Genomic DNA, 226,913 nt, shown 5'->3' on the forward strand with positions numbered 1-226,913 from the left:
CGATCAAGGCGACCCTGCCTTCTTCTCCAACCTGTCGCGGTCGAAATACCTGGCGAACAAGACAGCGGTTGAGGTGGCGCAGCTCGCGGTTCGGGTCGGTGGGGCATCCGGATACCTGCGTACCTCGCCCATTCAGCGCCACCTGCGCGACGCTGAGGCCGGGCAGCTGATGGCGTACTCGACCGAGGTGCTCGCCACCGAGATCGGCAAAGAGGTACTGAACGTCGAGGATGAGGTGGCGTGAACGTGGCCGAACGACAGCGCATGATCTTCAACGCGTTCAACATCTTCGCGGCATCGCATCACGACCAGGGCATGTGGGCGTGGCCGGGCAGCAAACAGCTCGACTACAACAACATCGATTACTGGGTCGACGTGGCACGGCTGCTCGAACGGGGGCGGTTCGACACCCTGTTTTTCGCCGACGTGCTGGCGCCCTACGAAACGTTCGCAGGTTCGCGTGAGCGATCGGTGTACAGCGGCATGCAGTTCCCGATCAACGACCCGGGCGCCCTCATTCCCGCGCTGGCCTATGCGACCTCGAACCTCGGCTTCGTGTTGACGCAGAACATTCTGCAGGAGCCGCCGTACGCGTTCGCGCGCAAGATGTCGACGATGGACCACCTCACGCGCGGCCGCATCGCGTGGAACATCGTCACCACCTTTCTCGCCGGAGCCGGCCGCAACCTCGGCTACGGCGGGCTGCCCGAACACGAAGACCGGTACGCGCGGGCCGACGACTTCATCGACGTCGTCTACAAGCTGTGGGAGGCGAGCTGGGAAGACGACGCCGTCGTGCTCGACAAGGTGCGGCAGCAGTACTCCGACCCGGCCAAGGTGCACGAGATCAATCACGTCGGGCCGTTCTACGACGTGGTCGGGCCGCATCTCAGCGAACCGTCGCCGCAGCGCACGCCCGTGCTGATTCAGGCCGGGGTGTCTCCTCGCGGCCGCGACTACGCCGGCCGCAACGCCGAAGGCCTGTTCATCAACGCGCTGAGCCCCGCCGAGGCCGGCCCGATCGTAGCGGATGTTCGTGCCGCTGCCGAGCGGCACGGGCGCAGCCGCGCCAACGTGAAGCTGTTCGGCATTCTCGGCTTCGTCGTCGGCAGCACCGAAGAAGAGGCACGGCGCCTTCACGAGGAGATCACCGACTTTCAGAGCATCGACGCGAACCTCGCCAAGCAGAGCGTCTTTCTCGGCTACGATTTCAGCGTCTTCGACCCGAAGGAACCGATCAGCGAGATCGCCCGCCGCCCCGAAGGGCGCGAAGGTATCGTCGCGCGGCTGATCGAAATGTCGCCGCGGCAGGACTACACGATCGGCGAGCTCGTGCGCTGGTTCGGCAACCTGCGCGTCGTCGGTACTCCCGAGCAGATCGCCGACCACATCGAGGCTTGGCAGGATGCGGGTGTCGATGGCATGAACGTGCAATACGTGGTCTCACCCGGCTCGTTCGAAGACTTCGTCGACCACGTCACGCCCGAACTGCGGCGGCGCGGCATCATGCAAGAGGAATATGCACCCGGCACGCTGCGCGAAAAGCTCTTCCCTGGCAACGGGCCGTACCTGCCTGAGGAGCACCCCGCACGCGCTATACGCAGAGCGGCTTTCAACCGATGACACCAGCATCGAGTAGCACCAGCCTCCGCCAAGCAAGGCTCGACGGCTAGAGGCGTAACTGCAGAAATTTCTACCTGATCGGGCTCTTACTGCGGAGGGCGTGAGATTCGAACTCACGAGACGTTTCCGCCCACCAGTTTTCAAGACTGGCTCCATCGGCCACTCGGACAGCCCTCCATGCTGCGACCGCCCAGAGGCGACGCGCAACAAGCCACGAGTCTACCCGACGAGCATCGCGTCAGCGCAGCGAGGCGAGCGCCTTGGCCAACCCGTCGTCGTACACCGACGCCGTGACCTCGGTCGCAGCGGCCGCCACATCGTCGGGCGACTGGCCCATGGCGACGGCACGGCCATCCGCCCCCGCCCAGAGCAGCATCTCGATGTCGTTGCGGCCGTCGCCGACCGCGAGCAGGCGCGACGACGGAATGTCGAGCAGTGCGCGCACGCGCTCGAGCGAGGTCGACTTGTTGACGCCGTCGGGCGCGATGTCGAGCCACGCCGTCCAGCCGATCGAGTACGAGACGCGGTGCAGGCCCATGCTCTCCACCACGGCGAGAAAGTCTTCCATGTCGTGGCCGGGCGAGATGACGACGACGCGGGTGGCGTCGATCGCGAGCAGGTCTTCGAAGGGAACCTGCTCACCGCCGACCCCCATCGACGACGACGGAAACTCGCCGGTGTAGCGAAAGTAGCCGTCTTCGTCTTCGACGGCGTAGTGCGCATTCGCCAGGTAGCCGCGAATCTGGGTGAGTACCGCGCCTGGATTGAACGTCTCAACGATCTCGCGGCGATAGCCCAGTGGGGCATCCGTGTCTCGTTTGAGAGTGATGGCCCCGTTGGAGCACACGACGTACTCGGGGGTGATGCCGAGCAGGTCGAGCACGGGCAGGGTGGCCGCCACCGAACGGCCGGTGGCGAGCATGACCTCGTGGCCGCGGCCGGTGAGGCGCGCGACCTGGTCGATGACCGCGTCAGAGATCGAGCCGTCTTCGTGCAGAATCGTGCCGTCGATGTCGAGGGCGATCAGCCAGCGATCGGTCGACGGATGCCCGGCAGCGGCCGCGGCCCCAGCGCGTGACTCGTCGCTCACTCGGGCCGCCCGCCCAGCGGCTCCATGACCTCGAGGCCGCCCAGGTAGGGCCGCAGCGGCTCGGGAACCAGCACCGACCCGTCGGACTGCTGATGGGTCTCGAGGATGGCGACGATCCAGCGCGTGGTGGCGAGCGTGCCGTTGAGGGTGGCGACGGGAGCAGTCTTGCCCGAGTCGGTGCGGTACCGGGCATCCAGCCGGCGGGCCTGGTACGTGGTGCAGTTCGAGGTGGAGGTGAGCTCGCGGTAGGTGCCCTGGGTCGGCACCCAGGCCTCGATGTCGAACTTGCGGGCGGCGCTCGACCCGAGGTCGCCGGCGGCCACGTCGATGACGCGGTAGTTCAGGCCGAGCGCGGTGAGCATCTCCTCCTGGTAGCCGAGCAGCCTCTCGTGTTCGGCCTCGGCGTTCTCGGGCAGTACATACGTGAACATCTCGAGCTTGTTGAACTGGTGAACGCGTAGGATGCCGCGCGTATCCTTGCCGCCCGACCCTGCTTCACGGCGGTAGCAGGTCGACCAGCCCGCGTAGCGCAGCGGCCCGCCGGAGAGGTCGAGGATCTCGTCGGCGTGGAAGCCCGCGAGCGCCACCTCGCTCGTGCCCGTGAGGTACAGGTCGTCGGCCGGGAGGTAGTAGATCTCGTCGGCGTGCTCGTTCAGAAAGCCGGTGCCGCGCATGATCTCGGGGCGCACGAGCGTGGGCGTGATGAGCGGGGTGAAACCGTTCTCGAGCGCCTTGTTCAGCGCCATGTTCATCAGCGCGAGCTCGAGGCGCGCGCCGATGCCGGTGAGAAAGTAGAAGCGGGCGCCGCTGACCTTGGCTCCGCGCTGCAGGTCGAAGGCGCCGAGCAGCTCGCCGAGCTCGACGTGGTCGCGCGGCTCGAAGTCGAACTCGGGCCTGGTGCCGACCTCGCGCAGCGTCACGAAATTCTCTTCGCCGCCCGCGGGCACGCCGGCGATGATGGGGTTGGCGATGCGGCCGGTGATGGCGAGAAAGGCCTGTTCGGCATCCGTCGCCCGCTGGCTGGCGGCCTTCACCTCGGCTGCCAGCGACTGGGCCTCGGCGACCAGGGCCTTCTTCTCTTCTTTGGCGGCCTGCGCCACGCGCTTGCCGAAGACGTTCTGGCTCGCCCTCAGCTCTTCGAACGCGGTGATGGATGCCCGGCGTTCGGCATCGGCAGCGAGTGCCTCATCGACCAGGTCGGTCGACGCGCCCCGCGCCGCCTGCGAGAGCTTGATGGCTTCGGGGTCTTCGCGCAAGAGAACAGGATCGATCACCTGAGCAATTCTAGGGCGTTCGGGCTTCGCGCCGCCGCGCCGAGGCGGGCAGGCGGGCCGTAGTACCGTATGGAGAGTGACCGTCGCAGGGGAACCAGAGTCCGACCGGCACGCTGCCGTCGTGTACAACCCCCTCAAGGTCGACGCCGCCAAGCTGCGCGAGGCGGTCGCCGCCCGGGCCACGGCGAACGGCTGGGGCGAGACCCAGTGGTACGAGACGACCATCGACGACGCCGGGCAGCTGCTGACCGCCTCGGCCGTACTCGACGGCGCGAGCGTGGTGATGGCCGCGGGCGGCGACGGAACCGTGCGGGCCGTCGCCGAAGCCCTGCGCGGAACCGGCGTGCCGCTCGCCCTGCTGCCCTCGGGCACCGGCAACCTGCTCGCCCGCAACCTCTCGGTGCCGTTCGACTTCGACGCCTCGATCGAGCTGATGTTCACGGGATACGACCGGGCCATCGACCTCGGGCTGATCGAGATCGAGCGCACCGACATGACGCGCTCGACCCACGTCTTTCTGGTGATCACAGGGCTCGGCATCGACGCCAAGATGATCGCGAAGACCAACCCGGGCCTGAAGAAGGCGTTCGGCTGGCTGGCCTACATCGACGGAACAGTGCGCGCGCTGCCCGAACTCATGGCCGTGAAGTTCAAGGTCAGCATCGACGGTGAAGGCTGGCGCAGCGTGAGCGCCCACTCGGTGATGGCCGGCAACTGCGGGCTGCTGCCGGGGGGCATCCTGCTCATCCCCGACGCGAAACCCGACGACGGCAAGCTCGACTTCATCGCCATCAGGCCGAAGGGCGCCTTCGGCTGGGTGCGGGTGTGGAACAAGGTGACCATCGAGAACGGCGTGCTGCGGCGCACCAGGGCGGGGCGCAAACTCATCGACATCTCGCCCGACGTCGACGACGTGGTGTACCGGCAGGGGCGCGACCTGCGGCTGAAGCTCGAGAAGTCGCAGCAGATCCAGCTCGACGGGGATGAGTTCGGCGAGGCGAAGTCGATCCACGTGTGGGTCGACCCGGGGGCGTTGCGGGTGCGGGTGTAGGTCGCGCGGCGGCGCGGGTTCGGGGGTGCGACGTCGGCCGGGCACGGGCCGGTCCCCGGGCATCCGTCGGGCAGCCGCCGGGCATCCGTCGCCGGGTCAGGCCTCGGGCTCGCCGCTCACCAGCGACCGCAGCCAGTCGCGCGCCTCGATGAACACACCGTCGTCGTAGCGGTCGATGTACTCGACCTTCGCGCGGTCGGCGCGCGGGTACGACCCGAGAAAGATCACGTTCGGGCTGAACCGCCGAACGCCCATCAGGGCGTCGGCCACGCGTTCATCCAGAACGTGCCCGTCGGCGTCGATGACGAACCGGTACCGACCGAGCGCGTCGCCGATCGGCCGCGACTGCAGCAGGCTCAGGTTCACCCCCCGCGTCGAGAACTGTTCGAGCAGCTCGAGCAGCGCGCCCGACCGGTCTTCGGGAAGCTCGGCGATGATGCTCGTCTTGTCGGCCCCGGTCGGCTCGGGCAGCCGCGAGTTGCGCCCCACCAGCACGAACCGCGTGACCGCGTTCTGGTTGTCGCCGATGTTCTCGGCCAGCACCTCGAGCTCGTGGTGCTCGACGATGCGAGGCGGTGCGATCGCCGCGTCGGCCAGGTCGCTCTCGAACAGGCTGAGCGCGCTCGCCACGTTCGACGTCGCGGGGATGTGCCCGTGCGTCGGCAGGTTCGCCTCGAGCCAGTTGCGGCACTGCGCATACGCCACCGGATGCGCGTTGATCACGTGCACGTCGCTCAGCGCGATGCCGGGGCGGGCCACCAGCACGAACTGCACCTTCACGAGATACTCGCCGATGATGCGCAGGTTCGGGATGCTCGCCAGCGCATCCTGCGTGGCGCTGACGCCGCCCTCCACCGAGTTCTCGATCGCGATCATCGCGGCCACGCTGCGGCCACTCGTCACGTCGTCGAGCGCCTCGCCCACGTTGTTCACGCTGCGCCAGGTCTTGCCCGCGGCATCCGGAACCTGCGCGAGGGCCGCCTCGGTGAACGTGCCGGTCGGGCCGAGGTAGCTGTACGTGTCGCTGGATGAGGCGGTTCTCGTGTCGTCTGCTGCGGCAGACGCTTCGTGCACTTCAGGCATGACCCGAGCCTAGTGCGAGGCGCCTGATCAGCTGCAGAACGCCAGCTTGTTGTAGCCCGGGCGCACAATGCACCTCTTGTAGTGCAGGTTGCTTGCGAGCATGTCGGCGTAGTACTGGTCGACGTTGCTTCCATTGGTGCGTGCGTAGACCAGATCTTTGCCGCCGCCGACCGCGTAGAAGAGGTTGGCCACCCACGGATCCCCGCCTCCGCTCGTGCCGTAGCCGTGACAGACTCCCTCAGCGTTTCGCACACAGGGAATGGCGCCGGCGGCGTTGGCAGCTGAGGAGCCGACCACGGCCAACCCTCCGGCGAGCGAAAGGGTGACGAGCGCTGATGCCGCGAGGCGGCGGAATCGTTTGGGTGACGTGAGCATGTTCATGTCCTTGATCGAAAGGTTTCCGACACGGGTTCGTGCCTTACACAGATAGAGAGCGCGCGGCCGCCGCATTATTACGACAGTTGGCGAACTGCAATCACCCCCAGAACGGGTGTGCTAGTTCGGTTCATTCGCATGCGCAACCACCTGCCCCGTGCATCGACATAAGTGCCAGACTGAGGGCATGAACGAGCGCGCCGGGCTGCAGGCCCTACCCGAAGATCTGGTCGACGTCGAGGCGCTGGTGGGGGCGTACTACGAGCTGAAGCCCGACGTGACGAACCCCGAGCAGAAGGTCATCTTCGGAACGAGCGGGCACCGCGGCAGCTCGCTCGACACGGCGTTCAACGAGACGCACATCCTCGCCATCACGCAGGCGATCGTGGAGTACCGGGCGACGCAGGGCGTGACCGGGCCCCTGTTCATCGGGCGCGACACGCACGGGCTGTCGAAGCCCGCCGAAGACACGGCGCTCGAGGTGCTGAACGCCAACGGCGTGACCGTGTGGACCGACTCGCGCGGCAGCTGGACGCCGACGCCGGCCGTCTCGCACGCGATCCTGCGGTACAACCACCCCGAGACCGGGCACACCGACCAGGCCGACGGCATCGTGATCACGCCGAGCCACAACCCGCCGCGCGACGGCGGCTTCAAGTACAACCCGCCGCACGGGGGGCCGGCCGACTCCGACGCGACGAGCTGGATTGCCGACCGGGCCAACGAGATCATCGCGGCCGGTCTCGTCGACGTGCAGCGCGGGGAAGCGACGCCCAGCGACACGTACGACTTTCGTGAGAACTACGTGAGCGATCTGTCGCGCGTGATCGACATGACGAAGATCGCCGAGTCGGGCATCCACATCGGTGCCGACCCGCTGGGCGGGGCGAGCGTCGAATACTGGGAGCTCATCCGCGACCGGTACGGGCTCAACCTCGACGTCGTCAACACGACCGTCGACCCTCAGTGGGCGTTCATGACGCTCGACTGGGACGGCAAGATTCGCATGGACTGCTCGTCGCCGTACGCGATGGCGTCGCTGGTTGCGCGCCGGCACGACTACGACATCTCGACCGGCAACGATGCGGATGCCGACCGGCACGGTGTAGTGACTCCGGATGCCGGGATCATGAACCCGAACCACTACCTCGCCGTGGCGATCCAGTACCTGTACACGCACCGCACCGACTGGCGAGAGGATGCGGCGATCGGCAAGACGCTCGTGTCGAGCTCGATGATCGACCGGGTTGCCACCTCGCTGGGGCGGCGGCTGTGGGAGGTGCCGGTGGGATTCAAGTGGTTCGTTCCGGGGCTGATCGACGGAAGCGTGGCGTTCGGCGGCGAGGAGTCGGCCGGGGCGTCGTTCCTGCGGTTCGACGGCAGCGTGTGGACGACCGACAAAGACGGCATCATCCTGGCGCTGCTCGCGTCGGAGATTCTCGCGGTGACCGGCAAGACGCCGTCGCAGCACTACGCCGAGCTGGTCGCGGAGTTCGGTGACCCTGCGTACGAGCGCATCGACGCGGCGGCCACCAAGGCGCAGAAGGCGCGGCTGGCGAAGCTCGACGGAGACGACATCACCGCCGACACGCTAGCCGGCGAGCCGATCACGGCGAAGCTCAGCCGCGCGCCCGGCAACGACGCTGCGGTCGGTGGAGTGAAGGTCACCACTGAGCACGCATGGTTCGCGGCCCGGCCGTCGGGCACCGAAGACGTCTACAAGATCTACGCGGAGTCGTTCCTCGGAGCCGAGCACCTCGCGGAGGTGCAGTCCGAGGCCAAGCGCATCGTCGACGGGGCGCTGGGCGCGTAGCGGCGGAGGACGCGTAGCGGCGCTAGGCGCGTAGCGGCGGCGCGCAGTTCGTGGGCGGGCTCAGGGCTAGTTTCGAAGAGCGCTCGTCGCGTGTCGCGGGTGCGTGCGCGTGCGGCTGAGCCGTGCAGGTGCCAGGGTTCCGGGGCACATACAGCCGAAACGGTGGCACGTCGGCGGCGGCGTCAGTAGCTGCTCGAGGTTGCACCGACGATGGCGCTGATGACGACGACGATCAGGTAGATCGCCAGGAAGGCGATGCCGAGGATCGTGCCGGCCAGCGCGAGGCCGCGACCACGCTCGCCGGTGGTCTTGATCTGGCGCAGTGCGATCACTCCCGTGACGATGCCGACGAGCGGGATCAGGAAGGCTCCGATGATGGAGACAATGGAGAGCACGTTGAACTTGGCGGTCGTGGCGGGGGTGTAGGCGGGAGTGGTCATGGTTGTTCCTCTTGTCGGTTTCTCGTGCGGACGTCGCGGCGGTTGTCGCGCGTAGGGGGCGATGGTGGATCGCGTAGGGGGCGATGGTCAGCTCGGATGGTGGTGCGGCTGCGGCGACACCGCGTCGACGTCGGACTGGACCCGGCGGCGACGCTGTGCGGCGTCAGCGGTCTGAACGGTGGTGACGGTGGCGGCGCAGGAAGGCGAGCAGCGAGGCGCCGCCGAGTAGCAGGAGCGCGGCCGTCACGCCACGGGCCGCCGCCAGGTCGGATGACGCCCCCGTTTCGGCCAGCGTGGAGGCGTCGGAACCGGTCACAGCCGTCGAAGACGAGGCCGCGCCGCTGTCGGCCTGATGTCGGGCGTCGTCTGAGTATGACGACGAGGAGTCTGCAGACGCTGCACCGGCCCCGGTACCGCTGCCGGATGCGTCGGACGAACCGTCGGGACCGGTGGGAGCGACCACCGGCGGGTCGGTCGGTGGGACCACGGGCGGCGTCGTGGGCGGGGTAGGCGGATCGGTCGGCGGGTTCGTCGGCGGGACGACGACGGCGGGGTTCACCGTCAGCGTGAGCGTACTGACGGCGGGCTCGCTCGAGTCGTTGTGCGCGGTGAAGGTGATCGGGTAGTCGCCCTTCGCCGTCGGCACACCTGTGAGGGTGTGCGTCGCCGGGTCGTACGTCAGCCCGGGCACGCTGCCCGTGAAGTCGATCGACACCGGTGACGAGCTTCTCACCTCCGGCGTGAAACTGAACGGGGCTCCGACGGTGGCGGGTGGAACGGGCGTGCCGACGAAGACCGGGGGCGTGCCCGGCGACGTGATGACGGGGTCGACGGTGAAGGTGACGACGACGGTGGTCGACGAGCCGTCGGCCGCCGTAGCCTTCAGGATGATCGGAAAGTCACCGACCACGGTGGGCGTGCCGCTGAGGATGCCGGAGACTCGGTCGAACGTGAGGCCGGCGGGAACGCCCGACGTTGTCCACAGCACCGTGCGGTCAGCGGTGAACCTGAAGGAGTAACCGACCCCGATGACGCCATGGGTGGGCGCACCCGACGTGATCGTCGGCCCGGAGGAAATCACCGCATCGATGACGAGCGTGTCGATCTCGGCGGTCGACGTTCCGTCGGCAGCCGTGGCGGTCACCGTCAGCGGAAACTGACCATCACCCTCGGGAGTGCCTGCGATGGTCCCTTCGGCGCGGTTGAAGGTCAGGCCCTGGGGCAGACCCGTCAGCGTCCAGATAACAGGCCGATCGGCAGTGAACCGGAAGGTGTAGGGCGTGCCCGACACCCCGTGCGGAAGGCTGGATGAGGTGATGGTCGGCCCGGCATCACCGAGGACGGCGTTGATCGTCATGAACAGGCCGATCTCGGTGGCGCTGCCAGCGGCGTTGGTCGCGGTGACGAACAACTCGCTGTCGCCGGCTGTGGTGGGCGTTCCGCTCACGGTCGCAGTCTGGGGGTCGAAGGTGAGTCCGGCTGGCAGACCGGAGACGGTGAAGGCGACAGGCTGGTCGGCGGTGAGGGTGTAGCTGTAGACGTGCCCTACGACACCGTCGGGCATGCGGCCTGACGTGATGACGGGTGCCGCGTCGGGCGCCGGTTCGGTGACGATGGCTTCAGGAGAAACGACTGCGGTGGCCACACCCGATGCTTGGCTGGAGTCCGCAGCATTCTCGGCTGCTCCGCCCGAGGTGGCTGATTCGGCAGGCGTCGCGTCAGACGACGTGGGGTCGGACGCGCCGGAGTCGGCACGTGTACCGCCGGACGCGTCAGACGCAGCCGGACCGGGTGACGCGGAGGCGGGGTCTGACCCGCCGTCGGAAGACGAGGACGAGGACGCGGACAAGGGCGAGAGCGACGACGAGGCATCGGAGCCCGGGTCTGACGCACCATCCGACGACGGAGACGCCGACGAGGGCGATGTCGAGTCATCGGAGGCGGGCGACGACACGTCGGAACGGGTGGCCCCACCGCCCTCGTCAGCGAACGACGCGTACGAGACGACGGGCGCCACGACGAGCGCCGCGGCAAGCACCCCGCCCCCGCATGCGACTAGGAACGGACGCCGTTGGTTTTTCTCGGCAGACATGAGTGACTCTCCTCGGTTGGTTTGACCGGTCTGCGACGTAGAGCGTCTTTCGTGAAGTATCCTCACCGGTAGATCAGTTTTAGTTGATTTTCACTCATATTGCAAATGCCGAAGAGCTGCCATCGGCAGGTCGAAATACGAAAAGACGAAAGGATTCGAATGACACCCGCCCCGGGCATCCGTCGACGCAGGTGAAACGACATGCGCCGTGAAGCCGGGCAGACGAGCTGTACACCGCCCCCAGGCGTGATGTATGCAGAGCACGCGGCGCCGAGACCAGCGCCAACACCCTCGGCGTGTCGCCCAGACATGAACCCCGAATGGGGGTGGTGTAGCTATATTGCTGACATGATCTCACTTTCTAAGACTGTGTCCCGCCTGGCATTGCCTGCGGCAGTTGCGCTCGTCGCAGCGATCACCCTCAGCCCGGTCGCGACGACGGGCGCCCGAGCGACGACTCTCTACCAGCCCGACCCCGCCGCCACCGTCGCGACCGGCGGCCGCTCCCCGCCGCGCTCGCTGTCAGCCCCGACGGCGCCCACGTGTACGTGGCGAACAGGGATTCCGGCGACATCTCGATCTTCGACACCGCCACCACGACGTTCGGCGCCACCGTCACGACCGGCGGCACCGGCCCGCAGGGCATCGCGGTCAGCCCCGACGGGGTGCACGTCTACGTGACGAACGCCAATTCGGGCGACCTCTCGGTGCTCGACACCGTCACCGGTCACATGGCCGCTCCGGTCAGCACCGGCGGCTCCGACCCCCTCGGCCTCGCTGTGAGCCCCGACGGCGCGCACGTGTAGATCGCCAACCAGGGCTCGAACGATGTGAGCGTCTACGACACCCGCACGGCAATCGTCACCCCGCCAGTGAAGACCGGCGGAGACTCACCCACCGGCATCGCGGTCAGCCCCGACGGGCGGCACGCCTACGTGACTGACAGCGGGTCGGCCGACATCGCCGTTCTCGACACGGCCACCTCGACCTTCGCCCCGCCGGTGCACGACGGCTGCTCACGCCCGACCGGCATCGCCCTGAGCCCGAACGGCGACCACGCCTACATCGTCAACAGCGCGTCGGGCGACCTCTCGGTGTTCGACACGACCACGGGCACGTTCGAGCCCCCGGTGAAGACGAAGCCCCAGACTCCCACCGGAGTCGTCGTGGCGCCCAGCGGCGCGACCGTGCTCGTCATCGGTGCCACTGGCGGAGCGATGGCCGCCTACGACGTCGGCACAAAGACCTTCGGCCAGCCCTGGCAGAGCGTAGCAACGACGCCGAGTGCGCTGGCGATGGCTCCGGATGGCCGGCGGCTCTATGTCGTCGACCAGACGTCGGGCGATCTCAGCGCCGTGCGCGTCGAAACGTCGCCGACGATCTCCACGACATCGTTGCCGTCGGCCGTTGCCGGCAGCCCCTACACGAACGCCAGGATCACCGCGACCGCCGACCCCGCTCCCACCTTCTCCGTGACGGCCGGCCGGCTGCCCGCCGGCCTGCGCCTCGACGCCGGCACCGGCGTGATCGACGGCATCGCGGCACAGCAGGGCACCTCCACGTTCACGGTGGCGGCGTCGAACGACGCGGGCACCGTGACGCGGCAGCTGTCGATCGACGTGGCGCCGCCCACGCTGATCACGCCGCCGCCGACCACCTCGCCCATACCCCAGCCGCCGACAGCCCCGCCCCTCCCGCCGACCAACCCCGACACAGGCACCGATACCGACGCGAGCACCGCAACTGGCACCGCAACCGGCACCGCAACGGGCACGGGCACCTGCCCGAGCGGCGACCCCAGCCATCTCCCCTGCGTCGACGGCTGACCCGCGACGGCGGGCACCCGGCACCCCGCGACTCCGGCCAGAAGACCCAGCCCCGGAGCACGACCCTCCGGCGCGCCCCTCAGCCCGCGTAGTCGGGCGCCGGGGGCAGACCGAAGAACTCCTCGAGCGTCTCCACCCCCGTGGTGTGCATCTCGGTCGCGAGGTCGACCCCGACGTACCTGAAGTGCCACGGCTCGTATTCGTACCCCGTCACGGCGGTCTTGTCGGCCGGATAGCGCAGAATGAATCCGAACCGGTAGGCGTTCGCCGCCAGCCACTGCCCGGCGCCCGTGTTCGCGAAGCACAGGCCGTCGGTCGAGCAGCCGCTGGTCGTATCGAGAATGTCCATGGCGAGCCCGGTCTGGTGCTCGCTGAAGCCGGGGCGCGCGCTGGTCAGGTCGGCCCCGGCCACTCCGTCGAGATTGACGTAGTAGTTGTACGCCTTGACCTGCACGCCGTAGTCGCGGTACCCGCTCTGCGCCACCAGCTGGGTGCCGATCTCAGCCTTGGCCGCCCCGAACATCGTGTGCATGGCGTCTTCGGCGTCGCCACGCATCTGGTACCCATTGGGGTTCGGCATGTCGCCGGGCAGGTCGACGAGGTTCTGCGGCACGAAGTCTGCCGCGTCGGGAATCGGCCGCAGCTTGTTCACCACGAACCAGATGCTGTTCGGGTCGTCGATCGAGTGCGCCGACTTGTCGAACCCGGCCGGCGTCGCCGCCGCCGCAGCAGACGGCGAGGCACTCGCCCCCGCGCCAGCACCGGCACCGGCACCGGCACCAGCACCAGCACCAGCGGATGCCGCACCCCCGCCCGCGCCCGAATCCCCCGGCGCCCCCGACGGCGACGCAGAGGCAGAAGGGGCCGGCGACGGCCCCGTCACGGCGGCCAGCTCGTGCGGACCGAGAAACTTCACGGCGACCACGGTCACCCCCACCAGCAGCGCGACCACGATGACGATCAGCGACGAGGCCACCACTCGCCGCGCGCGCAGTCGTGCCCGGTCATCCGGAGGCTGCTGGGGAGTCGACACCCGCCAAGTGTAAAGGAGCCCACCCGTCGAGCAAGCTCAGTTGTAAGGCGACGCCTCGCTCAGGCGATGCTGTAGAAGTGCGCCGTGCCCCCGGGGTTGTCAACCGTTATCGCGGTGTCGAGGTCGCGGTACTGAGCGTCGACCGTGTGGCCGGCGAGCTTGATGGCGATGGTTCCGTCGGAGTTCGGTACCACCTTCGACACGATCATGGTGTGGTCGGGGCCGTTGTCGTTCTGCGGATCCCAGTCGAACATCACCACGTCGCCGATCTTCACCGAACCGCGATCGTTCAGCTCGTACCGCGTCGTGTCGGGGCGCGAGGCGAGGTAGTCGTCCATCTCGGTGCCCCGAATCCAGCTGTAGCTGTAGTCGCCCGAGCTCACGTAGTCGCTGTACCAGTCGGCGTTCTGCGCCCAGCCGCGGGCCACCAGCGTCTGATTCACGAAGTTGCCGCAGTCGTTGTCGCTGAAGATGCCCCACTCGGCGAGGTTGTAGTTCTGCCAGTAGGTGAACGCATACTGCAGCTGCCTGTCGACCGGCGTGACCGCCTGGTACGAGAACTGTCTGCCCGTGTCGATGGTGGTTCCGTCTGACTGCGTGAGCGTGATCGGGGCGTTCGCAGGCTGGTAGTCGACGGCCGGGGGCGTGACGAAGCCGATCGTGGTGTCGTCGACGAGGGCGACGGATGTTGCGGGGTTGGCTCCGATCGTCACCGCCACGGTGTCGGCGAGCATCGTTCCGGTGAGGCGAACCTCGGTGCCGCCCATGAGGGAGCCGATGGCGATACTCGCGGCCGTCACCTGCGGCCCCGCAGCGATCGTGGGGGTCGGCGTGGTCTGACTCTCGCCCTGGGCGCTGAGGGCCGCGCAGCCGGCCAGGGCCATCAGGCCCGATCCGGCGGCCAGGGCCAGGAATGCTCGACGGGTGGCTATCACTGATTCAGATCACCACACGAAGCTATGCGTTCGATATGCGCGAGGTGGGAAGGGCGTACATGCGGCGGCGCAACCGGCTTGCACCGAGGTTTCGCCGGGTGTAACTTTGCAGTCTCCGCAAACTTTTTTCTCGGGCATCCCGTGTGCCCGCCTGTGCCACGTCAGGAACCCCCATGTCACGCGCCTCCACCTCGGGCAAAGCCCGCGCCCAGCAGATCAAAGACGCCGGCGGTGTGATGACCCACCGCCAGATTCTGGTGATCGTCGTCGCCCTGATGGCCGGCATGTTCCTGGGCGCGCTCGACCAGACCATCGTCGGCACGTCGATGCGCACCATCTCTGACGACCTGCACGGGCTGAGCCTGCAGGCCTGGGTCACCACCGCCTACCTGATCATGTCGACCATCTCGACGCCGATCTACGGCAAGCTCTCCGACCTGTTCGGGCGGCGGCCGCTGTTCATCATCGCGATCACCATCTTCCTGGTGGGCTCGCTGCTCGCCGGCCTGTCGACATCGATGTACGAGCTCGCCGTGTTCCGCGGCCTTCAGGGGCTGGGCGCCGGCGGCCTGATGGCGCTGCCGCTGGCCATCATGGGCGACATGCTCGCACCGCGCGAGCGGGCCAAGTACCAGGGCTACTTTCTCGCCACCTTCGGCATCGCGAGCGTCATCGGCCCGCTGCTCGGCGGCCTGCTGGCTGGCAGCCCCGAGATTCTCTTCATCACCGGCTGGCGCTGGGTCTTCCTGATCAACCTGCCGATCGGCATCGTCGCGCTGGCGGTCGTGATGAAGTTCCTTCACCTGCCGCACACGAAGCGCGACCGGGTGCGCATCGACTGGTTCGGTGCCGCCGCCGTCATCCTTGCTCTTGTGCCGCTGCTGCTGATCGCCGAGCAGGGCCGCGACTGGGGCTGGGGTTCGGGCGGGGCGTGGCTGTGCTACGTGCTGTCGTTCGTGGGCATCGTCGCGTTCATCCTCATCGAGCGTGCAATGGGCGACGACGCGCTGATTCCGCTGAAGCTGTTCAAGTCATCGACGTTCTCGGTGGCGACGGTGCTGGGCGTTCTGGTGGGCTTCGGCATGTTCGGCGCCCTGCTGACGATTCCGCTCTACCTGCAGATCGTGAAGGGTGCGACGCCCACCGAGTCGGGCTTCCTGATGCTGCCGATGATTCTCGGGCTGATGATCGCCTCGATCGTCTCGGGCCAGCTGATCGCGCGCACCGGCCGGTACAAGAAGTTCCCGGTGATCGGCACCGCCCTGATGGCGTGCGGCTTCTTCATGATGACCTTCCTGACGGTCGACAAGCAGCTGTGGTTCGTGATGATCGGCATGTTCATCATCGGCCTGGGTCTCGGCCAGATGATGCAGACCCTTACCATCGCCTCGCAGAACTCGGTGGGGCCGCGCGACATCGGCGTGGCGACGAGTTCGTCGACGTTCTTCCGCTCGATCGGCGGAACACTGGGCACGGCCGTGGTGTTCTCGTTCATCTTCTCGCGCCTGCCCGACACGGTCGCTGACGCGTTCTCATGGCCCTCGACGCAGGCCGGTCTCGCTGCTGCGGCGACCGACCCGGCCGTCACCGGCAACCCGGCGAACACGCAGGTGCTCGGCTGGATCCAGAACCAGGACATCGCGGCCATCGGCACGGCGCTGAACGGCGACACGGCGTTCCTGAATGTGATCGACCCGCGCCTGGCGTTCCCGTTCCTGGCCGGCTTCTCGTACGCGATCGCCGCCGTCTTCTGGATCACCCTGGCCGTCGTGCTGATCGCCTTCGTGCTCGCCCTCTTCTTGAAGGCACCGCCGTTGCGCGCCAAGTCGGCCATGCAGGAGGCGAGCGATCTGGATGCCCGCGACGACGTTCTGGCGGCCGAAGCCCTCGCGGCGGCCAACCTCGCGGGCGCGATGATCGAGCCCGGCACCTCGTCAGAGCAACCCGACACGGCCTCGGTCTCGGTCGACTCGATCGGCGCCGAGGCTCCGGGCTACTCCGGCGGAGCATCCGCCGGCGCCTCGGCGACACCGGAATCGGGCGCGACTCCACGCGCTTCCGGCCCGCGCCACGGCTGACTCCTGACGCTGCGCTCGCTCTCGGCAGCGGCGAGCGCAGCCTCGAGGGTGCGGGTCAGCGTCGTGTGTCGACCCGTTGCTTGATAGTTGTACCAGGCGTGCACCATGACGTCACGAAGAGGTGTACCCATCAGGAAATCTGCCGGGTCGATGCGGAAACCGATGGAATTCTGGTATTGCACCGAGAACGCCGTCATGGCGCGTGAGTTGCCATCCCGGAATGGATGGATCGACTGGATCTCACCCCCCGATTCCGAGATGCGATCAAGACGCTCTGTTCGAGGCATGCTCTCGCGCCTGGCGAGATCGTGGAGTTGAGCGAATTGGATCGACGCAGCCTCAGCGATGTCGGGGCCCGGGTAGTACGAATATTTCACGAGCGCCGCGGCGGGGTCTCCGGGCCCATAATTGACGGTGTCGGGGGCGTATCTGATCATCGGCGTCTCAGGCCCGACTCTCTCGGTGCCGGCCCAACTGTAGATGTCGTGAAAGATCCGGCCGTGGATGCGCTTGAGGTGGTCGTAGTCGAGTTCGCCCTGAACCGGGTGCATCGCGAGCTCGACCAGTCGCACCCGCGAGATCTCGAGCTCGAGCTGGCGGAATTGCGTAGGGTCTTCGATCCCGAGGGGATGATCGTCATCGATGAGCCTGTTTCGCAACGTCATCGAGCCGGGAATCTCGTAGTCGTCGTAGTGGGCGATGACGAAGTTGGCTGGCGGAGCAATACGAGCACCGAATCGAGCTGCCGTTCGCGTGACAGCCGCGTCTGCTGACACCGTGCCCTCGGCGACTGACTGCAGAATCGTCTGCTGAACGACATCACCGACGTCGACGTTCAGCAACGCGAGATTCGCGTTGGCGAAGTCAAGGGCCCATTTCGCTTCAGCGTCCACCACAACCCCCCATTCGTGCCCCAACGCAAACCTAGCGCGCAAATGATGATGCTCGTATGCCCCAGTAGGGGTGGAGCCACGTCGCGGGCGGTGTCTTGTCAGCCGCGCGTACCGCGGTGTGTGGACTGCCTGCGTGTGAACGCGGCACCCGGCAGGCGGCGGCGCATGACGGCGATCGCCTCAGGGTTCTGGTCGACGAGGAGAAAGCGGCGGCCGAGTGCCGACGCGACGGCGCCCGTGGTGCCGCTGCCGGCGAAGAAGTCGAGCACGAGGTCGCCCTCGCGTGACGAGGCCTGCACGATGCGGCGCAGTACCCCTTCGGGCTTCTGGGTGGGGTACCCCGTCTTCTCGCGGCCGGTCGGCGACACGATCGTGTGCCACCACACGTCGGTCGGCAGCTTTCCGCGCGCGGCACGCTCGGGTGTCACCAGGCCGGGCGCCATGTAGGGCTCGCGGTCGACGGCCTGGGAGTCGAAGTAGTACGCCTCGGGGTTCTTCACGTAGACCAGAATCGTGTCGTGCTTCGTCGGCCAGCGCGACTTCGACTTGGCGCCGTAGTCGTAGGCCCAGATGATCTCGTTCAAGAAGCTCTCACGGCCGAACAGCGCGTCGAGCAGCACCTTCGCGTAGTGCGCCTCGCGGTAGTCGAGGTGCAGGTAGAGCGTTCCGTCGTCGGCGAGCAGGCGCCAGGCCTCGAGCAGCCGGGGTTCGAGAAACTCCCAGTAGTTCTCGAACACGTCGTCGTAGCGCAGCAGGTCGCCCTTGATGCGGTCGTAGCTGTTGCCCTTGAAACCGGTGATGCTACCGGTGCCGGCGGATGCGCGAACCGCCGTCGTACCCTGGCGCCGCTGCACGCGGCCGGTGTTGAACGGCGGGTCGAGGTAGATCAGAGTGACCGAGCCCGAGGCGAGGGTGGGCAGAACGTCGAGGTTGTCGGCCTCGACGATGCGGCCGCCGTGACCGGGCTGCCGGGCATCCGGACCCGACCCCGGAGCCGAGCCCGGAGCCGCCGGAGCCGCCGGAGCCGCTGAATCCGCTGCTGGCGCCGCCCCCACAACCAGCCCCGCGCCCCCGGCCGGGGCGTCGGCGTCGGGCTTCGGCGGCATAGCAGGCATGCTCTCATTGTGACAGCCCCGCGAATGTGGCTGCACCGAGGCGCCGCCGAGCGTACTGTCGTTGCATCATGAGTACCGAGATTGAGAACCGGCACGACCAGAACCGTTATGTGCTGCTGGTCGACGGCGAAGAGGCAGGGCTGATCGACTACCAGCTGCGGGGTGACGCCATCGTGCTGGTGCACACCGAGGTCGACCCGACGCAGCGGCTGCAGGGGCTGGCCGGCGAGCTGGTTAAGGGTGCGCTCGACGACATCCGCACCACGACGTCGCTGAAGGTGGTGGCGCAGTGCCCGTTCGCCGCGCACTGGATCGACGAGCATCCCGAGTACCAGGAGCTGCTCGAGCGCGGCTGATGCAGGGTGCCTGAACACCCGGCTCGTGCTTGAATGGGGCCATCGCACAGAAAGTGAGCAATCATGGCGACCACCAGCCTGTTCGTCACCCTGCCCGTGAACGACATCGACGCATCCACGTCGTTCTACACCGCGCTGGGATACACCCTGAACCCGCTGTACTCCGGTGAGAACAGCGCCTGCGTCGTGCTTTCAGACTCGCTCTACATCATGCTGGGGTCGAAGTCGCACGTCGCCGCGCTCACCGACAGAGAGCTGCTCGACCCCGGGTCGCAGGTACAGGTGCTGCACGCCCTGGAGGTGGAGAGCCGTGAAGAGGTCGATGATCTGGCCGACAAGGCGGCCGCCGCCGGTGGGGTCGCCCTCGAACCGCAGGACTTCGGCTTCATGTACGCACGCGACATCCACGACCCCGACGGCCACGGCTGGCAGCTCACCTGGATGGACCCGGCGGCTGCCGAGACCGGGACGCCCGACGAATAGAAGGGTCAGGGAACGCGCTCGAGCCACTCCCGCGTGCCGAACTTCTCCTCGACGAGGCGCTCGGCCTTCGCGTACTCGTCGTCGGTGACGTCACCCGGCGTCGCGCCGTACAGCGACGTGAAGGTCGCCATCATTCGCTCGATGATCTCCTGCCGCGACAGGCCCGTCTGGCTGCGCAGCGGGTCGACCCGCTTGGCGGCCGACTTGGTGCCCTTGTCGCTCATCTTCTCGCGGCCGATGCGCAGCACCTGCACCATCTTCTCGCCGTCGATGTCGTAGCTCATGGTGACGTGGTGCAGCACGGCACCGTTGCCGAGCCGCTTCTGCGCGGCGCCGCCGATCTTGCCGCTCGGGCTCGAGATGTCGTTCAGCGGAACGTACGACGCGTCGATACCGAGCGACTTCAACGCCACCAGCACCCACTCGTCGAGAAACGCGTACGAGTCGGCGAAACTCAGGCCCTGCACGAGATCGGCCGGTGCGTAGATCGAATACGTGACGACCGAGCCGGCCTCCATGAACATCGCCCCGCCGCCGCTGACTCGGCGCACCACATCGAAGCCGAACTTCGCCGCGTTCTCGGGGTCGACCTCATTCTTCAGCGACTGGAAGCTGCCGATGACGACGGCTGGCTCATCCCACTCCCAGATGCGCAGCGTCGGCTGCCGGCGCCCCTCGCCGACCTCGACCGCCAGCACCTCGTCGAGGGCCATCTGCATCACGGGCGGCACGGCCTTCGAGTGGATGATCTGCCAGTCGTAGTCGCGCCAGCTCGTCGCCTTGGCGAGCGAACGCCGGATGGCCACCGCGACCCCCTCGGCCGAGAAGCCGAGCAGGGTGGCGTCTTTCGGCAGCGCCGCCTTGATCGCAGCCGCGATGGTGGCCGCCTCGCTGTCGGCGGCGAGGCCGTTCACCGCCTGGTTGATGTCGTCGAGCGCGCTGTCGGGCTCGAGAAAGAAGTCGCCGGCCAGCCGGAAGTTCGCCAGCGCCCCGTCGACCACATCGAGATCGACCACGACGAGCTTGCCCCCGGGCACCTTGTATTCACCATGCATGCCTCCAGCCTACGGCCGCCCCACCCCGCGCCGCCCTTCCCCGCCCCTGCCTCCGTGGGATGCCGGGTTTTCGCAGACGCACGCTATGGGCACGCAATTCGTGCTTCTGCGCAGAACGGATGACCGCTCGGTGCCGGGTCAGCGGGAGGTGGGGAGCACCAGGCGGTGGTCGAGCCAGGCGATCAGGTCGCCCACGACCTCGTCACGGTTCGTCTCGAGCAGAACCTCGTGCCGGGCATCCGGGTACACCTTCACCGTGACGTCGTGCAGCTGCGCCCTCCGGTACGCGCCGGCCAGCTTCAGCACGCTCTTCTCGCCGCCCAGAATGTCGTCGGAGCCCGCCAGAATCAGCACGGGTAGGTCGGTGGCGTAGCTCTTCGCCGGCCGACCGAACAACCGCAGCCCGTCGCGCACACCGAACAGCTTCAGCACCTTCGCCTCGAACATCAGCTCGTCGGCGACGGCGGCCTGCTGCACCTCGAGGTCGCGGCTCAGCCACTCGTAGCCGTGGCCGCTGCCTGCGCCGGCGGGGCGGTGCCGGCGGCTGAGGTCGCCGCCATCCATCGACCCGGGCATGCGGTACGCCGTGCCCGACAGCACGACGCCGGCGTACCCGGCCGATGACCGGTCGATGACCTTCTGCGCCATCAGGGAGCCCCAGCTGTGACCGAGCAGAACGACCGGCATGCCAGGGTTCTTCGACGTGATCAGCTCGGTGAACTGCCGGATGCTCGCCACCGTCGCCCGCAGGCCGCCGGGGCCGAGCCGGCCGAGCTTCGTGTGGTCGCCCGCGTACTGGTCGAGCCCGGTCTGGCCGTGCCCGCGGTGGTCGTTCGCGTAGACGCTGTAACCCGCGTCGTTCAGCTCGCGTGCGATCCGCTCGTAGCGGGTGGCGTGCTCGCCCAGCCCGTGCGAGATCTGCACGATGCCGCGCGGCCTCTCGACGCTCCAGACGTAGTACGTGATCGACACGCCGGATTCATCGATGAAGGTTGGCACGCCCCCATTCTGCCCCCGCGCGCCCCTGCCGGCCATCAGGTGGGCCCGAAGTGCGACCGCGGCGTCTCGACGGTCGCAGGTGCGCCTCACACGATGGGCGCCTCCGGGGGGGCGCCTCCGGGGAGGGACGGGGGCGGGGAGGGACGGGCCGGGCGGGCGTTGCACGGGCGGGGTTTCGATACGCCCTGCGGGCTACTCAACCAGCGGGGGGGGCGGAGGCGGGCGGGTGGAGCTCAGGCCTCGCGGGTGATCTCCACCTTGACGAACAGACGCGAGCCGAACGGCCCGGCGTACACCCCGCGCAACGGCGCCACGTCGTTGTAGTCACGGCCGCGGCCGACAGTGACGTGGCGGTCACCGATGTCGATCTGGTTGGTGGGGTCGAATCCGCGCCACTCACCGCAGAACCACTCCACCCACGCGTGAGACTCGCCCGTGACCGTCTCGCCGACGGGAGCCGAGGGCTTCGGGTGCAGGTAGCCCGATACATACCGGGCCGGGATGCCCACCGAGCGAAGGGCGCCGAGGGCGATGTGCGTGATGTCCTGGCAGACGCCCTTCTTCTCCACCCACGCCTCGCGTGCGTTGGTGTGCACGCCCGTCACTCCGGTCATGTATTCGACCTGGCGGCCGATCTCGGTACAGATCTCGAGCGCCGCCTCGCAGGGGTTGTTGAACCCGTTGGCGATGTCGGCCGCGAGCGCGGCGACCTCTGCGGGCGGCTCGGTCAGCCGGGTCTGCTTGATCTGTTCGACCGTGGCGGTGATTCTGCCCGCGGCCTCGCCCAGATCATCCCAGCTCAGATTGTGGGCCGGATGCTCGCGGGGCCGCACCTCGATGAGCGAGTTCGCCGTGAGTGACAGCTCGGCGTGCGGCGTCAGCACCTCGAACGACGACACCCGGGTGCCCCAGTAGTCGAGGTAGGTGTGCTTGGACGAGATGGGGGTGATGTCGAGGTTCGACGAGAGCACGAACTGCCCTTCGCTCGACACGGGCAGCATGCGCGCCTCGTTGTACGACGCGGCGACCTCGCCCTCGTAGCGGTAGCCGGTGACGTGCCGGATTCGCAGTCGGCTCATACGTGCTCACCCACCCAGCTCGGGGCGGCGTTGGTCGGGAAGTAGCGCTGCCGAATCAGCTCCGAGGCCTCGCTGGTGGCGTCTTGCACCAGGTCCATCTGGTGCGGCAGGTCGTGCAGAATGTCCATGATCGGTCGGTACTCCAGTTGGCTGCGAATCTGGCCGAGCAGCCGCTGCGCGTTATCGGTCACCGCGAGCCGGGTGTTTCGAGGTTCGATGTCGCGCAGACTCTGCTCGGCCCGGGTCACCGAGAACAGGATGGAGCGCGGAAAGAGCCGGTCGAGCAGCAGAAACTCGGCCGCGTTGCGGGCGCTCGGCACACCGCGGTAGGTGCGCAGGTACGACTCGTACGCCCCGCACGAACGCAGGATCGTCGTCCACGACGGCCCGCTCGCCTCGGTGAGGCTGCGGGTGGCCAGCAGGCGGGCGGTCATGTCGGCGCGTTCGAGCGAACGGCCGAGGGTGAAGAAGTGCCACGCCTCGTCGCGTGATGCGGCCGACTCCTGGATGCCCACAGCCAGCGCCGAACGTTCGCGCACCCAGGCGAAGAACTCGTGCGTCTTCTCGACCGCGATCTTGCGCGGCATGCGGGCGCGCGTGGTGTTCAGGCACTCCCAGAGCTCGGTCGACACGATCTCGCGGGCGCGGCGGGCGTTCTCGCGGGCGGCCCCGAGCGAGTAGGCGATGGAGGCGGGCTGCGTGCGGTCGACCGCGAGAATCGCCAGCACGTCGGCGCGGGTCAGTTCGTGATCATCCGGTGGTATCTCGCTGCCCATCACCGCGAGCAGCGAGCGGCAGGCCAGGTTCTCCTCGATCCACGGGTCTTCGAGCAGCAGCTGCAGGTGCACGTCGAGAATGCGCGCGGTGCCGTCACTGCGTTCGATGTAGCGGCCGATCCAGAACAGGCTCTCGGCGATGCGGCTCAGCATGCGTCTGATCCCTTCGGGGCCGCGGGCTGGATGTTCGGGGTGAGCGGCTCGCCGAGCGACAGCGACAGCGGCTCGCGCGGCAGCGGCTCGCGCCTCAGCGCCCGGCGGGCATCCGGAGCCGGAGCGCCCTGCTGTTGCTGCTGCTCCTGCTGGTCGTGGTGCGAGCGCGGCTTGTCGTAGGGCGAATGGTCGGGCACGTGTTTGCCGACGATCGGGATGGCCTGAGTGTTGGCGGCCTGGTCGGCCACCAGCCCCTGAATGTTCTGCGCGATCACGGCCGTGCCGTCGACGGGCGAGAACCCGCCGGCGAAGCCCACCACCCAGGTGTCTTTCGAGCCGCCGCCCTGCGACGAGTTCACCACGAGCTCGCCTTCGGGCAGCGCGACGCGGGTCAGTCCGCCGGGCAGCACCCATACGTCGTTGCCGTCGTTCACCGCGAACGGCCGCAGGTCGGCGTGCCGCGGGCGCATGCCGTCTTCGACCAGGGTCGGGATGGTCGACAGCTGTATCACCGGCTGCGCTATCCAGCCCCTGGGGTCTTTGATGAGCCGTTTTCGCAGCGCCTCGAGCTCTTTCGGCGAGGCGGCCGGCCCCACCACGAGCCCCTTGCCGCCCGACCCGTCGACCGGCTTCACCACGAGCTCGTCGAGCCGGTCGAGTACCTCTTCGAGCGCCCCCGGATCTTCGAGGCGCCAGGTGTCGACGTTCGCGATCAGCGGCTCTTCGCCGAGGTAGTACCTGATCAGGTCGGGCAGGTAGGTGTAGACGAGCTTGTCGTCGGCGACCCCGTTGCCCACCGCATTGGCGATGGTGACGTTGCCGAGGCGCGCGGCGAGCAGGATGCCCGGCGATCCCAGCATTGAATCGGCCCTGAACTGCAACGGGTCGAGATACTCGTCGTCGACACGGCGGTAGATCACGTCGACGCGCGTGGGGCCGGCGGTGGTGCGCATCCATACCCGCCCACCCGAGCAGAACAGGTCGCGGCCCTCGACGAGCTCGATGCCCATCAGCCGGGCCAGGAGGGTGTGCTCGAAGTAGGCCGAGTTGTAGACGCCGGGGGTCAGCACGACCACGTTCGGGTCTTCGACTCCCTCGGGGGCGGCCGCACGAAGCGCCTGCAGCAGCTTGTTCGGGTAGTCGCCCACGGGCCGCACGCGCATGCTCACGAAGAGTTCGGGCAGGGTCTGGGCCATGACGCGGCGGTTCGAGATGACGTAGCTGACGCCCGACGGTACCCGCACGTTGTCTTCGAGAACGCGCCAGCCGCCCTTCTCGTCGCGAATGAGGTCGATGCCGGAGACCTGGATGCGCACACCGTTCGCCGACACGATTCCGGCGGCCTCGCGGTGGAAGTGGCTCGACGAGCTGACCAGCCCGGCCGGGATCACGCCGTCGCGGATGGCGTTCTGCGAGCCGTAGATGTCAGAGAGAAAGGCCTCGAGCGCGAGCACCCGCTGCTTGATGCCCTTCTCGACGCCCACCCACTCTTTCTGCTCGATGACGCGGGGCACGGCGTCGAGCGGAAAGGGCCGCTCTTCGCCGGCGAAGTCGAACGTGACGCCCTGGGCGAGGTACGAGCTGGCGAGGGCATCGGTGCGACCGCGCAGTTCCTCCTGCGTCATCCTGGCGAGGGCGTTGTAGATGTCTTTGTACGCGGCGCGCGCTTCGACCGGTGACGACGAGTCGGGTTCGGGAAACATCTCGTCGTAGGCACTGGCGCCCTTGATCGGCTTTCGGGGCAGGAGTGTGGCGCCATAGCCGGCGAACAGGTCAACCATGGTGCGAGCCTAGGCCCACCGTGTTGCCGGGGTGTTTCTTGACTGTTGCGTGGCGTCTGGTCACGCAGCACACGCCGCGATCAGGCTCTACGCGCTGGCCTCGACGTTCGTCGCCGCGTCGACGACCGCCTGGTTGCCGCCGCTCGGATCGACTTCGTATGCCTTCAGCGCCTTCGCCTCGGCACGCACGTCGACATCGGCCGCCGTCGCCACCGCGATGATGTCGGTGTTCGTGATCTGCGAGATGCCGACCTCGAGATCGTTCGCGTAGGTGTTGATGGCCGCGATGATCTTGGCCGGGTTGCCGTCGGCCCGCTTCACGGTGTTCACGAAGTCGGCGCGGGTCGTCTGCTCGTCGAGTACAGCGCAGGCCTGGGCCTTCGTCTGCGGTGCCGACGGATCGCTGCCCACCTCGGCCCCGCACGCGTCGGCGAGCAGGTTGAGGGCGGCCTGGGTCTGGTAGGCGTTCTCTGAGAGGTCGTCGGTGCCGATGCTCGGATCGGCGAGGTAGCGGTTCAGCGCCGTGGTCTCGGCGTCGAGCCCCTCCATCACGCCGGAGACGAGCCCGCTGATCTGAGTGCTGGTGACGCTGGGCAGCGCCCCGTCGAGCGCGGCCGAGGCCCCGGAGACCACGGTCTTCGCCGCCTGCGGGTCGGCGCCCGGATCGTTCAGTGCGGCGGCGAAGTCGGTCTGGTCGACGGTGTCGAGCGCGTTCGCGACCGTCGTGCACGACGTGGTCACCGACTGCTGCGTCGCCGAGCCCGGAGCGGAGCCGCCCGCCGAGCCGCCGGCCGCACCGGAGGGAGCCGATGTCGCCGGCACGATCGCGAGCGACGAAGGCAGGCCGTGCGCCATCAGAGACGGAACGAGCGCGACGACGAGCGCGAGGGCGGCGACCGTCAGGGCGCCGGCGACAGCGACACAGCCCGCGACGGCGATGGAGACGATGGCTAGGGCGTTCGTCGGGCGGGAGGGCGGAGATTCGGTCATGACCAATTATGGCGGGCTGAAAGGGTCGACCTCGCACCACGAGCTCAGGATGCCCGGCGAGTGCCATCAGAGGTCGGGCATCGCATCGGGCGCCAGGGGTCGAGGCGCCGGGCGACGAGCCGGGCCTCTCAGAAGTCGAGGCGCCAGGCGCCCTCGTAGCCGATGGCTGTGAAACCGACCGCCTCGTTCACCGAGAGCATGTGGCGGTTCTCCTCGGCATTCCAGGTCAGAACCGACGGATGCCCGGGCGCCACCCGCGCGAGCAACTCGAGGTTCGCGACCTTCACCAGCATGCCCAGGCGGTGTCCGCGATGATCGCTCAGCACGAGGGTGTCGTCTTGGCTGACGGGGCGGCTGCGGTCGAGGGGCACCGAGAGCTGGCTGAACGCCGCCAGCCGCCCGGTCGGGAGGTGTTCGACGGCGGCGGTGAGGGTCTGGCGCGCGCCCGATCCCGAGCGGGCGTCGTGAGCGGCGACGCGCTCGGGGGTCCACACGTCTTCGGGTTCGTCGAGGCCGGCGGTGGGGGCATCCGTCGACATGCGGGTGAGCAGGGTCGCGAGGTCGGCCAGCCACTCGGGCGGGGTGGCTCCGGCCCACAGGTGCACGCGATAGTCGGGGCCGGCTGCGGCCTCGGCCGCCGAACGCAGGGTCGCGAGGTGGGCGGCGTCACCCGGCAGCGCGAACCGGCTCGCGCGCTCGACCTGCTCGAGACGGTAGCCCCGGGCGAGCAGGAAGCGCACTTCGCGGTTGCTCGTGGGCACCCCGCCGAACCCGGTCGGGGGCACGAGCCACCCGGATGCCGAGCCGGGGCCGGGCGGGGTGGCGGAGCCGGGCGGGGTCGAGCCAGCGGGCAGGGGCGGCAGCAGCGGCGGCGAGACGGCGTAGCAGATGAGCCGCGACTGGCCGAGGGAGCGCGCGTGGCCCTCCACGAGGTCGGCGAGCGCCCGGCCGATGCCGCGCCGCTCGGCGTCGGGGTGCACATCGATGTCGATCCAGCCGATGTCGGCCGCCGAGTCGAGCTGCGACTCGTGCACGGCCCGCGCCGCGATGCGGCCGTCGAGCCTGGCCACCCAGAGCACCTTCGGCTCATGCGGATCGAGCCAGTTCGGCAGCAGCTCGACCGCCGGGTATGCGACCTCGGGGGTGCCGTAGGCGCGCACCTCGCTCGCGTTGCGAACCTCCACCGAATCGACGAAGTCGCGCACCACCGAGTGCTGCGGGGCATCCATATCGAGCGAGAGCGGCACCTCGAGGCGCTCGATGGTGAACTCAGTCACCGCGCTGCGTGTCGCGCCACGAGTGCTGCGGGTCGTACCCGAGCACCGTGCGCGCCTTCGTGATCGAGAGCAGCGTGGTGTGCTCGCCGAGATCGCCGCGCACGGGAGTGTCGGGAAACACCTCGGCGACCAGCTCGGCGTTGCTGCGACTCATCACCGTGTCGGCGGCCGCGATGATGAAACGCTCATAGCCGGCGCCCGGCCACTCGAGGGCCCGCAGCACCGCCTGCGCGCCGTCGCGGGAGTCGATGTAGCCCCAGAGGTTCCATTTGCGAGCGCGGGCGTCAGCGTCGAACGACGGGAACTCGGCGTAGTCCTCTTCGTACATGACGTTCGAGAACCGCAGCGAGATGATCTTCAGCTCCTCATCCCACCGGGTCAGCTCGATCGCCAGCTGCTCTTCGAGATGTTTCGTCAGCGAGTACACGCTCTCGGGCCGGGCCGGGTACTGCTCGTCCACAGGGATGTATGGCGGCGGCGTGTCGAACGGAAGCCCCAGCACGGTCTCGCTCGACGCGACGACGATGTTCGTGATGCCGGCCCGGCGCGCGGCCTGCAGCACATGGAACGTCGAGACCATGTTGTTGTCGAACGTCGCCACATCGCTCAGGATGCCCGGCGCAGGTATCGCGGCCAGGTGCACCAGGGCATCCAACCCGTCGTACCGGTCGTTCACGCCCATCAGTGCATCGACGGTCTCGCCGTAGTTCGTGAAGTCGACCCTGATCGTTCCGGGTTCGCGGGGGCCGGTGACGTCGAGGTTGAAGACCTCGTGGCCGTGCTCGCGGAGGTAGGCGACCACGGTTCGGCCCAGCTTGCCCGACCCGCCGGTGACTGCAATGCGCACGTTCGTCTCACTCTCGTTCGGCGACGCGCACGGGGCGCGGCGTCGCGTTCTGCCTCCCACACTATGTCGTGCGGCGGCCCGGCGGGTGGGCCTTGCGGTGGCGGCCCGACGGCACTGGGGGCGGGCGACGGCACTGGGGGCGGGCGACCGCACTGCGGGCGGCGCGACGGCACTGCGGGCGGCCGGTGCCGGGCGCGGCCGGCACATCAGGCGGGCTGTGCGCCGCTCCAGGTGACCGAGCGGGCGGCCGCCGCGCTGGCCGCGCGCATGGCCTCCTCGTTCGAGTCGCCTGCCGCGAGCCGTGCGGCGAGCGTTCCGCAGTAGGAGTCGCCCGCTCCCGTGGTGTCGACGACCGACTCCACACGCTGCGCCTCGACCGACACGTCGCCCCAGCGCGAGCCCGCAGACCCCAGCGTGACCAGCATCGACGCGGGTTCGATTCCCGCCTCCCGCAGCTGCGCCGCCTCGTGCTCGTTCACCACCACGGGGTCGGCCAGCGCCAGCACCTCGGGCTCCAGTGCGGCGAACGGAGCCAGGTTCAGCACGGCCCGCGCCCCTGCTGCCGCAGCGATGCGCACGGCCTCCGACACGACGTCGAGGTCGAGTTCGAGCGACACGAGCAGCACGTCGGCCGGCCGGATGCCCGCGGGCTCCGACTCGTAGACGGTGTCTGTCGTGTCGAGGCCGCCCTCGCCGCGCAGAACATCGAGGTCGGCCAGGGTGACACGGGCGTTCGCACCAGGTGACACGATGATCGTGTTCTCGCCGTTCTCGTCGACGGCGATCATCGCGTGTCCGGTGGTCACGTCGCGGGTGACGCGCAGCGCCCGCACGTCGATCGAGCGCGATTCGAGACGCCGGCGATAAGTCTCGCCCTCGGCATCGTCGCCGACCCGCCCGACGAACACCACATCGGCCCCGGCCGACACCGCGGCGACGGCCTGGTTGGCGCCCTTTCCGCCCCAGAACGTGGCCAGGTCGGATGCCCGAACCGTCTCTCCGGGCGACGGATGCCGCTGCACCCGCACCACCGAGTCGACGTTCAGCGACCCCACCACAAACACCCGGCCCACGTCGGCCCCTTCCGTCTCCTGCTCACGCGGACTCGGCTGATACACCATCGGCCCGCGGCAGCAAGCCTACCGGCGGGGTCAGCTGGTGACCGAGGTGGAGCCGGCGGTGAGGTCGTACACGGTGGTACCTCCCACGGTCTGGGCGCTGAAGTTCGAGGCGACCCACGAGGCGATCTGCGACGCGTCTGAACTGCCGCCGTTCGAGGCGCCGATGCTGCCGGCCGCGACGAAGTAGTGGATCTGGCCCGAGGCGACGTACTGCTCGAACTGTTCGAGCGTGGGCGACGGGTCGCTGCCGTTGAATCCACCGAGCGGCATCACTGCGGCCTGGCTGGCGAGCTGGTAGCTCGCGGCGTTCTGCGACCCGACGGTCGCCGCCGCCCAGGTGTAGCTCGAGGCGTCGGTCGCGAGCAGGGTGCTGAGCTCAGAGCTCACCGTCGCTCCCCCGAGCAGACCGCCGCCGCCACCGCCCGCGCCGCCGAAGCCCGCTCCGCCGGCCGTGCCGGCACCGGTTCCGCCGGTTGCCGTTCCCCCTGCCGCGCCTGCTCCCGTGCTGCCGATACCGCGCTGCGCGAAGCCACCCGGGGGTGTTCCGCCGCCGGTCGCACCGCGCGCGCCCGTTCCGCCGCCGCGCCCGAACCCGCCGCCCGCACCGAACCCGGTCGACGACGCGACCGCCGGCCCCGCGGTCGGCAACGAGCCGGTGTGCGCCGACGAGATCGTCTGCAGCGTGTACGCGGTCGGCGCCAGCAGCACCGCCACGAGCGCCACCACGATGGTGGTGATGCGCAGCGAGCGACGCTTGAACCGAAGCACCAGCAGCCCGGCGCCGACGACCGCCAGCACCAACACCACGACCTTCAGCCACGGCAGCCAGTCGGTCGCCCTCGTCAGCAGCGCGAACGCCCAGATGCCGGTCGCCAGCACGATCGCCGCCGCGACGAGTCGCGCCCAGAGGTACCGGCGGGTGTTCCACAGCATGACCGCCCCGGCGCCGACGAGACCAGCGATGGCCGGAGCCAGCGCGACGGTGTAGTAGGCGTGAAAGATGCCGGCCATGAAGCTGAAGAGCAACCCGGTGAGCAGCAGCCAGCCGCCGAACATGACGAAGACGGCCCGCCGGGCATCCGTTCGCCTCTGCCGGCGCAGCAGCACGAACGACACGGCCATGAGAGCCAGCGCGGCCGGGATGAGCCACGCGATCTGGCCGCCGAACTCCCCGTCGAACAGGCGGGTGATGCCCGTGGCACCCCATTGGCCGCCACCGAGAGTGGTGCCTCCACCGGTGACACTGCCGGTCTCGGCGCCGGTGAGGCGGCCGAAGCCGTTGTAGCCGAAGGTGAGTTCGAGAAAGTCGTTGTTCTGCGACCCGCCGACGTAGGGCCGCATCGACGCCGGAATCAGCTCGACGAGCGCGACCCACCAGCCTGCCGACACGATCACCGCGGCCAGGGCGCCGAGCAGGTGCAGCAGGCGCCGGCCGAACCTCACCGGCGCGGCCCAGCCGTACGCGACGGCGAGCGGCGGCAGCAGCACGAAGGCCTGCAGTTGTTTCGTGAGGAATCCGAACCCGATCATCGCACCGGCGAGCAGCAGCCAACGCGCGCGGCCGCCTTCGATGGCACGGAGGGTGAAGTAGACCGAGGCCGTCAGAAGCACGACCAGCAGGGCATCCGGGTTGTTGAACCGGAACATCAGGGCGGCGACCGGCGTGCTCGCCAGCACTCCGCCGGCGAGCAGGGCGGCCCCGGCCGAGAAGTGCCGCCGCACGATCAGGTAGACGAGCGCGACGGTCAGGATGCCCATCAGGGCCTCGGGCAACAGGATCGACCACGAGCTGAGGCCGAACGCGCGCACCGAGAGCTCCATCAGCCAGAGGCTCGCGGGCGGCTTGTCGACCGTGATCGAGTTGCCCGCGTCTGACGAGCCGTAGAGGAAGGCCTCCCAGTTCTGCGAGCCGGCCTGCACCGCTGCGGAGTAGAACTCGTTGGCGTAGCCGCTCACCGACAGGTTCCAGAGGTAGACGAACGCAGAGACGATCATCAGCCCGACGAAGGCGGGGCGCTCCCACACGGCTCGGTCGGCTCTGCCGCGGATGAGCGCGTGCCCGAACCCGCGCAGGCCGCCGCTCAGCCGGCCGGGGGCGGTGGCGGTGTGCGCGGAGGGCGCGGAGGCGGCGCCGGGGGCGGTCGGCACGGGCTGGGGAAGAGTGCTGCTGCTCATGTCAGGCGGCGCTCGCTTTCTGGTTCGTCGGTTTCTGGCCCGTGGCTTCTCGGCCCGTCGCCTCCGGGCCGGTGACTACTCGGCCGGTGACTACTCGGCCGGCGCCTTCCCGGCCCGTGGCGTCACTCGAGACGGCCGGTTCCTGCCCCGAGGCAGCGGAGAGGTGGGAGACCACCGGCGCCGCCGGCGTCACCCGTTTCGGCGCTGTGAACACCCACCGCCGCAGCAGCACGAACCGCAGCATCGTCGCCACGAGGTTCGCGACCGTCAGCACCATGAGCTCGACGACGGTGGGTGCTCCAGGCGCCAACGCTGTCAGCGCGACAAGCGAACCCGACGTGATGGCCCAGGCGATGCCGAACACGATCAGGCCCTGGAACTGGTGGATGAGCGCCCGCTCGGGCCCCCTGACCGCGAAGGTGAAGCGGCGGTTCGCCCACGTGTTCGCGATGGTCGTGATGAGCAGCGCCGTGAAGTTCGCCGCCTGCGCCCCCAGAGCCCCCTGGAACGCCAGGTACAGCAGCGCATAGACGATGGTCGAGAGCCCTCCCACGAGCGCGAACCGCACCACCTGGCCGAGGAACGACGGCCGGGCGACCGGCCCGATGGGCGAGCGCCCCAGCTCGGCGTACACCGACTGAACGGGAATCACCCCGCGCGCCAGGTCGCGCCCCACCCTCAGCACCCCGCGCAGGTCTTGCCTGATCGTGGGCACGATGTCGACGCGGGAGTCGAGGTCGTCGATCCAGTCGACCGGAACCTCGTGGATGCGCAGTCCCGACCGTTGCGCGATGACGAGCAGCTCGGTGTCGAAGAACCAGGCGTCGTCGTGCACGAGCGGCAGCAGCACCACCGCGACGTCAGACCTGATCGCCTTGAACCCGCACTGGGCGTCAGAGAAGGTCACCCCGAGCATCCCGTGCAGCAGCACGTTGTAGCTGCGCGAGATGAATTCCCGCTTGCCTCCGCGCACGACTCGTGATGACCGCGAGAGCCGGGTGCCGATCGCCACGTCGGAGTGCCCCGAGAGCAGCGGGGCGACAAGCGGGGGCAGCGCGGCGAGATCGGTCGACAGGTCGACGTCGACATACGCGAGCACCTGGGCAGCCGACGAACCCCAGGCCAGCTTGAGCGCATGCCCCCGCCCCTTGCGCAGGGTGTGCACCACGCGCACCTCGGCGAGCTCGGCGGCCAGGGCGTCGGCGATCTGCGGTGTGGCGTCGACGCTGGCGTTGTTGGCGATCGTCACCTGCCACGGCACCGTCATCGCCTCGGCGAGATAAGTCGTCAGCCGACGGATGCTCGGCTCGAGCGCGACCTGCTCGTTGTAGACAGGCACCACGACATCGAGAGCGAGTGGGCGTTCCTGCGGGTTCATGCGAATACTCTCGCTCGCCGATCTCCGCGGGCTCTGCCGAGAGGCTATGAGTCGACTATGACCTTTCGGTCTTGGCCGGCGCGCGGTTCTGAGGTAGTGTGTGGTCTGACCACAGTGGTCTGACCACACAGGGTTCGCTGGTGGCCTCCGATGATCGCGCCTCGCAACGAAGGGATGCCTGCCGTGACCCTCCTGACACCGGGCACCCGCGCGTGGGAAGACGTGCTCGCCCACATCGAACGCCAGCTGCTCGCCGGCACCCTCGCCCCCGGCGACCACCTGCCGTCAGAGCGCACCCTCGCCACCGACCTCGGAGTCGGCCGCTCGTCGGTACGAGAGGCCCTGCGCGTGCTCGAGGTGCTCGGGCTTCTGCGTACCCAGACCGGATCAGGGCCCGGTTCGGGTGCGATCATCATCGCCCGCCCCTCCGGCGCCATGTCGTCGCTGATCAGGCTGCAGGTCGCCGCCCAGGGCTTTCGCGTCGACGACGTCGTGAGCACGCGACTCATCCTCGAGACCGCCGTCGCCGGGCAGCTCGCCGCGGCCGTGGCCCGCGCCGACGCTCGCCATGCCGGTGACGCGGTTCACGCGGCCGCCCGCGGCGCGGCCCCCCACGCTCTCACCGAGGGGCCCGGGATGCCCGACCTCTCACCCGCGACCGAGATCCTCGACGCGATGGAGCAGGGCGACCCCACCCCGACCGAGTTTCTCGCCCTCGACGCGCAGTTCCACCTCTCCCTCGCCCAGGCGACCACCAACGAGGTGATCGCCGCCACGATGACGGGCCTCCGCGACTCCATCGAGGGCTACTCGATCGCCGGGGTCGCGCACCTCGAGTCGTGGCACCGCACCAGCGACCGTCTGAAGCGGGAGCACCGCGCGATCGTCGACGCCATTCGAGACGGCGACCCCGAGGCCGCCAGCGCCGCGGTGAACAGCCACATCACCGGTTACTACGCCGAGGCGGGGTTCGGGCATCCGTCGCCTGTCGCGCCCGCCTCGGCCCACTCGAAACAAACGGAAGGCACCACCCATGGTTGATCGTCGAATTCCGAAGGTTCGCGACCTCGCGCCGCTCATGCAGTTCAAGGCGCCCGATCTGAACTCGAAGCGCCGGCGCCTCGAGTCGGCGCTCACCATCGCCGACCTGCGCACCATCGCCAAGCGTCGAACGCCGAAGGCCGCGTTCGACTACACCGAAGGGGCCGCCGAGGGCGAGATCAGCCTGGCGCGGGCGCGGCAGGCGTTCGAAGACATCCAGTTCAACCCGGCGATTCTGCGCGACGTGTTGAAGGTGAGCACGGGGTGGGATGTGCTGGGCGCCCCCGTCGCGATGCCGTTCGGCATTGCGCCCACCGGCTTCACACGCATGATGCAGACCGAGGGTGAGATCGCCGGTGCCGGCGCGGCCGCTGCGGCGGGCATCCCGTTCTCGCTGTCGACCATGGGCACGACGGCGATCGAAGACGTGAAGGCCGCGAACCCGCACGGTCGCAACTGGTTTCAGCTGTACATGTGGAAAGACCGCGACCGCTCGATGGCGCTGGTCGACAGGGCGGCGGCCGCCGGCTTCGACACCCTGCTCGTGACGGTCGACGTTCCGGTGGCCGGCGCGCGGCTGCGTGACAAGCGCAACGGATTCTCTATTCCCCCGCAGCTGACGCTCGGCACCGTCGTCAACGCGCTGCCCCGCCCCGAATGGTGGATCAACTTTCTCACCACCGAGCCCCTCGCCTTCGCCTCGCTCGACCGCTGGTCGGGCACCGTCGGTGAGCTGCTCGACTCGATGTTCGACCCCACCGTGACGTTCGACGACCTCGCCTGGATCAAGGCGCAGTGGCCCGGCAAGGTGGTCGTGAAGGGGGTGCAGAACGTCTTGGATGCCCGCCGGCTCGCCGACCTCGGCGTCGACGGCATCGTGCTCTCGAACCATGGCGGCCGCCAGCTCGACCGCGCGCCCATTCCCTTCCACCTGCTGCCCGAGGTGGTTCGCGAGGTCGGAAGCGAGTACGAGGTGCACCTCGACACGGGCATCATGTCGGGCGCCGACATCGTGGCGGCTGTGGCGCTCGGGGCCCGCTTCACCCTCGTCGGCCGCGCCTACCTCTACGGCCTGATGGCCGGGGGGCGCGAGGGCGTCGACCGCATGATCCAGATACTGTCAGACCAGATCATCCGCACGATGCGCCTGCTCGGCGTCACCTCCCTCGAAGAGCTCACCCCCGAGCACGTCACCCAGCTCGAGCGCCTCATCCCCCGCGCCCGCGCCGCGGCCGCGGAGCGCGTCTGACCCGCCGGCCGCGAAGCGCCGGTAACGTGGGAGGATGCCTGCACTGAACGAACGCGCCACAGAGGCACTGAGCGGCGAGGCGGCGGCGGCGGTCGCGCGGCAGCTGCCGGGCATCCGCAGCGCGCTGGCGAAACGCGAGCTGCCCGACGAGGCCGTCGAGGCGGTGGCCGACCTGCTGCAGCGGCTCGCAGAGGGGCATGCGGTGGTGGTGGCGTCGACGGATGCTCTGCTGACCACATCGCAGGCGGCCGAGTTGATCGGCATCTCGGCCACGTACCTGTTGCGGCAGGCGAACAACGGGGTGATTCCGGTGGAGTACCGCGGCACCCACCGGCGCTTCAGGCTGGCTGATGCGATGCGGTACCTCGAGGAGTCGAAGCGGGCGGCTGCGGCCAGGGCTGCTGCCGCTACGCCGGAACCGGGGCCGACGCAGTAGCAGGCGCCGCGGCCGATGATGACGCGGTCGACACCGCGGCCGACGCCGCCGCCGCTGCGGACGCCAGGATCTCGCCCGCGTTCGACCCCACCCAGCGCAGCAGCGGAATGAGCGTGTCGCAGAGGTCGTGCCCGAGCTCGGTCAGCTGGTAGTCGACCCGAGGCGGAATCGTGCCCTGCACGGTGCGCAGCACCAGGCCGTCGTTCTCGAGCACGCGCAAGGTCTGGGCGAGCATCTTCTCGCTGATGCCGTCGATCGTTCGGCGCAGTTCGCCCCAGCGCAACGTTGCGTCTGACAGGGCGACGATGATCAGAACACCCCACTTGCTCGTGATGTGGTCGAGCACGGTGCGGCTCGGGCATGCTGACGAGAACACGTTCATGCCCGACCCGGCAGGCCACTCAGAGCCCTCGGCGGGCGCTCCGTTCAGCACGCCGGCGACAAGGTGCCGGGCCGACTCGGGCGCTGTCATGATCGTCATGGTTAGCAGCTTACCAAATAGTGGGTACCTTCATTCGGGAAGTACATCGGCTAGCCTCACGTTGAGACATTCATTAGTGCGGCAGATGCGGGCCGACGCGAACCCCGAGTGCGAATCGCACCCGCCGCTACCCCGAATGCAGATCGCACCCGCTGCACCCACGACCAGACCGAACACCGAACACCCCGACCCCGAACACCCGAACCCCGAACACAGAATGCGAATCATCATGAGCGACTCCACCCCCACCATCGTCGTCACCGGCGCCACCGGCCCCCTCGGCCGTGCGGCCGTCGACGCCCTGATCGCCCGCGGCGTCGCACCCCAGAACATCGTCGCCGCCGGCCGCAACGCCGAGAAAGTGGATGCCCTGCGGCAGCTCGGCGTACGCACCGCCGTCATCGACTTCGCCGAGCCCGCGACTCTCACCGCAGCCTTCGAGGGCGCTGACACCCTCGTGCTCGTCTCGGCCAGCGAGCCCGGAAACCGCGTTCCGCTGCACTCCAACGCCATCGATGCGGCGAAGGCCGCCGGCGTCACACAGATCGTGTACACGAGTGCCCCGCGGGCCGACTCGAGCCCCCTGATTCTCGCGCCTGAGCACAAGGCCACCGAGGAGTACCTGCGGGCATCCGGAGTCGCCGCGACCATTCTGCGCAACAACTGGTACAACGAGAACTACAGCCGCACGCTCGCACAGGTCGCCGAGTCGGGCGTCTACCTCGCCAGCACCGGCGACGGCCGCGTCGCGAGCGCCTCGCGCCCCGACTACGCCGAGGCCATCGCTGCCGTGCTCACCGGCGGGGGCCTGACCGGAGGCAGCGGGGCGGATGCCCGTGTCTACGAGCTGTCGGGCGACATCGCGTGGAACGGTGACGACTTCGCCTCTGTTCTGACGCAGTTGCTCGGTCGCGAGGTGATCTACCGTTCGGTGACGTCGGCCGAGCACGCCGAGATCCTGCGCGGCGCGGGCCTCGACGACGCGACCATCGGATTCCTGGTCGGCCTCGACGCGAACATCGCCGACGGCCTGCTCGACACGTCGGGCGACGACCTCTCGCGCCTCATCGGCCGGCCCACCACGCCCCTCGCCGACACCCTGCGCCCGCTGGTCTGACCCCACGCCCCACGCCCCACGCCTCACGCCCCTCGCCCCTCGCCTCGCAGCGTCTCCACTGTGCGCGAAGGCACGCCAAACGGCTCCAGAACGTGCCTTCGCGCAAAGTGGGCCGGGGTGGGGAGCAGCCCGTCAGGCCTCGAGGAGGGTGCGCAGGGTGATGAGGTCGGCCGCCACCGTGGCGGCGTCGGCGTCGACGGTCTCGGGGGCCACGCCCGGTTGGGGCTGGATCGTGAAGACGACCTCTGACCCAGAGGGATGCGCGATCACGCGCATCGGGTTCACGAACACCTGGCCGCTCGGCGCGGTCACGTCGTGGTCGAGCACCCCGAACTCGTTGCGCGGAGCGAACGACACCTCGATGCGCCCCATGGGCGAGTCGGCGTACCAGCGCCCGTCGATGAGTTCGGTCGAAGAGCTGAGACCCGACGCCCACCGCGCCAGGTTCGCCGGATCGACCACGAAATCGTAGACGTCGCCGACAGGCCGGGCGATGACGACGCTGATGTGCCTCGAGGTCTCAGGGGGGTTCATGCGCCAATTCTTCACCCGCCGCAGCCCGGCCGCCAGACCACCTTCGTACACTGGAACGAGGGCCCGCGATGCGGCCGCCCGTCGTGACAGAGAAGACGTGACGCAGAAGAGGTGTGCACATGGCACGTGACAGGTCACTGGCGCTGTCGTTCGGTACGAACGTGACCGACTACGAGCGCGGCCGCCCCGGTTACCCCGACGCCGCCGTCGAGTGGATGCTCGCCCAGGCCACGCCCGGCAGCTCCCCCTCCGACACCGAACCCGCGCCCGCGCCCGCAGCGGCGACCACCGGCAGCTTTCCCTCCGAGACCGAACCCGCATCCGCATCTGCAGCGGCAGCGGCACCCAACGGCAGCCCGCGCCCCGACATCGAGCCATCGCGCACCAGTAGTGCGCCCGGTGGCACCGCCCCCTCCCCGCTGCGAGTCGTCGACGTCGGCGCCGGAACCGGCAAGTTCACCGCGTCGCTGGTGGCCAGGGGCCTCGACGTCACGGCGGTCGAACCCGACGACGTGATGCGTGCCGGGCTCGAACGCAACTTCGGCACGGTCACGGCGGTGCGCGGAACGGGCGAGTCGATGCCCCTGCCCGACGGCAGCGCAGATCTGGTGACGTTCGCCCAGTCGTGGCACTGGGTCGACGTCGAGCGCGCGTCGCGGGAGGTCGCCCGCGTGCTGGCTCCGGCCGGGGCGGTGGCGCTGGTGTGGAATATCCGCGACCAGAGCGTCGACTGGGTTCGCCGGCTCGGCGAGATCATGGGGTCGTCGGCGGCGGAGGACTACGACACGCTCACCCCATCCCTGGGCGCGCCACTCGAGACCGTCGAGCACGCCCAGTTCTTCTGGGACAACCCGATGACCCGCGAGCAACTGCTGGCGATGGTCTCGTCGCGCAGCTACATCATCGCGCTCGAGCCCGACGAGCGCACGGCGCTGCTGGGGCGCATCGAGCGACTGCTCGACGAGCATCCGCAGCTCGCCGCACACGACACCTACGTGATGCCGTACGAGACGCGTGTCACACTGGCCCGTCGACCCGCGGCGCTCAGCTGAAGCGCTTCTGCGCCTTCTTGCCGGCCTTCTTCGCAGCCTTCTCGGCTGCCTTGGTGGCGTCGGCGGTGGCCTGCTTGGCGCTCTTGACCGCGCGAACACGGGCCTTCTTCACCTGCGGGTCGTTCCAGAAGCTGTTGACGGCGGTGCTGATCTCCTTGTACCGGCTCTTGCCTGCCTTCGCCCCCAGCACGTAGGCGAGAAAAGCGATGATCAGAATGAATACGAATGTGACTTTGCCGCGCATAGTGGTCTCCAAACGGTCGATATGACTTAATACTGCCGGGCCGGGGCCACTCGCGCGAACCCCTTGACGGGCACCCGGCGCTCACCCGACGCCTGATCGGCGGTCACCGGGCGCGCATCCGGCACCCACGCGGCACCCCCGGGCACCCACCGGCACCGACCCCGCGCCGACCCGGCTCGCCCCGGTGGGAGGGCGAGCCGAGCTGGTGTGCTACTTCTGCACCGCGTCGAGCGTGGCGTAGTCGTCGTCGCTCAGCTCGATGGCTGCCGCAGCGACATTGTCTTCGAGGTGCGCCACCGAGGAGGTGCCTGGAATCGGCAGCATCACCGGCGAGCGACGCAGCAACCAGGCGAGCGCGAGCTGGCTCGGCGCGCTGCCGTGCTCGGCGGCGATGGAGGCCAGCGGCGAGCCTTCGCCGCTGAGCTTGCCCGTGGCCAGCGGGAACCACGGGATGAACGCGATGCCGTTCGCCTCGGCGTAGTCGAGCACGTCTTCAGACGAACGGTTGGTCAGGTTGAACATGTTCTGCACCGAGGCGATCTCGGCGATGGCCCGGGCGGCCTCGATCTGGTCGACCGACACCTCAGAGAGCCCGATGTGGCGCACCTTGCCTTCATCCTGCAGCTTCTTCAGCTCGCCGATCTGGTCTTCGAGGGCGACCTTCGGGTCGATGCGGTGCAGCTGCAGCAGGTCGATGCGGTCGACGCCGAGGTTGCGCAGGTTCAGCTCGGTCTGCTGGCGCAGGTACTCGGGGCGGCCGACCGGAATCCACTGGTTCGGACCCTGGCGGGTGAAGCCCACCTTGGTGGCGATCGCGAGGTCAGACGCGTAGGGGTACAGCGCCTCGCGGATGAACGCGTCGGTCACGTACGGGCCGTAGACGTCGGCCGTGTCGATCAGGTTCACGCCCAGTTCGACGGCACGGCGCAGCACGGCGACGGCCCCGTCGTGGTCGTCGGGCTGCCCCCAGACTCCGAAACCGGTGAGCTGCATCGTGCCGTAACCGAGCCGATTGACGCTGAGGTCACCGCCGATCGCGAAGGTTCCGGCGGCGGCAGCGGGGGCAGAGGTGGTTGAAGTCATGACTCATCTTCTTTCGAATCTCGAACAGGTGCGGCGGCTGCAACGAACTCGGCCGGCCACGGTGATTGGTTCGCCTACGTGAACGTTACGCCGCCCCGGTTTATTCGCCGTTCGACTGAAACCGGTTCTCAGGGTCGAGCCGGCCGAGCACCTTCGTCATGATTCTGCCCAGGTCAGCGACGTCTTGGCGGGTCAGCGGATCGATCACCGCACCCCGCACGGTGGCCACGTGGCCGGGAGCGGTTGTGCGAACTTTCTGCCAACCCTCAGCTGTGAGGGAGGCGTTCGTGGCCCGGCGGTCTTCGGGGCACGGAGTGCGCGCCAGGTAGCCACGCTTCTCGAGCCGGCTCGCGACATGCGACAGCCGGGGCAGCGTCGCGTTGGTGGATGCCGCGAGCGCCGTCATGCGCAGCGTGCGGTTCGGCGCCTCTGACAGGATCGCCAGGGTGAAGTACTCGAAGTGCGTCAGCTCGGCGTCGTGCTGCAGCTGGCTGTCGAGCACCCCGGGCAGCAGCTCGACGACAGCGATGAACTTCTTCCAGGCGGCGAGCTCGTCGGGCGTCAGCCAGCGCTCCCCCGCCGGTTCGCCTCGAACGCTCTGGTCTGCCACCACCCGATTCTACCCCGCTTACTTGACGCAACAACTGTCGGTCGTAGTGCAGGCGTAGAGCCCGGCCCGTGACCACTGTTGGCCAGGTCTCGGCGATCGCCGGCGTCCGGCGCTCAACGGCCACTGACGCCCAGGACTCAGGACTCTGCCGCCTAGGGCTCAGCGACCTCGGGCAGGTTCTCCCGCGCCCACGTGGTGAGCGCCTTCATGGCGGGCAGCAGCGCCACACCCGACGGCGCGAGACGGTAGTCGACCGCGACGGGTGGCCCGGCATCCACCGCCCGGATGATCAGGCCGGCCTTCGTCAATTCGCTCAGCCGCTCAGACAGCACCGAATCGCTGATACCGCGCACACCGCGGCGCAGCTCGCTGAAACCCAGGGGGCCTTCGGCCAGCGTGCCGAGGATCACCCCGTTCCAGCGCTTGCCGAGAAAGCCGAAGGCGCGAACGAGGGCGCCGTCGCAGGCACGCGGTTCGTGGGCGACGCCCGCGTCGGCGTCGCCGACGTCGATGGCACCCGCGGCTCGGCTCATCGCACGATTCTACCGCCGCCGCGCCTGAAACGCCGCGCGGCTATCGCGCCAGAAACGCGGCCGCGCGCCGGCCCCAGGTGCGAACATCCGCGCTCGTCTCAGACACCACCAGCTCGGAGTCGGGGATCAACTCGGCGAGACTTGCAGCGGTCGACACCGGATGCCCGGGGTCGGCCGCCCACGCCAGAATGAGCGTGGGCTGGCCGATGCCCGCGATCGCCTCGGGCGCCGGCAGGTCAGAGCGACCGGCGCCGCGCAGCACCGCGGGCAGCAGGCTCAGGTCGATGTCGGGCCGGCCGCCGTAGCCGGGTACGTCGGCGAAGATCGGCGGCACCGGCGAGGCGGCGAGCGCCGAAGCGATGTCGTCGGCCGAGCCGGTCTCGAACAGGTGGGCCATGGAGTCGTACATGCGCGACTGCAGGGCCCGGGTCTGCCACGCCGTCGGCGGGGCCGTCAGCACGAGCCGGTCGAACCGATTCGGCAGGTGCGTCACCGCGTGCAGCAACGTGCCGGTTCCCATCGAGAGGCCGATGCCCGCGACCGGCCTGGTCGGTGAGAAGACATCGGCCAGGGCGAGGAGGTCGCGGGCGAGGTTCGGCCACTCGTAGTCGGCCGCGGTGGTCGATCCGCTCGACTCGCCGTGGCCGCGGGCATCGAAGCTGACGAGGCGACGGTGGCCGCCGGGCGCCTCCGCTGCGCCGACCGCGCTGAAGTCGCCGACGCCCGATGCGATGGCGGCGGCCCGGCTCGACATCAGCCCGTGGGCGTTGATGGCGACGGGGAGGGTGTCGACGCCGGCGTCTGTCACGGCCAGGGCGGCGCCCCTGATGTCGACGCGGGTGATGCTCGTGGGCACGGTCACGGGGTCTCCTCGTTCGGCGTGCGCGGTTCGGTGGGCGCGGCGGGGTCGCGTGCCGCGGCGGGGGCGCCCATCCCACCCGCCGCGGCGGCGGTTTCGGTCGGCCCACCCGACACTCCATCGGGCGCCCCCGGCGATTCGCCGCGGTGCTTCAGGTGGTGCGGCCCCGACACCCGCGCGAGCGACGACGGCCACCAGATGCGCGCCCCGATGTCGTACGCCAGCGCCGGAACCACGAGCGAACGCACGATGAACGTGTCGAGCAGCACACCGAACGCCACGATGAACGCGATCTGCACCAGGAACAGAATCGGCACCACACCGAGGGCGGCGAATGTCGCGGCCAGCACGATTCCGGCTGAGGTGATCACCCCGCCGGTCGCGGCCAGCCCGCGCAGGATGCCCGGGCGAGTGCCGTGCTGCATCGACTCTTCGCGAACCCGGGTCATCAGAAAGATGTTGTAGTCGACGCCGAGTGCCACCAGAAAGACGAACCCGAACAGTGGCACCGACGGGTCTGCCCCGGCGAAACCGAACACGTGGTTGAACACCACCGCCGAGATGCCGAGCGTCGCCGAGTACGAGAGCACCACGGTTCCGATCAGCAGCAGCGGCGCGACGATCGAGCGCAGCAGCAGCATGAGCACCAGCAGAATGACGAGCAGAACGATCGGGATGATCGTGACGAGGTCGCGCTGGGCCGTCGTATTGGTGTCGAGCGCCAGGGCCGTGACGCCACCGACCTGCGAGCCGGGCGCCGAGCTCGCGAGCTGGCCGCGCAGGTCGACGACCACCTGCTGCGCCGCGTCGGAGTCGGCCGCGTCGGTCAGCGTCGCCTCGATGAGAACCTGGCCGTCGATGACCACCGGGCCAGCCGCCGACCCCGGTGGCGGCACACCCGCCGCCTTGCCGCTCGCACCGGCACCGGCGCCTGCCTGAGCCGAGCCGCCGGCTTGGGCCGAGCCGCCCGTCTGCGACGCCGAGCCGCCTGCCTGAGACGAGCCGGCCTGCGAGCCCGTGTAGACGAACGCATCGGTGAGCCCCGGCGCCGCCGTCACCGTCGCAAGCGCCGCGTCGGCCTGTGACTCCGGCGTCACGACCACCACGGGGCTTCCGCTGCCGGCGTCGTAGTGCTGCGCCAGCGCCTTCTGCCCGGCGACCGACTGCGACTGCGAGAGCAGCAGGTCGGTCTGCGGCACGCCGCTGGCACTCAGCTGCAGCAGGCCGAGGCTGCAGACGCCGAGCAGCAGCACGGTCACGATCCACGTGACGCGCGGGCGGCGGGCGATCATCCGCCCCACCGCTCCCCAGAGACCCGCGATGGGCCGGTCGACCGCGCCCGTTGCCGCCCCGCTCGGCCGCTCGTCGAGCTTCGGCATGAACGGCCAGAAGGCGGCCCGGCCCGCGAGCAGCAGCATGGCGGGCAGCGCGGTCATGGCGGCCAGGAACGAGAACGCTATGGCGATCGCCGCGACCGGACCGAGGCCCTTGTTCGAGTTGAGGTCGCTGAACAGCAGGCAGAGAACGGCGAGGATGACCGTGGCGGCCGACGCGGCCACCGGTTCTGCCGCACGCTTCAGAGCCATCACCATCGCGGCCCACGCGCTGGGCTCGAACCGCAGTGCCTCCCGGTAGCGCGACACGATGAGCAGCGAATAGTCGGTCGCGGCCCCGATGGCCAGAATCGCGAGAATACCGCGGCTCTGCCCCGTCACCGTCACCCAGCCCGCCTTCGCCACCGCATAGACCAGCAAAATGCTGCCGGTCAGCGCGAAGGCCGAGGTGAGCAGCACGATCACGGGCAGCAGCAGCGACCGGTAGACGATCAGCAGAATCACGAACACCGCTGCGAGGGCGACCAGCAGCAGAATACCGTCGATGCCGGCGAACCCGGCCCCGAAGTCGGCCCCCAGCGCGGCCGGTCCGGTGACGTAAGATGTCACCCCGGCGATCGGATCGCCCGACAGCACCGACCGCATGTCGGCGACCACGGTCGAACCGTCGGCACTCGAATCGACGGCGACGAAGGCCTGGAGCGCCAGCCCGTCGCTCGAGGGAACAGCCGGCGAGACGCTCTGCACCCCGTCGATCGCGGCGATCGCCGTGAGGTCGGTCGCGACCGACTGCTCCTCGGCGGGCGTGATGGCCGACTCGCTCGTGTACAGCACGATCGCCGGAACGGTGTCAGACCCGAAGAACTGCGTCTGCAGGGCCTGCACTTTCGTCGACTCGGCGCTGGCGGGCAGATACGAGCTCTGGTCGTTGTTGGTGACCTCGCTGATGGTGCCGAAGGTGGGGCCGCCCTGCGACGAGATGAAGATCCAGACGATCACGACCACCAGGGGCAGCAGAATGCGCAGCCAGCGTGGGGGCAGCGCCCGGGGTGTCTTCAGCGATGGGGGCACGAAGCTCATGCTACCCAGCGGGCGGATGCCCGGGGGGTGGTTGCGCGCGAGACCATTGTGAGTGCGGGGCCGTCGCCCGCGGCCGCACGCACGGGTCACGTCGTACGCTGTCAGTCATGACGAGCACACCCACCGAAACCGACCTGGCCCTGCTGCGCGAAGCGATCGCGGTCTCGAAGAGCGCGGTCGCGGCCGGAAACCATCCGTTCGGCGCCGTTCTCACCGATCCGGCCGGCACCGTCGTGCTCACGGCAGAGAACACCGTCACCACCGAGAACGACTGCACCGGCCACGCCGAGACCAACCTGGTGCGCCTGGCCTGGCGCGAGATCGGCGCCGAGAGGCTCGCCGGCTACTCGCTCTACACGAGCTGCGAGCCGTGCGCCATGTGCTCCGGCGCCATCTACTGGTCGGGCATCGGCCGCGTGGTGTACGCCATGTCGGAGTTCGAGCTGAACGAGCTGACCGGAGCCCACGTCGAGAACCCCACGATGTCGCTCGACTGCCGCGTGGTGCTGAACGGCGGCCAGCGCGAGATCACCGTGGTCGGCCCGGCGATCTCGGCCGAGGCCCTGGTGGCGCACGAGGGCTTCTGGAGCTGAGGATGCCCGGGCTCTGTGCCCGCGCACCGAGTGGTTCGGGCATCGGTCGCCCCGCAGGTGCCGCCTCGGCTGCCGGGCGACGATGATGGAGTCATGGACCCCACCCGGCGGCTGATCTTCTGGCTGAAAGTGCCGTACGCGGCCGACGTCGCGCTGGTACTCATCAGCGTGGCGCTGCTGCTGGCTGACCGCAGTGTGGGGTGGTGGGTGCTCGTCTTCGCCGTGGTGCGTGCCATCGTCGGCACCATCGCCCTCGTCTGGGTGGCGCCCCGGATGCTCGCCCGCCGTTCCGCGGCCTCAGCGGCCGCACCCCCACCGGCCGCACCGGCCGCACCAGACCCGCCGGCTGCACCCCTGCCGGCCGCGCCACCGGCCGGGCAAGACCCATCGTCCGGCGGTGGTCGGCCCTGAGTCGAGGCCGCGCTACTCGAGGAGGTCTGCCTCGCCGGGCGCCGAGAGGTCGTGGTCGAGCGCCGAGCGCAGCAGGTACGAGGGCGGAGTCTCGTCGTCGAGGTCGACGGCTCCCGACGCCGCGAAGGGCGGCCGCGAGCTGAACTCGTTCGTCAGGTGGTGCTCGGGTGAGATGTGCATCGCAACACACTAGCCCGTCGGCTTCGCTGCGTCGTGACACTTCATCGTGACCAGGGCGCTGATGGCGAAGATCTGGTCAGCGGCGCACGCGGCCGCGGCCGAAGACGAGCCAGAGAATCGTGCCGAGGAGGCTCAGGAAGAAGGCGACCAGAATCCAGATGAACTTGCCCAAGACGCCATGGTTCGGGTTGCGCACGATGGAGACGATGGTGGCGACGAAGATGATGAAGAACAGGATGCTGAAGACGGAGGCGGTAATCGGATCCACGGTTCGCACCACTTTCTGCGCTCGGGTAGCGCGTCAGGCCAGTGTATCGGCCGCAGCACGGCGCACGAGAAAGACCACCGTGGCCGCCGCTATTGCCAGGATCACGGCCGTCGCCGCGGCAAGAACGACCCACGAGACGATCTGCCAACCGTCGAATGGCGACGACGCGAACCAGCGCAGAGCGAAGTTGCTGGCCGACGCCACGGGAAAGGTGAAGGCCCAGAACGCCAGGCTGAACGGCAGGCGGCGGTACTCGGGCAGCAGAACGAACTGCACGAGCAGCATGATGACGACGACTCCGCCGAACGCGAACTCGATCGGGCCGCTGCGGCCGCCCGAAGCTGCGAACCAGGCGATGCCTCCGGTGGCGGGTGGGGCGAGCAGCACGGCCAACGTCGGCTTGACGGCATCCGGCAGCTGGCTTCTCGTCATCAGGCGGCCGGTGACGACGGTGCCCACCACGAGCCAGAAGAACACGCCCACGCCGAACGCGGCGACCGCGGCCTCGTGCGCGCCGACGCTCGAGAGGCCGATGCTCGCGATGAAGGCCCCGGCGACCACCGGCAGGAAGTAGCCGGGATGCAGAGAGTCGATATGCAGCTCGCCGACGATCCAGTGGGCGAAGAGCTGAGCCGCGACCACGGCGAGCGCGGTGACGAAGACGGCCATGATCCACGGGGCTGCTGCGGGAACGTACTGGCCGTAGTGCGTGGCCAGCACGATTCCGACGACCGGGATGTACGAGGCGAACGGGCCGATGCCCGGGTGGGTCAGGTCAGCGCGGAATCTTCCGCGGCTGACCGCACCCTGGGCGATGTAGATGAGACTGAACGCGGCCCAGATGAGGGCGGAGACGGCGAAGAAGACTTCGACGGGCCAGCCGGGGGCGCCGATGAGGGTCTCGGCCGCCGACCAGGCGCCGCCGAGGCCGGCGAGGCCGAGCGGTATGGCGAAGAGGTTCAGCCCGAGCGGTCGTGGTGCGCGGGTGCGGGCGCCGGCGCGGGTGCCGGCGCGGGTGCGGCCACGGGTGCGCAGGACGCGGAGGCGGCCGCGGTCGTCAGGCGGCACGTCGCGACTCCTCGAAGACGCACAGCGACGTGTACGCGAGCGTGAGCAGCGGCACGGCGAGACCGGCAGCCCGACCCCGGTCCACGAGATCGCCGACGATCTGGTCGGCCTCCACCGCTCGGCCCTGCACGAGGTCACGGTAGAGCGAGGTGGAGAAACCGGAGCCGGGCTCGGTCAGGGTGGAGACGACGCGATCGCGCGCCTCGGCTCGGGGCGGGAACCCGGCGGCGGCAGCCACGGCGAAGGTCTCGTCGACGATCGCGAGCGCCGTCTCCGTTCCGCCCGGGGCCGCCACGATGGGTCCGACCGTGCCACGCAGCAGGGTGGTGAGGGCGCCGCCGGCGCCGAGCAGCATCCATTTCTCCCACATGTCGTGCTCGATGGTGGCCGAGAGGGTGGTGCGAAAACCGGCGTCGGCGAGGGCGCGGTCGGTCTCGAGCATCCGTTCGCTCGCAGAGCCGTCGAACTCGCCGTACGAGAGCGCCGCGCCGGGGGCGACCTGCCGAATGGTCGCGTCGTCGTCGACCTGGGTGGCCACTACGCACACGCCGCCGATGACGTGCCCGGCGCCGAAGCGTTCGCGCAGCAGGTCGATGTGGCGCATTCCGTTCAGGGTGGGCAGGATGATCGTGTCGGGGCCGATCGCCGCAGCGATGTCGGCCATGGCCTGCTCCAGCCCGTACGCCTTGACGGCCAGCAGCACGAGGTCGTAGGCGCGATCGACCGGCGGCGACGCCTCTGGAAGATCGACGGCCCCGGCTGTCGGAGCTGCCGCGAGCTCGGCGGCCGTGACCGTGTTGACCCGCAGCGTCAGGTCGTCGCCCTTCAGCGTATGGATGCGCAGGCCGTGCTCGGCGAGCGCCGCCGCCCGCGCGGGCCGCACCAGGAACGTGACGTCGCGGCCGGCCTGCACGAGCCTGCCGCCGAAGAAGCCGCCTACGGCGCCGGCACCCACCACCAGAATGCGCACGCGACTGCCTCCCGCCCTGCGGGCCGTTCACCCGCTGCTAGAACGCTACCGCACACCTGCGTTCGTGGAGCAAACCCAGGCGTCGGCGCAGCCTGGTGGCGTCGGCGCAGCCTGGTGGCGTCGGCACAGCCGGATGGCGTCGGCGCAGCCGGATGGCGTCAGAGCCTGCCCCAGCGCGCCCGGGCGCCGAGATAGACCCCGTAGGCGATCAGCCCCGCACCCACGACCACGAGGATGACCACGCCGAAGGGCAACGCGGCGAGGGAGGTGAGCGCGCCATCCATTCCGCTCGCCTTCGACGGGTCGAGCGTGAACGCCGCGACCACGAACAGCACACCGACCACGGCGAGCGCGACGCCCTTCGCGATGTAACCGGCGATGCCGAGACCGACGACGGCACGGCCCGTGGCGCCGGAGGGAACGGTCAGGTCTTTCGTGAACTTCTTCGTGATTCCGCGCACGACGAAGAACACGCCGATGCCGAACACCACCAGGCCGATCACCACCAGCAGAATGACCCCGCCCGGTGTCTGGATGAGCTTCGCGCTGGCGCTCTGGCTGCTGCTCGACGAGCTCGACGAGCCGCCGGTCGCGAACGTCAGGGCGGTCACGCCGATGGCGATGTATGCCACCGCTTTGCCGAACTCTGAGACCCGCTTGCCCCAGCGCTTCTTCGGGTCGCTGTTGCGCACCAGAAAACCCGACACGATCTGCCAGAGCCCCAGAGCGAACAGCCCGACCACGATCACCCAGAGCAGCGCGATGCCAGCCGGGTTGCCCGCGAGCTGCGAGAGCGCGCCCGACTGGTCGGCTTCGGTGCCGCCACCGCTGCCACCACCGCTTCCGCCGGATCCACCGCTCGAGCCGCCCGCACCGCCGCCGCCCGAGACGGCGATCGAGATCGCAATCACCCCGATGAGTACGTGCAGCAGGCCGTTCACGGCGTACCCGAGGCGGGCGAGCAGGCGCAGGGCCGTGCTGTCACGAGCAGTGTCGGCGGCTTTCGTCGCAGGAGTGCCGTTCATGCGTTCAGGCTACTGTGAGCGCCGCGGCCCCGTCGCCGGGGTTGCAGGATGCCCGGGCGTGTGCCACGACGAACCCGCCACGTAATAGGCTGATCGGGTACACGCTTGTGGGGTGCCGGCTCGCGGCATCCGAGCCGCAGGCACCGTGGTCGTCACCGAGGAGACGCGAGACCGATGGTCAACAACATTGTCGAGAGATCACCGGGCAACCCGCTGCCCAAGCCGCTGGCCGGCCTCACCTTCGTGCTCATGACCGCCGTCGCCATCGTGCTGTGGAGCATCGCCCACCTGGTGACCGACCCGCACGCCGGTGCCTTCGTCGTCGACACCGGGCTGGTGCTCGTGTCGGTGGGCTTCTCGATGCTGTTCATCGACTGGGCCCGCACCGCCGTGCGCGCGCTGTTCTTCGGGTTGCTCGCCCTCGGCCTCTTCGCGCTGGCCGACTTCGGGCAGATTCTCGTGCTCACCTACATGCTGCGTATCATCGTGCCGCTCTTCGCGCTGTACATGCCCGTCAACAAGGTGTCGTCGAACTTCCGCATCTTCGCCTGATCGACGGCGGGGGCTGGGGCGCCTACCCCGTGCAATCGCGGCGCGACCGCAGTACCGTGTCGGTGTGAGCACGATCGTCCTGATTCCGGGCGCCGGCGGCGAGGGATGGTACTGGCATCTCGTCAGCCCCCTGCTCGAGCGCGCCGGGCACCGCGTGGTGGCACCCGATCTGCCCTCTGGTGACGACGCCGCGACCTTCGACGACTACGCCGATGCGGTCATCGAGGCAGTGCGAGCGGTCGGCCCCGCCTCCGCCTCCGCGGCCGACGGACACGCGGCCGATCGGGCCGAGGGCACGGGCATCGGCACCCTCTCGGGCGCAGCGAACGACGACGTCGTGGTCGTCGCCCAGTCGCTCGGCGGCTTCACCGCCGCGGCCGTCTGCGAGCGCCTCCCCGTGCGGCTGCTCGTCTACGTCAACGCGATGATTCCGCTGCCCGCCGAGAACTCAGGCGCGTGGTGGCAGGCTACTGGGCAGGGCGAGGCTGCCGCCGCCTACGCACGCGAGCAGGGCCGCGACCCGGCCGCCGTCTTCGACCCGGTCGAGGGCTTCTTTCACGACGTGCCGCCCGAGGTCACGGCCGAGGCCCTCGGTCGCGCAGAGCCGCCGCAGAGCGAGCACATCTTCGACAGCGCAGCGCCGGCGTCGGCCTGGCCCGTCGAGAACGTGCGTGTCGTCGCCGGGCGCTACGACCGCCTTTTTCCCCTGCCGTTCATGCAGCGCATCAGTCGCGAGCGGCTGGGCATCGAGCCGGTGATCGTCGACTCCGGTCACCTCTCGGCGCTGGCGGCCCCGGATGCTCTTGCCACCCTCATCCTCGAATTCATCGACGATCTGCCACAATCCGCGTAAGAAAAGCCCAGCGGTCGTGTCTCCCATTCGGGGGGTACTTTTCAAAGGGGTGAGCATGAGGTCGATCGTGGTGGGGTTCCGGGCCGAGTCGCGGGGGCTGTGGTTCCGCAACCACCGGGGCAGCGTGATCGACGTCTGCGTCGCGCCGGGCCGCCCGGCCGCCGGCGGGGGCGGCGCCATCGGCACTGTTCTCGGGTCGGGCACCCTCATCGGCTACGTATCGAGGGCCGCCCGCGACAGCGGTGTGCGCCTGGTCATTCTGACCGTGCTGAGCGACTCGGGCGAAGCGGTCGCCGGGCCGATGCTGAGCGCCACGCTCGATGACGACGAGGCCCACCTCATCATGCGAGCGGCCGCCGAGAACGACGACCCCGTCAGGGCGCTACGCCACTTCGTCACGTTCCGGCCGGAGCGGTGCCCGCTGAGCAGCGCCGCCGCCGAGCCCTGACCTGAGCTGGGCCGGGCTGGGCTGGGCTGCCCTGAGCCGCCCTGACCCGAGTTGGGCTGAGCTGGCGACAGCAACACCACCGACGACGCCCTGCCACAGCAGCGTGTGCCACGGGAGCGCGAAGCGCCGCGCCGTCAGTGCCCGGCGGGCATCCCTTCGGGCAGGTCGGCCGGCTTGCGCACCATGAACGACACCACGACCGCACCGAGCGAGATGATCGCGCCCACCAGGAACGCGGCGCGAATGCCGTCGGTCTGCGCCAGAATCGGATTGTCGCCCGCCGTCACCAGCGTGGTCGCCCGCGAGGCCATGATCGTGACGAACAACGCCGTTCCAGCGGCGCCGGCGACCTGCTGCACCGTGCCCACGACCGCAGAGCCGTGCGAGTACAGTGCAGGCTTCAGCGAGCCGAGGCTGGCCGTGAAGAGCGGCGTGAACATCAGCGCGAGGCCGACGCTCAGCACGATGTGGGCGATCAGCACCATCCACACCGGCGTGGTCGAGGTCACCATCGTCAGGGTCCAGAGAACGGCACTCACGATGATCGAGCCGGGAACCAGCAGGATGTTCGGCCCTCGCTTGTCGTAGATGCGGCCGACCAGCGGCGCGAGCGCCCCCATCACCAGCCCGCCCGGCAGCAGCAACAGCCCCGTCTGCAGGGTGCTCAACCCGAGCACGTTCTGCATGTAGATCGGCAGCAGAATCAGCGTGCCGAACAGCGCCATCATGCTGATGGCGAACATCACGATCGACAGGGTGAAGTTCTTCGACGCGAACGTGCGCAGATCGAGCAGCGCTCTGTCACCGCGCTGCAACTGCAGCTGCCGCAGGATGAACAGGGCGAGCGCCACGAGCCCGATCACGAGCGGACCCCAGCTGGGCATCCACCCCACCGGAACGCCGCCTCCGCCGATGGTCGTCAGGCCGTAGACGAGGCCGCCGAAACCGAAGGCCGAGAGGATGACCGAGAGCACGTCGAACGGAGCCTTGCGCGGCGTCGTCACGTTCGGGATGCGCAGCGCACCCAGCACCAGGGCGACGACGGCGATCGGCAGCACCAGCCAGAACATCCAGCGCCAGTCGAGCACGCTCAGAATGAGGCCAGAGATGGTGGGGCCGATGGCGGGTGCCACCGAGATCACGATCGAGATGTTGCCCATGGTGCGACCGCGCGACGCCGGCGGCACGAGCGTCATGACCGTCGTCATCAGCAGCGGCATCATGATGGCGGTGCCGCAGGCCTGGATGACGCGGGCGAAGATGAGCATGTCGAAGCCGGGCGCGGTGGCGGCCAGCAGCGTACCCACGCTGAAGAACGACATGGCCGCGATATAGACCGGTTTGGTGTTGAAGCGCTGCAGCAGGAAGCCGGTGATGGGAATCACGACGGCCATCGTGAGCATGAAGGCAGTTGTCACCCACTGGGCCTGCTCGGCCGGAATGTCGAGGCTCACCATGAGCTTCGGCAGCGCCACGCTCATGATGGTCTCGTTGAGAATCACGATGAACGCGCTGACCAGCAGGATGCCGATGACCAGGCGGTTGCGTGTGGCGAGGCGCTCGTCTTCGGCGTTCGGTGCGGTGGTGCCCACGGGGGTGGTGCTCGCGGAGGCGGTGCTCATGGGGGCGGTGCTCACGGGGGCGGTGCTGCCGCCCTCGAAGACCTCGGTCGGGGCGGAGCTGGCGATTCTGATCTCTGTGTCGTCAGACACCGGGTCTCCTGTCGTTGCAAGCAGTAGGGGTGCGGTCGTGCCGGTTCACAGTTCAAGCTGCGCGCCGGGATCATTATTCCGGTGCGTCGTTCGGCTGCGAACGGGTACGACGCTAGCGGCGGCCACCGACACTGCGGATGCCCGGCGGAACCTCTCGGCTCCACTCCCCCGCGCGCGAATGTGTACGTTGTTCACATTAGCCGAAGCGGCCCGGCTGCGCTAGAGGTCGAGCATCCGTTCATAGCAGAGCGACTGCGGCGAGTCGGCGTAGTAGCCGAAGCACGGAATCGGCACGTACTGCTCCCGTTCGTAGAAGCGCACGGCGTCGGGCTGGGCTGGTCCGGTCTCGAGACGCAGCAGCACGAGCCCGCGCGCACGCGCCTCGGCTTCGAGGGCGCGCAAGATCTGCGTCGAGACGCCCGTTCCGCGAGCGCCCGGTGTGACGAACATCCGCTTGATCTCTGCCGCCCCGCCGCCGAGCAGTCGAAGTGCACCACAGCCCACGGGTTCGCCGGCCTCAGACCTGGCGATCAGAAACACTTCGATGTCTTCGGCCGAGGGTTTGGTGCCGGGCTCGGTGTCGGCACCGTAGCGATTGTCGAGCTCGTCTCGCTGCGCCTGGCGCAGGCGGGCGCCGTCGGGGTGGCTCCAGGGAACGGTCTCGATCTCGATGCTCACCCCTCTATTGTGGCAATGAACCACGCCCTAGGCTCGAAGAGTGAGTCTCGAAGGCATCGTCATCCGTTCCACCACCGAGGAGGACTGGCTCGATGTGCGGGCACTGCGCCTCGAGATGCTCGCCGACACCCCCATCGCATTCGGCGACACCCTCGAGTCGGCGCGGCTGGCCGGCGAACTCTACTGGCGTGAGCGCGGTCGGCGTGGCACAACCGGCTCGGGAACGAACCTGGTGGCCATCGACCCCGCCGCCGAAGACCGCTGGGTCGGAACGATGGGCGGCTACCTCGACCGCACAGCCGGCCCGATGCTCGTCGGCGTCTACGTGTCGCCCGCCTATCGCGGGGTGTCGCGCGGGGTCACGGATGCTCTGCTCGCCGGTGTCGAAGACTGGGCCCGCACCGAGTCCGACACCCTCACCCTGCGCGTGCACTCGCAGAACGCCCGCGCGATCGCGGCCTACGAACGGCGGGGCTACGTGGCGACGGGAAAGCTGTTCCCCTACATCCTGAACCCCCACCAGCGCGAGATGGAGATGCGCAAGGCGCTCTAGCCGCACCGGGCTGCGCTGCGCGTACTCCCCAGCCGTGTGCTTCGCCCACTTCTCCACAGTCGGGCCATCCCGGCCGGCCGGCCGGATGCCCGTGGCCGAAGATCGTGGCATGACAACTCTCACAACCGACCACCCGGCCCCCGCCGCACCCGCACACTCATCAGCGCCAGCGCCGACGCCCGAGGAACGCAGCCACCTGCTGCATCCCCCGCTGCGCACCGACGCCGACATCGAGGAGCGGGTGATGAGCGCCATCGGAACGGCCTGCCGCACCCAGCTCTGGCTCCTTCTGCTCGACGCCCACGACCGCCAGCTGCCGATCGCGCTCCCCTGCGACGACCTGGCCCCGAAGCCGCGCCGGGGCGACGCCGACACCCTGGTCGCATTCATGGCGGGGCTCATGGCCGACCGCGGCGCTACCCAGCTCATCGCGGTGTGGGAGCGGCCAGGGGGTGGCGCGCTCGGCGGTGCCGACGCAGCCTGGGCGACCGCCCTGGCCGAGGCCTGCGATCGCCGCGGCGTGCGCCTGCGCGCTCAGCTGCACAGCCACTCCCGCGGCGTGACCCTCCTCCCGTGACGCCCAGGCGGCGCCGTTCAGGCCCCGAGCCGCTTCCAGTACGGCCGGAACTGCACGCTGATGCGGGGGCCGACCGCCTGCTTCGTCTTGAGGATGGCGTGCTCGTGCGTGCGCTGGCAGCTGCCGCCCATCACCACGAGGTCACCGTGCCCGACGACGAAGCGACGCACGTCTCCCCCGCCCTTCGGCCTGATCGACAGCGTTCGTTCCGTGCCGACCGAGACGATGGCGACCATCGTGTCGCGGTCGATGAGCCGGCCCACCCGGTCGCCATGCCACGCCACGCTGTCATCGCCGGTTCGGTAGAAGCAGAGCCCCGCAGTCTCGAAGACCTGGTCTTTGGGGCGGCCGTAGTGGTCGTTCAGCGCCTGCTGCGCGAGGTCGAGAACGGGGTCGGGCAGACCCGACTCCGGGCCGAACCACGACACGAGCCGTGGCACCGCCACCACCCGGTCGTACATCTCGCGCGAGTCGGCCTTCCACGGCACGCGCTGGGCCAGCCGCTCGAACAGCTCGTCGGAGTTGCTCACCCAGCCCGGTCGCACGTCGAGCCAGGCGCCTGCGCCGAGGTCGATGCGCCGCACCGCCGGGCCGAGCGGCTCGAGCTGCGGCTCCGCCCCCGGCTCGTCGAACAGCGAGGTCTGGTACGCGAGCGTCATACCTCCACTCTACAGACCTTCGAACGTATGTTCGAGTGGTTTTTCCGCCGACGGCGCAGTCGACCGCGAACGCGCGCGGCAGATGGGCCCGCGCGAGCCGGCTCACACGCGCTGCGCGTGCGCCAGGGCGCGCATGGCCCCGACCGATCCATCGACCTGGATGCTCTTGCGGGCCGCCAGGTACGCCTCGCGGAATCGCGGGTTCTCGCCGAGGTCGCCGAACACCTCGCGCACGTCGAGAAGAGCCCCGGGAGCATCCTTCTCGGCCGCCACCGCCTCGGTCAGCACCTTCTTGCGTACATCGGTGACGAGAATGGGCTGGCCCTCTTCGGTACTGCCCTCGAGGTAGACGCTCCACGCGGCGATGACAAGCGCGGCGTGGTCGATCGATCCGCCCGAGGCGAGTTGGTCGCGCACGACGGGCAGCAAGAACTTCGGCAGGCGCTCCGACCCGTCGACGACCTGGCGGGCGAGCGTGTCGGCGATGGCCGTGCTCGAGAACCGCGCGATGAGCTCATGGCGATAGTCGTCGAGATCGATGCCCGGCACCGGCTGCAGAGTGGGCGAGGCCTCCTGCGTCATGTACGAGAGCAGAAAGGTGCTGAACAGCGGCGTGCGGCACACCTCGTGCACGTACGTGTACCCGGCCAGAATGCCGAGGTAGCTCATCGCCTGGTGCGAGGCGTTCAGCAGGCGCAGCTTCATGAGTTCGTAGGGCTCGACGTCGTCGACCACCTGCACGCCGACCGACTCGAGCGCGGGGCGGCCGAGCGTGAACGAGTCTTCGAGCACCCACTGCTCGAACGACTCCGACACCACGGGCCAGGTGTCGTCGATGCCATACACCGAGGCGACCTCGGCGCGCGACTGGTCGGTCGTGGCGGGCGTGATGCGGTCGACCATCGAGTTCGGAAACCGCACGTTGCGATCGATCCACTCGCCGAGGTCTTCGTCTTTGAGCAGGGCGAACGAGGTCAGCGCCTTGCGGGCGACCACGCCATTGCCCTGGATGTTGTCGCACGACATCACTGTGAACGGAGCGACCTCGGCCTCGCGGCGCCGGCGCAGCGCCTCGGTGATCAGCCCGAACACCGTTGCCGGCACGGCCCCCGCGGCCAGGTCGCGCTGCACGGCCGGGTTCGAGGCGTCGAACTCGCCGGTGGCGTCGTTGACGTTGTAGCCGCCCTCGGTCACCGTCAGCGAGACGATGCGCGTGTTCGGGTCGGCGAGCGTACGGATGACCGCCTCAGGGTCGTCGGGAGCGAACAGGTACTGGGTGATCGAGCCGATCACCCGCGCCTCCGCCCGGCCGTCGGGGTGCTTCACGACCAGGGTGTACAGATTGTCTTGGGCGGCGAAGACGTCGCGCATGGCGGCGTCCGACGGCAGCACACCGACGCCGCAGATGCCCCACTCCGCGGTCTGGCCGCCGGCGAGCACCCGGTCGATGAACATCGCCTCGTGCGACCGGTGGAAGGCGCCCACCCCGAAGTGCACGATGCCGGTCGTCACATTCCGTCGGTTGTAGTGCGGCACCGGAACCGTCTGGCCGATCGACGACAGGGTGCTGTTGGTCAGCTTGACCATGGGGCGGGCTCCTCGAATTGAAGGTGGTGAAATGAACACGGGTTCCCTCCCGAGACGATTCGGGAGAGAACCCGTGGGCTCTGTACGGTGCGCGGGCGCACCGAGTCTCTACGGGCTGCTAGCAGCTCGACTTGTAGACGTAGTCCTTGCCGGTGGTGTCGATGTTGTCGAGCGTCAACACCTGGAACCCGGTCTGGGTCTTGGCCGTGACGGTCTCGCCCTTGAGGGCGGCGACAGCCGCATCGACGCCGTCGGCGCCGATCAGCGCCGGCTGCTGGGCGACCAGGGCGTCGATCGTGCCGTCGCGCAGGTCTTTCACCTGCGCGGGGCCCGCGTCGAAGCCGGCGATCTTCACCGTGTCCTGCTTGCCGGCCTGGCGCACACCGGTGGCCGTGCCTTCAGCGGCGAACGTGTTGGTCGCGAAGACGCCCACGATGTCGGGGTCTTTGGCCAGCGCGGCCGTGATCAGCTTGGCTGCCTCGGCCGGGTCGTTGTGGCTGTACTGCACGCCGAGGTAGTCGAACGACGAGTCGGCCTTGACGGCATCTTCGAAGCCGGCGATCCGAGCATCCGTCGTCGAGATGCCGGGGTCGGTCGCCATGATCAGCACCTTGCCGCCGTTCGGGTTCAGCTGCTTGATCGCGTCGAAGCCGGCCTTGCCGCCGCCGTTGTTGTCGGAGGAGATCTGGGCGGTGGCGAACGACGGGTCGTCGACCGAGGTGTCGACCAGAACGACCTTGATGCCGGCCTGGGCCGCGGCGTTCAGCGGCGCCTGCATGGCGGTCACGTCGGTCGGGGCGATCAGCAGTGCGTCGGGCTTCGAGGCGACCACCGAGTCGACGATGGGTTTCTGCAGCGTCGGGTCGAACTTGGCGGGGCCCTGGGTGTTCACCGTGACGCCCAGCTTCGCGGCCTCGGCCTCGATGCCGCACTGCATGGTGATGTAGAACTCGTCGCCGGCGACGCCCTGCACGAATGACAGTTTGTAGGCGCCGGGGGTGCTGCTCGTCGAGCCGCCACCCGCACACGCGCTGAGCGAGAGTGCGGCGATGGCGCCGATACCGACTAGGGAGACGAGGCGTCTCTTTGACTTCATTGTTAAAGCTCCTCTTGGTTCAGGGTTGCGACTGTGATTTTCATTTCTTCTTCGACCAGAGACTGCTCAAAGAGACCTTGGATTTCGACCCGGCGCCACGGGCCGCGGAGGCCCGCCGTCGCTGGTCGATGTACACCGCGGCGACCAGCACGGCGCCGACAGCGACCTGCTGCCAGAACGGCTGCACGCCGATGATGACGAAGCCGTTCTGCAGAACGGCGGGGATGAACAGACCGACCATCGTGCCGAAGATCGTTCCGACGCCACCGAAGATGCTGGTGCCACCGATGACGACGGCCGCGATCACGTTCAGGTTGGTCTGCGACTGCCCGGCGATGGCGGTGGTGCCGTACTGCGAGAGCGAGAGCAGTCCGCCGAGGCCGGCGAGCGCACCCGACAGGGCGTAGATGGAGATCAGCTGGCGGTCGACCTTCACGCCGACGCGGCGGGCCGCTTCTTCGTTCGAGCCGACGGCGAAGGTGTAGAGGCCGAACTTCGTCTTGTGCAGAATCACCGCGAAGATGATCACGATGATCAGCGCGAGCAGCGAGATCAGCGGGATGGTCGTTCCCCACACGTTGCCGTAGCCGATGGTGTCGGTCAGAACGGTGGGCACGTCGCGAATGTCGACGCCGTCGGTGAGCACCTGGGCGAGGCCGAGCGCCGCGCCGAGTGTGCCCAGTGTGACGATGAGGGGCGGCACCTTCGCCTTGGCGATCAGAAAGCCGTTCAGCAGGCCCCAGGCGAGGCCGACGACGATCGCGACGATGAGGCCGATCACGGCCGTTCCCCAGCCCTGGCCGCCGAGGGCGACCATCACTTTGGCCGAGACGACCCCCGAGAACACCAGCACCGAGCCGACCGACAGGTCGATGCCCGAGGTGATGATGACGAAGGTCATGCCGATGCCGAGCACCGCGAGAATCGAGACGTTCTGCACGATCTGACGAATGTTGGTCCACTGCGGAAAGATCGTCGGCGCCAGAATCGTGAAGATCAGGAAGATCACGATGAGCACCAGCAGGATCTGGAACGACTGGATGCCGGTCAGCCGCGAGAGGAAGTTCCTGGGCTTGCCGTCGTCGACGTTGGGCGCCACCGGAACCCCGGTGGGGGTGGCTGTCTGGGTCATGCTCCTGCTCCGTCCAGTGCGCCGGTCATCGCGGCGACCAGTTCTTCCATGTTCGTTTTGTTCGCTTCGAACGTCGCGATACGGCGGCCGAGGCGCAGAACCTGCACCCGGTCGGCGACCTCCATGACGTTCGGCATGTTGTGGCTGATGAAGACGACGCCGACACCCTTGTCGCGCACGCGGCGGATGGTCTCGAGAACGTTCTTGGTCTGAACGACACCGAGGGCGGCGGTGGGCTCGTCGAGAAAGATGACGCCCTTCGCCCAGGCCACGGCACGGGCGATCGCGATCGCCTGGCGCTGGCCACCCGACATTCCGCCGACCGGGTCGCTCAGCGAGCGAACTGTCGCGCCGAGGTCGTTGAACGCGGCCTTCGAGCGCAGGCGCATCGTCTTGTTGTCGAGAAAGCCGAACTTGCCCAGGATGCCCGGGGCCGGCAGTTCACGACCGAGAAACATGTTCTGGGCCGGGTTCAGGTGCGGCGCCAGTGCCAGGTCTTGGTAGACCGTCTCGATGCCGAGCTTGCTCGCCGCGGTGGTCGACGTCAGGTCGACCCGGCCGCCGGCGTAGTAGATCTCGCCCGAGTCGAGCGCCAGATTGCCCGAGAGCGCCTTCACGAGGGTCGACTTGCCCGCACCGTTGTCGCCGATCAGGGCGACGACCTCACCGGCGTTGATGTCGAAGTCGACGTGGTCGAGGGCCCGCACGGCACCGAAGCTGCGGGTCAGGCCACGCGCCTCGAGAATGGGGATGGTGCTAGTCATTGTGGTACTCCATAACGTCTGCCGCGGTGCTCCCGCTGCTGTCTGTCGGTGGCTGGTTCGCCACAGATCGTCCTGTGCGCATTCCTTGTCCTTCGTTGGGGTGGTGCCGTGCGGGTGAGAAGAGTGTGTGGGCGGCGGTCAGTCCTCGGTCAGTTCGACGATGAGGTCGGCGCGGCCCTTTGCCGCTTCGATGGCGGCGCCGTTCTTCAGGTCGACGTTCTCGACCCAGTCTTCGGCCGCGGCGACAGAGCGACCGAACGATTCGTGGCGCAGCACCAGCCGGCGCCGGCGCTCGTCGAGGTCGACATCGATGTACCAGATCTGGTCGATGGCCCGCCCGGCCCGCGCCCAGCCCGGTTCGTCAGAGAGCAAGTAGTTGCCCTCGGTGATGATGAGCGGAATCGACGGGTCGACCGCAACCGCGCTGCCGATCGATTCTTCGAGACCGCGGTTGAAGACCGGCGCGTACACCGTCTCAGAGGCGGTGCGCAGGCGTTCGAGCAGCGCGGCGAACCCGAACGAGTCGAACGTGTCTGACGCACCCTTGCGGTCGGCGCGACCGAGCCGCGACAGCTCCTGGTTCGAGAGGTGGAACCCGTCCATGCCGACGATGACCGCGTCGGTGCCGAGCGCGTCGAGCAGTGCTGCGGCCACGGTCGACTTGCCCGCCCCGGGGGCGCCGGTGAGCCCGAGAATGCGGCGCTCCCCCGGCACGACGAGGGCACGGGCACGAGCGGCGAGATCCTGAATGCTCGCGGTCATGACAGCCGGCTGGGCCAGGCTCTCACGGCTCTGCGTGCTGTCAGACATCGCTTCTCCATCGGGTTCTGTGCATCACCGACTGAGAGAAATATCGCTGCGTCTGTGAAGCATTCCTGTAGTTCTGGGCAGATTCGCACCGATCGAAGCAGGTTCGGAGCTATGCGAAAACAACCGCTGCAGAGACGCTAAGCCCCCCATGTCACGGGTGTCAAGCAATTCGCCGAAATTTCATGTCACCGATGACAAGGATGCCCGGATTGTGGTTACACTGGCATGCAGCACCGCCGCGGCCTTCGCAGCCCGCCCCGTGCCGCCCCATTTTCAGAGTCGAAAGAGAAGAGACCACACCCCATGACCGACTTCAACGGCCGCACCATTCTGGTCACCGGCGCCAGCGGCGGCATCGGCGGCGAAACCGTTCGTCACCTCGTCGCGAAGGGCGCAGACGTCATCGCCAGCGGCCTCTCTGACGAGTCGCTGGCTCCCATCGTGGCCGAGACCGGCGCCCGGCCGTTGCCCTTCGACCTCACCAGCGAAGAGAGCATCAAGGGCGCACTCGAGGGCCTCGACCTGTGGGGTGTGGTGAACTGCGGCGGCTGGGGCGGCGAGATCGCCAGCCCCACCGAGACCAACATCGAGGTGTTCGACAAGGTGATGCGCATCAACGCGCGCGGCAGCCTGCTCGTCATCAAGTACGCGGCGGCATCCATGATCCGCCTCGGCAAGGGCGGCTCGATCGTGAACGTGTCGAGCCAGGCCAGCCTGGTGGCGCTGACCGGCCACATCTCGTACGGATCGTCGAAGGCAGCGCTCGACAACATCACGCGGGTGTCGGCTCTCGAGCTCGGCCAGTACGGCATCCGGGTCAACGGCGTGAACCCGACCGTCGTGATGACCCCCATGTCGGCCTGGTACTGGGGCCGCCCCGACATCGAGGGGCCCTTTCTCGAGGCCATGCCGCTCGGCAAGTGGGCGACGGAGGCCGACATCGCGGCTCCGATCGCGTTCTTGCTCAGCGACGACGCCGGCATGATCTCGGGCGTCTCGCTGCCGATCGACGGCGGGTACACCGCGCGCTGACCCCTGGAGAGGGGCAGCCGGTGGCCGGTGCGGTCGGATAGCATGACACCGGTGCCATTCGAGCGTGTGACAGCGATGTGAGAACGAGGTGACGCAATGACGACGATGCACGATGTCGCGGCCCACGCCAAGGTGAGCGCGAAGACCGTCTCGCGGGTGTTCAACGACGATCCGCACGTCGCCCCGGCCACCCGCGAGCGCATCCTCGCCGCGATGAAGCAGCTGAACTACGTGCCGAACACGCTGGCGCAGAACTTCCGCACGGGCCGCGCGCCCGTCATCGGCGTCGCAGTGCCCGACATCGCCGACCCGTTCTTCTCCTCGATCGCCCGAGCCGTCGAAGAGATCGCCGCCGAGCAGAACATGTCGGTGTCGGTCACGAGCCTCGGCAACGACCCGAGCCGCGAAGAGCCGGTGCTCGAGTCGCTGCTGCGGTTTCAGCTCAGCGGCCTCATCGTCGCGCCCATCTCTGAGAACCAGGCCTACCTGTCGCGCTGGACAGACCACACCCCCGTGGTGTTCGTCGACCGCGCTCCCACCAAGCTCGCCGTCGACAGCTTCGTCGAAGACGACCTCGGTGGGGCCCACGCCGCCACCACCCACCTGATTCGGCACGGCCACACGCGCATCGCGTTCATCGGCGACACGCTCAGCATCCCGACCACCGCCAACCGGCTCGAGGGCTACAAGAGTGCCCTCGCCGACGCCGGCCTGCCCTACCGCGACGACCTCGTGGTGTTCGGGGCGCGCACCGTCGAGGGCGCCCGGCAGGCGGTCGCCACCCTCATCGGCCGGCAGCTCGAGCCGACCGCGGTGTTCTCGTCTGACGCCCGCTGCTCGATGTCGCTGATTCCGGCGCTGCAGGAGGCGCACCAGTCGAACCTCGCGCTGGTCGGTTTCGGCGACTTCCCCATGGCGAATGCACTGCGGCCGGCCATCACCGTCGTCGACCAAGACCCCGCAAACCTCGGCCGCCTGGCCATCACGCGCATTCTCGACCGCATCGCGAACCCCACCAAGCGGTACCGCCGGCGAACCATTCTGCCGGTCGGTCTGGTCGAGCGGGCATCCTGTCTCGTGCCGTGGGATTCGCCGGTCACAGAGCCGGCGAACGGCGACCTCGCGAGCGACGACGACACGTTCTCGCCGCTGCAGGCTGCCAGCTGAGCATGAAGGCTCTCGGCTGGCTCGCCGACCCCGCCCACGGGGTGTGGCTGCAGGGTGAGGAGGCACGGCTGATCGGCTTTCCGCGGGCCCGCACCGACGCCCACGGCCATGCCGTTCAGCTCGACGCCAGTGGGGGAGCGGTGCCGGGGCCGTGCGCCCCGACCTTTCTGACGGCCCGCATGGCCTTCGTGCACGCGGTGGCGGCCCTGCGCGGGCACCCCGGCATGCGGTCGGCGGCGGGCCGGATGCTCGACGCCCTCGCCGCGCAACCGGGCCCGGGCTGGCCCGACCACCCGGCAGCGCCCGCCACCGCCTCCGCGCAGCCCAGGCGGGGTCTGACCGACCACCCGCCCGCACTCGCCACCCCCGCCGGTGCCGGTGCAGACGCGCCGGATGCCCTGCAGAGCCTGTACACCCTCGACTTCGTGATTCTGGCCGCCGCTGCCGGCGTCGCGATCGACGAACCGGGCGCATCCACCCTGCTGCGGAACGCCCTGGAGCGCTTCGACACCGCGTTCTGGGAGCCCACCGCCCAGCTCGGTGTCGACCGCATCGACGCGGCCGGGCAGCCGACCCCCTACCGCGGCATGAACGCCAACATGCACCTCGTCGAGGCGCTGCTCGCCGCCTTCGAGGTCACTGGCGAGACCGAGTGGCGAGACCGTGCCCTCGCGATCTGCCGCTTCGTGATCGCCGAGGCGGCCGGGCGAGACTGGCGCATCTGTGAGCACTACACGGCAGACTGGGTGGCCGACCCCGGCGCGAACCGCGACAGACCCGACCACGCCTTCGTGCCTTTCGGCTACACGGTGGGGCACGGCTTCGAGTGGAGCCGTCTCATCGCCCAGTGCTCGGCACTGCCCGGCACCGAGGGCTTCGTGGCCGCCGCGAACTCCCTGTTCGAGCGGCCGGCCGTCGACGGCTGGGCCCGCGACGGCGCCGACGGATTTCTGTACACGACCGACTTCGACGGCGAGCCGGTGAGCACCATGCACCTGCACTGGGTAGCGGCCGAGGCGATCGCCGCGGCATCCGTTCTCGCTCGCCTGCCCGGCGGATCCCCCGGCGCGGCAGCGCAGTACGAGCTCTGGCTCGACCACATCGACGAGGCCTTCATCGACTGCGACCTCGGATCGTGGCGCCAGCGACTCGGCGCCCCCGCCGACGCGGCCAAGCCCGACCTCTACCACTCACTGCAGTCGGTGCTGATACCCCAGCTTCCGGTGGCGCCCAGCGTGCTCGCGGCCCTGCGCGCGCGCTGAACCGCTGCGACCCCGAGCGCGACCGCGACCCCGACCGCTAGCGCGAGGGCGCTCGCGCGAACGAGGCCGAGGCCCGGGACGACCCTCCCGCCGCCCCGGCCCCGCCTTCGTGCGATGGTGCCTAGACGAGCACTGAGCTGCGGTCGAGAACGGCAGCCAGCTCCTGCAGGCGCGGCAGCGCCCGTGTGGTCAGCAGCTCTTCGCGGGTCTCGGGCGAGACGGCGAGGCTGTCCTTCCAGAGCGAGCGGCCCGCCATGGCGCCGCTCGCGCCGTTCTCGACGGCCGTTGCGACCTGCTCGATGAACGTCTCGTGGTCGACGCCGGCCGACAGAACGGCCCACGGCACACCGTCGGCCGCAGCGGTCACGGCGGCGGCAGCCTCGGCCGAGCCCGGGTACTGCAGCTTCAGCACCTTGGCGCCGGCACCGACCGACAGCTTCGCTGCGTCGATGACCAGCTGCGGGAAGATGGCCTTGTACTCTTCTTCGGTCTCGCCCTCGAGGCGGTAGACCAGAATCTCGACGATGAGCAGCAGGCCCTCCTCGGTGCACGCCTTCACGAGGTCGGCGATCTCGGCGACGACACGCGAGTCGGCGTCTTGCTTGTCGGGGCGCATGTACCAGAGCATCTTCGCCGCGTCGCCACCGAGGTCGCGAACCGTGCGCGGGGTGACTCCGGTCGAGAAGCGGGTGTACTGCAGGCCGTCGACCGTGTCGAAGCCCGAAGCGTCCATGCCGACGACGAGGCCGGTGTCGCTGTCGATCACGCCGCTCTCGACGATCAGGGGCAGCGCGACCTCAGGGTCGAGCAGGATGGCCGGGCCGTTGTTGGCCAGGAACTTCACGATGTCGGCCTTCGCCGCGGCGAGCTGCTCGAGGGTGACCGAGCCGGGGCCGGCGGGGGCATCCTTCATGACGGCCTTCATTCCGTTGCGCTGGTCGGCGGCGACGATGAGCATGCGGCCACCGGGGGTGACGATCTTCGACATCGCGCGGCGTTCGAGGGGGGTCAGTTCGTTCATGGGTGTTTCTCCTTGTTGTGTGGGTCTGGGGTGGTGCGATGGTGCGGTGTGGATGCTCGGGGTCTGGGAGCGTGTGCGATCGGGCGGTGGATGCGGCTGCGGTGCGCATCCCGGCAGGGCGCGCGGCAGCCCGGTCAGTTGGGGTCGGGGGCGAGCAGCCGCGCGGCGAACATCGTCGCGCCGTACGAGGTGTCCTGCGAGCGCTCTGACACGGTGATCGGCCCGAGAACGAGGGCACGGGCGCGTTGCACGCTGCCCATGTCTGCCCAGCCGCCGGTCAGCACCGTCGAGCTGGCCGGTGCCACCTCACGGTTCATCGCGTCGATGAGCAGTTGGATCTCGTCGTTGCCGTGCCGCAGCACCGCTCCGAAGAGCTCGGCGGGGCTGACGCCGTCGCCGCGAACGGTCAGCGAGAGCACGCCGTCGTCGTTGCGCGCGCCCCTCACCTCGATGGCTCCGGCGTCGAGCGAGCCCTCCACGGGCAGCGCGAGCACTTCGGCGTCGAGCCGATCACGGCCGGCCCGGTCGGTGATGCCCGACATCTGCAGGGCCCGCCGCATGAGCAGGCCTGTCTTGACGCCCGCCACGAGCACGAACTGCCCGGGCACGACGTGCCGCACGCAGTTGATCAGCCAGTCGGCCAGGCGCGAGCGGGCCTCGGCCGAGAGCGGCTGGTCGAGCACCCGCAGCAGAACCTCGGCCGTGCCCATCGACGCGTGGTACCGGTCGTCGGCGACGGCGCCGCCCGAGACAGCCGACACGAGGTGGTCGTGGCCGGCAACGGTGAGCCGGGCATCCTGGAACGCGGCGGGCAGCCAGTCTGCCGTCGCGGGGCCGAGGTCGGTGCCCGAGTCGACGAGCGTCGGCAGAAAGCCGGAGTCGACGCCGAGGTGGTCGAGCATCTCGGCCCAGGGCTGGCCCGAATCCTGATCGAGCAGCCCGGTGCGCGAGGCGAGCGAATAGTCGCTCACCGGCAGGCCGCCGAGCGCGAAGGCCACGAACTCGGGCAGGTTGAACCAGCGCAGGCCGGGCAGCGCGAGTCCGCCGTCGCGCAACGACAGAATCTTGACGACCGACACCTGCACGCCGACGGGCAGGCCGGTGCGGCCGGCGAATTCGGTGCGGAGGCTCTCGGGAAGGGCATCCACCTGCTGCTGCCCGCGCGGGTCGAACCATGCCATGCCCGGGGCGACGGCGCGGCCGGCGGCGTCGAGCAGAAGACCGGTCTCGCCCATGCCCGACACGGCGATGGCGGCGACATGTGCCTCGTCGGCCGCGACCAGGGCTGTCAGCCGGTCGGCGGCCGTCTCGAGCAGGTCACGGATGACCGAGACCAGCCGGTCGGCGTCGAGATCGGTGGTGCCACCGGGGCCCGCGCGCCAGGGCGTCGGGCGCTGTTCGACGAACAGCTCGACGCCCTCGTCGTCTGCAAGGAGCACTTTGACTCCGGTGCTGCCGAGGTCGAGGCCGGCAACGAAGGTTCTGGGCATCCGGTCAGCGCCTTTCTGAGGTGAGAACGTCGGTGAGCTTGGGGGCCGAGATGAGGTGGCTGGCGCGCGACACGAAGCCGGTCTCGACCGTGCGGTCGACCGCCTCGAGCGACGTGTCGCCGAACCGCTCCACCAGGCGCTCGAACGCCAGGGCGCCGATGAGGTAGGGGTCTTGGTCGATGCACGAGACGGCAGGGTTCACTGCGTCGGCGAGGGCGAAGTCGCCGAACGAGATGACGGCCAGGTCGGTGCGGCCGAGGTGGTGCATCGCCGAGATTACCGAGGTCGCGTGTCGCGCGTTGGCGAGAAAGAGGGCCGTCGGCGGGTCGGCGAGCGACAGCACGTCCTTGAGGGCGGCCGTCGCCGCGGCGCTCTCGAACGAGACCTCGGGCACGAACCGCGGGTCGAGCGCGATGCCGTTCTCGGTGAGCACGTCTTCGTAGGCGGCGCGCCGGCGGTCGGCCGTCTGGATGCGCGGGTCGTAGCCGATCAGCGCGATGCGGCGGTGTCCGCGCGCGACGAGCCGCGCCACCCCGTCGCGTGCGGCGGCGTAGTCGTCGACCGTGACCGAGTCGAGACCCGGCACCGAACGGTCGACGGTGACCACGGGCATGATCGAGCGGTAGGGCTCCAGAAACGTGTGGTCGTTGCCCACGGGGGCCAGAATGACGCCGCGCACGTGCTGGCTGGCGAGGTTCAGCAGCTGGGCGTGCTCGCGGCCGGCGTCGAAGCCGGTGCTGCCGATGATCACCGAGAGGCCGAGGGTGATCGCGCGGTCTTCGATGGCGCTGACCAGCGACGAGAAGAACACGTCGTCGATGGAGTCGACCACGACCCCCACGGTGTTGCCCGCGCCGGTCTTCAGCGAGCGCGCCATGGTGTTCGGAACGTAGTTGAGCGCGACGATGGCCTCTTCGACCCGGCGGCGCATCGCGGGTTCGACGGTGCTGACGCCATTGATCACGCGAGACACCGTCTTGATGCTCACGTTCGCCATGGCGGCGACGTCTTTGATGCCTGCGCGCTCGTTCATCTCTCCTCATCGCGTTCGTCTCACCGGTGTGAGACAACGTTGTCTCTGCTATGTTGACTGTATGAGCGCGCAAAGTCAAGTCACCGGTGACATGGATGCCCGACCACCCCTCATCGTCCTCGTCGCCGGTGCCGCCGGCAGCGGCAAGACCACCCTCGGCCGTGCGCTCGCCCGCGAGCTGGGGCTGCCCATCCTCGACCTCGACCAGCTCACCAACCCGTTGCTCGACACGTTGACGGGTGCCCTGCCGGGCGAGCACTGGCTGTCGGGCCCGCACGCCGCCGAGGTGCGCCGGGGCCGATACGCGGCCCTGGTCGCCGCCGCGGCCGACATCGCCGGCCTGCCGATGGGCGCCGTGCTGGTCGCACCGTTCACCGCCGAGCTGCGGGGAGGAGACGAGTGGCGTGCGCTGTCGTCGTCGCTGCCCGACACGACCATCGAAGTCGTGCACGTCGACGGGTCACCAGAGCTGCTCGCCGAACGCCGGCAGGCCCGGGGCGAAGCGCGTGACGCCCACCGTCTGGCCGGCCCGCCGGCGGTGACCCCGGGCATCCCGCACCTGCGCGTGGAGGCGGCCCTCTCGACCCACCAGCAGCTGCAGCGCGTCCTGCAGCACCTCGGCCGGCGCGAACCCATCGACCCGTCGAGCCCGCTGTTCGGCGCCACGTTCGATGCGGTGCTGTTCGACCTCGACGGAACACTCATCGACTCGACCCCCGCCGTGCTGCGCAGTTGGCGCCGGCTCGCCCAGGAGTACACCTTCGACCCGGCCGAGGTGCAGACCAACCATGGCCAGCCCGCCAGGGCCCTGCTCGAGCGGCTGCTCGCCCCCGAGCTGGTACCCGCCGCCGCACTGCGCATCGAGCAGCTCGAGTCGGCCGACACCGGGGGAGTGGCGGCGACCCCGGGGGCGACCGAGCTGTTCGCGTCGCTTCCCGACCCGGCACGTGCCATCGTCACCTCGGGCACCCGCCTGATCGCCACCTCGCGGCTCGCCGCTGCCGGGTTCCCCCTCCCCGCCGTCTTCGTGACCGCCGACGACATCACCCGTGGCAAGCCCGATCCCGAGCCGTACCTGCTCGCCGCAACCCGGCTCGGCGTCGACCCCGCGCGCTGTCTCGTGGTCGAAGACGCCCCCGCGGGCATCCGTTCTGCCCGGGCCGCCGGATGCTCGGTGCTGGCCGTCAGCGGAACCGCCGACCCCGCAGAACTCGACGCCGACCTCTTCGTCGACGCCCTCGATCGCGTGCGCCTCACCCCGGCCCCCGGCGGCGGCTTCACCCTGGCCCCGGCACTCTGACCCGTTCCTCACCCGACCCCCGTCGGCGCCTCACCCCACTACTCCTTCGCGGCTGGCAGAGTGGAGCCATGATCATCGAGGGGCTGCGGGTCGCCGACGAACGTGCCGACCGCGGCCGCTGGCCGTACACGGTACCCGCCGTGGCGGGGTTGATCGGTGAGGGCCTGCGCCTCGAAGCGCCCGTGACCTTTCTCGTCGGCGAGAACGGCAGTGGCAAGTCGACCATCGTCGAGGCCATCGCCGAGGCGTGGGGGGTGGATGTTCGGGGCGGCCACAGTGGCCGCAAGTACTCATCAGAGCTTGCGCGCTCCCCGCTCGGCGAAATCCTCGTGCTCGACCGCGGAGCCGAGGGCGTCGCCATGGTGCGCACCAAGGCGAAGGGATTCTTCTTGCGGTCGGAGACTGCCTTCGACGTGTTCGAGCGGCTCGGCTACGGCCCCGGTTACACCGAGGTGAGCCACGGCGAGAGTTTTCTGCAGACCTTCGAGGAACGCTTCGGTGGCCGCGGGCTCTACATTCTCGACGAGCCGGAGGCGGCGCTGTCGTTCACGGCCTGCCTGAGCCTCATCGCGAAGCTGGCCGAGGTCGTAGAGGCGGGAGGCCAGGTCATCTGCGCCACCCACTCGCCCATCCTGACTGCGATGCACGGGGCGAGCATCGTCGAGCTCGACGCCGACGGCCTGCGCCCTTCGGCGTGGGCCGAGCTCGAGTTGGTGCAGCACTGGCGGCGGTTTCTCGACGCGCCGGAACGGTACCTGCGGCACCTCTGACGGCGAGTTCACCAGATCGTCACAGCCCAGACCTAGTGGCGCCCCGCCCGTGTGCATAGGCTGGCCACGACAGACCACGCCGAGCTCTACTGTGGGCCCGCGCACACGAAGGGCTTCACCATGACCGATCTGGCCGAAACACCCGCGACAGCTCTGAACGAGGCTGCGCCGCCCGGCGGGGGTGCCGCCGGGCATCCGTGGCCCAGCCTCGAGCCGCAGCGACTCGAGGGCGAAGAGTTGCAGCGCGTGAACGCGTGGTGGCGCGCCGCGAACTACCTGTCGATCGGTCAGATCTACCTGCTCGACAACCCCCTGCTGAAGACCCCGCTGAGCCGCGACGACATCAAGCCGCGCCTGCTCGGTCACTGGGGTACGACGCCCGGGCTCAACTTCATCTACGCGCACCTGAACCGCATCATCCAGCAGCGTGAGCAGGCCACGCTCTACGTCACCGGCCCCGGCCACGGCGGCCCCGGCATGGTCGCGAACGCCTACCTCGACGGCACCTACTCCGAGGTGTACTCGCCCATCACGCAAGACGAGCGGGGCATGAAGCGCCTGTTCCGCCAGTTCTCGTTTCCGGGAGGCATCCCGAGCCACGACTCGCCCGAGACCCCCGGCTCCATCCACGAGGGCGGCGAGCTCGGCTACTCGCTCAGTCACGCCTACGGGGCCGCGTTCGACAACCCGAACCTGCTGGTCGCCTGCGTGATCGGCGACGGCGAGGCAGAGACGGGCCCGCTGGCCACCAGCTGGCACTCCAACAAGTTTCTGGATGCCGCACAAGACGGTGTCGTGCTGCCGATCCTGCACCTCAACGGCTACAAGATCGCGAACCCCACGGTTCTGGCCCGCATTCCCGAGGACGAGCTGCTCGATCTGATGCGCGGCTACGGACACAACCCGCACATCGTCTCGGGCGGCTTCGACGACGAAGACCCGCTGCTCGTGCACCAGCGCATGGCCGAGACGCTCGACGAGGTGCTCAACGAAATCGCCGAGATCAAGCGCCAGGCCGCCGACGGCAGCCTCACCGGTACGGCCCGCTGGCCGATGATCATTCTGCGCACGCCCAAAGGCTGGACATGCCCGAAGGAGATCGACGGCCTGCCCGTCGAGAACACCTGGCGCGCCCACCAGGTGCCGCTCGCGAACGCCCGCGACACTGAGGCGCACACGCGCATTCTCGAAGACTGGCTGAAGAAGTACAAGGCCGACGAGCTGTTCGACGAGAACGGCGCGCCGATCGACTTCATCACGTCGCTCGCACCACGCGGCGACCTGCGGATGAGCGCCACCCCGTTCGCGAACGGCGGCCTGCTGCGTCGCGAACTGAACCTGCCCGACTTTCGCGACTACGGGGTCGACGTGCCGAGCCCCGGCGCCACCGACGACTCTGCCACGAAGGTGCTGGGCGACTGGCTCGCCGACGTCATCGAGCAGAACCCCGACAACTTTCGCATCTTCGGCCCCGACGAGACCGCGTCGAACCGGCTGCAGGGCGTCTACAAGACCACCGAGAAGCAGTGGAACTCCGCCATCTGGCCGATCGACGAACACCTCGCCCGGGCCGGCCGTGTCATGGAGGTGCTGAGCGAGCACCAGTGCGAGGGCTGGCTCGAGGGCTACCTGCTCACGGGCCGTCACGGCATGTTCAACTGCTACGAGGCGTTCATCCACATCATCGACTCCATGGCCAACCAGCACGCCAAGTGGCTGAAGGTCTCGCGCACGATTCCGTGGCGCCGGTCGATCTCGTCGCTGAACTACCTGCTCTCGTCTCACGTCTGGCGGCAGGATCACAACGGCTTCAGCCACCAAGATCCGGGTTTCATCGACCACATGGTGAACAAGAAGGCCGACGTCGTGCGGGTCTACCTGCCGGTGGATGCCAACACCCTGCTCTCGACGTACGACCACTGCCTCCGCTCGGTCGACTACATCAACGTGGTCGTGGCCGGCAAGCAGCCCGCCCCGAACTGGCTGACGATGGCGGAGGCCGTGGCGCACTGCACCCGCGGCCTCGGCATCTGGCCGTGGGCCGGCACCGAGGTCGAGGGCGAAGAACCCGATGTCGTGCTCGCGTGTGCGGGCGACGTTCCGGCGCTCGAGACGCTGGCCGCGGCCGCCATTCTGCGCGAGCACCTGCCGCAGCTGAAGGTGCGGGTCGTGAACGTGGTCGATCTCATGCGGCTGCAGTCAGACACCGAGCATCCGCACGGTCTCGCCGACGAAGAGTTCGACACCATCTTCACCACCACGAAGCCCGTGGTCTTCGCGTACCACGGTTACCCGTCGCTCATCCATCGCCTGACCTATCGGCGCACCGGCCACAACAATCTGCACGTGCGGGGCTACAAGGAGGAGGGCACCACCACGACGCCGTTCGACATGGTGATGCTGAACGACCTCGACCGGTACCACCTGGTGATGGACGTCATCGACCGCGTGCCGCACCTCGCCGTGGTGGCTGCCGGCCTGCGTCAGCAGATGCAAGACGCTCGTATGCGCGCACGGGCATATACCCGCGAGCACGGCGAAGACATCCCGATTGTCGCCGAGTGGAGCTGGTCACGCTCGAACGGAACCGGGGTCTCTCAGCAGAGCTCGATGGCCGACGACACCGGCGGCGACAACACCTGAGTCAGGGGTTCTGCCCAGCGGTCGCGTCCGACCCGGCCGTCACGGCGGCGACCGGCTCCGGATGCCCGTGGCGACGGTTCACGAGTGAACTCAGTACCCCGTACACCCCCACCGCGACCGCCGCCACGGTGGAGATGAGATAGGCGCTGAACGCCGACCCGTCGTCGACCACGATGCCCGCGAGCGCCCCGCCGAACGTCACGCCGAGCGCGAGGCCGATCGACGGCCAGGTCAACGCCTCGGTCAGGCGTGACTCGTCGACGCGCGAGGTGATCAGCGACGTGCCCGAGATGAGCACCGGCGTCGTCACGAGTCCTGCCACGAAGATCAGGCTGGCGAGAACCCCGGGGCTCTGGAACATCAGCAGGCTCGGCACGACAACCGCGTAGGCGACGGCGCTCACCAGCACGCGGGTGGCGGGCGTCCAGCCGGCGCTGATCGGGCCGAACGCGAAGCCGGCGAGCACACTGCCGACCGAGAAGACCGCGAGAATCACGCCTGTCAGCCAGGGCTGGCCGGTCTCGGTGCCGAGGCCGACGGCGGCCAGGTCGATGGCGGCGAACACGGTTCCGACCCCGAGGTAGATCGGCAGCAGGCCCAGCACGCCCGCGGGCGGGCGCCACGAACGGCGCGGCAGCGGCAGACCGCCGGGCTGGGTGTGCACCCGCGGAGTGGTCGAGCGCTGAGACCACAGCCAGAACCCGCCCCCGACGCCCACCAGAACGCCCGTCGCGAAGCCGACCACCGTTCCGGCCGACGCGGCGATGAGCGTGACGAGCGGCGGCCCGACGACGAAGACGAGTTCGTCGCTCACCGACTCGAGCGCGAGCGACGTGTGGCGCTGCTGCGGCGACGAGACCGCCGAGCGCCAGCGCGCACGCACCAGCGATCCGACGTCGATCGACGCAGCCCCGAGCAGGAACGCGGCGATGAACCAGGTGAACACGGGGGCCGCGCAGACGACCACCAGCACCAGGGCGGCCGCCGCGGCGGCGGCGGCCGTGAGAGTCAATGGCAGCACACGGCGCTGGCCCCGGGCATCCACGGCCCTCGACCAGAGCGGCCCGCCGATGGCGAGCCCCACCACCGTGGCCCCCGACACGGCACCAGCGAGGGCGAAGCTGCCGCTCTGCGCCGACACGAGCAGAATGGTGGCGATTCCCGTCGTGGAGCGCAGCATGCGCCCCAGCCAGCCGGCGGCGACGAAACTGCGCGATCCGGGAACGCGGAGAATGTCGGCGTAGGAGCCGACGAGACGAATGCGTGCAGCAGCCACGCGTGAAACCCTCACTGGCCGCCGGCCGAAGGCAGGAATGCCTGCCGGACACTCGGGGGCGACACCATGACTCTACCGGTTCTGCATCGGCCACGCCCGGAGACAACGGTGTCGAGGCTTGGTCTGCCCGCTAGAATCGGTGCACGCAATCCACGAGCAGCCCGCCTCGGCGAGGCGCCCGTACCGCATCCTCCCCATCATCGACGAGAGCATCCATGCAGCCGAAGCCGGTTCTGTTCACCGCGGTGGGCGTCAGTTTCTCCGAACCCCAGTTCGCCTTCGACGTGATCGTACCGCGCGACGACAGCACGCTGTTCACCGGGTACCTGGGCGTGCTGCCGGCGGTCGTCGGCCTCGAGAACCACGGCGAGACCTACGGCGCCGCGGGTGACTCGCGTACCGTCTTCCTCTCTGACGGCGGCAGCTTCCGCGAGCAGATCGTGCGCTACGAGCGGCCCGCCGAGCCGTCGGCGGCCGGCCACTTCGACTACGACGTCACGCAGTTCACCGGGGTGCTCAGCCACATCGTGTCAGACGCCTCCGCCCGCTGGAGTTACGCACCGGGTACTCCCGGTCGCACCCACATCACCTGGAGTTACGCGTACCGGCCGCTGCCCGGCCGCACCCTGCTCGTACGCCGCGTCATCGGCCCGCTGTGGCGGCGCTACATGCGCCGCTCGATGCTCGCCGTTCTGGCGGCCATCGTCGCCGAACGGCCGTGAGTGTGCCCGAGTTCATCGACATACCGTCGCCGAGCTGGCCCCTCACGTTCGGGGTGCCCGGCAACCCGTCGGTGGTGGTCGTGCACGACAGCTTCGGGCGACTGCCCTACCTCGAGTCGTACGCCACAGCCCTGGCCAACCGCGACTTCTACGTGGTCGTTCCCGATCTCTTCAACGGGCTGGCGACGATCGACGCCGACGGCGCAGAGCACCTGCGCGAGACGATCGACATCGGCTTCGCGCTCGCCACGCTCGAAGACGCGGTGGAACTCGGCCGGGGGCACGGTTTCGACGGGGCACCCGACGCGAGCATCCAGTCGCACAGTACCAAGGTCGGCGTGCTCGGCTTCGAGGTCGGCGGCTGGCTCGCACTGCGGCTCGCCCAGGCCGGGTCGGTCGATGCCGTCGTCGCGTACGCGGCAGGGCTCGGCGACGACGAGCCGGGTGTCATCCCGTGCCCGGTGCTGCTGAACTTCAGCGATTCTGGGCCGTGGGGGGCCGGCCTCACCACCGACGCCTTCGTCAGCCGCCTGAAGGAGATGGGCACGCCGGTCGGGCGGCACCTGTACGCGGGAACCGAGCCGTACTTCGCCAACGCCACCCTGCTCGACCGGCTCGACAAGAACGCGGCCGCCCTCGCCTTCGCGCGGTCGACCTACTTTCTGCAGGAGCACCTCGACGAGTAGCCCGCCGCCGGTCGGCGACCGCCGTCGCTCGGGCCGGATCGCCGCCACCCCTGCGGACCGGATGCCCGGCTAGCCGTTCACATCGTGCAGGTGGTGCACGGGGTCATGAATGAAGTACCGCGCCAGGGTGTCGACCGTGAAAGCCGATCCGTCGCTTCGCCGGCCGGTGCGGTGGCGCTGCTCGTCACGTACAGAGTCGAGCGCTGCGGCGAGCGCCTCGGCCGCCGCCAGGAGCTCGGCCGAGACGACGGCCGGGTCTTGGTCGTTGTACCGCTCGTCGATGGCTGTGGCATCCTGATCCCAGTTGGCGAAGGCCGGGTCGTCTTCGTCGAGCATCAGCGCAAGACGCAGGCGGAAGATGCGGAACACGTCTCGCACGTGCGCCCCGTACTCGAGCGCCGACCAGGTCGACGCGTCGGGGCGCTCGGCGACATTAGCGCGGGCCAGCACCGCGGGCCAGGCCGCGGCATTCTCGCGGGTGAGCCGGGGCACGTCGTGGGCGTCGGTCGCCGACGAGTCGAAGCCGCATTCGGGGCATTCTCGTTCGAGAACCCATGTCCAGTTCTTGGTGTCGGGAACAATAGCCATGCCGACAGTGTAGGCAGCGACGCCGGATGCCCCCGCACGGGTTCTGGTCACCGATGCGCGATTTGCTGCCAGCGTTTCGCTACCGTAAGGGCATGACCGCTTTCGCCGCAGACATTGTCGACGCCATCCTGGCGCACATGAACAACGACCACTCCGACGACAACCTCGCCATCGTGCGTGCGTTCGGTGCTCCCGACGCCGAGCGCGCCCAGATGATAGACCTCGACACGGTCGGCGGCACCTGGACAGCGTGGCTGGTTCCCGAAGACGAGACCGTGCAGGTCGTCGTGCCCTGGCCGGCCGGCACGATCCAGACGCGCGGCGAGATCAGGCAGCAGATCGTGGCGCTCTCCGACGCGGCGTCGGCGGCCCTCGGGCTACCGCCGCGCGACCACGTCGAGTAAGGTAAGGGCACACTTACCTAGGAGTCGTCGTGTCGAATGTCATCCCCTTCTCCCAGGCCCTCCGCGAGCGCACCTGGTCGGGTCATGGCGAGAGCGAGGGCGCCGGCTTCATGACCGATCTGATGAACGGCGCTGGCAGCCGAGACGACTACATCGCGCTCGTCGCGCAGCACTACTTCATCTACGAGGCCATCGAGTCGGCCGCCGAGCGCATGAAGAACGACCCGACCGCCGCGCCCTTCATCTCGTCGAAGCTCACCCGCCTGCCCGCCATTCGCGAAGACCTCGCCTTTCTGATCGGCGACGACTGGCTCGAGCAGATCACTCCGCTGCCGACGACCGCCCGCTATGCCGCCCGCATCCGCGAAGTGGGGGCCACCTGGAGCGGCGGGTTCATCGCCCACCACTACACGCGCTATCTCGGTGACCTGTCGGGTGGCCAGGTCATCCGCACCCTGATGCAACGCCGGTTCGGCTTCGAGACGAACGGTGTGGGCTTCTACCTCTTCGCCGACATCGCCAAGCCCCGCGAGTTCAAACAGACCTATCGCGCCCAGCTCGACGCGGTGAACTGGAGCGACGATGAGCGTGAGCGCGTGATCGACGAGGTCGTGGCCGCGTACCGCTTCAACACCGAGCTCTTCATCGACCTCGCCGACGCCAAGGCGGCCGCAGCCGCGTAGGGCGGCCGCATCCGCCTAAGCTGGGGGCACGATGATCGGGGGTCGACGATGAACGTCATTCTGGTGCCGGGCTTCTGGCTGGGGGCCTGGTCATGGTCGCCGGTCACGGCAGCGCTGTTCGATGCGGGCCACGCCGTGCATCCGCTCACCCTGCCGGGCATGACGTCGGTCGACGACGACCGCCGGGGCATCGGCCTCGCCGACCACATCGCGGCCGTCGTCGCCGCCATCGACGAGCTGCCCCAGGGCGACGACGCCGATATCGTGCTGATCGGCCACAGCGGCGGCGGCCCCATCAGCTACGCAGCCTCTGACCAGCGGCCCGACCGAGTGCGGCAGGTCGTCTACGTCGACAGCGGGCCGCTCGCGAACGGGCTCGCGATCAATCCTGACATTCCCGAGATCGACGGTGAGCTGCTACTGCCCCCGTGGGAATTCTTCGACACCGACGACCTGGCCGGGCTCACACCGCAACTGCTCGACGAGTTTCGGGCCAACGCCGTGCCCGAACCGAGTGGCGTGGCGAGGGATGGCATCGTCATCAGTGACGATCCGCGCCGGCTCGGCATCCGCTCGACGGTGATCAGCACCACGATGTCGCCCGACCAGCTGAACCACTATGCGGCCGAAGGCGTGCCCTTCCTGGTCGAGCTGCCCCGGTTGACCGACTGCACCGTTCTGGCGCTGCCGACCGGGCACTGGCCCCAGTTCTCGCGGCCCGACGAGCTCGCCGAGCTCATTGTGGCGTCGGTCGGCGCATGAACCGCTGCACGTCGGTGTCGACGATGATGTCTGCGGGGCGCAGCGGCCTCGACAGGTAGAGCCCGTCGAGCGAGGTCAGGCGGCTCAGGGCCACGTAGGTCTGGCCCGAGCTGAAGACCCGCGAACCGAGGTCGACGATCGCGCGGTCGTACGTCTTGCCCTGCGATTTGTGGATGGTGACGGCCCAGGCCAGGCGCAACGGAAACTGGGTGAACTCGCCGATGACGTCTTTCGTGAGCTGCTTGCTGGTCGTCGAGTACGAGTACTTGTACCTCTCCCAGCTCACCGGCTCGACCTCGTGCACCTCGCCGTCGACCTCCACCCACACAGAGCCGGCGATCTTGGTGACCGTGCCGATGGTGCCGTTCACCCAGCGCTGGTCTGAGTCGTTGCGCAGGAACATCACCTGGGCGCCGGCCTTCAGCTCGAGACTCTCTTCGGCCGGGTAGGCGCGGCCGCCGAAGTCGCCCGACACCTCGGCCTTCGCCGTCTTGAGCGCCCCCTTCAACCGCTTCAGCGCCTCAGCGTTGATGCGGTTCACCGAATCGTTGCGGGTGGCGAGGGTGATGGTGCCGTCGGTCGGCGGCGTTCTGGCCCCGGCGCCGTTCAGGGCATCCGCGATCTCTTTCGTCACCATGCCGTGGCGCACCGCGTTGAGCATGAACTTGAAGTCGTCGTCGCTCTGCCGGTGGATCTCACTGAGCTCGACGATGTTGAGCACCGCCTCGCGCCACACCTTCGCGTCGAAGAACCACATCGACGCGTAGTGGTCGCTGAAGTACGCCCGCTCGTCGGAGTCGCCCGGCACCGGTGCCAGCTGGTAGGGGTCGCCGAACAGCACGATCTGCACGCCGCCGAATGCCTCGAGTGGCCGCTGCCGCGCCTGACGCAGGCTGCGGTCGATCGCATCCATCAGGTCGGCATTGACCATCGAGACCTCGTCGATGACCAGCGTGTCGATGGTGTTCAGGATCTTGCGCACATCGCCGCCCTGTTCGATGTCGTGGTCGGCGATCACGCCGATCGGCAGCCGGAACAGAGAGTGGATGGTCTGGCCGCCCACATTCAACGCCGCGACGCCGGTCGGGGCCGAGATCACCACCTGCTTCTCGGTGTTCCAGGCCAGATGGTTCAGCAGAGTGGACTTGCCGGTGCCGGCCCGCCCCGTCACGAACACGTGGTTCTTCGTACCCTCGATGAGTTCGAACACGCGCTGCTGCTCGGCCGAGAGCTGGGGGCCTGCCGCGGTCACCATGTCGTCGCTACCACGAGGTCACTGTAGTGCATGCCGGCCTCACCGCGTCTTGTCGAGGCGCTGCAGCATCGCGTTGTACTCGTTGAGCTCGGCATCGTTCGTGCGGTCTGCGTTGCGGTCGAGGCGTTTGGTCTCTTTGGTGTCGCTGCGACCCCACTGGATGGCCACCACGATAGCCAGGATGACGGTGGGTATCTCGCCGATGCTCCAGGCGATGCCGCCACCGTACTGCTGGTCGGCGATGGCGCTGATGCCCCACGTGCGGCCCATCGACCCGTACCAGTCGGCCAGCAGCAGCCCCGAGCCGGTCATCAGCGTCAGGCCGAAGAAGGCGTGGAAGGCCATGGTGCCGAGCAGCAGCAGCAGCTTGAACGGATAGGGCAGCTTGAACGGCACGGGGTCGATGCCGATGAGGGCCTGCGCGAAGAGGTAGCCCACGATCAAGAAGTGGATGATCATCCACTCGTGCCCGATGTGATCGGTGGTCGCCCAGCGGAACAGGGGTGTGTAGTAGAAGACGAGCAGGCTGCCCGCGAAGAGCACCGCGGCCACGATCGGATTCGCGAGGAAGCTGCCGACCTTCGAGTGCACGGCGAGCAGTATCCACTCCCGCCCGCCGCGCGTGCCGTCGGTGCGCTTGGCGATGGCACGAAGCGCGAGGGTAATGGGCCCCGCTGACACCAGCAGAATCGGGATCATCATGGCGAGAATCATGTGCCCCATCATGTGAACGCTGAACAGGTACTTCTCGTACACGTTCATGAACCCGTTCGTCACGAAGGCGAGCAGCAGCATACCCGCCACCCACAACACCGTGCGGTACATCGGCCAGCGGTCGCCGCGGCGCCGCAGCCGCACCACGCCGGCGATGTAGAAGAAGATGCCGAAACCGCAGATCAAGAGCCAGAGCAGATCGAAGTTCCACTGCGTGATGAAGGTGCCGAAGGTCAGCTCGGCGGGAACCGGCGAGCCGGTCAGGATCTCGGCCGGCGTCGGGCTGGTGGGCAGCACCTCGGGAATCGGCGTCGCCGTTCTCGCGAGGGCGACGGCCACACCGGATGCCACGCCCATGAACACCAGTTCGGCCACGACGATGCGCCAGAACACTGCGCGCCCGCCCGAGTCGCTCAGGCGCCTGATGAGCAGCCGGCGGTACATCGCCCCGATGAGGCCGAGAACGATGAGGGCCGCCACCTTCACCAGTACGAGGATGCCGTAGGGCGTCAGCAGCCGGTCGAGCGACCCGATGCGAAGCTCGGCGCTCACGTAGCCCGACGCCGCCACCACGATGAAGCAGACCAACGCGATCGTCGAGTACCGCGAGACAGCGACGACGAGCCGCTTGTTGTCGAGCTGCCTGACCAGCAGCACGAGGGTGAGCAGGCCGCCGAGCCACGCGGCGGCGAAGACGAGGTGCAGGAAGAGGGCGGTGATGGCGGCGTCATGCCCGTCGGTGCCCGCGGCGTGGCCCTGCTGGGCCATCGGAACCAGGGCGGCGACCGCCAGCAGGCCGACGAATACGAGCCCGGTGAGATTTCTCACGGCGAAGCAGAGCACGGTGACGGCGGCGGCGATGAGCGTGGTCTCGAGCCAAGCCTGGCCGAGCGGAACCGAGCTCAGGAACTGGCCGAGAATCTCGCCGAACTTCGAATCGAGGCTGGCCGACGACGACGTGACGTTCAGAAAGCTGAGAAACCCGGTGATGCCCGCCGAGACGGTGAGCAGGGCGGCCCCGGCGGCTGCGACGTCGAGCGACCGGGCGAACTCGGGTTTGTCGTTGCGCAGCACGAAGACGGCCAGCAGCAGCGCGCCGATCGTGAGCGAGGCGCTGAGGTTCACGAACAGCGTCGCGATGGGCAGACCGAACCGAACCAGGGGGCCTGGATCTTCGAGCAGCAGCGCCGTGGCGCCCCCGCCGTACTCGAGGCCGAGGATGAGCGCAACGAAGGCGACCGCGACGAGGGCAGCCGGGCCTGCTATGCGAATCACTTTTGGCACTCATCAACCCTACGTCAGCGCACCTGTGAAGCCCGCCGTAGCGCGCATCTGTGCACCGCCGGGCGTTCGCCGACCCTGTGCAGAAACCCGGCGCTCCGGCACGCTCGGTGCGCAGAGACGACGAGAAGGGCCTCGGCCGGGGTGCAGAGACGACGAAAGGGGCCCTGACCGAAGTCAGAACCCCTCTCGGGTGAAGAACTGTCTACTTGGCGGCAGCCTTGAGCTTGCTGCCGGCGCTGATCTTGACCGAGTTGCCGGCGGCGATCTGGATGGCCTCGCCGGTCTGCGGGTTGCGGCCGGTGCGGGCGGCACGCGAGGTGCGCTCGACTGCGATCCAGCCCGGGATGGTGACCTTCACGCCGTTCGACACCGAGTCGGCGAGAGTTGCGAACAAGGAGTCGAGCACCTCGTTGACGGCGGTCTGGGTCTGGCCAGACGCGGCAGCAACAGCGGCAACGAGCTCGGTCTTGTTGAGTGACTTATCAGCCATTTAGTGTCCTCCTCGGACCATCCTGCTGCCGGGGCAGCAATTCTTGTAGTTCTCAGTGATGCAGTAAAGCACGCATGCAGTAAAGCATGCCGGCAGCCGAACAGGCCACATTTCGCCTGACTTCTGGCCGATTGCCCGAAGGGCTGGCGAAGTCAGGCGACGATGCGTAACCTACCAGCTCGACTTCGTGATGCCGGGCAACTCGCCCCGGTGTGCCATTTCGCGAAAACGAACACGCGAGATGCCGAAGTTCGAGAGGTGACCACGGGGGCGGCCGTCGACGGCGTCGCGGTTGCGCACGCGCACCGGCGAAGCGTCGCGCGGGAGCTTCTGCAGGCCGACACGAGCCGCTTCACGCGACTCGTCGGTGCCGTTCAGGTCGACGAGGGCCTTCTTGAGCTCGAGGCGCTGTGCGGCGTAGCGGGCCACGATGACCTTGCGCTGCTCGTTCTTTGCGATTTTGCTTGTCTTGGCCATGTGTTACCGCTCCTCTCTAAAGTCGACGTGCTTGCGGATGACCGGGTCGTACTTCTTGAGCACGAGACGGTCGGGGTCGTTACGGCGGTTCTTGCGGGTGACGTAGGTGTACCCGGTACCGGCGGTCGAACGGAGCTTGATGATCGGTCGCACGTCTTGCTGCTTGGCCATTAGATCTTCACCCCGCGACCCTGGATCTCGGCGACCACGGCTTCGATGCCACGGGCATCGATGACCTTGATGCCCTTGGCCGACAACGTCAGCGTGACGTTACGGCGAAGCGACGGTACGTAGTAGGTCTTCTTCTGTACATTCGGGTCGAAACGACGCTTGGTGCGTCGGTGCGAGTGCGAGATGTTGTGACCGAAGCCGGGAACGGCTCCTGTCACCTGGCACACTGCGGCCATGGCTTTCCTCCAATTACCGTAAGGCGAGCGCCTTACCCAAGTTCTCTTGTCGGCACGCACAACTCACCCGAGACGATGAACGAAGGGGATTGTTTGCGCACATGCGAGTGTAGATACCACTCAACCAAAGGGAGAGCCTACGCGAAAAGGGCCCCGATGCGCAAGTTGACGCGGATCAGCCGACCGTCGGAACACACGCGGAGCAGTAGCCGAAGATGTCGACCACGTGCTCGGCCTGCGAGAACCCGTGCAGGGCGGCGACGCTGCGCGCCCACTCCTCGACGTCGTCGGCCTCGATCTCGACGGCGAGCCCGCAGCTGCGGCAGATCAGGTGGTGGTGGTGCGCACTGGAGCACGCCCGGTACAGGCTCTCACCCTCCGGCGACTGCAGGGAGTCGGCCTCACCCTCGCTGGCCAGGTCGCCGAGCGCTCGGTAGACGGTCGCCAGGCCGATGTTCGAGCCGCTGCCACGCAGGTTCGAGTGCAGTGTCTGCGCGCTGACGAAGCCCATCTGGGTGTCGAGGGCGGCACGCACTGCGTCGCGCTGCCAGGTGTTTCGCTTCACTCTTCCCTCCCTTCGCCCACAACTGCCGGGCGACCGGAACTGTGCACAATTTTAGCCACGCGAGCCCGCCAGGGCAGCGGTTCGCCCAGTATTGCCGTGTCGCATACGGCGACGGCCGACCACGCGGCACACCACATAGATCGCAAAGGAGATCGTCGTGACATACGGACTGATCGGAATCGCCCCGCCGAGCGCGAGCATGATGCCGCCCACCAGCGAGACCACCGCGAACACCGTGCTGAGCAACGGCACGACGACGGGCGACGACGAGACGCGCAGGGCCGCGGCGGCCGGCGTGACCAGAATCGAGAGCACCAGCAGCGACCCGACGATCTGCACCGACACGGCCACGGCGAGCCCCAGCAGCAGCATGAAGTACAGCGAGAGGAAACGCGTGGGTACGCCGCGTGCGGCAGCCACGTCGGCGTCGACGCTCGAGAACATCAGCGGCCGCCAGGCGATCGACAGGCCGAGCACGACCACGATCGAGATGGCGATGAGCGAGTTCAGGCGCGGGTCGTCGACGGCCACGATCTGGCCGGTGAGCAGCCCGAACTTGTTGGCCGTGCGGCCGGGGTACAACGACAGGCAGAGAATGCCGAGGCCCAGACCGAAGGGCATCAGCACGGCGATGATCGAGTTTCGGTCGCGGGCGCGCGCGCCCAGTAGGCCGATCAGGGCCGCCGCGACGAGCGAACCGAGAATCGAGCCCTCGACGACGCCAACACCGAACAGCACGCCGGCGGATGCCCCGGCGAACGACAGCTCACTGATGCCGTGCACGGCGAACGCCATGTCTCTCGACATCACGAAGACGCCGATCAGACCGCCCACGACACCCAGCACGGCGCCGGCGATGATCGAATTCTGCAGCAGGGCGAGCAGTTCGCCGTAGTTGTCGAAGTTGAAGATCTGCGGCCAGAGATCGCCGCTCATGCGAGGGAGGGCCCGGCGTCGGGGTGCGCGTGTGCGTCGTGCGGGTCGTGCGCCTCGGGCGTGCCCACCACGACGACGCGCCCCTGTGAGCGGAACACGTCGACAGGCGAGCCGTAGAGCTCTGACAGCACCGGCGACTGCAGCACCTCGTCGGGCGTGCCGATGCGAAACCGGCCGCCGGCGAGGTAGAGCACCCGGTCGACCATGCCGAGCACCGGGTTGATGTCGTGGGTCACGAAGAGCACGCCGAGGTCGCGCTCCCGCCGCTGGCGGTCGATCAGCTCGCTCACGGCCCGCTGGTAGTTGAGGTCGAGTGAGAGCAGCGGCTCATCGCAGAGCAGTAGCGCCGGGTCGCCGGCGAGCGCCTGGCCGACCCTCAGCCGCTGCTGCTCGCCGCCCGACAGGTTCGAGATGGAGACGTCACCGAAGCCGCTCGCGCCCACGTCGCTGAGCAACTCGTCGACCTGCCTGCGGCGCCTCGCCGAGGGCCACGGAATGCCGAACCGGTGACCGGTGAGGCCGAGGCCCACCAGGTCGCGCGCACGCAAGGGCGTTCCGTCGTCGGCGAGCTTCTGCTGGGGAATGTACCCGATACGCCGGTTGCCGCGACTGACCGGCCCGCCGAGAAACTCGACCGACCCGTGGGTCAGCTGCTGCTGGCCGAGAATCACCTTCAGGAGGCTCGTCTTGCCCGATCCGTTGGCGCCGATCACGGCGATGAACTCGCCCGACGCGACTTTCAGGTCGAGATGGCTCCAGAGCGTGCGCGAGCCGTAGGCGAGCGTGGCGTCGGTGAGACGAAGCACGGGCTGCCCGGCGAGCACGTCGTCAGAGCGGTCGACAGAGGTCACGCTGCGCTCACTCCGCCAGGGCGGCGGCGACCGCAGCCAGGTTGCCGGTCATCCACTGCAGATAACTCTCGCCCTGGGGCAGGGTCTCGGTCACACCCACTACAGGCACAGAAGCGGCTCGGGCCGCTGCCACCACCTGGTCGGTCTGCGCCCCAGCGGTCTGCGCGTTGTAGGCGAGCAGCACCACGTCGTGGCCGGCGAACAACGCCGTCGTCTGCGCCAGCACGTCGGGCGCGACGTCGGTGCCGTTCTCGACGGCATCGCTGAACTTCGACGGCGTTTCATCGACGAGGCCGATCGACTGCAGCAGGTAGAGCGGAACCGGCTCGGTGATCGCCACACCACGACCGGCGTAGGTCGTGCGCAGCTGGGCCTCCGTCGCCGACAGCGACGTCAGCTCGGCGGTGAACGCCGCAGCATTCGCGCGATAGGTCGCACTGCCCGCGGGGTCGAGGTCGCCCAGGCTATCGGCCACCTCGTCTGCCACCTTCGTCATCGTTGCGAAGTCGTACCAGAGGTGCTCGTTGAGGTCGCCCGCCGCGGGCCCGAGGTCGTAGCCCGAGATCGTCGCCGCATTCAGCACCACGGCGTGCGTGTTCTTCGAGCTCGACAGCATCGTGTCGATGAAGTCGTCGTAGCCGGCCCCGTTCTCGATCACGATGTCGGCCTTCGATATCGAGAGCTGGTTCTGCCCGTCGGCCTGGTACTCGTGGGGGTCTCTGTCGGGGTCGTCGATGATCGAGGTCACCGACACCAGGTCGCCGCCGATCTGGTGGGCGATGTCGCCGTAGACGCTGGTCGAGGCCACCACCGAGAGGGTCGCCTTCTGCTCGGCGCTGGTCGGGGCTCCGGCCGCCGCCGAGGCCACGGCCGAACCCGTGGCGCCGCCGCTCAGAACGAAGGCGATGGCCGAGATGCCGACCACGACCGGCACGCCGATCGACGCCACCTGGCGCCAGGAAGGCGCGCGCACGGGGGAGGGCGACTGTCGGAACACCCGTCGATGTTATGCGTTATTGATAATGATTGTCAAAAGCAACAACACAGGCGGTGTCAGTCGAGCAGCAGCGCCGGTTCTTCGACGATCGCGGCCACATCGGCCAGGAAGCGGCTGGCGACGTCGCCGTCGACCACGCGGTGGTCGAAGCTCGCCCCCAGGGTGGTCACGAATCGCGGCCGCACCTCACCGTCGACGACCCACGGTCGCTGCTTGATGGTGCCGAGGGCGACAATGCCGACCTCACCGGGGTTCAGGATGGGCGTGCCGGTGTCCATGCCGAACACACCGATGTTCGTGATGGTGATCGTACCGTCGGCCATGTCGGCCGGGCTCGTGCGGCCCTCGCGCGCGGTGAGGGTGAGCGACTCGAGCGCCGACGCGAGTTCGAGCAGGGTCATCGCCTGCGCCTCCTTCACGTTCGGCACCAGCAGCCCTCGGGGTGTGGCAGCAGCCACGCCGAGGTTCACGTAGTTGCGCACGATGATCTCTTTGTCTGTCCACGCCGAGTTGACCATCGGGTTGCGGCGTACCGCCCAGATGATGGCCTTCGCGACGATGAGCAGGGGCGACACCCTGACCCCGGCGAAGTCGGCCGAACTCTTCAGCCGCTTCACGAACTCCATCGTGCGGGTGGCGTCGACGTCGACGAAGAGGCTCACGTGCGGCGCGGTGAACGCGCTCGCCACCATCGAACGGGCGATCTGCTTGCGCACGCCCTTCACGGGAATGCGTTCCTCACGCTCATCTGCCCACTGCGGGGTCTCGATGTTGTGGAAGACCTTGGCCTGCGACGCATGCCGAATGACGTCGTCTCGGGTGATGTCACCGATCGGCCCGGTGGGCGTGACCTCGGCGAGACTCACGTCGAGATCTTTGGCGAGCTTGCGAATCGGCGGTTTGGCGATGATCGGCAGACCGGTGATGGCCGGGGAGGAGGCCCCGATCGGCCGGGTCGCCACCGGAGCGCCGGCTGCCGTCGGTCGCCCGGCAGCGCCGGAGGCGGCACCCTTGCCACCCGTGCCAGCCGCGCCAGCCGCGCCACCCGCCGCGGCAGCACCGCCGGGGGCCCGCGCGGCCGGGATCGTGCCGCTGCCACCGGCCGCAGCGCCGTCTGTCGCCAGACCGCCGGGCGGCAGCAGGCGGGTGCGGCGACGGCTCGTGACGTGACCCTTGCTGCCGTAGCCGACCAGCACGGCGCCCGATGCAGCGTCGGGTTCGCGTGAGACGGTGGCCGCCACGTCGGCGACGGCACGGGCAACCTCTGCCAGAGCGGCAGGCGCCGGTGCCGCGGCCGGTGCGGCTCCGGGTTGGGCGACGGGCGCGACCGCCCCGACAAGGGCGCGGGCATCCGTACCGCCGTCATCGCCGAGGTCTTCACCGTCGTCGCCGAAGACGCGGATGATCGGCGTACCCACCTCGACGGTGGTGCCCTCACCGACCAGGATCTCGCGAACGACGCCCTCGTACGGCGACGGCAGCTCGACGAGCGACTTCGCCGTCTCGATCTCGACGATCACCTGGTTGATGGCGATGGTGTCACCGGCCGAGACGTGCCACGAGACGATCTCGGCCTCGGTCAGGCCCTCACCGACGTCGGGCAACAAGAAGAGCGATTCTTTCATGTCAGCTCACAGCTCCATTCGCGGGCAGAACGCGTCATGTCAGTACCTCAACGATCGGTCGATGGCTTCGAGCACCCGGTCGGCGTCGGGCAGGTAGAACGACTCGACCTTCGACGACGGGTAGGGGGTGTCGAAACCCGATACGCGCAGCACCGGCGCCTGCAGTGAGTAGAACGCCCGCTCGGCGATGGTCGCGGCGATCTCAGAGCCGACGCTGACGAAACCGGGCGCCTCCTGGCAGACGACCAGCCGACCGGTCTTCTCGACCGATGAGATGATCGGCCCGAAGTCGATGGGGCTGAGGGAGCGCAGGTCGAGCACCTCGACGCTGACGCCCTCGTCGGCCGCGACCTGCGCGGCCTGCAGCAGGGTGGCCACCATGGCGCCGTGCGCGATGAGTGTGACGTCGGTGCCCGTGCGCACCACTCGGGTGGTGTGCAGCGGAACAGCGCTCGACGCGAAGTCGACCGGGCCCTTCGGCCAGTAGCGGCTCTTCGGTTCAAAGAACATCACCGGGTCGTCTGAGGCGATCGCCTCCTGGATCATCCAGTACGCGTCGTTCGGCGTACTCGGGCTGACGACCCGCAGACCGGCCGTGTGGGCGAAGTACGCCTCGGGGCTCTCCTGGTGGTGCTCGACGGCACCGATGTGACCGCCGTAGGGCACCCGGATGACCACCGGCATGTGCAGGCTGCCCGAGGTGCGGTTGGTCAGCTTCGCCAGCTGGCTGGTGATCTGGTCGAACGCCGGGTAGATGAACCCGTCGAACTGGATCTCGCAGACCGGGCGGTAGCCGCGCATCGCGAGCCCGATCGCCGTGCCCACGATTCCCGACTCGGCCAGGGGGGTGTCGAACACCCGCTTGGTGCCGAACTCGGCCTGCAGCCCTTCGGTGATGCGGAACACCCCGCCCAGGGTGCCGATGTCTTCGCCCATGAGCACGACACGGTCATCCGCCGCCATCGCGGCACGGAGCCCCGCGGTCAGCGCCTTGGCGAGCGGCAGTTCTTCGACGGTCGCGGGCATCAGGCACCTTCTCGCAGTGACAGTTCGTACGCGTCGAGCCACGCGCGCTGCTCGGCCGTCACGGGGTGCGGCTCGGCGTACACGTTCTCGAAGATCGACGACAGGGGCGGCACCTGCAGCGCGAGCGTGCCGTGCCGCAGGTCGGCGGCGAAGTCGTTCGCCTCGACGGCGGCCTCGGCGAAGAACGCGTCGTCGGCGCCGCGCGATCGCAGAAAGGCCTCGAACCGCTTGATGGGGTCGCGAGCGACCCAGTAGGCCAGCTGCTCGGGCGTCTGGTAGCGGCTGGGATCGTCTGACGTGGTGTGCGCACCGATGCGGTAGGTGAGCGCCTCGATCATGGCAGGGCCCTGCCCTGAGCGGGCTTCGTCGAGATGCCTGCGCGTGGCGGCATAGCTCGCCAGCACGTCGTTGCCGTCGATCTGAACGCTCGGGATGCCGAACCCCTGTGCACGCAGATAGAGAGGTATACGCGACTGGGTGCTCACCGGCACCGAGATCGCCCAGTGGTTGTTCTGCAGAAAGAACACCTGCGGGGTCTGGTTCGACGCGGCGAAGACGAAGGCCTCGCTGACGTCGCCCTGGCTAGTCGAGCCGTCGCCGAAGAACGTCAGCACGGCCGTATCGGCTTCGACGTCTCCGGTGCCGACCAGGCCGTCGAGCCCGACACCCATGGCGTACCCGGTGGCGTGCAGGGTCTGCGACCCGATGACCAGGGTGTAGTTGCGGAAGTTGTTGTTCTTCGGGTCTGTCGCATCCCACCCGCCGAGGCTGGTGCCGCGCATCACCCGCACGATGTCGAGAATGTCGACGCCGCGCACGAGGGCGACGCCGTGCTCGCGGTAGGTGGGGAAGAGCACGTCTTGCGGGCGGGCCGCCCGGCCCGAGCCGATCTGCGCCGCCTCCTGGCCGTGGCTCGGCGGCCACAGCCCCATGTGGCCCTGGCGCTGCAGGTTGGTGCATTCTTCGTCGAAACGGCGGGTGATCGCCATGTCGCGGTAGAACTGGCGGTGGTCGTCGTCACCCAGCTCGTCGAGGTACGGCAGGTACTCCTCGGCTGCTTCGTTCGGCGCGAACTCCCCGTCAATGGAGAGAAACTGTACCGTCGGCGATTTCTCTGCCACTGGCTACCTCATACTTCTATCTTTGGGCCAGCTTCTAACGTATCGGCTCGGCAAGATTCATCTTTGAGAGGTTCTGAACAATCTCTTCGGTAGAAGTCAGGAGTTTATCGACTGATTCCGACTCGCCGATCGAGATTCTGATGCCGTCGGGGTGAAACGGCCGGGCCATGATGCCGTTTCTGATGAGAATGGCGGCGGCCTCATCGGTGTACTCACCGGTGGCCAGCCACACGAAGTTGCCCTGCGGCTCGGGCACCGCCCAGCCCTGCACCGTGAGGCCCTGCCAGATGGTCGAACGCAGGGCGGCGATGTGGGCGACCCGCTCGAGCAGCTCGTCTTCGACATCGAGCGAAGCGAGGGCCGCGAGCTGGGCGTGGTGAGTGACGGCAAGCGGGATGCTCGCGCTGCGGGCCGCGTCGATGACCCGAACCGGGCCCACGCCGTAGCCGATGCGCAGGCCCGCCAGGCCGTACGCCTTCGAGAACGTGCGCAGCACCACCAGGTTGGGGTGGCGCGCCAGCTCTTCGGTGCCTTTGACGGCGTCGGGATCGGTCGTGAACTCGGTGTACGCCTCGTCGAGGATGACGAGCAGGTCGCTCGGCACCTGCGCCATGAACTCGGCGAACTCGGCCTTCGTCACGATGGTGCTGGTGGGGTTGTTCGGGGTGCACACGATGATGAGGCGGGTGCGTTCGGTGATGGCCGCGGCCATTGCCGGCAGGTCGTGCCGGTGGTCGGGACGGTTCGGCACCTGCACGCTCGTCGCACCGCTCATCGGTGGCAGCAGAGGGTAGGCCTCGAAGGAGCGCCAGGAGTACAGCACCTCGTCGCCCGCGCCGGCGGAGGCGATGACGAGCTGGGCCAGCAGCGACACAGACCCGGCTCCGACGATGACCTGCTCGAGGTCGACGCCGTAGCGCTCGGCGATGCGCGCCGACAGTTCGGGGGCATGACCGTTCGGGTACCGGTGCAGCACCGTGGCGGCATCCTGAGCGGCGGCGAGCACGCCGGGCAGCGGCGGAAACGGGTTCTCGTTCGACGACAGCTTGAAACCGCCCTCGACCACCTTTCCCTGGCGGTAGGCCGGCAGGGCGAGAATCTCGGGTCGCAGCTTGATGGGGGGGTTGTCGCCGGCGGTCATCGGAACATCTTATTTCGTCAGACTGGCCGCACCTACAGGCTCGTGCAGACTCGCCAGGTGTCATCGGCAGGCCGGCGATGCAGCGTGCGCAGCACTGCGATAGGCATGGTGGCTGTGATGTCAAGGCATTGCCGCGGCACGACCCCAGGCAATTCACTGATCACGGGTCATCCCTGCCCCATCGCTTGCGCGCACCGCTCCGAACATCTCTGGCGGTCTCTTCACGCAGCCGGAGCGGCCGCACGACTCTGCTGACCGCCGCGGCGGCGGCAACCATCGACATAAGGCAGAACCATGAACGTTCACCCTCCCCAGTTGCTCGAGACCGTCGCAGAACTGCGCCGGCTGCCGTTTCTGCTCGATCTGGTTCGGGCCTCGGGCGACGTGGGCGAGGCCGTCGATCTCTTCGGCGACCAGTCGGTGGCGACGCTGCTGCAGCTGATCGACGACAGCGACGACACGGTCATCGCCATCGCGGCGATCCACGCGCTGGCGCGCATCTACGACGACGCCGCCGAGGATGCGCTCTCCGACCTGCTCTCTGACGCGCGGGCCTGGGTTCGCGAGCACGCTGCGTGGGCCTTCGCTGGGCGGCTGCCCCGGCTCGACGCGATCTCGCGCATCGTGGCCTCGGCGGCGGGCGGCGGATTCACCGGAGCCCTCGCACAGCAGACCCTGCAGAACTGGGCACAGTCGGCACCCGACCACGTTGCGCTCGCGCTCGAGGGCGCGCTGCTGGGCGGTGGGTCGGCGGCGGCGCGCGCACGGCTTGCTGAGACGCTCGGGCTGGTCGGAGGGCGTGTGGCCGGGCGGGCGCTCGTCGCACTCGCCCTCGACGAGGCCGAAGACGTCGACGTGCGCGTGGCGGCCGTCGCCGCTCTCGGCGACCGCTGCAGCGACAATCGGGCGCTTCGGGCCGTGTCGGCGCTGTCGCTGCGCGACGACACGGTCGGAGATGTGGCGAGGCTGGCCGCGTACGACATCGACCTCGCTCTGAACTCGCCGTACCCGGTTCGGTGGGGGCGACAGGCAGGGTCGACGGGTGGTGAGCGTCGTGCTGCGCCCGCTCCCGGCCGCCGAGGCCTCACCGTCGCCCAGCTCTTTCTGCACGCCGACATCGACCGAGGGCTGACCCGCGCCGGCGCCGGCGACAACGGGGGCATCGCGACGCTTCTGGTTCGACTCGGCGACTCGCTGGGGCGAGACCCGCAGATCGACCGGGTGATCACCATGTCTCGCGGGTCTGCGGCCGCGGCGCTGGCCGCCCTGCCCGACGGGTCGCCCGGCGGGTCGCCCGGCGGTTCGCCCGGCGGCGCAGATGAGGCCGCACACCTGCTCGTGCCCATCCCGCTGCTGGCCGAGCCCACCTCCTCGGCACGAGCCTGGCCCAGCCGGGTGGCCGCCGAGCGCGGAATCCGGCGAGCGCTGCTCGCACTGGGCCCGGTCGACGTTCTGCACCTGCGTATGGCCGACGTTGGCAGCCTGGCGGCGGCGACCGTGGCCGAACGGCTGGGCATCCCGGTCGTGTTCACGCTCGCGCCCGACCCGCACGCCGTCATCCACTCTCTCGACATGGCCGGAACCCTCACCCGCGGGTCGTTCGCAGCCGCCGACGAGCGCGAGCACTACTGGTTTCGCGCCCAGCTGGTTCAGCGCCTGTCTGAGCTCGCCGAGCACGTCGTGCTCTTTCCGCGCCCCGACCTCGCCGGCGACCTGCACGCACTGCTGGGCGTCGACATCACCGCCGACCCCGACCGATACAGCGAGGTCGCCGAAGGCATCGACCTCTCGGTCATCGAGGCCGCCCTCGCCGAGGCCGAGCTACGCTCACTCGCCGCCCCGGCACCGATGGCCGGCAGCGCGGCATTCGCCGCCCCGGCACCCGCAGCCACCATCGACCACGCGCCCGTGGCCCACGCCGCAGACGCGACGACCGCCCCGACCACGCCCGACGCCTTCGACCAGCTCGCCGCACTCGTACGCGCGCTGCCGGCGAACCGTCACGGGCTGCCACTGATCACGAGCGTCGGCCGGCTGCACCAGGTCAAGGGCATGGCGACGGTGGTCGAGGCCTGGGCCGCCGACACCGTTCTGCGCGCGACGAGCAACCTGCTCATCGTCGGGGGCGACCTCGCCGCCCCGTCGGCTGACGAACGCGACCAGCTCGAACGCATCGAGAGGGTTCTCGCCGAGCAACCGGATGCCCGTGCCGGCCTGATTCTCTCGGGAAACCGCCCCAACGACGTGGCCGCACGCTGGCTCGCCGCCACCCGGTTCGGACTACCGGGTCTCGTCGCGCCCCGGGGCACCTACGTGTGCGGCAGCATCAAGGAGGAGTTCGGAATCGCCCTGCTCGAGGCACTTGCCACAGGTCTCGTCGTGGTGGCACCCGACGGCGGCGGCCCCGCGACGTACGTCGACGAGGGCCGCACCGGTTTTCTGGTCGACACACGGCGCCCCGAAGCCATACGCTCTGCACTACGCCACGCCCGTTCGCTCGCACGAATCAACCCTCTGCTCGAGCATGCCGCCGAGCAGCACCGCATCGACTCCGCCCAGACGCTGGTGCGCGAGCGATTCACGATCGACGCGATGGCCGAAACGCTCCGCCAGATCTATGCCGACATCGCGGCACGTCACGGCGGCACCCCCGATGCCCGCCCCAGCCTCACCCCGGAGAACGCCCAGTGACCCTGCTCGTGATCACCCCCGACTACGCGTCGCACCTGCTGCCCCTCGCCACACTCGCCACGGCCTGGAGCGACGCGGGCGAGCACGTGGTCGTCGCCACCGGCCCCGCCACGGCCGCCATCGTCGAATCGTTCGGGTTCGCACGGGTGAACCTCCAATTGGGTCGTGGGTCGAATCCGGGCGTCATCCGCGCCGAAGAGCAGCCCCGCGGCGAAGACGAGACGCTGCGCGGCTTCTTCGATGCCACCCGAGGCGGAATGATCGAGACACTACGATTCCAGGCGTCGGCGCGCTCGGGCGACCTGCTGTTCAATCCTGTGGAGAACGCGCGGGAGGTGCAGCGTGTGGTGGAGCAGGTGGCACCCGACCAGATTCTGGTCGACCACCTGGCCTTCGGCGCGCGGCTGGGCCTCGACGCCGCCGGAATCTCGTACGGAGACGTCGTGGTCGGGCATCCGTCTGCCCTGCCGGTGGGCGATGAGGTCTACGGCCAGCCGACCACCTGGCCGTCGGCCATCGACCCCGAGCCCGCCGAGCTGGCGGCCCTGCGCCTGCTGAACGAAGAGGTGCGCGACCGGTTCACCGCCGAATGGAACGCCGCCCTGGCCGAGCTGAACCCCGAGGCACCGCCCTCACGCGACGCCTTCGCCGAACACGGCGACCTCGTGCTCTACAACTACCCCGAGGCCCTGCACCCGCCCGAACGAACGACTCTGCTCGCGCCGCACGTCTTTCTGGGCTCGGCCGTGCGCTCAGAACCAGCCGACGACGAGATCGACGCGTGGCTCGATGCGAGCGACCAGCCGATCGTCTACGTGAGCTTCGGCAGTTTTCTCTCGGTGCGCACCGATGTGCTGCTGCGGGTGGCGGATGCCCTGCGACCGTTGCCCGTGCGCGTGGCGATCGCGACCGGCTCCTCCGACCCTGCAGCCTTCGCAGGCCTGCCCGAGAACTGGCTCGTGCGCGACTTTCTGCCCCAGGTGACGCTGCTCGACCGTGCCGCACTCTGTGTGACGCACGGCGGCAACAACAGCGTGACCGAGGCTGCGACGGCCGGCGTGCCGATGCTCGTGCTGCCGTTCTCGACCGACCAGTTCGTGGCCGCCCGCGCGATCGAGGTCTGCGGGGTGGGCGAGGCGCTCGACCCGAACACCGCGACGGTCGACGATCTGCGCGCGGCGGTCGAGACCATCCAGAACGGGCTCGCGCCCGCCGTCGCCGCCGCGCTCGGCTTCACCCTGCGCGCCATCCCCGGCCGGTTCCGCGCGCGATCGTTCCTGACCACGGGGGCAGACGGGCGACCGCTGCCCGGGGCGCGAGCTACCCACATGGGTCACCACCTGCCATAGTTGTGGCATGGCCCGATTTCTCGTCTCCCTCGTCACCAACGCGATCGCCCTCTGGCTGACCACGCTGATCGTCACCGGGGTGGTGCTGAAGCCCTACGCCGACAACGACTTCGCCATCGTGGTGTCGTTTCTGTTCGTGGCGCTGATCTTCGGCATCGTGAACGGCATCATCGGCACGGCCATCCGTATCGTCGCGTTTCCGCTCTACATTCTGACCCTCGGGCTCATCGCGCTGATCGTGAACGCGGTTCTGCTGCTGCTGGCGAGCTGGGTGACCAGCTGGTTCGGCTTCGGCCTCGAGGTCGACGGGTTCTGGACCGCGGTGCTGGGCGCCCTCGTGCTGGCCATTCTGAGCGCCATCATCGGCGCCATCCTCAAGGCGATCTTCCGCGTCGGGCGCAGCAGCAGCCGCCGCTGAGAGCCCGCCCGGGCGCCGCGTAGGCGAAGATAGAGTCATGCCCGACGACCGCCCCGCGCCGACCGACGGCCTCTTTCGCATCAGCATGGTGTGCACCGGCAACATCTGCCGGTCGCCCATGGCCGAGGTCGTGATGCGCGACCTCGTGAAACGGGGCGGGCTCGACGACCGCATCGCCGTCACCTCGGCGGGCACGGGCGACTGGCACGTCGGCGAGCAGGCCGATCCACGCACCCTCGACTCGCTCGCCCGGCGCGGCTACGACGGCCACGCCCACCGCGCCCGCCAGTTCGACCCGCAGTGGTTCGACGATCTCGACCTGGTCGTGGTGCTCGACCGCAGCCACGAGCGCGTGCTGCGCGATTGGGCGAAGACCGACGCCGACCGCTCGAAGATCAGGCTGCTGTCGAGCTTCGACCCCGACTCGGGCGGCGTCGCCGACGTGCCCGACCCGTACTATTCCGATTCGGCGATGTTCGACCGCGTGCTGGCCACGATCGAGTCGAGCTGCCGCGCCCTGTTCGGCCAGCTCGAGCCCGCGTTGCGGCACCGGCCCGGTACGGGCATCCAGAACCCCGCCCCCACCACCCCCGGAGCCTGAGACCATGTCACTTCCCCCCCAGCCGCTCAGCCCGCTCGACGGGCGCTACCGCCCCGCCGTCAGCGCACTCGGCGAGTACCTGTCTGAGGCCGGCCTGAACCGTGCACGGGTGCAGGTCGAGGTCGAATGGCTGGTCTACCTCACCGACCACGAGTTCGCCGGGGCGGCACGCCTCACCCCCGAGCAGATCGCCGGGCTGCGCGGCCTGGTCACCACGTTCGGGCAGCCCGAGATCGACGAGCTCGCCGCCCTCGAGGCGACCACGCGCCACGACGTGAAGGCGGTCGAGTACCTCGTGCGCAACCGCCTCGAGCGGCTCGGCCTCGGCCGGGTCGCCGAGCTGACCCACTTCGCGGCCACCAGCGAAGACATCAACAACCTCTCGTACGCGCTGACCATTCGCGAGGCCGTCACGGCGGTGTGGATGCCCGCCCTTCGCCTCGTGATCGACGAGCTGCGCCGGCAGGCCGTGCTCTACCGCGACGAGCCGATGCTGGCCCGCACCCACGGACAGCCCGCGACGCCCACCACCATGGGCAAAGAACTCGCGGTGTTCGTGTACCGGCTCGAGCGCATCGTGAAGCAGATCTCGAACACCGAGTACCTCGCGAAGTTCTCGGGCGCCACCGGCACCTTCGCCGCGCACCTCGCCGCAGACCCGACCCTCGACTGGCCGCGCATCTCGTCGGAGTTCGTGACGTCGCTCGGCCTCACCTGGAACCCGCTCACCACCCAGATCGAGTCGCACGACTGGCAGGCCGAGCTCTACGCGCAGATCGCTCACGCCAACCGCGTGCTGCACAACCTCTGCACCGACATCTGGACGTACATCTCGCTTGGCTACTTCACCCAGATTCCGGTCGCCGGCGCCACGGGGTCGTCGACCATGCCGCACAAGATCAACCCGATCAGGTTCGAGAACGCCGAGGCGAACCTCGAGCTCTCGAGCGCGCTGCTCGACTCGCTCGCCCAGACGCTCGTCACCTCACGGCTGCAGCGTGACCTCACCGACTCGAGCACACAGCGCAACATCGGCGTCGCGCTCGGCCACTCGCTGCTGGCACTCGACAACATCCGCGGCGGCCTCGGCCAGATCTCGCTGAACGCCGGCCTGCTCGCCGCCGACCTCGACGACAACTGGGAGGTGCTGGGCGAGGCGATCCAGACCGTCGTGCGCGCCGAGATCACCGCGGGCCGCAGCTCGATCACCGACCCCTACGCCCTCCTCAAAGAGCTCACCCGGGGCAAGAAGATCGGCCAGGCCGAGCTCATCGCCTTCGTCTCGGCCCTCGACATCGGCGACGCCGCCAAGGCCCAGCTCATCGCCCTCACGCCCGCGACCTACACCGGGCTGGCCAGCGCCCTCGTCGACCACCTCGGCGCGTAGCCGGCACCGACCGGGTCAGTGGCCAGGTCCGAGGTAGGGCCGCGGGGTGCCGGGCTCGCCGTCGGGAGCGTCGGGGTCGCCCGCGAGCTCCTCCTGCTCGGCCGCGTTCGGCTTGAAGGTGAGGGTGAACATGGCGATGACGACCAGCGAGACGATGAACGCGATGCCGAAGAACACCGCGGCGAGCAGTGGCTGGCGGGTCGAGAGCAGCACGGTGAGGCCGACGAAGAGCGCCAGTACGACCGAGATCACGATGAGCTCGACCGGCTTCAGAATCTCTTTGCGGGTGGGGGGCACGGGTTCGGTCACGATGTCGTCTCTTGGCTCAGCGAGGTGGATGCCGCCGGGCTCGCGCCCCAGCGCAGGGAGAGGCCGCCGATGACGAGGTAGATGCCGACGATCACCGCGTACCCTCCGAAGAGCCCGACGGCGGTGACGACGTCGAGCGGAATGATCAGAAATACCAGGGCCAGCAGCGCCGTGAACGCACCGACGGCGATCCAGTCTTTGGCGGCCAGGCGGTCGACGGCGACCCGGTCTGCGCCGCGGCGGCCGGCGTCTTGCCGGCCCGCGTCAGCCCGCAAGGCGGCGCCCGCGGCCACGGATGCCCGTGCCGACCGCGAACGCAGCCCGCAGTAGAGCTCGAGAATGCCCGTCAGGGCCGCGAAGAGCGTGACGATGTACAGGAAGAACGGGGTGCCGCCCGAATTGAACACGAGCGCGACCACGCCGAACACGAACCCGATCACGCCCTGGGCGATGAACAGCCGCCGCGTGGCCGGCACCTCGACGTACCGGGCCGACAGGGCGGCGACGAACACCGACGCGACCACCGCGTACGCACCGAAGACGAACAGCCCCACCTGCGACGAGTGGTTCTCGGTGAAGGTCAGGTATGCGGCGACGACGAACGCCGGGATCGCCCGGGCGATCGGTGCGCCCCAATAGGGCGAACGGCCCTCGAGGGGGCCCTGTTCGACGCTCACCTGAAGCGGCCTCTTTTCGTTCGTGCTGACCATCCATTGTATGGCGCGCGGCCTGAGAGCTTTCCCGGCCCAGCAACGACGCGACTCAGGCGTGCGGCATGTCGGCGAACCGCGAGAAGTGACCGTGGAACCCGACGGTGACGGTGGCGGTCGGCCCGTTGCGGTGTTTGGCGACGATGAGGTCTGCCTCGCCCGCCCGCGGGTTGTCTTTCTCGTACGCGCTCTCGCGATGCAGCAGGATGACCATGTCGGCGTCTTGCTCGAGCGACCCCGACTCACGCAGGTCTGACAGAGCGGGCTTCTTGTCGGCCCGCTGCTCGGGCCCACGGTTGAGCTGCGAGAGCGCGATGACCGGAACCTGCAGCTCTTTCGCCATGAGTTTCAGGGCACGCGAGAACTCGCTGACCTCCTGCTGGCGCGATTCGACGCGCTTGCCCGAGGTCATGAGCTGCAGGTAGTCGATGACCACCATCTTGAGCCCGACGCGCTGCTTCAGCCGACGGCACTTGGCCCTGATCTCGACGAGCGTCATGTTCGGGCTGTCGTCGATGTACAGCGGCGCATCGTTGATGCGCCCGCGCGTCGCGGCGATCGTCGTCCAGTCGCGGTTCTCGACCGTTCCCTTGCGCATGTTCTGCAGTGGCACCGACGACTCGGCAGAGAGCAGGCGCATCGCGATCTCGCTGCGCCCCATCTCGAGCGAGAAGAAGATCGCCGGCATGTCGTGTTTGATGGCAGCGGCCCTGGCGAAGTCGAGCGCGAGCGTCGACTTGCCGAGCGCCGGCCGGGCGGCGACGATGATGAGCTGGCCGGGATGCAGGCCGTTGGTCAGCATGTCGAGCTCGGCGAAACCGGTCGGCACACCGGTCATCTGGCCCTCGCGGCCCTTCGCAGCCTCGATCTCGTCGATTGCGGCGCTCACGGCGGTGGTGAGCGGAACGTAGTCTTCGGTCTCGGTGTTGCCGTTGACGGCGTAGATCTCGGCCTGTGCGTTGTTGACGAGATCCATCACCTCGCCCTCGCTGGCGTACCCCATCTGCACGATGCGCGTGCCGGCCTCGACGAGCCGGCGCAGAATCGCCTTCTCCGAGACGATGGAGGCGTAGTAGCCGGCGTTCGCGGCCGTCGGCACCAGACTGGTCAGCGTGTGCAGGTATTCGGCGCCACCGGCCCGTGAGAGCTCGCCGCTCTTGGTCAGCTCGTCGGTGACGGCGATGACGTCGGTGGGCTCGCCGTGCGAGTACAGGTTGAGAATCGCGTCGAAGACGAGTTCGTGCTTCGGAATGTAGAAGTCGGCGCCCCGAACCACCTCGACGACATCGGCGACCGCGTCTTTGCTGAGCAGCATTCCGCCGATGGCACTCTGCTCGGCGAGCAGGTCGTGCGGCGGGGTGCGTTCGTGGCCACGTGTCTCACTGCCAGACCGCTGGTCGCTGGTCAGACCGAGATGAGCAATTGACACCCGTACTCCTTTTGGTTACTGCAACACCTACCGCGAACCCCCGACACCGGATGCTTCCGGCGCCCCCTTCGAGCAGGCTGCCTAAGACTAGAAAGGCCTCGCGGTGCCTGCCAAATCGCCCTGTGTATAACTCTGTGCACTAAATCGGCAAAACGCCGCGCGCCTTGTGCACAACCTGTGGAACCAGCTGTGGAGACAGTAATTCTTTTCGTACCTAAAGCATCCTTGACCAGCGCTTTTACTTTGCCACAGCCTGTTGATAAATGGATGTTTAGACACGCAGTTGAATGTTAAATATCCGAGTCGCGCCTGTGCACAAAACACTTGACTTAACACGAAAAGAAGGGGAGTTCTGCGACACGTGCGGTCGCGGAACTCCCCTTCTCGACTGGTGCTACTTGGCTGCGACCACCTGGAGGGTGATCGTCGCGCTCAGGTCGTCACGCAGGCGAATCGACGCCTCGTGGGTACCCGTCGCCTTGATGGGCGAGGTGATCTCGATCTTGCGCTTGTCGAGCGAACCATAGCCCGCAGCCGACACGGCATCGGCGATGTCGCTCGTCTTGACCGAACCGAACAGGCGGCCTTCCTTGCCGGCCTTGACCGCCAGCTTGACCGTGTTGTTCTCGAGAACCTGCTTCAGGTGCTGGGCCTCTTCGATGGTGGCGAGCTCGCGAGCGGCGCGTGCCGCCTTGATCGACTCGATCTGCTTTTCGCCGCCTCGGCTCCACGTCACCGCGAAGCCCTGGGGAATCAGGTAGTTGCGCGCGAAGCCGTTCTTGACCTCGACGACGTCACCGGCTGATCCGAGGCCGGTGACCTCGTGGGTGAGAATGAGTTTTGACATGTTTCAGCTCCTACCGGCCCGAGCCGGCGTACGGCAGCAGGGCCATCTCGCGGGCGTTCTTGACTGCACGGGCAATGAGGCGCTGCTCCTGAACGGAGACGCCGGTGATACGACGGGCACGGATCTTTCCGCGCTCTGAGATGAATTTGCGAAGGGTGTTGACGTCTTTGTAGTCGATCACGCCGACGCGAATCGACTTCGCCGGGGCGGCGTTCTTGCCGTCTTTCCCCTTGCGGATCGGCTTGCGGCGGTCGCCGCTGCTCTTTCCAGCCATGGTTGCTGTTCTGCTTTCTTGAAGAAGGTGAAGTTTTAGAAGGGTGTTTCGTCGCTGTAGCTGCCCGGAGTGTTCCAGACATCAGCGCCGCCACTGGAGTTGGCCGAGCTGGGCGCACTTGCGGCCCATGGCTCGTCGCCACCGCCGACCTGCCCGCCGCCGTTGCCGCCGCCGAACTGGCCACGGCCACCGGGCGCCGCACCCGACGACGCACGCGTCACCTGGGCTGTCGCATACCGGAGGCTGGGGCCGATCTCGTCGACCTCGAGCTCGATGGAGGTGCGCTTCTCGCCCTCTTTCGTCTCGTAGGAGCGCTGGCGCAGGCGACCGGTCGCAACGACACGGGCACCCTTCGTCAGCGAGCCGGCCACGTGCTCGGCGAATTCACGCCACACGCTTGCACGAAGGAACAGCGCCTCGCCGTCTTTCCAGTCGTTCGACGCGCGGTCGAACGTTCGGGGAGTCGACGCGATGGTGAAGTTGGCAACCGCCAGCCCGTTCTGCGTGTAACGCAGCTCGGGGTCGCCGGTGAGGTTGCCGACCACGGTGATCACGGTTTCGCCGGCCATGAGCGGCTACTCGGCGCTTGCGGCGGCCGGAGCGGCCTTCGAGGCGGCGCTCACTGCGGCGGCTGCGCGAGCTGCGGGTGCAGCAGCGGCAGCGGCAGGAGCCGACGGGGCAGTCGAACCGGCGGTAGCCGACTTCGACGCCGAGGTGCGAGCGGCCTTCTCTTCTTTGCGCTTCGTCTCGGCGGCGACCTGCGCGATGGCCTCTTCGGCGCGAAGCACCTTGGTGCGCATGACGGCTTCCGACAGCTTCAGCTGGCGGTCGAGCTCCTTGGTGGAGTCACCCGTCGCGGTCAGCTTGACGACGGCGTAGATGCCTTCGGTCTTCTTGTTGATCTCGTACGCCAGGCGACGACGACCCCAGATGTCGACGTTGTCGACAGTGCCACCGTCTTTGCGGATGACGTTGAGGAACTTGTCGAGGCTCGGTGCCACGGTGCGCTCATCGATTTCTGGATCGAGGATGACCATGAGTTCGTATTGATGCGTCACTAACCCACCTCCTTTGGACTAGATCGGCCACAGACGTTCTGTAGCAGGAGGGTGTGTGCATTCGTCTGCGCCCTCGTGAGAGAGCCCCACTGGGTGCAGACAACCTAGAGAGCCTATCAGACGGCCTCTGCAAACAACAGCGGGCCAGACCTCGGTACTTACACCATGACACCCCATAGAGTGACAGCGTGAGTTCGCTGCGTGTAGCCCTGGTCTCGCTGCACACCTCTCCGCTCGCCGTTCCCGGCACGGGTGATGCCGGCGGCCTGAACGTCTATGTCGTCGCCCTGGCCGAGGCGCTCGCCGACCTCGGAGTCGAGGTCGAGCTCGTCACCCGCCGAACCGCGCCCGCGCAGCCGGCGCTGGAGTTCACTCCGGGCGGCGTCGCCGTGCGCTTTCTCGAGGCCGGTCCACCCCGTGAACTGCTGAAAGAAGACCTGCCGCCCATCGTCGGGCGCTTCCAGTCGGCCCTGTCGGTTCTGCCGCGCTTCGACGTGCTGCACTCGCACTACTGGCTGTCGGGGCTCGCCGCGCTGCCCGTCGCCACCATGCAGCACTCGGCGCACATCCAGAGCCTGCACACGGTGGCCGCGGTGAAGAACGTCGAACGGGCTCCGGATGACCGGCCCGAACCCGAGGCACGGCTGAATGCCGAGCGGCTGCTCGTCACCCGCTCGGCGGCCTCGATCACGTCGACCGAGGCCGAGCGTGAGGCCATCGTTCGCGACTACAGAGCCCGGCCCGAGCGGGTGCACGTGGTCACGCCGGGCGTCGACACGGCGTTGTTCCACCCGGCGCCGGCCGAGGGCACGGGTGCGCCCTATCTGCTGACGCTCGGGCGCATCCAGCCGCTGAAGGGCTACGACCTGGCCATCCGCACCCTCGCGGCCATCGAACCGGCCAGGCGGCCGCGTCTCGTGATTGCGGGAAGCGCCACCCCCGGCTCCGAGCGGTTCGCAGAGGGTCTCGAAATGCTCGCCGGCGACCTCGGGGTGGCTCACCTCGTCGACTTCGTCGGCGCACAGACCCGTGACCAGGCGGCAGAGCTCGTGCGCAACGCCGCGCTGCTGCTGCTGACCTCGCACTCGGAGACCTACGGGCTGGTCGCCCTGGAGGCCGCGGCGTCGGGCACGCCGACGCTCGGCACCCGCGCGTCGGGCATGGCGCTCTCGGTGCGCGACGGGGTCAGCGGTGTGCTGCTCGACGGCCGCTCGCCCGAGGCGTGGGCGGCAGCCGTCGAACGGCTGCTCGAGCATCCGGCCGCCCTGCAGCGGCTCCGCTCATCGGCCGCCGCCTACGGCTCGCAGCACAGCTGGCGGCGCACGGCGGAGGCGACCCTCACTCTCTATCGCCGAGCCGCTCAGCTTTAGCTAGCGCTGCGCTGGCTAGGATGGTCGGCGTTGCCGTTCGTCGAGAGAGTTGTCATACATGGGTGTCAGAGTCGCCATCGCCGGAGTCGGGAATTGCGCGAACTCGCTCGTGCAGGGGGTGACCTTCTACCGTGACGCGAAGGTCGACGAGGCCGTTCCCGGGTTGATGCACGTGGCGTTCGGGCCGCACCACGTCGGCGACATCGAGTTCGTGGCCGCCTTCGACGTCGACGCGGTGAAGGTCGGTCTCGACCTCGCCGACGCGATCTGGGCCAGCGAGAACAACACGCTGAAGTTCGCCGAGGTGCCCGCCACGGGCGTGACGGTTCGACGTGGGCCGACCCTCGACGGACTGGGCGAGTACTACCGCGAGCTCGTCGACGAGTCGCCGGCGCCGGTCGTCGACGTGGTGGCGGCCCTGCGCGACAGCGCGGCCGACGTTCTCATCTGCTACCTGCCGGTCGGATCTGACGACGCCGTCAAGTTCTATGCGCAGGCCGCCATCGATGCCGGGGTCGCCTTCGTCAACGCCGTGCCGGTGTTCGTGGCCAGCGACCCGGTGTGGGCCGAGAAGTTCCGCGCGGCCGGCGTGCCGGTCGTCGGCGACGACATCAAGAGCCAGGTCGGCGCGACCATCACGCACCGTGTGCTCGCCCGGCTGCTCGAGAGCCGCGGAATCACCATCGACCACACCTACCAGCTCAACGTGGGTGGCAACATGGATTTCAAGAACATGCTCGAGCGCAAGCGCCTTGCGTCGAAGAAGATCTCGAAGACGCAGGCCGTGACGAGCAACATCGACATCGATCTGCCCGAACGCGATGTGCACATCGGCCCGAGCGACCACGTGCCCTGGCTCGATGACCGCAAGTTCGCCTTCGTGCGGCTCGAGGGCCACGGCTTCGGCAATGCCCCGATCAGCCTCGAATACAAGCTCGAGGTGTGGGATTCGCCGAACTCGGCGGGCGTGGTGATCGACGCGGTGCGGGCGGCGGCGATCGCACGGACGGCGGGACTCGGCGGCCCGGTCGAGGCCGCGTCGGCCTACTTCATGAAGAGCCCGGCCGTGCAGTACCCCGACGACGTCGCCCGCAGCCTGCTCGAGCAGTTCATCGCCCGATACGCTGCTCGAGTAGCTCGTCCGCTGGTTGAGTAGCTCCGCAGGAGCGTATCGAAACCACAGTGCGGCGGGCGGGTTTCGATACGGCGCTGCGCGCCTACTCAACCGGCGTGCGACCGCTCAGCCCACCAGGCGAGCAGGCGGCGGGTGGCCTCCTCCTCGCCGAGCGGCCCTTCCTCGAGGCGCAGCTCGAGCAGGAAGCGGTAGGCCTCTCCCACCTCGCGCGACGGCTTCAGGTTCAGGATGCTCATGATCTGCTCACCGTCGAGATCGGGCCGGGTCGAGTCGAGTTCCTCCTGCTCGGCGAGCTCGGCGATGCGCGCCTCGAGATCGTCGTACGCGAACGACAGGCGGTCGGCTTTGCGGCGGTTGCGAGTGGTGACGTCGGCTCGCACCAGGATGTGCAGGCGCTCGAGCAGGGGCCCGGCATCCCGAACGTAGCGGCGCACGGCTGAGTCGGTCCAGGCGCCGTCGGTGTAACCGAAGAACCGCAGGTGCAGCTCGATCAGCCGCGCGACGTCGGAGATCGTGTCGTTGTCGAAGCGCAGTGCCCGCAGCCGCTTCTTGGCGAGCTTCGCGCCGACGAGGTCGTGGTGGTAGAACGACACCACCCCGCCGGGTTCGAGCTTGCGGGTGGCCGGCTTTCCGATGTCGTGCAGCAGTGCCGCGAGCCGCAGCGTGAGGTCGGGCGCCTCACCCGGGTGCCGCTCGTTCTCGAGGTCGATGGCCTGCTCGAGCACCGTGAGACTGTGCTGGTAGACGTCTTTGTGGTGGTGGTGCTCGTCGGTCTCGAGCCGCAGGGCCGGAATCTCGGGCAGCACGAACTCCGCCAGCCCCGAGTCGACCAGCAGCTCGATGCCGCGACGCGGCGACGGCGAGCGCAGCAGCTTGCTGAGCTCTTCGTTGACACGCTCGGCCGAGATGTTCTCGATGCGCGCGGCCATGTCGGTGAGCGCCGCGCGAGTCTCGTCGTCTGTCTCGAAGCCGAGCTGGGCGGTGAAGCGCACGGCCCGCAGCATGCGCAGGGGGTCGTCGCCGAACGACACCTCGGGCGTCGAGGGGGTGCGCAGGGTTCCGGCCAGCAGATCGTCCATGCCGCCCGACGGGTCGACCAGCACCTGCTCGGGCAGCTTCAACGCCAGCGCGTTCACCGTGAAGTCGCGGCGCAGCAGGTCGGCCTCGAGCGAGGTGCCGAATTCGACGGAGGGCTTGCGGGTGACCTGGTCGTAGACGTCTGCCCGGTAGGTGGTGATCTCGACGGTCTCGCCGCCGATGCGCGCGCCGATGGTGCCGAACGCACGGCCGATGTCCCAGTGGGCGTCGGCGAGGGGCGCGACGATGGCGAGGATCTCGTCGGGGGTCGCATCGGTGGTCAGGTCGAGATCGTGCACGGGGCGGCCGAGAAAGGCGTCGCGAACGGGCCCGCCGACCAGGGCGAGCTCGTGGCCGGCTGCCGCGAACGCCGCGGCGACCACCGAGACCGGCGGTCGGCCCGCCAGTTCGGCCAGGGCCTTCAGAGATTCAGCTACCGATTGCACCGGTGACACTTTACGGCAGCCCGAGCCTCGCCGGAGCGGCCGAGCGGGCGCCCAGCCGTGACACCGTACAATCGCAGATATGGAGCGGTCGGTGATTTCGGGCGTCCGCGCTCGTTCCGGTCGCACCTTCGCATCGTTCTTCGCTGCCGTGCTCACCCTCGTACTGATCGCTGTGCTCGGGATGCCCGGCGCCCCCGCCGCGCGCGCCGACAACACCCCCAGCCCCACCTCCACCGGTGACGACGGCACGGGCGCGGGCACCGGCACCGCCTCGGCCACCCCCGGCACCGTCGACCTCGCCCTGGCGCCCGACAACGGCGGAACCCTGTCGACGGGGCAAGACCTGGGGCTCACGGTCACGATCACGAACAACACCGCCGACACCGTGCCCGCCACCGCGGTGCATGTGTGGCTCGACAGAACACGGCTCTCGACCCGCGCCGGCCTCACCGCATGGTTGACCGCCGCCCCGGCCACCCAGGCCGCCGACTCGATCGCCGTCGACGTGACGAGCCCTGCCGTGGGCGCCGGCCAGACGGCCACCCTGCGAACCGCCTTGCCGGCGGCCCAGCTCGGGCTGAACGCCTGGGGTGCCTACGGCATCGAGGCCACGGGTGCCGCGGGTGCCGTCGCCCTTCTGGCCACCAGCGTGGTGACCTGGTCGGTCGGCGCGCCCGCGAGCGGCGCGACCGTTGGAATGATCATGCCGCTCACGGTCGCACCCGGGGTGTCGGGGGTGCTCACGGCGACCGACCTGGCCGCCGCCACCGCGCCGAACGGCGTGCTCAGCAGCAAGCTCGACGCCGTCATCGGCCGGCCCGTCACCCTCGCCATCGACCCCATGGTCATCGTCTCGATCAGGGCCCTGGGCACCGCCGCGCCGCAGTCTGCGCTCGACTGGCTCGCCAAGCTGGCGGCCGCCTCGAACCCGACCTTCGCGCTGGGCTACGCCGACGCCGACCTCTCGATTCAGCACCAGGCGAACCTGCCCACCCTGCTGGCCCCCACCTCGTTCGACTACGCACTGAACCCGGCTAACTTCCAGAGCCTGCCCTCCCCCGACCCGTTCTCGCTGCCGGGCCAGGTGGCGCCGCCGGTGAGCACGCCGGGCGCGACCGTCGCGCCCACGCCGACCCCCACTCCGGCGGCCGGCACACTGCCGAGCTTCGCCGATCTCACCACGTGGAACTACACCCGCACCGACATCGCCTGGCCTGCCGCAGACACGGTGAGCGGCGGCGACCTGACCTACTTCGCGGCCAACGGGCTGACCTCGAGCATCCTCAGCTCTGCGAATGTGAAGACCACCGACCCGGCGGCGACCCCGAACGCACCGGCCGAGATCGACGGGTCGAGCGTGGTCATCGCCGACGCCGAGCTGTCGGATGCCCTGCAGCAGGCCGTCACGGCAGCGACCGAGGCGCCGCGCGACGCCGCGCTGGCCGAGGTGTCGGCCGAGCTCGCCATCATCACGGCGCAGTCGGGCCAGACGGCTCCCGCGCTCGTCGCCAGCCTGGGCCGGGCCGCTCCGTCGTCGTCGTTCGCCGTCACGCGCAGCCTCGACGCCATCGAGGCGCTGCCGTGGGCCGCCGAAGTGCCGCTCAGCGATGTTCTGACGGCCCCGCAGACGGCGGGTGTCAGCGTCGTCGACAGCCCTGAGCCGGCAGACCGGGTCGCCGCGGTGAACTCGATGCTCGACTACGAGCAGCAGGTGTACCTGTTCGCACCGGTCATCGACCAGCCCGATCTCATCACGGGCAAGCAGCGCGCCACTCTGCTGGCGGTGCTGAACCAGTCGTGGCTCGACGACCCAGCGGGGCAGGCCACCGCCATCCAGACCTACGACAAAGTCTCGAACGCCACGCTCTCGTCGGTTCAGATCGTCGACGGCAGCACGGTCAACCTGCTGGCCACCAACGGCGACGTGCCGGTGCCCATCAGCAATGACCTCGACGAGCCGGTGACCGTGACGCTGCAGGTGACGCCGTCGAATGCGCGCCTCGTGGTCGATCCGAACCGCATCGAGGTGACGATCGAGGCGCACTCGCAGAAGACGGCGAAGGTGCCGGTCAAGGCCGTGGTGGCGACCGGCCAGGTCGACCTCTCGCTGCAGCTGTACAACCAGAACGGGGTGCTGATCAGCTCTGCCGCACCCCTCGAGATCAACGTGAGCGCCGACTGGGAGGGCATCGGCACCCTCGTGATCGGCATTCTCGCCGGGCTGCTGCTCGTCTTCGGCGTGGTGCGGCAGATTCTGAAGAGACGCCGCGCGAAACAGGCGGCGGGCAGCGATGGCTGAACGCAGCATCGCCCGGTCGAGCAGCCTGCTGGCTGCGGGAACGATCGCCTCGCGCATCCTCGGCTTTCTGAAGGCCATCGTGCTGGTGCAGGCCATCGGCGTCTTCACGGCGGCGAACGCGTTCGCCATCGGCAACCAGCTGCCCAACACCATCTATGTCATCGTGGCCGGCGGTGCCCTCAGCGCCGTGCTGGTGCCACAGATCGTGCGCAGCGCGCTGCACGCCGACGGCGGCAAGGCCTACATCAACAAGCTGGTGACGATCGCCCTGCTGACGCTGGCCGTCACCACCGTCATCGCCACCGCGCTGGCTCCGGTTCTCGTCTCGATCACTGCGCACGCGCTGCCGGCCGACCAGGCCGACCTCGCGACCGCGTTCGCCTACTGGTGCCTGCCGCAGATCTTCTTCTACGGCGTCTACACGATTCTCGGCGAGGTGCTGAACGCCAAGAACTCGTTCGGGCCGTTCACTCTGGCGCCGATCATCAACAACATCATCGCGCTCGCCGGGCTCGGGGTGTTCATCGCCCTGTTCGGCGCCGACCCCGACGGCCTGCGCGCCATCTCGTGGTGGACCCCGGGCTCGATCGCCCTGCTGGCCGGCACGGCCACCCTCGGAATCGCGGTGCAGGGGCTCATCCTGTTCGCGTTCTGGCGCCGGGTGGGCCTCAGCTACCGCCCCGACTTCCGCTGGCGCGGGGTGAACCTCGGCGCGACGGGCAAGATCGCGGGCTGGTCGTTCGGCATGATCCTCGTGACGACGGCCGCCGGGTTCGTCGAGACGAACGTCGTCGCCACCGCCTCGACGAACGACACCGCCTCGGTCGCCGTGCTCGGCAACGCGTGGCTGATCTTCATGCTGCCCCACTCGGTCGTGGCCGTGTCGATCGCCACCGCCTACTTCACCCGCATGAGCGAGAGCGCATCTGCCGGCGAGCTGGGCAGCGTGCGCCGCGACGTCTCGGCGAGCATCCGGCAGATCACCGTGGTGATGGTGTTGGCGACCATCGTGCTGATCGTCGCCGCCTACCCCTTCGGCCACGTGATGAGCGAGTCGACCGCGGGTGCGGCAGCCATCGGCGACGTGCTGATCGCCTTTCTGGTGGGCCTGCCCGCGTTCTCGATCCTGTTCGTGCTGCAACGGGCGTTCTTCGCCCTCGGCGACACCCGCACCCCGTTCTTCACCACCGTCTTCCAGGCCGTCGTGTTCACGGTCGGCGCGCTCCTGGTGCTGGTCTCCGTGCCGGTGCAGTGGGTGGGCGTCGGGGTCGCGCTCGTGCTCTCGGTGGCCGGCATTCTGCAGACCGTACTGATCGCTGTGCTGATTCACCGCAAGCTGGGCGGCGGCATCCGTCGCACCGTCGAGAGTTTCGCAAAGGATGCGCTGGCCGCCCTGCCCGCGTCGATCGCCGGCGCCGCGGTGTTCCTGCTGTTCGGCGGGGCGGCCGACACCGGGTTCGCCATGTCTGGCCGTTTTCAGGCCATCGTCACCATGGCCGTCGTCGCAGCCGTCATGGCGGCGATCTACGCCGTGAGCCTGCGCCTGCTGCGCTCGTCAGAGCTGAGTGACGCCCTCACGCCGATTCTGGCGCGCCTGCGTCGCTCGCGCTGACACCCCCTTCGCCCGGCCTGGCCGCGCCGAGCCTGAGCGCGCCCTCCACCTCGGCCAGAAACGCCTTCACCGGCTCGATGACGCCGGCCGCGGGCCGCAGGGTCGAGCCGTGGTCACGGCCCTCGAGCGCCACGAACGACGCGTGCGGCATGATGTCGGCCGCGTGTTGCGAGTCGCGGTATGAACGCCCGTCGCGTGTGCCCGCCAGCAGCAGCGTGGGCGTCTGCAGCTGGGCGACCCGCTGCTCGTCGATGCCGGGTTCGGCCTCGACCTGCCTGAAGTACGCACGGATGGCCGTGGCATCGTTGGCCAGGAACGCCGCCCTCGTGGCGTGATCGATGCCGATGCCGGCCTGCGCCTCCCAGCCGTCGAGAAACGCCTGCATGCCGTTCGGGCCGCCGAGGGCTGCGTCATAGTCTTCGAAGAACAGCCTGCCCACGCTGCCGCCCGGCGACCGGAACGAGCCGCCCGCCGAGATGAACGACAGCATGCGCTCGGGGTTGCTCTCGGCGAGCGCGAAGCCGGCCCTGGCACCGAACGAGTACCCGAAGTAGTGCGCTCGCTCGACGCCCGCGGCATCGAGCACGGCCAGCAGGTCGCCGACGACCAGGGGCATGCGGTAGTCGGCCTGCTCGTGCGGCTTGCCGCTGAGGCCGTGGCCGCGCAGGTCGACCAGCACCAGGCGGTACTGGTCGCGAAGCTCGGCGACGTAGCCGAGGCCGCGCCAGATCGCCCGCGACAGCCCCGATCCGTGCACGAGCACGAGTGGGCGGCCATCGGATGCCCCCGCCTCGGTGTACGCGATACGAGTACCGTCGACGGGGTTGAAGGCTTCGCTCATGCCTCCATCATGCCGCGCCCGTCGACGGTGTCGTTCCGCTCAGCCCGGCGGGCTCGAGCAGCGCGGCCAGCACGGTCGCTTCGCTGAGTGCGGCATCCCGAGTCGCGGTGAGCAGCGTCACCCGACCCGCGCCCGCCATGGCGCGCAGCACCTCGAGCGATTGCGACTGCACCGATGCCGGCCGGTCGAGCTCGGCCCGGTAGCGCTCGGCGAACTCGTCGAACTTCTCGGGGTCGTGGCCGTACCAGGTGCGCAGCTCTGACGACGGAGCGATGTCTTTCATCCACTCGTCGAGCCGTGCGCGGATCTTGCTGACACCCCTCGGCCAGAGCCGGTCGACGAGGATGCGGGCGCCGTCGTCGGGGCGCGGGTCTTCGTAGACCCTCCTCACCCGAACATCCATTGCCCCTACCACCCTGAGTCGGCCGCGTCACAGCCCCACACAGGCACAATACCCGCAGGAATACGCGGCAGTTAGGATTGGTTGAAGACTTCACAAGAACAAAGCCGGTGACGTGTCACTGCATACAGGGAGCTTGTCGATGAGACAAATCATCATCATTGGGTCTGGCCCCGCGGGGTTCACCGCGGCGATCTACGCTGCACGCGCCGGTCTGCAGCCCCTGCTCATCGCGTCGAGCGTCGAGGCAGGCGGCGAGCTCATGAAGACCACCGAGGTCGAGAACTTCCCGGGCTTCCCCGACGGCATCCAGGGCCCCGAGCTGATGACCAAGCTGCAGGAGCAGGCCGAGAAGTTCGGCACCGAGGTGCTGCTCGACGACGTGACCGCCGTCGACTTCTCCGGCGACATCAAGAAGATCTCCACCGGGTACAGTGGCGAGTTCGAGGCGCAGGCCGTCATCTTCGCCACCGGTTCTGCCTACCGCAAGCTCGGTCTCGAAGACGAAGAGCGCCTGTCGGGTCGGGGCGTCTCGTGGTGCGCCACCTGCGACGGGTTCTTCTTCAAGACCAAGACCATCGCCGTGATCGGCGGCGGCGACTCGGCGATGGAGGAGGCGACCTTCCTCACCCGGTTCGCCGAAAAGGTGTACCTCGTGCACCGCAAAGACTCGCTGCGCGCCTCGAAGATCATGCAGGAGCGCGCCTTCGCGAACGACAAGATCGAGTTCGTCTTAAACTCGGCCGTCGTCGGCATCAACGGTGAGAACAGTGTCGAGAGCCTCACGCTCGAGAACACCGTCACCGGCGAGACCAGCCAGCTCGACGTGCAGGGCCTGTTCGTGGCGATCGGCAACGACCCGCGCACGCACCTCGTGCACGGGCAGCTCGACCTCACGGCTGCCGGCACCATCGCAGTGGCGGGCCGCTCGTCGAAGACCAACATCGCGGGCGTCTTCGCCGCGGGTGACGTGATCGACGACACCTACCGCCAGGCGGCCACCGCTGCCGCCTCGGGCACCGTCGCCGCGCTCGACGCCGAGCACTACCTCGCGGGCCTGGCCGAAGCCGGCGCCATCGCCGAGCTGCGCGAGGCCGAACACGAGGTCAGCCTCGTCGAGGCCGTCGCCAGCCGTCGCTGAGCGGCTCGGCCGCTCGCAGGCTCGGCCCCGGCACTCCGCTCCACCTTCGTACGACCCGTTTCCACCAGTGAGATGTGAAAGAGAGAACACAATGTCAGACGCAAAGACCGTGACCGACGCCAGCTTCGACACCGACGTCATCAACTCGGAAGACACCATCATGGTCGACTTCTGGGCCGAATGGTGTGGCCCGTGCCGCGCCGTCTCGCCCATTCTCGACCAGATCGCCGCCGAGCACTCCGACAAGATCAAGATCGTGAAGCTCAACGTCGACGACAACCCCCAGATCGCCGCCAAGTACCAGATCACCTCGATTCCCGCGATGAAGGTCTTCCGCGGCGGAGAGGTCGTCAAGACCATCATCGGCGCCAAGCCGAAGGCGGCACTCGAGAACGACCTCGCCGACTACCTGGCGTAACACTCGCTCAGTCGCACGAAGAGGGTCCGGGCCGACAGGTTCCGGGCCCTTTTCGCTACCCCCTGATTCGATAGCATGTAATTTCGCCTCTTTATGGAAGTGCACGTGAGCAGCCAAACGACACCGAACCCCGGCACGAACCTCGACCCCTGGTACGACAACTACGCAGACCGGGCCGCCGGCCTGTCTGCCTCCGAGGTTCGAGCCCTCTTCGCCGTCGCCTCGCGCCCCGAGGTCGTCTCACTGGCCGGCGGAATGCCTGCCGTCTCTGCACTGCCGCAAGACCTGGTGACCACCGCCATGAACCGCGTCATGCGCGACGAAGGATCTGTGGCGCTGCAGTACGGGTCGGGCCAGGGGGTACCGCGACTGCGCGAGCACATCCTCGAGATCATGGCACTCGAGGGCATCCGGGGCAGCGTCGACGACGTCATCGTGACGACCGGTTCGCAGCAGGCGCTCGACCTCGTCACCAAGCTCTTCATCAACCCGGGCGATGTGATTCTGGCCGAGGCGCCGAGCTATGTGGGCGCCATCGGGGTGTTCCGGTCGTACCAGGCCGACATCGTGCACGTGCTGATGGACGACGACGGTCTGATTCCGGATGCCCTGCGGGAGGCCATCGCGAGAGAGAAGTCGGCCGGCAAGGCGATCAAGTTCCTCTACACGATCCCGAACTTCCACAACCCGGCCGGCGTCACCCTGTCGGCAGAACGCCGCACCGAGATCCTGCAAATATGCCGGTCAGAGGGCATTTTGGTGCTGGAGGACAACCCCTACGGCCTGCTCTACTTCGACGGCCCGCCGCCTGCCCCGCTGCGCAGCACCGAAGACGAGGGCGTGGTGTACCTGGGTTCGTTCTCGAAGACGTTCGCACCCGGGTTTCGCGTCGGCTGGGCCATCGCGCCGCACGCCATCCGCGAGAAGCTGGTGCTCTCGGCAGAGTCGGCCATCCTGTGCCCCAGCGCCTTCAGCCAGCTCGTCATCTCGGAGTACCTCGAGACCGCCGACTGGAAGGCCCAGATCAACACCTTCCGCGGCGTGTACGAAGAGCGCAAGAACACCATGCTCAGCGCGCTCACTGAGTACCTGCCCGACCTGCACCGCACCAACCCCGACGGCGGCTTCTACATCTGGCTCACCCTGCCCGACTACCTCGACACCAAGCAGATGCTTCCCCGTGCCGTGAAAGAACTGGTCGCGTACACACCCGGAACGGCGTTCTACGCCGACGGCGGCGGCCGCAACAAGATGCGGCTGTCGTTCTGCTACCCGACCCCCGAACAGATCAGGGTGGGCATCCGGCGCCTCACGTCGGTGATCAACGGCGAGATCGACCTGCTCGAGACATTCGCCGCCACCGGGCCCCTGCAGACCATCCGTTCGAGCCGGAGTTTCTCGGCCCCACCACCAGACATGGATTGACGATGACCGATTCTTCGCCCTCCCGTACCGTCGTCGTTCTCGCCGGCGGCATCTCGCACGAGCGCGAGGTGTCGCTGCGCTCGGGCCGCCGCGTCGCCGACAGCCTGCTGCAGCGCGGCCACCGGGTGATCATCCGTGAGCCCGACGCGTCGCTGCTGAGCTACCTCGCCGAGACCTCGCCCGACATCGTGTGGCCGGCGCTGCATGGCGCGAGCGGCGAAGACGGCTCGCTGCGCGCGTTGCTCGACGCTCAGGGCATCGCCTACGTCGGGTCTGAGTCGGCAGCCTCTCAGCTGGCCTGGCACAAGCCCACCGCGAAGGTGATCGTCGCCCGCGCCGGTTTCGCCACGCCCGACTCGATCACGCTGCCCCGAGAGACGTTCCGCGAACTCGGCGCCTCACAGGTGCTCGGCGGGGTGGTCGCCCACCTCGGCACCCCCCTCGTGGTCAAGCCCGCGATGGGCGGCTCGGCGCAGGGTGTCACGGTGGTGGAATCCCCCGACGACCTGCCGCGTGCTGTCGTCGACGCCTACACCTACGGCGAGACGGCTCTCATCGAGCGCAAGGTGCTGGGCACCGAGGTCTCGGTCGGCGTCGTCGACACCGGCGAAGGTCCATTCGCCCTGCCCGCGGTCGAAATCGTGCCCCGATCAGGGGTTTATTCTTACGAGGCTCGCTACAACGCCGGTGAGACGCAGTTCTACACGCCCGCACGGCTGGATGATCGGGCGGCCGCCGCGGCCGCCGACGCCGCCCTGGGCATCCACGTGGCGCTCGGCCTGCGGCACATCTCGCGCGTCGACCTGATCATCGACGCCGACGGCTCCCCGTGGTTTCTCGAAGCGAACGTTCTGCCCGGCCTCACCGAGACGTCGCTGGTTCCGCAGGGCATTCTCGCTGCCGGGCTGAACCTCGGCGAGGTCTACGAAGCTCTCGGCGAGGCCGCCATCCGCGACGCCGCCTAGCGAAAACTCGGGGCGCCCGACGACGGCCCGAATCCCTCGTCGCCCAACTCGGCGAGAATGCGGTTGAGGTCGTGGATCGTCGCGAAGTCGATGACGATCTGCCCGCGGGTGGCGCCGAGAGCGACCTTGACCCGCGTGTTGAGCCGGTCACCCAGGCGCTCGGCGATCTCGTCGAGGTGGTCGTTGCGACGACCCGCCGTCGGGCGCACCCGCCGCGCCTTCGGTGTGCGGGATGCCGCGGCCTCCGCCGCGCGGACCGACAGGTCTTCGTTCACGATCTTGTCGGCGAGGCGCGCCATCTCGTCGGTGTCGACCACCGAGAGGATCGCGCGCGCGTGCCCGGCCGACAGAACGCCGGCGGCGACGCGCTTCTGCACCTCTGTGGGAAGCTTCAGCAGACGGATGGTGTTCGTGATCTGGGGGCGCGATCGGCCGATACGCCCGGCGAGCTCCTCCTGGGTGATGCTGAAGTCGTCAAGCAGCTGCTGGTAGGCCGACGCCTCTTCAAGGGGATTGAGCTGCGACCGGTGCAGGTTCTCGAGCAGGGCGTCGCGCAGCATGTTCTCGTCGGCGGTGTCTTTGATGACGGCCGGGATGGTAGGCAGGCCGAGCTGTTTGCTGGCACGGAGGCGGCGCTCGCCCATGACGAGCTCGTACCGCGCGTCTCCGGCGGCACCGCTGGCGTTGGGCAGCTCGCGCACCACGATCGGCTGCAGTACGCCGACCTCACGAATCGACTGAACGAGCTCGGCGAGGTCGTCGGCGTCGAACTCCGTACGCGGCTGCTTCGCGTTGGGCACGATCTGCTCAGGGTCGAGGCTTGCCAGCTTCGCGCCCGGCACCGACACCAGCTCGGCCTCCCCCTCACCACGCTCGGCGAAGAAGATGTCGACCGGGCTGCCGCCGCGGGTGTCTTCGACCGTCGGGATGAGCGCCCCGATGCCGCGACCGAGTCCTGTGCGCTTCGGGTTAGCCATGTACCTGTGCTCCTTTTCGTGCGATTTCTGATGCTGCTTCGAGATACGAGAGCGACCCCGTCGACTGCGGGTCGTAACTGATCACGGTCTGACCATAGCTGGGTGCCTCGGAGATGCGCACAGAACGCGGGATGACCGCGGTGAGCGTCTCATCGGGAAAGTGGTTGCGAACATCCTCTGCCACCTGCGCCGCCAGGCGCGTGCGGCCGTCGTACATGGTGAGCAGGATGGTCGAAACGGCGAGCCGCGGGTTGAGGTGCTTGGCGATGAGCCCGATGTTCGACAGGAGCTGACTGAGCCCCTCGAGGGCGTAGTACTCGCACTGGATCGGGATGAGCACTTCGCGCGCGGCGACGAACGCGTTGATCGTCAGCAGTCCGAGCGACGGCGGGCAGTCGATGAACACGTAGTCATACGGCTGTTCCTCCGTCGTCGCGGCGTATTCGAGGTACCGGTCGAGGTTCTCGCGCAGCCGTAGCTCGCGGGCGACCAGTGGAACGAGTTCGATCTCGGCCCCCGCAAGGTGGATCGTGGCGGGCGCGCAGTACAGGCCCTCGAATTCGGGGCTCTTCTGTACGACATCCTGCATCTCGACATCGCGAATCAGAATGTCGTAGACACTCGGCACCTCGGCTCGGTGATCGGCTCCGACCGCCGTGGATGCGTTGCCCTGCGGGTCGAGGTCGATGACCAGAACCTTCGCTCCCGTCTTTGCCAGTGCGGCGGCCAGATTGACGGTCGTGGTCGTCTTTCCGACCCCGCCCTTCTGGTTGGCAACAGTGAAGACCCGAGTCTTGGATGGCCGGGGAAACTCTGCCTGAGCCACCGCCTTACGCCGCTGAGCCAGTTCGGTTATCTCGCGCATGAGAGGTGACTCGTCGAAGCTGGGCGATTGGTTCGTCATACACTCTCTCTTTGTGCTGGGGTTTCACGTGAAACATTGTTTCACCGTGCAGCAGGGAATCTCGGATGTTTCACGTGAAACATGCCGCCGACCTGATCCAGACGCCAGCGTGGATGTTTCACGTGAAACATCTAGGCCACAGTCGCCCGAACGACGCGAGTCGACTCTGGCAGGATGCCTGCTCCCAACTCCAGCACCTCAAGGTTCGACACGCCAAATCGACGGATCACCTTCTCGGCCGCCTCGACCTCGCGGTCGACCGAAGCTCCCTTCATCAGCACCAGCTGGCCGCCAGGGCGCAGTAGGGGAGCACACATCGGGATCAACTTCGACAACGCACTCACGGCGCGCGCGGTCACCTGATCGAGGCCAGGCTTGAAGCCCACGTCTTGCGCGCGGCCGCGAACCACAGAGGCGTTCGCCAGCTCGAGTTCGTCGACTTGGTCGTTCAGCCATTTAACACGACGCTCCATCGGCTCGATCAGCACGAACTCCACGTCGGGACGAGCTATGGCGAGCACGAGGCCGGGCAGGCCGGCGCCACTGCCGACATCTCCGACCCGGCCCTCGGAGAAGAGCGGAGCGAGCACAGCACTGTTGAGAACGTGTCGCGTCCATAGGCGCGGCAGCTCCAAGGGGCCGATGAGCCCGTACTCCTCACCGTGTCTGGCGAGGTTGGTGGTGAATCGCCGAGCGAATTCAATCCGGTCGCCGAACAGCTCATCCGCGACGGCTGGTTCTGGCTCGAGCTGCCGCAGCACCTCGTCGTAGTCGATCATCGCTGCACCGCTGTCGACAGCAGCATAAGACGAGTGAAGCTCATTTAGAGCAGGTCACGGTGCGGTGATGACGGTGTGCCGGTCACGGCCTTCGCCCTCAGACGCCGACACGAAACCGCGTGCCGCGACGAGGTCGTGCACCACCTTGCGCTCGTACGACGACATCGGTGCGAGAGCGACAGACGCCTCACCACCGACCTCGATGCGGTCGATCGACGCCGAGACCAGACGATCGAGCTCCGCCTCACGAATCTGTCGGCTGCCACCCACATCGAGAATGAGGCGGGAGAACGCGCCCGTCTTCGTCTGCACGGCCAGGCGCGTCAGCTCCTGCAGGGCCTGCACCGTCTCGGGGTTCGACAGCAGCCGAAGATTACTGTCTTCTGACGAGTTCACCGAGACGTACGCTCGGCCACCCCGGGTGTCGATATCGATGTCGCCGTCGAGATCGCAGATGTCGAGCAGCTCTTCGATGTAGTCCGCGGCGATGTCACCCTCGTCGACGCCGTTCGACCCGGCGTCGACGGCAGCGGGGGAGTCAGACTGCTGATCGCCCTGCGTCGTCTCTGCTGCAGCCGACTCGTCACCCTCGACGAACTCGACGACGTCGTCGCCCTGCACCGTGCTGGCGGTGATCTCGCTCACGTCACTCACTTCTTCTCACCCTGCTTCTTTGCTCTGTTCTTACCGACGGGCTGCTGGCGCTGCGTCGTCTTGGGGGCCTCGATGACCACATGGTTGATGCTGCCGTCGGCAGCCGTCGACACGTTGAGTTTGCCCTTCTTGGCGAGCCTGATCTCCCGTGCCTTCGCCGCCTCGCTACCGGGGGTGGGCATGTTGCGGATGACCAGGAACTGCTGGCCCATGGTCCACAGGTTCGACGTGAGCCAGTAGAACATGACACCAAGCGGAAAGCTGAAGCCGGAGAACGCAAAGACCAACGGCAGGATGTACAGCAGGATGCGCTGCTGCCGGAACATCGGGCTGTTCTTGGCCTCGGGCGACTGGTTGCGCGACATGATCTGCAGCTGCGTGATGAACTGCGAACCGGTCATCAGAATCACCATGACGACGGCGATCACCATCACCGCGACGTCGCCGGTCTGGGTCGCCTGCTGGAAGCTCTCGTGCAGCGGAGCGATGCCGAACAGCTCCGCATTGCCGAACTGCTGTGCGAGCCCCGCGTTGAGCGGACCGACGCCGGCCTGGCCCTTCTGCGCGTCGTTCAGCACCGAGAATAGCGAGAAGAAGATCGGCATCTGCAGCAGCAGCGGCAAGCACGAGCTCAGCGGATTGGTACCGGTGCGCTTGTACAGCTCCATCGTCTCGCGCGACATCGCCTCGCGAGAGAACTGGTCTTTCTTGCCCTTGTACTTGTCTTGGATCTTCTTGAGCTGCGGCGCCACCTCGAGCATCTTGCGCTGGCTCTTGATCTGACGCACGAACACGGGGATGAGCGCCGCCCGGATGACGAGCACCATGCCCACGATCGAGAGCACCCACGTGATGCCGGCCGCGGGGTCGAGCCCGACGAAGCTCCAGAAGCCGTGGAACGCGACGAGCAGAAGTTCGACCACCCACTTGATGGGCCACAGTATGGTGCTGATGAAGTCGGGAATGTTCATGTTTCGGGCTAGCCCTCTCTCTGGCTATTGGCTACGACGAAACCGAATCTGGTGACGCGGAAGTGGGTGTGGCGCGCGGGCGTGACGTCATCGACTCCGCCCGCCGACCAGGGGTTGCATCTCACGATACGAAAGCTACCCAGAAGAACGCCGAGAACGAGCCCGCGCTGCTGTATCGCCTGGAGCGTATACGACGAACATGACGGGTAGTACCGGCAGACATCTCCATAGAGCGGTGAGATCACGGCCCGATAGCCCCGCAGAAGCAGCACGGCGATGTTGCGCGGCACCAGGTAGAGCCCGATCAGCACCGTCAGAAGAAGGGATGCTCGCCCGGCAGGCCGGCGAACCATGCCGCTCTGCGGCGCCCCTGTCGCCGCGCCGATCTGCATCGCACTCATGCGAGCATCCCGGCCTTCGCCAGCGATCGCCGCAGCTCAGACGCAAATTGGGCGTACGACGCGGTCGACCCCGCGGGCAGAACGCGTACGACGACATCGGCTGGCGCCGTCACCGACGGGAGCAGTTCGTAGCCGGCCGCCTTCAGACGCCGGCGAACGCGATTTCGCACGACGGCTATGCCGACCTGCTTCGACACGATGAACCCGAACCTGGGGCGACCATCGTTCTGGCTGCCATCACCCTTCAATACGTAGGTGACGGTGTTCGCCGACACGAATCTGGCGCCCCGACGCACAGCAGCACGGTATTCATCTGCTGTTGTCACGCGGAACTGCTGAGCCAGCACGGCGGCGAAGTCTGCGGAACGAACTACGCGGAGAGCTCGGTGCGGCCCTTACGACGGCGAGCCGACAGGATCGAGCGGCCGGCGCGGGTACGCATGCGCAGACGGAAACCGTGCACCTTGGCGCGACGACGGTTGTTGGGCTGAAAAGTTCTCTTGCTCATGATTTGTCTCCGTGGCCCAGCGATCTGCGCCGGGAAGCATATTTAGGTGTGCCAGTGCACACAAGTCAACTGATTAAAACTACGGCTTCGAATGCCAATGGTCAAACTGCCCGCAGCCAAACGATCAATTATCCACAGTCGATACACACCTGCGGCCGCCGACACGCGGCGAAGGGCGACAATGAACTTGATCTCGCCTGTACCAGTCACTAGCTTAGATCCTTAGGTTTGTGACGGTGATGGTGGGGATGCGGTCACACAATTCTTTCGATTTTCCTTATCGCTTGACGAGGAAGACCATTCCTCTTCGACAGGAGTTCCATTGGCCGACGATCCCGGTTCACCGGAAGCCAATTGGCGCACCGTGCTCGCGACACTGTCGACCGATGAGCGCATCACCCCGCAGTTGCACGGGTTCCTCGGGCTCGTCGTGCCCAAGGGCATCATGGCCGGATCGTTCTACCTCGAGGTACCCAACGACCTGACGCGCGGGATGCTCGAGCAGCGCATCCGAGTTCCGCTACTGTCTGCGCTGGGCAAGCTCGATGAGTCGTACGGCGTGACGAACTTCGCCGTGGTGGTGAACCCCGACATCGGCGGAGACGAATACCTGCAGCCCGCCGAGATCATCGAAGTGCTGCCGCCGGTCATCCCCGACACCTCACCGGTGCAGGAGACCGTCGGGCCGCTTCGCAACAACGACACCCGGCTGAACCCGAAGTACAGCTTCGACAACTTCGTCATCGGCGGGTCGAACAGGTTCGCCCACGCCGCCGCGGTGGCGGTGGCCGAGGCGCCGGCCAAGGCGTACAACCCGCTCTTCATCTACGGTGACTCGGGGCTCGGCAAGACCCACCTGCTGCACGCCATCGGGCACTACGCAATGAGCCTTTACCCCGGAGTTCGGGTGAGGTACGTCAGCAGCGAGGAGTTCACGAACGACTTCATCAACTCGATCGCGAACAACCGTGGCGCCGCGTTCCATTCGCGTTACCGAGACATCGACCTGCTGCTGATCGACGACATCCAGTTTCTGCAGGGCAAGGCCGAGACGCAGGAAGCCTTCTTCCACACCTTCAACACGCTGCACGACCACAACAAGCAGGTCGTCATCACCAGTGACCTGCCGCCGAAGCACCTCACCGGGTTCGAAGACCGCATGCGCACCAGGTTCGAGTGGGGCCTGATCACCGACGTGCAGACGCCCGACCTCGAGACTCGTATCGCCATCCTGCGCAAGAAGGCCCAGAGCGAGAAACTGCAGGTGCCCGACGAGATCCTCGAGTACATGGCCTCGAAGGTCTCATCGAACGTGCGTGAACTCGAGGGAACGCTCATCCGCGTCACCGCATACGCCAGCCTCACTCGCAACCCCGTCGACCTGGCGCTCGTGCAGACCGTGCTGAAAGACCTCATCACGCTCGACGACGACAATGTCATCGCACCGGTCGACATCATCGGGCACACCGCCGAGTACTTCAAGCTGTCGGTCGACGACCTGTACGGGTCGTCACGCTCACAGGCCATCGCCACGGCCCGGCAGATCGCCATGTACCTGTGTCGCGAGCTCACCAGCCTCTCGTTGCCCAAGATCGGCCAGCTGTTCGGCGGGCGCGACCACACTACGGTGATGTACGCGAACAACAAGATCGGCAAGCTGATGACCGAGAAGCGGTCGATCTACAACCAGGTCACCGAGATCAGCACGCGAATCAAGCACAACCAGCGCTACAAGGGCGTCTGACACTCACCGATCCGGGCCGCACCAGGCCTTCTCTGCTGTTTCCACACAGTGTGCACAACCCTGTGCATAACACACCGCCACGTGTTGATGGGGTGTGGAGAGTTGTGGGGTCGACGTGACGGAGATCTTCTGCACAGAGGTCGAATGACAAGAAGTTTCCCCACCGATTCAACAACTCACACACGTGTAGTTCCCAGACGATTACGGTCATCCCGACCAGTTGTGCACATATCCACGTCGGTTAAGAAGATTAATCATTAATCAATCAATTAACCGGTCGGCAACTTTCTCGTGGGGCTGACAGACCGGCTCGAGAAACGACACGCACGACCCCGGCCTACCGGATAGCATTGACCGACAATTACGTACAAACTGAGGTGACGCGTGAAGTTCCAAGCCAACAGAGACGTTTTCAGCGAAGCCGTATCGTTCGCCGTAAAGCTCCTGCCGCAGCGAACGACACTGCCGATCCTCAGCGGTGTGCTGATCGAGGCGAGCGGCGATGGCCTCACCCTCTCGTCGTTCGACTACGAGGTCTCATCGCAGACGCAGATCACCGCCGACGTCGAAGAACCGGGTCGCGTTCTCGTCTCAGGCCGGCTGCTCTCCGACATCGCGAACCGGCTGCCCAACGCGCCGGTGCGGTTCTACACCGAAGACACCCACATCATCGTCACGGCCGGGTCGGCGAAGTTCACACTGCTGAACATGCCGGTCGAGGAATATCCGAGCCTGCCGATCGTGAGCGAGGAGTCGGGCCTGCTGAAGGCCGAAGACTTCTCGGCCGCGATCGCCCAGGTCGCCGTGGCCGCCTCCCGCGACGACGTGACCCCGGTCATCACCGGCGTGCAGCTCGAGATCACCGACAACAGGCTCTCCCTCGTCGCGACCGACCGCTACCGCGTGGCCGTGCGCAACATCGACTGGGATTCGGGCACCTCTGCCATCGAGAGCGCCACCGCGCTCGTGCCGGCACGCACCCTGCAGGAGATCGGCAAGACGTTCGGCAACAGCGGCACCATCTCGGTGGCCATCACCAACACCGACGAGCGTGAACTCATCGCTTTCAGAGCCGATCGCAAGACCGTCACCTCGCTGCTGATCAAGGGCAACTTCCCGCCCGTCAAACGGCTCTTCCCCGAGAGCGTCGACAACTACGCCGTGATGAACACGGCCGACCTCATCGAGGCGACCCGCCGCGTCTCACTCGTGCTCGAGCGTGAAGCCGCACTGCGCTTCACGTTCACCATCGACGGCGTCACACTCGAGGCCATCGGGTCAGAACAGGCCCAGGCCTCCGAGTCGATCGATGCACTGCTCACCGGAACAGACACTGTCGTCTCCCTGAAGCCCCAGTTCTTGCTCGACGGTCTCGGCGCGGTGCACTCGGAATACGTGCGCATCTCCTTCACGAAGACCGACAATCCGAACAAGCCGGGGCCAGTTCTCATCACCAGCCAGTCGTCGAAAGACCAGCCAGGCTCGGATGACTACAAGTATCTGCTCCAACCCAACCTGTTGCTTCGTTAGGAGATCATTGTGAACCTCGGACTCATCGGCCTCGGCAAAATGGGCAACAACATGCGCGAGAGGCTGCGCGAAGCGAAGATCGACGTCGTCGGCTACGACAGCAACCCCGCCGTCACCGACGTCGCAGACCTGCCCGCCCTGGCCGCGGCACTCACGACTCCGCGCATCGTCTGGGTCATGGTGCCGGCCGGCAAGATCACCGACTCGGTCATCGCCGACCTCGCCGAGGTTCTCGAAGACGGCGACCTCATCATCGACGGTGGCAACTCGCGGTTCACCGACGACTTCAAGCACGCCGAGCAGCTCGCACTCAAGGGCATCAACTTCGTCGACGCCGGCGTCTCGGGCGGCGTGTGGGGGCTGAAGAACGGCTACGGCCTGATGGTCGGCGGCCGTGACGAAGATGTGCAGCGAGCCATGCCGATCTTCGACGCGCTGCGCCCCGAGGGCCCGCGGGCCGAAGGATTCGTGCACGTCGGCGAGGTCGGTGCCGGGCACTACGCCAAGATGGTTCACAACGGAATCGAGTACGCCCTGATGCAGGCGTACGCCGAGGGCTACGAGCTGCTCGACACCAAGAAAGACATCATCAAAGACGTGACCGGCACGTTCAAGGCCTGGCAGCGCGGTACGGTCGTCCGCTCCTGGCTGCTCGAGCTGCTGGTGCTCGCGCTTGAAGAAGACCCCGAATTCGAAGACATCGAGGGGTACGTCGACGATTCGGGCGAGGGCCGCTGGACCATCGAAGAGGCGATCGCCAACGCGGTTCCGGTTCCGACGATCAGCGCCTCGATCTTCGCCCGCTTCGTTTCGCGCCAGGAGGACTCGCCGGCCATGAAGGCCGTCGCCGCTCTGCGCAACCAGTTCGGTGGCCACGCGGTCAAGAAGGCCGACTAGCCGCACACGATGCTGGTTCGTCACCTCAGCCTCACCGACTACCGCAACTACGCGTCGGCCGAGGTATCGCTCAGGCCGGGCGCCAACCTCTTCGTCGGCAGCAACGGCCAGGGCAAGACGAACCTGGTGGAGGCGCTCGGTTACCTGAGCACGCTCGGCTCGCACCGGGTATCGGGCGACCGGGCGCTCATCCGAAGCACCGAGCAGTCGGCCATCATCAGGGCTCGGCTCGAGAACGACGGCCGAGAGCTGCTCGTCGAGGTGCAGCTCAACCGCGAGGGCGCCAACCGCGCCCAGGTCAATCGGTCGGTGGTCAAGATACGGGAGATACCGCGATACTTCTCGAGCGTACTGTTCGCCCCCGAAGACCTCGCGCTCGTGCGGGGCGATCCGTCGGGCCGGCGGCGGTTTCTCGACCAGCTGCTGGTTGCGCGCATTCCGCGGCTGGCCGGTGTGCAGGCCGACTACGAGCGGGTGCTCAAGCAGCGCAATACGCTGCTCAAGTCGGCACGGGCGTCCGGAGTCAGGGGAACCCAGCTGTCGACGCTCGACATCTGGGATGAACGGCTGGTCGCCCTGGGGTCGGAGATCATCGTCGACCGTGACGCCCTCGTCGCACGGTTGCGCCCGCACGTCGAGGCGGCCTACCTCGCCGTGGCCGGCGCCGACCACTCGCCGCGACTGTCACTGCGGCTCAGCATTCTCGGTGCCACGGGCGACGATGACGATTCCGCACCCGTCGACGCGGCAGTGTCAGCCACCATCGCGTCGCCCTACGAGCGGGTGGAGGTCGAACAGGCGTTCCGGGCCGCCCTCGCTCGCGTTCGAAGGCAGGAGCTCGACCGCGGCATCACGCTGTGCGGCCCCCACCGCGACGACATCCTGTTCGAGCTCAACGCACTGCCGGCAAAGGGATACGCGAGCCACGGCGAATCGTGGTCGTTCGCGCTGGGTTTGAAGCTGGCGTCGGCTGACCTGCTGCGCTCAGACTCGGCCACCGGCGATCCGGTGGTCATTCTCGACGACGTGTTCGCCGAGCTCGACGCGGCCCGGCGTCGTCGGCTCGCCGCCTCGGTCGCCGACTACGAACAGGTGTTGATCACGTCGGCGGTGTTCGATGATGTTCCCGAGCAGCTGACGGCGCACACCGTGCGCATCTCGGCGGGAACGATCCTCGACGAGGTGCCCGAGGTGCCCGAGGTGCCCGAGGTACCCGAGGTACCCGAGGTACCCGAAGGCGACGGCAGCCACCATGGCTGAGACCGGCGACGACGCGTCGAGCACCGAGTCGCGTTCGGTCTACCTGCGATTCAAAGCCGTCTTCGGTGATACGGCGACCACACGCCCCAACTCCAGGCGCAATCGAGTCGTCATCGCGGGCGAGACCGTTCCGTACGGCACGGGACGTGAGCCGAAGGGCATCGCGTCGGTGATGGATGGCCTGACTACCGACCTGGGCTGGTCGCGCTCGCTGGCGAAGTCAGACCTGATGCTCGCGTGGAAACAGATCGCGGGAGAAGAGACGGCTGAACACAGTCATCCGACAGAGATAACCGACTCGGTTCTGACCGTTCAGTGCGATTCCACGGCGTGGGCCACGCAGTTGCGATTGATGCGCACGATGATCATGACGCGCATCGTCACCGAGTTCCCCGACGCGGGCATCCAGTCGATACGCTTTCTCGCCCCCGACGCTCCCTCCTGGAAAAGAGGTTCCAGATCAATTCCAGGGCGGGGCCCTCGCGATACTTACGGCTAGGAAGGCAAAACAGGTCACCCTGCCAAAATAAACGCGTCAGATCGCCGCCAAAGCGGCGGTTGCATCACGATATTTGGTAGAATAAAGGGTCGCCCTTCGTTACTTTGGAGCCAAATAATCTATGACATCACCACTAGACCAGTCTGACTCCGAAGACGAATACGGTGCCGACGCGATCCAGATTCTCGAGGGTCTCGAAGCGGTTCGCAAACGCCCCGGAATGTACATCGGCTCGACCGGGCCGCGGGGTCTGCACCACCTGGTCTACGAGGTCGTCGACAACTCCGTCGACGAGGCGCTGGCGGGGTACTGCGACACCATTCTCGTCACCATGCGCAAAGACGGCGGCATTCGTGTGGTCGACAACGGGCGTGGTATACCGGTCGACCTCAACACCAGCCAGAACAAGTCGACCGTCGAGGTCGTGCTCACCATCCTGCATGCCGGCGGCAAGTTCGGGGGCGGCGGGTATTCGGTGTCGGGCGGCCTGCACGGCGTGGGCATATCAGTGGTGAACGCCCTCTCGTCAGAGCTCGACGTCGAGGTGCGCCGCCAGGGTCACGTGTGGCGCCAGAGTTACAAGCACGGCGTTCCGCAGGCACCCCTGTCGCAAGACGAGGTGTCGACCGAGACGGGAACGACCACCACATTCTGGCCGAGCGCCGAGACATTCGAGACGGTCGACTTCGACTACGAGACGCTGCGCGCACGCTTCCAGCAGATGGCCTTTCTGAACAAGGGTCTTCGCATCACGCTCACCGACGAGCGCGGTGACGAAGACGTCGTCGTCAGCTACCTCTACGAGCAGGGCCTGGTCGACTACGTCGAATACCTGAACCGGGCCAAGAAGAACGAACTGGTGCACGACGAGGTCATCTCGTTCGAGAACGAAGACACCGACCGCAAGATCTCGCTCGAGGTCGCGATGCAATGGACCAACGGGTACACCGAGAGCGTGCACACCTACGCGAACACCATCAACACGCACGAGGGCGGAACCCACGAAGAGGGCTTCCGTGCCGCGCTCACGTCATTGGTGAACCGGTACGCGCGTGACAAGGGCATCCTGAAGGAGAAAGACGAGAACCTGAGCGGCGACGACGTTCGCGAAGGTCTCACCGCCGTCATCTCGGTGAAACTCGCCGAACCTCAGTTCGAGGGCCAGACCAAGACGAAGCTCGGCAACACCGAAGCCAAGGCGTTCGTACAGAAGGTGGCCGGCACCGAACTCGCCGACTGGTTCGACCGCAACCCCACGCAGGCGCGCGACATCATCCGCAAGGCGATCCAGGCGTCGCAGGCCCGCATGGCTGCCCGCAAGGCCCGTGAGCAGACACGGCGCAAGGGCCTGCTCGAGGGCGGCGGCATGCCCGGCAAGCTCAAAGACTGCTCGAGCCGCGACCCTGCCAAGAGCGAGATCTTCATCGTCGAGGGCGACTCGGCCGGCGGTTCCGCCATCCAGGGCCGAAACCCCGAGACGCAGGCCATCCTCCCGCTGCGCGGCAAGATCCTGAACGTCGAGAAGGCGCGGCTCGACCGCGCCCTCGGCAACAACGAGGTGCAGGCCATGATCACGGCGTTCGGCGCCGGCATCGGCGAAGACTTCAACCCCGACAAGGCGCGGTACCACAAGATCGTGCTGATGGCCGATGCCGACGTCGACGGCCAGCACATCACGACACTGCTGCTGACGCTGGTGTTCCGCTATATGCGGCCGCTCATCGAGCTGGGTTACGTCTACCTGGCGATGCCGCCGCTGTACCGGCTCAAGTGGTCGAACGCTCCGCACGAGTACGTCTACTCCGACACCGAGCGCGACGCGCTGCTCGAGCACGGGGCCGCGGCCGGCAAGCGCATCCCGAAAGACAACGGCATCCAGCGGTACAAGGGTCTCGGCGAGATGGACTACCGCGAGCTGTGGGACACGACGATGGACCCAGACACCCGCACGCTGCGCCAGATCACGCTCGACGACGCGGCCGCAGCCGACGAGATCTTCTCGACCCTCATGGGCGAAGACGTCGAATCGCGCCGCAACTTCATCCAGAAGAACGCCAAAGACGTACGGTTCCTCGACATTTAGCGGTCGCGAGTTTCGATACGCCCCGCAGAGCGGGGCTGCTCAACCAGCGCACTACACGACAGATAGAGAACGATGACTGACGAAACCCCCACCGGCGACGAGCAGGCCCCCGACTCGCGCGGCGCGACGACCGACCGCATCGAGCAGGTCGACCTGCAGCTCGAGATGCAGCGGTCGTACCTCGACTACGCGATGAGCGTCATCGTCGGGCGCGCGCTGCCCGACGTTCGCGACGGCCTCAAGCCGGTTCACCGCCGAGTGATCTACGCGATGTACGACGGCGGCTACCGGCCCGACCGCGCATTCTCGAAGTCGGCGCGCGTCGTCGGCGAGGTGATGGGGCAGTTCCACCCGCACGGTGACACGTCGATCTACGACGCTCTCGTTCGCCTCATTCAGCCGTGGAGCCTGCGCTACCCGCTGGCGCTCGGCCAGGGCAACTTCGGCTCGGCCGGCAACGACGGCGCCGCAGCCCCCCGGTACACCGAGACGAAGATGGCGCCACTCGCCCTCGAGATGGTGCGCGACATCCAGGAAGAGACCGTCGACTTCACCGAGAACTACGACGGTCGTACGCTCGAGCCGGTCGTGCTGCCGAGTCGTTTTCCGAACCTGCTCGTGAACGGGTCGGTCGGCATCGCGGTGGGCATGGCCACGAACATCCCGCCGCACAATCTGCGCGAGGTGGCGGCGGGTGCCATCTGGTACCTCGAGAACCCCGACGCGAGTCGCGAAGAGCTGCAAGATGCGCTGATCCAGCGCATCAAGGGCCCCGACTTTCCGACCGGCGCCCAGATTCTCGGCGTGAAGGGCATCCACGATGCCTATCGCACCGGTCGTGGCTCGATCACGATGCGCGCGGTCGTCAACGTCGAAGAGCTGCAGGGTCGTACGTGCCTCGTGGTCACCGAGCTGCCGTACCAGGTGAACCCCGACAATCTCGCGATCAAGATCGCCGAGCTGGTGAAAGACGGCAAGGTCGCCGGCATCGCCGACATTCGCGACGAGACCTCGGGCCGCACCGGCCAGCGTCTCGTCATCGTGCTGAAGCGCGACGCGGTGGCCAAGGTGGTGCTGAACAACCTCTACAAGCACACGTCGCTGCAGGAGAACTTCGGCGCCAACATGCTCGCGATCGTCGACGGCATTCCGCGCACCCTGCCGATCGACGGATTCATCACCGAGTGGGTCGCCCACCAGATCGACGTGATCGTTCGCCGCACCCAGTTCAGGCTGCGCGAGGCAGAAGAGCGCATGCACATTCTGCGCGGGTACCTCAAGGCACTCGACGCGCTCGATGAGGTCATCTCGCTCATCCGCCGCTCTGAGACCGTCGACGACGCCCGCACCGGCCTGATGGCGTTGCTCGAGATCGACGAGATTCAGTCAGACGCGATTCTGACCATGCAGCTGCGCCGCCTGGCCGCGCTCGAACGCCAGAAGATCGCCGACGAGGCCGCGGCGCTGCAGCTCAAGATCGACGAGTACCACGAGATTCTCGCCAGCCCCACCCGGCAGCGCGAGATCATCGTCGAAGAGCTCACCGAGATCGCCACGAAGTTCGGCGACGACCGCCGCACCGAGATCATGTTCGGCTTCGACGGCGACATGAACGTCGAAGACCTGATTCCCGAAGAAGAGATGGTCGTCACCGTCACACGCGGCGGTTACATCAAGCGCACCCGCAGCGACAACTACCGCAGCCAGCACCGCGGAGGCAAGGGTGTCAAGGGCGCCCAGCTGCGGGCCGACGACGTGGTCGAGCACTTCTTCGTCACGACCACGCACCACTGGTTGCTGTTCTTCACGAACAAGGGCCGGGTGTACCGCGCGAAGGCGTACGAGCTGCAGGAGGCCGGCCGCGACGCGAAAGGCCAGCACGTGGCGAACCTGCTGGCGCTCGCCCCCGACGAGCAGATCGCCCAGATTCTCGACATTCGCGACTACAAGGCGGCGACCTACCTGGTGCTCGCCACCCGCGAAGGGCTGCTGAAGAAGACGGCGCTCAGCGAGTACGACACGAACCGCTCGGGCGGCATCATCGCCATCAACCTGCGCGACGACGACGAACTGGTCTCGGCGCTGCTGGTCGAAGAGACGTCGGATGTTCTGCTGGTGTCGAAGCTCGGCATGTCGATTCGCTTCACGGCGTCGAACGAGGCGCTGCGCCCGATGGGTCGCTCGACGGCGGGCGTCATCGGCATGAAGTTCCGCGACGGCGACTACCTGCTCGACGCCTCGGTGGTGTCAGAGGCCGGGTTCGTATTCGTGGTCACCGAAGGCGGCTACGCCAAGCGCACCTCGGTCGACCAGTACCGGCTGCAGGGCCGGGGAGGCCTGGGCATCAAGGTGGCCAAGCTGCAGGAGGAACGCGGCGAGCTCGCCGGTTCGCTCATCGTCGACGAAGACGACGAGGTCTTGGTGGTTCTTGCCAGCGGCAAAGTGGTACGCTCTGCCGTGGCCGAAGTCCCGGCCAAGGGCCGAGACACCATGGGTGTCGTCTTCGCACGATTCGCCGATGAAGATCGCATAATCGCGTTGGCCAAAAACACCGAACGAACCGTAGTCTCAGAGGACTCTGCCCCGGCAGACGACACTGCAGATGCCGGAGAGGAACCGATCGATGAGTAATGTGGCCGAAAAACTCGCCAAGAAGTCGTCTCGCCCCGCGCAGACCAAGCAGGTACGCCTGCGCCTGGTGTACGTCGACTTCTGGTCGATTTTGAAGCTGTCTTTTCTCTGGTCGATCATTCTCGGCATCATCACCGTCGTGGCCGCGTTCCTCATCTGGTCGCTGCTCAACCAGACGGGCGTGTTCAACTCGATCAACAGCGTGCTGACCGAGATCGCAGGTCAAGGCAACTTCAACCTGAACGACGTCGCGTCGCTCGGCCAGGTGATGGGCTTCGCGGTGATCGTGGCCATTCTCGACGTGATCGTCATCACGGCCCTCGGCGCCATTGCGGCGGTTCTCTACAATCTGACCGTGAAGATCACGGGCGGGGTCATGCTCGGTTTTACGAACAAGTAGGTATTGGGTAAGATAACAAAGTTGCGTTTTACGCAGCGGCCCACTCGGGGGTATAGCTCAGGCGGTTAGAGCGCTTCACTGATAATGAAGAGGTCCCAGGTTCAAGTCCTGGTACCCCCACACCAATCCACTTCGTAGACGTACGGGGCCTTAGCTCAATTGGTAGAGCGCCTGCTTTGCAAGCAGGAGGTCAGGAGTTCGATTCTCCTAGGCTCCACTGTGTTTATTGTTTCGCCGGTCCCCGCCCGGCGAAACGACGGGTTTACGGTTTGGGCGGTGCCCGCCCGGCGAAACGACGAGGCCGACGAGAAGTCGGCCTCTTTCTGTTAAGCGCTCTTGCCCGCAACAAAAAAGAGGACCAACCCGCGATGGGTTGATCCTCTTTTGCGTCTCGGTCAGGAGGCGGGAGGAGTGTCGAGCTCGTCTTCGCTGATCCACAGCTCGTCGTCGGCCCGGAACGTCTGCCAGACGGCGTAACCGATGCCAGCCGCGGCGACAACACCGGCGGCGATGGCGAAGTACAGGCCGATCGAGTGGCCCTTCTTCACCGGAGCGGGCGGCTGCAGCTTGGCGAGGGCGCCTTTGACGAAGGAATTGTCGGAGATACCGAGAGCCGCTGCCGCGGAACCGACACTGCCGCCGACGGCGGGAAAGACGTCGGACTTGAGCTTGGAGTAGACCTGGTCGCCGGTGTGCTTCGCTGAAGCGACGTTACGGGCCGCATTCTGAGCGAACTGGTTCGAGGCGGCCTGCACGCGCGGAACGACCTCTTCTTTGGTGAGGGCGGCGGCCTGGAGCTTCGCCTCGCTAGCGACGTGGTTCGCGCGGGCGAGGAGCTCCTGCTGGTCGAGCCACAGCTCTCCGGCGTTCTTGCGCAGGCGCTTGAGCGCCTTCGTGCGCTTACGGGTGAGACTCATTGGAAACCTCCATCGGCTGAGAACGGCGTTCGACTCAATCCTGCCATGCTATTGCCGACCCCCGCGCATTGGCCAGCTGACTATCGGCTTTCTTTACCCTGACCCTTGACTGAACGCGGGGCGGCGTGTGTGAGAATTGGAGGCATGGCCAAGCACACCCACGTCGCAACGCTCCACACCAACCTCGGCGACATCACCGTGAACCTCTACGGCAACCACGCGCCCCAGACCGTGAAGAACTTCGTCGGCCTCGCAACCGGTGAGCGCGAGTGGACCGACCCGAAGACGGGCACGGCCACCACCGCCAAGCTGTACGACGGCAGCATCTTCCACCGCATCATTCCGGGCTTTATGATTCAGGGCGGCGACCCGCTGGGCAACGGCACCGGCGGCCCCGGCTACCGGTTCAACGACGAGATCTCGCCCGACCTCGACTTCAGCCAGCCGTACATCCTCGCGATGGCCAACGCCGGCATCCAGGGCGGGCAGGGTACCAACGGTTCGCAGTTCTTCATCACCGTCGGCCCCACCCCGTGGCTGCAGGCGAAGCACACCATCTTCGGCGAGGTCGCCGACGACTCGTCGCGCCGCATCGTCGACAAGCTGGCCGCCGTGGCGACCGACTCCTACGACCGCCCGCTCGACGCGGTCGTGATCGAGAGTGTAGACGTCACCGAGGCGTGACCAGCGCACCCTACAACCCCGACAACTTCTGCTACCGGCACCCCGACCGGCAGAGCTTCGTGCTGTGCCAGCGCTGCGGGCGGACGATCTGTCCGCAGTGTCAGGTGCAGGCGGCGGTGGGGGTGCACTGCGTCGAGTGCGCCCGCTCTGATCGCAAGACGCCTCAGTACAGGCGGCCGCCCCGGCTGATCCGCAGCGCCCGTGCCTCGGTACGGTCATCCGATGCCCCCGTGGTCACGTACAGCATCATGGGCGTGACGGTGCTGATCTGGCTGCTCAACTTCTTTCCATCACTCGGCATCACCCAGGCCCTGCTCTACGCACCGGTGTACTCGAACCCGGCGTTCGGCCACTTCGAGCCGTGGCGCATGCTCACCTACGCGTTCGTGCAGTCGCCGTTCACGCTGAGCAACCCGCTGAGCATCATCAATATCTTGTTCACGATGTTCTCGCTCTACATCTTCGGCCGGCTGCTCGAGCCCATGCTCGGGCGATGGCAGTTCGCGCTGCTCTACGTTCTGTCGGCACTCGGCGGTGCGCTGGCCGTCGCGTGGCTCGCGTCACCGACCACCGCAGTCATCGGCGCGACGGGCGCGATCTTCGGCCTGATCGCCGGGCTATTCTTCTTCGCCCGCAGGCAGGGCGGCAACATGACCCAGCTGCTGGTTCTGGTGGGGTTGAACCTCGTGCTGGCGTTCATCGTCGGCGGCGTGTGGCAGGTGTATGTGGGCGGTCTCGTCGTCGGTGCCCTCACCGGGCTGATCTATGCCGAGTTCGGCCAGCGGCGGCAGCGAACGACCCAGCGGTTGCTGCTCGCGGCGCTCGCAGTGCTGACAATCGTGCTCACTGTGGTGCGACCGTAGCGAACTCTCACGCTCTGGCAGTGAAGTTATCCACAGCAGTTTCCACACTGTGCATAATTACACGCGTGTAATTGTCGGTTAGCGCCAACGGGTGGTCATCAAGAAGCCGATGAACGCCACACCGAAGCCGATGAGGATGTTCCAGCTGCCGAGGTCGGGAATCGGAAAGGTGCCCTGGCTGACGTAGAACACGATGATCCAGGCAAGCCCGACGAGCATGAAGCCGAACATCACGGGCTTGTACCACACCGGGTTCGGTGCCTGGTCGTCGCTCGAGCGCTGCACTACTTGCTGGGAGGATCGGGTCTTGTCGCGGGCCATGCCGACGATTCTAGCCGGGAATGCTGTTCAGCCGTCGAGAGGGCGAGTGAAGTACCCTGTTGGTCATCCAGCTACACTTCACCTCGACCTCGTACTATGGATGCCGTGACAGAGCAAAACTCATCTTCTGACCAACCGCCCACCCGGCGCGCCGCACGTGCCGCCGAAGAACGGGCAGCCCAGGAGCGTGCCGCCAAGCCCGCGGAGCCCGCCAAGCCCGCGGAGCCCTCGGTAGAGGCACAGGCCGTATCGGCCCGGCCTGTGCACGCCGCCGCAGCACAGCCCGCCCACGAGGCGAAGCCGAAGTCAGGCTCGGTCGTCCGCTCGGTCATCGGCGTCGCGGGCGAGGTACTCATCACCGCCGGCGTTCTCGTCTTCCTCTTTCTCGGCTGGCAGCTGTGGATTCAGGGCATCGCCCTGAACAACGCCCAGACGAACGAGGCGAGCGGCCTCTCGCAGGGCTGGAGCGCGGCGACCGTCGGCCCGACCGACTCGTCGGCCACCACACCGCCCACAGCCGCGGCGGGAGGGGGCACGACGAACGCTTCGGCGCCCGTGGTGATGGCGGCTCCCGCCGACACGAAGCAGTTCGCCGTTCTATACGTGCCCCGCTTCGGCGCCGACTATGAGCGCACCATCTCGCAGGGTGTCGACGCGAAGACCGTTCTGAACGGCGGCGGCGCCGGGCACTACGACCAGAGCCAGATGGCGGGCGACATGGGCAACTTCGCGATCGCCGCACACCGCGACGGCTGGGGCAGCCCTTTCATCGACATCAACGAACTTCAGGTCGGCGACCCGATCTACGTCGAGACCCAAGACGGCTGGTACACCTACCGCTTTCGCAACCTCGAGTACGTGACCCCCGACGGGGTCGACGTGCTGAGCGAGGTTCCGCAGGTTCCGGATGCCGCACCGACCGATCGGCTCATCACCCTGACCAGCTGCAATCCGCTCTACATCGCGTCTGAGCGCATCATCGCGTACGGCGTGCTCGACTCGTTCACTCCGCGCAGCGCGGGGGCGCCGGCCGAGATCGCCGGCATCAGTGGAAAGGGGGCCTGACCCGTGTATGGAGCCTTGTGGCGGGTGCTGCCCGGGCCGGTCTGGGCACGCATCCTGATTCTGCTCGTTCTGCTGGCGGCGGTGCTGTTCCTGCTGTCGACATGGGTCTTTCCCTGGGTAGACGAGATGCTGACCCCCAGCCAACCGGTTACGGTTAACCCATGACCCACGTACTCGTGATCGACAACTACGACAGCTTCGTCTACACGTTGAACGGTTACCTGCACCAGCTCGGTGCCGAGACAACCGTGCTGCGCAACGACGCGTTCTCGGTCGACGACGCAGTCGCAGCCCTCGACGGGTACGACGCTGTGCTGATCTCGCCCGGGCCCGGCAAGCCGTCGGAGGCCGGGGTCTCGATCGCCATGGTGAATGCAGCGCTTCAGACACAGACGCCACTGCTCGGCGTGTGCCTCGGTCACCAGGCCATCGCCGAGGCCATGGGCGCGACGGTGACGAATGCCGAAGAGCTGATGCACGGCAAGACCTCAGTGATCGTGCACGACGGCAGCCCGTTCTACGACGGGGTGGCGCAGAACTTCCTCGCCACGCGGTACCACTCGCTGGCCGTCGTCGACGGAACGGTACCGGCGACGCTGGTCGTCACCTCTCGCACCGAGGGCGGAGTGATCATGGGCCTGCGTCACGAGAGTGCGCCGGTGTACGGCGTGCAGTTCCACCCCGAGTCGGTACTCACCGAGGGCGGCTACCAGATGCTCGCGAACTGGCTGGCCGCGGCGGGCCTGCCGTCGGCACAGGATGCCGCCAAGATGCTCAGCCCGCTGGTGACCTCGGCCTGAGGCCGCTCAGCCGGCCTGACGCTCAGCCGTTGCAGTACTTGAGGTCGATGGCCGACGCCTGCGGCGCGTCACCCGCGTCGATCGACTGGTAGGTGACCTGTGTGCCGGCGATGCCGACGAGCTTGTCGCAGTTCTCCTGTGTGTCGGTCTCTGCGGTCACCGTGAGGTTCTGGGCCTGCAACGTGCTTGTGGCGAGGTCGAGCGGCTGGCCGACGACGAGCGGCACGGTGACGAGCCCGTTCGACACGACGAAGTCGAGGGTGCCGCCCACGAAGCTCTGTGCACCGGAGGCCGGTGTGGTGCTGATGATGACGTCGGCCGGAACGGTCGGCGAATTCTGTTTGGTCGTCGAACCGACGAGCAGGCCGAGGGCGGTGACCTTGGGCGTGGCGTCGGCGACGGTGGTACCCGAGAAGTCGGGCAGGGTCACTGTCTGCTTGCCGAGTGACACGTACACGCTGATGAGCGTCTGGGGCTGAACGATGGTGCCGGCCGGAGGGTCGGTGCTGATCACCTCGCCGGCCGGAATCGTGGGGTCGTTCTTGTCGAACCGCTGGGTGACCAGGTTGAGCTGCTGCAGTGTGGCATTCGCGCTGTCGTAGGTCTGCCCGCTGACCACGGGAACCTGGCGTGACGACACCGGCATGATGGAGGTCTCGCGCAGGCTGAACACCCAGAACAGGATGGCGACGAGAATGACGGCGACGCTTGCGATGCCGGCCCAGATCCAGATGACCGGCGGGCGCGACTGCGTTCGCACCGTGTACTCGTCGTCGCCGGCGAGCTGGGTGAGAGCGGAGTCCGACCCGCCGGTGAGGGTGGGCGGGGCGCCGAACAGCGAGGCCTGGAAGTCTTCGGCCGGCAGCCGCTTCGACGGAATCTTGCCGGCCCCGGCGATCTGCAGGTCGGTCTTGAAGTCGGCGGCACTCTGGAAGCGCGCGAACCGGTCTTTGGCGAGGGCGTGTGCGACCACCTGGTCGAGCGCGGGCGAGACCTTCGGGTTGATCGAGCTGGGCGCCACCGGCGCCTCGCTGACGTGCTGGTAGGCGACCGCGACAGGGGTCTCACCGCGGAACGGCGCCCGGCCTGTGAGCAGCTCGAACAACACAATGCCGGTGGAGTAGAGGTCGGTACGGGCATCCACCGACTCGCCCCGCGCCTGCTCGGGCGAGAAGTACTGCGCCGTGCCGAGGATGGCGGTGGTCTGGGCGACGGTGGCCGACGAGTCGGAGATGGCGCGGGCGATGCCGAAGTCCATCACCTTGACCTGGCCCGAATTGGTGAGCATGATGTTGCCCGGCTTGATGTCGCGGTGCACGACGCCGGCCCGGTGCGAGTACTCGAGGGCGGTGAGGATGCCATCGGTGATGCGCACGGCCTCGGCCGGGTCGACCGGCCCCTGGCGTATCAGGTCTTTCAGCAGGATGCCCTGCACGTACTCCATGACGATGAACGGCACGATCGCCTCGGCCCCGCCCGGTTCGACGACCTTCTCTTCACCGGCGTCGAACACCCGCACGATGGTCGGATGCGCCATGCGCGAGGCGGCCTGCGCCTCCTGGCGGAACCGGGTGCGAAAGATCGGATCGCCGGCGAGCGATGACTTGAGGAGCTTGATCGCCACCTGGCGGCCGAGACGCTCGTCACGACCGACGTACACGTTCGACATGCCACCGCGACCGATGATGTCACCGATGCGGTATCGCCCGGCGAGGAGGCGACTGTCATCGGTCACGGTGGTACTCCTGCTCCTGGTTCGGCTGGCGGTGGGGGTGCCAGGTTCGGGCGATGATCGACGTGTTTCTATTTGTCGGCGGGCGTCGCGCTGGGCGTCGGGGTCGTCGAGGCGGTGATGCTCAGCTCGAGCGCGGGCGACGCGGCCGAGGTGAGCCCTGACGAGGCGCCCGAGGCCGTGCACGTCACCGTGTACGAGATGTTGATCGTCTGCGCGGTGGCCGGCGCGATCAGCGTGGCCTGAGGGTTCGCGCCGGGCGGAACCGCGACGGTCGCTGCGCCGGGATTCACGTCGTAGCTCGACAGGCTGTAGCCCGACGGGCAGCTGTAGGCGGCCCAGCTCACGACGAAGGTGGCGTTGGTGCTCACCTTGGCCGGGGTGGCGGTGGGCGTGGAGGTCGGCGCCGGCGGAGCGACGGTGGCACCGTAGACCGTGAGGTCGATGGTGGTGCCCTTCGCGACGTTGCCGACCGGGCTGGCCTGGTAGACCACGTCGACCATGTCGTTGCTCGGCGCGGCGTTCTTCGTGACGCGGTTGGCGCCGAGGCCCTGCGCCTGCAGAACGGCGGATGCCTCGTCGAACGTCTTGCCGACCAGGTCTTTCTCGTTGACGACGACCGTCGCCGAGGCGCTGGTGGCCGGTGGCGTCGTCGGCGCTGCCGAGGTGGGTGCCGCCGAGGTGGTCACCGGTGCCGATGTCGGGGTGGTGTTGGTCTTGTTGTTGCTCGCCAGCGCCACGATGGTGCCGACCAGAACGAGCGCGAGGATGATGATCAGAACGATGAGCGGCCAGGTCCACGGGCTGCGTTTCTTCTTCACCGGCTCGGCATCGGCCGGGTCGCCCTCGGCCGGTACGAGACCGACCGTCGGCGGCCCGGATGCTCCACCCGCTGCGCCGAGCACGGTGGTGGCCTGCGTCGGGTCTGCCGCCTGCGGCATGAGCACCGTGGCGGTGGCCGCGGCAAGGGTGCCGCCGCCCAGAACGGCCGGAACGGCGGCCGCGGCGAGGGCGACGTCGCCCTGGCGCAGCGCACTGGCGGCACGGGCCAGCGCGGCGGTGGAGGCGGGCCGGTCGGCGGGCTTCTTGGCGATGCACGACATGACGAGGTTGCGCACGGGCTCGGCGATCGTGATCGGCAGCTCGGGCGGGGTGTCGTTGATCTGCGCCATGGCGATGGCGACCTGCGACTCACCGCTGAACGGGCGCTTGCCCGCGAGGCACTCGTAGGCGACGATGCCGAGCGAGTAGATGTCGGTGGTCGACGAGGCCGACTGGCCGCTGGCCTGCTCGGGTGAGAGGTACTGCACCGTGCCCATGACCTGGCCGGTGGCCGTGAGGGGCACCTGGTCGGCGATGCGGGCGATGCCGAAGTCGGTGATCTTGACCCGGCCATCCGGAGTGATCAGCAGGTTGCCCGGCTTGATGTCGCGGTGTACGAGGCCGGCGTTGTGCGCGGCCTGCAGCGCCGAGGCGGTCTGCGCGATGATGTCGAGAACGCGGTCGGTCGACAGCACGTGCTCGCGCTCGAGGATGACCGACAGGGCCTCACCCGGAACGAGCTCCATGACGAGGTAGGCGCTGCCCTCTTCTTCTCCGTAGTCGAACACGTTGGCGATGCCCTCGTGGTTGACCAGCGCGGCATGCCGCGCCTCGGCCCGAAAGCGCTCGAGAAACCCCGGGTCGCCCAGGTACTCGTCTTTCAGGATCTTGATGGCCACGTTGCGGCCGATCACGAGGTCGGTAGCCTGCCAGACCTCGCCCATACCGCCGATCGCGATACGGGTCGACAGCTCGTACCTGCCCCCGAAGGTGAGCCCTGCTGTGGGTCTCATTTATTCAGCACCGCCTCAAGTACCTTCTTGGCGATCGGGGCGGCAACTTCGTTGCCCGACCCGGATTCGCCTAGTCCGCCGCCATTCTGAACCACCACTGCAACGGCAACCTGAGGGTTGTCTGCAGGAGCGAATCCTGTGAACCAGAGAGTGTACGGATCACCCGTCCCGTTCTCCGCAGTCCCCGTTTTTCCGGCCACACTGACTCCATCTATTCTTGCATTAGTCGCTGCACCGGAATTGACCGCCTCGACCATCCACGACGATAGTGTCGAAGCTGTTATAGAAGTGATCGGTGTGTTCAGCGTTTTCGGCTGGAACTGCTGCAGCACCGTCAGGTCGGGCGCCGAGATCGTGTCGACGAGGTTCGGCGTCATGATGACGCCGCCGTTTGCCACGGCCATCGACTGCTCGACGATCTGCATGGGCGAGGCCCGAACATCCGACTGCCCGAACGACGACAGGGCGAGCTTCGCCGGGTCGTTCTCGAGGGGCGGAAACTGGCTGGCCTCCACCGGGATGGGTGAGTCGAAGTCGGAGTTGTAGCCGTAGGCGGTGGCCATGTCGGTCAGGTCTTTCTGCCCCATCATGACGCCCAGCTCGGCCATCGGAATGTTGCACGAGAGCACGAACGCCGTCTCGATCGACACGGTGTCGCCCGGTCCGCAGGTTCCGCCGCCCGAGTTCGACACGACGTGGTCGCTGCCCGGCAGCTGGTAGCCGGCGAGGTTCGGCAGCTGGGTGTCGCCCGGCAGGTCGGCGTTCTGCAGTGCGGCAGACGAGGTGACGATCTTGAACGTCGAACCGGGCGGGTCGAGGTTGCCGCCGAGCGTGCGGTTGATCAGCGGCTGGCTCGGGTCGTCGTTCAGCGAGTTGTAGGTGGAGATCACCTGGTCGGTGTCGTGCACCGCCAGCGCATTCGGGTCGTAGTCGGGCTTCGAGACCATTGCCAGGATGCGCCCCGTCTTCGGGTCGACGGCGATCACCGCGCCCTGCTGGTCGCCGAGCGCGTCGTACGCCGCCTGCTGCACCTTCGGGTCGATCGTGAGTTCGACGGATGCCCCTTGCGGGTTCTGCCCGGTCACGATGCTGTTGAGCTGGCTGAGGAACTGCGAGCCCGAGGTGCCGGCCAGGTCGTCGTCGAGTGCCGCCTCGATTCCGGTCGAACCCTGGTCGAGCGTGTAGTACCCGGTCACGGCGGAGTACAGCGCACCGTTCGTGTACGTGCGCTGGTACTTGTACTGGTCGTCGACCGGCACCGACTGGGCGATGGGCTGGCCCTGAACGAGAATCGGGCCACGCTGCTTCGAGTAGCTCGCGTAGATGGTGCGGGCGTTGCGGGAATCGTTGGCCAGGGCATCCGCCGAGAAGAACTGGATGGTCGTCACCGACAGGAACAGGGTGGCGAACATCGCCAGAATGACGATGGTGACGCGCTTCAGTTCACGGTTCATAGCTCTACACCACCAGCCTTGGCTGACTGCGCACTGTGTCTGACAGGCGCAGCAGCAGCGAGACGATGATCCAGTTGGCCACGAGCGACGAGCCCCCGGCGGCGAGGAACGGGGTGGTGAGGCCGGTCAGCGGAATGACCCGCGTGACGCCACCGATCACGATGAAGCACTGCAGCGCCACCACAAAGGTGAGTCCGACACCGAGCAGCCGGCCGAAGTCGTCTTGACCCGCGAAGCTGATGCGCAGGCCCCGCGCGATGAACAGCAGGTAAAGGCACAGAATGGCGAACAGGCCGGCCATGCCGAGTTCTTCGCCGAGGCTGGCCACGATGTAGTCGCTCTGCGCCAGCGGCGTGATGTCGGGACTGCCCTGGCCGAGCCCGGTGCCGATCAGGCCGCCGTTGGCGAGGCCGAAGAGGCCCTGCACGAGCTGGTAGCTGCCGCCGAGCGCGTCGTAGTTCACCGGGTCGAACGGGTTGAGCCAGTTGGCGAACCGGTCGCTGACGTAGGTGAGCACCTGGCTCGCCACCAGCGCGCCGGCGAGAAACAGGACGACGCCGATGATCACCCAGCTGATGCGCGCGGTGGCGACGTACAGCATGACGACGAACAGGCCGAAGTACAGAAGCGCGGTGCCGAGGTCGTGCTGGAAGATGATGACCGCCATCGAGGCGGCCCAGATGACGAGAATCGGCCCGAGGTCGCGGGCGCGCGGAAACCGCATGCCCAGAACCTTGCGGCCGACCATCGAGAGGCTGTCGCGGCGCGAGACGAGGTAGCCGGCGAAGAAGATGGCCAGGGCGATCTTGGCCACCTCGCCGGGCTGGAACGAGAACGGACCGATGCCGATCCACACGCGGGCGCCGTAGATCTCGCGGCCGATGCCCGGCAGGATCGGCAGCAGCAACAGGATGCCCGACAGCACCATGAACACGTACGTGTAGCGCTGCAGCACGCGGTGGTTGCGCAGCGCGATGATCACCACGAGGGCGATGATGATGGCGACCGCGCTCCAGACGACCTGGCGCTCGGCGGTCATGTCCCAGCCGGTGGAGCCCTGCTCGATGTCGATGCGGTAGATCTCGGCGATGCCGATGCCGTTCAGCAGGGTGGCGATCGGCAGGATGAACGGGTCGGCGTTCGGCGCGACGAACCGCAGCGCGATGTGCATGCCGATGACGAGCACGCTGAGTCCTGCGCCGAGCAGCACGAGCTGTGCGACGTCGATCGAGCCGAGCGCTCCCAGCTGCACCATGACCACCGCGCCGGCGTTGATGATGCAGGCGAACAGCAGCAGGAAGATCTCGAGGTTGCGCAGCTTCTCGGGCACTCGGATGCGCCGCGGCGGCCGGGCATCCGCGGTGCTCACCGGGGTGGCGGAGGTGAGGGCGTCGGTCACGGGGCCACCGCCGTCGCTGGGGGCGAGCCGCCCGGCGCCGTGACCGCTGGGGTCGAGGTCGGCGTCGGCGTGGTGAGGTCGCCGGTGGGCGGAACACCCGTGATGACGGCGTTCTCGAGGCGAGAGACGACGGCCTGGGCGGCGGTGATCGAGTCGGCGCTGATGGTCGCCGACACTTGGGTCTGCGTGTAGGCCGGCAGCGTGCCCACGGCGATGCCAGTGTCTTCGTAGACGTGCGACAGCGAAATCGGGCCGATCGACTGCTGAACGCCCTGGTAGATGGCCACATTGCCGTTCGACTCGCCGACGAAGAACCTCGTCTGGGTCCAGTTGTAGCTGATCAGCAGGCCGATGGCCACGATGAGCAGCACGACCAGGCTGCCGACGAGCCAGGTGAGCTTGCGGCGGCGGCTGCGGCGCCGGTCTTCGTCGATGAGCTCGTCGAGATAGTCGTCGGACTGCGCCTCGAAATGGCTCGGCTGGGCGAGCCCTGTGGTGCGTGGATGCAGCCAGCCCGCCGGCGTGCGCTGGGGTTTGCGGCCCTGGATGCCGTCATAGGCGATGGGGCGGGATGCCGCACCCACCGTCTGGGCGATGTAGGTGCTGCCGGTGAACGACTCGCTGATGTCGACGATGACGACGGTCACGTTGTCGGGGGCGCCGTGGTCGAGCGCCTCTTTGACCAACAGGTCGGCCACCGCCTGGGGAGAGTCGTTGTCGGCCAGGGCCTTGGCGATGTCGTCGTTCTCGACCACGCCGGTCAGCCCGTCTGAGCAGAGCAGCCAGCGGTCGTTGGGCCGGGTGTCCATCACCTGCAGGTCGACGTCGGGGGTCGAGTCGACGTCACCGAGCACGCGCATCAGCACCGAGCGCCGCGGGTGCACCTTCGCCTCCTCGGCAGTGATGCGGCCGTTGTCGACGAGCCGCTGCACGAAGGTGTGGTCGGTGGTGATCTGGGTGAGTTTGCCGTCGCGGTAGCGGTAGATGCGAGAGTCGCCGATGTGGGCGAGCGCGACGCTGTGGCCGACCCGCACGAGGGCGCTGAGGGTCGTGCCCATTCCGGTGAGCTCCGGATGCTCGTACACCGCTTCGGCCAGGATGGCGTTGGCGCTGACGATCGCCTCCTGCAGCGCGAACTCGGCGTCGACCGCCGAACTGTACTCGCCGTCGATCTCGAGCAGCTTGTTCAGCGCGAGGGCGCTGGCGACGTCGCCGCCGGCGTGGCCGCCCATCCCGTCGGCGACGGCGAACAACGACTGCCCGGCGTATCCCGAGTCCTGGTTGTTCGAGCGAACCTTGCCGACGTGCGACACGGCTGCGCTCTCAGTGACCAACGCCATTGTTCTGACCTGCCCCGCCGTCAGCGCCGCAGTTCAAAACTGGTGGCACCAATTTTGATGGGCGTATTGAGCGGAACAGGGGTGGGCTGGGTGACGCGCTTGCCGTCGAGAAACGTGCCGTTGGTCGAGTCGAGGTCTTGGATGACCCACTCGTTGTTCCAGTTCAGCAGGCGGGCGTGGTGGGTACTCGTGTAGTCGTCGCGAATGACCACGCTCGAGTCGGTCGAGCGGCCGATGGTGAGCGGGTCGACGCCGAGGGCGATCTCGGTGCCGGTCTTGACCCCCGAGGTGATGATGAGCCGGTGGGCGTTGCTGGTCGTGGCCCGCGGATGCACGCCGGCACTCGAGCCCTCGAGTGGCGTGAACACCGGCACCTTCGACTGCGGCGGCGGGGTGGGCGGGTGCGACTCTGCGAGCGGCTGGGCGGTGGCGGCCGCACCGACGATGAGGCCTGTGAAGCCGGCGGGGGCTGCGGCGGCACTGCCCGCGGCGCCCGCGGCGCTTCCGGTTGCTCCCGAGCCGCCGGCGCCTGCTGCGGCCACGGCACCCGCACCTGCTGCCGCCCCGACGGGCGCGCGCCCGGCTGCCGACGCACTGGCACCCGCCGCTCCTGCCGAGGCACCGGGCTGGCCGGCCGCGGTCGCACTGGGCGCAACGGCCTGTGAGTCGCGCATCTTGCGCACCCGCTGGCCGAAGAGGTCGGAACGCATCGCGTACACGATGACGAAGACGAACACCCAGAGCAGCGCGAGAAAGCCGAAGCGCAGAATGAGAAGGGTGAGCTCGCTCATAGATTCCACCGGAATCCACCGGCATCGGGTGGCTGGGGGTCATCGCGGGGGGGCGCCGGAGGCGGGGCGGGCTGCTTCGACGGTTGCGGCGTGCGTGCCGCGTCTCGGCGGGGCGAAGGCTTCTGGGGTGCGGGCTTGGGGGAGCGCCGGTCGGGGGCGGGCATCCGCGGTTCTGCGGGGGGGTCGGGGCGTGCGGCGGGTGCCTCACGGTCGGCCTCGGGCGCTGCGGTGGGTGCGGGTGTGGGTGCGGGTGCGGGCTCCTGCACCGGGATCGGGGCCGAGCCGGGGCCGAACAGGCCGAACGGGTCGTCATCGGCGGGAGCGGGCTCGGGTGAGGCCGGGGAGGCGAAACGGCCGGGCTGGGCTGCGACGGGCTGGGCTGCCGGGGGCTGGGCTGCGACGGGCTGGGCCGCCGGCGGCTGTGGTGCAGCGGGCGCGGCAGAGGGAGCGGCGCCGGCCGAGTGCCCTGCGGCGGCCGCGGGCACGGGTGGCAGGAGTGGGGCCGCCGGAGCGGAGGGGCGCGGCGCAGCGGCTGCCGGCGCGGCGGGCGCGGCCGACGCCGACTGGGCGCTCGCCGACTGGGCGAGAACGCGGAACACCACGCGCGTGCGGCCCAGCTGGATGACCGAGTCGGGTTCGACGATGGCACGGGTGAGCGGCTGACCGTTGAGCTGCGATCCGTTCGTCGAGTCGAGGTCGTGGGCCTGGGCGTGCTTGCCGTCCCAGACGATCTCGAGGTGCTTGCGCGAGATCCCGGTGTCTTCGACGGTGATGTCGGCCTCGCGGCCGCGCCCGATGATCGTGCGGCCGGTGCTCAGCGGGTAGCGTTTGCCCGCGACATCCAGAACCGGAACCCAGGTGACGTCGCGCTGGATGGTCGAGCTCGCGATCTCGAGCACGCCGGTGCTCAGGCGCGGCTCTTCGACGAGCCCCACGCTCAGGCCGCCCGCGAACTGGAAGCTCTGCTCGGCCGCATGCTTCTGCACGATGCCGGTGAGGTCGTCGATGAGGGTGACGCCGAGCGCGCTCATGCGCTGGAAGTCGCTCGGGGCGAGCTTCACCTCGAAGCTGTTGGGCACGAGAATACGGTCGCGCGACACAATGGCGGCCTTGGTGTCGAGCTCTCTTTTGAGGGCTGACCCGATCTCTACCGGTTGCAGCCCCGACCGAAAGGTCTTGGCGAAGGCGCCGTTGACAGCGCGCTCGAGACCTTTCTCGAAGTTGTCCAGTATTCCCACACGTCTCCCATATTCGGTGTGCCAGAGGCGGTGCCCCCGCATCGTTTCGCACACGGTGCCGGCATGAATGCTAAGACAGATGTTACTGGCCGCAGGTGCAAAATGACTGCGGCGCGACTCTAGCACCCCCGCTTTCGGGTGACCTCAGCGTCGGCTCCGGATGCCCGGTCAGCACGCTGTGCCTTCGGCCACCGCTCGCGGCGCGGCTTGTGGCCGCCCTCCCGCCGGCCCTCGTCGGCCCGTGCAGGCCAGCGCCGGCTCGCGCGTTTTCGGGTTTCGGCGATTCGGTGCTAATCTCGCTGAGTTGGCGCGAGTGGCGGAATTGGTAGACGCGCACGGTTCAGGTCCGTGTGTTCGTGAGGACGTGGGGGTTCAAGTCCCCCTTCGCGCACCAGCAGAAGGCCCCCGGGCCGGGCATCAGGCCCGGGCGGGGGCCTTCCCCTTTCAGACGGTATGCCCCTCATGCCGCAGCCGACTACGAAATGGTAGTCACGCAGGCTTGACTACGAGCAACTCGGTCTTCGCGAGGGGTTGGTGCAGGGGAACGCGGACGCATCCGTCGCTTGCAAGGTGCGCCTGACCGGCCCGGACGGGAACGTCGAACTCGCTCTCAAACTCGACGCTCGTCGATAGAGGGAAGCCGCTCACGACAGGCCAGGACTCGTCAGTGTTGGTTACATCGGACGACAGAACCAAGTAGGGCCGCCGGGGATGGAGAACACGCTCCTTCGGCGTAGTCGGCGGCAACTGCACGGCGGTGTCTGGTATCCAGTACACCGCACCCCGACGAATTGGGATGCTCATAGAAGGGCGTCGGTGGCCTCTCTGGATAGGCCTTCGAGGGAATCGGGTTCGCGAAGGAGTGCCGCCGCGTCGCCCTTACGAGTTTGATGCGGAGCGTTTTGCAGTACCCTTCGGTACTTCTCGAGCGGTCGCTCCGTCGGTGAACCCAACGTCGATGAGCCGGTGACACGTTCGAATTCGGGCCAAGCCGCGGCTATGCGGTCACCTGGAATTGCAATGTCTTTGACATTCGGCTCGAATACTGTTTTCCACGGCCCGACGTCGTGAGTGATCTCCCGAAACCTGTAGTGGCTTTCGGTTTGATAGAGCAGTTTCTGCAGCTTCAGATTCGTGATCGAACGTAAGTTCGATTATGTGACAAAAGCTTGGCGTAGCGCACGGGGTCAGGTGCGCAGGGTGAAGTAGTAGAAGAAGGCGCCGAAGGCGGCGATCATGCCGCCGAAGGCCGCGATGGCGGCGCCGAGAAGGTAGACGAACGCCGTGCTGGCGGCGAAGACGAGGCCGAGGGTGAGCACGAGCAGTCCGAACGCGAGGATCAGGAAGCCGTACGAGAGCAGAGTGGCGTAGGCGGGTCGCCGCGGGGTGAGCACGGAGTCTTCATCGGTCATGAGGGGAGTTTAGCGGGGAGGGGCAGGCGAGCATCCGTCGACAACGGGTAGAGGTGCAAAAGCAAGGGGTCTGCGGGCTCTGGCCGTGCAGGATTGCGGCCAGTAGTCATGAGGTATGGCTGAACCGCACTCTGAAGCGTCGCGCATTGTGGGCGAGCGCATTCGGGCGACGCGGCAGCAGCTCGGGCTGAGTCAGGAAGACGTCGCCGAGATGTCTGAGATGCACGTCACGAACGTCGGCAAGATCGAGCGCGGGCAGACCAACCCGAGCCTCTCGACGCTGGTGGCGCTCGCCGGGGCGCTGAACGCCGACCCCGGTGTGTGGGTGGCGGGGCTGACGGCGAAGATGATTCCGGGTCGCACGCACCAGGTCACCGCGGCCGACCTTATTCGCGAACGGCGGCTGCGCGGGGCCTGAGCGCCTCCGGCGCCGCGGTCTCGCACGGGCTGAAGCGCCGGCACGGATTCCGGCGCGGATGCGGACGCGGATGCGGATGCGGATGACACAGTTCGGCGCAAGCGCGCCTGCTCGAGGGTGCGCGGATGCCCCGAAGTGCGCGCGCGACTGACTCCACGCCCGGGAGGCGGTGCGTTAGAGCAGCAGATCGCGCAACTGACGCCACGCCCGGGAGCCGGCGCTCTAGAGCAGCAGGTCGCGCAACTGGTCGACGGAGTGCACGATCGCGATGGCGCCGGCGGCCTCGGCCGGTGACCCGTAGCCCCACTCGACCATGATGGGCGGGATGCCGTGCTCGGCCGCGCCCTCCATGTCGTGGATGCGATCGCCGACCAGCACGAGGTGCGAGAGGTCGACGTCGGCGGCGCGCAGGCGGGTCAGGGCCTCGTCGATGACGTCGGCCTTGGCGCTGCGGGTCTCGTCTTCGCTGGCCCCGGTGATGACCACGAAGGCGTGCTCGAGGTCGAGGTGGGCGAGGATGCGGTGGGCCTGCACCTCTGACTTCGACGTGGTGATGGCGAGCGGGATGCCCGCGCCGTGCAGCTGCCTGACCAGCCCGACCATGCCGGGGTACGTCACGGCGTCGTCTTGCGGACCCTCGCTCGCGGCCAGCCCGCGATACACGATGAGGGCCTTCTGCGCCTCTTCTTCGTTCATTCCGGCGACCAGTTCGAAGCCCTCGAGAATGGGCGGGCCGACGAAGTGCACGAGTTCGGCGGGCGCGGGCACCGGGTACCCCATCGCGATGAGGGTGCGGGAGAGGCGCCCGATGATTCCGGGGGCGGAGTCGGTGATCGTGCCGTCGAGGTCGAACAGGATGCACGACCACGGCTTGTGCGGCCCCACGGGCGCCGACTCGTTCTCGACAGGGGTGATGGCTTCGGGTGAGCTAGTCATTTGGCGCAATTCTATGGTGCGCGTGTGAACGGCGCTTTTCGCGATCGTACCGATTCTCGAGGCACGCGCGGCGCGTGTAGTGTGCACAGTTATGCGTGCTGAGGGCGAGACGGGCGAGAGCGACCGCCGGCGATGGCTCACCCCGGGGCGGGCGTTCGTGGGGCTGCTCGTGGTGGTCGCTGCGGGGCTGATCGTCACGGGCATCCTGCCGCCCTCATCGGCCGAGTCGCTGGCCGAGCGAGTCGGGCCCGTGCTGGGTTTCGTGGTGGCCATCACGATGGTCACCGAGCTGGCGGCCGACGCCGGACTGTTCGACGTTCTGTCTGACCGGCTCGCGGCGTGGGGGCGCCGGCGGGTGTGGATGCTCTGGCTCTTCGTGCTCGTGCTGGCGACGGTGAGCACGATCTTCTTGTCGCTCGACACCACCGCGGTGTTGGTGACGCCCGTGGTCGTGCTCTTGGCGTTGAACGCGGGAATCTCGCCCATTCCGTTCGCCATCGCCACGGTGTGGCTCGCGAACACGGCGTCACTGCTGCTGCCGATCTCGAACCTCACGAACCTGCTGGCGGCGACCGAGATGTCGGGCGGTTCACCGGCCGGCTTCGTGGCAGTGGTGTGGGCGCCTGCGCTGGTGGGTGTCGTGGTGCCGGCCGTGCTGCTGTCGCTGCTGTTCCGGGGGCGGTTGCGCGGGTCGTACGAGGTGCCGGCGCCGACCGAGGTGCGCGACCGGCGGCTGCTGGTGGTCGCCGCGATCGTCGTGGCGGTGTTGCTGCCGCTGCTGGTGTCGGGGTTGCCGGTGTGGATTCCGGCGACGGCGGGGGCGACCGCCCTCGTGGTGGCATTCGTGGCGCGCCGGCGGTTCGAGCCCCTGACCTGGCGCATGGTGCCCTGGTCGCCGCTGGCGATCGCGGCCGGACTGTTCGTGATCGTCGACGCGGCGCAGGCGCACGGGCTGTCGACACTGGTGACGGCGGTGGCCGGCTCGGGCACGTCGTTCGGGTCGCTGCTGCAGCTCACCGGGCTCGGGATGCTCTCGGCCAACGGCATCAACAACCTGCCGGCGTACCTGGTGCTCGAGCCGGCTGCTGCGGGCTCGTCGGTTCGGCTGGCCGCGCTGCTGATCGGTGTCAACCTCGGACCGCTGATCACGCCGTGGGCCTCGCTCGCGACGCTGCTCTGGCACCAGCGGGTCACCGCGCTCGGCGTGACGGTGTCGTGGCCGCGGTTCATCGCGGTGGGGGCGCTCGCGGTGGTCGTGACGCTGCCGCTGGCCGTGCTCGCGCTGTGGTTGAGCGCTGGCGCTCCGCAATAGATGACGCTTATTGTGGCGCCGCTCACCGGGACGGCATCGGCTGAAAGCGGCGGCGTGCACGTCGCTTTCAGCGGTGGTAGCGGCCAATCGTCGGTGAGAGGTACCAATCGCACAGCGCCGCAGAGGCGGCGGCGCTCAACAGATTCAGAACAGCCGTGAGTCGCTGTCGTCGAGGCCGCGCATTGCGTCGTAGTCGAGCAGCAGGGTGCGGATTCCGCGGTCGTGGGCGAGGGTGCGCGCCTGCGGCTTGATCTCCTGGGCGGCGAAGATGCCGGTCACCGGGGCCAGGTGCGGGTCGCGGTTCATCAGCTCGAGGTAGCGCGTGAGCTGCTCGACCCCGTCGATGTCGCCGCGGCGTTTGAGCTCGACCGCGACCGCCGCGCCGTTCGCGTCGCGGGCGAGGATGTCGACCGGGCCGATCGCCGTCATGAACTCGCGGCGAACGAGGGTGTGCCCTTCGCCGAGCAACTCGATCTGTTCGGCGAGGAGCTTCTGCAGGTGGGCCTCGACGCCGTCTTTAACCAGACCGGGGTCGACGCCGAGATCGTATGACGTGTCGGTGAACACCTCGTGGATCGACACCACGAGAAGATCAGCCGTTTTCGCGTGGGTGACCTTCCAGAGCTGGGTGATGCCGGCATCCTGTTGCTCGTCGTCGGGTTCGATGACCTCGAGGGTGCAGGGTGGGCTCATCCAGTTGAGGGGCTTGTACGAGCCGCCGTCGGAGTGCACCAGAATGCTGCCGTCGTTCTTGAGCATGAGCAGCCGGGTGGCGAGCGGCAGGTGGGCGCTCAGTCGCCCGGCATAATCGACGGCACATTTCGCTATGACAAGTCGCACCGCTTGAGTTTACGGCCTCGCGAATCTGCCGGTGCGCTCGCGGGCGGCCGGCGCGGCCAGTGCGGCGAGAACGAGCAGGATGAGCACCACGAACAGGGCGTTCAGGATGCCGAAGTGCTGGCCGAGAAAGCCGAGCAGCGGCGGGCCTGCCAAGAACGCCACGTACCCGATGATCGCGACTGCGCTCACCCGCGCGGCGGCGGTCTTCGGGTCGTCGGAGGCCGCCGAGATGCCCACGGGGAAGCCGAGCGACGACCCGATTCCCCACAGCGCTGCGCCGAGCATGGCCGACCAGAGGGCCGGGGTCAGGATGAACGTGAGCAGGCCGATCGCCCCGATCAGCGCCGACACGCGCAGCACGGGCACGCGCCCGAACCGGTCGAGCAGCGGGCCTCCGGCGACCCGGCCGACCGTCATCGCCACGACGAAGACGCCGAACATGAGGGCGCCGGTGGTGTTGTCTTGATCGTGGCCGTCGACGGTGGCGATCGCGATCCAGTCGTTGGCCGAGCCCTCGGCGAACGCCATGCCGAGGATGATCAGGCCGATGAGCAGCAGCCGGGTGTCGGCCCACACGGCGAGCGACTCTTTCACGCGCATCCGGAACGGTGTCTTCACGCTGGTGGCAGGGTCTTCGGTGTCGACGGTCTGCGGCAGGAAGCGCACCGCGCCGATGGTGACCGCGAGGATCAGCACGGCCATGACGCTCAGATGCCACGAGACGGGGATGCCGAGGGCCGAGGCGGCAGCCCCGATGCCGGCGCCGATGACCGTGCCGAGGCTGAAGAAGGCGTGCATGAGAGGGAGGAGGGTGCGCCCGATGGCGCGTTCGTTGGCGGCGCCCTCGACGTTCATCTGCACGTCGAGCGAGCCGAGTCCGAAGCCGAGCAGGGCGAGGAAGATGGTGGCGAGCGTGGGGCTCGGCACCACGGCGGCCGAGATCGCGACGCCCGCGAGGCCGGCGCTGGTGAGGGTGGTCGAGAACACGATGCCGCGGCGCGGGCCGAGCCTGGCGAGAATCTGGGGGGCGGCGACGAGGCCGACCACCGAACCGATCGAGAGGCCCAGGATGACCAGGCCGACGGATGCCGTATCGAGGTGCAGTTCGTCACGAACGGCAGGGAGGCGCGCCACCCAGCTGGCCATCGCCAGGCCGCTGAGCGTGAAGATGATGAAGACGGCGTTGCGCCAGGCGATGAGGCGGGGCGCGACCGGCGGTGCGGCGACGGGCTGGGACATGGCGGTTCCTGGTGGTCGGGGTGTCGTGCTGCTGGCCGTCTCGACGTGGCCCCGAGGCTGTCGGAGGCTGCCTGCGGCGGTCTGTGGCGGTCTGTGGCGGTCTCGGGGCGGTCTCGGCTGAATCGAATCGATTCGACAACTGTCGACTACGATATGGGATGTGAGTGCACACAATCAACCTCACGCGCCCACCACTTCGCGCGCGACGCTGGCCGACGTGGCCAAGCTGGCCGGGGTTTCGGGCTCGACGGCCTCGCTCGCCTTCAGCGGCGGCTCGATCTCGCCGGCCACTCGCGAACGCGTGATGGCGGCCGCCCGCGAGCTGAACTACTCGGGGCCCGACCCTCGTGCCCGGTCGCTTCGGCAGGGTCGCTCGGGCATCGTGGGGGTGATCATCGAAGACCGGGTGCTGAACTCGTTCCGAGACCCGATGACGCTCGCCGCGCTCGACGGCATCTCGCAGGAGCTGGGGGAGGGCAGTGGTCTGCTTCTGCTGACGGCGACGGGTGACGGTGAGTCGACCATCCAGAGCGCCGTGTTCGACGCGGCCATCTTCATGGGCTGCAGCCCGCACCTGGCGCGGTCGATCGAGATCATGCGGCAGCGCAGCGTGCCGATGGTGGCGATCGAGGGGCAGGCGTTCGAGGGGGTGCTCGCGGTGAGCATCGACAACCGCGAGGCGTCGGCGAGTCTGGCTCGTCTCGTGCGCGATCTCGGGCACCGGCGCGTGGCCACCGTGACGCTGCCGCTGACGTCGGTGCGCGAGCGCGGCCCGGTCACGCCTGAGCTCGTCGGGGCGGCCACCACGGCGGTGTCGCTCGACCGGCTCGAGGGCGCGCGCGAGGTGTACCCCGAGCTGGGCGGCATCGTCGCTGCCGGCTCGTCGAGCGATGAGGGGTTCGCCGCCGGTCTTGCGCTGCTCTCGGGGGCCGCGGATGCCCGGCCGACGGCGATCATCGCGCAGAGCGACCTGCTCGCGGTCGGGGTCATCAGAGCGGCGGAGTCTCTCGGCCTGGGGGTGCCGGCCGACGTGACGGTGGTCGGCTTCGATGGCGCGCGCATCGAGGGGCTCACCGACCACGACCTCACGACCATCCGTCAGCCCGCCACCGAGAAGGGCCGGGCGGCCGGACGTGCCGTGACCGACCTGCTCGCGGGTACCCCGGCGTTCGACGTGTCGTTCACCTCGGTGCTGCACGTGGGCAGTACGTCGGGGCCGGTGCCGGCGTAGGTTCTGGCGCTGTGCGTGCACTATAGAGGGATGCAGCTCACTGTTCTCGGCACCGCGACCCCGTACCCCCGGCCCGGCAATGCCTGTTCGGGCTACCTGCTGCAGTCGAAGATCGGCGAGAACACGACCTCGCTCTGGCTCGACGCGGGCACGGGAACGCTCGCCGAACTGCAGCGGCACCTCGCGCTGACCGACCTCGACGCCATCTTCGTTTCGCACCGGCACGCCGACCACACCGCCGACCTGCTCGTGGCGTACTACGCGCTGCGGTTCAGCGCGCTGCGGCCGCACGGGCGCATCCGTGTCTTCGGGCCTGAGGCGCTGGTCGACCGGCTGGCCGAGTTCCTGGGGCCGGATGCTCTGCCGGCGCTGCACGAGGTGTTCGAGTTCGTCGAGCTGAGCGGCTGGGGGGAGGCCGTGGTGGGCGACCTGGCGCTCTCGTGGGGGCCGGTCGCGCACGGAGTGCCCGCCTTCGCCCTGACCGTGGTGGGGCCCGCCGCGCCCGGCCCGGTCGCCTCTGGCGCCGCGCCCGGCCCGGCTGCCTCTGGCGCCACCCGCTCCCCCGCCTCGGGCGCCGCCCCCGGCCCGGCCGACGGCACCTCCACGTTCACGTACTCGGGCGACACTGCCCCCTGCATCTCGCTGGTGGAGATGGCGGAGCAGTCGTCGGTGCTGCTCTGCGAGGTCGGCTACGCCCGTGACGCCCTGGGGGTGGCCGCCGTGCACCACACCCCCGAGGATGCCGGTCGCACCGCGACCGTGGCCGGCGTCGACACGGTCATCCTGACCCATCTCGCCGACGACCTCGATGCAGCCGACGCCCTGCGCCGCACCCGCGCCCACTTCGCCGGTCAGATCGTTCTGGCCGAGCCCGGGGCCGCCTACCCCCTCTGACCCGACCGCCCCGCGGCGTCAGCGCACGGCGTCAGCGGGTCGCACCCGCAACGACCCAGCGGGTGCCGCGGGCGCGCAGGCCGAGCGTGAGCGCCCGGGCGCCGATGTAGCCGTAGCCGAAGGCCGCCCACAACCACACCAGCGCGGCATCACCCGGCGGATGCAGCAGCAGCACCAGCGCGAGCAGCGGCGCATAGCAGCCGATGTTCACCAGCCCGGTGAGTGCGAGGTACCGGGCGTCGCCGGCGCCGATCAGCACCCCGTCGAGCACGAACACGTAGCCGGCCAGGGGGATTCCGGCCGCCATCGCCCACACCGTGACGGTCAGCGCCCGCTGCACCTCGGGGCTCGACGAGAACACCGGCCCGAGCAGCGGCGCGACGACGGTCAGCGCGGCCCCCAGCGCCGCGCCGGAGACGAGCCCCCAGCGCACCAGCCGGCGCATGACGAGCCCGACTCGCACCGTGTCGGCGGCGCCCAGCCCGTGCCCGATCATGGCCTGCCCGGCGATGGCCAGGGCATCCAGCACGAAGGCGAGGGTCGAGAACAGGGTCAGCGCGATCTGGAACGCCCCCAGCTCGGCCACCCCGAACGTGGCCGCCACGGCCACTGTCGCGAGCATCGCCGCCCGCAGGCTGAGGGTGCGCACGAACAGCCAGCCGCCCGAACTCGCGGCCGAACCCACGCCGTCGAGCCCGGGCCGCAGGCGGGCGCCGGATGCCCGTGCCGCCCGCACCGCCATCACCACGTAGACCGCCGCCATCGCCCACTGCGCCACGACGGTTCCCGCGGCCGAGCCGGAGATGCCCCAGCCGAACCCGTAGATGAACACCGCGTTGAGCCCGGCATTGGCGGCGAACCCGCAGACGGCCACGACGAGCGGGGTGCGGGTGTCGTGCAGGCCGCGCAGCAGGCCCGTGGCCGCGATCACCAGCAGCATCGCCGGGATTCCGGCGAGCGAGACATGCAGGTAGGCGGTGGCGTCGGCGGCGACGAGCGGGTCTGACGTGAAGAGCCCCACGACGGCGCCCGAGCCGATCAGACCGAGCGCGACGACCACCACGCCCAGCCCGAGCGCGAGCCACATGCCGTCGATTCCCGCCCTGATGGCACCGGTTCGGTCGCCGGCGCCGAGGCGTCGGGCGACGGCCGGGGTGGTGGCGTAGGCCAGAAAGATGAGCAGGCCGATGGCGGTCTGGATGATCGCGCTCGCGATGCCCAGTGCCGCGAGCGGCACCTCGCCCAGGTGCCCGACCAGTGCCGTGTCGGTGAGCAGGAAGAGCGGCTCGGCGACCAGCGCCCCGAGTGCCGGCACGGCGAGCTTCAGAATGTCTCGGTCGAGCTCGCGGTGCTCTGCTCGCGTCACGCTCCAGCCTCCGGGCGGCCCGCCGCCGGGTGCCCTGACGTAGGGCTCTCTGACACTGGGCTCCCCGACGCCGGGCTCCCCGACGCCAGGCCGCGCTCGATTCGCCCCGGCGTCAGCCCGACGACCGCGAGCAGCCCCGCGCCTAGCGCCAGCGCGCCGATCATCGCGGCGGTCGCGCTCCAGCCGACCGCGTCGAAGAACACCCCGCCGAGCCAGCCGAACAGGCTCGAACCGGCGTAGTAGGCGAGGTTGTAGAGCGAGGATGCCTGGGCACGGGCGGTGGGGTGCGCGGCGGCGGCCGTCCATCCCGAGGCCGTGGAGTGCGCGCCGAAGAACCCGGCCGTCGCGAGCACCAGACCGGCCAGAACCACCGCGAGTAGGGGCGCGAGGGTGAGGGCGACCCCGGCCATCATGACCACGATCGACACCAGCAGCACGGCCCGGCGGCCGACGCGGCTCGCCAGCGCGCCCGCCTTGGCCGACGACCAGGTTCCGGCGAGGTAGGCGAGAAAGACGAGGCTGACCACGGCCGGCGGCAGCCAGAACGGCGCGGCCCCGAGCCTGAAGCCGAGGTAGTTGTAGAGCGCGACGAAGCCGCCCATCAGCAGAAACGCCTGCGCGTACAGCACCAGCTGTTGGGGCGATCGCAGATTCACCCACAGCCTGCTGCGCAGCGTGGGCGAGGCCTCGGGCTCGCGCAGGTGCGGTGCCACGAATCCGCGCGGCGACGGCGCGAGCCTGATGAACACGATCGCCGAGACCGTGCAGAGCACGGCCACCGTGAACACCCCCGCCCGCCACGACAGCAGCTCGGCGACGGGGCCCGCGACGAGCCGGCCGAGCAGGCCGCCGATCGTCGTGCCGGCGACGTAGGTTCCCGCAGCCCGGGCGGCGTGGCCCGGGTGGATCTCCTCGCTCAGGTAGGCGATGGCGATCGCCGGCACCCCGCCCACCATCATTCCCTCGAGAAATCGCCCGGCGAGCAGCACCTCCACGCTCGGCGAGAACGGAACGGCCAGGCCGAAGACCGACGCCGCCACCACCGCCACCGACATCGACCGCAGCCGGCCGTACCGGTCGGCCAGCACCGACCACGGAATCACGCCGATGGCCAGCCCGACGGTCGAGGCCGACACGACGAGGGCCGCCGACGCCGCACCGATGCCCAGGTCGGTCGAGATCTCGGGCAGCGCGGCCTGCGGCGAGTACAGCTGCGCGAAGGTGGCGATGCCGGCGAAGAACAGCGCCGCGAGCAGGCGCCGATACGCCGCACTGCCCTTCTCATGCCCCTCCCACTTCTGGAAGACGGGTTTCGCGGGCATGACTCCAGCGTAGGCACCTCTTCACGGCGCGGGCGTCACGGGCGCCGGCCCGACGAGTGGTGACGCACCCAGCCAGCCCCACAGGCGGGTCGGTAGGGTTGATGGCATGAGCTCATCGGGTATCGACACGAACGACATTGACCCCGCCATCCGCGCACAAGACGACCTGTTCAGGCACGTCAACGGCAAGTGGATCGCCGAGACCCGGATTCCCGACGACAAGGCGCGCTGGGGCTCCTTCTACCAGCTGGCCGAGGCGGCAGAGAAAGCCGTGCAGGAGATCATCGTCGAGGCACAGGATGCCGCCGAGGGCTCCGAAGAACGCAAGTTCGGCGACCTCTACACGAGCTTCATGAACGAAGAGCTCATCGAGTCGCTGGGCACCACCCCCATCGACGGCCAGCTCGCACTGGTCGACGCCATCGGGACCGTCGAAGACCTGGTGCGCACCGTCGGCCGGCTCGAGCGCCAGGGCGTCGGCGGGTTCTTCAACCTCTTCGTCGACAACGACCCGGGCAACCCCGAACGCTACCTCGTGTTCATCGAGCAGGGCGGCATCTCGCTGCCGAACGAGAGCTACTACCGCGAAGAGAAGTTCGCCGACATCCGCGAGGCCTACCTGGCGCACGTGCAGCGGATGTTCGAGCTCGCCGGCACCGGCCGGGGCGCCGAGGCGGGCGAGGGTTCTGCGCCGGTTCGCGCCCAGCGCGTCTTCGACCTCGAGACCGAGATCGCGTCGAAGCACTGGGACAACGTGAAGACCCGCGACGCCCAGGCCACCTACAACCTGCTCGCCTGGGCCGACCTGCTGGCGCTGTACGAAGGCGCGACGGCCGACGCCTCCCCTGCCGGCGCCCTCACGCTCTGGCGTGACGCGCTCGACGGCCCCGCCGGGGTGCTCGACGAGGTCGTCGTTCGCGAGCCGAGCTTTCTCGAGGGCCTCGCGTCGCTCATCACCGAAGACCGCCTCGACTCGTGGAAGGACTGGCTCGCGTGGAAGGTGATCCACGGCGCCGCCGCGTTGCTGCCCTCGGCCTTCGTGAGTGAGAACTTCGACTTCTACGGCCGCACGCTCACCGGCACCCCGTCGCTACGCGATCGCTGGAAGCGCGGCGTCTCGCTCGTCGAGGGGTCGATGGGCGAGGCCGTCGGCCGCATCTACGTCGAACGGTACTTTCCGACGACGGCGAAGGCCGCGATGGACGTTCTGGTCGCCAACCTCATCGAGGCCTACCGCCAGTCGATCACCGACCTGGCGTGGATGACGCCCGAGACCCGAAAGCGCGCCCTCGAGAAGCTCGACAAGTTCACCCCGAAGATTGGCTTCCCGGTGAAGTGGCGCGACTACTCCGCCCTGTCGCTCGACGCCGAGAGCCTGTTCGCGAACGTTCGCGCGACAGCCGAGTTCGAGTTCCAGCGCGAGCTCGGCAAGGTGGGCAGGCCGCTCGACCGCGACGAGTGGTTCATGACCCCGCAGACCATCAACGCGTACTACAACCCCGGCTTCAACGAGATCGTCTTTCCCGCCGCCATTCTGCAGTACCCGTTCTTCGACGAGACGCGGGATGCCGCAGCCAACTACGGCGCGATCGGCGCCGTCATCGGCCACGAGATCGGCCACGGGTTCGACGACCAGGGTTCGCGGTTCGACGGCGACGGCCGCCTCACCGACTGGTGGACATCCGAAGACCGCGAAGCCTTCGAGAAGCTGACCGGTTCGCTGATCGAGCAGTACAACGCGCTCGCCCCGGCGCAGGTGCCCGACCACCACGTGAACGGTGCGTTGACGATCGGCGAGAACATTGGTGATCTGGGCGGCCTTGGCATAGCGTGGAAGGCGTACCTGATTTCTCTCGACGGCGCCGAACCGCCGGTGATCGACGGTATGACCGGTGCCCAGCGGTTCTTCCTGTCGTGGGCGCAGGCCTGGCAGCAGAAGTCGCGCGACGAAGAGGTGATCCGCCTCCTGGCGATCGACCCGCACTCGCCCAACGAGTTCCGCTGCAACCAGATCGTGCGCAACATCGGCGAGTTCTACGAGGCGTTCGACGTCTCTGACAGCGACAGGCTGTGGTTGCCCGAAGACGAACGCGTCACCATCTGGTGAGGTGACGAACGCCGCGCTTCACCCGAGAGCTGCGGCGGTGCAGTGAATGAGTACCTAGCAGGAAATGGCGGTCAGAACCCCATGCGCAAGAATCGGCGGCAGGAGCGACCCGAGCTTCCGAGCGGTCGCAGGTCGGCACAGACGCATGACACCGACACGTTCAGGCGCGGCTTCGTCTCGCTGACGAAGCTGGCGCTGTCGGGCGTGCAGATCACGGCGTCGGCTCTCGACGTGACCAGCGAGAAGGTGCTGTTCTCGATCGACGACCACCTCTCTGTGCCCACCGCCGGGCTCGGCAAGGTGCTGCTGCTCATCGACGTCGCGGCGCGACTGACCCAGCGCGATCCGTCGGCGCATGGGCTGCTCGAGCGAACGGTGGTCGACTCTGCCGCCGACATGGGGCTCTGGCAGCACCTGCAGGCGCCCACGCTGCCGCTCGCCGACCTCGCGGTGCTCGTCGGGGCGACGAGCGACAACCTCGCCACCAACGTTCTGCTGCGCCGCGTCGGTCTCGACGCCGTTCGGGCCCGGGGCGAGTCGCTCGGCTTGTCGAAGACCTTCCTGCTCGACACCGTGCGCGACTTCCGCGGGCCAGACGACGCGCCGCACTTCTCCGTCGGGTCGGCTCGCGAGCTGGCCACCCTCTTCCGCAACCTCGCAGAGGGGTCGGTCGTCGACGTGGCCACCAGCCAGCAGGTGCTGGCCTGGCTCGGGCTCGGCTCCGACCTGTCGATGGTGTCGAGCGCGTTCGGCCTCGATCCGCTGATGCACCTGCACTCCGACCACGGGCTGCTGCTGGTGAACAAGACGGGCTCCGGCCCGGGCATCCGTTCGGAGGCCGGAGTGCTGCGCGGCCCGCGGGCGAGCGTGGCCTACGCCGTCACGATGCGGTTCAACGACGAAGAGCTGACCGGCCGGCTCGCGGTGCTCGACGGCATGCGCACCCTCGGCACCGACATTCTCGAGTACGTCTACTGACCCAGAGACCGGGCCGACGCTCACCTCCACAGCATGAGACGCGGGGCACCATCGAGACATCCGGTCTGGCACCCCGTATTTCATGTTGCGGGCGGCTGCCGCGGCCAGCACCGGCGGCGCGCAGAGTCGAGCCGGGCGGTCAGTCGATGAGGCCCAGGGCGGCGACGCGCCGCAGGGTCTCGACGCCGGCCGGCGGGCAGCGGTGGGCGTCTGCAGTCGTGACCCAGTGCACGGCATCGACCTCAGACGAGGGCACCGGCTCGTCGGGCGTGGTCGCCGCGAACAGCGTCATCGCGACCATTCGCCCGTCGGGTTCGCCGTGCGCCTGCGTCGTCACCGTGAACAGCTCCCGGATGCTCGGCAGGTCGAGCTCGACCGCGACCTCTTCGCGGCACTCCCGCACGAGCGCCTCGGCGGCACTCTCACCGGCATCGATCTTGCCGCCCGGCAGGTAGAGCACGCCGCGGCCGCGCGCGGTGACCATGAGCATGCGGCGGTCGCGCAACAGCACGACGGCGGCGACGCGGATGACGGGCAGAGCGGTCGGCTGCGCGTCAGCCACCGTGCACCGCAGACCCGGTTCCGTGCGGATCGTCCGCCTCCGAGTCTGCGCCCGCGCCTGCGTCCGCCTCCGCGCTGACTCCCGCTGCCGCGCTGGCTCCCGCCTCCGCGCTGGCTCCCGCGGCTGCGCTGGCTCCCGCCTCCGCGCTGGCTCCCGCCTCCGTGCTGGCTCCCGCGGCTGCGCTCGCTCCCGCCTCCGCGCTGGCTCCCGCGCCCGCCCCGGCGCGGCGCGCCTTCCACTCCGAACGCAGAATGGCGTAGATCGCGGTGTCGGCGAAGGCGCCCTTCGTGAAGATGTCTTCTCGAAAGTGCGCCTCGTGGCGCATACCGAGACGCAGCGCCAGTGCGGCCGAGGGGTGGTTGCGCGGGTCGAGGTCGGCGGTCACGCGGTGCGAATCCAGCTCGGTGAAGGCGAACTCGAGCATCCGGCCCGCGGCCTCTGAGGCGTACCCCCGGTGCTGGAAGTCGGGATGGAAGGCCCAGCCGAGCTCGGCCTGGCGGTTCGCGACGCTGCGCAGAAACACCGTCAGGTCGCCGATGACGCGGTCGCGCCCGCTGCCGTCGAGGCTCGGTTCGCCCGGCAGCGCCACCGCCAGCACGAGGATGTCGCCGTCGTTCTCGAGCGAGGTCAGAGGCAGGCGCCTCGCGAGGTGTTCGCGCGATTCGTCGCGGCTGCGCAGCTCCCACAGCATGAACTCGACGACCTCGGGGATGCTCTGGTACGCGAACACGTCATCGAGGTCGGTCTCGGCGAACGGCCGCAGCACGAGTCGCTCGGTGCGAAGGGGCTCGCGCACGGTGACTTTGCTCATGCCCCCAGTCTACGAACCGGCGCGACGGCGGAGGAGCGCGCCGCGGGGTGGGAACCGGGGGCGAGCCCAGATGGCCGGGGCTCAGTCGGGGCTGACCGGGGCTCAGGCGGGGGCGACCGGGACTCAGGCGGGGCTGACCGCGGCTCAGGCCGAGGCGGACCCGGCCGCGGGAGCGGCGCCCGCGTCGAGGTCGTGGTCTGCGGAGAGAGGCGCCAGGCGTGCCACCGGGGCCACCGGAGCCGCGGGGTCGACCCCGAAGAGGGCCGTCAGGGCCGCGACGAACGACTCGCCCTCGCCGGCTCGGGCGAGTTCGCGGGCGCGAACCGAAGGGGTGTGCAGCAGCACGCCGACGAGGTGGCGCAACGCCGCCTCGGTCTCGGGGGTGCTGTCTCCGCGGGAGTGCGCACGGGCGATCTCTGAGTCGAGCACGTCGAAGAAGTGCGATCGCAGCGCGACGACGGCGGGTGTCACGGCCGCCTCGACGCGGGCCGCGGTGAACTCGGCGGCGGCCTCGTCGACCATCGCCCGGGCGCTGGTGGTGGCGCTGAACTCGTCGATCGGGGCGTGCAGACTGATGGTCTCGAGGTCGAGCAGTTCGACGCCGGATACGTGCGCGGCCGCCGCGTCGACGTTGCGGGGCAGACCGAGGTCGATCACGAGGCGGCGCTGCAGGGCATCCGGCACCGCGGTCGCCGCGGCGAAGTGCGCGGCGGTCAGAACGACGGTGGGCGACTGCGACGCGGTGACGACGATGTCGCTCGACGCGAGTGTGCCCACGAGATCGTCGGCGAACACCTGCGGCAACGCGTGACGCTCGGCGAAGGGGGCGAGCCGGGCAGACGGTGAGTAGACGGTGACGTCGGTGACGCCCCGCTCCTGCAGGGCGAGCAGGCTGACCCGGGCGTACTTGCCAGTGCCGACGAGCAGAACGCGGGCCTGCGCCCAGTCGGTGACACGGCTCTCAGCCAGGTCGAGGGCGAGCCGCACCAGCGAACGGCCGGTCGCGCCGACACCCGTCTTCGTCTTGACGTCGCGCGAGGTGTGGGATGCCCGCTGGAAGAGCCGTTCGAGTGCCGACGACGTGGTGCCCTCCACCCGGGCGGTCTGCAGCGCGCGGCGCACCTGGCCGGCGATCTCGTCTTCACCGACCACGACAGACTCGAGCCCGCTCGACACCGAGAAGAGGTGCTCGGCCACGCCGTCGCCCGACAGCACGGTGACGGCGGTGCTCACATCGGCGGCATCGACGCCGGAGGCCGAACTCACGGCCTCGATCACTTCGTGGGCGGCGAGGGCGGCGCCCGCGGTCAGCGGTTCGTCGACGTCGAGGTAGGCCTCGAAGCGGTTGCAGGTGGCCAGCAGCACGGCGCCCTGAATGAAGTCGCTGTTCTGCACGAGCGAGGGAGCCACCGTCGGTGCACCGATCGAGAGCTTCTCGAGCAGGGTGAAGCTCGCGTTCCGATGGCTCGCGGTCAGGCAGATCAACACCGAATCATCATAATCGCGTTTGCTGCCAGATTTGACGCGCTGTAGAACTGCTCAGAAAGTTTGAGACACTGGGGAGCGTGACTCAGAGCCCCGCAGACCTCGCCCGCGACACTCGCGCGCTTCCCGCCGAGCATCCGCTCAGCGCCGGCCGAACATCCGAGAGCCCGCTGGTGACCACCTACCAGGGCGTGCGCGGCGACGTGACCCCGGTGTGGTTCATGCGCCAGGCGGGTCGTTCGCTGCCCGAGTACCGCGACCTGCGGGTCGGCACCGAGATGCTCGACGCGTGCCTGAACCCCGAGATGGCGAGCGAGATCACGCTGCAGCCCGTGCGCCGGCACGGGGTCGACGCGGCCATCTTCTTCAGCGACATCGTGGTGCCGATGAAGCTGGCGGGGGTCGACGTGAGCATCGTTCCCGGTCGGGGGCCGGTGCTCGCGCATCCGGTGCGAACGGCTCAGGATGTTCGTGCCCTGCCGACACTCGACGAAGCTGCCCTCGCTCCCATCTCAGAGGCGGTCGCGCTGACCGTCGCCGCCCTGGGCGACACGCCCCTCATCGGCTTCGCGGGGGCACCGTTCACGCTTGCCGCCTACCTCGTCGAGGGCGGCCCGTCGAAGGATCACCTCGCGGCCCGCACCCTCATGCACTCCGATCCCGCTGCCTGGGCCGACCTCATGCAGTGGACGGCGACGATCACGGGCGCCTTCCTGCGCGCCCAGATCCTGGCCGGCGCGAGCGCCGCGCAACTGTTCGACTCGTGGGCCGGCGCGCTCTCGCTCGCCGACTACAGCTCGAAGGTCGCCCCGGCCTCGGCTGCCGCGCTGTCGAGCGTGCACGGGCTGACCTACACCGCAGGCGACACGGCGCGCACGGTGCCCATCGTGCACTTCGGCGTGGGTACCGGCGAGCTGCTCAAGGCCATGCACGACGTGGGCGCCGACGTGGTGGGCGTCGACTACCGCATTCCGCTCGACGAGGCGTCGCGCCGGCTCGGCGGAACGGTGACCGTGCAGGGCAACATCGACCCGGCCCTGCTCGCCGCCCCGTGGCCGGTGCTCGAGGCGCATGTGCTCGACGTGCTCGCCCGTGGCGCCGCCGCTCCCGCACACGTGCTGAACCTGGGCCACGGCGTGCCGCCCGAGACCGACCCGGCCGTGCTCACCCGTCTCGTCGAATTCGTGCACTCCCGCCCCACAGTCTGACGAGGGCCGTCGTGCAGAAGAAGAGCGTGGTCGTGGTCGGGGCGGGCATCGGCGGGCTGGTGGCCGCGCGGCAGCTGGCGCGCGATGGCTTCGCGGTGACGGTTCTGGAGGCCGGCGACACGGCCGGCGGCTGCGTGGCGACGCATACCGTTGCAGGCATACATCTCGACAGCGGGGCGGAGAGCTTCGCCACGCGCGGAGGCACAGTTGCGGCGTTCCTGGCGGAACTCGGCCTCGGGCAGAGCGTCGTCTCGCCCGATGCGCGGGGCGCGTGGCTGCAGCTGCCGAACGCCGCCGCTCCCCTGCCGAAGAACACCCTGTTGGGCATCCCAGGGGTACCCCTCGCCACCGACGTGCGGGTGATTCTGGGCTGGCGCGGCGCGATACGAGCCCAGCTCGACCGCGTGCTGCCGTTCGTGCGGGTTCGCAAGGAGGCCGACTTGGGCGACCTCGTGCGCCGGCGGATGGGCCGCGCGGTGCTCGACCGGCTCGTGGCGCCGGTGGTGTCAGGCGTGCACTCCGCCCACCCCGACCTCGTCGACGTTCACGCCGTCGCTCCCGGGCTCACCACCGCCATGACGAACCAGGGGTCGCTCTCGGGCGCCGTGATGTCGATCATCGCCCGGCGCGGCCAGGCGCCCGACGGCAGAACTCCGGCGGGAGATGAGGCCAGCGGCGCGACCACCAGCGGGGAGAACACCAATGGCTTGGCCAGGAACGGCGATGGTGACGCGCCCGGAGGTCGCCCCGCACCCGGCTCGGCGGTCGGCGGCGTCGACGGCGGCATGTACCGCCTCGTCGAGGCGCTCGTCGCCGATTGCGAACGCCTCGGCGTCAACCTCCAGTTCGGCGTGGGCGTCGAGAGCGTGCGCCGCGTCGCCTCAGAGACCCCGGGCTCAGCCGAGTGGATGACCGTGCTGGCCGACGAGACCGTGCTCGGGTCGCACGGGGTCGTCGTCGCGGCCGGCTTCCGTGCCGCCCTCGCCCTGCTGCGAACCGTCGCCGACAGCGGGCCCGCGCCCACCGTCGACGAGAAGCTCAGCGGCGCAGCCTCGCTCGAATCCGACCTGGCCCGGCAGACGCGCGCCGAGAGCTGGCCCGGATCGAGCGTCGTCACCCTCGCGACCCTCGTGCTCGACGCCCCCGAGCTCGACGCCGCGCCGCGGGGAACGGGTGTGCTCGTCGCCGAAGACGTCACGGCCGTGCCGGCCAAGGCGCTCACCCACGCCACCGTCAAGTGGCCCTGGCTGGCCCGCGACGCCGGCCCGGGCCGCCACGTCGTGCGCCTCTCCTACGGTCGCGGCGGCCAGACCCCGCCCGCGATCACCCTCGAGCAGGCGCTGCGTGATGCTGCCCTGCTGCTCGACACCGAGCTGACGCAGGGCCAGGTGCGCGGCTTCGCACTGACCGACTGGCGTGACTCGCTGGCCTTCGCTACGACGGGCCACCGCGCCAGGGTCGATGCGCTCGTCGAGGCGGTGCACGGGCATCCGGGGCTCGAGGTCTGCGGCGCCTGGGTTTCGGGCACAGGCCTGGCCTACGTCATCGACGGAGCAGGCGTCAAGGCCCGCGCCCTTGCGCAGCAGCTGGCCAGCGCATAGGGCTACGATTTACCTCTAAGCGACTCAACGACTGATCGGAGTAATCATGCGCGGAAAGCTGCTTTTCGTGGTCGGCCTCGGTGCGGGCTACGTACTCGGCTCGAGGGCCGGGCGCCAGCGGTACGAGCAGATCAAAGCAGGCGCTGACAAGGTCTGGTCGTCTCAGCCCGTTCAGGCCGGCGTCGGCCAGGTGCAGGGCTTCGCCAACCAGCAGGTCGACAAGCTGTCGGGCAAGCTGGCCGACCAGATCCGCAAGGTTCTCGGTTCGCTGCTCGGCCTCGACAAGGGCAACGTCGAGGTGACGGTGGTCGCCAGGCGCGGCACCCGCCCCGCCGGTGCCCCTGCGGCGACGACCGGCTCCGACGGCGGCGCTCCCCTCACTCCCCCGGTCTCGTCGACGGTCACCGAGTAGACGCACGGCTCGGAGACACTGATGGCTGATACGCGCAGTTCAGAGCAGACCACGCCGGGCTCGGCGGGCACGGGCGGCTCGGCGACCACGCGCCGCACCCGGCCGCACACCGAGAACCCGAAGACCAGGCAGTCGCTGGCCGAGCTGGTGACCGCCCTGCCCGGGCTCGTCACCGCCCTGGTCAAAGACGAACTCGCGCTTCTGAAGGCCGAGGTCATCAGCAGGGTCACCAAGCTCGGCATCGGCGCAGGGCTGATCGCCGCGGCGCTGTTCCTGCTCTTCTTCGTCTTCGCGGTGCTGGTCGCCGCCGCCGTGCTCGGCATCGCCACGGCACTGCCGGGCTGGCTCGCGGCGCTCATCGTCGCCGGCGGGCTCTTCATCATCGCGGTCATCCTGATTCTCGTGGGGTACCTGTCGATCAAGAGGGGCATACCCCCGGTGCCCGAAGAGTCGATCACCAGCATCAAGAAAGACATCAATGCCGTGAAGGGGCTGGGTGAGACGCATGAGTAACGACTCCGGTGCACCGAACGACGCACCCCTCGGTGCCGCGTCGAAGGCTGCCGCTGCCAGCATCAAGAAGAACCAGTCGCCCGCGCCCGACAAGCCGGCCGACACCCGCACCCGTGAGCAGATCAAGCTCGATGTGGTTAAGAATCGCAAAGACCTCTCTGAAACGCTCGACGCGATCGAGTTCAAACTGAACGTGCCCAAGCAGGCCCGTTTCGCCGCGAAGCGCGTCACCGACAAGTTCGACGAACTCAAGCGGGAGAACCCTGCGGTGCTCGTCGCCGGAGCCGCGGCCGCCGCAGCCGTGGTCGGCGGCGCCGTCTGGCTCTCCATCCGCGCCCTCCGGCGCTAGGGCAGACACCTGCGCCGGCGGCACCGCCCCGGCGTACGACGGGCCGGTTCGCCCTGACCGGCCGAGAAAGAAGACAATGACACTCCCGACTCCCGATCGGGCAGACGCTGCTGCCGGTTCGCCGGCCGCACCGGCCGAATCCGGCTCGCTGCAGCCGTCGTCGATCGCCTCCACCACCGAGCCGCTCGGCGACACCGTCACGGCCTACACGCTGTGGGCGGTCTTCAAGCGCAACCCCGGCGCCGAGCAGTTCTTCGACGGGTACGACGTTCCGTCGATCGTCGAAGAGCTCGACGACGCCGTGCTGAGCGTCGAGAGCGAAGAGGTGACCCTCCGCGGCTGGTACGACGTGTCGGGCCTCCGCAGCGACGCCGACCTCATGGTGTGGATTCACGGCGGCACCCCCGAAACACTGCAGTGGGCGCTGCGCCAGCTGCGCCGCACCGCCCTGCTGAAGGGCCTGCTGCCGGTGTGGAACGCCATGGGCGTGCACCGCGACGCCGAGTTCAACAAGCGCCACATGCCGTCGTTCATGCTGGGCAAGCCGCCGCAGGGCTGGGTCACGGTGTACCCGTTCGTTCGGTCGTACGAGTGGTACCTGCTGCCCGAGGCCGAGCGCAGCGCCATGCTGCGCGATCACGGCATGAAGGGCGCGGCCTTCCGCACGACGCTCGCCAACACCGTCGCGAGCTTCGCCCTCGGCGACTACGAGTGGATTCTGGCGCTCGAAGACGACGACCTGCTGAATCTGGTCGACATGATGCGCGACCTGCGGCAGACGGATGCCCGCCGGCACGTGCGCGAAGAGGTGCCGTTCTTCACCGGCCGCCGCATCACCACCGCCGAGATCGTCGAGGTGCTGCAGTGAGCGCCAGGATCGTTCGCGGCGCAACGGATGCCGCAGCATCCGGAGCCGAACACGTGGAGGTGCCCACGGCCTACGACGCGATTCTGCTCGCCTCCTTCGGCGGCCCCGAGGGGCAGGATGACGTCATCCCCTTCCTCCGCAACGTCACGCGCGGCCGGGGAATCCCCGACGAGCGTCTCGAAGAGGTCGCCCACCACTACCGCGCGTTCGGCGGCGTCAGCCCCATCAACGAACAGAACCGCGAACTGAAGGCGGCACTCGAAGCCGAACTTGCATCGCGCGGCATCGACCTGCCGGTGCTCTGGGGCAACCGCAACTGGGCCCCGTACCTGCCGGAGGCGCTCGTCGAAGCCAACGAGCGCGGCTTCACCAAGCTGATCGCCATCGGTACGAGCGCGTACAGCTCGTACTCGAGCTGCCGCCAGTACCGCGAAGACTACGCGCGGGCCCTGGCCGAGACCGGGCTCGAGGGCACGATTCAGATCGACAAGGTGCGGCAGTTCTTCGATCATCCCGGATTCGTCGCGCCATTCATCGACGGGGTCGCAGCGGCCTTCGACGAGATCGAGCAGGCGCGGCCGGGCATCGACCTCGGCAGCGAGGTCGAGGTGTTGTTCTCGACGCACTCGATTCCGATGGCCGACGCTGACCGGTCGGGCCCGCCCGAGCGCGGATTCGGCACGGGCGGAGCCTACGAGGCGCAGCACCGGGCGGTCGCCGAGGTCGTCATGGCGGCCGTGGGCGTGGGCCGGGCGGCGTTGCCGCAGTGGCAGCTCGTCTTCCAGTCGCGCAGCGGGCCGCCCAGCCAGCCATGGCTCGACCCCGACGTGAACGACGTGATCGCCGAGCTGCCCGCGCGCGGCATCGCGGCCGTCGTCATCGTTCCCCTGGGGTTCGTGAGTGACCACATGGAGGTCAAGTGGGATCTCGACAAAGAGGCGACCGACACCGCCGCTGATAACGATTTGTACAGTGTTCGCGTGCAGACCCCCGGAGTTCACAAAGAGTACGTCAGCGGCCTGATTGACTTGGTGCTCGAACGGGTCAACGGCGTACCGACCGCCGAGCGGCCCGCGCTCACCGAGCTCGGGCCGTGGTACGACGTGTGCCGTTCAGGCTGCTGCGAGAATGTTCGCCTCGGCTTCAAACCGGCGCTGGCGGGGCTCGCCCCGTAAGCGTTCTACATCTGCTCCAACCCGAATCGCACGAAAGTCATGACTCGAACCCTACGAATCGCCACCCGCGGTAGTGCGCTCGCCCTCGCCCAGACCGGGATGATCGCCGCCGAGCTGACGCGGCTGACCGGCGTCGAGGTGCAGATCAGCGTCGTCACCACCGAGGGCGACGTGTCACGGGCATCGCTCGCCAGCCTCGGCGGAACCGGGGTGTTCGCCAGTGCGCTGCGGGCGGCGCTCATGGCGGGCGACTGCGATCTCGTCGTGCACTCTCTGAAAGACCTGCCGACCGCACCGTACCCCGGCCTGGCGCTCGCCGCCGTGCCCACCAGGGAAGACCCGCGCGATGCCTTCATCACCCGCGACGGTCTCACGCTCGACGAGCTGCCCGAGGGATTTCGCGTCGGCACGGGGTCGCCCCGGCGGGTCGCCCAGCTGCTCTCGCTGCGACCGGATGCAACTGTGGTTGACATTCGGGGTAATGTCGACACCAGGCTGGCAAAGGTGTCGAGCGGGGAACTGGACGCCGTGGTGCTTGCTGCCGCCGGTCTCACCAGGCTGGCACGGCTTGACGCCGTCACCGAGTTCTTCGATCTCTCCATCTGGCCGACCGCACCCGGCCAGGGCGCACTGGCACTTGAAGCGCGCGAGGAGGACAGCATTTCTGAGTTGGCATTCGTCGAAGACGATCGAACACGGCTGTCTGTCACCGCCGAGCGCGCCGTGCTGGCAGGCCTCGAGGCCGGATGCTCGGCTCCCGTCGGCGCGACCGCGACGGTCACCGAAGGCGACCACGGCGCAGAACTCACGCTCACCGCGGTGGTCTACAGCGCAGGTGGCGACGAAGAACTGGGCAGCACGCGGTCTACCCGGCTCGGCGGTGTGGGCGACGTCGGAGGTCTCGCTGGCCTCGAGGGTCTCGGTGCGCTCGGTGAGAGCGGCCGCGAAACCCTCGGCTCGGCTCGAGCCCGAGAACTCGCCGAGGGCCTCGGTCGCGAGCTCGCCGCACAACTGCTCGACGACGGCGCAGCCGACCTCGCCGAAGTGGGAGGCCGTTCGTGATCTCGACCAACACCTCCCCCACACCGAAACCGCTGCAGGGCTGGCGCGTTCTCGTGCCGCGCGGCGGGCCGTGGGGGCACGGTGTCGCCAGCGACCTGCGCACGTTCGGGGCGACGCCCATCGTCGCTCCGCTGATCAACTTCGCACCCACCGATGACGCGCCGGCGCTGCAGAGCGCGCTCGAGCGGCTTGCGGCGGGGGCGTTCGACTGGCTCACGGTGACGAGCGCCACCACGGTCGACGTGCTGTCGGCGCACGAGGCGGTGGTGCCGGCGTCCACCCGCATCGCGGCGGTGGGCGAGACGACGGCCGCCGCGCTGACGGTGGCGGGGTACAAGGTCGACCTGGTTCCGCTCGAAGACAACTCGGCCAAGGGCCTGCTGTCTGAGATGAAACAGTTCGAAGAGGCCGGCGCCGCGCTGCGCATCCTCACGCTGCGCAGCGAGCTGGCGAAGCCGGTGCTCACCAACGGCTTAATCAAACGCGGGCACTCGGTCGAGTCGGTCATCGCGTACCGCACCATCGGTGTGCCGGTCGACCCGAGCATTCGCGAAGAGGTCGCCGCAGGGCTGATCCGCGCGATTCTGGTGACCTCGGGCAGCGTGGCCGAGCAGGTGCAACTGCAGCTCGGGCCGGTGCCCGAATCGACGATCGTGGCGTGCATCGGGCCCGTGACGGCACAGGATGCCCGCTCCTACGGGCTGCGCGTCGACGTGGTCGCGGCTGACCGCACCGCGGAGTCGCTCATCGCGTCGCTCGTAGACGCAGCGCTGCAGTCGCGCTGAGGTTCGCGGCTACTTCGGGGCCGTGAGCTCGAGCGCGATGTTGTCGGGGTCGCGGAACTCGAGGATGAAGCTCGAGCCGATGTCTTTCACGTCTTCGTGCGGCACACCGAGCTCGTCGAGGAGGGCGACCGCGTCGTCGAGGTCGGAGCGGGCGGCGACGGCGAAGCTCAGGTGATCGAGGCCGACACGGTCTTCGTCATAGCGGTCACCTGCGGGGGCCACGGGGCGCAGGCCGAGCACCCCGCCGGCGAAGCTGTAGATGACCCCGCCGAACACGAAGGCGAGCTTTCGCTTGGTCTCGGCATCGGCGTCGGCGGGTGGCGCCTCGACCAGCACGTCGAATCCGAAGACGGCGTCGTAGAACTCGCGTGAGCGGGTGATGTCGGTGACGGTGAGACGGAGATGGGCGTAGTCGATCGCTGCAACAGGCATAGCGCCAGAATGGCAGTGCCGAAGTGCGGTGGGATAGGCCTTGCGCACGGGCGACGCGCGGGGGGCGGCGCTCGGCGGGCGTCCCTCGGCCCGCGGCTTTCGGGTCGGCTGGGCGCGTAGGGTTGAACGCATGAGTTCTCTTGAGGGCGGGCGCGGCGGCGCACCGATCGTGCGGCCGCGGCGGCTGCGGGCCACTCCGGCGATGCGCAGACTGGTCGCAGAGACCAGGTTGAACCCCGCCGAGCTGGTGCTTCCACTCTTCGTGCGGGAGGGCACCGAGCCCCGGCCGCTGAGCTCGATGCCGGGCATCCTGCAGCACACCACCGAGAGCGTTCGGGCCGCCGTGAACGAGGCCGCCGACCTGGGGCTCGGCGGGGTGATGCTGTTCGGGGTTCCCGAGGCGAAAGACGCCATCGGGTCGGGAGCGACCGACCCCGACGGCATTCTGAACGAGGCAACCCGTGTGGTGGTCGCCGAGGTCGGCGACGCGCTGGTGGTGCAGACCGACCTGTGCCTCGACGAGTTCACCGACCACGGGCACTGCGGTGTGCTCGACGCCGAGGGGCGGGTCGACAATGACGCGACGCTGCTGCGGTACCGCGACATGGCGCTGGCGCAGGCTGCCGCCGGGTCGGAACTGCTGGGGCTGTCGGGCATGATGGACGGCCAGGTGGCGGCGGTGCGCGACGCACTCGACGCCGAGGGTTATCAGAACACCGCCATCCTGGCGTATTCGGCGAAGTACGCGTCGGCGTTCTACGGGCCGTTCCGCGAGGCGGTCGGGTCATCGTTGCGCGGAGACCGCAAGTCGTACCAGCAAGACCCGGCCAACCGCCGGGAGGGGCTCTACGAGACGCAGCTCGACCTCGAGCAGGGCGCCGACATCGTCATGGTCAAGCCGGCGATGAGCTACCTCGACGTGCTGGCCGACGTGGCGGCGATGTCACCGGTTCCGGTGTGGGCGTACCAGGTGTCGGGCGAATACGCGATGATCGAGGCCGCCGCGGCGAACGGCTGGATCGACAGGGAGCGGGCCGTCTTCGAGTCGGTCACGAGCATCCGTCGCGCCGGGGCCGACGTGGTGCTGACGTACTTCGCGCCCGAGATCGCCCGCACGCTGCGCGAGCCGCTGCCGTGACAACATGCCCTGCCCGCTTGCCACGTAATTCATGCTGAAAACGAAGAACGAGGAACCCACCGTGACCGAGTCTGAGGCGCTGTACGCGCGGGCCGCCGTATCGATACCGGGTGGCGTCAATTCGCCCGTGCGGGCCTTTCGTTCGGTCGGCGGAACGCCGAGATTCATGGTGTCAGCACGCGGAGCCCACGTCACCGACGCCGACGGCATCGAATACGTCGACCTGGTCAGCTCCTGGGGCCCGGCGATTCTCGGGCACGCGCATCCCGAGGTCGTGGCCGCCGTTCAGGAGGCGGCGGCGCGCGGGCTCTCGTTCGGTGCGTCGACCCCCGGCGAGACCGAGCTCGCCGAGGCGATTAGGGCGCGCATCACGGCGGCCGGGGTCGCTCCCGTCGAGAAGGTTCGACTGGTGTCGACCGGTACCGAGGCGACGATGACAGCCATTCGTCTGGCCCGCGGATTCACCGGCCGCGACCTGCTCGTCAAGTTCGCCGGGCACTACCACGGTCATTCGGATTCCCTGCTCGCCGAGGCCGGTTCGGGGCTCGCGACGCTCGCCATGCCGGCGTCGGCCGGGGTGACGGCCGCGACGGCCGCCCAGACGCTGGTGCTGCCCTACAACTCGCTCGACGCGGTGCGCGAGGTCTTCGCGGCCCACCCCGGTCAGATCGCCGCGGTGATCACCGAGGCGGCGGCGGCGAACATGGGTGTGGTGGCGCCCGACCCCGGGTTCAACGCGGCGCTCGCCGGCATCGTGCACGAGAACGGCGCCCTGCTGGTCATGGACGAGGTGCTGACGGGCTTCCGCGTGGGCCCGGCCGGGTGGTGGGGGCTCGAGGTGAGCGGGCGGTCGTTCGGGGCGGGCGGGCTCGACGACGCCCGCGACCTGGGGGGCGAGCTGCCGTACCAGCCCGACCTGTTCACGTTCGGCAAGGTCATCGGCGGGGGCATGCCGCTCGCAGCACTCGGCGGACGAGCTGAGGTCATGGACTACCTCGCCCCCGTCGGCCCCGTCTACCAGGCCGGCACGCTCTCGGGAAACCCGGTGGCCGTCGCCGCTGGACTTGCGACCCTGCGGCTCGCCGATGACGAGGTGTATGCGAAGGTCGACAGTGCGGCATCCGTCATCTCGAAGGCGGTGTCAGACGCGTTGAGCGCGGAGGGGGTCGCGCACTCCGTGCAGCGGGCGGGCAACCTGTTCAGCTTCGCGTTCGGCGAGTTCGCCGGCGGGCCGTTGATCGGCGGTCCGCGAACGTACGCCGAGGTTCAGGGGCAGGAGTCGTTTCGGTACGCTCCGTTCTTTCATCACCTGCTCGACGCGGGTGTGTCGCTGCCGCCGTCGGTGTTCGAGGCCTGGTTCGTGTCGGCCGCCCTCGACGACGCGGCGCTCGAGCGTATCGTGTCGGCGCTTCCGGGCGCGGCTCGTTCCGCTGCGAGGGTTTCACGGGCAGACTAGAGGCATGGCAGTTCTGTTCGTGCATCCTGATCGTCTGGAGATCAGGCTGACGCGCACGGAGAAGCTGCTGTCGCTGAGGCGAAGCGACATCGAGGTGCCGCTGGAGAACATCCGGTCGGCTGTGCTGACCGACGACCCGTGGGTGTGGGTGCGCGGTATTCGCGCGCCGGGAACGGCCGTGCCGCTGACGCTCGCCGTCGGGTCGTGGAAGTACCACGACGGCAAAGACTTTCTGCTGATCAAAGGCACCCGCACCTCTGTCGTGATCGACCTCGAGAACGCGGAGTTCTCACGCATCATCGTGACGACCAAGCACTCTCTGACGCTGCTGCGGGCCCTGCGGCTGCCGCCGCTGGAGTCGTCGGGCGCGACGAAGATCGCGGCCGACTGAGGGTTCGAGCGTCGGTCCGCGTGCCGCGTGCCGCGTGCAGGTGCGCGGCGGAGTGCCGGCTGCGCTCGGCTGCGCCGTTCTGTTGCGCTTGCCGTGCGCCCCACGCGTGACTGCGCGGCTCCGTTGCGCCTGCCATGCGTCTGCCATGCGTCTGCCGTCATGCCGGGGCGGGCGCACCGTCATCCGGGCGAGGTGGTCGGGGTGGCTGGGGTGGCCGGGGCGCTGAGCGCGCGCAGCTCCCGGGAGACGAAGGCGGCGGTGGGGCCGTCGGTGCCGAGCAGTTCGACGCTGCGCCGGTAGGCGGTGACGGCCTCGGTGGGGCGGTCGGCCTGGCCGAGCAGGCGGGCCACGAAGAGGTGGGCGAGGCCGGCGGATGACCGCTCGCCGAGCCGTTCGTAGAGCCGCGCCGCGCGGCGGGCCGTCTCGAGCGCCTCGGCGTCGCGGCCGAGTGCGTCGAGGGCGTGGGCGCGGGAGTCGGTGATCGTGGCGTGCAGCGCGTCGAGGTCGAAGGCGTGCTGGTCGGCGACGGCCAGCGCCTCGTCGAAGGCGCGGAGGCCGCCCGGGTCGCCGAACTCGCACTGGGCCTGGCCGAGCAGGTGCAGGGCGTCGACCAGTTCCCACGGCTCATCGAGGCGGCGGGCCTGCGCTACCGTCTCGACGAGCACGTCGATCGCGCTGGCGTCGCCGTCGTCGAGCAGCAGCCGGGCAAGGGCGAGGCCGAGCCTGACGCAGGCCCGGCCATCCGTCGCCGCGGCGGCACGCGAGAGGGCCACACTGAAACAGCAGTAGGCGAGCTCGTCGTCGGCGGCCTCGCGGTGGGCGTGGCCCAGCCAGTACAGCACCTCGCTCAGCTCGGAGTCTGACGCCTTCGCCCGCACGGTGGCCTCGAGCACGGCGTCGAGTTCGACGGCGGCTTCGGCACCGCGCCCGGCCGTGATGAGGGCTCGCGCCAGCCGGAACCGGATGACGGCCGCCTCGGGGTGGTTGATGCGGTCGGCCTCGGTTGCGGCGTGGCGCCAGGCTTCGGCGACTCCGGCCTGCACGCCGAGCTCTTCGAGCAGCAGGGCGAGCCGCGCACACGCGTCGATGATGCCCTTGCTGTAACCGAGCTCGAGGTAGAGCGACAGGGCGCGGTCGGCGTCGGCGATTCCCGCATTGAGCTGCGAGAGCCCGTGGCTGGCCGCCGCCCGCAGCAGCAGGGCGTTGGCGCGAGTGGCGCGGTCGAGGGTGTGGCGCAGCAACCGGTTCGTGGTCTGCCTCACGGCGTCGAAGTCGCCCTCCGCGAGCTGCGCGTGCGCCAACAACACGAGCGGACGCTGCACGGTGGGGTTGTCGGGGTCGTGCCCGCAGCGCCTCACGGCTGCCAGCATGAGCTCTACGGCCTCGGCGGATCGCCCCTCCTTCAGACGCTGCACCGCGAGGGCGTTCAGGATGCTCGTCTCGGCTTCGGGCTCGACGCGTGCTGTGCGGGCGGCACTCAGCGCGCGTTCGAGGGAGCCGGGGCTCCAGGTGGGCGCCGGCGATCGCGCGGGCGCTGCCGCCGATGCTCGGGCGTGTTCCTCGTGCTTGTCGTGTTCCTCGTGTTGTTCCAGGCGGGCGAACCCGGAGGCGGCTGCGGCTGGCGCCGTCTCGGCACCGAACAGAACGAGGCCGACCTGCAGTTCGACCTCGGCCAGGTCGAGCCGGTCGTCGGCGATGAGCACGTCGGCGCGGAGCCCGGCGAGCCGCTCTGCCTCGACGGTGTCGCCGCGCTCGATGGCGAGGGTGATCTCGAGGCCGTAGAGGGCGGTGCGCACGTGGTGGCGGCGCGCTGTGTCGGCCGCCGCGTCCGCCGCCGTGTCGGCAACGCCGTCGCCCGCCGCGTCGGCGTTGCGAGTGGCCACGGGGGCGGCGACGACATGGAGGTGGGTGGGCTGCGCCGCCCGGTGCTCGGCGTCGAGGGCATCGTGTGCCCAGCGGATGGCGGCGAGGGCGGCGTCGGGATCTTCGACGGTCGCGTGCTCGCGGGCGAGCTGCAGCCACAGCTCCGACGCCGGTGCGTCGTGCGGCAGCGACGCGAAGGCCGCCTGGATGCCGTCGGGCTGGGCCGAGGCCGTCTTGGCCAGCCGGGCGCGAACGGCGGGGCGCAGGTTGATCGGGGGAGTCGGGCCCGCGTCGAGCCTGTCGGCGTAGAGGGTGGTGCGGTTGCGGTAATCGAACTCCGTGGCGAGGGCGTGAGTCGCGAGTGAGCAGGTGCGCGCGAACTGCCGCGCTGTGGTCGGGTGGTGATCGGCGCCGTGCGGGCCGGAGAGCCGGGCATCCGTCGCCGATGGGTGGGCGACGAAAGCGGCGAAGAACTGCGCCACCGCGGGGTGCGCGGCCTGATGGATGATCGTCGAGCCGCGGTCGGCGTCATCGAGGGCGTCGAGCACCGCTGCGATCGATACGAGAGCGTCGAACTGCGCTGCCGCGTTCAGAGGGTCGAACGGGAGCCAGGGCAGGTGGCGTTCGATCAGGGCGAGGGCGTCATCGAGGGCGTCGACCATGCGCAGGTAGTCGATGTGCAGGGCGACGAGGCCGAGGTGGCGGGGGTTGGAGCGGATGAGGGGGTATCCGAGCTGGTGGGAGCGGGCGGCCTTCTTCGGCTGCCCCGCGTGCAGGTACACCGAGAGGCTGCGGGCGTACGACAGCTCGGGTTCGTGGGCGCACGACTCGGGGTCGTCGAACAGCAGGTCGAAGGCGGCCGCGGCCTCATCGAAGCGAGCCTGCTCGGCCAGGGTGAGCGCGTGTTCGCCGAGGCGGCAGGTGCGGCAGGGCGAGTAGTCGTCGAGGGGCGTCGCCGCGAGGTTCAGGTGGGCCGTCGCCTGGTCTTCGGGGGTGGCGATGAGGCGGGCCACGCGCACCTGAGCGAAACGCAGGGCGCTCAGGCCCTCGCCGTGGCGTTGCAGCATCGAGCGGAGGGTGTTCAGCGACTCGACGATGACGGTGCGGTCGAATTCGGGGCTGGCGGCGACGGTGTCGGGGATGGTCGTGAGCTCCCAGAGCAGGTCGAGGTTGTCGATGCGCGCGGGAAAGCGCCGGGGGTCGGCGAGGTGCTTGGCGAGGCACCAGTCGAGGGCCGCGAGGCGGCCCTCGGTGTCGCCGGAGAGTGTGCACGACGAGATGAGGCGGAGGCGGGCGGTGTAACTGAGCAGGGCGGGGTCTGTGGGGGGTGTGGTTGAGGGCTTCGCGTCTGTGGTGGTGGGTACGACGTTTGTGTTGGTGGGAGCGAGGTTTGTGCCGATGGTGGTGGTCGCCGTGTCGAACGCGGTGATGGCATCAGCGATCGAGACGGCCTCGTCGAGCAGCAGGCGCTCGAGCGCGCCGGAGCGCAGCGCGTCGGAGGCCGCGAGGAGGCGTTCGGTGTGCTTTTCGGGCTGCATAGGGGGTTTCGTGGGGCGGTTTCGTGGAGGGCTTCGTGGGTGACTTCGTGGGTGACTTCGTGGGTGGTGGCGTCGGTGACGAGCGGTGGAGTCGGTGGAGGCGTGTCGGCTGCCGTGGGCGTGGGTGTGGTGGCAGATGTTCTGAGAGGCGGTGGGTGTGACGGGGGTCGTCAATACGGCAGGCGGCCCAGGGACTGTCCCGGGCTCCACGTCGAACGCACCGACGATATTGTCGGCGGTGTGCGGCGGGGTGGCCCATCGGGGTGGGGCGGCTCCTCGGGGTGCGGCGGAGCTGCAGGTTCACCGGCGGCATCGGGCGCCGACGCTGGGGATGCCGGCGACGTCGGGGCCGGAGAAGGGACAGCGGGGTCGGGAGGTGCGGCGGACTTTGGCGCTGGGACCGTCGCAGAGGTCGGGGCCGAGGTGGGAGTCGGGGCGGAGGTGGGAGTCGGGGCCGAGGTGGGGGTCGCGGCGGAGGTGGGAGTCGAGATGGGGGTGGATGTCGCGGGGCGGGAGGGCGCAGCAGGCTGTGATGGGCGTGGCTCGCGTGGCGGGGATGGGGTCTCAGCCGCCAGGAGGGCGTCGAAGGCCGGTAGCTGGGCGGCTGCCGGGGCTGCGGAGGGTTCGACTGGGGCTGGGTCTGCGACTGCAGCTGCGGGGGCGGCGGAGGCTGCGGCAGTGTCGGGCAGTGCCGCGACCGAGGTCGGGGGCATGCCGCTGACGCGGGAGGCGAGGGCGCAGAGGGAGGAGAGGGCGCGTTCGGGGAGGCCGGCTCCGAAGCAGAGGCGCCAGAGGATGCTCAGCAGAGCGGTCGCGAGGGCGATCTCTGCCGCGACCAGCCACGGGGAGCCTCGGCCCGCGAGGGCGGCGAGGTCGAGCATCCGTACCGCCAGCGTGGAACCGGGCGCCGCGAAGGCCGCCGTGCACGAGACAGCGACGGCGATGATGCCGAGGCTGAGGGCGAGCGTTCCGGGGGCCGACAGAAGCAGCAGCGGCCAGCGCAGGGCCCTGCCGGCCAGAAGGGCTGCACCGGTCACGGCCAGCAGCGCCCCCGCGACGCCGAGCACGACGACGACCGACGGGGGTGCCGTGAGGTAGCCCATGATGCCCGCCTGGGCGGTACGAACAAGAGTCGTGGTGTCTGAGATGCCGGGCAGGGTGGAACCCGGGCTCAGGATGCTCGGCAGCAGCCACGCGCCAGCGAAAGCTGCGGCGCAGAGCCCGAGGCCGCTCGCGGTGAGCATGACGCGCACACCGACGAGATCGAGCCTCAGGCGTGCGACGGCCATTCCGGCCGGGAAGAGCGCCAGCCACGGGAGGTAGGCACTGGCGACGAGCGCCGCCGATCCGAGCGGAAGGTTGCTCAGCTCGTGCGCGGCGACCGGAGTGACGACGGCGCTTGCGGCCGCGATGCTGAACAGGAGTGCGGAGCCGCACCGTGAGAGCAGAACCTCGGCGAGCGACATGACGCCGATGTAGAGCAGCAGGCCGCCGGCCAGCAGGGCGGCGGGCACGGTGGTGGCGACGACGATGTCGAGGGCGCCGTGGGTGCCGGCCGCGCCGCTCAGCGCGCCGCCGGACCCGCCCGCGGCGCCACTGCCGCCGACGACGGTGGCGATTCCGCCCGGGGTGCCACCGACGCCGGCGATACCGCCCGCGAGGGTGCTGAACCAGTGGCCCGGCGCGAGCCGTCCGACCGTGTAGCCGGCACCCAGCACCAGGACGCTCGCGACGTTGAAGACGATGCTGCGCGCGAGAACACGGGTGCGCGAACGGAGCCCGTCGACGCCCATGAGGCCCTCGTAACCGCCAGACGCAAGACTCGCCGAGACGCCTGCGACGAACGCGAACGTCAGCATGGCGAGTATGCAGAGCACGCCGCCCTGCGCCAGCCCCAGCCAGCTGGAGGGGTCGGTGAGCGAGACGGCGTCGGCTGACGCGGTGGTCGGCGCGGTCGTCAACGCCGAGGCGAGGCCCAGGATGAGCAGCAACACGGCGAGGCCGCGCACGGCGTCGACCCCGATCATCCGGCTGCGTGAGCCGAACAGGCGCGCGCGAACGCCTCCAGATTCGCGTTCGGGACGGGTTGGCGCGCCGCCGCCACTCGCGGCCGCATCCTGTGCGCCGGTGGCCCCCTGTCCCGCGATTCTCGAGCTCACGCCCTTCGACCCCCGGATCGTCGTACCCGCGCCCTTCGACCCCGGAACCGTCGTGCCCGCGCTCTTTGACCCTGCGACTCGTGAGCCCGCACCTTCTGACCCAGCGACTCGTGAGCCCGCACCTTCTGACCTGGCGACCTGCGGCCCGGCTGGCTTTGTGCCAGCAACCCGCGCGACCCCTACCGAGTACCCACCCGGCGTAGCCTTACCCGACCCCGACCCCGACCCCGACCCCGCCGCTACCCCGCCCTGCCGCCGAACCCCGCCGCCCGGCGCGACCGACGGCGCGCTGCTACCCGCGTGGTGCGCCGACGACCTCGCCATTCGCCACAACTCCTGCCTCTGAAGGTGACCCCAGAGGCAAGCATAGGCGAGAGATACTCACTAATGAAACACGGCGACGTTCAGCCTCCCCCAAGTGAGCGGCGCCACCCGCCAGGCACCGGCCAGCCCCCGCCAGCACCACTCAGCGCCTGACGTCGACCACCGTGCGCCCGCGCACCTTCCCGGCCAGGATGCCCGGCCCCGCCTCCAGCGCCTCGGCCAGCGAGACGGTGGTGGTCATCGAGTCGAGCAGCTCGCCGTCGAGCGCCTGCGCCAGTGCGGCCCAGGCCTCCTCGCGCAGGGCGAGCGGAGCATCCACCGAGTTCGCGCCCGTCAACGTCACCGCGCGCAGGACGAACGGCATCACCGTCGTGGGCAGGTCGGCCCCCTGCGCGAGCCCGCAGCTCACGACGAGCCCGCCGTAGTTCGTCTGGGCCAGCACGTTCGCGAGGGTGGTGCTGCCGACCGAGTCGATGGCGGCCGCCCAGCGCTGCGACTGCAGGGGCTTGCCGGGCTCCGCGAGTTCGGCGCGGTCGATGATGGCCGAGGCTCCGAGCCGGTGCAGGTAGTCGCCTTCGACGTCGGCACGCCCCGACGACGCCGTCACCGCATACCCCCGCGCCGCGAGCAGCGCGATCGCCACCGAACCCACCCCGCCGGCAGCCCCGGTCACCAGCACATCTCCCGCCGACGAACGGATGCCCGCCCGCTCGATGGCCAGAACGCCGATCATCGCCGTGAAGCCGGCCGTGCCGATCGCCGCCGCGCGCTGGGCGCTGAGCCCCTCGGGCAGCAGTACGAGCGCGTCGGAACGCACCCTCGCCCGCTCGGCGAGCCCGCCGAACAGGCGCTCACCGATGCCGTCTCCGTTCAGCACGACGCGGTCGCCGGGCGAGAAGCGTGGCGAATCCGAGGCCGTGACCGTGCCGACCAGGTCGATGCCCGGGATGATCGGAAACGTTCGCACCACGCCGCGGTTGCCCGCCAGCGCGAGCCCGTCTTTGTAGTTGATGCTCGAGTACTCGACGTCGATCGTCACGTCACCGGGCTTCAGGAAGTCGTCGTCGACCTCCCGGATCTCAGCGGGCACACCTTCATCGACCACGATCGCGCGAAACATGCCTCCACCCTACGCGGGCCTCGGCCGCTCGCGAATGCAGACCCGGCCCGACGCCCAGCCCCCGCCCGTCCGAGCCCAGCCCGGCCCAGCCTGGCCGAGCCGAGCCCGTCCCCAGCTCCACGCCCGGGCCCCCCAGCCCCCGGCTCACCCTCAGGTGACGTCGCGCCGCCACGACGTGAAGTAGCCGAGCACGGCGGCCACCACCGCGTAGGCCGCGAGCACGAGCGCCCCCTGCCACCAGTCCAGCGCCACCAGCGACGGCGCCGAGAGAGAGTAGAAGCTCGACCCGACCAGGGCATCCGACGCCGACCCCGGCAGAAACCTGCCCACCTGCGCGCTCCAGTCGGCCAGCCCCGAGACGAACCGCAGAATCGGCTCGACGAACTGCGTGAACGCCAGCACGATCACGATCGCCGCGACCTGGCTCGGCACCAGCACGCCGAGCCCGACCCCGACGGCACACCACAGAGCCATCGCGAGCACGGCCCGCCCGATCAGGGCCCAGATGTCGGGCGACCCCAGCTGGGCATCCTGAGCGAACGCCGCCATCACGCCAGACCCGGCGCCCACCGACGCGATCATCGCGAACACGCCGAACGCGGCCCCGAAGACCGTCAGAGCGACGAGCTTCGCGACGAGGATGCGCCCTCGCTTCGGCGTGGCCAGGAATGTCGGCGTGAGGGTCTCGTGCCTGAACTCGCCCGTCGTCACGAGCGCACCGAGCAGCACGGGAAACACGTAGCCGATCGATGATCCGAAGCTGTAGATGAGGGGCGCCCGCTGGTCGTCGGGAATGACAGGCCCGCGGGTTCCCGCGCCGACCGACCCCAGAATCGCGGTGAGCCCGCCCGCGACGAGGGCGACATAGGCGACCATGATGATCGCCAGGATCCACCAGAGCCTCGTGGTCGTGACCTTGGTGAACTCGGCGTGCACGGCGCGCCCGAACGACTTCACAGCGCCCCCTCCTCGCCGACCAGCGCGAGGAACGAATCCTCGAGCCCCGCCCGCTTCTGCGACAGCGAGCTGATCTGGATGCCCGCCGCGAACGCCACCCGTCCGATCTCGGTCGCGTCGGCTTTGTCGACGATGACTCCTCCGCGCAGGCTGCGGAACGCGTACCCCGCCGCCTGCAGCGCCCAGTGCAGCCCGTCGCGGTTCGGCGAATCGACGATCACCTGCTTGCTGTCGACCATGTCGAGGCTGGCGAGCGTTCCGCGGTGAATGAGCGTGCCGTGGGCGATGATCACCACGTCGTCGACGCTCTGCTGAACCTCGCTGAGCAGGTGCGAACTCACCAGAACCGTTCGCCCCTCGGCGGCCAGCTGGCGCAGAAAGAGCCGGATCCAGCGAATGCCCTCCGGGTCGAGCCCGTTGATGGGTTCGTCGAGCACCAGCACACTCGGGTCGCCCAGCAGCGCGTAGGCGAGACCGAGCCGCTGCCGCATGCCGAGCGAATAGCCCGCCACTCGCCGCGACGCGTACCCCTCGAGGCCCACCTGTTCGAGCACGATGCCGACGCGGGCGCGGGGCAGTCCGGCGGCCTGCGCGTAGATGCGCAGGTGGTCTGCGGCGGAGCGGCCGGGATGGAAGCTCGCCGCCTCGAGGGCGGCCCCCACGGTGCCGAGCGGCGAGGGCAGATCACGGTAGGCGACGCCGCCGAAGGTGGCGGTGCCGCTCGTCGGCGAGACCAGGCCGAGGAGCATCCGGAGCGTCGTGGTCTTGCCGGCGCCGTTCGGTCCCAGAAAACCGGTGATCTGACCGGGCTCGACGGTGAACGAGAGGTCTGAGACGGCCTCGACAGACCCGAACCGCTTGGTGAGGTTCGTGAACTCGATGATGACGCCGGCGGGCATCGCATCCTCTCGGTGCACACAGGCGAGCCGGGTGCACAATGTCGTGCTGATGTTTGGGCCCCAGCCTATGCCGTTGGCAGCATATTCCACGTGAGGATGCCCGGGGTGGTGTCTGCCCGGCAACGGTTTGCCCGCAGGCCGATGTGCCTTACGGTTGAGGAATGACGAGCAGCGCTCTCGATTCGGCCGGTGGGGCGGCGAAGCCGGGCGTTGCCGCGCCCGGCGCGCCTGATCCCGCCCGACCGGCTGCGTACGCGGAGCCCGCCGAAGCGCTTGAGGTTGAAGACGCGGCGACCGTTCGCGCCGACGCCGTCTCCGACGCCGCGGCCGAAGCCGCCCTGCCGTCTGCCGTGCGGGCCCCGATCGAACCGCTGCCGCGCAGGCAGCCCGCCCCGTTCGATGTGAAGGCCGACGCCGTGGTGCTCAGCTCGGCGCCGCCGGTTCCGCCGAAGAAAGACCGCCGGGAGCGGCTCATCGCGGCTATCGACAACCTGTTCTTCCTCATCGGAACCCTGGCAGCCGCGTGGCTGGCCTACCTGGTTCTGTCGCAATCGTTCAGTCACGGGTTCGAGTACCTGTGGTTCCTGATCGTGTTCTACGCTGTGCTGGCCTATCTGCTGCTGCCTCGGCTGCACAGCATCCTGACCCTCATCTACGTGCCCGACTACTTCATCGGGCGCGCGCGAACCAACGAGGGGCTGCTCGGCGACCCCGTGAACCTCGCCCTCTTCGGCAGCGAGGCGCAGCTGCACACCGCGATGATGGCGGCCGGATGGCACCGTGCCGACGAGGTCGGCTTTCGAAGTGCGCTGCGCATCGTGACGTCGACGCTCTCCCGGCGCAGCTACTCCGATGCGCCGGTGAGCCCGCTGTACCTGTTCGGCAACATCCAGGACTTCACCTACCAGCAGGAGGTCGACGGCAACCCGGCCAAACGGCACCACGTGCGGTTCTGGAAGACGCCCGACGGCTGGCTGCTGCCCGGCGGCTACTCAGCAGAATGGATGGCCGCCGGAACGTACGACCGCAACGTCGGCATCTCGCTGTTCACCCTGCAGGTGACCCACCGCATCGAACGCGAGACAGACCGTGAGCGCGACCACATCGTCGCCACGCTTCAAGATGCCAACCCCGAGGGCGAATTCACGGTCATCCGTAACTTCTCGACCGGGTATCACGCCGTGAACGGTGGTGGGGATGCGATCACCACCGATGGCGACCTGCCGATCATCGACCTGCGGCACGTGCCCGTCTCGGCCAAGGGTGCTGCGAGTGCCGAGGCCCTGGAGTCGGCGCCGTTGCCCGCCGACGCCGCACTGCTCGGACACGCGGTGCTCGACACGGCGCGCGACTCGGCCTCGTCGAACCGGGTGAAGCGGCCCATCTCGATCTACCTGAGCTACCTGCTGATGGTCATCCGTGGTGTCATCGGGGCCATCTCGGTGGTGGCGGTGTTCGCCGACTGGACGGGATCTCTGTCGGAGGTGCAGGTCGTTCTGCCTTCGGGCAATGACCTCGACACCGATCGGCTGGCGTCGGTAGCGCTCTGGGTCATCATCGGCTTCGCGACGAGCGCCTTCGTGGGGTACCTCATTCTGGCGCAGCTTGTGTTCACCGGGTACAACTGGGCGCGGTTCGTGGTGATGACGTTGAGCCTCATCACCCTGGCGAGCGTTGCGGCTGAGGCGATCAGGGGTGGCGCCGAGCTCACCCTCGCCACCGGCCTCATCAACCTCAGCTTCGACATTCTCGTACTCTTCGCGCTCTCCAGCCCCGACGCCCGCGTCTTCGCCCAGGAACGCCGTCTCGGCCGCCGCGCCCGTCGCGCGGCGCGCTCCTGGCCGCCCCGCGCTCCCCTCGCGCCCGCCGCTGGCTAGCCCCGCTTCCGACGACGCTCACCGGGAATCGGTCATCCATGGACTGAATCCGAGGTAAGCTCGACAAAATCGGAAGGTGCGCCAGCGGTCGACTCGCGCTTCTTTCGAACCCGGGAGTCAACAGATGACGCTGACAGTGTCTGGCACAGAACTCAGGCTGGTCGAGCTATCCGACGCCTTTGTGGGCATCGTTCGCCTGAGTGAGGTCGATTCTGCCTGCGAGGTCGAGCTGGAAGGGCCTTGGTTCGCAGGACCACCCTCCCGCTGGATGGGTCACGCTGTCTTGACCGTCGAGCGTTGGCAGGAGGCGGCCGTTCGGGCCTACGACTCCACCTCTCACGAGTGGAGCCCTGCCGTCGAGGTCGACTTGATGTTCATCAGCGAGCTCGAAGTGCATGGTGAGTCTGTGACCCTCCGAGGCTTCAGCAAGAGTTCGGGGCGCTGGACGGAGGTTCGCATGTCGGGAGACTCGGTCAGAGCCGTTCTGACCGCCGACGAGGAGGCAGCCAGTTGAGGGCGCAAGGGTCATCGGGGAGGACGCCCGTCGCGAGCGGCGTGAAATCAGCGCTGGGCGGGTGCGGCCAGGGTGCCGGCCCTGTGCCACCAGAGCCGGTTCACCTCGAAGTACCGGTCTGCGGGGTCGAGCGGCTTCTCCCACGGCTTGTCGATGATGTAGTGGATGTTCTTCACCGACGCCAGGTTCCAGAGCGACGGGTGCTGGTGCGGCAGGGTCTTCAGCGCGTTGTAGACGTACGGCAGCGGGCGCCAGCGGCCCGAGTAGAACTCGTTCAGGAAGTCCTGCTCGGCGAACGGGTAGCGTGACAGATCGTCTACGGCCGCCAGCCGCCCCATCATGTCGGCGAAGACGGCCTCGTCGGGCGTCAAGACGAGGAAGCCGCCGTTCAGGTAGTTGTCGGTCGCTGCCGGTTCGGTGACGTGGTCGCCGCCCCGGCAGTGGGTGTAGAAGCAGTTCTCGGGCGTCCAACCCGGCGGGTAACTCGCGATCCTGTTGGGGTTGCACCGGCAGGCGTGGCAGGCGGCGATGGCCCCCTCCGACAGGTCGAGCGTGAAGAGTTCATCCATGTTCTGGATCACCAGCATGTCGGCGTCGAGGAAGACGACACGGTCGAATTCGGTGAGCCCCCAGACGGCCAGCTTGGTCCACACCTCTGCGAACCGGGGGTTGGCGTAGCTGGCGGCCGACCCCCCGGCTGGACGCAACGGCGGAACGTCACGCAGCAGGCATCCGTCGTCTTCGAGAAGACGCCTGGTCTGCTCGTCGATCTCCTCGGTCACCATGACCACGAGGGGCATGTCGCTTCCCGAGGCCGCCAGCGAAGCACGCAGCGTTCGCACGCCGACCACGTAGTTCGGTTGCGTGAGCAATGTCGCCCAGGCGTTCATCGGCGGTACTCCTGTCATGGTGGCCAGCCTTGCTCAGTCGAGCAGGGCTGCGGTGAACGCGTTGGCGAAGCGATGCTGCGGGTCGAGCGCCTCCCGCACTCGGCGAAAGGCGTGCCACTGGGGGTAGAGCACCGGCCAGTCGTACAGCGATTCGTCGAAATACTTTCCCCAGTGCGGCCGACCACCCTCTGCGGCCAGGGCCCGTTCCACCGCCCTCAGGAAACTCTCGCCCTCCTCAGAGAGCGAACCGTCGGCCGCGTAGTAGACGACGAAGCCGAAGTAGCAGGTGTCCTGGTCGTGAGAGGGGCTCAGCCAGCCGTCGGATGGGCCGGTGCAGCGCAGGATGACCGGGTAGTGCATCCGGGGTCGGGTCTCCCGGTGCCAGTCTTTGATCATCCTGATCACTTCTCCGGCCCGAGAGAGCGGGATGCCGATCTCGACGTTGATCTGGGGGGTGGCGATTCCCTTGCAGAACACCTGATAGACATCGCCGGTGACGTCGGTGAAGTCCCGGAACCGGGTCATGGTACGCAGCGGCTTGCCGGCGTCGGCGACCCCCTTGGTGTCGTCGCGCATCTGGCGGAGCGTCGACTCCACGGTGTCGTTCATCGTCGTGTTGGTGGTGGCGTGCGCCAGCAACTCGCCACCGCCGGCCCGGTATCGCACGACCTCGGCGTCGGTGGCCGCGTTGGCCTTCCACACCTGCACCTGGCCCTCCTGCGGAAACCACCACGCCTTGACCAGGCTGTTCTCCCGGTTCCAGGTCTCCAGATCTGTCTCGAGGGTGTCGGCGCTTTCCGCGGTCTTGAGACAGGTGTAGATCACCGACTCCCGCGCACGCAGCGTCACCGCCGTGATGACTCCCAGCGAGCCGAGGCTGAGCTGGATGGCCGGGAAGTGTGGGTGGTCCCGGTCGAACTCCGCCACCGTGCCGTCGGCCAGCACCATCCGGATCGAGAGTGCGGCGCCGGCGATCGAGCTCTGCTGCAGGCCTTGGCCGTGGGTTCCGGTTGCCAGGGCGCCGGCAAGTGTCTGCTCGGCGATCACGCCGGGCGAGGCAGACAGCATCTGCCCGCGCGCAGACAGGAAGGCGTACACGTCTGCGAGGGGGGTCGAACCACCGAAGGTCGCGGTGTCGTCAGTGCTGGAGATCAGGCCGCTGAGCCTGGTCAGATCGAGCAGGATGCCGCTGCCGTCCGCGACCTGCATCATTCTGCCGGGCGACATCCGGCTGCCGATCATCCTGACCCGGCCGCCGCTGGTAGACAGGAACTCGCTCAGCTCTGCCTCAGAGGCCGGCGCGACGACAGAGCCGGGCGGACCCAGCCTGGAGTTCCTGGCCCAGTTGCGAAGGCGGGCGTCTTCGCCGGTGAGCTCCGGCTCCTGAGGAGGGTAGGCGAGCGGCGTAGTAGTCATGGCGCGTCTCCAGTTCACGTTCGGTCCTGTCTTCGGAGCCGCATCGATCCGTAGAGAAGATTCACCGGCAGACGAACTTCCGATGCCTGATTGCATTCTAAGTTCTTCGGGTGAACGGACTTCCACCTTGTGTAGAAGTCCCAGAGGCAGTACAGCCGCGGCCCGGTGGAGGTTGGCTACGCTGGTTTCATGACTGTCGTGTGCGTACCCGATTCGAACGCCCGTGAGCTCCTGGGAGCCCTTCCCGACGGGGTCGAGGTGATCGTCTGGGACGGCGAGGGCACCAAGCCCGAGCGGCTGGCCGAGACCGTCTTCTGGGTGCCGCAGGTCGAGGACTGCACCAACCTCGCCGAGAAGTTCGAGGCCATGCCGAAGCTCGAGGTCACCCAGCTGACCAGTGCCGGCTTCGAAGACATCATCGACCACGTTCCTGACGGCGTCACGCTGTGCACCGCGCGCGGCGTGCACGGCTCGGCGGTCGCCGAGATGGTCATGACGGTCGTTCTGGCCACGCTGCGCCGACTGCCCCACTTCGTCGAGGCGCAGCGACAGGGCCGGTGGGAGCCGATGGAGGCCGACGACCTGCGCGCCAAGCGGGTGCTGATCATCGGGGCCGGTGACCTCGGAGAGCAGACCGCGCGCCGCCTGCGCAGCTTTGACGCCGCCCCGGTGCTCGTCGCGCACACGGCACGGGAGGGCATCCACGCCACCTCGGAGCTGCCGAGCCTGCTGCCCGAGGCCGACGTGGTGGTGCTGACCGTTCCGCTCACACCCGACACGACCGGGCTCGTGGATGCCGAGTTCCTGGCCCGGATGCCCGACGGAGCCCTGCTCGTCAATGTCGCGCGCGGTAAAGTCGTCGACACCGACGCCCTGCTCGCCGAGCTGACTTCTGGTCGGCTGCGCGCTGCTCTGGATGTGATGGAGCCGGAGCCCCTGCCCGAAGGCCATCCCCTGTGGAAGGCGCCGAACCTGATCATCACCCCGCATGCGGCCGGCTCCATCGCTCAGGCCGGGCCGCGAGCCTTCGCGCTCGTCAACGCGCAGGTGCGGCGGTTCGTCGCCGGCGACGACCTCGTCAACGTCGTGAACGGTGGTTCATGAGCGTCTACGCGTGGGCAGTGGAGTGCGCTTCCTGAGCCGTCAGGCGTACGCCGTGAAGTTCGCGCCGAGGCTGTCGAGCCAGGCGGCCGGATGCACGGCAATCGAGTCGGCGCCGGGCCGAGCCAACGCGGCAGCGACCGCCGCTTCGAGCGCGGCGGCGGTTCGGGCGAACGGGTAGCGCTCCAGCACCCAGCGCCTGTTCGCGATGCGCACCGGTGCCAGGGCATCGACGTTCGCAATCAGGTCGGCCACCTGGTCGCGGATGAGCAGCGGTCGCTGGTCTGGCACCCGCCACGCTCCGGGTGCCTCGAACAGCTCGTGACCGCCGCCGCCGTCGTAGCCGACCACGAGACACCCTGCTGCCAGCGCCTCGGCGACGGGCAGACCGAAGCCCTCGGAATGCCCGAGCGCGATGAAGACCGCCGAGATGCCCAGGGTCGCCGCCACCTCCGCCCGGGGGGCCTGAACCAGCTCCACGAGCTCCACGCCCGCGAGCCGGGGGTCGTCGGCAAGCAGCCGTTTCAGCAGCGACGCCTCCCGCGGCCGCTTCTTGGGCAACCAGCTCACCCTCAGCCTGTCGGCCCGGCCGGGGGTGAACAGTTCTCCGTCGACCGGGTTGGGCACCAGGCTCACCGGCAGGCCGGGTAGCGCGGCGACCAGTACATCGCGGCTCTCGGCCGACACTGCCCAGATCGCCGGGTTCGGCGCCCAGCCGGGGAAGTGGGCGGCGGGGGCGGCGGGGTGGCCGCTGTCGCGGGGGTCGCCGGGGGCGGCGGGGTCGCGGGGGTGGCCGCTGTCTCGGAGGTCGCCGGGGTCGCCGGCGGCGAAGGTATAGAAGTGGTTCTGGTTGAAGATGACCTTGCGTGCTCCCGGTGCCGGGTCACGGCCCTGGATGGTCGGTGTCTCCGGCAGCACCAGGAGGTCGTCGGCAGCGATCGGAGTGGTGGCGCCGAACATGATCGGCAGGTCGTCCGCGATCCAGTCGGAACGATCATCCGAATCGGGCAGCCATAACCAGGCCTCATGGCCGCTCTCACGCAGCAGCCGAACGTGCTGGGTCATCACGTGCACGCCGCCGCTGTGGTGGCGAGTGGCGAATCCCGCGTAGACGATCCGGCCAGGGTGGGGGCCGGCGCGGGTCACCAGGTGGGCGGGTTCAGATACCACGACGCACCGCTGCCGGTGTTGTGGGCAGGAAACGACCCCGGTGCGAGCCCGACGTCTGCGCGCCAGCGGTCGCCCCACTTGGCGTTCAGACCGTCGAGGATCTCTGCGCGGTTGCCCTCCGACGTCTGGCCGGTGCGGTTCATCGTCTGCCGACGCAGGTGCGAGACGTAGGCGCCCTCGGTCACCACGCACCGGAGTCCTGCCGCGCGCACCCTGATCGCCAGGTCGATGTCTGCGCCGTAGCCGTGCCGGGAGAAGGTCACCTCGTCGAGGCCCCCCAGCTCGACGACGGACGGCACCGCGAACGCGATTGCGGTGCCGTCACAGAAGTCGACGTCGCGAAGCACGTCTCGCGGCACGTATTCGTCGGCGGCCCTCGGGATGGTGTGGGCCCGCTGGTGCAACCAGAAGTCGTCGTAGCAGGCCGCTGCCAGTGCGATGTCGTCGGCGGCCTTGAACGGCGCCAGTAGTGCGTCGAGAAACCCGGGCGACAGCCGGACGTCGTTGTTCAGCACCACGCAGACCGAATGCCCCTCGCGCGACGACGTCTGCAGGGCCCAGTTCGTGGCACCGATCCACCGCAGGTTGCTCCCCGGGCGATAGACCGAGATGCGGCCCTGCGGGAGCACGTAGTCACCGGCGTTGTCGACCACCACGATGCGCACGGCCGGGTCGAGATCGCTTCCGTCGCGACACAGGTCGCGCACGACCGCATCGGTCAGCTCCGGCGAACCGAACGCAGGAATGACCACCAGGGTCGAGGCGGTGGTGGTTGCAGAGGTCATTGCTCGGCGCGGGCCGCGCGGCTCCCGCGGTCGCCGTACAAGGTGATCACGATCGTTGGTTCCCCTCGGGTCAGGTGAAGGTGGGCTACGGCAGCCAACAGTATCCGGTCTTCGTCACCCTACCCGCCGGCTCGGCTCAGCTGCGCCGAGACGTCTGGGGCTCGATCCGAGATAAACTCGATAACGTGTCCGGTGCGCCAGTGAGCGGCTCGCGTCACCCGGGCATGCCACTTCGAATCAGGGAGCGAACAATGCGGCTGACACTGTCTGGTTCTGCCCTCAGCCGGGTCGAGTTGTCGGATGCGCCCGTGGTTGCCGTTCGCCTGAGTGAGAGCGACTCGACGTGCGAGGTCGAATTGGATGGCCCCTGGTTCGCGGGACCGCCCTCGCGTTGGATGGGCCACACCGTCTTGGCTGTCACGCGCTGGCAGGAGGCGGCCGTGCGTGCCTACGACTCCGTCGCTCGAGAATGGAACGATGCGGCAGAGGCCGACCTGATGTTCGTCAGCGAACTCGAGGTGGGCGCTACGTCGGTGATCCTCCGCGGCTTCAGCACGAGTTCTGGGCGATGGACCGAGGTGCGCCTGTCTGGAGACTCGGTCGGGGCCGTGCTGAACGCCGAGGAGGAGACGGTCAGTTGAGGGCGCGGGTGTTGTCGGGGAGGGCGCCGTCGCCGTAGACGGAGACGGCGAGGTCGGCGAGGGCGGTGAGGGCGACGCGCTGGCTCCAGGGGCCGTAGGAGATGCGGGCGACGCCGAGGGTCTCGAGAGCGGAGGGGCGCAGGGAGCCGGGAACGCCGATGACGCTCACGCGCTGCTGGCCGATACCGTCGACGAGACGTTCGACGGTGGGCACGTCGAGCGACGCCGGAACGAACACGCAGGCCGCCCCTTCGTCGAGGAACGCGCGGCCGCGCCTGATGGCCTCGGTGACCTGCTCGTCGTGCGAGAGGCCGCCTGATCGGCGGAACGCGTCGGTGCGCGCGTTCAGCACGAACCCGACGCCCTCGGCTTCGGCTGCGGCGACGGCAGCCGCGACGGCGGCGACCGACTCGTCGAAGGGCTTCATCTGGTCTTCGAGGTTGGCGCCGACGACGCCCACGCCGATGGCCCGGCGGATCGTCTCGCCCGGGTCGCCGTAGCCCGCCTCGAGGTCGGCGCTCACCGGCAGGCTCGTCGACGCGACGATGCGGCCGACCATGTCGAGCATCAGGTCGAGCGGAATCTTCTCGCCGTCTTCGTAGCCGAAGAGGGCGGCGATGCTGTGGCTCGCGGTGGCGAGCGCAGTCGTCTCGGAGATGTCGGCGACCACCTTGGCGCTCACCGCATCCCACACGTTCACGACCTTCAGGATCTCGTTCGAGGTGTGCAGGCGCAGTAGCTCGTCGGCCTTGCGCTGCAGTGTGGGCTTCTGTTCAGGGGAGATCATGCTTTCAGCCTATGACCGCCGGTTGCACCGAGGAGGGGCTTGCAGGCGAGGGTGTGTGGAGTTCGCACGAAGGCTCCGCTGTGGAGAAACACTCGTCGCACACCACCAGCTGCGTTCGGCAGGCCAGATCGTGGCAGTTGTGCATCGAGCTGGTGGATGCTGAACAGCGGTAGCACGAACCGATGGGCCGGGCATCCGGAGCGAAATCGACCGACATGCGGTTGTCGAAGACGTAGAGCGAGCCCTTCCACAGTGCGCCGTCACCGAACTGCTCGCCGTACCGAACGATGCCGCCGTCGAGCTGGTAGACGTTGTCGAACCCGCGCGCCGCCATGAGCGACGAGAGCACCTCGCAGCGGATACCGCCCGTGCAGTATGTGACGACGGGCTTCGACTTGAGGTGGTCGTACTTTCCGCTGTCGAGCTCGGCGACGAACTCGCGCGTGTTGCTGACGTCAGGCACGACTGCCCCGTCGAAGCGTCCGATCTGGGCCTCGAACGAGTTGCGCCCGTCGAAGAAGACGACCTCGTCGCCGAGCTGCTTCTGCGCCTCGACCAGCTCATGGAGTTCGGTGGGCGACAGCTTGGGGGCGCCTCCGACGACGCCCTGAGCATCCACGTCGAGTTCGCCCGGAGCGCCGAAGCTCACGATCTCGTCGCGCACCTTCACGCTCAGTCGCGGGAAGTCGACCGAGTGGCCGTGCGGGGCGCCCGGTCGAGCGGTGGCCGGGTCGAACCCCGAACCCTCGCTCCACTTGACGTCGAGGTTCTTGAAGGGGGCGTACTCGCGGGTCTTGCGCAGGTATTTCTTGACCGCGTCGAGTTCGCCGCCGAGCGTGGCGTTGATGCCCTGCGCCGAGATCAGGATGCGACCGCGCAGGCCGAGGCTCTCGCAGAGGTCGCGCTGCCACAGCCGCAGTGCTTCAGGGCCGGGCAGTGGGGCGAACACGTAGAACAGGATGATCTTGGGCACTGCCATGAGGCGATTTTACCCGGGCGGGCTGGGGGTCGCAGGGGTGGCTGGGGGTCGCCGGGGTGGGTGGGGTGGCCGGTGGCACCTGTTCTGACTGCTGCGAGCGTGGGGCCCGCTAGAGCCAGCCGCGCTTCTTGAAGGCGAGGTAGAGGCCGAACCCCGAGCCGAGCATCAGCGCCAGGGCGAACGGGTAGCCCAGAAACCACTTCAGCTCGGGCATGTTGCTGAAGTTCATGCCGTAGATGGCGGCCACGAGTGTCGGCGCGAACAGCACGGCCGCCCACGACGAGATCTTCTTCACCTGCTCGCCCTGCGCGAGGCTCGTCTCGGTCATGCGCGTCATCTCGTCGTTCTGCTTCTGCGCGATGAGCGTCGAGTGCACGGTGAGGGCATTCTCCAACAGCGTTCGGAACGATTCCGACCGGTCGATGACCCGATACACGTGGTCGAGCACGTCGCGCAGATGGCGTTTGACTTCGAGGGCTGCAGCGTCGTCGTCGTCTTGTCCGGCGAGGTCGACGGGGCCGTGGGCGTCGACGTCGTCGGGTTCGGGATGCCCGTCTCCACCGCTCGACGGGTTCGAACCCGCCTGCGCACTGGAGTCGGCGCCAGCATCTGCTCTCTCGTCTGCTCCCGCGCCTGCTCCCAACCCTGACCCGGCCTCGAGTTCTGGCCGGCCGGCGCCGCGTCTGGAGCCGCGCCCACGCTGCGGACTGCGGCGCACCCCCACCCGCGACCCGTCGTCGAGACCCTCCAGCAGCCGCTGCAGCATCTCTTCGAGCGGATGCGTCGCCCGCTGAAACTCGATCACCTCGCGCAGCAGGTCGTAGATGCGGCGTGAGACGTCGCGGTCTCCGCTGAAGAGCTGGTCTTCGATCTCGTCGATGTCGTTCTCGAGCCCCGCCAGCACCGGGGCGTAGTCATCCACGATCAGGTCCATGATGCCGTACAGAATCATGCGCGGGCCGCCCGCCAGAAGCTCCGGATGCTGCTCCAGCCGCTCACGAACGGCACCGATGTCGGGAAAGTCGCCGTGCTTCACCGACACCACGAAGTCGGGCCCCATGAAGACGTGCACTTCGCTGAACTTCAGCTTCTCGACGTCGTCGAGGTACTTGGCGGGGCGCAGTACGACGAAGAGGGTCTCGCCGTAGCGTTCGAGCTTGGCCCGTTGGTGGCCGGTGAGGGCGTCGGTGACGGCGAGGTGGTGCAGGCTGAGCTCGTCGGCTACGGCCTGCAGTTCGGCTCGGTCGGGGTGAACCATGTCGATCCACGCGACACCGTGGTTGTCGCGCATGACCTCGAACGTCTCGTCGAGCGTGCGTGGTTCGGCGGTGCGCCTGCCGTCGACGTAGACGGCGTTGTCGGTGATGCTCGTTCCCTCGGGGTTGCCGTCGTCACCCGGATGCTCCCCGTCGGCGTCGCGGTCGGGGTCCGTGGCGGCGGCCGGAGAGTTGGTCGTGGCTGGGTGCTCGGGGTCGGCGTCGGTTGTGGCTGGGTGCTCGGCGTCGGGATCGGTTGTGGCCGGGCGCTCGGCGTCGGCCGGGGTGGCGGCGGGGTCGGTGCCCGTCGTGGTTTCGCTCATGTGGGGTCTTTCGGTTCGGTGGCTCCCCTGGGGCTCATGCTAGTCGGCGATTCTCGGGGGCAGCACGGGTTGCGCTGGGTGCCGAAGCGGCACCGCGCTGCCGGGGGAGTAGCCGGGGTGCGGTCGGAGCCCTTACGCCGCTACGCGCGGGCGTCACAGGCCGCGCTGCTCGAGCACGGCGCGCGCGGCGTTGTGGCCGCCGAGGCCGGAGACGGCTCCGCCTCGGCGCGCGCCCGACCCGCACAGCAGCAGCTGCGGGTGCGCCGTGGCCACTCCCCAGCGCTCGGCGGGGGTGCGCAGGGCCGCGTCGTCATCGACGAAGGGCCACGACAGCGGGCCGTGGAAGATGTTGCCCCCGGGCATCCGCAACGCCTCTTCGATGTCGAGGGTGGTCTTCGTCTCGATGCAGGGGCGGCCGTCGGCGTCGAGCAGCAGGCACCCTTCGATGGGCTCGGCGAGCACGCTGTTCAGCGAAGCCAGCACGGCGGCCTGCGCCTCGGCGCGAAAGTCGTCGGCGTCGGCTGCGAGCGCCAGGCGATGCGGGGCGTGCAGCGCGAAGACCGTGAGCGTCTGCGCCCCGGCCGCCTGCAGCTCGGGCGACAGGATGCTCGGGTCGGCCAGCGAGTGGGCGTAGATCTCGCACGGCAGGGGTCGCGGCAGTCGCCCGGCCGACGCCTCGAGCCAGGCCTCGTCGAGCTGGGTGTACGTCTCGTTGATGTGGAACGTTCCGCCGAAGGCCTGCTCGGCGGTGACGGTCTCGTCGAGCAGGCGCGGTAGCCGGGCGAGCAGCAGGTTCACCTTGATCTGAGCTCCCTCGGGGGCCGGGGCAGGCTCGTAGCCGGCACCGCGGACGGCACCGGAGCCCGCGCTCGCCGGGTCGTTGCCCAGCAATTCGGCGAGTTCGGCAGGGGCGATGTTCGCCAGCACGGTGTCGGCGAGCACCGTGTGGGTGCGGCCCTCGTGCTCCACGCGCACCTCGGCGCCGGCGTCGCCCGCTGTTGACCCGGAAACGGGTTTCTCGGCCGGGTGGGGTGGAGGAACGGGAGCGTCGGCGGTGGCCGTGGCGCCCAGCCGCACCCCGGTGACCTCCGCCGAGGTGACGATGGTCGCACCCGCCTCGACCGCCACCCGCCGCAGCTCGTCGGTGACGCGCCCCATTCCCCCGACCGGAACGTTCCACGCCCCCGTGCCCTGCCCGATGAGGTGGTACAGAAAGCAGACGTTCTGGGCCAGATCGGCGTCGTGCGCCCGCGCGAAGGTGCCGATCAGGGCGTCGGTCAGAATGACCCCGCGCACCACGTCGTTCTGCAGGTGGGCCTCGACGACCTCGCCGATCGGATGCTCGACCATGGCGTTCCACACCACGTCGGCGTCGACCAGCGAGCGCGCCTCACTGCGGCGCAGCAGCGGCTCGGTCAGCGTGGGCCAGAGCTTCTCGGTGAGACGGCGGCAGTGCTGGTAGAACTCGGCGAAGAGATCGGCGTCTGCGGCGGCCCCGATAGCGGCGAACGACTGCGCAGTCGCCACTGGGTCGGTGCTGTCGACGAGCAGTGCGCTGGCCGGCTCGCCGGGGACGGGGGTGTACGACGAAAAGCGACGTTCGGCGAACGAGAGGTCGAGGCCGAGGTCGTCGATGATCTGCTGCGGGAGCAGGCTGACCAGGTACGAGTAGCGCGAGATTCGGGCATCCACACCGGTGAACGGCGACGACGACACGGCGGCGCCGCCCACGGCGGGGAGACGTTCGAGAACGGTGACCTGCAGGCCGGCCCTGGCCAGGTAGGCGGCGGCGGTGAGGCCGTTGTGGCCGCCGCCGAGAATGACGACGTCGCTGCGGTGGGGGATGCTCATTCAGCGAGCATAGATCGCGTCTCGTCGGTGGGCGAGGGTGGGGCGGCCGCCTGTGGAGAACTCGCGGCGGCCCCGGCTGGCGCGACCGGCCGACCCGGCAGCGCGAACGAGAGCGCCATCGCCAGCACCGTGAACCCCACCGACCACCAGAACGCCTGGTCGAAGGCCGATGCAAGCGCGTCGGCGCCGGCGGCACCCGCACCGGCCCCCACCCCGGCCGCCGCAACCGCCCCCTCGAGGATCACCGCGAGCACAGCGACCCCCGCCGCCCCGCCGATCTGCGTCGCGATGCGGGTCAGGATGCTCGCGTGCGGCACCTCCGAGCGCTGCAGTCCGACGAACGCCACCGTCATCAGCGGAATCGTCACCGCGCCGAGCCCGAACCCTCGCACGAGGAGGGCGACCATGAGCACCCACTCGTTCGTCGTCGAGGTTGCCAGCGCGAACGGAACCGTCGCGGCCCCGACGATCGCGAAGCCGACGAAGGTCACCCACTTCGCTCCGATCGTGTCGGTGAGGCGGCCGGCGATGGTTCGGCTGAAGAGCGTTCCGATGCCTTGGGGTACCAGGAGGAGACCCGCGCCGAGGGGAGTGAGCCCGCGCACCTCCTGCCAATAGAGGGGCAACAGCAGCATCGCGCCGTAGAGCGCCGCGCCCGACAGGAAGAGGAGTGCCGAAGACGAGGCGACGGGCCTGTGCCGCAGCAGTCGAACATCCACCAGCGCCCTGTCGCCCCGTCGAACGGCGGTGACCGCGAAGGCGACCAGGAATGCGACGCCGGCGACGAGCGGCAGCAGCACGTCGACGCGCGCGAAGGCGCCCGGCTTGCTGACGTTCGAAAGCGCAAAGAGCACCGCCACCAGCCCAGGCGACAGCAGCACGAGCCCGACGGTGTCGAGGCGCATCGGGGTGGGCGCGCCGTCGCGCGGCAGCACCCGCCAGGCCAGCAGAATGCCGACGACGCAGAACGGCACGTTCACCCAGAACAGCCACCGCCAGTCGAGCGAGTTCAGGATGAGGCCGCCGATCACCGGGCCGAGAATCGGCCCCAGCACGGCAGGCAGGCTGACGACGGCCATCGTGCGCCCTAGGTTGCGGCCCCCGGCGGCCTGCATGACGAGGGTCGACAGCAGCGGCAGCATGAGCCCCCCGCCGAGCCCCTGCAGCACGCGGAAGACGATGAGACTAGGGGCATCCCAGGCCAGGCTGCACGCGATCGAGCCGATCATGAAGACCAGCAGCGCGACCATCCAGAGCCGCTTGCCGCCGAAGCGGTGCTGCGCCCAGCCGGCCAGCGGAATGCTGACGCCGAGCGCGAGCAGGTAGCCGGTGCTGACCCATTGGATCGTCGAGACCGAGGTGTTCAGGTCGGCGGCGAGGGTCGGCAGCGCCACGCTCACGATCGTGGTGTCGAAGATCACCGCCATGGCGCCGACGATGAGCACGGCGGCGGTCTTCAGAACGGCGGGGTCGACGCGGGTGTCGGCTGTGGTGGTCATGGTGCTCCTTGCTTAAGATACGTGTATGTATCTTGCAGAGCGATGCTAATCCGATCTTGATAGGATGCACAAGTGGATCTTGAAGCGAGCCCCGACGCGGCCCAGCCGACCCGGCCCGACCAGCCTGGCCGCCGCCGCCGCGGCCGGGAGCTCGAGGATGCCCTGCTCGACTCGGCCTGGCTCGAACTGATCGAGAAGGGCTACGGTTCGTTCACCGTCGACGCCGTCGCCGAGCGGGCGGGCACGTCTCGCCCGGTGCTCTACCGCCGCTGGCCCGACCGGCAGTCTCTCGCGCTCGCAGCGATTCAGCATGTCTTCGACCGCAGCGAGCGGCCCGACTTCGACACCGGTTCGCTGCGCGGCGACCTCATCGCCTACCTCAGCCACGCCAACCAGACCCGCATGGAGTTCGCGGCCGTGGTCAGCACCCAGCTCGGAACCTACTACCGCGACACGAGCTCGTCACTCGCCGACCTGCGCCGCGTGCTCATCGGTGAGCGGGCGACCCAGTCTGACGTGATCATGGCGCGGGCCGTGGCGCGCGGCGAGATCGACGAGTCGCGGCTGACCCCCCGGGTCGTGTCGGTGCCGTTCGACCTGTTCCGCAGCGAGGCGATGATGACGATGCGGCCGGTGCCCGATTCCGTCATCCACGAGATCGTCGACGACATCTTCCTGCCGTTGGTGTCGAAGCCGCCGGTATCGAAGACGCTGGTTTCGACGCCCACTGTCAGCGGAACGACCTAGTCTGCTGAACACAATGGATGCCCTGCTCGAGTCGCCCGCGCCGCTCACCTCGACGTACGTGTCGTCGGGGCCGCTCAACGTGCGGCAGACCGTCGGTCCGCTGCTGCGTGGCGCCACGGAGCCGACCATGCGCCTCACCCCGAACGGGTTCTGGCGCGTGATGCGCACCCCCGACGGGCCGGCGACGCTGCGGGTGGAGTGCCGGCCGGCAGGGGCCGACGCCACGGGCTCGGGCGAACCGCCGGCCACCGCGCTGGCGGGTGCCGCCGCGGGCGCCGCCCCGCCGGCCGGCTCGGCCGACCTGCCGCCGATCATGACCCCCACCCGCGTCGACGCTCAGGCGTGGGGCCCCGGCGCCCGGTGGGTGCTCGACCGGTTGCCCGAGCTGCTCGGCGACGCCGACCGCGCCCCGTGGGAGGCGCTCGACCTCGCGAGCGTGCCCCTGCTCGCCGAGGTGCGGCGTCGCAACCCGGGAATGAGGCTCACGCGCACGTCGCTCGTGTTCGAGTCGCTCGTGCCGAGCATCCTGGAGCAGAAGGTGACCACCGTGGAGGCCCGGCGCTCGTGGCACCGGCTGCTGCGGGCGTTCGGGGAGGTTCCGCCGGGGCCGGCCCCCGAGGGCATGCGGGTGCAGCCGAGCGCGCGGGCGTGGCAGCTGATTCCGTCGTGGGAGTGGCACCGGGCAGGGGTCGGCCCCGACCGGTCACGGGCGATCGTCGCGGCTGCGGCCGTGGCGGCGAGCCTCGACCGGCTCTCGTCGACCGTCGACGGGGTGCTCGAGAAGCTGCAGTCGCTGCACGGCGTCGGGCCGTGGACGGCCGCCGAGACGAGCCAGCGCTCGCACGGGCATCCGGATGCCGTCAGCGTCGGCGACTACCACCTGGCCGCGCACGTGGGCTGGGTGCTGATCGGCAGACCGGTCGACGACGACGGAATGCTCGAGCTGCTCGAGCCGTGGCGCGGCCACCGGCAGCGCATCGTGCGGCTCATCCTGGCGAGCGGGGTGCCGAAGCCGAGGTTCGGTGCGCGCGCCACGATCACCGACCACCGCTGGCACTGAGCGCGGCCGGTCAGTCGGGCCGGCCCGGCGTGCGTGGTCGAACGCGCTCACCCAGCGCGGCGAGGTTTCGGCGCAAGACGAGCGCCAGGGCGACGCGGGTCAGTGGGCCGGCGACGCGCATCCACCAGGCGGCGGGTCGCCACACCACGCGAATCACCAGGCGCACCTGCCCGTGGGCGTTGCGTTCGACGTGGTAGCTCTCCCAGCCGAACTGCGGATGCCCGGCCAGCGCCACGTGCGAGAAACCCACCCTCGTGGGGGTGTCGCTCAGCTCGTAGACGCGGCAGATCACGCGGGGCCGCAGTGGCCCGAACGGTATGCGGAACACCGACACCGAGCCGACCTCCACCCGCGCCGGAACATCGACGAACACGAACGCCGACCCCCGCTGCACCTGCCAGGTGAGCAGTGCGGCGGCTGCTCGCCCGAAGAACGCCTCGCCATGGCCGATGACGCGCGAACGTTCGGTGAGCCGGAAGCCCGGCGGCACGAACGCCGGGTCGTGCTGCAGTCGGGCGAACGCCGCCGTGTTCGGCGCGGGTGAGGCCGCGAGTGCCCGCTCGACTCCGGCCGCGACTGCGGGGTCGATGTGGCCAGATGCGCCCGCGGCGCCGGGCGCGCCCTCGCCGCTGTGCGCGGGGTGGCCGGCAGGAGGGTCGGCGGCCGGGGGCATCATCGTTCGATTGTGTCAGGGTCGGTGGGCTGGTGGTGCGGGGTGGGGCGTGCTGGGAGCAGCGCAGCCCGCCGGATCCGGGGTGGTGCGTGCTGTGGGCGGTGATGCCCGCGCGTTGCGGGGTGGCGCGTGCTGGCCGTGGTGGCGCCTGCTCGAGCCGCTGCTCGCCGGGGCGGTGGTTTCTGCAGGGCGCGTGCGCCGGGGGGCGCGAAGACTGCGCGTGCCTGTGGAAACGTGCGTGCTGCGGCGAATGGCCCGCCGAATCGAAATGGCGCGCGTTATTCTCGGAGCATGGTCGATCCGGCGCACGAAACCGAAGCTCCAGCCGCCCCTGACGCGCAGGACACCCGTGGCGACCTGGCTCCCACTGGCGACGACGCCCCCGGCGCCCTCGCCCCCGGTGCCCCCGCCCCCAGCGATCTCACCCCCAGCGATCTCACCCCCAGCGCCCTCACCCCTGCTGCCGAAACTCCCGGCGCCGAAACCTCCGGCGGCCTCGCTCCCGGCGCCGAAACGTCCGCCGGCCTCACCGGCCTCGGCGACGAAGCCGTCGCCCTCGTGCGACGCTGGCTCGCCGAGAGCGCCGACGCCCCCGTCGACGAGTCGGCGGCCCGGCTCGCGGGTGTGCTCAAAGACCCGAACGGGTTGGCGTTCACCGTGGGGTTCGTCGACGGCGTCGCCCGGCCCGACGACGCCACCGTCGCCGGCAAAAACCTCGGCGAGCTCGCCGCCCTCACCCCGCAGTTCCTCTTGCCGCACCTGCGCGGCGCCATCAGGCTCGGCGGCGCGCTCGGCGAGGCTCTGCCGTGGGTGGTGGTTCCGACGTCGAAGCGAGTGCTGCGCCGCATGGTCGGTCACCTCATCGCTGACGCCACCCCGTCGAAACTCGGCAAGGCCATAGCCGAACTCAAGGCCGACGACGGCGTGCGGCTGAACCTGAACCTGCTGGGCGAGGCCGTGCTCGGCGACAGGGAGGCCCAGAACCGCCTGGCCGGAACGCTCGAGCTCCTCGCCCGCGACGACGTCGACTACGTGTCGGTGAAGGTCTCGTCGATCGCCGCCGAACTCTCGATGTGGGCGTTCGACGAGACGGTCGAGCGCGTCGCGAACAGCCTGGTACCGCTCTACACGTTGGCCCTGCCGAACGAGAAGCAGGGCACGCCGGCCAAGTTCATCAACCTCGACATGGAGGAGTACCGCGACCTCGACCTCACCATCGCGGTGTTCCAGCGCGTGCTCGAGCGCCCCCAGTTCGAACGCCTCGAAGCCGGAATCGTGCTGCAGGCCTACCTGCCCGACGCGCTCTCGGCCATGCAGCGCCTGCAGACCTGGGCGGCGCGGCGCGTCGCGAACGGCGGCGCGCCCATCAAGGTGCGGCTCGTGAAGGGCGCGAACCTGGCCATGGAGCGCGTCGACGCGATCATCCACGACTGGCCGCTGGCCACCTGGGGCAGCAAAGAGGCCACCGACACGAACTACAAGCGCGTGCTCGACTGGGCGCTGACGCGCGAGCGAACGGATGCCGTACAGGTCGGCATCGCCGGCCACAACCTGTTCGACATCGCGTTCGCGTGGCTGCTCGCCGAGCGCCGGGGCGTCACACACCGCATCGACTTCGAGATGCTGCTCGGCATGGCCACGGGGCAGGCGGATGCCGTACGGCGCCACGTCGGCGGCCTGCTGCTGTACACCCCCGTCGTGCATCCGCGTGAGTTCAACGTGGCCATCAACTACCTCGTTCGCCGCCTTGAGGAGAACGCGAGCGACGAGAACTTCATGTCGGCCGTGTTCGACATCGGCTCAGACACCGCCGCGTTCGAGCGCGAGCGGGTGCGGTTCGCTGCGTCGCTGGCGGCGCTCGAGGCCGAGGCCGGTGCGGCGGCGGCCGGCGATGCCGCCGCCACGACCGAGGCGTCCGCCGAGCTCGCCGCCGATGCGGCCGAGGCCACCCCCGTTCTCGCCGTGCCCCGACCCCGCCGTACACAGAACCGCGCCGACCCCGCCACCATCGAGGCGCCGCCTCGCGGCGTCTTCGAGAACACCCCCGACACCGATCCGTCGCTGCCGGCGAACCGCGACTGGGCCAGGGCCATCCTGGCCCGTGTGCCCACGTCGACGCTGGGCGACGAGACGATAGCGCGCGTGCGGTACGCCGACCCCGAGCTGCTCGACGACATGCTCGCACGCGTGGCCGACGCCGGTCGCACGTGGGGCGCCGAGCCCGCCGAGGTGCGCGCGGCCGCGCTGCGCCGCGCCGGGCTCGCGCTGGAGGCGAACCGCGACCTGCTGCTCGAGGTGATGGCGAGCGAGACCGGCAAGACCATCGCCGAGGGCGACCCCGAGGTCAGCGAGGCGATCGACTTCGCCCGCTACTACAGCGTGCAGGCGACCGAACTCGAGCAGATCGACGGTGCCACGTTCGTGCCGCCCGCGCTGGTGGTCGTGGCTCCGCCGTGGAACTTTCCGGTGTCGATTCCGACGGGCGGCGTGCTGGCCGCGCTCGCGGCGGGGGCCGGGGTGGTGTTCAAGCCGGCACCGCAGGCGAGACGGTGCGCCGCAGTGATCGCCGAGTCGCTGTGGCAGGCGGGCATCCCGGGCGACCTCGTGACCCTGGTCGACATCGACGAGGGTGAGCTGGGGCGCCGCCTCATCACACACCCGCTCGTCGACCGGGTGATTCTGACCGGGTCGTACGAGACGGCCGAGCTCTTCAGGTCGTGGCGGCCCGAACTGCCGCTGCTGGCCGAGACCAGCGGCAAGAACGCCATCATCGTCACACCGAGCGCCGACCTCGACCTGGCGGCGGCCGACGTGGTGCGCAGTGCCTTCGGGCACGCCGGGCAGAAGTGCTCGGCGGCGAGCCTCGTCATTCTGGTGGGGTCGGTGGCGCGGTCGGCGCGGTTCCGCAACCAGCTCGTCGACGCCGCCACATCGCTGAAGGTCGGCTACCCCGTCGACCCCGCGGCGCAGATGGGGCCGATCATCGAGCCGGCGGCCGGCAAGCTCCGGGATGCCCTGACCACCCTCGGGCCGGGCGAGTCGTGGCTCGTCGAACCCCGCGCGCTCGATGAGAGCGGCCGCCTGTGGTCTCCGGGCGTGCGCACCGGGGTGGCCCCGGGGTCGGCGTTCCACGGCACGGAATACTTCGGCCCGGTGCTCGGCATCATGCACGCACCCACCCTCGCGGCGGCGGTGGAGCTGCAGAATGCGACCGACTTCGGGCTGACGGCGGGCATCCACTCGCTCGACGCCGAGGAGATCGACCAGTGGCTCGGCTCGGTGCAGGCAGGCAACCTGTACGTCAACCGCGGCATCACAGGCGCGATCGTGCAGCGCCAGCCATTCGGCGGCTGGAAGCGCTCGTCGGTGGGTGCGAGCGCGAAGGCGGGCGGCCCGAACTACCTGCTGCAGCTCGGTTCGTGGCTCGACGAGCCCGGTGTCGCCGGCGAAGACATCAGCCTCGCGGGGCTGAGCCCCGACGTTGCCGCGCTGCTCGAGGCCTCGACGGCAGGGCTCGACTGGCGCGAGTTCGAGGTGGTGCGGCGCGCGGCCGTGGGCGACGAGGCGGCGTGGAACGGCTTCTTCGCGCCCAGCGACCCGTCGGCCCTCGGGGTGGAACGCAACATTCTGCGGTATCGGCCCCTGCCGGTGGTCGTGCGCCTGTCGGAGGGGCGGCCGTTCGGTGAGCTCGTGCGGGTGCTGGCCGCGGCGACGCGGGCCGGGGCGCCGCTCGTGGTGAGCACGGCCCTGAAACTGCCGCGCCCGCTGCGGCTGCTGCTGAAGCAGCGCGGTGTGCGTGTCTTCGTCGAAGACGACGCGACGTGGCTGGCCCGGGCCGCGGCGGCGGTCGCGGCGGCCCCGTTCGAAGACCTCGGCGTGGCCGATGCCGACATCGGCGACGAGGGTGATGGCGACGATGACGCCGTCGATGCCGTGGGCCTGCTGCTCGGTGCGACAGCCGGCCAGGGCGGCGCGGGTGCGGTGAAACGGGCACTCGGCGGGGCGGTCGCGGCGACGCGCATCCGGATGATCGGGGGAGACCCCCGGGCCCTCGCCGATGCCCTCGGCGGTTCACCCGACGTGGCGGTCTATGCGGGCGAGGTCACCCGTGCTGCGCGCATCGAGCTGCTGCCGTTCCTGCGCGAACAGGCCGTGAGCATCACCAACCACCGCTTCGGCAACCCGAGCGCGCTGCTCGACGCCATTCTGCCCCAGGGTGTCGCGCCGTAGGGGCGAGATGTTCCGAGTGGGCGCCGAAGCTCCTAGCGAGCGCAGACCGCAGAGGTCAGGGGGCTCGCAGCGCCGCCTCGACGAAGGCGACCGCATCGACGGGCGAGACGCCGAGTTCGCGGGTGCGCGCCGCGTAGGCGAGCGCGGCCAGCTGCGCCTGCCGGGCGGGCCCCACCCCGGTCGGCGCCACCGACGTGCCGTTGCGCCCGCGGGTGACGACGAACTCGTCGCGTTCGAGTTCGCGGTACACCTTCGCGACGGTGTTCGCGGCGAGCCCCAGCTCGTCGGCGAGTCGGCGCACGGGCGGCAGCTGCGCCCCCGTCGTCAGCTCCCCCCGCTCGATGGCGGCGATGAGCTGGCCGCGCAGCTGGTCGGAGGCGGGTGTCTTCGACCGGGCATCCACCTCGACCCCGACGCCGGCGACGGATGCCCGGCGAACCCCGGCCGTGTCAGTCATCGCAGTCCGGTCAGCGCTTGATCAGGTTCGACAGCACGATCGCGCTGCGCGTGTGGTCGACGTTCGGCGCGATGCGCACCCGCTCGAGTGCCAGCTCGAGGCTCGGAATGTCTCGCGAACGCATGTGCACGATGGCGTCGGCGCTGCCGGTCACCGTTCCGGCGTCGACGACCTCGGGTACCCCCGAGAGGATGCGTTTCAGCTCGGCCGGCGCGACGGTGCCCCGGCAGAACAGCTCGACGTACGCCTCCGTCACCTTGCCGTCGAGCGAGGTGTCGAGCTGAACCGTGAACCCACGGATGATGCCGTCGGAGATGAGCTTGTCGATGCGCCGTTTCACCGCCGACGCAGAGAGGCCGATGACCTGGCCGATGTCGCCATAGCCCGTGCGCGCGTTGAGTTTGAGCAGGTCGATGATGCGAAAGTCCAGATTGTCCACCGTGAGAGCCTACGACGTTTTCTTGCGACGGCGCGCATTCTGCGCACTATTTCAGCGTGCGACGCTCCACTATTGACATATCCGGCGTGCGACACTAATGACGGCGTGCTCCTCGGAGCCAACTAGGACAGTGTCCGCCATCCGCCCCGCCTAGGAGGATGCCCATGTCTATCCCCGTCGTCGACCGCCTCGCCGCCACCGCCCGCAGGGCCGTGCCGCACACCTATCTCATGTGCCGCCCCGAGTTCTTCACCGTCACCTACAAGATCAATCCGTGGATGGACCCGGCCATCCCCACCGACACGAACCTCGCCCTCACGCAGTGGCAAACCCTCTACGACACGTTCATCGCCCTCGGCCACACCGTCGAGCTGATCGACCAGATCGAGGGCCTGCCCGACATGGTCTACTCGGCCAACGGGGGCTTCGTCATCGACAACATCGCCTACGGCGCCAGCTTCACCCACCCTGAGCGCCAGGCCGAGGGCCCCGCCTACATGCGCTGGTTCGCCGACCACGGCTACGACGTGCGGGTGCCTGAGAACATCAACGAGGGCGAGGGCGACTTCATGCTCGTCGGCGACACCATACTCGCCGGCACCGGCTTTCGCAGCGCATCCGACTCGCACGCCGAGGTGGCCCGCATCTACGGCCGCGAGGTCGTCACGCTGAACCTGGTGAACCCGAACTTCTACCACCTCGACACCGCCATCGCCGTGCTGAACCAGTCGGCAGACGAGGCTCCGGATGCCGCAACCATCGCCTACCTGCCGAGTGCGTTCGACGCCCCCAGCCGAGCCGAGCTCGAGCGGCGCTACCCCGACGCGATCCTGGTCAGCGAGACCGACGCGGGTGTGCTCGGCCTCAACTCGATCAGCGACGGATACAACGTGGTCATCGCCTCGCGCGCCACGGGCTTCGAGGGCCAGCTGCGCGAGCGCGGCTACAACCCGATCGGCGTCGACCTCAGTGAGCTGCTGCTCGGCGGCGGCGGCGTGAAGTGCTGCACCCTGGAGCTGCGCCGATGAGCCAGGCACCAACGGAGAGCCCCGCCACGGGCATCCACTCGCCCGGCGCGCACGCAGCATCGCCTGCTGAGGCCTTCGTCGAACCTCTCACCGACGCGGCCATCGCCCGTGAAGAGGCGCACGCCGCGCACAACTACCACCCGCTGCCCATCGTGGTGGAGTCGGGCGACGGCGCCTGGGTGACCGCCGTCGACGGCCGCCGCTACCTCGACTGCCTCGCCGCCTACTCGGCCGTGAACTTCGGCCACTCCAACCCGGTGCTGCTCGACGCCGCCCGCGAGCAGCTCGGCCGCATCACGCTGACGTCGCGCGCCTTCCACAACGACCAGCTCGGCCCGTTCGTCGAGGCGCTGGCCGAACTCGCCGGAAAAGACATGGTGCTGCCCATGAACACGGGCGCCGAGGCCGTCGAGTCGGGCCTGAAGGTCGCCCGCGCGTGGGGTTACCGGGTGAAAGGCGTACCCGACGGCCTGGCGAACATCATCGTGGCCGACGGCAACTTCCACGGCCGAACGATCTCCATCGTGAGCTTCAGCGACGACCCCACCGCCCGTGACGGCTTCGGGCCGTTCACCCCCGGCTTCCGGTCGGTGCCGTACGGCGACGCCGAGGCGATCGCCGCGGCGATCGACGAGCACACCGTCGCGGTGCTGCTCGAGCCGATTCAGGGCGAGGCCGGCATCATCGTGCCGCCCGCCGACTACCTGCCCCGTGTTCGCGAGATCTGCACGGCCCAGAACGTGCTGATGATCGCCGACGAGATCCAGTCGGGCCTCGGCCGCACCGGTGCCACCTTCGCGTGCGACCGGGTCGGCGTGGTGCCCGACCTCTACCTGCTCGGCAAGGCCCTCGGCGGCGGAATCGTTCCCGTCTCCGCTGTCGTCGGCAACACCGACATCCTCGGCGTGCTGCGCCCCGGCGAACACGGCTCGACCTTCGGCGGCAACCCGCTCGCCGCGGCGGTCGGCCGCGCGGTCGTCGACCTGCTCGCCACCGGCGAGTACCAGCAGCGAGCGGATGCCCTGGGCGGGCGTCTCGAGACGCGCCTGTCGGCGCTCCTCGGTCACGGCGTGGTCGCCGTGCGCACTGCGGGGCTCTGGGCGGGAATCGACATCGATCCCCGCCTGGCCACAGGGCGTGAGGTCTGCGAGCGGCTCATGCGACGCGGCGTGCTGGCGAAAGACACCCACGGGTCGACCATCCGTCTCGCCCCGCCCCTCGTGGTCTCGCCCGACGACCTCGAGTGGGCCGTCGACCAGCTCGAGGCCGTGCTGCACGACCTCCGCGCCTAGCCCGTCCCGGGCCGCGCCCCCACGCCCCACGCACCCGCGCACCCCCCCGGCGCGCGCATCCGCCCCCCGCGTGCACCCGCGCCCCCCACCCCAGCCGCGCCATCCGTTTTGCGCGAAAGCACGCTATGGGCGCCGAAAAGGTGCCTTTGCGCAAAACGGGCGAGGGGGGAGGGGGTGGGGGGGATGTGGGGCCAGAAACTCAAGCACCACGTGGTCGGGTTCTGCCAAGATGCAGGTGTGAGCGATGTAGACACTGGGGTGAAGGTCGACGACGAGCGACCCGACGGTAGCGGCAAGACGTTCTTCGGGCAGCCCCGGCAGCTCGCGACGATCTTCGGGGTGGAGGCCTGGGAGCGGTTCTCGTTCTACGGCATGCAGGGCATCCTGTTGCTCTACCTGTTCTACCCCGCCGACCAGGGCGGTCTGGGCATTCCGAAAGACACCGCCACCGGCATCGTGGGCGCCTACGGCGGCGCGGTCTACCTCTCCACCGTCCTCGGGGCCTGGCTGGCCGACCGCCTGATCGGCTCCGAGCGCGTGCTGTTCTTCAGCGCGGTGCTCATCATGATCGGCCACATCGCCCTCGCCGTGATCCCCGGCGGCGCAGGCGTCGCGGTCGGCCTCGTCTGCATCGCCATCGGCAGTGGTGGGCTGAAGGCCAACGCCACGTCGATCGTCGGCACGCTCTACGCTGCGGATGATCCGCGGCGCGACGCCGGATTCTCGCTGTTCTACCTGGGCATCAACCTGGGCGCGTTCGTCGGGCCGCTGTTGACCGGGCTCGTTCAGACGAATCTCGGCTTCCACTTCGGGTTCGCCCTCGCCGCAGTGGGTATGGCGATCGGACTGGTGCAGTACTCCATCGGCCGCAGACGTCTGCCGAAGACCGCCAGCGTCGTACCGAACCCGCTGCCGCCGAACCTGCGCACGAGGGCGATCGTGATCGGGGTGGTCGCGGTGGTGATCATCGCGATCGCGGTCGCCACGGGCATCCTGAACGTGTCGAACCTCGTGACGGTGGTGATCGTCGTGACGCTGATCGCAGCGATCGCCTACTTCGCGGTGATTCTGGCCAGCACACGCATCACGAAGACCGAGCGCAGCCGGGTCTTGGCCTTCATTCCGCTGTTCATCGCCAGCGTGGCGTTCTGGTCGCTGTACCAGCAGCAGTTCACGCTGGTGACGATCTACGCCGACGGCCAGCTCAACCGCGACCTGTTCGGCTGGCAGATGCCGGTGCCGTGGGTGCAGTCGATCAACCCGATCTTCGTCATCATTCTGTCGGGCGTGTTCGCGGCCATCTGGACCAAGCTCGGCTCTCGCCAGCCCCTGACGCCGCTCAAGTTCGCCGCCGGAACCATCGTCATGGGCATCGCCTTTCTGCTCTTCCTGCCGTTCGCGAACGGGGGCGACAACACCACGCCACTGCTCGCGCTGGTGGGCATTCTGCTGGTGTTCACGATCGCCGAGCTGCTGATCTCGCCCGTCGGGCTGTCGATCTCGACGAAGCTGGCGCCGAAGGTCTACCGCACGCAGATGGTGGCGCTGTTCTTCCTGTCGGTGGCGCTCGGTACGGCGATCTCGGGCCTGCTGGCCTCGTTCTACGATCCGACCAACCAGGTGCCGTACTTCGGGCTGCTCGGAGCCATCGCCATCGTCATCGGCCTGGTGCTCGCGGCGATCACTCCGTTCGTGCGGCGCCTGATGGCGGGCGTGCGGTAGTGCGCGCCACCTCGGGCGCCTCTGCCGCCTCCGCCGCTTCTGCCACCACGGTCGCACCGAGCCTTGACGTCGTGCGGCTCGATGAGACCGCCCTCAGTGTCGGCGACGCCGAGGGCCTGGTCAGCGGCGACTACCGCGAAGCCGAACTGTTCGACGGTGCCGACCTCAGCGAGTACGACCTGGCCGGATGCTCGTTTCTCGACTGCCGCTTCGACCAGGTGACGCTCACCGACGCCGAGCTGCGCGGCAGCCGCATCATCGACAGCGTCTTCACGGGCTCGTTCGCGCACTCGCTGAAGGCGGCCCGCACCACGTGGCGCGACGTGCGGTTCGAGAGCCCGCGCTGGGGGTCGGCCGAACTGTTCGACAGCGAGCTGGAATCGGTGCACGTCGTCGGCGGAAAGATCGACTACCTCAACCTGCGCGGCTCGCGCCTCACCAACGTCATCGTCGAGCAGTGCGTCATCGGCGATCTCGACCTCGGCGGCTTCACGGGTGACCGTGTGGCGTTCGTGAACTGCCGCATCGGCACGCTCGACGTCACGCGGGCGACCTGCCGCAACGTCGACCTGCGCACGTCGGAGTTCGCTGCCGTGCACGGCATCGCGGGTCTCGCGGGCGTGACGATCGACGACGGCCAGCTCTCGCTGCTCGCCCCGGTGCTGGCAGGGCACCTCGGCCTGCGCGTCGAGTAGAACCCGCCGCTGGCACGGCCGCTGGCACGCGCACCGACCACCGGCGGCCCGCACTCAGAGCAGAGTGAGGCGCTTCGTGAGCTTGTCGATCGCCTTGCGGGGGCCGATGAGGCTGAGCGCGCTGAGGGCGAGGTCGGGGGCGGCGGTCGTCGCCAGCTCGGCCAGGTAGCCGTCGTAGACCCGGTTGGTCTGGGCGCTCAGCGGCATGTCGGTGACGTAGACGCCCTCGCCGGCGTCGACGGGCGGGAGGAGGAGGCCCGCGGCCGCCCGCACCGCGAGCAGTTCTTCGGGCGAGGCGCCCAGCACCGAGCATCCGGCCCACGGCAGACCGGGATGCGGCGAGCCCTCGGCGTCGAGACCGGCCGGCCCGATCAGGCCCGCCACCGACGACCCCACCGAGGCCGCGATGCACGCTGCCGCGTTCACGGCGAGCCCGGGCGGCAGCCCCCGGTCGACGATGATCACCCATTTGAGCCGGGCCGACCGAGTCGACTCGGCGGTCACCATCTCGTGCGGCTCGAACCCCACGGGGGCGGTGGGCGCCGGCAGCGCAGCCGCCAGGAGTGCCGTGGTGGTCGCGGTCGCCGTCTCGGGTGTGGTCGGCGCAGTCGAGACGGAGTTCGGTAGTTCAGTCGACATCAGGTTTCTCCTACGATTATGCAGAGTCGCGGTGCAATCGTATGAACGCATGCGGCTGCAACACAAACCCGCCGAACTTCGTACGACAACAGGAGAGAAATGACCGATCTCGACGAACTTGATCAGGCGATTCTGCGCGAACTGCAGGTGGATGCCCGGCGAACCAACCGCGACATCGCCGCCGCCGTCGGGGTGTCGCCCACCACCGCACTCGACCGCACGCGAGGCCTCCGCGAACGTGGCGTCATCCGCGGAGCCACCCTCGACGTCGACCTCGCCGCCATCGGTCACGGCGTGCAGGCCATCATCGCCGTGCGCATCCGGCCGCCGTCGAGGCGCAACATCGAGGCGTTCCGCAACTGGGTGAGCGTGCTGCCCGACGTGCGGGGCGTTTTCGTCACCTCCGGCACCGAAGACTTTCTGGTGCACGTGGCCGTGCCCGACAACGACAGTCTCTACGCGTTCGTGATCGACCGGCTCACCGAGCGGCCGGAGGTGGCTGACGTGCGAACATCCGTCGTCTATGAGCACCTACGCAACCGGTCGCTCGTGCCCGTGAGTTGACGATCGATAGTTATCAGACCACAATAGTTGTGTGAGTACAACTATAAGCCGAAGCCAGGGCCGCCGCGGCACAGCAACAGGCGCCGCGCGCCGACCCACGTCGAAATGGCTCGTGCTCGCCATCTGCTGCCTGAGCCTGTTCATCGTGTCGATGGACGTGACGATCGTCAACGTGGCCCTGCCGTCGATCAGAGTCGACCTGGGGTCGTCGGTCGCCGACCTGCAGTGGGTCGTCGACGGCTACACCGTCTCGGTCGCCAGCTTTCTGCTGCTCGCGGGGTCGCTCGCCGATCGCATCGGGCGGCGCCGCATCTTTCAGATCGGCCTCGTCGTGTTCAGCGTCGGGTCGTTGCTGTGCAGCGTCGCGCCGACCGTGGGCTTCCTGATCGGCGCGCGCGTGCTGCAGGGCATCGGCGGGTCGATGCTGAACCCAGTGGCCATGTCGATCATCACCAACACGTTCAGCGATCGTAGGCAGCGGGCCCGGGCCGTAGGCATCTGGGCCGCGGTCATCGGCGTCTCCCTGGCCTTCGGCCCGCTGATCGGCGGCATTCTGACCGAGACGGTGGGGTGGCGCGCGGTGTTCTGGGTGAACATTCCTATCGGCCTGGCGGCGATCATCCTCACCGCGGTGTTCGTTCCCGAGTCGCGGGCGGCCGTCGCGCGGCGGTTCGACCCCCTGGGGCAGCTCTTCGTGATCGTTGCGCTGTTCTCGCTGGTGTTCGCTCTGATCGAGGCCACTCGCATCGGGTGGGGTTCGCCGGTCATCCTCGCCCTCTTCGTGCTGTGCGCGGTTGCGGTCGCTGGGCTCATCAGGCACGAGAAGGGGGTGCGCGAACCGCTGGTCGACGTGCGGTTCTTCCGCAGCTTTCCGTTCACGGCGGCCACCATCACGGCGGTCTGCGGGTTCGCGGCCTACGGTGCGTTCCTCTTCGTGAATGCCCTCTACCTGCAGGATGTTCGGGGCCTGTCTGCCTTCCAGACCGGGTTGCACATGCTGCCGCTCGCCGTGGCCACGATCGTGGCGTCGCTCGTCTCCGGCCGGCTCGTCGGGCGGTTCGGAACGCGCCCCTCGCTGGTGATCGCGGGCCTCCTGATCGCGGCGGCGGCGCTGTCGATGACGTTCGTGACCGCGACCACGCCCCACGCTGTGCTCGCCCTGTCGTATGTGCTGTTCGGGCTCGGTCAGGGTGCCATCAACGCACCCATCACGACCACTGCCGTGTCAGGCATGCCGGTGTCGCAGTCGGGCGTCGCGGCCGGTATCGCGTCGACGAGCCGGCAGACCGGTTCGTCGATCGGTGTCGCCCTGGCGGGAACGGTCACTGGCGCCGGAGCGGCGAGCGTGATCGGGCCGTCGTTCGCCCTGGCGACGCATCCGCTCTGGTGGATCATCGTCGGCTGCGGCCTGGTCATCGCGGCGCTCGGCGTGATCGCGACGACGGCGTGGGCGCGCGGCACCACAGAACGCATCGGGCATCTGCTGGCCGAGCCGACGGATCGGGGGCCTGCGAGCGCAGCTGAGCCCGGGGCTGGCGCTGACTCGGCGCCGGCCGATGGTGCGGCCGGTCGAGACGGGGTGGCTGAGGCCGATCGACAGCGTGCGGTGGCCGCGGCGGCAGGGGAGGCCTCGTGAGCGCTCGCGCCGACGACGTGTGGGCCGCCTACATGCGCGTCGCCACGCACAACCTGACGGCATGGCGGCGCAGCATCGCCGCCGACATGGGCTTGCCGATGGGGCGGGTGCGGCTGCTGCGCATGCTGAGCGAACGTTCGATGGGCATGGGTGAGCTCGCAGACGCCGCCGGCATCGACGCCCCCGCCGCGACCGTCGCCGTGAACGACCTCGAACGCCGCGCACTCGTCGGGCGTGTGATCGACCCGGCCAACCGCCGGGCGAAGACCGTCACTCTGACGGCGGCCGGCCGGGATGCCCTGGCCCAGGTGGAGCGGCTGCGTCCGCCCGCGCCGCCCGAGCTCGCCGCGCTCGACGACGCCGACCTCGAGGCGCTGGCGGGCATCCTGACCCGGGTGGACCGCGCGCGCTCGGTGTCGCCCGGCCTTGGAGCCGACGACGGGTCGCGGCTGGCGTCGATCTAGCGCCCGGCCCTCACGTCGGCGCCCCGCCCGCATCAGGTGCGGGGCCTGAGGGCGGCGCCGATCCGCCGGCGAGCAGCCCGCATCGGGCGGTACAGGTCAGGCGCCCAGGCCGCCGACGACCTCGAACCCGACGCCCGTGAGGTCTGCGGTGAGCAGGGGCAGAGCATCCTGAATCGACGCCTGCACGGCCGGATGCCGCAGCGACGCCGAGTGCGCCTCGGCGCTCACCCACCGCTCGTTCACGTAGACGACGTCGGGGGTGTCGTCGTTGGTTCCGACGAGGTAGCTGAGGCAGCCGAGCTCGGCGAGGGCCGACTGGTCTGACAGAAGCAGGGCGATCACCTCGTCGCGGCGGCCGGGCTGCGCGCGCAGAGTCGCGGCGAATGCGTAGGTCATGCATCCAGAATGGCCCCGGATGCGGGTCGGTGGGTAGCGTTGAGGGTATGAAAGCGATGACGTTCTCCACGTACGGCGGCCCCGAGGTTCTGCAGGAGAGCGAGCTGCCGACCCCAGAGCTGCGACCCGACGAGGTGCTCGTGGCGGTGCGGCTGGCCGCGGTGAACCCCTACGACCTGAAGCTCCGGTCGGGCGCGATGCAGGAGAACGTGCATCCGCGGTTCCCGGTGACGCCGGGCAGCGAGCTGGCGGGGGTGGTGGTGGCGGTCGGGCCGCAGCGCGCGGAAGGGGCGGTTGCGCCGGGCGCAACGTCGGCGGGCGGCGACCGGGCCGGGGCCGGTGCGGCGGCCGGCGCCTCGCCCGCAGATTCGGAGGCCGGCGCCTCGCCCGCAAATTCAGGGGCCGGCGCCGCACCCGCCAGCTCGGGTTCTGGCGCCTCGCCCGCGAAGCCGCCGGTGGTGTGGCCCGCGCTCGCGGTGGGCGACGAGGTGTTCGGCTGGGGGCGCAGCGGCTCGTACGCCGAGTTCGCGGCCGCGCGGGCGGTCATTCGCAAGCCCGCCGGCCTGCACTGGGAGACGGCCGCCTCGATCGTCGTGGCCGGCGCCACGGCCATCCGCGTGTTGCGCGAGCTGCACCTCGAGCGCGGCGAGACCCTGCTCGTGCACGGCGGAGCCGGCGGGGTCGGTTCGGCCGCGATCCAACTGGCGGTGCGTGCGGGGGCCACCGTCATCGCCACCTGCAGCGAACGCGACGCCGAGGCCGTGCGCGAGCTGGGGGCGCACCCGGTGCGCTATGGCGAGGGCGTGTTCGAGCGCGTGCGCGAGCTGGCCCCCGATGGCGTCGATGCCGTGTTCGACACCGCGGGTGCGGGCGTGCTGCCCGGCTCGGTCGAGCTGGCCGGCGGGCCCGAGCGCGTGATCACGATCGCAGACCAGGCGGCCTTCGGGCTCGGGGTGACGTTCTCGAGCGGAGGCGCGGGCGAGCAGACTCCGGATGTTCTGCAGACCATCGCCGACCTGGTGCTGTCGGGCGACCTCATCGTTGCTCCGGCGCGGCACTTCGCTCTGCGCGATGCCCCGGCCGCGCAGGCCGCCCTCGCGGCCGGCGGCTTCCGCGGCAAGACCCTCCTCGACGTCTGACCTGACAGCACCTGACCCCTCAGCACCTGACCCGTCCGCGCCTGACCGCTCCGCACGTGACCGCTCCGCACCGACCGCTCCGCACGTGACCGCTCCGCAACCGATCGCTCCGCACCTGACCGCTCCGCAACCGATCGCTCCGCATCTGACCCGTCCGCATCTGACCCGCCCGCATCTGACCCGCCCGCATCTGACCCGTCCGCACCTGACCCTCCAGCACCTGACCCCTCAGCACCGCCACCCTGCCTGCCGCGACCCTCGCCCCACGGGCCCGGCGCGGAACCGGGGTGCGCGACCCGTTCACCCCCGCAGAGCTGCCGCTCGGTCGTCAGATCATGTCGGCGAACGCCGGCAGGTCGGGCGTCAGCGCCAGACCAGAGATGTCACCCCAGGCGAGCCGCAGAGCATCCACTGCTCGTACCGTCTCGGCGGGCGACTTGTTGATGGGCAGGCGCAGAAACCGCTCGAAGGCCCCGTCGAGGCCGAAGCGCGGGCCGGCGGTCACGAGCAGGCCGCGGGTACGGGCCGCCAGCGTGAGCTGCGAGCTCGCCGCCCGCCCGAGGTTCACCCACGCGCAGAGCCCGCCGTCGACGTGGGGCATGCTCCACTCGGGAAGCGACTCGGCCACCGCGGTGCGCAGGGCATCGCGGCCGGCGAGCAGGTCGGCGCGGCGCAGCGGCAGCAGTTCGGCCGTTCGCCGCACCAGCTCGGTGGTGACGAGCTGCTCGAAGACCGGCGTGCCGATGTCGCTCGATGAGCGGGTCGCGAGCAGGCGACGGATGATCGGCCGCGACGCCCTGATCCAGCCGATACGCAACCCGCCCCAGAACGTCTTGCTGGCCGACCCCAGCGTGATGACGTCGCCGAACGCGGCGAACGGCGAGAACTCGCCGGGGGTGCCGCGGTCGATGTCGAGCTCGGCGGTGGTCTCGTCGATGACGAGCATGGTTGCCGACCGCTCGGCCGCGGCGGCGAGCCGGCGGCGCAGGTCGTTCGTCATCGAGGCACCCGTGGGGTTCTGGAAGTCGGGCATCAGATACGCGAGCGTGGGCGCGGTTCGCTCGAGCGCCTGGAACAGCGCCTCCTCGTGCCACCCGCCCGCGCTCGCCCGCTCTGCGGGGGCCGAGCTGTGGGCGCCCGCGCCCGCCCGCTCTGCGAGGGCCGAGCCGTGGGGTGCCGTTCCATCCGGCGCATCCGGCGCAACCAGCGGAGACGGGGCATTCGGCGCGTCCGGCGCCCCCGGGCCGTCTGTGCCATGGCCATCCGGCGCCTCCGTCGACGCGACCACTGAGACCGGCACGAGTCGCGCTCCGGCAGCGAACAGGGTGTCGGCGGCGTGCGGGTACGTCGGAGTCTCGATCACCACCCGGTCGCCGCGCATCAGCATCGTACGGGCCACCAGGGTCAGCGCCTGCAGCGCGCCGCTCGTCACCATGATCTCGTCGGCATCGGTCGGCACACCGCGCTCGGTGTACCGATCGGCGATCGCCTGACGCAACTGCGGCAGCCCCAGCGGCTCGTAGCCGAGCGTCGCCAGGAACGGGCCGATCTGCTGCGCGGCCGACCGCATCGCCTCGTCGACCCCGGCGACGGCGGGCAGTGCCGCCTGGGTGAAGTTGATCATCCCGCCTGCCTCGCGCGCCTCCGTCGGCGCCGCCGCAGGGTTCTTCGCGACGCTGCCCGACCCGCGCACGCTTTCGAGGTACCCGGATGCCCGGAGCTCGGCATAGGCGGCCCCGATGGTGCTGCGGCTCAGGTTCAGCCGCTGCGACAGCTCACGTTCGGCGGGCAGTCCGCTGCCGCCCGGGATGCGCCCGTCGGAGATGAGCAGGCCGATGCGGTCGGCGAGGGAGCGGTAGGCGCTGCCGTCAGATCTCCAGTCGCCGAGCATGCCGTCGAGGGCCCGGGCGGAGAGGTGAAGTGCGCTCATCGGACCAGTCTACGGAGATTGGTCTGTTGACGCCATGCCAATTCTGCAATTGGATGGTGATTGGCTCGCAAGGCGGGCCGAAGATGAGTGAAGTGGAGTGAGCGTGATGGTGTTCCTGATAATCGTCGGGGTGATCGGACTGGCCGGCATTGGGGCGTGCCTGCACGCCGTGGCCACCGACGGGTACGGCCGCGCCCGCACCCGCGGCGCCTTCTTCCTGCGCACCGAGTTCGACTACGCCGAGTTCCACGCCCAGGCTTCGCCCGGTGTCCGCGAGGCGGCGCCGTCGGCCGAGAGCACTGCCGGCGCACCGGCTGCGGCGGCCGAAGTCGACTTCCTGGCGGTGCCTAGTCGCTCCGACGATCTCGCCGTGGCGGAGGCGGCCAGCTTGGCGCAGTCGTTCGAAAACTATCCGACCTCAATCGCAGCGCGAACCGGCGACCGCAGCGAGGAGCGCGCTGCCACCAACGGAGACGCGCGCACGGTCGGCAGCGCCGGCGCGGAGGCTGCCGCGTGAGCGCCGCGCGCCGCCGGCCGTTCGCGCAGGTCGACGTGTTCTCGGGCGAGGCGTACCGGGGCAACCCGCTCGCGGTGGTGCTCGACGGGGAGGGCGTCGACGACGCCGATCTGGCTCGGTTCGCCAACTGGACCAACCTCTCCGAGACCACCTTCGTGCTGCCGCCCACCGACGCGGGCGCGGCGGCCGGCGCCGACTACCGCGTTCGCATCTTCACGCCCGTGCGCGAGCTTCCGTTCGCCGGGCATCCCACCCTCGGAACCGCCCACGCGTGGCTCGAGGCCGGCGGCATACCCCGCACCGAAGCCCAGATCGTGCAGGAGTGCGCAATTGGTATGGTGCCAATTCGTCGCACCGGGTCTCGACTCGCCTTCGGCGCCCCACCCCTGCGTCGCAGCGGTCCGGTCGACCCCGCCGATCTCGCCCGCTTCGCCGCAGCACTCCGCCTGAGCGTCGACGACATCGTCGACGCCAACTGGATCGACAACGGCCCGCACTGGGTGGGCCTGCTGCTGCGCTCGGCCGAGGCCGTGCTCGCCGTCGAACCCGACGGGGTGCTGCTGGGCGACTCCGACATCGGTGTGGTGGGGCCGTATCCGGCCGATGCGACCTCTGCCGGGCATCCGCAGTTCGAGGTGCGCGGCTTCGCCGGAGGCGCAGGCGTCACAGAAGACCCGGTCACCGGCAGCCTCAACGCGGGTCTCGCCCAATGGATGATCGGGGCCGGGTACGCTCCGGCCAGCTACCTCGCGGCGCAGGGCTCCCGCCTCGGTCGCGCCGGTCGCATCCACATCGAGCAGACCGCGGCCCAGGTCTGGGTCGGCGGAGACAGCGTCACCTGCAGCTCGGGCACGGTGCTGCTCTGACCCGCGCCATCGATTCACGTGTTCGGGTGGGTCAGGCGGGCGACTACCCACCCGAACACGTAAATCGATCGGCGTAGGCGGGGCGTGCGATGATGATGCGGTGACACCCGAGCATCCCGACAGCGTGCCCACCCGGGTTCGGCGCTGGCCCACCGTGGTGCTCTCGATCGTCGCCTCGGTCGCGCTCGTCGCCGCCGGTCTGCTGGCCGCATCCGCTCTCATTCTCGCCCGCGCCCCCTCGGCCACCTCGCTCGGCGACGCGAAACAGGGCATCTGGAGCAGCGTCACCCTGTCGCAGCCCGCCGCGAATGGCGACGGCTCGCCCTACCAGATCTACGTCAAACCGGGTTCGAGCCAGAACCTGATGATCTTCTTCGGCGACGGCGGTCTCAACTGGAGCGACGAGAGCGCCACCCAGCCCGTCACCTTCTCGTCGAGCGTCTTCGGCGGCGGCAACTTCTACTCGCCGAACGTGCCGTTCTACATCGCCAACACGTTCGGCGGAATGCTGTCGACCGAGTCGCGCAACCCGTTCCGCGACTTCACCAGCGTGTACATTCCGACGACCACGGGCGACCTGGGCATCGGCGACGGCACGGCCAGCTTTCGCACCGACGACGGCAAGACGGTGACGTCGGAGTTCAACGGCTACAACAACACCTCTGCCGCGCTCGCCTGGGTCTACGCCAACGTCGCCGACCCCGCGAAGGTGCTGGTCGCGGGATCCGGCACGGGCGGGCTGACCGCGGCGTTCTGGCTCTCGCCCGTGGGCGACCACTACGCCGATGCGCCGCTGTACGAGTACTCCGACAGCGCGTACTACGCGGCCGCCGACCTGGCCTACGTGATCGACCCGGTGTGGCACGCCCAGTTCGAGAACCGGTTCGGCTACAGCCTCACCGGTACGCCACTGAAAGACGCGGTGACCTTCAACACCGCCCGCTACGGCGACCGGCTGACGACCCTGGTGTCGCAGTCTCTGCTCGACAAGACGAACGCCGCGTTCTCGGCCGACCTCGACGACAACTCGTACTCGCTGCAGACGGGCGGCGACTGGAACTATGGCATGAAACAGACCCTGCGCACCATGCTGAAGGCCGACCAGCCGCCGCAGCTGTTCCTCACCGACTTCGGGGCCAACCGCTGGGGCGAGACGCAGCACATCCTCGCCCCGAGCCCGGCGTTCTGGGCGGCCAGCGAAGACGGAGTGACGCTCGACGCCTTTCTCTCGCGCGCGGTCATCGACGGGCATCCGGTGTCGGCCGGGGTCGGGTACCTCACGCAGTAGTTTCGACGGAGTGGTTGACTGGGGTGATGGATGCCGCACCCACCTACACCGACGACTTCGCCCGGTTCATCACCGCCTCGCCCTCGTCGTACCACGCGATCGCCGAGGTCGCCCGGCAGCTCGCCGAGGCCGGTTTCGTGCAGCTGCTCGAGACCGACGAGTGGCCGGCCGGTGCGGGCTCGAGCCCCACGGCAGAACGCGGCGCGGCGGCCGAGGCAGCGGGTGTCTCTGCGGGGCCGGCCGGTGCGGCATCCGGAGCCGGGTTCTACGTCATCCGCGACGGAGCACTCATCGCCTGGTTCGTGCCGGCGGCCGCCGGCCCGACGTCACCGTTCCGTATCGTGGGGGCGCACACCGATTCGCCCGGCTTCAAACTGAAGCCGAAGCCCACGATCGGCGCCTACGGCTGGCTGCAGGCGGGCGTGGAGGTATACGGCGGCCCGCTCGTGAACTCGTGGCTCGACCGTGAACTCGAGTTCGCCGGCCGCATCGTCACGCGGGGTGGAGACGAGCACCTGGTGCGCACCGGGCCGTTCGCGCGCATTCCGCAGCTGGCGATCCACCTCGACCGCGACGCCAACAACGGCCTCACCCTCGACCGGCAGCGTCACACCAGCCCTGTCTTCGGCGTGGGCGATCTCGCGCACACCGACCTCGTCGACCATCTCGCCGGGCTCGCGGGAGTGACCGGACTCACCGGCGCGGATGTCGCGGGCTACGACATTCTCACCGCCGACACGGCCGCGCCGCAGCGGTTCGGCCTCGACGGCGCCCTGTTCGCGGCCGGCCGCATGGACAACCTCACCTCGGTGTTCGCGGGCCTGCGCGCGCTGCTCGAGGTCGCGGGGGCGGCTGAGGGCTCTGGGGCGCCGGCGCCCACCATCAGCGTGCTCGCGGCGTTCGACCACGAGGAGCTCGGCTCGCAGTCGCGGTCGGGGGCGAGCGGGCCCCTGCTCGACGATGTGCTCACCCGCATCTCGGCAGGGCTCGGCGCGACCACCGAGCAGCGGCTTCGTGCCTACGCCGGGTCGTGGTGCCTCTCGGCCGATGCGGGGCACGGCGTGCATCCCAACTACCCGGAGAAGCACGACCCGGCGAACCGCCCTGTTCTGGGCGGCGGGCCGCTGCTCAAGATCAACGCCAACCAGCGCTACGCCACCGACGCCCCGGGCGCCGGGCTGTGGGCGGCGGCGTGCGCCCAGGCCGGCGTTGCCTACCAGGAGTTCGTGTCGAACAACGACGTTCCGTGCGGGTCGACCATCGGGCCCCTCACGGCCACCCGCCTCGGTATTCGCACCGTCGACGTCGGCACGCCCCTGCTCTCGATGCACTCCGCCCGCGAGCTCGCCCACGTCGACGACCTGCCGGCCCTCGCGGCGGCGGCCGCGGCCTTCTTCGCGCCGGCCGCGTAGCGCGGCCGTCGTCCGCCGCGCCCGCCAGCCGCCGCGCCCCGCCAGCCGCCGCGCCCCGCCAGCCGCCGCGCCCCGCCACCCGCCCCGCACCCGTCTACCCACCCGACCTGCCGCGGTGCGCCGAAATGTCCCCGTTTATGTGGACTGTGCATGCGGATGCATCGACGTACCCTGAGCTGCGGACAACCGAGGGCCGCAGTGGCAGGGTGAGGATGAACGACCAACGGGCCGGCTTCAGGCGCTATCTGCCCCAGCTGCTGACGATCACGGTGTTCGTCGCCGTCGGCATCGCCGCCTACCTCTTCTTCGTACCGAGCTGATCATCCCGTACGAGATCGCACACGATCTGCCCAACGCGGGCATCCATCGGGTTAGGCTTACCTAACAGACGAAGGAAGATCCGCCGATGAATTCACCCGATCCACGACTGTCAGAACGCACCGATGACCGCCCCGCCGGTGACTCACGGAGCAGCCAGCCCGGCAGCCCGGCCGACCGCCACGCCGGCAGCCAGCCCGACCGCCAGACCGACCGCCAGACCGACCGCCACGCCGGCAGCCAGACCGGCAGCCACGCCGGCGGCCAGGCCGGCCGCCCGCCGCGCCCCGCCCGCCCGCAGATCACGCTCGACGTGCTGCGTCGCGAGCACCTCAGCCCCCACCTCGTGCGCATCACCCTCGGCGGCCCCGGGTTCGCCGCCTTCGAGGCGAAGCCCGTCACCGACATGTACGTCAAGATCGTCTTCGCGAAGCCCAAGCTCGGCCTCAGCCGCCCTTATGACCTGGCCGCCCTGCGCGAGACGCTCGCCCCCGAAGACCTGCCGGTCACCCGCACCTACACCGTTCGTTCGGTCGACCACGAGGCGCAGACGCTCTCGATCGACTTCGTCGTGCACGGCGATGCGGGCCTGGCCGGCCCGTGGGCGAACACGGCCGAACCCGGCGACCAACTCACGTTCTCCGGCCCCGGCGGCGCCTTCGCGCCCGATGCCGATGCCGCGTGGTACCTGTTCGCGGGCGACCTGTCGGCCCTGCCCGCCATAGCGGCGGCCCTCGAGGTGCTGCCCGACCGGGCATCCGGCGTCGCCTTCATCGAAGCCCGAGACGAGGCCGACGTCATCGAGTTGACGGCTCCGTCGGGCATCGAGATCAGCTGGGTGTTCAGCCGCGACGCCGAACCCGGAACGTCGACGGTGCTCGCCGACGCGGTCGCCGCCGCGGAGTGGCCGGATGCTCGGGGCCAGTTCTTCGCGCACGGAGAGCGTTCGGCGATGAAGTCGCTGCGAGACCTGCTGCGAGAGCGCGGCGTCACGCGCGACCAACTCTCGCTGTCGGGATACTGGGCCGCGGGCCGCACCGAAGACCGCTTTCAGGCCGAGAAGCGCGAGCCGATCGGGTTCATCGCGCCAGTGTCCGACTGACGTCGCTTCGACGATTTGTATGCAGGTAACTGTACAGTTTCCTGCATAAATGGTAGCGTAGCCGCCATGAGCGATCAACCGACACCAGACGCCGGCGAGCTGCGGGCCGTGCTCGGCCAGCTGATGCGCAAGCTCCGTTCGAAGTCTGAGTTCGGCGACTACACCCACTCGCAGGCCGCGGTTCTGACGCGCCTCGAGCGCGATGGCCCCGCCACCATCAGTGACCTCGCGCGGGCCGAAGGGGTGCGGCCGCAGTCGATGGCCGCGACGATCGCCGCGCTCACCGAGGCCGGGTACGTCGAGGGCACCGCTGATCAGAACGACGGGCGTAAGACCCTGCAGTCACTCACGGCGCACGCGCGCAGCCTGGTCGCGAGCGGCCGCCTGGCCAAAGAAGACTGGCTGATCAAGACGATCAGAACCACCCTCGACGCCGACGAGCAGCGCCTGCTGGCGTCAAGCGTGCCGCTGCTGCGCCGCCTCGCCGAGTCGCCCTGACGCGCTGATCGCCCGCGTCGGCGTGCCGACCGGGTGCGTCCGAATGACCCACCCAAGGAGCCCCACCATGCCCATCACCACCCTCGACGACCGCACCGCGCTGATCGTCGTCGACCTTCAACGTGGAGTGGCCGGAATCGCCGCCGCCGTGCATCCCATCGCCGAGGTCGTGGCGCGCTCGGTCGCCCTCGCCGAGGCGTTCCGCGAACGGGGCCTGCCCGTGGTGCTGGTCAACGTCAACGGACGCCCACCGGGCCGCACCGACCGCGGCCCGGCCTCCACCGCGCCGATTCCCGACGAGTACGTCGAACTCATGGCCGACCTCGACCGCCGGCCCGACGACATCATCGTCACCAAGCAGACCCCCAGCGCCTTCGCCAACACCGGCCTCAACGAGACCCTCCGCGGGCTCGGCGTCACGCAGGTCGTCGTCACCGGCGTCTCGACGAGCAACGGCGCCGAGGCGACCGCGCGCGACGCCCACGAGCTCGGCTACCACGTGACGGTGGCGACGGATGCCGTGACCGACTCGAGCGCCGAAGCGCACGAGTACAGCGTGGCCAACGTCTTTCCGCGCATCGCCGAGACCGGCACGACCGACGACATTATCGCCGTGCTCGCCGCACCGCGCCAGTGACCGCCCCGGGCGCGCCGTCGGGTTCAGCGGGTTCGGCGACACCCCGCGACGCGGTCGCCATCGCCGCGTCGATTCCGCCCGCCCTCGAGGCCCCCTCCGCCCGGGCCACCGCCGCCGCGGCGGCTGCCACGACCACCCCGGCGGCCGCCGCCGAGGCTGCCGCCCCTGAGGCCCCCACCCCCACGCCGGCTGCCACGACCACCCCGGCGGCCGCCGCCGTGGCCACCGCCCCTGCACCGGCCACCGCCATGCCCCACGCCGCGAAACCCTTCGGCTGGCGGTTCACCACCCCGCTGCTGCTCGGCTCCACCCTCAACCCGATCAACTCGTCGATGATCGCCACCGGCCTCGTCGCCATCGGGCTCGACTTCCACACCGGCCCCGGCCAGACCGCCACGCTCATCTCGGTGCTCTACCTCTGCAGCGCCATCATGCAGCCGACCATGGGCAAACTCTCGACCCTGTTCGGGCCGCGCCGCGTGTTTCTCGGGGGCATCCTGATTCTGCTCGCCGCCGGAATCATCGGCACTCTCGCGCCCGCCTTCGGCTTTCTGGTGCTCTCGCGCGCCCTCATCGGCGTCGGAACGTCGGCCGCCTACCCCACAGCCATGGCGCTCGTGCGTCGGCGTGCCGACAGCGTCGGGATGGGTGTGCCCAGCCGCGTGCTCGGCAACTTCTCGATCGCCTCGCAGATCACGACAGTGTTCGGCTTGCCGCTCGGCGGTGTGCTCGCGGGAGCCTTCGGCTGGCGGGCCCTGTTCTTCGTCAATATTCCGCTCGCGGTGGTGACGTTCGTGCTGACCCTCGTGGGTGTGGCGAAGGATGACCGGGGCGCACGCCAGCCGGGCCGGCATCTTGTGCGCGCGCTCGACCTGCCGGGCATCCTGCTGTTCGCCGGTGCAGTCGCCGGCCTGCTGGTGCTGCTGGCGAGCGTGGCGGCGCCGATCTGGTGGCTCATTCCCGCGGTCGTCGTGCTGATCGCGGGCCTGCTGCTCTGGGAGCGACGCGCCTCGAGCCCCCTCATCGACGTCAGGATGCTCGCCGCCAACGGCCCCCTGCAGAGAACGTATCTGCGGCAGACCCTGGTGTCGCTCGGAATCTACTCCACCCTCTACGGCACCAGCCAGTGGATGGAGCAGAGCGCCGGCCTCTCACCCACTGAGGTCGGGCTCGTGCTGCTGCCGCTCTCGGGCCTCAGCATCGTGCTCGCGCGGGTGATCTCGGGGCGGGCCTGGGTGCTGCTGCCGCTCGTGCTGGCCGGGGTGGCGCTGGTGCTGACCGGGGGAGTGATGCTGTTCATCACCTCGCAGTCGGGCATTCTGGTGCTCATCGGCATGTCGCTGCTGCTCGGCTTCGTGAACGGCCTCGGCGGATTTGCGAACCAGGCTGCGCTCTACACGCAGGCCCCCGCCGCCGAGATCGCCGTCGCCTCGGGCCTGTACCGCACGTTCGCGTACTTCGGCGCGATCTTCTCGTCGAGCCTCATCGCCATCGCCTTCGGCTCGGCGGCTAGCGACGCCGGCCTGCACGTGCTCGCCTGGGTGCTCGGCAGCCTCGGCCTCGCCGTGGTGCTGCTGGCGGCTTTCGACCGCGCGATCCCGCGCGTCGCGGCCCGGTAGGCCCGGTTTGGCCCGGTAGGCCCGGTTTGGCCCGGTAGCCGCACCCGCTGCTGCCCGTGAGCGCGCCGCCGGGGCGGGCGGGCGGCTGGCAGGATGGAACCATGCAGACTGCGCGCCACATCTGGGTCGGAACCTACACCGCCGACTCCGGCCGCGACGGCGTCGGCATCGGCGCCCTCACCCTGCACGCCGACACCCCCGCCCACGCCAGCTCTTCCGTCAGCGGCGCTGCCGCCGCCGACAGCTCCATCGGCACCGCCGCCTCTGATGATGCCGACACCGGGGCAGCCGACGCCGGGGCAGCCGACGCCGGGGCAGCGGACACCGGGGCAGCCGACGCCGGGGCAGCCGACACTGGGGCAGCGGACACTGGGGCAGCGGACACTGGGGCAGCCGACACTGAGCCGGGCCTCACCAACGCCGAGGGGACGCCCGGCGCGGGCGTCGAGTGGCTGGGGCGTGCCGTCGACGCTCCGTCGCCGTCGTTCCTCGCGGTGCATCCGTCGCTGCCGATCGTCTACGCGGTCGCCGAGCGGGCCGAGACTGTCGCGGCCTATCGCCGCCCGGCCGCGTCGGCTGCTTCGGCCACGTCGGCCGCTTCGGCCGCTTCGGCCGGCTCGACCATCCTCGGTTCGACCACCCCCGAACCGGCGATCCCTGGTTCGGCCATGACCGCCCCCGACGGTGCGCCGCAGCTGGAGCCGTTCGGCGAACCGTGGCCCGCAGGCGCCGCCGTGTGCCATGTCGCCGTCGACCCGCGGGGGCAGTTCCTCACGGCGACCTGCTGGGGTGACGGACGGGTGCTGCTCTACGAGCTCGCCCCCGACGGGGCCATCGTCAGCCGCCACGAAGCACAGGCGGCGACCGACCCGCACGCCGCCGAAGCGGCCGCAGGCTCCGAGGCCGACACTGCCGCGATGCTCCTACGCACCGGATTCGCGCCCCGAACATCGCGGGCCCACTGCAGCCTCATCCTACCCGACGCACGCATCATGACCACCGACCTCGGCTACGACCTGGTGCGCGTCTGGAACTTCGTGCCCGGCACCGGCCTCACCCTCGACCACGAGCTCACACTGCCCTTCTGGTCGGGCCCCCGCCACCTCATCTCCCACCCCAACGGCTCCGTGCTTGTCATCACCGAGTACTCCGTCGATGTCGTCGTGCTCACTCCGCGCCCAGCCGCCGCCACGGCCCCCACGTCGCCCGCATCCCCATCGTTCGAGGTCACGGAGGTCGCCCGAACTCCCACGTCGGCAGAACCCCCAGCCTTCGATGTGGCCCAAAACGGCCGGACGGCCACGGCCTCCGGGCTGCCGCCCTTCGAGGTGGCGCAGATCACCTCCGCCACACTTCGCGGCCCACGAACGCTCGACGCCGGCGCCGAACTCGCTCTGTCGGCCGACGGCCGGTTCGTCTACGCCACCGTGCGTAGCTCGAACACCGTGAGCACGCTGCGAGTGGATGCCCGGGGCCACGTTCATGCGCTCGCCGATCACCCGAGCGGAGGAGACTGGCCGCGGCACCACCTCGTACAGGGCCTCTCGCTGCTGATCGCCCACGAACGCTCGAGCCAGATCACGCTCTTTGCCCTGCACCCGACGTCGGGCCTCCCGACGGGCCCGCTGAAGACCCTCGCCGTGGAGGCGCCCACCGCCCTCATCCCCGCCTGAACCAGGCCGTCGGCGCGCGACCGCCCGCCCGACCAACCGCTCGACCGACCAACGCTCGACCGACCAACCAACCGAGCAACCGCCCAAACGACTGACCCCCGCCACCTCGAGTGAGGCGCGGGGATCAGGTGTGTGTGGCGCGTGCCTCACGGCTGCGCCGGTCAGCCTCGGGGGCGCGACCGGACGGTGGCTGCGCCGGTCAGCCTCGGGGGCGCGACCGGACGGTGGCTGCG

215 protein-coding genes, 4 tRNA genes and 4 pseudogenes (1 of these 223 only partly in view) are annotated in these 226,913 nt (G+C 68.8%); 103 read left to right on the forward strand and 120 right to left on the reverse strand.

The features are described 5' to 3' along the window. Together V3W46_RS03445 and V3W46_RS03450 are read left to right on the forward strand one after the other, a co-directional pair. Nucleotides 1–244: the 3' portion of an acyl-CoA dehydrogenase family protein gene (locus V3W46_RS03445; RefSeq protein ID WP_331781698.1), read on the forward strand. The gene continues 884 nt to the left of window position 1, outside the view; 244 of the gene's 1,128 nt are visible here — the last part of the coding sequence; its start codon lies off the left edge, out of view; the stop codon is at nt 242–244. Then, the gene (locus V3W46_RS03450; protein WP_331781699.1) at nt 241–1,623 is read left to right on the forward strand and encodes an LLM class flavin-dependent oxidoreductase; all 1,383 of its coding nucleotides are present in this window, start codon (nt 241–243) and stop codon (nt 1,621–1,623) included. The genes V3W46_RS03445 and V3W46_RS03450 overlap by 4 nt, the downstream gene beginning before the upstream one ends. A 92-nt stretch (nt 1,624–1,715) precedes the next feature. Here the strand turns inward: V3W46_RS03450 and V3W46_RS03455 are convergent. The 3 genes from V3W46_RS03455 to serS form a co-directional block, all read right to left on the reverse strand. Further along, nucleotides 1,716–1,800 (reverse strand) — tRNA-Ser (locus tag V3W46_RS03455). A gap of 61 nt (nt 1,801–1,861) precedes the next feature. Next, nucleotides 1,862–2,713, reverse strand: a complete 852-nt coding sequence (locus V3W46_RS03460; protein WP_331781700.1) for an HAD family hydrolase — start codon at nt 2,711–2,713, stop codon at nt 1,862–1,864. Then, the gene (gene serS / locus V3W46_RS03465; protein ID WP_331781701.1) at nt 2,710–3,987 is read right to left on the reverse strand and encodes a serine--tRNA ligase; all 1,278 of its coding nucleotides are present in this window, start codon (nt 3,985–3,987) and stop codon (nt 2,710–2,712) included. Before serS ends, V3W46_RS03460 begins: the two co-directional genes overlap by 4 nt. A 76-nt stretch (nt 3,988–4,063) precedes the next feature. Here serS and V3W46_RS03470 point away from each other — a divergent pair, with 76 nt between their 5' ends. Continuing rightward, a complete protein-coding gene (locus tag V3W46_RS03470) occupies nt 4,064–5,038 on the forward strand; it encodes a diacylglycerol/lipid kinase family protein (RefSeq protein ID WP_331781702.1) in 975 nt (324 codons plus the stop codon). Nucleotides 5,039–5,134: 96 nt separating this feature from the next. Here the strand turns inward: V3W46_RS03470 and pheA are convergent, their stop codons facing one another. Both pheA and V3W46_RS03480 read right to left on the reverse strand, forming a co-directional pair. After that, complete coding sequence (pheA, locus tag V3W46_RS03475; protein WP_331781703.1) at nt 5,135–6,121, reverse strand: prephenate dehydratase; 987 nt, start codon at nt 6,119–6,121, stop codon at nt 5,135–5,137. Nucleotides 6,122–6,148: 27 nt separating this feature from the next. Further along, nucleotides 6,149–6,496: a hypothetical protein gene (locus V3W46_RS03480; protein WP_331781704.1), complete on the reverse strand. Its 348-nt coding sequence runs from the start codon at nt 6,494–6,496 to the stop codon at nt 6,149–6,151. 187 nt (nt 6,497–6,683) lie between these two features. Here V3W46_RS03480 and pgm point away from each other — a divergent pair, with 187 nt between their 5' ends. Further along, nucleotides 6,684–8,309: a phosphoglucomutase (alpha-D-glucose-1,6-bisphosphate-dependent) gene (gene pgm / locus V3W46_RS03485; protein WP_331781705.1), complete on the forward strand. Its 1,626-nt coding sequence runs from the start codon at nt 6,684–6,686 to the stop codon at nt 8,307–8,309. A gap of 182 nt (nt 8,310–8,491) precedes the next feature. Here the strand turns inward: pgm and V3W46_RS03490 are convergent, their stop codons facing one another. Further along, the gene (locus tag V3W46_RS03490) at nt 8,492–8,749 is read right to left on the reverse strand and encodes a DUF4190 domain-containing protein (protein WP_331781706.1); all 258 of its coding nucleotides are present in this window, start codon (nt 8,747–8,749) and stop codon (nt 8,492–8,494) included. A 163-nt stretch (nt 8,750–8,912) separates the two neighbouring features. After that, nucleotides 8,913–10,841: a putative Ig domain-containing protein gene (locus V3W46_RS03495; RefSeq protein WP_331781707.1), complete on the reverse strand. Its 1,929-nt coding sequence runs from the start codon at nt 10,839–10,841 to the stop codon at nt 8,913–8,915. 383 nt (nt 10,842–11,224) lie between these two features. On the opposite strand from V3W46_RS03495, the gene V3W46_RS03500 reads away from it, so the two are divergent. Continuing rightward, nucleotides 11,225–11,647 carry a YncE family protein gene (locus tag V3W46_RS03500; protein WP_331781900.1) on the forward strand — a complete coding sequence of 141 codons (423 nt, stop codon included), beginning with the start codon at nt 11,225–11,227 and terminating at the stop codon, nt 11,645–11,647. Nucleotides 11,648–11,671: 24 nt separating this feature from the next. Next, the gene (locus tag V3W46_RS03505; RefSeq protein ID WP_331781708.1) at nt 11,672–12,667 is read left to right on the forward strand and encodes a YncE family protein; all 996 of its coding nucleotides are present in this window, start codon (nt 11,672–11,674) and stop codon (nt 12,665–12,667) included. Nucleotides 12,668–12,746: 79 nt separating this feature from the next. Here V3W46_RS03505 and V3W46_RS19605 read toward each other — a convergent pair whose 3' ends face one another. Then, complete coding sequence (locus V3W46_RS19605) at nt 12,747–13,247, reverse strand: M15 family metallopeptidase (RefSeq protein WP_443069927.1); 501 nt, start codon at nt 13,245–13,247, stop codon at nt 12,747–12,749. 512 nt (nt 13,248–13,759) lie between these two features. Continuing rightward, nucleotides 13,760–14,635, reverse strand: coding sequence for an amidase domain-containing protein (locus tag V3W46_RS03515; protein WP_331781710.1), 876 nt, complete (start codon nt 14,633–14,635; stop codon nt 13,760–13,762). Between the two features lie 173 nt (nt 14,636–14,808). On the opposite strand from V3W46_RS03515, the gene V3W46_RS03520 reads away from it, so the two are divergent. Continuing rightward, on the forward strand, nt 14,809–16,713 hold the full coding sequence (locus V3W46_RS03520) for an MDR family MFS transporter (protein ID WP_443069917.1): 1,905 nt from the start codon (nt 14,809–14,811) through the stop codon (nt 16,711–16,713). Here the strand turns inward: V3W46_RS03520 and V3W46_RS03525 are convergent. Then, entirely contained in the window at nt 16,629–17,606 is a 978-nt protein-coding gene (locus V3W46_RS03525) for a Fic/DOC family protein (RefSeq protein WP_331781711.1), read from the reverse strand. The two genes, V3W46_RS03520 and V3W46_RS03525, sit on opposite strands and share 85 nt — an antisense overlap. Before the next feature lie 98 nt (nt 17,607–17,704). Further along, the gene (locus V3W46_RS03530; protein WP_443069918.1) at nt 17,705–18,721 is read right to left on the reverse strand and encodes a DNA-methyltransferase; all 1,017 of its coding nucleotides are present in this window, start codon (nt 18,719–18,721) and stop codon (nt 17,705–17,707) included. A gap of 68 nt (nt 18,722–18,789) precedes the next feature. Between V3W46_RS03530 and V3W46_RS03535 the strand changes: the two genes are divergently transcribed. Both V3W46_RS03535 and V3W46_RS03540 read left to right on the forward strand, forming a co-directional pair. After that, nucleotides 18,790–19,077, forward strand: a complete 288-nt coding sequence (locus tag V3W46_RS03535) for a GNAT family N-acetyltransferase (RefSeq protein ID WP_331781712.1) — start codon at nt 18,790–18,792, stop codon at nt 19,075–19,077. 63 nt (nt 19,078–19,140) lie between these two features. Continuing rightward, a complete protein-coding gene (locus V3W46_RS03540; protein WP_331781713.1) occupies nt 19,141–19,560 on the forward strand; it encodes a VOC family protein in 420 nt (139 codons plus the stop codon). A 5-nt stretch (nt 19,561–19,565) separates the two neighbouring features. Here V3W46_RS03540 and V3W46_RS03545 read toward each other — a convergent pair whose 3' ends face one another. The 11 genes from V3W46_RS03545 to V3W46_RS03595 form a co-directional block, all read right to left on the reverse strand. Further along, entirely contained in the window at nt 19,566–20,615 is a 1,050-nt protein-coding gene (locus tag V3W46_RS03545; protein WP_331781714.1) for a lipoate--protein ligase family protein, read from the reverse strand. Between the two features lie 138 nt (nt 20,616–20,753). Then, complete coding sequence (locus V3W46_RS03550; RefSeq protein WP_331781715.1) at nt 20,754–21,614, reverse strand: alpha/beta hydrolase; 861 nt, start codon at nt 21,612–21,614, stop codon at nt 20,754–20,756. Between the two features lie 233 nt (nt 21,615–21,847). Further along, nucleotides 21,848–22,693 (reverse strand): transglutaminase family protein, encoded by an 846-nt coding sequence (locus V3W46_RS03555; RefSeq protein ID WP_331781716.1) that lies wholly within the window; start codon nt 22,691–22,693, stop codon nt 21,848–21,850. After that, nucleotides 22,690–23,622, reverse strand: a complete 933-nt coding sequence (locus V3W46_RS03560; protein ID WP_331781717.1) for an alpha-E domain-containing protein — start codon at nt 23,620–23,622, stop codon at nt 22,690–22,692. The genes V3W46_RS03555 and V3W46_RS03560 overlap by 4 nt, the downstream gene beginning before the upstream one ends. Next, the gene (locus V3W46_RS03565; RefSeq protein WP_331781718.1) at nt 23,616–25,403 is read right to left on the reverse strand and encodes a circularly permuted type 2 ATP-grasp protein; all 1,788 of its coding nucleotides are present in this window, start codon (nt 25,401–25,403) and stop codon (nt 23,616–23,618) included. Before V3W46_RS03565 ends, V3W46_RS03560 begins: the two co-directional genes overlap by 7 nt. Before the next feature lie 87 nt (nt 25,404–25,490). After that, entirely contained in the window at nt 25,491–26,393 is a 903-nt protein-coding gene (locus V3W46_RS03570; RefSeq protein ID WP_331781719.1) for a hypothetical protein, read from the reverse strand. Between the two features lie 128 nt (nt 26,394–26,521). Beyond that, nucleotides 26,522–27,670 (reverse strand): GNAT family N-acetyltransferase, encoded by a 1,149-nt coding sequence (locus V3W46_RS03575; RefSeq protein ID WP_331781720.1) that lies wholly within the window; start codon nt 27,668–27,670, stop codon nt 26,522–26,524. After that, nucleotides 27,663–28,517 carry an NAD-dependent epimerase/dehydratase family protein gene (locus V3W46_RS03580; RefSeq protein ID WP_331781721.1) on the reverse strand — a complete coding sequence of 285 codons (855 nt, stop codon included), beginning with the start codon at nt 28,515–28,517 and terminating at the stop codon, nt 27,663–27,665. The genes V3W46_RS03575 and V3W46_RS03580 overlap by 8 nt, the downstream gene beginning before the upstream one ends. A gap of 206 nt (nt 28,518–28,723) precedes the next feature. Next, on the reverse strand, nt 28,724–29,590 hold the full coding sequence (locus tag V3W46_RS03585; RefSeq protein ID WP_331781722.1) for a ribokinase: 867 nt from the start codon (nt 29,588–29,590) through the stop codon (nt 28,724–28,726). A 78-nt stretch (nt 29,591–29,668) separates the two neighbouring features. Then, complete coding sequence (locus V3W46_RS03590; RefSeq protein ID WP_331781723.1) at nt 29,669–31,813, reverse strand: ArnT family glycosyltransferase; 2,145 nt, start codon at nt 31,811–31,813, stop codon at nt 29,669–29,671. A gap of 1 nt (nt 31,814) precedes the next feature. Beyond that, nucleotides 31,815–33,191 (reverse strand): bifunctional glycosyltransferase family 2/GtrA family protein, encoded by a 1,377-nt coding sequence (locus tag V3W46_RS03595; RefSeq protein WP_331781724.1) that lies wholly within the window; start codon nt 33,189–33,191, stop codon nt 31,815–31,817. Between the two features lie 183 nt (nt 33,192–33,374). Here V3W46_RS03595 and V3W46_RS03600 point away from each other — a divergent pair, with 183 nt between their 5' ends. From V3W46_RS03600 to V3W46_RS03610, 3 genes are read left to right on the forward strand one after another with little or no spacing between them, the layout of a single operon-like run. After that, nucleotides 33,375–34,232: a FadR/GntR family transcriptional regulator gene (locus tag V3W46_RS03600; protein ID WP_331781725.1), complete on the forward strand. Its 858-nt coding sequence runs from the start codon at nt 33,375–33,377 to the stop codon at nt 34,230–34,232. Then, nucleotides 34,225–35,481, forward strand: coding sequence for an alpha-hydroxy acid oxidase (locus V3W46_RS03605; protein WP_331781726.1), 1,257 nt, complete (start codon nt 34,225–34,227; stop codon nt 35,479–35,481). The genes V3W46_RS03600 and V3W46_RS03605 overlap by 8 nt, the downstream gene beginning before the upstream one ends. Before the next feature lie 34 nt (nt 35,482–35,515). Continuing rightward, nucleotides 35,516–35,917 carry a helix-turn-helix domain-containing protein gene (locus V3W46_RS03610; protein WP_331781727.1) on the forward strand — a complete coding sequence of 134 codons (402 nt, stop codon included), beginning with the start codon at nt 35,516–35,518 and terminating at the stop codon, nt 35,915–35,917. Here the strand turns inward: V3W46_RS03610 and V3W46_RS03615 are convergent. Then, nucleotides 35,889–36,299 (reverse strand): winged helix-turn-helix transcriptional regulator, encoded by a 411-nt coding sequence (locus V3W46_RS03615; protein WP_331781903.1) that lies wholly within the window; start codon nt 36,297–36,299, stop codon nt 35,889–35,891. The two genes, V3W46_RS03610 and V3W46_RS03615, sit on opposite strands and share 29 nt — an antisense overlap. A gap of 328 nt (nt 36,300–36,627) precedes the next feature. Here V3W46_RS03615 and V3W46_RS03620 point away from each other — a divergent pair, with 328 nt between their 5' ends. Continuing rightward, nucleotides 36,628–37,515: an SDR family oxidoreductase gene (locus V3W46_RS03620; RefSeq protein ID WP_331781728.1), complete on the forward strand. Its 888-nt coding sequence runs from the start codon at nt 36,628–36,630 to the stop codon at nt 37,513–37,515. Between the two features lie 132 nt (nt 37,516–37,647). Here V3W46_RS03620 and V3W46_RS03625 read toward each other — a convergent pair whose 3' ends face one another. After that, the gene (locus tag V3W46_RS03625) at nt 37,648–38,049 is read right to left on the reverse strand and encodes an SRPBCC family protein (RefSeq protein ID WP_331781729.1); all 402 of its coding nucleotides are present in this window, start codon (nt 38,047–38,049) and stop codon (nt 37,648–37,650) included. Nucleotides 38,050–38,168: 119 nt separating this feature from the next. Here V3W46_RS03625 and V3W46_RS03630 point away from each other — a divergent pair, with 119 nt between their 5' ends. Beyond that, nucleotides 38,169–39,101: a class I SAM-dependent methyltransferase gene (locus V3W46_RS03630; protein ID WP_331781730.1), complete on the forward strand. Its 933-nt coding sequence runs from the start codon at nt 38,169–38,171 to the stop codon at nt 39,099–39,101. Here the strand turns inward: V3W46_RS03630 and V3W46_RS03635 are convergent. The 6 genes from V3W46_RS03635 to V3W46_RS03660 form a co-directional block, all read right to left on the reverse strand. Continuing rightward, on the reverse strand, nt 39,094–39,345 hold the full coding sequence (locus V3W46_RS03635) for a hypothetical protein (protein WP_331781731.1): 252 nt from the start codon (nt 39,343–39,345) through the stop codon (nt 39,094–39,096). The genes V3W46_RS03630 and V3W46_RS03635 overlap by 8 nt on opposite strands. A 210-nt stretch (nt 39,346–39,555) precedes the next feature. Beyond that, a complete protein-coding gene (locus V3W46_RS03640; RefSeq protein ID WP_331781732.1) occupies nt 39,556–40,428 on the reverse strand; it encodes an aldo/keto reductase in 873 nt (290 codons plus the stop codon). A 100-nt stretch (nt 40,429–40,528) separates the two neighbouring features. Continuing rightward, on the reverse strand, nt 40,529–41,038 hold the full coding sequence (locus V3W46_RS03645; RefSeq protein ID WP_331781733.1) for a MarR family winged helix-turn-helix transcriptional regulator: 510 nt from the start codon (nt 41,036–41,038) through the stop codon (nt 40,529–40,531). 152 nt (nt 41,039–41,190) lie between these two features. Next, nucleotides 41,191–41,571 carry a winged helix-turn-helix transcriptional regulator gene (locus tag V3W46_RS03650; protein WP_331781734.1) on the reverse strand — a complete coding sequence of 127 codons (381 nt, stop codon included), beginning with the start codon at nt 41,569–41,571 and terminating at the stop codon, nt 41,191–41,193. Between the two features lie 40 nt (nt 41,572–41,611). Further along, nucleotides 41,612–42,433 (reverse strand): alpha/beta fold hydrolase, encoded by an 822-nt coding sequence (locus V3W46_RS03655; RefSeq protein ID WP_331781735.1) that lies wholly within the window; start codon nt 42,431–42,433, stop codon nt 41,612–41,614. Continuing rightward, complete coding sequence (locus tag V3W46_RS03660; protein WP_331781736.1) at nt 42,430–44,835, reverse strand: MMPL family transporter; 2,406 nt, start codon at nt 44,833–44,835, stop codon at nt 42,430–42,432. The genes V3W46_RS03655 and V3W46_RS03660 overlap by 4 nt, the downstream gene beginning before the upstream one ends. Before the next feature lie 116 nt (nt 44,836–44,951). On the opposite strand from V3W46_RS03660, the gene V3W46_RS03665 reads away from it, so the two are divergent. Further along, on the forward strand, nt 44,952–45,437 hold the full coding sequence (locus tag V3W46_RS03665; RefSeq protein WP_331781737.1) for a nucleoside deaminase: 486 nt from the start codon (nt 44,952–44,954) through the stop codon (nt 45,435–45,437). 15 nt (nt 45,438–45,452) lie between these two features. Next, nucleotides 45,453–45,848, forward strand: coding sequence for a hypothetical protein (locus tag V3W46_RS03670; RefSeq protein ID WP_331781738.1), 396 nt, complete (start codon nt 45,453–45,455; stop codon nt 45,846–45,848). Between the two features lie 12 nt (nt 45,849–45,860). Here the strand turns inward: V3W46_RS03670 and V3W46_RS03675 are convergent, their stop codons facing one another. The 5 genes from V3W46_RS03675 to V3W46_RS03695 all read right to left on the reverse strand — a co-directional run bounded on the left by V3W46_RS03675 (nt 45,861) and on the right by V3W46_RS03695 (nt 49,359). Continuing rightward, the gene (locus V3W46_RS03675; protein WP_331781739.1) at nt 45,861–46,028 is read right to left on the reverse strand and encodes a hypothetical protein; all 168 of its coding nucleotides are present in this window, start codon (nt 46,026–46,028) and stop codon (nt 45,861–45,863) included. Nucleotides 46,029–46,104: 76 nt separating this feature from the next. Beyond that, nucleotides 46,105–46,296, reverse strand: coding sequence for a PLDc N-terminal domain-containing protein (locus V3W46_RS03680; protein ID WP_331781740.1), 192 nt, complete (start codon nt 46,294–46,296; stop codon nt 46,105–46,107). A gap of 33 nt (nt 46,297–46,329) precedes the next feature. Next, nucleotides 46,330–47,364, reverse strand: coding sequence for a TDT family transporter (locus V3W46_RS03685; RefSeq protein WP_331781741.1), 1,035 nt, complete (start codon nt 47,362–47,364; stop codon nt 46,330–46,332). Continuing rightward, nucleotides 47,354–48,334 carry a ketopantoate reductase family protein gene (locus V3W46_RS03690; protein WP_331781742.1) on the reverse strand — a complete coding sequence of 327 codons (981 nt, stop codon included), beginning with the start codon at nt 48,332–48,334 and terminating at the stop codon, nt 47,354–47,356. The genes V3W46_RS03685 and V3W46_RS03690 overlap by 11 nt, the downstream gene beginning before the upstream one ends. A gap of 158 nt (nt 48,335–48,492) precedes the next feature. Beyond that, nucleotides 48,493–49,359, reverse strand: a complete 867-nt coding sequence (locus tag V3W46_RS03695; protein WP_331781743.1) for a DUF1206 domain-containing protein — start codon at nt 49,357–49,359, stop codon at nt 48,493–48,495. Between the two features lie 174 nt (nt 49,360–49,533). Here V3W46_RS03695 and V3W46_RS03700 point away from each other — a divergent pair, with 174 nt between their 5' ends. The 3 genes from V3W46_RS03700 (at nt 49,534) to V3W46_RS03710 (ending at nt 51,212) form a co-directional block, all read left to right on the forward strand. After that, nucleotides 49,534–49,911, forward strand: coding sequence for a hypothetical protein (locus V3W46_RS03700; protein WP_331781744.1), 378 nt, complete (start codon nt 49,534–49,536; stop codon nt 49,909–49,911). Nucleotides 49,912–49,975: 64 nt separating this feature from the next. Beyond that, nucleotides 49,976–50,764, forward strand: coding sequence for an alpha/beta fold hydrolase (locus tag V3W46_RS03705; RefSeq protein WP_331781745.1), 789 nt, complete (start codon nt 49,976–49,978; stop codon nt 50,762–50,764). 55 nt (nt 50,765–50,819) lie between these two features. Beyond that, nucleotides 50,820–51,212 (forward strand): hypothetical protein, encoded by a 393-nt coding sequence (locus V3W46_RS03710; RefSeq protein WP_331781746.1) that lies wholly within the window; start codon nt 50,820–50,822, stop codon nt 51,210–51,212. Between the two features lie 134 nt (nt 51,213–51,346). On the opposite strand, the gene V3W46_RS03715 is transcribed toward V3W46_RS03710, so the two are convergent. Continuing rightward, the gene (locus V3W46_RS03715) at nt 51,347–52,834 is read right to left on the reverse strand and encodes an MDR family MFS transporter (RefSeq protein ID WP_331781904.1); all 1,488 of its coding nucleotides are present in this window, start codon (nt 52,832–52,834) and stop codon (nt 51,347–51,349) included. 309 nt (nt 52,835–53,143) lie between these two features. After that, the gene (locus V3W46_RS03720; protein WP_331781747.1) at nt 53,144–53,602 is read right to left on the reverse strand and encodes a GNAT family N-acetyltransferase; all 459 of its coding nucleotides are present in this window, start codon (nt 53,600–53,602) and stop codon (nt 53,144–53,146) included. A 40-nt stretch (nt 53,603–53,642) separates the two neighbouring features. Here V3W46_RS03720 and V3W46_RS03725 point away from each other — a divergent pair, with 40 nt between their 5' ends. Further along, a complete protein-coding gene (locus V3W46_RS03725) occupies nt 53,643–54,155 on the forward strand; it encodes a GNAT family N-acetyltransferase (protein WP_331781748.1) in 513 nt (170 codons plus the stop codon). A 109-nt stretch (nt 54,156–54,264) separates the two neighbouring features. Then, nucleotides 54,265–54,732: a hypothetical protein gene (locus tag V3W46_RS03730; protein ID WP_331781749.1), complete on the forward strand. Its 468-nt coding sequence runs from the start codon at nt 54,265–54,267 to the stop codon at nt 54,730–54,732. Nucleotides 54,733–54,749: 17 nt separating this feature from the next. Here the strand turns inward: V3W46_RS03730 and V3W46_RS03735 are convergent, their stop codons facing one another. The 6 genes from V3W46_RS03735 to V3W46_RS03760 form a co-directional block, all read right to left on the reverse strand. Next, on the reverse strand, nt 54,750–55,391 hold the full coding sequence (locus V3W46_RS03735; RefSeq protein ID WP_331781750.1) for an alpha-ketoglutarate-dependent dioxygenase AlkB: 642 nt from the start codon (nt 55,389–55,391) through the stop codon (nt 54,750–54,752). Nucleotides 55,392–55,493: 102 nt separating this feature from the next. Next, nucleotides 55,494–56,978: a mannitol dehydrogenase family protein gene (locus V3W46_RS03740; protein ID WP_331781751.1), complete on the reverse strand. Its 1,485-nt coding sequence runs from the start codon at nt 56,976–56,978 to the stop codon at nt 55,494–55,496. 118 nt (nt 56,979–57,096) lie between these two features. Next, entirely contained in the window at nt 57,097–58,074 is a 978-nt protein-coding gene (locus V3W46_RS03745; protein ID WP_331781752.1) for an ABC transporter substrate-binding protein, read from the reverse strand. A gap of 40 nt (nt 58,075–58,114) precedes the next feature. Further along, entirely contained in the window at nt 58,115–59,206 is a 1,092-nt protein-coding gene (locus tag V3W46_RS03750) for an ABC transporter permease (RefSeq protein WP_331781753.1), read from the reverse strand. Then, nucleotides 59,203–59,970 (reverse strand): ATP-binding cassette domain-containing protein, encoded by a 768-nt coding sequence (locus tag V3W46_RS03755; protein ID WP_331781754.1) that lies wholly within the window; start codon nt 59,968–59,970, stop codon nt 59,203–59,205. Before V3W46_RS03755 ends, V3W46_RS03750 begins: the two co-directional genes overlap by 4 nt. A gap of 138 nt (nt 59,971–60,108) precedes the next feature. Beyond that, nucleotides 60,109–60,780 carry a nucleoside/nucleotide kinase family protein gene (locus V3W46_RS03760; protein WP_331781755.1) on the reverse strand — a complete coding sequence of 224 codons (672 nt, stop codon included), beginning with the start codon at nt 60,778–60,780 and terminating at the stop codon, nt 60,109–60,111. A gap of 303 nt (nt 60,781–61,083) precedes the next feature. Here V3W46_RS03760 and V3W46_RS03765 point away from each other — a divergent pair, with 303 nt between their 5' ends. From V3W46_RS03765 to V3W46_RS03775, 3 genes are all read left to right on the forward strand, one after another. After that, nucleotides 61,084–61,812: an SDR family oxidoreductase gene (locus tag V3W46_RS03765; RefSeq protein WP_331781756.1), complete on the forward strand. Its 729-nt coding sequence runs from the start codon at nt 61,084–61,086 to the stop codon at nt 61,810–61,812. 96 nt (nt 61,813–61,908) lie between these two features. Then, nucleotides 61,909–62,979, forward strand: a complete 1,071-nt coding sequence (locus V3W46_RS03770; RefSeq protein WP_331781757.1) for a LacI family DNA-binding transcriptional regulator — start codon at nt 61,909–61,911, stop codon at nt 62,977–62,979. A gap of 2 nt (nt 62,980–62,981) precedes the next feature. After that, the gene (locus V3W46_RS03775; protein ID WP_331781758.1) at nt 62,982–64,241 is read left to right on the forward strand and encodes an AGE family epimerase/isomerase; all 1,260 of its coding nucleotides are present in this window, start codon (nt 62,982–62,984) and stop codon (nt 64,239–64,241) included. A gap of 121 nt (nt 64,242–64,362) precedes the next feature. On the opposite strand, the gene V3W46_RS03780 is transcribed toward V3W46_RS03775, so the two are convergent. The 3 genes from V3W46_RS03780 to V3W46_RS03790 all read right to left on the reverse strand — a co-directional run bounded on the left by V3W46_RS03780 (nt 64,363) and on the right by V3W46_RS03790 (nt 67,785). Next, entirely contained in the window at nt 64,363–65,262 is a 900-nt protein-coding gene (locus V3W46_RS03780) for a hypothetical protein (protein WP_331781759.1), read from the reverse strand. Nucleotides 65,263–65,396: 134 nt separating this feature from the next. Beyond that, nucleotides 65,397–66,752: an FGGY-family carbohydrate kinase gene (locus V3W46_RS03785; RefSeq protein WP_331781760.1), complete on the reverse strand. Its 1,356-nt coding sequence runs from the start codon at nt 66,750–66,752 to the stop codon at nt 65,397–65,399. 4 nt (nt 66,753–66,756) lie between these two features. Continuing rightward, nucleotides 66,757–67,785: a LacI family DNA-binding transcriptional regulator gene (locus V3W46_RS03790; RefSeq protein ID WP_331781761.1), complete on the reverse strand. Its 1,029-nt coding sequence runs from the start codon at nt 67,783–67,785 to the stop codon at nt 66,757–66,759. A 61-nt stretch (nt 67,786–67,846) separates the two neighbouring features. Between V3W46_RS03790 and V3W46_RS03795 the strand changes: the two genes are divergently transcribed. From V3W46_RS03795 to V3W46_RS03805, 3 genes are all read left to right on the forward strand, one after another. Beyond that, nucleotides 67,847–69,085, forward strand: a complete 1,239-nt coding sequence (locus tag V3W46_RS03795; RefSeq protein ID WP_331781762.1) for an HAD-IA family hydrolase — start codon at nt 67,847–67,849, stop codon at nt 69,083–69,085. A 68-nt stretch (nt 69,086–69,153) separates the two neighbouring features. After that, complete coding sequence (locus V3W46_RS03800) at nt 69,154–69,855, forward strand: AAA family ATPase (RefSeq protein WP_331781763.1); 702 nt, start codon at nt 69,154–69,156, stop codon at nt 69,853–69,855. A 120-nt stretch (nt 69,856–69,975) separates the two neighbouring features. Beyond that, nucleotides 69,976–72,498 (forward strand): phosphoketolase family protein, encoded by a 2,523-nt coding sequence (locus V3W46_RS03805; RefSeq protein WP_331781764.1) that lies wholly within the window; start codon nt 69,976–69,978, stop codon nt 72,496–72,498. A gap of 1 nt (nt 72,499) precedes the next feature. Here V3W46_RS03805 and V3W46_RS03810 read toward each other — a convergent pair whose 3' ends face one another. Continuing rightward, the gene (locus tag V3W46_RS03810; protein WP_331781765.1) at nt 72,500–73,774 is read right to left on the reverse strand and encodes an MFS transporter; all 1,275 of its coding nucleotides are present in this window, start codon (nt 73,772–73,774) and stop codon (nt 72,500–72,502) included. Between the two features lie 215 nt (nt 73,775–73,989). Here V3W46_RS03810 and V3W46_RS03815 point away from each other — a divergent pair, with 215 nt between their 5' ends. Together V3W46_RS03815 and V3W46_RS03820 are read left to right on the forward strand one after the other, a co-directional pair. After that, nucleotides 73,990–74,496: an SRPBCC family protein gene (locus tag V3W46_RS03815; protein ID WP_331781766.1), complete on the forward strand. Its 507-nt coding sequence runs from the start codon at nt 73,990–73,992 to the stop codon at nt 74,494–74,496. After that, nucleotides 74,493–75,182, forward strand: a complete 690-nt coding sequence (locus V3W46_RS03820) for a dienelactone hydrolase family protein (RefSeq protein ID WP_331781767.1) — start codon at nt 74,493–74,495, stop codon at nt 75,180–75,182. Before V3W46_RS03815 ends, V3W46_RS03820 begins: the two co-directional genes overlap by 4 nt. A 69-nt stretch (nt 75,183–75,251) precedes the next feature. Here the strand turns inward: V3W46_RS03820 and V3W46_RS03825 are convergent, their stop codons facing one another. Beyond that, nucleotides 75,252–75,770 carry a DinB family protein gene (locus V3W46_RS03825; RefSeq protein ID WP_331781768.1) on the reverse strand — a complete coding sequence of 173 codons (519 nt, stop codon included), beginning with the start codon at nt 75,768–75,770 and terminating at the stop codon, nt 75,252–75,254. Between the two features lie 92 nt (nt 75,771–75,862). On the opposite strand from V3W46_RS03825, the gene V3W46_RS03830 reads away from it, so the two are divergent. Genes V3W46_RS03830 through V3W46_RS03840 form a run of 3 tightly spaced genes read left to right on the forward strand, consistent with a single transcriptional unit; the run spans nt 75,863 to nt 77,619 of the window. Beyond that, nucleotides 75,863–76,174, forward strand: a complete 312-nt coding sequence (locus tag V3W46_RS03830) for a DUF2470 domain-containing protein (protein ID WP_331781769.1) — start codon at nt 75,863–75,865, stop codon at nt 76,172–76,174. A 29-nt stretch (nt 76,175–76,203) separates the two neighbouring features. After that, on the forward strand, nt 76,204–76,857 hold the full coding sequence (locus V3W46_RS03835; protein WP_331781770.1) for a biliverdin-producing heme oxygenase: 654 nt from the start codon (nt 76,204–76,206) through the stop codon (nt 76,855–76,857). A gap of 48 nt (nt 76,858–76,905) precedes the next feature. After that, nucleotides 76,906–77,619, forward strand: a complete 714-nt coding sequence (locus tag V3W46_RS03840) for an alpha/beta fold hydrolase (RefSeq protein ID WP_331781771.1) — start codon at nt 76,906–76,908, stop codon at nt 77,617–77,619. Here the strand turns inward: V3W46_RS03840 and V3W46_RS03845 are convergent. The 14 genes from V3W46_RS03845 to V3W46_RS03910 all read right to left on the reverse strand — a co-directional run bounded on the left by V3W46_RS03845 (nt 77,594) and on the right by V3W46_RS03910 (nt 90,508). Next, the gene (locus tag V3W46_RS03845; RefSeq protein ID WP_331781772.1) at nt 77,594–78,874 is read right to left on the reverse strand and encodes an ATP-dependent DNA helicase; all 1,281 of its coding nucleotides are present in this window, start codon (nt 78,872–78,874) and stop codon (nt 77,594–77,596) included. The genes V3W46_RS03840 and V3W46_RS03845 overlap by 26 nt on opposite strands. Nucleotides 78,875–78,913: 39 nt before the next feature. Continuing rightward, nucleotides 78,914–80,872, reverse strand: a complete 1,959-nt coding sequence (locus V3W46_RS03850) for a cytochrome c oxidase assembly protein (protein WP_331781773.1) — start codon at nt 80,870–80,872, stop codon at nt 78,914–78,916. Between the two features lie 202 nt (nt 80,873–81,074). Next, a complete protein-coding gene (locus tag V3W46_RS03855; RefSeq protein ID WP_331781774.1) occupies nt 81,075–81,362 on the reverse strand; it encodes an HU family DNA-binding protein in 288 nt (95 codons plus the stop codon). Nucleotides 81,363–81,533: 171 nt separating this feature from the next. After that, nucleotides 81,534–81,839, reverse strand: a complete 306-nt coding sequence (gene rpsN, locus V3W46_RS03860; RefSeq protein WP_331781775.1) for a 30S ribosomal protein S14 — start codon at nt 81,837–81,839, stop codon at nt 81,534–81,536. Nucleotides 81,840–81,842: 3 nt separating this feature from the next. Beyond that, nucleotides 81,843–82,010 (reverse strand): 50S ribosomal protein L33, encoded by a 168-nt coding sequence (gene rpmG / locus V3W46_RS03865; RefSeq protein WP_168916676.1) that lies wholly within the window; start codon nt 82,008–82,010, stop codon nt 81,843–81,845. Continuing rightward, nucleotides 82,010–82,246: a 50S ribosomal protein L28 gene (gene rpmB / locus V3W46_RS03870; protein ID WP_331781776.1), complete on the reverse strand. Its 237-nt coding sequence runs from the start codon at nt 82,244–82,246 to the stop codon at nt 82,010–82,012. The genes rpmG and rpmB overlap by 1 nt, the downstream gene beginning before the upstream one ends. Nucleotides 82,247–82,421: 175 nt before the next feature. Continuing rightward, nucleotides 82,422–82,811 (reverse strand): Fur family transcriptional regulator, encoded by a 390-nt coding sequence (locus tag V3W46_RS03875; protein WP_331781777.1) that lies wholly within the window; start codon nt 82,809–82,811, stop codon nt 82,422–82,424. 51 nt (nt 82,812–82,862) lie between these two features. Next, nucleotides 82,863–83,747 carry a metal ABC transporter permease gene (locus V3W46_RS03880; protein WP_331781778.1) on the reverse strand — a complete coding sequence of 295 codons (885 nt, stop codon included), beginning with the start codon at nt 83,745–83,747 and terminating at the stop codon, nt 82,863–82,865. Beyond that, nucleotides 83,744–84,598 carry a metal ABC transporter ATP-binding protein gene (locus V3W46_RS03885; RefSeq protein WP_331781779.1) on the reverse strand — a complete coding sequence of 285 codons (855 nt, stop codon included), beginning with the start codon at nt 84,596–84,598 and terminating at the stop codon, nt 83,744–83,746. The genes V3W46_RS03880 and V3W46_RS03885 overlap by 4 nt, the downstream gene beginning before the upstream one ends. A 7-nt stretch (nt 84,599–84,605) precedes the next feature. Beyond that, nucleotides 84,606–85,595, reverse strand: a complete 990-nt coding sequence (locus tag V3W46_RS03890; RefSeq protein ID WP_331781780.1) for a metal ABC transporter solute-binding protein, Zn/Mn family — start codon at nt 85,593–85,595, stop codon at nt 84,606–84,608. 56 nt (nt 85,596–85,651) lie between these two features. Continuing rightward, on the reverse strand, nt 85,652–87,220 hold the full coding sequence (locus tag V3W46_RS03895; protein ID WP_331781781.1) for a dihydrolipoamide acetyltransferase family protein: 1,569 nt from the start codon (nt 87,218–87,220) through the stop codon (nt 85,652–85,654). Between the two features lie 39 nt (nt 87,221–87,259). Further along, complete coding sequence (locus V3W46_RS03900; protein ID WP_331781782.1) at nt 87,260–88,246, reverse strand: alpha-ketoacid dehydrogenase subunit beta; 987 nt, start codon at nt 88,244–88,246, stop codon at nt 87,260–87,262. Then, nucleotides 88,246–89,367, reverse strand: a complete 1,122-nt coding sequence (locus V3W46_RS03905; protein WP_331781783.1) for a thiamine pyrophosphate-dependent dehydrogenase E1 component subunit alpha — start codon at nt 89,365–89,367, stop codon at nt 88,246–88,248. The genes V3W46_RS03900 and V3W46_RS03905 overlap by 1 nt, the downstream gene beginning before the upstream one ends. 34 nt (nt 89,368–89,401) lie before the next feature. Next, nucleotides 89,402–90,508: a histidinol-phosphate transaminase gene (locus tag V3W46_RS03910; protein WP_331781784.1), complete on the reverse strand. Its 1,107-nt coding sequence runs from the start codon at nt 90,506–90,508 to the stop codon at nt 89,402–89,404. 294 nt (nt 90,509–90,802) lie between these two features. Between V3W46_RS03910 and V3W46_RS03915 the strand changes: the two genes are divergently transcribed. From V3W46_RS03915 to purB, 5 genes are read left to right on the forward strand one after another with little or no spacing between them, the layout of a single operon-like run. After that, nucleotides 90,803–93,199, forward strand: coding sequence for a glycosyltransferase (locus tag V3W46_RS03915; RefSeq protein ID WP_331781785.1), 2,397 nt, complete (start codon nt 90,803–90,805; stop codon nt 93,197–93,199). Beyond that, nucleotides 93,196–94,548, forward strand: coding sequence for a glycosyltransferase (locus V3W46_RS03920; RefSeq protein ID WP_331781786.1), 1,353 nt, complete (start codon nt 93,196–93,198; stop codon nt 94,546–94,548). Before V3W46_RS03915 ends, V3W46_RS03920 begins: the two co-directional genes overlap by 4 nt. Before the next feature lie 7 nt (nt 94,549–94,555). Further along, nucleotides 94,556–94,966, forward strand: a complete 411-nt coding sequence (locus tag V3W46_RS03925) for a phage holin family protein (RefSeq protein WP_331781787.1) — start codon at nt 94,556–94,558, stop codon at nt 94,964–94,966. Between the two features lie 37 nt (nt 94,967–95,003). Beyond that, nucleotides 95,004–95,567 (forward strand): low molecular weight protein-tyrosine-phosphatase, encoded by a 564-nt coding sequence (locus V3W46_RS03930; RefSeq protein WP_331781788.1) that lies wholly within the window; start codon nt 95,004–95,006, stop codon nt 95,565–95,567. Nucleotides 95,568–95,571: 4 nt separating this feature from the next. After that, complete coding sequence (purB, locus tag V3W46_RS03935) at nt 95,572–96,954, forward strand: adenylosuccinate lyase (protein ID WP_331781789.1); 1,383 nt, start codon at nt 95,572–95,574, stop codon at nt 96,952–96,954. A gap of 15 nt (nt 96,955–96,969) precedes the next feature. Here purB and V3W46_RS03940 read toward each other — a convergent pair whose 3' ends face one another. The 7 genes and pseudogenes from V3W46_RS03940 to rpsF all read right to left on the reverse strand — a co-directional run. Further along, the gene (locus tag V3W46_RS03940; RefSeq protein WP_331781790.1) at nt 96,970–97,263 is read right to left on the reverse strand and encodes a hypothetical protein; all 294 of its coding nucleotides are present in this window, start codon (nt 97,261–97,263) and stop codon (nt 96,970–96,972) included. After that, the gene (locus V3W46_RS03945; RefSeq protein WP_331781791.1) at nt 97,260–97,940 is read right to left on the reverse strand and encodes a hypothetical protein; all 681 of its coding nucleotides are present in this window, start codon (nt 97,938–97,940) and stop codon (nt 97,260–97,262) included. Before V3W46_RS03945 ends, V3W46_RS03940 begins: the two co-directional genes overlap by 4 nt. An 85-nt stretch (nt 97,941–98,025) precedes the next feature. After that, complete coding sequence (gene dnaB, locus V3W46_RS03950) at nt 98,026–99,402, reverse strand: replicative DNA helicase (RefSeq protein ID WP_331781792.1); 1,377 nt, start codon at nt 99,400–99,402, stop codon at nt 98,026–98,028. Nucleotides 99,403–99,796: 394 nt separating this feature from the next. Next, a complete protein-coding gene (rplI, locus tag V3W46_RS03955; RefSeq protein WP_331781793.1) occupies nt 99,797–100,249 on the reverse strand; it encodes a 50S ribosomal protein L9 in 453 nt (150 codons plus the stop codon). A gap of 10 nt (nt 100,250–100,259) precedes the next feature. Beyond that, on the reverse strand, nt 100,260–100,523 hold the full coding sequence (gene rpsR / locus V3W46_RS03960; protein WP_104245567.1) for a 30S ribosomal protein S18: 264 nt from the start codon (nt 100,521–100,523) through the stop codon (nt 100,260–100,262). Between the two features lie 35 nt (nt 100,524–100,558). Beyond that, nucleotides 100,559–101,092 (reverse strand): single-stranded DNA-binding protein, encoded by a 534-nt coding sequence (locus tag V3W46_RS03965; RefSeq protein ID WP_331781794.1) that lies wholly within the window; start codon nt 101,090–101,092, stop codon nt 100,559–100,561. Between the two features lie 135 nt (nt 101,093–101,227). Continuing rightward, a pseudogene (gene rpsF / locus V3W46_RS03970) lies at nt 101,228–101,560 on the reverse strand (30S ribosomal protein S6); the annotation flags it as partial. 209 nt (nt 101,561–101,769) lie between these two features. On the opposite strand from rpsF, the gene V3W46_RS03975 reads away from it, so the two are divergent. Further along, nucleotides 101,770–102,951 (forward strand): glycosyltransferase, encoded by a 1,182-nt coding sequence (locus tag V3W46_RS03975; RefSeq protein ID WP_331781795.1) that lies wholly within the window; start codon nt 101,770–101,772, stop codon nt 102,949–102,951. Nucleotides 102,952–103,009: 58 nt separating this feature from the next. Beyond that, nucleotides 103,010–104,107 (forward strand): inositol-3-phosphate synthase, encoded by a 1,098-nt coding sequence (locus V3W46_RS03980; RefSeq protein ID WP_443069920.1) that lies wholly within the window; start codon nt 103,010–103,012, stop codon nt 104,105–104,107. A 65-nt stretch (nt 104,108–104,172) separates the two neighbouring features. Here V3W46_RS03980 and V3W46_RS03985 read toward each other — a convergent pair whose 3' ends face one another. Then, complete coding sequence (locus V3W46_RS03985) at nt 104,173–105,609, reverse strand: CCA tRNA nucleotidyltransferase (protein WP_331781797.1); 1,437 nt, start codon at nt 105,607–105,609, stop codon at nt 104,173–104,175. A 91-nt stretch (nt 105,610–105,700) separates the two neighbouring features. Here V3W46_RS03985 and V3W46_RS03990 point away from each other — a divergent pair, with 91 nt between their 5' ends. Both V3W46_RS03990 and murJ read left to right on the forward strand, forming a co-directional pair. After that, the gene (locus V3W46_RS03990; protein WP_331781798.1) at nt 105,701–107,908 is read left to right on the forward strand and encodes a DUF6049 family protein; all 2,208 of its coding nucleotides are present in this window, start codon (nt 105,701–105,703) and stop codon (nt 107,906–107,908) included. Next, complete coding sequence (gene murJ / locus V3W46_RS03995; RefSeq protein ID WP_331781799.1) at nt 107,901–109,520, forward strand: murein biosynthesis integral membrane protein MurJ; 1,620 nt, start codon at nt 107,901–107,903, stop codon at nt 109,518–109,520. The genes V3W46_RS03990 and murJ overlap by 8 nt, the downstream gene beginning before the upstream one ends. On the opposite strand, the gene V3W46_RS04000 is transcribed toward murJ, so the two are convergent. After that, the gene (locus V3W46_RS04000; RefSeq protein WP_331781800.1) at nt 109,483–110,361 is read right to left on the reverse strand and encodes an alpha/beta fold hydrolase; all 879 of its coding nucleotides are present in this window, start codon (nt 110,359–110,361) and stop codon (nt 109,483–109,485) included. The genes murJ and V3W46_RS04000 overlap by 38 nt on opposite strands. 7 nt (nt 110,362–110,368) lie before the next feature. Further along, complete coding sequence (locus tag V3W46_RS04005) at nt 110,369–110,764, reverse strand: DUF488 domain-containing protein (protein ID WP_331781801.1); 396 nt, start codon at nt 110,762–110,764, stop codon at nt 110,369–110,371. A 139-nt stretch (nt 110,765–110,903) separates the two neighbouring features. Between V3W46_RS04005 and trxB the strand changes: the two genes are divergently transcribed. The 4 genes from trxB (at nt 110,904) to V3W46_RS04025 (ending at nt 114,710) form a co-directional block, all read left to right on the forward strand. Next, nucleotides 110,904–111,902, forward strand: a complete 999-nt coding sequence (gene trxB / locus V3W46_RS04010; protein ID WP_331781802.1) for a thioredoxin-disulfide reductase — start codon at nt 110,904–110,906, stop codon at nt 111,900–111,902. A gap of 91 nt (nt 111,903–111,993) precedes the next feature. Beyond that, nucleotides 111,994–112,320 carry a thioredoxin gene (gene trxA / locus V3W46_RS04015; RefSeq protein ID WP_331781803.1) on the forward strand — a complete coding sequence of 109 codons (327 nt, stop codon included), beginning with the start codon at nt 111,994–111,996 and terminating at the stop codon, nt 112,318–112,320. Nucleotides 112,321–112,413: 93 nt separating this feature from the next. Further along, complete coding sequence (locus V3W46_RS04020; protein WP_443069921.1) at nt 112,414–113,745, forward strand: aminotransferase-like domain-containing protein; 1,332 nt, start codon at nt 112,414–112,416, stop codon at nt 113,743–113,745. A 2-nt stretch (nt 113,746–113,747) separates the two neighbouring features. Further along, entirely contained in the window at nt 113,748–114,710 is a 963-nt protein-coding gene (locus V3W46_RS04025) for a D-alanine--D-alanine ligase family protein (RefSeq protein WP_331781805.1), read from the forward strand. On the opposite strand, the gene V3W46_RS04030 is transcribed toward V3W46_RS04025, so the two are convergent. From V3W46_RS04030 to rpmH, 8 genes are all read right to left on the reverse strand, one after another. Beyond that, nucleotides 114,707–115,687: a ParB/RepB/Spo0J family partition protein gene (locus V3W46_RS04030; protein WP_331781806.1), complete on the reverse strand. Its 981-nt coding sequence runs from the start codon at nt 115,685–115,687 to the stop codon at nt 114,707–114,709. The genes V3W46_RS04025 and V3W46_RS04030 overlap by 4 nt on opposite strands. Beyond that, nucleotides 115,680–116,591 carry a ParA family protein gene (locus tag V3W46_RS04035; protein WP_331781807.1) on the reverse strand — a complete coding sequence of 304 codons (912 nt, stop codon included), beginning with the start codon at nt 116,589–116,591 and terminating at the stop codon, nt 115,680–115,682. The genes V3W46_RS04030 and V3W46_RS04035 overlap by 8 nt, the downstream gene beginning before the upstream one ends. 131 nt (nt 116,592–116,722) lie before the next feature. Further along, the gene (rsmG, locus tag V3W46_RS04040; protein WP_331781808.1) at nt 116,723–117,370 is read right to left on the reverse strand and encodes a 16S rRNA (guanine(527)-N(7))-methyltransferase RsmG; all 648 of its coding nucleotides are present in this window, start codon (nt 117,368–117,370) and stop codon (nt 116,723–116,725) included. A 54-nt stretch (nt 117,371–117,424) separates the two neighbouring features. Beyond that, on the reverse strand, nt 117,425–118,015 hold the full coding sequence (locus V3W46_RS04045) for a Jag family protein (RefSeq protein ID WP_331781809.1): 591 nt from the start codon (nt 118,013–118,015) through the stop codon (nt 117,425–117,427). Between the two features lie 5 nt (nt 118,016–118,020). Further along, the gene (gene yidC, locus V3W46_RS04050; protein WP_331781810.1) at nt 118,021–118,995 is read right to left on the reverse strand and encodes a membrane protein insertase YidC; all 975 of its coding nucleotides are present in this window, start codon (nt 118,993–118,995) and stop codon (nt 118,021–118,023) included. A gap of 8 nt (nt 118,996–119,003) precedes the next feature. Further along, nucleotides 119,004–119,387, reverse strand: coding sequence for a membrane protein insertion efficiency factor YidD (yidD, locus tag V3W46_RS04055; protein WP_443069922.1), 384 nt, complete (start codon nt 119,385–119,387; stop codon nt 119,004–119,006). Between the two features lie 5 nt (nt 119,388–119,392). After that, nucleotides 119,393–119,743: a ribonuclease P protein component gene (gene rnpA / locus V3W46_RS04060; RefSeq protein WP_331781811.1), complete on the reverse strand. Its 351-nt coding sequence runs from the start codon at nt 119,741–119,743 to the stop codon at nt 119,393–119,395. A gap of 23 nt (nt 119,744–119,766) precedes the next feature. Continuing rightward, nucleotides 119,767–119,904 (reverse strand): 50S ribosomal protein L34, encoded by a 138-nt coding sequence (gene rpmH / locus V3W46_RS04065; RefSeq protein ID WP_055810406.1) that lies wholly within the window; start codon nt 119,902–119,904, stop codon nt 119,767–119,769. 445 nt (nt 119,905–120,349) lie between these two features. Between rpmH and dnaA the strand changes: the two genes are divergently transcribed. The 10 genes from dnaA to V3W46_RS04115 all read left to right on the forward strand — a co-directional run bounded on the left by dnaA (nt 120,350) and on the right by V3W46_RS04115 (nt 131,165). Continuing rightward, complete coding sequence (dnaA, locus tag V3W46_RS04070; RefSeq protein ID WP_443069928.1) at nt 120,350–121,648, forward strand: chromosomal replication initiator protein DnaA; 1,299 nt, start codon at nt 120,350–120,352, stop codon at nt 121,646–121,648. A gap of 384 nt (nt 121,649–122,032) precedes the next feature. After that, the gene (dnaN, locus tag V3W46_RS04075; RefSeq protein WP_331781813.1) at nt 122,033–123,178 is read left to right on the forward strand and encodes a DNA polymerase III subunit beta; all 1,146 of its coding nucleotides are present in this window, start codon (nt 122,033–122,035) and stop codon (nt 123,176–123,178) included. A 9-nt stretch (nt 123,179–123,187) separates the two neighbouring features. Beyond that, on the forward strand, nt 123,188–124,075 hold the full coding sequence (gene gnd, locus V3W46_RS04080; protein WP_331781814.1) for a phosphogluconate dehydrogenase (NAD(+)-dependent, decarboxylating): 888 nt from the start codon (nt 123,188–123,190) through the stop codon (nt 124,073–124,075). Between the two features lie 9 nt (nt 124,076–124,084). Continuing rightward, complete coding sequence (recF, locus tag V3W46_RS04085; protein WP_331781815.1) at nt 124,085–125,335, forward strand: DNA replication/repair protein RecF; 1,251 nt, start codon at nt 124,085–124,087, stop codon at nt 125,333–125,335. Next, nucleotides 125,328–125,834 (forward strand): DUF721 domain-containing protein, encoded by a 507-nt coding sequence (locus tag V3W46_RS04090; protein ID WP_331781816.1) that lies wholly within the window; start codon nt 125,328–125,330, stop codon nt 125,832–125,834. Before recF ends, V3W46_RS04090 begins: the two co-directional genes overlap by 8 nt. A gap of 121 nt (nt 125,835–125,955) precedes the next feature. Continuing rightward, nucleotides 125,956–127,917, forward strand: a complete 1,962-nt coding sequence (gene gyrB / locus V3W46_RS04095) for a DNA topoisomerase (ATP-hydrolyzing) subunit B (protein ID WP_331781817.1) — start codon at nt 125,956–125,958, stop codon at nt 127,915–127,917. Nucleotides 127,918–127,989: 72 nt separating this feature from the next. Continuing rightward, nucleotides 127,990–130,548, forward strand: coding sequence for a DNA gyrase subunit A (gyrA, locus tag V3W46_RS04100; protein ID WP_331781818.1), 2,559 nt, complete (start codon nt 127,990–127,992; stop codon nt 130,546–130,548). Continuing rightward, nucleotides 130,541–130,948, forward strand: a complete 408-nt coding sequence (locus V3W46_RS04105) for a DUF3566 domain-containing protein (protein ID WP_331781819.1) — start codon at nt 130,541–130,543, stop codon at nt 130,946–130,948. Before gyrA ends, V3W46_RS04105 begins: the two co-directional genes overlap by 8 nt. Nucleotides 130,949–130,994: 46 nt before the next feature. Then, nucleotides 130,995–131,068: transfer RNA gene (locus V3W46_RS04110), tRNA-Ile, on the forward strand. Between the two features lie 24 nt (nt 131,069–131,092). After that, nucleotides 131,093–131,165, forward strand: a tRNA-Ala gene (locus V3W46_RS04115). A gap of 178 nt (nt 131,166–131,343) precedes the next feature. On the opposite strand, the gene V3W46_RS04120 is transcribed toward V3W46_RS04115, so the two are convergent. Beyond that, nucleotides 131,344–131,865, reverse strand: a complete 522-nt coding sequence (locus V3W46_RS04120) for a hypothetical protein (protein ID WP_331781820.1) — start codon at nt 131,863–131,865, stop codon at nt 131,344–131,346. 144 nt (nt 131,866–132,009) lie between these two features. On the opposite strand from V3W46_RS04120, the gene V3W46_RS04125 reads away from it, so the two are divergent. Both V3W46_RS04125 and V3W46_RS04130 read left to right on the forward strand, forming a co-directional pair. After that, a complete protein-coding gene (locus tag V3W46_RS04125; protein WP_331781821.1) occupies nt 132,010–132,549 on the forward strand; it encodes a peptidylprolyl isomerase in 540 nt (179 codons plus the stop codon). Then, a complete protein-coding gene (locus V3W46_RS04130; RefSeq protein WP_331781822.1) occupies nt 132,546–133,412 on the forward strand; it encodes a rhomboid family intramembrane serine protease in 867 nt (288 codons plus the stop codon). The genes V3W46_RS04125 and V3W46_RS04130 overlap by 4 nt, the downstream gene beginning before the upstream one ends. Nucleotides 133,413–133,490: 78 nt before the next feature. Here V3W46_RS04130 and V3W46_RS04135 read toward each other — a convergent pair whose 3' ends face one another. Next, nucleotides 133,491–133,733 (reverse strand): cell division protein CrgA, encoded by a 243-nt coding sequence (locus tag V3W46_RS04135; protein ID WP_331781823.1) that lies wholly within the window; start codon nt 133,731–133,733, stop codon nt 133,491–133,493. 105 nt (nt 133,734–133,838) lie between these two features. Between V3W46_RS04135 and V3W46_RS04140 the strand changes: the two genes are divergently transcribed. From V3W46_RS04140 to V3W46_RS04150, 3 genes are read left to right on the forward strand one after another with little or no spacing between them, the layout of a single operon-like run. Continuing rightward, the gene (locus V3W46_RS04140; protein WP_331781824.1) at nt 133,839–134,798 is read left to right on the forward strand and encodes a class E sortase; all 960 of its coding nucleotides are present in this window, start codon (nt 133,839–133,841) and stop codon (nt 134,796–134,798) included. Between the two features lie 3 nt (nt 134,799–134,801). Further along, nucleotides 134,802–134,963, forward strand: a complete 162-nt coding sequence (locus V3W46_RS04145; RefSeq protein WP_331781825.1) for a hypothetical protein — start codon at nt 134,802–134,804, stop codon at nt 134,961–134,963. Then, complete coding sequence (locus tag V3W46_RS04150) at nt 134,960–135,598, forward strand: anthranilate synthase component II (protein WP_331781826.1); 639 nt, start codon at nt 134,960–134,962, stop codon at nt 135,596–135,598. The genes V3W46_RS04145 and V3W46_RS04150 overlap by 4 nt, the downstream gene beginning before the upstream one ends. A 22-nt stretch (nt 135,599–135,620) precedes the next feature. Here V3W46_RS04150 and pknB read toward each other — a convergent pair whose 3' ends face one another. From pknB to V3W46_RS04190, 7 genes and pseudogenes are all read right to left on the reverse strand, one after another. Then, entirely contained in the window at nt 135,621–137,333 is a 1,713-nt protein-coding gene (gene pknB / locus V3W46_RS04155; RefSeq protein ID WP_331781827.1) for a Stk1 family PASTA domain-containing Ser/Thr kinase, read from the reverse strand. A 68-nt stretch (nt 137,334–137,401) separates the two neighbouring features. After that, entirely contained in the window at nt 137,402–139,165 is a 1,764-nt protein-coding gene (locus tag V3W46_RS04160; protein WP_331781828.1) for a protein kinase domain-containing protein, read from the reverse strand. After that, on the reverse strand, nt 139,162–140,619 hold the full coding sequence (locus V3W46_RS04165) for a peptidoglycan D,D-transpeptidase FtsI family protein (RefSeq protein ID WP_331781829.1): 1,458 nt from the start codon (nt 140,617–140,619) through the stop codon (nt 139,162–139,164). Before V3W46_RS04165 ends, V3W46_RS04160 begins: the two co-directional genes overlap by 4 nt. Nucleotides 140,620–140,623: 4 nt before the next feature. After that, nucleotides 140,624–142,018: an FtsW/RodA/SpoVE family cell cycle protein gene (locus V3W46_RS04170; protein ID WP_331781830.1), complete on the reverse strand. Its 1,395-nt coding sequence runs from the start codon at nt 142,016–142,018 to the stop codon at nt 140,624–140,626. Next, nucleotides 142,015–143,358, reverse strand: coding sequence for a Stp1/IreP family PP2C-type Ser/Thr phosphatase (locus V3W46_RS04175; RefSeq protein WP_331781831.1), 1,344 nt, complete (start codon nt 143,356–143,358; stop codon nt 142,015–142,017). The genes V3W46_RS04170 and V3W46_RS04175 overlap by 4 nt, the downstream gene beginning before the upstream one ends. A 20-nt stretch (nt 143,359–143,378) precedes the next feature. Then, the gene (locus tag V3W46_RS19610) at nt 143,379–144,149 is read right to left on the reverse strand and encodes an FHA domain-containing protein FhaB/FipA (protein ID WP_443069923.1); all 771 of its coding nucleotides are present in this window, start codon (nt 144,147–144,149) and stop codon (nt 143,379–143,381) included. Between the two features lie 572 nt (nt 144,150–144,721). Continuing rightward, a pseudogene (locus V3W46_RS04190) lies at nt 144,722–145,387 on the reverse strand (FhaA domain-containing protein); the annotation flags it as partial. 307 nt (nt 145,388–145,694) lie between these two features. Here V3W46_RS04190 and V3W46_RS04195 point away from each other — a divergent pair. Continuing rightward, a tRNA-Leu gene (locus tag V3W46_RS04195) sits at nt 145,695–145,781 on the forward strand. Nucleotides 145,782–146,574: 793 nt separating this feature from the next. On the opposite strand, the gene V3W46_RS04200 is transcribed toward V3W46_RS04195, so the two are convergent. Continuing rightward, nucleotides 146,575–146,799 carry a hypothetical protein gene (locus V3W46_RS04200; RefSeq protein ID WP_331781832.1) on the reverse strand — a complete coding sequence of 75 codons (225 nt, stop codon included), beginning with the start codon at nt 146,797–146,799 and terminating at the stop codon, nt 146,575–146,577. A 115-nt stretch (nt 146,800–146,914) separates the two neighbouring features. On the opposite strand from V3W46_RS04200, the gene V3W46_RS04205 reads away from it, so the two are divergent. Continuing rightward, nucleotides 146,915–147,217 (forward strand): helix-turn-helix domain-containing protein, encoded by a 303-nt coding sequence (locus V3W46_RS04205; RefSeq protein WP_331781833.1) that lies wholly within the window; start codon nt 146,915–146,917, stop codon nt 147,215–147,217. Between the two features lie 222 nt (nt 147,218–147,439). Here the strand turns inward: V3W46_RS04205 and V3W46_RS04210 are convergent, their stop codons facing one another. After that, nucleotides 147,440–148,153 carry an HAD hydrolase-like protein gene (locus V3W46_RS04210; RefSeq protein ID WP_331781834.1) on the reverse strand — a complete coding sequence of 238 codons (714 nt, stop codon included), beginning with the start codon at nt 148,151–148,153 and terminating at the stop codon, nt 147,440–147,442. Between the two features lie 91 nt (nt 148,154–148,244). Here V3W46_RS04210 and V3W46_RS04215 point away from each other — a divergent pair, with 91 nt between their 5' ends. Then, nucleotides 148,245–149,465, forward strand: coding sequence for an SLC13 family permease (locus tag V3W46_RS04215; RefSeq protein ID WP_331781835.1), 1,221 nt, complete (start codon nt 148,245–148,247; stop codon nt 149,463–149,465). 144 nt (nt 149,466–149,609) lie between these two features. Here V3W46_RS04215 and nucS read toward each other — a convergent pair whose 3' ends face one another. Together nucS and V3W46_RS04225 are read right to left on the reverse strand one after the other, a co-directional pair. Next, entirely contained in the window at nt 149,610–150,305 is a 696-nt protein-coding gene (nucS, locus tag V3W46_RS04220) for an endonuclease NucS (RefSeq protein WP_331781836.1), read from the reverse strand. Between the two features lie 9 nt (nt 150,306–150,314). Further along, nucleotides 150,315–151,718: an MFS transporter gene (locus V3W46_RS04225; protein ID WP_331781837.1), complete on the reverse strand. Its 1,404-nt coding sequence runs from the start codon at nt 151,716–151,718 to the stop codon at nt 150,315–150,317. Here V3W46_RS04225 and V3W46_RS04230 point away from each other — a divergent pair. Then, complete coding sequence (locus V3W46_RS04230) at nt 151,705–152,775, forward strand: LacI family DNA-binding transcriptional regulator (protein ID WP_331781838.1); 1,071 nt, start codon at nt 151,705–151,707, stop codon at nt 152,773–152,775. The genes V3W46_RS04225 and V3W46_RS04230 overlap by 14 nt on opposite strands. A gap of 30 nt (nt 152,776–152,805) precedes the next feature. Then, entirely contained in the window at nt 152,806–153,669 is an 864-nt protein-coding gene (locus V3W46_RS04235; RefSeq protein ID WP_331781839.1) for an MBL fold metallo-hydrolase, read from the forward strand. A 31-nt stretch (nt 153,670–153,700) separates the two neighbouring features. Here the strand turns inward: V3W46_RS04235 and V3W46_RS04240 are convergent, their stop codons facing one another. After that, entirely contained in the window at nt 153,701–155,035 is a 1,335-nt protein-coding gene (locus V3W46_RS04240) for an MATE family efflux transporter (RefSeq protein ID WP_331781840.1), read from the reverse strand. Continuing rightward, nucleotides 155,032–156,357, reverse strand: coding sequence for an MFS transporter (locus V3W46_RS04245; RefSeq protein WP_331781841.1), 1,326 nt, complete (start codon nt 156,355–156,357; stop codon nt 155,032–155,034). The genes V3W46_RS04240 and V3W46_RS04245 overlap by 4 nt, the downstream gene beginning before the upstream one ends. A 106-nt stretch (nt 156,358–156,463) precedes the next feature. Between V3W46_RS04245 and V3W46_RS04250 the strand changes: the two genes are divergently transcribed. Then, nucleotides 156,464–158,464 carry a M13 family metallopeptidase gene (locus V3W46_RS04250; RefSeq protein ID WP_331781842.1) on the forward strand — a complete coding sequence of 667 codons (2,001 nt, stop codon included), beginning with the start codon at nt 156,464–156,466 and terminating at the stop codon, nt 158,462–158,464. An 81-nt stretch (nt 158,465–158,545) separates the two neighbouring features. Next, the gene (locus V3W46_RS04255; protein WP_331781843.1) at nt 158,546–159,442 is read left to right on the forward strand and encodes a serine hydrolase; all 897 of its coding nucleotides are present in this window, start codon (nt 158,546–158,548) and stop codon (nt 159,440–159,442) included. A gap of 139 nt (nt 159,443–159,581) precedes the next feature. On the opposite strand, the gene V3W46_RS04260 is transcribed toward V3W46_RS04255, so the two are convergent. The 3 genes from V3W46_RS04260 to V3W46_RS04270 form a co-directional block, all read right to left on the reverse strand. Further along, on the reverse strand, nt 159,582–160,004 hold the full coding sequence (locus V3W46_RS04260; RefSeq protein ID WP_331781844.1) for an NUDIX hydrolase: 423 nt from the start codon (nt 160,002–160,004) through the stop codon (nt 159,582–159,584). Then, nucleotides 159,997–160,815: a GNAT family N-acetyltransferase gene (locus V3W46_RS04265; protein WP_331781845.1), complete on the reverse strand. Its 819-nt coding sequence runs from the start codon at nt 160,813–160,815 to the stop codon at nt 159,997–159,999. Before V3W46_RS04265 ends, V3W46_RS04260 begins: the two co-directional genes overlap by 8 nt. A gap of 144 nt (nt 160,816–160,959) precedes the next feature. Beyond that, nucleotides 160,960–162,303 carry a glutamyl-tRNA reductase gene (locus V3W46_RS04270; protein ID WP_331781846.1) on the reverse strand — a complete coding sequence of 448 codons (1,344 nt, stop codon included), beginning with the start codon at nt 162,301–162,303 and terminating at the stop codon, nt 160,960–160,962. A gap of 77 nt (nt 162,304–162,380) precedes the next feature. On the opposite strand from V3W46_RS04270, the gene hemE reads away from it, so the two are divergent. The 9 genes from hemE to V3W46_RS04315 all read left to right on the forward strand — a co-directional run bounded on the left by hemE (nt 162,381) and on the right by V3W46_RS04315 (nt 170,273). Further along, a complete protein-coding gene (hemE, locus tag V3W46_RS04275; protein WP_331781847.1) occupies nt 162,381–163,508 on the forward strand; it encodes a uroporphyrinogen decarboxylase in 1,128 nt (375 codons plus the stop codon). A gap of 11 nt (nt 163,509–163,519) precedes the next feature. Next, nucleotides 163,520–165,109: a protoporphyrinogen/coproporphyrinogen oxidase gene (locus V3W46_RS04280; RefSeq protein ID WP_331781848.1), complete on the forward strand. Its 1,590-nt coding sequence runs from the start codon at nt 163,520–163,522 to the stop codon at nt 165,107–165,109. 46 nt (nt 165,110–165,155) lie between these two features. Next, nucleotides 165,156–165,521 (forward strand): hypothetical protein, encoded by a 366-nt coding sequence (locus tag V3W46_RS04285; RefSeq protein ID WP_331781849.1) that lies wholly within the window; start codon nt 165,156–165,158, stop codon nt 165,519–165,521. 21 nt (nt 165,522–165,542) lie between these two features. After that, nucleotides 165,543–166,034, forward strand: a complete 492-nt coding sequence (locus tag V3W46_RS04290) for a phage holin family protein (RefSeq protein WP_331781850.1) — start codon at nt 165,543–165,545, stop codon at nt 166,032–166,034. Beyond that, nucleotides 166,027–166,383: a DUF3618 domain-containing protein gene (locus V3W46_RS04295; RefSeq protein ID WP_331781851.1), complete on the forward strand. Its 357-nt coding sequence runs from the start codon at nt 166,027–166,029 to the stop codon at nt 166,381–166,383. The genes V3W46_RS04290 and V3W46_RS04295 overlap by 8 nt, the downstream gene beginning before the upstream one ends. A gap of 76 nt (nt 166,384–166,459) precedes the next feature. Then, nucleotides 166,460–167,251 carry a hydrogen peroxide-dependent heme synthase gene (gene hemQ, locus V3W46_RS04300; RefSeq protein WP_331781852.1) on the forward strand — a complete coding sequence of 264 codons (792 nt, stop codon included), beginning with the start codon at nt 166,460–166,462 and terminating at the stop codon, nt 167,249–167,251. Then, nucleotides 167,248–168,426 carry a ferrochelatase gene (locus V3W46_RS04305; protein ID WP_331781853.1) on the forward strand — a complete coding sequence of 393 codons (1,179 nt, stop codon included), beginning with the start codon at nt 167,248–167,250 and terminating at the stop codon, nt 168,424–168,426. Before hemQ ends, V3W46_RS04305 begins: the two co-directional genes overlap by 4 nt. Nucleotides 168,427–168,465: 39 nt before the next feature. Beyond that, nucleotides 168,466–169,488, forward strand: coding sequence for a hydroxymethylbilane synthase (gene hemC / locus V3W46_RS04310; RefSeq protein WP_331781854.1), 1,023 nt, complete (start codon nt 168,466–168,468; stop codon nt 169,486–169,488). Then, complete coding sequence (locus V3W46_RS04315) at nt 169,488–170,273, forward strand: uroporphyrinogen-III synthase (RefSeq protein ID WP_331781906.1); 786 nt, start codon at nt 169,488–169,490, stop codon at nt 170,271–170,273. The genes hemC and V3W46_RS04315 overlap by 1 nt, the downstream gene beginning before the upstream one ends. Nucleotides 170,274–170,282: 9 nt before the next feature. Here the strand turns inward: V3W46_RS04315 and V3W46_RS04320 are convergent, their stop codons facing one another. Beyond that, nucleotides 170,283–170,705, reverse strand: coding sequence for a VOC family protein (locus V3W46_RS04320; protein ID WP_331781855.1), 423 nt, complete (start codon nt 170,703–170,705; stop codon nt 170,283–170,285). A 130-nt stretch (nt 170,706–170,835) separates the two neighbouring features. On the opposite strand from V3W46_RS04320, the gene hemB reads away from it, so the two are divergent. The 3 genes from hemB (at nt 170,836) to V3W46_RS04335 (ending at nt 173,690) form a co-directional block, all read left to right on the forward strand. Continuing rightward, the gene (gene hemB / locus V3W46_RS04325; protein WP_331781856.1) at nt 170,836–171,843 is read left to right on the forward strand and encodes a porphobilinogen synthase; all 1,008 of its coding nucleotides are present in this window, start codon (nt 170,836–170,838) and stop codon (nt 171,841–171,843) included. A 61-nt stretch (nt 171,844–171,904) separates the two neighbouring features. Next, nucleotides 171,905–173,299 (forward strand): glutamate-1-semialdehyde 2,1-aminomutase, encoded by a 1,395-nt coding sequence (hemL, locus tag V3W46_RS04330; RefSeq protein ID WP_331781857.1) that lies wholly within the window; start codon nt 171,905–171,907, stop codon nt 173,297–173,299. Between the two features lie 4 nt (nt 173,300–173,303). After that, complete coding sequence (locus tag V3W46_RS04335; RefSeq protein ID WP_331781858.1) at nt 173,304–173,690, forward strand: hypothetical protein; 387 nt, start codon at nt 173,304–173,306, stop codon at nt 173,688–173,690. Between the two features lie 179 nt (nt 173,691–173,869). On the opposite strand, the gene V3W46_RS04340 is transcribed toward V3W46_RS04335, so the two are convergent. The 5 genes from V3W46_RS04340 to V3W46_RS04360 all read right to left on the reverse strand — a co-directional run bounded on the left by V3W46_RS04340 (nt 173,870) and on the right by V3W46_RS04360 (nt 182,550). After that, nucleotides 173,870–177,091 carry a hypothetical protein gene (locus V3W46_RS04340; protein WP_331781859.1) on the reverse strand — a complete coding sequence of 1,074 codons (3,222 nt, stop codon included), beginning with the start codon at nt 177,089–177,091 and terminating at the stop codon, nt 173,870–173,872. Between the two features lie 170 nt (nt 177,092–177,261). Continuing rightward, nucleotides 177,262–179,118 carry a hypothetical protein gene (locus V3W46_RS04345; protein WP_331781860.1) on the reverse strand — a complete coding sequence of 619 codons (1,857 nt, stop codon included), beginning with the start codon at nt 179,116–179,118 and terminating at the stop codon, nt 177,262–177,264. A gap of 598 nt (nt 179,119–179,716) precedes the next feature. Then, complete coding sequence (locus tag V3W46_RS04350) at nt 179,717–180,694, reverse strand: MDR family oxidoreductase (protein ID WP_331781861.1); 978 nt, start codon at nt 180,692–180,694, stop codon at nt 179,717–179,719. Between the two features lie 150 nt (nt 180,695–180,844). Then, nucleotides 180,845–181,651, reverse strand: coding sequence for an ABC transporter permease (locus V3W46_RS04355; protein WP_331781862.1), 807 nt, complete (start codon nt 181,649–181,651; stop codon nt 180,845–180,847). Beyond that, nucleotides 181,648–182,550: an ABC transporter ATP-binding protein gene (locus tag V3W46_RS04360; RefSeq protein WP_331781863.1), complete on the reverse strand. Its 903-nt coding sequence runs from the start codon at nt 182,548–182,550 to the stop codon at nt 181,648–181,650. Before V3W46_RS04360 ends, V3W46_RS04355 begins: the two co-directional genes overlap by 4 nt. A gap of 161 nt (nt 182,551–182,711) precedes the next feature. Here V3W46_RS04360 and V3W46_RS04365 point away from each other — a divergent pair, with 161 nt between their 5' ends. Both V3W46_RS04365 and V3W46_RS04370 read left to right on the forward strand, forming a co-directional pair. Further along, entirely contained in the window at nt 182,712–184,427 is a 1,716-nt protein-coding gene (locus tag V3W46_RS04365; protein WP_331781864.1) for an LssY C-terminal domain-containing protein, read from the forward strand. 283 nt (nt 184,428–184,710) lie between these two features. Continuing rightward, on the forward strand, nt 184,711–184,941 hold the full coding sequence (locus V3W46_RS04370; protein ID WP_331781865.1) for a hypothetical protein: 231 nt from the start codon (nt 184,711–184,713) through the stop codon (nt 184,939–184,941). A gap of 47 nt (nt 184,942–184,988) precedes the next feature. Here V3W46_RS04370 and V3W46_RS04375 read toward each other — a convergent pair whose 3' ends face one another. After that, the gene (locus V3W46_RS04375; RefSeq protein ID WP_331781866.1) at nt 184,989–185,849 is read right to left on the reverse strand and encodes a glycosyltransferase family 8 protein; all 861 of its coding nucleotides are present in this window, start codon (nt 185,847–185,849) and stop codon (nt 184,989–184,991) included. 15 nt (nt 185,850–185,864) lie between these two features. After that, complete coding sequence (locus tag V3W46_RS04380; protein ID WP_331781867.1) at nt 185,865–187,247, reverse strand: D-arabinono-1,4-lactone oxidase; 1,383 nt, start codon at nt 187,245–187,247, stop codon at nt 185,865–185,867. 189 nt (nt 187,248–187,436) lie between these two features. On the opposite strand from V3W46_RS04380, the gene V3W46_RS04385 reads away from it, so the two are divergent. Further along, nucleotides 187,437–188,351: a 2-hydroxyacid dehydrogenase gene (locus V3W46_RS04385; RefSeq protein ID WP_331781868.1), complete on the forward strand. Its 915-nt coding sequence runs from the start codon at nt 187,437–187,439 to the stop codon at nt 188,349–188,351. Between the two features lie 39 nt (nt 188,352–188,390). Here the strand turns inward: V3W46_RS04385 and V3W46_RS04390 are convergent, their stop codons facing one another. Both V3W46_RS04390 and V3W46_RS04395 read right to left on the reverse strand, forming a co-directional pair. Beyond that, nucleotides 188,391–189,518 (reverse strand): glycosyltransferase, encoded by a 1,128-nt coding sequence (locus V3W46_RS04390; RefSeq protein WP_331781869.1) that lies wholly within the window; start codon nt 189,516–189,518, stop codon nt 188,391–188,393. Then, nucleotides 189,491–190,303, reverse strand: coding sequence for a glycosyltransferase (locus V3W46_RS04395; RefSeq protein ID WP_331781870.1), 813 nt, complete (start codon nt 190,301–190,303; stop codon nt 189,491–189,493). The genes V3W46_RS04390 and V3W46_RS04395 overlap by 28 nt, the downstream gene beginning before the upstream one ends. Before the next feature lie 251 nt (nt 190,304–190,554). Between V3W46_RS04395 and V3W46_RS04400 the strand changes: the two genes are divergently transcribed. Then, entirely contained in the window at nt 190,555–190,944 is a 390-nt protein-coding gene (locus tag V3W46_RS04400) for a hypothetical protein (protein ID WP_331781871.1), read from the forward strand. Here V3W46_RS04400 and V3W46_RS04405 read toward each other — a convergent pair. The 6 genes and pseudogenes from V3W46_RS04405 to V3W46_RS04430 all read right to left on the reverse strand — a co-directional run bounded on the left by V3W46_RS04405 (nt 190,937) and on the right by V3W46_RS04430 (nt 197,639). Then, nucleotides 190,937–191,731 carry an isocitrate lyase/PEP mutase family protein gene (locus tag V3W46_RS04405; protein ID WP_331781872.1) on the reverse strand — a complete coding sequence of 265 codons (795 nt, stop codon included), beginning with the start codon at nt 191,729–191,731 and terminating at the stop codon, nt 190,937–190,939. The genes V3W46_RS04400 and V3W46_RS04405 overlap by 8 nt on opposite strands. 4 nt (nt 191,732–191,735) lie before the next feature. Beyond that, a complete protein-coding gene (gene trhO / locus V3W46_RS04410) occupies nt 191,736–192,710 on the reverse strand; it encodes an oxygen-dependent tRNA uridine(34) hydroxylase TrhO (RefSeq protein WP_331781873.1) in 975 nt (324 codons plus the stop codon). A gap of 109 nt (nt 192,711–192,819) precedes the next feature. Next, nucleotides 192,820–193,203, reverse strand: a pseudogene (locus V3W46_RS19615) (CorA family divalent cation transporter); the annotation flags it as partial. A 243-nt stretch (nt 193,204–193,446) separates the two neighbouring features. Further along, nucleotides 193,447–194,076: pseudogene (locus V3W46_RS04420) on the reverse strand (CorA family divalent cation transporter); the annotation flags it as partial. A gap of 366 nt (nt 194,077–194,442) precedes the next feature. Further along, nucleotides 194,443–196,140: a phytoene desaturase family protein gene (locus V3W46_RS04425; RefSeq protein ID WP_331781874.1), complete on the reverse strand. Its 1,698-nt coding sequence runs from the start codon at nt 196,138–196,140 to the stop codon at nt 194,443–194,445. After that, nucleotides 196,137–197,639, reverse strand: coding sequence for an MDR family MFS transporter (locus tag V3W46_RS04430; protein WP_331781875.1), 1,503 nt, complete (start codon nt 197,637–197,639; stop codon nt 196,137–196,139). Before V3W46_RS04430 ends, V3W46_RS04425 begins: the two co-directional genes overlap by 4 nt. Before the next feature lie 72 nt (nt 197,640–197,711). Between V3W46_RS04430 and V3W46_RS04435 the strand changes: the two genes are divergently transcribed. Then, nucleotides 197,712–198,386: a TetR/AcrR family transcriptional regulator gene (locus V3W46_RS04435; protein WP_331781876.1), complete on the forward strand. Its 675-nt coding sequence runs from the start codon at nt 197,712–197,714 to the stop codon at nt 198,384–198,386. 13 nt (nt 198,387–198,399) lie between these two features. Further along, nucleotides 198,400–199,446 carry a DNA-3-methyladenine glycosylase family protein gene (locus tag V3W46_RS04440; RefSeq protein ID WP_331781877.1) on the forward strand — a complete coding sequence of 349 codons (1,047 nt, stop codon included), beginning with the start codon at nt 198,400–198,402 and terminating at the stop codon, nt 199,444–199,446. A gap of 10 nt (nt 199,447–199,456) precedes the next feature. Here V3W46_RS04440 and V3W46_RS04445 read toward each other — a convergent pair whose 3' ends face one another. Beyond that, on the reverse strand, nt 199,457–200,122 hold the full coding sequence (locus tag V3W46_RS04445; protein ID WP_331781878.1) for a DUF1990 family protein: 666 nt from the start codon (nt 200,120–200,122) through the stop codon (nt 199,457–199,459). Between the two features lie 288 nt (nt 200,123–200,410). Between V3W46_RS04445 and V3W46_RS04450 the strand changes: the two genes are divergently transcribed. Continuing rightward, nucleotides 200,411–204,349 carry a bifunctional proline dehydrogenase/L-glutamate gamma-semialdehyde dehydrogenase gene (locus V3W46_RS04450; RefSeq protein WP_331781879.1) on the forward strand — a complete coding sequence of 1,313 codons (3,939 nt, stop codon included), beginning with the start codon at nt 200,411–200,413 and terminating at the stop codon, nt 204,347–204,349. A gap of 55 nt (nt 204,350–204,404) precedes the next feature. Here V3W46_RS04450 and V3W46_RS04455 read toward each other — a convergent pair whose 3' ends face one another. Next, nucleotides 204,405–204,806 (reverse strand): GntR family transcriptional regulator, encoded by a 402-nt coding sequence (locus tag V3W46_RS04455; protein WP_331781880.1) that lies wholly within the window; start codon nt 204,804–204,806, stop codon nt 204,405–204,407. 10 nt (nt 204,807–204,816) lie between these two features. Beyond that, nucleotides 204,817–205,245: an Lrp/AsnC family transcriptional regulator gene (locus V3W46_RS04460; protein ID WP_231025432.1), complete on the reverse strand. Its 429-nt coding sequence runs from the start codon at nt 205,243–205,245 to the stop codon at nt 204,817–204,819. Nucleotides 205,246–205,409: 164 nt separating this feature from the next. On the opposite strand from V3W46_RS04460, the gene ddaH reads away from it, so the two are divergent. The 4 genes from ddaH to V3W46_RS04480 all read left to right on the forward strand — a co-directional run bounded on the left by ddaH (nt 205,410) and on the right by V3W46_RS04480 (nt 209,982). Continuing rightward, on the forward strand, nt 205,410–206,273 hold the full coding sequence (gene ddaH / locus V3W46_RS04465) for a dimethylargininase (RefSeq protein WP_331781881.1): 864 nt from the start codon (nt 205,410–205,412) through the stop codon (nt 206,271–206,273). Beyond that, a complete protein-coding gene (gene rocD / locus V3W46_RS04470; protein ID WP_331781882.1) occupies nt 206,270–207,565 on the forward strand; it encodes an ornithine--oxo-acid transaminase in 1,296 nt (431 codons plus the stop codon). Before ddaH ends, rocD begins: the two co-directional genes overlap by 4 nt. 183 nt (nt 207,566–207,748) lie before the next feature. Then, nucleotides 207,749–209,287 (forward strand): peptide MFS transporter, encoded by a 1,539-nt coding sequence (locus V3W46_RS04475; protein WP_443069924.1) that lies wholly within the window; start codon nt 207,749–207,751, stop codon nt 209,285–209,287. Further along, nucleotides 209,287–209,982 (forward strand): pentapeptide repeat-containing protein, encoded by a 696-nt coding sequence (locus V3W46_RS04480; protein WP_331781883.1) that lies wholly within the window; start codon nt 209,287–209,289, stop codon nt 209,980–209,982. Before V3W46_RS04475 ends, V3W46_RS04480 begins: the two co-directional genes overlap by 1 nt. Before the next feature lie 54 nt (nt 209,983–210,036). Here the strand turns inward: V3W46_RS04480 and V3W46_RS04485 are convergent, their stop codons facing one another. After that, nucleotides 210,037–210,621, reverse strand: coding sequence for a DUF2000 domain-containing protein (locus V3W46_RS04485; protein WP_331781884.1), 585 nt, complete (start codon nt 210,619–210,621; stop codon nt 210,037–210,039). Between the two features lie 99 nt (nt 210,622–210,720). On the opposite strand from V3W46_RS04485, the gene V3W46_RS04490 reads away from it, so the two are divergent. From V3W46_RS04490 to V3W46_RS04500, 3 genes are read left to right on the forward strand one after another with little or no spacing between them, the layout of a single operon-like run. Next, nucleotides 210,721–211,185 carry an Lrp/AsnC family transcriptional regulator gene (locus V3W46_RS04490; protein WP_331781885.1) on the forward strand — a complete coding sequence of 155 codons (465 nt, stop codon included), beginning with the start codon at nt 210,721–210,723 and terminating at the stop codon, nt 211,183–211,185. 31 nt (nt 211,186–211,216) lie between these two features. Beyond that, nucleotides 211,217–212,821, forward strand: coding sequence for an MFS transporter (locus V3W46_RS04495; protein ID WP_331781886.1), 1,605 nt, complete (start codon nt 211,217–211,219; stop codon nt 212,819–212,821). Beyond that, a complete protein-coding gene (locus V3W46_RS04500; protein WP_331781887.1) occupies nt 212,818–213,285 on the forward strand; it encodes a MarR family winged helix-turn-helix transcriptional regulator in 468 nt (155 codons plus the stop codon). Before V3W46_RS04495 ends, V3W46_RS04500 begins: the two co-directional genes overlap by 4 nt. 96 nt (nt 213,286–213,381) lie before the next feature. Here the strand turns inward: V3W46_RS04500 and V3W46_RS04505 are convergent, their stop codons facing one another. Next, nucleotides 213,382–213,681 (reverse strand): putative quinol monooxygenase, encoded by a 300-nt coding sequence (locus tag V3W46_RS04505; protein ID WP_331781888.1) that lies wholly within the window; start codon nt 213,679–213,681, stop codon nt 213,382–213,384. A gap of 56 nt (nt 213,682–213,737) precedes the next feature. Between V3W46_RS04505 and V3W46_RS04510 the strand changes: the two genes are divergently transcribed. Next, on the forward strand, nt 213,738–214,820 hold the full coding sequence (locus tag V3W46_RS04510) for an NADP-dependent oxidoreductase (protein WP_331781889.1): 1,083 nt from the start codon (nt 213,738–213,740) through the stop codon (nt 214,818–214,820). A 328-nt stretch (nt 214,821–215,148) separates the two neighbouring features. Here V3W46_RS04510 and V3W46_RS04515 read toward each other — a convergent pair whose 3' ends face one another. Beyond that, complete coding sequence (locus V3W46_RS04515) at nt 215,149–216,750, reverse strand: aminotransferase-like domain-containing protein (protein WP_331781890.1); 1,602 nt, start codon at nt 216,748–216,750, stop codon at nt 215,149–215,151. A 97-nt stretch (nt 216,751–216,847) separates the two neighbouring features. On the opposite strand from V3W46_RS04515, the gene V3W46_RS04520 reads away from it, so the two are divergent. The 9 genes from V3W46_RS04520 (at nt 216,848) to V3W46_RS04560 (ending at nt 226,680) form a co-directional block, all read left to right on the forward strand. Then, nucleotides 216,848–217,267 carry a hypothetical protein gene (locus V3W46_RS04520; protein WP_331781891.1) on the forward strand — a complete coding sequence of 140 codons (420 nt, stop codon included), beginning with the start codon at nt 216,848–216,850 and terminating at the stop codon, nt 217,265–217,267. Beyond that, on the forward strand, nt 217,264–218,133 hold the full coding sequence (locus V3W46_RS04525; RefSeq protein WP_331781892.1) for a PhzF family phenazine biosynthesis protein: 870 nt from the start codon (nt 217,264–217,266) through the stop codon (nt 218,131–218,133). The genes V3W46_RS04520 and V3W46_RS04525 overlap by 4 nt, the downstream gene beginning before the upstream one ends. A gap of 100 nt (nt 218,134–218,233) precedes the next feature. Then, a complete protein-coding gene (locus tag V3W46_RS04530; protein ID WP_331781893.1) occupies nt 218,234–219,421 on the forward strand; it encodes a hypothetical protein in 1,188 nt (395 codons plus the stop codon). A 26-nt stretch (nt 219,422–219,447) separates the two neighbouring features. Next, complete coding sequence (locus tag V3W46_RS04535; RefSeq protein WP_331781894.1) at nt 219,448–220,833, forward strand: M18 family aminopeptidase; 1,386 nt, start codon at nt 219,448–219,450, stop codon at nt 220,831–220,833. A gap of 406 nt (nt 220,834–221,239) precedes the next feature. Beyond that, entirely contained in the window at nt 221,240–222,253 is a 1,014-nt protein-coding gene (locus V3W46_RS04540; protein WP_331781895.1) for a siderophore-interacting protein, read from the forward strand. A 66-nt stretch (nt 222,254–222,319) separates the two neighbouring features. Beyond that, nucleotides 222,320–222,751, forward strand: a complete 432-nt coding sequence (locus V3W46_RS04545; RefSeq protein WP_331781896.1) for a MarR family winged helix-turn-helix transcriptional regulator — start codon at nt 222,320–222,322, stop codon at nt 222,749–222,751. 67 nt (nt 222,752–222,818) lie between these two features. Next, a complete protein-coding gene (locus tag V3W46_RS04550; protein ID WP_331781897.1) occupies nt 222,819–223,388 on the forward strand; it encodes an isochorismatase family protein in 570 nt (189 codons plus the stop codon). Beyond that, entirely contained in the window at nt 223,385–225,007 is a 1,623-nt protein-coding gene (locus V3W46_RS04555; protein WP_331781898.1) for an MFS transporter, read from the forward strand. The genes V3W46_RS04550 and V3W46_RS04555 overlap by 4 nt, the downstream gene beginning before the upstream one ends. A gap of 101 nt (nt 225,008–225,108) precedes the next feature. Next, a complete protein-coding gene (locus V3W46_RS04560; protein WP_443069925.1) occupies nt 225,109–226,680 on the forward strand; it encodes a lactonase family protein in 1,572 nt (523 codons plus the stop codon). The last annotated feature ends 233 nt before the right edge of the window (nt 226,681–226,913 follow it).

It is taken from the genome of Subtercola sp. YIM 133946, from assembly GCF_036553535.1.
Lineage (GTDB): Bacteria > Actinomycetota > Actinomycetes > Actinomycetales > Microbacteriaceae > Subtercola.

What these genes read in the sequence shown, in the direction of transcription:
- rpsN (WP_331781775.1), bottom strand. Translation starts at nt 81,839, where the DNA reads ATGGCCAAGACAAGCAAAATCGCAAAGAACGAGCAGCGCAAGGTCATC.
- dnaA (WP_443069928.1), top strand. Translation starts at nt 120,350, where the DNA reads ATGGCCGGATCGTTCTACCTCGAGGTACCCAACGACCTGACGCGCGGG.
- V3W46_RS03480 (WP_331781704.1), bottom strand. Translation starts at nt 6,496, where the DNA reads ATGCTCACGTCACCCAAACGATTCCGCCGCCTCGCGGCATCAGCGCTC.
- V3W46_RS04535 (WP_331781894.1), top strand. Translation starts at nt 219,448, where the DNA reads ATGGATGCCGCACCCACCTACACCGACGACTTCGCCCGGTTCATCACC.
- rpsR (WP_104245567.1), bottom strand. Translation starts at nt 100,523, where the DNA reads ATGGCTGGAAAGAGCAGCGGCGACCGCCGCAAGCCGATCCGCAAGGGG.
- V3W46_RS04545 (WP_331781896.1), top strand. Translation starts at nt 222,320, where the DNA reads ATGAGCGATCAACCGACACCAGACGCCGGCGAGCTGCGGGCCGTGCTC.
- V3W46_RS04440 (WP_331781877.1), top strand. Translation starts at nt 198,400, where the DNA reads ATGGATGCCCTGCTCGAGTCGCCCGCGCCGCTCACCTCGACGTACGTG.
- V3W46_RS03895 (WP_331781781.1), bottom strand. Translation starts at nt 87,220, where the DNA reads ATGAAAGAATCGCTCTTCTTGTTGCCCGACGTCGGTGAGGGCCTGACC.
- V3W46_RS04380 (WP_331781867.1), bottom strand. Translation starts at nt 187,247, where the DNA reads ATGACTACTACGCCGCTCGCCTACCCTCCTCAGGAGCCGGAGCTCACC.
- V3W46_RS04005 (WP_331781801.1), bottom strand. Translation starts at nt 110,764, where the DNA reads ATGGATGTTCGGGTGAGGAGGGTCTACGAAGACCCGCGCCCCGACGAC.
- V3W46_RS03735 (WP_331781750.1), bottom strand. Translation starts at nt 55,391, where the DNA reads ATGACGCTCGCGTACCAGACCTCGCTGTTCGACGAGCCGGGGGCGGAG.
- V3W46_RS03925 (WP_331781787.1), top strand. Translation starts at nt 94,556, where the DNA reads ATGGCCCGATTTCTCGTCTCCCTCGTCACCAACGCGATCGCCCTCTGG.
- V3W46_RS04475 (WP_443069924.1), top strand. Translation starts at nt 207,749, where the DNA reads ATGTGGGGCCAGAAACTCAAGCACCACGTGGTCGGGTTCTGCCAAGAT.
- V3W46_RS04445 (WP_331781878.1), bottom strand. Translation starts at nt 200,122, where the DNA reads ATGATGCCCCCGGCCGCCGACCCTCCTGCCGGCCACCCCGCGCACAGC.
- V3W46_RS04335 (WP_331781858.1), top strand. Translation starts at nt 173,304, where the DNA reads ATGGCAGTTCTGTTCGTGCATCCTGATCGTCTGGAGATCAGGCTGACG.
- V3W46_RS03765 (WP_331781756.1), top strand. Translation starts at nt 61,084, where the DNA reads ATGACCGACTTCAACGGCCGCACCATTCTGGTCACCGGCGCCAGCGGC.
- V3W46_RS03840 (WP_331781771.1), top strand. Translation starts at nt 76,906, where the DNA reads ATGAACGTCATTCTGGTGCCGGGCTTCTGGCTGGGGGCCTGGTCATGG.
- gyrB (WP_331781817.1), top strand. Translation starts at nt 125,956, where the DNA reads ATGACATCACCACTAGACCAGTCTGACTCCGAAGACGAATACGGTGCC.
- V3W46_RS03625 (WP_331781729.1), bottom strand. Translation starts at nt 38,049, where the DNA reads ATGAACCCCCCTGAGACCTCGAGGCACATCAGCGTCGTCATCGCCCGG.
- V3W46_RS04250 (WP_331781842.1), top strand. Translation starts at nt 156,464, where the DNA reads ATGAGCTCATCGGGTATCGACACGAACGACATTGACCCCGCCATCCGC.
- V3W46_RS04200 (WP_331781832.1), bottom strand. Translation starts at nt 146,799, where the DNA reads ATGACCGATGAAGACTCCGTGCTCACCCCGCGGCGACCCGCCTACGCC.
- V3W46_RS03620 (WP_331781728.1), top strand. Translation starts at nt 36,628, where the DNA reads ATGAGCGACTCCACCCCCACCATCGTCGTCACCGGCGCCACCGGCCCC.
- V3W46_RS04000 (WP_331781800.1), bottom strand. Translation starts at nt 110,361, where the DNA reads ATGAGCGAAGCCTTCAACCCCGTCGACGGTACTCGTATCGCGTACACC.
- V3W46_RS04385 (WP_331781868.1), top strand. Translation starts at nt 187,437, where the DNA reads ATGACTGTCGTGTGCGTACCCGATTCGAACGCCCGTGAGCTCCTGGGA.
- V3W46_RS04125 (WP_331781821.1), top strand. Translation starts at nt 132,010, where the DNA reads ATGGCCAAGCACACCCACGTCGCAACGCTCCACACCAACCTCGGCGAC.
- V3W46_RS03795 (WP_331781762.1), top strand. Translation starts at nt 67,847, where the DNA reads ATGAGCGCGCAAAGTCAAGTCACCGGTGACATGGATGCCCGACCACCC.
- V3W46_RS03770 (WP_331781757.1), top strand. Translation starts at nt 61,909, where the DNA reads ATGACGACGATGCACGATGTCGCGGCCCACGCCAAGGTGAGCGCGAAG.
- V3W46_RS03880 (WP_331781778.1), bottom strand. Translation starts at nt 83,747, where the DNA reads ATGAGCGGCGATCTCTGGCCGCAGATCTTCAACTTCGACAACTACGGC.
- V3W46_RS04090 (WP_331781816.1), top strand. Translation starts at nt 125,328, where the DNA reads ATGGCTGAGACCGGCGACGACGCGTCGAGCACCGAGTCGCGTTCGGTC.
- V3W46_RS04505 (WP_331781888.1), bottom strand. Translation starts at nt 213,681, where the DNA reads ATGACCTACGCATTCGCCGCGACTCTGCGCGCGCAGCCCGGCCGCCGC.
- V3W46_RS04165 (WP_331781829.1), bottom strand. Translation starts at nt 140,619, where the DNA reads ATGAACCGTGAACTGAAGCGCGTCACCATCGTCATTCTGGCGATGTTC.
- pgm (WP_331781705.1), top strand. Translation starts at nt 6,684, where the DNA reads ATGAACGAGCGCGCCGGGCTGCAGGCCCTACCCGAAGATCTGGTCGAC.
- V3W46_RS04340 (WP_331781859.1), bottom strand. Translation starts at nt 177,091, where the DNA reads ATGCAGCCCGAAAAGCACACCGAACGCCTCCTCGCGGCCTCCGACGCG.
- V3W46_RS03805 (WP_331781764.1), top strand. Translation starts at nt 69,976, where the DNA reads ATGACCGATCTGGCCGAAACACCCGCGACAGCTCTGAACGAGGCTGCG.
- yidC (WP_331781810.1), bottom strand. Translation starts at nt 118,995, where the DNA reads ATGAACATTCCCGACTTCATCAGCACCATACTGTGGCCCATCAAGTGG.
- V3W46_RS03615 (WP_331781903.1), bottom strand. Translation starts at nt 36,299, where the DNA reads ATGAACGTGTTCTCGTCAGCATGCCCGAGCCGCACCGTGCTCGACCAC.
- V3W46_RS04035 (WP_331781807.1), bottom strand. Translation starts at nt 116,591, where the DNA reads ATGACGAACCAATCGCCCAGCTTCGACGAGTCACCTCTCATGCGCGAG.
- V3W46_RS04485 (WP_331781884.1), bottom strand. Translation starts at nt 210,621, where the DNA reads ATGTCGACTGAACTACCGAACTCCGTCTCGACTGCGCCGACCACACCC.
- V3W46_RS03980 (WP_443069920.1), top strand. Translation starts at nt 103,010, where the DNA reads ATGGGTGTCAGAGTCGCCATCGCCGGAGTCGGGAATTGCGCGAACTCG.
- V3W46_RS03965 (WP_331781794.1), bottom strand. Translation starts at nt 101,092, where the DNA reads ATGGCCGGCGAAACCGTGATCACCGTGGTCGGCAACCTCACCGGCGAC.
- V3W46_RS04365 (WP_331781864.1), top strand. Translation starts at nt 182,712, where the DNA reads ATGACGAGCAGCGCTCTCGATTCGGCCGGTGGGGCGGCGAAGCCGGGC.
- V3W46_RS03790 (WP_331781761.1), bottom strand. Translation starts at nt 67,785, where the DNA reads ATGAACGAGCGCGCAGGCATCAAAGACGTCGCCGCCATGGCGAACGTG.
- V3W46_RS03780 (WP_331781759.1), bottom strand. Translation starts at nt 65,262, where the DNA reads ATGAACGAACTGACCCCCCTCGAACGCCGCGCGATGTCGAAGATCGTC.
- V3W46_RS03535 (WP_331781712.1), top strand. Translation starts at nt 18,790, where the DNA reads ATGAGTACCGAGATTGAGAACCGGCACGACCAGAACCGTTATGTGCTG.
- V3W46_RS04120 (WP_331781820.1), bottom strand. Translation starts at nt 131,865, where the DNA reads ATGAGTCTCACCCGTAAGCGCACGAAGGCGCTCAAGCGCCTGCGCAAG.
- V3W46_RS03520 (WP_443069917.1), top strand. Translation starts at nt 14,809, where the DNA reads ATGTCACGCGCCTCCACCTCGGGCAAAGCCCGCGCCCAGCAGATCAAA.
- V3W46_RS03825 (WP_331781768.1), bottom strand. Translation starts at nt 75,770, where the DNA reads ATGGCTATTGTTCCCGACACCAAGAACTGGACATGGGTTCTCGAACGA.
- V3W46_RS04560 (WP_443069925.1), top strand. Translation starts at nt 225,109, where the DNA reads ATGCAGACTGCGCGCCACATCTGGGTCGGAACCTACACCGCCGACTCC.
- V3W46_RS03630 (WP_331781730.1), top strand. Translation starts at nt 38,169, where the DNA reads ATGGCACGTGACAGGTCACTGGCGCTGTCGTTCGGTACGAACGTGACC.
- gyrA (WP_331781818.1), top strand. Translation starts at nt 127,990, where the DNA reads ATGACTGACGAAACCCCCACCGGCGACGAGCAGGCCCCCGACTCGCGC.
- hemC (WP_331781854.1), top strand. Translation starts at nt 168,466, where the DNA reads ATGACTCGAACCCTACGAATCGCCACCCGCGGTAGTGCGCTCGCCCTC.
- V3W46_RS19605 (WP_443069927.1), bottom strand. Translation starts at nt 13,247, where the DNA reads ATGCCGAACCCCAATGGGTACCAGATGCGTGGCGACGCCGAAGACGCC.
- V3W46_RS03900 (WP_331781782.1), bottom strand. Translation starts at nt 88,246, where the DNA reads ATGCCCGCGACCGTCGAAGAACTGCCGCTCGCCAAGGCGCTGACCGCG.
- V3W46_RS03595 (WP_331781724.1), bottom strand. Translation starts at nt 33,191, where the DNA reads ATGAACCCGCAGGAACGCCCACTCGCTCTCGATGTCGTGGTGCCTGTC.
- hemB (WP_331781856.1), top strand. Translation starts at nt 170,836, where the DNA reads ATGAGTTCTCTTGAGGGCGGGCGCGGCGGCGCACCGATCGTGCGGCCG.
- V3W46_RS04345 (WP_331781860.1), bottom strand. Translation starts at nt 179,118, where the DNA reads ATGATCGGGGTCGACGCCGTGCGCGGCCTCGCCGTGTTGCTGCTCATC.
- V3W46_RS03845 (WP_331781772.1), bottom strand. Translation starts at nt 78,874, where the DNA reads ATGGTGACCGCGGCAGGCCCCCAGCTCTCGGCCGAGCAGCAGCGCGTG.
- V3W46_RS04150 (WP_331781826.1), top strand. Translation starts at nt 134,960, where the DNA reads ATGACCCACGTACTCGTGATCGACAACTACGACAGCTTCGTCTACACG.
- V3W46_RS03855 (WP_331781774.1), bottom strand. Translation starts at nt 81,362, where the DNA reads ATGGCTGATAAGTCACTCAACAAGACCGAGCTCGTTGCCGCTGTTGCT.
- V3W46_RS04360 (WP_331781863.1), bottom strand. Translation starts at nt 182,550, where the DNA reads ATGCCCGCCGGCGTCATCATCGAGTTCACGAACCTCACCAAGCGGTTC.
- V3W46_RS04490 (WP_331781885.1), top strand. Translation starts at nt 210,721, where the DNA reads ATGACCGATCTCGACGAACTTGATCAGGCGATTCTGCGCGAACTGCAG.
- hemQ (WP_331781852.1), top strand. Translation starts at nt 166,460, where the DNA reads ATGACACTCCCGACTCCCGATCGGGCAGACGCTGCTGCCGGTTCGCCG.
- V3W46_RS04320 (WP_331781855.1), bottom strand. Translation starts at nt 170,705, where the DNA reads ATGCCTGTTGCAGCGATCGACTACGCCCATCTCCGTCTCACCGTCACC.
- V3W46_RS03640 (WP_331781732.1), bottom strand. Translation starts at nt 40,428, where the DNA reads ATGACTTCAACCACCTCTGCCCCCGCTGCCGCCGCCGGAACCTTCGCG.
- V3W46_RS03560 (WP_331781717.1), bottom strand. Translation starts at nt 23,622, where the DNA reads ATGCTGAGCCGCATCGCCGAGAGCCTGTTCTGGATCGGCCGCTACATC.
- V3W46_RS04455 (WP_331781880.1), bottom strand. Translation starts at nt 204,806, where the DNA reads ATGACTGACACGGCCGGGGTTCGCCGGGCATCCGTCGCCGGCGTCGGG.
- V3W46_RS04245 (WP_331781841.1), bottom strand. Translation starts at nt 156,357, where the DNA reads ATGCCCGCGAAACCCGTCTTCCAGAAGTGGGAGGGGCATGAGAAGGGC.
- V3W46_RS03775 (WP_331781758.1), top strand. Translation starts at nt 62,982, where the DNA reads ATGAAGGCTCTCGGCTGGCTCGCCGACCCCGCCCACGGGGTGTGGCTG.
- V3W46_RS04510 (WP_331781889.1), top strand. Translation starts at nt 213,738, where the DNA reads ATGACGTTCTCCACGTACGGCGGCCCCGAGGTTCTGCAGGAGAGCGAG.
- V3W46_RS04205 (WP_331781833.1), top strand. Translation starts at nt 146,915, where the DNA reads ATGGCTGAACCGCACTCTGAAGCGTCGCGCATTGTGGGCGAGCGCATT.
- V3W46_RS03915 (WP_331781785.1), top strand. Translation starts at nt 90,803, where the DNA reads ATGAACGTTCACCCTCCCCAGTTGCTCGAGACCGTCGCAGAACTGCGC.
- V3W46_RS03750 (WP_331781753.1), bottom strand. Translation starts at nt 59,206, where the DNA reads ATGACCCAGACAGCCACCCCCACCGGGGTTCCGGTGGCGCCCAACGTC.
- V3W46_RS03665 (WP_331781737.1), top strand. Translation starts at nt 44,952, where the DNA reads ATGACGAGCACACCCACCGAAACCGACCTGGCCCTGCTGCGCGAAGCG.
- V3W46_RS04290 (WP_331781850.1), top strand. Translation starts at nt 165,543, where the DNA reads ATGGCTGATACGCGCAGTTCAGAGCAGACCACGCCGGGCTCGGCGGGC.
- V3W46_RS04405 (WP_331781872.1), bottom strand. Translation starts at nt 191,731, where the DNA reads ATGATCTCCCCTGAACAGAAGCCCACACTGCAGCGCAAGGCCGACGAG.
- purB (WP_331781789.1), top strand. Translation starts at nt 95,572, where the DNA reads ATGTCACTTCCCCCCCAGCCGCTCAGCCCGCTCGACGGGCGCTACCGC.
- rsmG (WP_331781808.1), bottom strand. Translation starts at nt 117,370, where the DNA reads ATGATCGACTACGACGAGGTGCTGCGGCAGCTCGAGCCAGAACCAGCC.
- V3W46_RS04425 (WP_331781874.1), bottom strand. Translation starts at nt 196,140, where the DNA reads ATGAGCATCCCCCACCGCAGCGACGTCGTCATTCTCGGCGGCGGCCAC.
- V3W46_RS03650 (WP_331781734.1), bottom strand. Translation starts at nt 41,571, where the DNA reads ATGAGCCGAGCCGCGGGTGCCATCGACGTCGGCGACGCCGACGCGGGC.
- V3W46_RS03545 (WP_331781714.1), bottom strand. Translation starts at nt 20,615, where the DNA reads ATGCATGGTGAATACAAGGTGCCCGGGGGCAAGCTCGTCGTGGTCGAT.
- V3W46_RS04255 (WP_331781843.1), top strand. Translation starts at nt 158,546, where the DNA reads ATGCGCAAGAATCGGCGGCAGGAGCGACCCGAGCTTCCGAGCGGTCGC.
- ddaH (WP_331781881.1), top strand. Translation starts at nt 205,410, where the DNA reads ATGTCTATCCCCGTCGTCGACCGCCTCGCCGCCACCGCCCGCAGGGCC.
- rpmB (WP_331781776.1), bottom strand. Translation starts at nt 82,246, where the DNA reads ATGGCCGCAGTGTGCCAGGTGACAGGAGCCGTTCCCGGCTTCGGTCAC.
- V3W46_RS03930 (WP_331781788.1), top strand. Translation starts at nt 95,004, where the DNA reads ATGCCCGACGACCGCCCCGCGCCGACCGACGGCCTCTTTCGCATCAGC.
- V3W46_RS03490 (WP_331781706.1), bottom strand. Translation starts at nt 8,749, where the DNA reads ATGACCACTCCCGCCTACACCCCCGCCACGACCGCCAAGTTCAACGTG.
- V3W46_RS03815 (WP_331781766.1), top strand. Translation starts at nt 73,990, where the DNA reads ATGCAGCCGAAGCCGGTTCTGTTCACCGCGGTGGGCGTCAGTTTCTCC.
- V3W46_RS03910 (WP_331781784.1), bottom strand. Translation starts at nt 90,508, where the DNA reads ATGACCGCCGGCGACAACCCCCCCATCAAGCTGCGACCCGAGATTCTC.
- V3W46_RS03675 (WP_331781739.1), bottom strand. Translation starts at nt 46,028, where the DNA reads ATGCACATCTCACCCGAGCACCACCTGACGAACGAGTTCAGCTCGCGG.
- V3W46_RS03570 (WP_331781719.1), bottom strand. Translation starts at nt 26,393, where the DNA reads ATGACCGAATCTCCGCCCTCCCGCCCGACGAACGCCCTAGCCATCGTC.
- V3W46_RS03800 (WP_331781763.1), top strand. Translation starts at nt 69,154, where the DNA reads ATGATCATCGAGGGGCTGCGGGTCGCCGACGAACGTGCCGACCGCGGC.
- V3W46_RS04395 (WP_331781870.1), bottom strand. Translation starts at nt 190,303, where the DNA reads ATGACCTCTGCAACCACCACCGCCTCGACCCTGGTGGTCATTCCTGCG.
- V3W46_RS03590 (WP_331781723.1), bottom strand. Translation starts at nt 31,813, where the DNA reads ATGAGCAGCAGCACTCTTCCCCAGCCCGTGCCGACCGCCCCCGGCGCC.
- V3W46_RS03700 (WP_331781744.1), top strand. Translation starts at nt 49,534, where the DNA reads ATGGTCAACAACATTGTCGAGAGATCACCGGGCAACCCGCTGCCCAAG.
- rpmH (WP_055810406.1), bottom strand. Translation starts at nt 119,904, where the DNA reads ATGAGCAAGAGAACTTTTCAGCCCAACAACCGTCGTCGCGCCAAGGTG.
- rpmG (WP_168916676.1), bottom strand. Translation starts at nt 82,010, where the DNA reads ATGGCCAAGCAGCAAGACGTGCGACCGATCATCAAGCTCCGTTCGACC.
- recF (WP_331781815.1), top strand. Translation starts at nt 124,085, where the DNA reads ATGCTGGTTCGTCACCTCAGCCTCACCGACTACCGCAACTACGCGTCG.
- V3W46_RS04450 (WP_331781879.1), top strand. Translation starts at nt 200,411, where the DNA reads ATGGTCGATCCGGCGCACGAAACCGAAGCTCCAGCCGCCCCTGACGCG.
- V3W46_RS03830 (WP_331781769.1), top strand. Translation starts at nt 75,863, where the DNA reads ATGACCGCTTTCGCCGCAGACATTGTCGACGCCATCCTGGCGCACATG.
- V3W46_RS03785 (WP_331781760.1), bottom strand. Translation starts at nt 66,752, where the DNA reads ATGCCCAGAACCTTCGTTGCCGGCCTCGACCTCGGCAGCACCGGAGTC.
- V3W46_RS04235 (WP_331781839.1), top strand. Translation starts at nt 152,806, where the DNA reads ATGCAGCTCACTGTTCTCGGCACCGCGACCCCGTACCCCCGGCCCGGC.
- rplI (WP_331781793.1), bottom strand. Translation starts at nt 100,249, where the DNA reads ATGTCAAAACTCATTCTCACCCACGAGGTCACCGGCCTCGGATCAGCC.
- V3W46_RS04025 (WP_331781805.1), top strand. Translation starts at nt 113,748, where the DNA reads ATGACCGATTCTTCGCCCTCCCGTACCGTCGTCGTTCTCGCCGGCGGC.
- V3W46_RS04285 (WP_331781849.1), top strand. Translation starts at nt 165,156, where the DNA reads ATGCGCGGAAAGCTGCTTTTCGTGGTCGGCCTCGGTGCGGGCTACGTA.
- V3W46_RS04430 (WP_331781875.1), bottom strand. Translation starts at nt 197,639, where the DNA reads ATGACCACCACAGCCGACACCCGCGTCGACCCCGCCGTTCTGAAGACC.
- V3W46_RS04550 (WP_331781897.1), top strand. Translation starts at nt 222,819, where the DNA reads ATGCCCATCACCACCCTCGACGACCGCACCGCGCTGATCGTCGTCGAC.
- V3W46_RS03710 (WP_331781746.1), top strand. Translation starts at nt 50,820, where the DNA reads ATGAGGTCGATCGTGGTGGGGTTCCGGGCCGAGTCGCGGGGGCTGTGG.
- V3W46_RS03565 (WP_331781718.1), bottom strand. Translation starts at nt 25,403, where the DNA reads ATGGTTGACCTGTTCGCCGGCTATGGCGCCACACTCCTGCCCCGAAAG.
- V3W46_RS04375 (WP_331781866.1), bottom strand. Translation starts at nt 185,849, where the DNA reads ATGACAGGAGTACCGCCGATGAACGCCTGGGCGACATTGCTCACGCAA.
- V3W46_RS04515 (WP_331781890.1), bottom strand. Translation starts at nt 216,750, where the DNA reads ATGAGCGCACTTCACCTCTCCGCCCGGGCCCTCGACGGCATGCTCGGC.
- V3W46_RS03530 (WP_443069918.1), bottom strand. Translation starts at nt 18,721, where the DNA reads ATGCCTGCTATGCCGCCGAAGCCCGACGCCGACGCCCCGGCCGGGGGC.
- rocD (WP_331781882.1), top strand. Translation starts at nt 206,270, where the DNA reads ATGAGCCAGGCACCAACGGAGAGCCCCGCCACGGGCATCCACTCGCCC.
- trxA (WP_331781803.1), top strand. Translation starts at nt 111,994, where the DNA reads ATGTCAGACGCAAAGACCGTGACCGACGCCAGCTTCGACACCGACGTC.
- V3W46_RS03695 (WP_331781743.1), bottom strand. Translation starts at nt 49,359, where the DNA reads ATGAACGGCACTCCTGCGACGAAAGCCGCCGACACTGCTCGTGACAGC.
- V3W46_RS03730 (WP_331781749.1), top strand. Translation starts at nt 54,265, where the DNA reads ATGACAACTCTCACAACCGACCACCCGGCCCCCGCCGCACCCGCACAC.
- V3W46_RS04160 (WP_331781828.1), bottom strand. Translation starts at nt 139,165, where the DNA reads ATGAGACCCACAGCAGGGCTCACCTTCGGGGGCAGGTACGAGCTGTCG.
- V3W46_RS04295 (WP_331781851.1), top strand. Translation starts at nt 166,027, where the DNA reads ATGAGTAACGACTCCGGTGCACCGAACGACGCACCCCTCGGTGCCGCG.
- pheA (WP_331781703.1), bottom strand. Translation starts at nt 6,121, where the DNA reads ATGCCTGAAGTGCACGAAGCGTCTGCCGCAGCAGACGACACGAGAACC.
- V3W46_RS04540 (WP_331781895.1), top strand. Translation starts at nt 221,240, where the DNA reads ATGAATTCACCCGATCCACGACTGTCAGAACGCACCGATGACCGCCCC.
- trhO (WP_331781873.1), bottom strand. Translation starts at nt 192,710, where the DNA reads ATGGCAGTGCCCAAGATCATCCTGTTCTACGTGTTCGCCCCACTGCCC.
- V3W46_RS03760 (WP_331781755.1), bottom strand. Translation starts at nt 60,780, where the DNA reads ATGTCTGACAGCACGCAGAGCCGTGAGAGCCTGGCCCAGCCGGCTGTC.
- V3W46_RS03745 (WP_331781752.1), bottom strand. Translation starts at nt 58,074, where the DNA reads ATGAAGTCAAAGAGACGCCTCGTCTCCCTAGTCGGTATCGGCGCCATC.
- trxB (WP_331781802.1), top strand. Translation starts at nt 110,904, where the DNA reads ATGAGACAAATCATCATCATTGGGTCTGGCCCCGCGGGGTTCACCGCG.
- V3W46_RS04350 (WP_331781861.1), bottom strand. Translation starts at nt 180,694, where the DNA reads ATGTTTCGCGCGATCGTGGTCGATGAAGGTGTGCCCGCTGAGATCCGG.
- V3W46_RS04265 (WP_331781845.1), bottom strand. Translation starts at nt 160,815, where the DNA reads ATGAGCAAAGTCACCGTGCGCGAGCCCCTTCGCACCGAGCGACTCGTG.
- V3W46_RS03755 (WP_331781754.1), bottom strand. Translation starts at nt 59,970, where the DNA reads ATGACTAGCACCATCCCCATTCTCGAGGCGCGTGGCCTGACCCGCAGC.
- yidD (WP_443069922.1), bottom strand. Translation starts at nt 119,387, where the DNA reads ATGCAGATCGGCGCGGCGACAGGGGCGCCGCAGAGCGGCATGGTTCGC.
- V3W46_RS19610 (WP_443069923.1), bottom strand. Translation starts at nt 144,149, where the DNA reads ATGAGCGAGCTCACCCTTCTCATTCTGCGCTTCGGCTTTCTCGCGCTG.
- V3W46_RS03610 (WP_331781727.1), top strand. Translation starts at nt 35,516, where the DNA reads ATGCCTGCACTGAACGAACGCGCCACAGAGGCACTGAGCGGCGAGGCG.
- V3W46_RS03635 (WP_331781731.1), bottom strand. Translation starts at nt 39,345, where the DNA reads ATGCGCGGCAAAGTCACATTCGTATTCATTCTGATCATCGCTTTTCTC.
- V3W46_RS03555 (WP_331781716.1), bottom strand. Translation starts at nt 22,693, where the DNA reads ATGAGCCGACTGCGAATCCGGCACGTCACCGGCTACCGCTACGAGGGC.
- V3W46_RS04105 (WP_331781819.1), top strand. Translation starts at nt 130,541, where the DNA reads ATGAGTAATGTGGCCGAAAAACTCGCCAAGAAGTCGTCTCGCCCCGCG.
- murJ (WP_331781799.1), top strand. Translation starts at nt 107,901, where the DNA reads ATGGCTGAACGCAGCATCGCCCGGTCGAGCAGCCTGCTGGCTGCGGGA.
- V3W46_RS04400 (WP_331781871.1), top strand. Translation starts at nt 190,555, where the DNA reads ATGCGGCTGACACTGTCTGGTTCTGCCCTCAGCCGGGTCGAGTTGTCG.
- V3W46_RS04135 (WP_331781823.1), bottom strand. Translation starts at nt 133,733, where the DNA reads ATGGCCCGCGACAAGACCCGATCCTCCCAGCAAGTAGTGCAGCGCTCG.
- V3W46_RS03715 (WP_331781904.1), bottom strand. Translation starts at nt 52,834, where the DNA reads ATGAGCACCGCCTCCGCGAGCACCACCCCCGTGGGCACCACCGCACCG.
- V3W46_RS03540 (WP_331781713.1), top strand. Translation starts at nt 19,141, where the DNA reads ATGGCGACCACCAGCCTGTTCGTCACCCTGCCCGTGAACGACATCGAC.
- V3W46_RS03605 (WP_331781726.1), top strand. Translation starts at nt 34,225, where the DNA reads ATGGTTGATCGTCGAATTCCGAAGGTTCGCGACCTCGCGCCGCTCATG.
- V3W46_RS04175 (WP_331781831.1), bottom strand. Translation starts at nt 143,358, where the DNA reads ATGGCGTTGGTCACTGAGAGCGCAGCCGTGTCGCACGTCGGCAAGGTT.
- V3W46_RS04210 (WP_331781834.1), bottom strand. Translation starts at nt 148,153, where the DNA reads ATGACTAGCTCACCCGAAGCCATCACCCCTGTCGAGAACGAGTCGGCG.
- V3W46_RS03495 (WP_331781707.1), bottom strand. Translation starts at nt 10,841, where the DNA reads ATGTCTGCCGAGAAAAACCAACGGCGTCCGTTCCTAGTCGCATGCGGG.
- V3W46_RS04030 (WP_331781806.1), bottom strand. Translation starts at nt 115,687, where the DNA reads ATGGCTAACCCGAAGCGCACAGGACTCGGTCGCGGCATCGGGGCGCTC.
- V3W46_RS04215 (WP_331781835.1), top strand. Translation starts at nt 148,245, where the DNA reads ATGCGTGCTGAGGGCGAGACGGGCGAGAGCGACCGCCGGCGATGGCTC.
- V3W46_RS04020 (WP_443069921.1), top strand. Translation starts at nt 112,414, where the DNA reads ATGGAAGTGCACGTGAGCAGCCAAACGACACCGAACCCCGGCACGAAC.
- V3W46_RS03740 (WP_331781751.1), bottom strand. Translation starts at nt 56,978, where the DNA reads ATGGTCAAGCTGACCAACAGCACCCTGTCGTCGATCGGCCAGACGGTT.